Here is a 230686-nt window from a genome sequence, read left to right on the forward strand (position 1 = left end):
GTTGAATACCTCCAGCTGCAGGCCACTAACCAGTTAAATTCAATTCACTGATGTTGCACTTGGAACTTGAGGCGGCCCAATCCAAGGTATTCGAGAGCAAACTTTCCAAATCGCCATTTCCTGCACGAGACACCACACTCTAACTACGATTACGCAATCACCATCAGCAGGGAGCCAAGCAAGTCTCCGGCACTAGTTACAGCATCTCGTCACACATCAGGAATGTAAGCGTATGCTCCACGTGTTTTAATCAGCCTTTTCTGGCCTTCAACACACTTCGCCTCACGTTTATCATTTGGGGCATAAGCTCTGATGGACTTGCCTCCCCTAAGTGCAAGCTAGGAAGGCAAGATTCTTTGTGAATCAGCGTGCGTGAGAAACTCTCAGTGTACTTTTCAGTTTACGAACCCAATCGTCCTCTTCACGCCGTCTCGCTTCAATCCGACCTCTTCTACCAGCGCGTCGGCAAAGCCCAGGCCATCGCGGAATGGCTTAAAACACGCGCGCCGGGCCACGGCAGCAAAGTCGCCCGGGGCCAGATTGTTCAACTTGACAACCTTGTTCAGCCCTAACTGCTGCGGGTCCTTGAGTTTCAATTCAAGGATATGCGACTGGAACAACTCAACGACCTGCTCAGCACGCAACGCTTTGAAGTTAACCTTGAGGTCGAAACGCCGCAGTGCTGCCTCGTCCAGGTCATTCATCAGGTTGGTCGAAGCGATGAACAGGCCGTCGAAGGCTTCCATCTGCGTAAGCATTTCATTGACGCAGGTAACTTCCCAGGTGCGCTGAGCCTTGCTTCGATCCTGTAGAAAGCTGTCAACCTCATCGAGCACCAGCACGGCACCGTTCTCTTGAGCCTGCCGGAAAGCCGCAGCCAGATTTCGCTCAGTTTGCCCAACCAGTGAATCGATCAAATCTGAGCAGCGCTTTACCACCATCGGCTTGGAGAGACTGTCAGCCAGCCAATGAGCGAAAGCAGTTTTGCCTGTGCCAGGCCGGCCGTAGAAACACAGGCGCGCCTGCGGGTGGCGCTTAAGCCCGGTAAGCAGGTCATCAAGGGCAATATCGGTATTAACCAGGGCAGGTGAATATAGCCCCGGTAGACGGGAGGATTTATCGCCGCTCCGCTCCAGAGGAGCATGGCCTTGAGCCTTGAGCGTGGCATCCAGAATGCGCTCAAGCACCTGGTTTTGCCGTCGCCCCGCACGCGGCTGACTCATGCGCGCCACCTCATAGGCCCGCTTGAACACTGCTGGTGACAGAGCAGCGTGACTAGTCAACTTGCCAAGCATGTCCTGCCCCAATCGCCCGGCGCCTAAATTGAGCAGAATCCGCTCGCGGGACTCCCGAGCCGGGTTGGTCGCCTCGATGATCAGGTCGAAACGACGGATATAGGCCGAGTCCAACTCACGGATGTCGTTGCTCAGCCAGAAACAGGGTTGACTGTTCTCCTCCAGAGTGCGGTTGACCCAGCTCTTGTACAGTCGCCGGGAGCTGTCGCCGTACTCATGAAAGATATCCTCAATCTCATCAAGCAGCACCAGCGCCTGACTACCGCGTAGCACCCGCATGGCCGAGCGCAGTGCGCTCAGACGCTTATACCCAGGAATCGGATCGCCATCGCGATCACTGACCGCGATCTCGTAGAGCTCGCTTCCCAGCTCGCTGGCAAGCAGGCGGCACAGCTCGGTCTTTCCTGTACCCGGTGGACCGTAGATCAGCACGTTTACGCCAACCCTGCTCTGCGCCTGACTCTTGCGTAAGAACCGGAGCGCAATGCCAATTTCCTGCTCAAGATGGGGATAATTCACGACGCTCAGCAGTCCAGGCTCGCTAACCCGAAACGAATGCCGAAATAACTCCTCGGCAGCGCCGTGGTGAAAACAGAGTTGGTCAAGCAGATCGGAGTTGCTAAACGACAGCCGGTGGCAGAGCGAGGCGTTACCAGGTGAGTAGTCAACCTCCAGCAGACCACTTGAAAACAGCGCCGCCTCTTTGCACAGAGCCATTTGGATATCCCTAGGCGGTAGTTGCAGCAGCAGCGCGAGAGTGCTTATAAAGCGGCGATTATCAATTCCACCAAACAGGCGGACGCAGCGACTGAGCAGCGAGTCGGTATGCGCTAGGGCGCACAAGCCGAGCACCTGAAAATCAGTACTGTTGAGCCCCAGCATCTGCGCTAGAGCCTTAAGATTGGCGCCAAGCGGCTCAGGATAATCAGGTTTACATCCTACCCCTGCAACGCGCCGAGCAATGCGGCGCAACTGCTGCTGCAGGTGTCGGCGGTCGTAAGTGTCTGCTTCGAGCCACTCCCCCAGGCCGAGGCTTCGGGCGACCTCATCATCCTCGATACCGTCAGGACCCAGCAGTTGGCGGTGCCCCTGCAGCTCGATCATCAAACGCAATGCCAACTGCATCGACAGCCCGCAGATCTCGGGCTCCGGCGCCATGGAAAATGAGGGGTGAGACCGGAAAAAGCTGGGAATACCTTCCATTGCTGAAGCTCCTGGTGGCGATAAAAGCCATCATGACACCAGAGCGCGACAACTGATGTCGCATAGCGTTGGTCGCTTACAGCGCCATTGCTGAGCAGAGGTTCCGATGCTTAAACATGGGCATACAACACCTTGAGCGGCCTGCAGCAGCAAACCACCAGCGAATGGACGCACAAAGCGCTGGAGCATCCTAGTATCAGTGACGATAGGCGCCTGACATGCAAGAGCCGTAATACGCAACGGAAACCAGCTCACCGAAGGTCGATATAATCCGTAACCGATTCCAACCGCCCTGTTCGCCCTCCGACAGCACTAAAGCTCTGGCGCCCCCCAGGCTCATTGGCCCTGCTCAACGCGCATTCACCGCCATCATTCCGTCATGTGCACACCTTCAGAATCGAAGGCCGATCTAGAGGGAATATCGGTATCGTAAAAATCTACCCGAACGCGACGTGCTCACTGACTGTGTAATTCGCGCCAGAGAGTTTCCGGCCTGCCGAGGACCTTTAGTAGCGGCAATGTCTAGGCTGCCTCCCCTAGGCCACCGGCACAAACAGCCAGATCAAGAGCCAGGCTCCCTGCGGTGTAAAGGCAAACAGGGATCCGTAGCGACGGGCTCATTTTCCGCCCGCAATTTCCCAACGAAGTAACACCGAGGGCGCCAGCGATTTCTGGCCCGCACACGTTATGCTAACGTTCGTCAGTCACCGATGATCGTAGCTATGACCATGACAACAACCAACACGGATACAGAAGCATTTTGGAATATCGTGCTTGGACATCAGCAGCTAAGCGAAGGGGAGCGGATCCAGCGAATCGAGCGCGGGATCGACGCTACCCTCATGGGCGCGATCAGTCGGTCACTTCAACTGACCAAGCAAGAGACTGCTGATATGGTGCACACTCGCCCGGCGACACTAGCTCGTTTAGAGCGCGACGGCGGGCGACTTAATAGCGGCGGCTCTGAGCGAATTGATCGACTCTTAGTGGTTGCCCAACACGCGTTTGAGGTGCTTGAGACCCAAGACGCGGCCATCAAATGGCTTTCATCAAGCAACTTCTCTCTGGGCGGCGAGTCTCCGGCAATGCATTGCCGCACTGAACTAGGTGGTCGCCAGGTTAGGCGTCTGCTAAATGCAATAGAGTGGGGAGCTCAAGCGTAATTGCTTAGTTCCGACAATAAAAATCGCCATCCATAGAAAATGGTCGGTTTTGCTGACCACTATTGAAAATTATCAACCAATTAAAAAACTTGAAACTCCAATACCGCCAAGATAATCTCTAAAACATGAGCTTTCAGGCTCATTCTAGTAGCTGGCTAGACCTGAAAACAGCAATTAAATTATTGGTAACCGAATAGAGTTGAAACGTGCATCCCCCAACCGCTCGCGCGTTTAATCATTACGACCGGCAAAACTGCTGAGACCAACGCCGCAAAAAATATCGCCTCCTCAAATTGGGACCTGGCACCAGGCCACCCAGAACATAGCCGCACTCACCGCAACACCGATTGCGTACCCCCAAGGGTGCACTCGAATACCTGCGAGGACGCCGGACAGCTGGCTGGAAAAAACGGCAACCAACAACCAGCAGACAGACAATACCAGCGAATAACTTGCAATTAACTGCACCACTAATAATACAGATTGGTCCGGTTCCAGCTGTGCATCCAACCACAACACGAATAGGAATGCAGCTGCAAACGCAACCTGCATTAACGCATAGAAAAAACTACTAAATGAGCTGCGCAGATCATTAGGCATGAGGCTCAACACTCCGTTGAAAAACAAGCGTCAAAACTACCAGAACCCCGAAAAACTCAAAATATTTCCGTATCCTATTTATACGACTGGAGCTTCATATGCGTACAACCTATTACACACTGCAGCAGGTCATCGCCCGGACCTCACTGTCATCCAGCACGATATACCGATGGGAAAAACTCGGCATTTTTCCGCAGCGTACAAAACTGGGGCCTCGGCGTGTTGCCTGGCGGAGCGATCAGATTGAGAACTGGATGGCGCCGTCCGTAGCCTAAGCTCTGAGCCCCTACCCCAGCGCCATCATGGGATAGGGGCACTTCAGTCTCTGGGAGGCAGGGTGGGCGCGTAGACGACGTCAACAGCAGCTTTCCGCAATTCGTAATGCAGTCTCCCGTGCTGAAAACGCTATAGGCCACACAACACAACTAGAGCTCGCGAATAATTTGTGCCGTCCCCCCCGCCCTTCCCTACAGGCTCCCGAAATATGCCAACGCCAGCAATCGCCGGCTCTATTCTCCCAGATCTACTTCACGCCCCACCGACTGCATTAAGCTCCACGCGTGAAGGTCTGCCGGCTCCGGCACGCTAACATCGCACTGCGCGATCAAGTCAGCCAATTTGTAGTGCGGCTTCGCACTAACTGGTTTCACTGTTATCGCTACAGGCGTAACAACGAGTCTTAGCATGTTACCAACGGCTAGACTCGGCTGCTCAAGCACAGCGGACGGCAGGAAGATCGCCGCCCCTCTGCCCCACTTCTGAATTTTGACGTCCATACACACCTCTCATCATATCGAACATTGCAGATACTCGCCCGGGAAACTCAAGTGGAATCAGCCATAGCGCCCTGAAAGACAGTAAAAGGCCCGCAACGCCCAATAACAGCCATATGCGACCGAAGTGTAGCAACCGCCAGGCCGCCAAGGGTTGGCTTCCGGCAGTTAAAACGGAAGAAGCGTACATAGATACGCTGACGCCTCCCGCCACGTGACAGTCATCATGGAAGGCTGGAAGGACCTCGGGTCTGTATCCATATTCTGATTCCGATACCAGCAGCTCCGGTGTGCCACACCAAGCCATCTGGCGTAGTGCAAATCGGACATTTTTGCTACAACCCTGACTCCACACAAAACCCTCATTCACGATAGCGTCCTAGAAAGGCATTGTCGCCTCGTCACCAAACATCATTGGCGCTGCCCCCGCAAAAATGCCGACTACAATAACGAGTGACCACGATTTCTCAATGGGGGGGGGGGAGCCCTACTATGCCTAGCGGGAAACGCGCCTGGACACCATCGGAACGTACCACTCTGGCAGACGCATATGCACAAGGGGTCTGCGCACGCGATATCGCGACCCGCCTGAACCGCAGTTACTCCTCGGTCAGAGGACAGGCCAACCAGATGCAGCTCAGGCACAGCAACTACCAGCTCAACGCATATACCGACGCTGAGGACCAATATCTCCGAGCGCACGCTACAGCAATGACTCGCGCTGAGATAGGGGCGCACCTAGGGCGTAGCGAGGGGTCAGTCACCCAGCGGGGGCAACGGCTGGGCATCAGCTTTTTAAATTCTAGAAAGAACAGCTGTTACGACAAAAACCATAGTTTTTTTCAGATCCCCAACGCCGACAACTCCTATCTGGCCGGGCTGCTCGCTGCCGACGGCTGTATTCGCCTAGAAAGCGGCGGAAAAAAAATAAATCAGGTCAGCATTTCCCTAAAATACGAGGACCGTTATCTGCTGGAGTGGGTCCGCAGGGTCACGGGCTACACCGGACCAATCCGCATCTACAAAGCCGGGGGGGGACACCTTCAGGCAGAGCTGCGCATCTCCGGCGTACCTCAGTGGATACAAGACCTCAAGCGGAACTGGAACGTCACTCCTAACAAAACCACTACTCTGAAACCTCCAAGTGCCAACCTGAACAATGCTGAAACACTGGCATTTCTAGTCGGCCTCATAGAGGGGGATGGGCACATAGGAGACGCGAACGGCACACTGGAAGTCAGCATCGTCACAGCGTCCGAGGAGATCGCAGATTGGCTAGTCATAGAGTTTGCTAGTATCAGCGGCGGGAGTCCTTCTCGTTACCTCCACGTCCGGGGCGTAGCCCACTATATAAGCCTGTATGGCTACAACGCCCGCCGCCTGTGCGAGCAGCTGCTGAGCCTGGGGGTGCATAAACTCACCCGAAAATGGACTGTGGCGGAGGCCGAGATCGACAGAATGCGACACCGTGACCTCCTCAAGAAGCCAAGTACACGCAAAAATCGTTAGCGGATATATCAAGCCTGTGTCCCTGACTAACAGTCAGGCAAAATTCCTTAGATACACCACGAAGACTGAAATTACGCGGAAGTTGTCCGCAGCATATAGAACGTGTCGCCGCCCCTCAATTCGCGCTCTGCAAGAAAGTCAGCTAAAGCCAGCCCGGAATCGAATCCGCTGCCCCGCTCAACACCCGCTGGAGATGGGGTCCGCCCCTATGTACGCGGCAAAACACTATAGATCATACAGAGTATGTGAGCCCGCGTCTGGCTCATTTCATCCCAACACCCGCCGCGGTCGCGGCCACTATAAAGCCAACACCGGAGAACATCGCGATGGCCGGCATACAAGTTCGCTGCCAATGGAGCACCAGAAACACCAAGCACACCGGGAAAAACAGCACACAACCAATACCCCATAGAATGCTTTGAGCAAAGGCCAACACATAGAACCAAATAAAACCAATCACGAACAGCGTGATGCCGATATAGGACAAATACTCCATAAATCCCCTATAAATCCTTTTCAAACCGTAAAATTACCAGAACAACAGGCGCATCACTCGATTTCATCTAGGTGCTCGGTCGCCCAATAGCGCAGGGCTAGCGAGGTCGAAGGGTGAGATGATAGAGCACGGATAAATCGGTGCACCTTCTCAATGGTTTTGGCAGGTTTGGCACGCGCCAATACGTCCGCAGGCGTTGTAAAGTAGGGACAACTCTCAATCCGTGTTTGGATCTTATTGCCGGCAGCAGTCCAGATGATGCTAGCCGCGTACGCCGGGCTCCAGATGCTTCTGCGAGTTTCTGGCTCGATAGTATCGGCGAAGATATTCTCCACGTAGCGCGCAGCCATGCGGATTTTGTTACCGCCGGTAATGGTGCTTTTGAGCAACTCCGCCTCTACCAACACAGGCGGGCGCTCATACGTATCCGGTGCCCGGGGCGCCCACTGCTCCCTTGGCTTGTAACACGGCCCTGGCCTCAAACTGCGGTTCTGCAGCAAGGGGGCGCTCTCAGGGTGACTTTGCGTCAGGCACCGAACCTCGGCCAAAATGGCGGGCTTTGTCCCCATAAACATTAGCTTCGCTCCGAAATTATTCTGCCCCAGCGGTTTTTAGCCCCGCCATCTCACGAGCCCTTATTCCCAGATCCTGCCAATTTTCCGGATGGCAACTGAACAACAAAATTTGATGCCGTTGAGCAGCATCAAATAGAACGCGCTTCATCTGAGCTAATCGCTGGGTATCGCTGTGCACCAATGCGTCGTCAAGAATGATCAGCGTGGGTTTCCCCGCTTCCTGCAACATGTCGGCGTAGGCCAAACGGCTGATCAACCCCATTTGCTCCCTTGCCCCAAAGCTCAGAGCTCCCAGAGCCTCATGAAATGCATCACCGCGGGAGCCACGTGCTAACTGAACAGGTTTCAAGTGCTCATCGACAACCAGCGAGGCCTGCGGAAACAGCAGCTGCAGATAGTGATTCAGATGTTTCTGCAGCGGTGCCTGCAAGCGCTGAGTTAACGCTTGGCGCTTTTCCTGAAGCAAGCGTTGCAGCAATGAAAGCGCATCCGCTCTGCGCTCGAGTTCATCCAGTCGCCCCCGAGCGGCTTGCAGCGTGGTTTGGACTTCGGCGCTCTGCTCTTCAAGCCCCTCAGCCCCCATCACTTCAAGACGCACCCTGAGGTCCTGAATCTCCCTATCGCGCTGACGGCTGGCGTGTTCCGCGGCGTCAGCACTCAATTCCAGCCGCTTGATGTCCTGCTCCAAAATATCCGGACGGGCTGCGTGAATTTCCTGGCTACGCTGTTCCAGCGACTGCTCCAGACGCCGCTGCTCAAGCTTCACCACACCCAATTGCTGAAGCAGTTGTTCTTCTCGAGCTTTGGTTGCTGGGTCATCCGCTTCGTGTTGCAAGCGCTCACACTCGCCGCTGAGGTGTTGTACCTGCTGCGCAAGTAGTGCGACCTCACGGCGCTGATCGACCAAGGCGGACTCGAGGCTGCTCAACCGTTCTGTCGCATCGCTCAGCTGCTCCTGGGCCAGGTCGACAGTGGTGTCACTGTCACTTGCAGAGGGCATCTGGTCAAGCTGGTTTTGCGCGTGCTCTGCACGCTCCCGAAGGGATTGCACTGTTTGCGACAATGCGTCGATACCATCGGGGGCCAGCTGTGCAATAGCCTTCTGCAGACTACCGATTTCGCCCTCGAGCCTCTGCGCCAGCACCGCGTTGTCTTCAGCCTGCTGAAGATCCGATGCCCCCAACCGGTCCAGGAGGGCAAGGCGCTCCTGCTCGTATTGCCGCTGACGCTCAGCGGTGACCGCGAGGTCGGTGCCACCCGGGTAAATTTCCAGCCGGCCAACGCCTTCAATTTCCAATATGCCCGGAACAGACAAAAGCTGCTCCGACGCGCCCTCGAGAGCTACGCCGTTAAGTTTCGCAACTTGCCCAGCATGGAATTGATAGCGCAACCTAGTAGCCGCTGTTTGCTGCAGAATCTGTAATCGATCCAGTTCTTGCGCTACCACCTTTAACTGCTTCAGAGCCGCCGGTTCAACAACCAGGGCTGCCAGCTGCTCGCGTTGCTGCAGCAAGCTCGCGGTCTCAGACTTCGCCTGCTCCAGCTTTTGCTCGGCATCATGCAAGGAGTTCTTAAGCAGCAGCAGGGCAGATTGCCGTTCACAACGCTGCTCGTGCAGCCGGGCCAATCTAAGCTGCTCCCCCGCCGCATGGCTTTGACTCTGTGCTTGCTGCAAACGCTGCAACAGAGATGGCTCAAGGGCCTGTTTGTCTGCCAGCGACTTGGTAGCACCGCTTAGCTCATGCCGGCGCTCCACCAGCAGCGCCTGGCGCTGGGAACCGTGTTGCAGGCTTTCACTGCAGAGTCGCAGGCTCTCTTGATTCTTCTGCAACTCACGGTGTTCTCGATCCTGTTCGCTCTGCATAGCCTTAATTGCATCGAGCTTCTGCATTGCCGCCTTAGCATCGGCCCTGAAGGCCAACCAAGGTTTACTGTCATCCTGCTTTTGAGGAATCAGGAGGTCCCCTAGACGATCAACCTGCAAGCGGTAGCTATCAACTTTGTCTAGTAGCTCAGCATGATAGCTTTCTAGGTCCGCAACCTGCTTGATCGCCTTGGCAAGCTCACCGGTTGGCTTGTCGGTGGACGCGGTCCTGAGCTTGTTCCGCTCCTCCCGCACTCGCTCAAATACGGCATCTCCGATGGAGCTAGTGAGTTCGCTTACATTCCCACCAAGGGCCGACTGCAAATGCGCCTCGGCACTGTCTACCGCGTCGTCAATCTCCTGCCCCTGCCCCTGCTCTACCCACAAAAGACCGGGAATTCCCCAATGTTTAGGCTTGCTTGCACCACTGCCTGCGAATTCGTAGCCCAACAGAGTGCTGAGCTGATCCTCTGCTTCATCACCACTGCAGGATCGGCCTCCGATCTGCAAGTCGCACCGTTTTTGCCGCAGAAAGCGTTTGTTGAGTTTCCAGTGCTCGCCCTGCCACTCAAATTCGATCGCCACTTCAGGCGCTGCCGAGGAGTCACCCCAGGGTCTCAGATCCTCAACACTGCTGGACTTGTATCGTTCGAAAAACGCGGCTCGAATTGCGCGTACCAAGGTGCTTTTGCCAGACTCATTAGGGCCAACGAACAGGTTGATCCCAGGTCCGAGGTCACGAATTTCAAGCGGCTGGCGAAACTGCCGCAATTGCTCAACACGTATGGATTGAACCTTCATGCCTGCACCTCCGCGTCCTTGCTCAGCAAGCTGGCCAGCAGCACGAGGGCATCCTTAGCGGCCTGGGAATCACCCTCGCGGCCGCGTAGCTCCGCAATAACGTCACCCAGGTAACCGTCTGCGCTCAACGCGGCTATATCTTCGTCTGTGGGCTCAAGCTGCAAGTCCTTAACGTCGCAGTCGACGCTACGACAGCGAGCCTGCGCGATCGCGAGCGCACGCTGCAGACGAGCCTGACCGGCGAGATCGGTCTGCCCTGAAACTTTCAGACTGAGCACTGAATTGGGCTCCAGCTCTTGAAGGCGCTCGATCAGCACATCCAAGTCACTGGCGACTTCGAGGTGAGCAGTCCATTGGAGCCAGATAAACTGCCCTACCTGCCTTGTAGACAGCACCGGTGGCTCGCCCAAGGCCGACAAGTCAACCAACACAACCTGACCTGACCCATTGTCCTTGAAGCGGTCGGGCTCCGGAGTGCCACTGTAAACCGTGCGTTGGTCGACCGTCTTGAATCCGTGCCAGTCGCCCAAAGCCAAATAATCAAGATGCGCGGTTGCCGCGCGGTCAGCAGCAATAGGGTTGTGGGAATCGACATCCTCGTGCAGCAAGCCCTGCACGCTGCCATGCGCCAGCCCCACTCGTAGAAACCCTGCTGGGGTCTGCGCGCTGTCAAACCAGGCAGTCAGGTCATCGTATGTCTGACGCTGGGTCAATGGCGCGCCCAAAACAGCAATGCCTTGTTCTTCCAGCACCCGCACGCCCGGTTCTTTGATTACATGAACATTGGCTGGGATGGTACCGATCCGCTCGGCCCGATCCCAAACGCTTTCAGCCAGAGCTGCGTCGTGATTTCCGGGCAACATTATCCAGGGACCGGTGAAGGCTGCAGTGGCGTTGAATAAACGCCGAATCGTCAGCTCACTGACGCCCTGCGCATCAAAAACATCCCCAGCGACCAGCACTGCATCAACATTTTCAGCCGCCGCCAGCGCTGCAACTTTTTCAACCGTAGAGGTACGTGCCGCAGCCAGCACGACAGCGTCCTCCACCTCGAATCTGCTGTACTGCCGACCGATCTGCCAATCAGCAGTGTGTAATATCCTCACCATGGGTGCCTTGATCTCCGTGTTGCGGGTAGCGCCAGCCGGGCTAGCCCAACTGGCTCTCTGGCCAAGCATAAACCCTATGCAACAACCACCCGGAGGTCCAGATTGGTTATTCGTACAGGTAAAGTTTTGGAGCGGGATAGCCTTGGCGTCATACGTTGAACCAACGACTCATAACGCCATACCCATAGACGAAGGCCAGTTTTCGCGCACGAGTCAGGCTGACGTAGAGAAGCGCACGCTCCTCATCTTCGCGCTGTCGCCGGGTAACCGGGTCAGCCGCTGTATCGAGCAAATACTCAAGGGGAACCAGTCCCTTGTTGACCGAAAGCACAAACACCCCGTCGAACTCTAGCCCCTTTACCCTGTGCATCGTCGCCAGATTCAAGCTGCCCTCAGGCGTTTTCATGCTGCGCCCATCCATCAAGTGGCAGGGTTGCTGGTTCGCCTCAAACAGCGCCTGAAGGTTAAGCAGCTCTTTTCGTGTTCGCGCTATGACGCAACAAGCCTCGGCTACAAGGCCGTAGCTCGAAAGGTCCGAAAGCACCTGCTTAACCTGTTCTTCAGAATCGTTAAAGCAGCGGACTTCCGGCGCGGGTCCGTGCACGAGTGAGTGATAAAACGCATGGGAATCCAGACCGCCATCAAGGTCATCTACGTCAACTCCTTCCAGAATGCTCACCGCCAGCTTGCGAGTCTCATCCGTGGTTCGGTAATTGATTTTAAGACGAGCGCTGCGCCCACGGATATCAATGCCGCACTGCCCCAGTACGACCTTGTTCTTGCCATAAATCCGCTGATGTCCATCGCCGACAATGAACAGGTCATTCTCCGCAGGAGGAATCAATGCCCGCAGCAACTGGAACGCTTGTGACCCCATGTCTTGGGCTTCGTCGACAATCACACTGCACAGCGACGGCTTCAGCTCAGAGTTATGCGTTAACAATTCACGCGCATCGCGATAGGCGTCGTCAGTTTCCTTGAGGTGATTACTTCCCAGCAGGTGTCTGTAGCGCTCAAATACCGGCCATATATCGACCCGCTGCTGACGATTCAGCCGAGTGCCGCGGCCGATACGAGACGACTTTTTATATTCGTCCAGGCTACACACTGATTGTGGCTGAATAACTCTGGACCACTCCTCCTGAAAAAACGCCATGGTAAGGTCTGCGCTAGCCGGCTTCTCCGAATAAGCCTCCTCCCACAGCTGACGCTCAAGCTGTGCGTCGAGCAGAAGTCCATAGTCATAGCCCTGCTTTTTGAGGAAACCCATGACCCAAGCATCCAGGTTTTGCACCTCGATGCGTGCCAGCTCTTCACTGCTGCAGATTTTGTTAAGATTGTGCTGGATGTCAGCCGCCAAATTGCGAGTAAAGGTGGTAAACAGAACCTTTCGACTGTCTGATGCCACATGCTCCGCCAACCATTTGGCCCGGTGCATCGCGACAACCGTCTTGCCAGTACCAGCGCCGCCCAAAACGCGAACCGGCCCACTCTTGTTCCCCTCGACCAAACGTCGTTGAGCCGGATGCAAAAACACCCGCCACTTCTCAAGAGACTGACTCAGAACCTGCTGCAACGCATCTTCGTTGTCGGCCACCGTAAAGTGAGCTCGCGACTCCGGACGCGCCAGTGCGGCTGCAAAGTCTTCGGTATCGACCGCATCGGGAGCTTTGGGAACGACCTCCTGATAAGCCTCCTCAAAGCTCGCCCCGGCCATCAACATGAACAGACCATCGTGCGCGTCGCGCGGTAGTTGCTCCGTGGCCAATGCCTGCTCAAGATCGCCTTCCGATCGAAAGGTGCGAACCAGTCCGAGCGCCTCCTCCGGCACGCCGAGCTGGAGCAACTGACGATCACGAAAACCATCAAAAACGCCGGTTGCAGTGCTATCAGAAGCGCCTGGAGCCGCCGCCAGGGTAGACTCCTCGACGGTAAACACCTGAATACTGCCGGTATTAGGGTTGATCTCTACCTTGCGTTTTTCAGCCCATTTGTACGCCGAGTCATGATGATCGACGTACAACATCAGATACAGATCGTCCTGCTCTGCGGCAGCAAGAATGATCCGCACATCCTGATTCGCTCGGATGGAGCGAAGCTTACTGTCTCTGAATGCAGTCAACTTCTCGTAATTCAGGCCAGAGTGGCTGCGATCCTGCTGAAACAGCATGACCGCTTTATTAGCCTGACTCTGTTCGTTCGGCGTCAACTTGAGCAGGCTCTCAAAGTACTTTTCCGAGAATGCAACGCTGGCCATATCAAGCTCCCGAGTTCAGTTGTTCAAATAATCCAGCCAGCTCTTCTACCGAATGGCAGATCTGCCAACCTTCTGCTTCAAGATAAGGGCCAGCTGCGACCTGGTCCTCTAAGTCGGGTAGCAATAACGCGACTTTTTGTGAAGGAAACAGCAGCTCAGCCTCACCCACGACAGCCTCCGGGTCGCCAGCAAGAACCTCCTCGGCGACCTGCGCATCCCCAGGCCAGTCAATCTCAACACCGAGCAATTGCTGCAGAAGCTCCTCTTCCAGCAACGCAAACCAATCAGGCGTGCCTGTTGGCCTAAGCTCCGGCACCGAGGCAGACGCAGTGTGCTGCTCCCAAATCAAACCAGCAGCAATACCGCTCGCCTTTGAATCCGGAGTCCATGCGTACATAACCGGCAAAAACTGCAGGAAATTGACCACGCACCAGAAACGCTGCCACTGGTAGCGTGCAGACTCTTCTGTTCCCTTTTTCACGTCGTAGCAGACGGAAACCATCGCCTTGCCGATGTCTACCGAGCGGACCAAATCCGCCCCCGCCAGCAAGCTTAGAGAGAGGCAAGCACTTTGCTTCTCGTTCGCAAACTGGACGGTGCCAGCCAGTGCAACGGGGTCCGGTAGCAAATCGGTAAAACTGGCCGGCAACCCCTGCAGACTTTGCAGTACGTCTTCTTTGACACCTGTGTCAGCCAGACTTTGCGCTGGTAAACACTGCAGCACGAAGAACAGCGCCTGCTGCCCCAGCAACGCTGTGTCCTGGTCGGCAAGGAAACACAAAAGCAGCTCAAATGGAGTCATTCCGAGAAACAGCGCTTTACTCTGTGCGCCAGCCTGTTTAAGCAACCCAGCAATAGCCTGGTGGTGCTGTTCCGGCGTTGTCAGTCCGGTAGGCAAAGGCACATCCATGGCCTTGTCACCCATCGCCTGATTAATGTCATACCAGTTGAGCGTCCAGACGACAAAACCCGCACGCATCAGCGCCTGACGCTTGAGCAGATCCTGGCTGACGTTTTCCGCGTGGAAACTATATCCATCCAGAAACACTGCGACCGCTCGCAGCCCTTTGCGTACAGGCCACAAAACAAAATCCGGCCGGCTGGCAAACTGCACCCCCTGGGCCATACCCAGATCTACCTGCGGTTCCATTTCGTAAGCAACATCGCCAATGCTCAGTCGATAACCGTGCTTGCCACGCACCACATCTTGGAAAACGGCAACCTTGTGCCCGGCCACGCAGTCCTGCCCGGTGAAACGCGCAAGCGCCTCAGGGAATCGAGCCTCCAGCTCACTATCCACCCAGGGGTTGCTTGCTCGTGCGCTCAGCCCTTCGTCGTCTTGCACCCAGCTTGCCTGGGTTTCAACCACATCCTTAAGCATTTCAAGCGCCAAAGCCTTGCTGGTGCTATCCATCCCGTAGGCGTTTCGATACTCCAGCAAACAACGGTAACAGCCATCCATCGTGTTGCCGTAGCAGTCGCAACCCTTCATGACGTCATACGCCATGCGAAACACCGACTGCATGTTTTCAGCTCGGCTGAGTAGCTCGTGCAAATAACCGGTTCCGCCGGGCACAGAATCGTAGAGCACGATAAAGTGTCGCCGCTCGTCGGTCTCGCCCACTGGCTCGCTCATGTAGGCAACGCGCAAGTGGTCAACCTTGCCACCAAAACGGCGCTTGAGACCTAGCTGCAGCGCAGCAACAAACGAGTTGACCTGCTCGTCAGTACCCCCAGTAGAAAGCCGCGGCAATAATATGCGCAGCGCTTCAGACGAGAACCGGCGATACAAATAAAGGCAATTCTCCAACCCGTTATCTTCCTTGCCGTCGGCGGTCTTTTTGATCCCACGCGAGTAACTGCAGGACTTGAGGTGGACCGCTTCCTTTTTACCGGAAGCTGCCTTCTTGCTTTGCACCGAGCCACATTCACGGCAAATCGGGAAGCCCGAGCGCTGGATATGCTCGCCAGCGACGTCAAAAAATACTTCTTCACCTTGCCGACGCCCAAAGTTCACCTCCAGGAAGTCACAGCTCCGAATAAACTCAAAACCGAAAGGTCGGTCCTTGTCATCAAGGACCCAGGTGATTGCGACATCAGACGGCTTGAAGTCGATCAGCATCTGCTTGTTAAAAAACACCGGCTCCCGATCATCCGAGCGGTCGTCCAGCTGCGCATCCTTGAGGTTGGTGAACGCGTAGACCTGCGTCATTTTCAACATCTTGGTGCGGGCACTGGCATCGCCCCATTGGCTGGTATGGCAACGAGGGCATGTCTTCTCCGAAAACCCGGAGCCCGGAACGTCTGCCGCAGCGGAATAATGGCAACGTGGACAGAAACGCCAATCCTGAATATTTCGCCCTTTGGCGGTTTCTACCCGCGAGATTTTGACCTTGCGGTTGCCTGCGTAAAAGATCGACTCAGGTGCCAATTCTGTCAGCGCCGCCTGAGCGGGCCGCTGGTATTCATATTCGCGCTTTACGAACTCGGTTTCTGCGCCATCTTTAACCGGCTTATCGGAGCGGAAGATGACCGAATGCAGCGTAGTACCTTCCTCAGGGAAGGCGTAGTTGGGCAGCAACCCCTCATCAGTGAAGAAGTTCAGCACCTCACGTTTATTGAACCGCGTGCGCATGGTGCGGTAGCCAGCCGCCTCCCGCTCTAATTCAACCAGCTCTTCCATCGTCGGCTCGTCTTGCGGCTGCTTTTTCAGCTTCTCAATCTGGCGTTCAAGCTCCTTGATAGCGAGCGCCATGGCCTTTCGCTCATCGGCCACAACTTTCAGGCGCCCAAGAACGTACAGCCGTAAGTGATCGTCTCGGTGTTGCGGCCCACCAAACAAATACTGTCGCAACAACTCAAGGTCAGAGCCACTCAGCTCTGTAGCCACATGCCCGCTAAAACCGTCCCAGATCTCCTGCATGTTGTGCTTGAGGTAGTTCAACAACGTGTACGGAAAGCGGTCTTCCTGCTCCTTTTCCACCGCGTCCAGCAAAGGCTGCATCGTATGCGGAATCTGGTTATCGCCCTTGGCAAACAGCGTCCAGCAATCCATACCGTACGCCAGCAGCTGGCGCCGTAGCACATGCCGCGCCTTAAGAAACACCGCCGGCGGCTCCACAGGCGTGTCCAGCATTCGAGCCGGATCGGCGTAGAAAACCAGATCGTGAGGGCGACCATTGGCCACCGTCAGCACGAAGGAATTACCGTCCTTGCGGCCGCCTCGCCCAACACGCTGGAGATAATTGGCCTGCGCTGGCGGCACAGAACACAGCAGAACGCTGGACAAGTCGCCAATGTCGATACCCATCTCAAGCGTTGGTGTCGCCGACAGCAGGTTGTACTCCCACGGCTTCTCACCCTTGATAAAGCTGTTCTCTACCCGTACCCGCTCGCTGGTGGCCAGCAAGCCGGTATGCTCATGTGCAATCACCCTGTGAATCTCGCCGTTGCGGTACAGGTTGCGATAGAGGCTGTCACGAACCGGCAGCAGATTCTCATAGAGCAGGTCCGGCGAGGCGGCATTAATAAGCGGTAACCCTAGCCAACTGCGAGCCTGACCTACAGCCACGTGTTGCGGCCGATATCCGGCGCATACGGTAGCCTCCACATCCGTCGTCACAGTCAGGCACTCAGGTCGAAGCGACCAGAGTCTGCCCCCCTTCTCATTCACCTCAGACTGCAATATCTCAACCGAGCACAATGCGTCCAGGGCGGCAACCAGCACCTGCTCAGCCTGCTTACGATCAACCAGCGCGTCCGGGTTCAAACAGGCAAGCCAGTTTTCATACCAGGAACGAGATGCGTTGGCGCTGCCGATCTGTTCGTAGCCATCTCCTTTGGCCAGGGCTGGATACTTTGGCCGAGGTGACCCCGGCCCCAAGACAGGTACGTAGTCGATAAAGGAGAGTAAGAAAGCCTTACCCGATTTCAAACGGTAAGGCTCCAGATCCTTCAGGCCAAACGCACCCAGATACACCAGATGCTGCACCAGGCCCAGCATTAGTGCAGACGCGGCCTCCGCATCAAGCTGGTAGCCCAGGGTATTGGCTACAGTGGTCCGCCATTGCTGGGCAGCCGACACAACGTTGTCTGCCGGCCAGTCCAAAGCGGCAATCCCCAACCGGTTGAGGGAGCGCCCGACATGGGCACGCCAACCAAGATCTTCGAGCAGTTGCCACAACATACGCTCGCGTATCAGCTTCAGCAGGCGCTGTGGCTTGCTCACCTCCCCCGTCTGCTCGAACTGTTCAAAATCGGCACTGAAACGCTTGTCCGGCGGCATGAACTCACGCAGGTACTTCGGCAACGCCAGCCGACCATTACGCCCATCATGATTCAGCCAATAGGCCTCGAATGCATCGGGCAGCTCCAGCACCGGTAGCGCCCCATCTTGGGCGGCAAGCAATTGGGTCAATGCCATACGCACGTTGTTGTGCCAGGTTCGGGCAGCGAAGAAGCCGGCACGGTGGGTGGCGTCCTGAACCGAGTCACTGAACGTCAGCAGCTTGCGATCATCATTGTCGCGACTGCTGAAAAGCTGATGAATAGCCACCGCACTGAGGCTCGCTGCCCGCGCACCAAAAACCACCAACGCAGAACTGGCACTGCAATAAGGACAGTTGTGCTCATGAACTACCCGGTTCACGTTGTCCCAAGTCACTTCTTTCAACAGGTGTGGCTTGCTGACACGCACCAGCATGTCGTTACTTGCCTGGCAGCCCTTGCAGGTGCCGCGGTAATCGAGCGCAGCGGTGCGGCCACAGCAACGACATACTTTAAAGTGGTCAAGGTGCAAGCCCGCTGGAGACTGGCGCGCCCCCTGATGCCATGGCATCAACAACGCTGTTTCCGCATGCTGACCGAAGAAGCTGCTGTAGATATTCTGCAGCTCCGTTTCAACAAACTGATCCGTAGGATGGCTTAGCTCCATGCGCGTCAGCCAAGCGGTACCATGACACTCCCTGCACTGAACCAAAGGCAAACGCACCTGCTGCTGATCCTTTGGAGGCTTGTCATCACCAAAAGCCAATAACGGAGGCTGGGTCGCCTGCAGGCCCTTTCCATCGTCGCCATTAACAGGCATGGAGCCCGGCTCACGCAGCGTACCGACGATACGCCGCAGCTCTCGTGACCACAGCTGCAAGCGCAATTGAACAAAGGGCAAGCCAACATCACTGCGCGCATGGGCCATCAGCGCAAGCAAGGCAATCAATACCTGCTCGGGTTGGCGCTCAAAATGCTTTGGGATCTGGCCTGCCAACTTGCCGAGCAACTCACGAAAACGCGGCGTACCGCCCAGTAATTTCAGCTGACGCAACAGGTTCGCCAGTTGCCCGTGCTGCTTTAACTCCCGGCCCAGCGTAATCCGACCTTCCATGTCAGAGATATCAAACGCCGGCTGCCTACCGAAGTACAAATCATAAGCCGTCAGCAGGTACTGATTAAGGCCTGCAGCCAGTGCCTGCGCTAGTTCGGCAGGCCCGATCTTCGGATTAAGATTGAGGTAACCGAGGTTCTCGAGGAACTCCACATCGCTCTGGCGCTGCTCAGCAATTACCGCGTCACGGGCGAAGGGGCTTGAAAAGATATCGGCAGCGTAGTGCAGCAAACCACTGACACTCGCCTCACCACCTAGCGTGGCCGATGTCCCCACGCAGACCAGTTGCTCGGCCTGCATGCCAAAACGCGCCCGCAACCGCCGAATAAGCAGTGACAAATCTGTGCCCTGCGCGCCGTCAAAGGTATGCAGCTCATCCACCACCAGATATTTCAACGTATCTGCCTGGTTGTGCGTCCACAGTTTTTGGTCCTGCGGGCGCATCAGCAGGTAATCCAGCATCTTGTAGTTGGTCAGCAGGATATCTGGCGGGCTGTTACGCAGAGTCTCCTTGTCGGTAATCACCTGCTCCGGCCCCATGACCTTCGTACCGTGGCTATCTCCACCAACAAACAGGCCAACGCGAACACCCTTCAACGCAGGTTGGCGCTGAATCTCGCGAGCAAACCGTTTTGCCTGATCGGTAGCCAGCGCGTTCATCGGATAAATGACGATAGCCTTGATACCGGGCGCAGAGTGGCGCTGGCAATGATCCAGTACTGGGTACATGAAACACTCAGTTTTACCTGAGCCAGTGCCAGTCGCGACCAGCGTATTAGCTGCTTGCTTATCCGACGCCAGCCGCCGCCAGGCCTGCTCCTGATGAGCATAAGGCGGGTATTCGGTCTCAAAGCTGCTGAAAAAATCCCGCCCTGCGGTGCCGCCCAAAAAGGGCAGCCCGATAGATACATAAGGCCCCTTGATAAAGGCCTCTCCGTCCTGCTGTTCTTCAACCAGCCGGCGGAACTCACCGCGAAAAGGCTCGGTTTCGGTCTCGAAACCGGTGATGATAAATTCGCGCAGGGCGGCGGCAACTTCAGTGGCCAGCAAACCGGGGATCATGAAATATCCTTATTCGTTGTTCCGTATCAGGTGTGATAAACCGCAATCAAGTCCGACAGGCTCTGGGCCACCACACCCTCTGCCTCCAGCTGCCGTCGCAGCTCATCCGAGATGCTAGGCGCGATAGCCGCATATTCCACCGACCAGCCTGCAAAACGTTTTTGTACCGCCAAGAATCTGTCCGCGCCGCGTTTTAATGCGGCGATCGAACCAGGCAGTTTGTCAGCATTGCGCTTGCAGCTGCCGAACCGGATGCGACGCTCATCCTCGTTCATGGCCACCAGGTCAATTTCAACATCGGCCCGATCCCAATAACCCGACACCCGTTCAGTCAGCGGAAAGGAGCCAATGCCTAGTCGGCTGTGCTCCTCGTAAATCTGTGCAACCAGATCTTCCAGAGCATGCCCTTCCACCTCACACAGCCGCTGATCCGCCTGACTGATCAATTGCTCGAGCGGGCGAAAGGCAGAGGCAGCTACCGGCTTCTGCAAGGCGCCCAACCAGGCACGCAGGAAGTTATCCTTGATGTAATACCGCCCTGAACGCGCCTTGGCTCGCGCAAAGACCGGCAAACGCCGCTCTATCATCTGGTAGCGCTCAGCCAGCACTTTAAGATACCCGCCCACCTGCTTCACCTCACCCGGCCCAGAAATATCCGCCAAGGCCGCCTCGATATCGGCGTTGCTGCAACCGGGATGAGCCGAGAGATACTGCAGCACCATGTCATAGCGCCCACGCAGCTCCCGCAGGAACCAGTTGTCGGCCTCATTACGCAATGGCGAAGAGCTGGCAAAGAACAACCGCGCCAGCAGCTCGCTTCGTGAGGCCGACAGAACACCTTGCTCATAAGCATCCCGGTAAAACTTGGGTACCCCCTCAAACAGATTCCAGAGGAACAGCAACCTGTCGGGATCCGTATCTGCATGCGACTCGAGGATTTCAAGGATGGAGCGCACATCCAGATGGGTCAGCTCTATGGTGTCAGTCGTCCGGTTGAATAGCGGCGCATCGCGATCCTCCAGCAAGGCAGTCATTTCAGCATGCAGCGAACCCAGCACAATCAACCCACCGGAAACGTCCTTGGCTTCAGCCGCAGCCAGACGGTCCACCGCAGCCTGCAGGTAGGAGCAGAAATCACTCAACTGCTTGTGGTGAAAGTACTGAAACTCATCCAGAGCAACCACATAGCCCTGGCGAACCAGCTCTTCAATCAGGGTGGCAATATCCGCAAGGCTTTTCACCCGTCGCTGCAGACCGAAGGTTTCAAGGTAGCCATTGCAGGCAGCCACTACCCCAACGGCATCAGAGTCCGGTATCTGGATATACAGCGTATTGTCCTGGCCGCGCGCTTTCAGCGCTTGCTGGATCAGAGCGGTCTTGCCGATGCGCCGCCGCCCGGAAATCTGCAGAAAAAACCAGCGCCTGCGCGCCAGTATTCGCTGCATCTGCTCCAGCTCAAGATGCCTGCCATAGAACCGCCACTCTGCGCTTTGAGTCACCCAACCCACCTAATATAAAAATTTTTACCTTAACTGATTCTAGCAGCGCGCAAGGGGGGGGGGGGGGCGAAACGGCGGAGCGACCTGATGCTGAACAGAGCCTTAACCATTGAACAATGGGTATCGATGCCCAAATTTTGAGCACCTCAGCCGTCTAGGATGCGTAGTGAAAGCCGGCATCAAGCTCTGTGATAGCGCGCTGGGCAGCGCCACAGAAAGCCTCACTTGACGAGCCCACCCAGCTGCCGATTGAAGGACACGTTAGGCTCAAGCCTCATCAATTTCAAGGTTCCATTTCTATTACCTATATCCAAAAGCTTCGCGACTGGACTGCCAGCATTCTTGGTCAGACATTCTACATGGCCAAAAATGAATACAGCATCCCGCGCTCTTGAAAGAGCTACGTTCAGCCGATGCTTATCCAATAAGAAATCAACCTGCCCAGAGTTTCGAGTCATAAGCAATATGACAATATTTGCTTCACCTCCCTGAACTGCATCCACTGTTGTTACTTCCAGATCGAGATTATAAGAGCGTTCCCTGATGGCTACCTCGACTGCGTTTCTTTGTGCTTTATAAGGGCACACCACTAATATGCTAAGTTCTCCAAACCTACCTGAATCATCCATGCGTTTTAATAGCGTGTTAACTGCGGCCCGCTCAACTGGGTTTTCAATAGACTTAGAGATACCTGCTTTTCGGTGCCTATAATCGGGGACATTACTAAAATCAACAAAAGCAAGCCGATGACTAGAAAGCCGCCACCCTTCTTCACTTCTGGCAGACTCAAGACAGCTCTGGTAAAACATCTCGCTTACTATATCACCAATGTCTTTGTGCATCCGGTATTGAGTCGTGAGCATGCCCTTGCTTGAAGCGGGGAGCTGTTCAAAAATGTCGTGAAACGTGTTACGGCGTAACAGCTCCTCCACCTCGGATACCGACAGACGATAGCCTATACTGTCATCGAGCATATCTGTCGTCACGGTCGGTGGCAGCTGATTATGGTCTCCGACCAAAACAACTCTTTTTGCGACCGATGCAGGTATCAACAACTCAGCACCAAAGGCCTTTCCTGCCTCATCGATGATGGCAATATCGAAGGCACGGCTCCATAACCCATAATCGACTCTTGCCATACCCGTACAAGTGGCTGCGTGAATGCGCTTTGATCCTAACAGCCATTTAGCTGCCGACTCCCGCCCTTCGCGGCTAGCCAATAGCGCCTTCCAGCGTTGCGTTGCCTCATCTGAATCGAGACGTTCTCTATATTCTGGATCCAGTATCAACAAGCGTTTCTCGTGCCATTCTGCCTCAAGTTCAGTACCTTCGACTTTGTCGCGACTACCATATCGCACGACCTCGTCTCTCAATTCAGGAATCTTTTCCAGCAGATCCACTACTAACTTGGTAACAGCAACGTGAGTCGGAGCGCAAACCAGAATGCTCGGCCAATTCTGTCTGTTTGAGTTAGTAAAAAGCCCCGTCAACCAATTAACCAAAAGCGTCGTTTTACCGGTACCCGGAGGCCCCCATACACATACAACCGGCTCTTCAGAACCCAGCAACCCTTCAACACTGGCTCGACTCAAATTAGTATTAGAGATTGAGTCACCCGCAAGACCGAGCAGAGCTTCATGTACTCTGGGTGACACAAATCTTCCGAGGATTGCCTTCTCTAGGGCCTTGCTCAAAATCTGCTGCTGACTGCCCTCCCCAATGCGTTCGATGCGGGAAAGCCCAAAGGGGTTAATTTCGTGAAAATCAGCCTGATAGTGTACGTCCAAATCCAAACGCATTATGCCGAGCTTCAGATCAACCCAAGCAGCTCGCTTGATTTTCCATGTTTCAGAATGCCCAGTGACCTGCAGTCGGACTTTGCCATCACCAGAGGCTGCCTCATCAAGCCAGCTAGGGCGGTTAATGGTCGTAACGGTACCAATAACAACCTTCCCCCCCTTATCAACGCGGCCAGGTAAAAAACCGCAGGTCCCCTCCGTCTGGATATGCTCCTGTTGATCCTGATAAATAAGCGACAGCTTACGCAGTCTTAGAGCTGTTTTACGCTGAAGCAACATTTGTTTCTGGCCCGTAAGCTCAGAGTTTAACGCTTCCACAAAAGGCAAAAAAACCGAACGATCCGCATTAATATCGTCATCGGAGCCAGGTACAAAAGCAGCTAGCCCTGCATGAAAACGAATAGAAGAAGAGGGAATGTCGTAATCAAAGATTACCGCATCTAACACGAAAGCCTTCTCTTCATTGCTGGCTGTAGTCAGCAAAGTCACGTTACCCAGCATAAAACCAACTTTACTTGACCCGACAAGAAACACCCGCCAAGGTGATGCTTGGCTAACCTGACCAATGGCTTCATAAGCATCCACTAGGTCTCCCAATTTACTTTCTGGAACAGACAACAAGATAGGTGACCAAAACTCTCGACTACCCCCGACTCTAGGCGTCAGTCTGACCAGCAGTGGATTGTTCTGATTCAGCGCGCTTACTTGGCTCAACAACCAGACCTGCGGGTACACCTCGATCTCGGTTTCAGGGCTCAAACGACTATATTCTTGAGGCCTTGCCTGCAGCAGCAAGCTTACCCCCAAGTAATCCAGATGAACCCCCTGGTGGTCACGCCGGATAACCTTGGCGAGCATTACACCGCCGCCATCCGTCAAGTTTGCTTCTAAGAGCCCCGCACTCGGCGTCGAGACTTTCGCGACTCGTCTTTCATGATCAACATCAAACAGCATCGCTCGGCCATTAAGCTCTTCCGACCAGTTTTGCACCTGTAGCTCATAATCATGGAGCTTGCTCGGTACTGTCCCTTCAAAATGCACCAACCCGCCTTCACGCGGAAAATCATTTGGTAGCTGCAGCTCTGATGGGCTGGGCACGTTGAAATGATCCCCATCCACAATTCCCGCTAGACACTCACTGACCAGGCGCAGGTGGGCCCGCTCAGCATGAACACGGCTCAAGCCGAGTTCAAGCTCTAGAACTACTTGATGAAATGTGTCGCTCTCTCGACTACCCAGCCGCTTGCCCAAAATCGTTTTTGCTTTGGCGTGACTTGCCGTTAGCTCGGTCGCAACCTGATTACGCATATCAAGCTCTAGGCCGATAAGCTTTTCAAGCCCCTCAACGTAGCTGATCAGTAGCGTGCGTCTTTGTTTTTCATCCGCTGCACAGAGACCTTTGAGCTGATCCTCCAACACCTTGATTTGATTCTGGACATCGCTGGTTTGCCGACCATTCCACCAGCTGATACCGGTAGCAGTGAGGCTGATACCCGCTATAACAAATAGATGAATCACACGGATTCCCTACTACTTCTTTAGCTGTATTAACTGATCAGAAATGCGCAGCAGCTCCGCGCGTAGCTTTGCCTTATCCTCCTTTGAACAGTCCAGCCCCTTCATCTCCTGCATGGTGTAATCAAACAGTTCTAACGGCGCCTCTAGCACCCTTCTTGTCAGATCCAGCTCCTCAGTCCGGACCCGGTTATTCTCCTTGGTCATCTGAAGACCAACCTCTGCTTTTTTAACTTCGTTTTCTACTTGCGTGATACGTCCCTGCCATTCTGCAATAGTTGCCTGCAGCTGGTTGCGAGACTTAAAAACCTCAAAAACGCCCTTAAGTGCTTCTATCGCTTCCTTTGCGACTTGAAGCTGAGCAACCTTCACTTTCGTGTTCCCTTCTATAGTGGCACGCTCATTTTTTAGTATTTCAGTCTGATCACCCACAGTAGTTGTTGCACTCTTAGTCGCCGAAACCGCTGCAACTTTCGCAAGCAACTCGTCAGACATTGACAGCTTTTGATCAGACATCACTTTCATCTCCTAAGCACTGGTTTCATTGTAATATTGCAGAGCAATTTGCAGTTCTCTCCATACATCTTCAAGCTCGATTAGCTGTGTATCAAAAGCTTCAAGATCAGGCAGGTCCGAACTGCGTATCGCATGCAATTCATCCCAAACAAGGCGATACGCAGCTGAGCAGGCCAGCACCAGCTCACCCAACCGCTGTTGCACCTTGCGATTATTGCTAAGATCCTGCTTTGCCAGAGCAATCTGATCGGCCAGCTTCTGGCGCTCAAGCTCAAGCCTCTTGCCCTCATGCTGGATAAATCGTGTCAGCCCATCACGATGTAAACGGGCCTCCTTAAGATTTATATAGGAGTTCACTGCATCCGCAACCGATACGGCTGCCTCCAACAGCAACAAAGCAGGGTTGGCTTTTACAGCGGCTTTCGCCATCCCTTTCTTGAGCCCGTATTTACTAGCCATAACAACCGTATTTTTCAGCAATAAAAGCGCCTGTCTCGGTATTCGAATAGACATACCCTAAAACACCTTAACCCGGCACCATGACTCTGGCTGAAATGCAAATACTATATGCCCTGTACCCGAATCTATATTCTTGTCCAACTCCGCAGGCAGATCAGGGAAGCTCTCACCTTTGGCATCATTGATTCTCACCTGCTGCTCATCTTTGAGGATCCAAAGCGTTTGGGTATTTGGTTCATAATATACAGTCTCGACCGCCCCTCCCTCGGGTTCCGACGACTCAGCTCGGCAGCGTAGCATCAGAAAGTTCCTGCATCGCTCCTCTCCGCTCGCAGGCCTGAAGGGTTTACCGGCAAATGGCGTAAATACATGCCAAAGACCGGCCAGCAACCAATTCTCAGAGGTATCAACAAATACAGTTTTCCAGGGGCTTTCACCATCGCGGCGCAGAAATATCCGGACCCGGCTGTCTTCCATTACCTTCTTCAGCCTCTCGCGCAACTCACCTGACACCAGCGTAGTGAGAATTTCTTCGGGTAAGGCCTCGCCCGCTGCACGCAAAAAGCTATCATCGGCCCGCTTGTCATAGGGAGGGCGCGGCCAACCACGTGGCAATGCCTGCTGCTTGCGATGCTCATCAGTAGCGATCAACTGGGAATTTGCAGGAGCAGCGCCTGAATATACCCCACGTACCGGATTTGCATTCATGTCAAGAACCAGAGCTAAGGCTTCTACCAAATCCCTACCCTTTCTACTGAGTCCCCAGTCGCTGGCAAGCTTTTCCTCTACGAGATACGTGTGAATATCTTCTAGCGTGGCCCGATCAAGCCCTGTAGTCGAGGCAATCGCTTCTCTATTTTTACCTTCAGCGAGCTCTTCCAATACGAAGCTTGTTACGGCATCAAAACTGCGTGGTTTTTTGGCAACAGCCCAGACTTTGAAAGGCATGCCGCTGAAAGCAACAGCGATAGAGGGCGACACAGGCTGAGGAATACACGCCCGAAGGCTTGCGATTGCTCGAGCCTTCCTCTGCCGTTTATTCGACAGCCAACCGTCGGGCGTTTCGATACGAATAATTTGTACTTGAATCTTCTCACCAAGAAACACCACATCAGCAGGATGTTCAATCCAGCGCCAAGCCAGTTCAGACAATGGAACCCACGCTCTGAATCCTCCCGCATCGATTTCCGCACCAGTAGTCTTTAAATCTACGACACACCCAGTCACAAGCGAACCTTCACGTACACTCCCGAGCGCCTGCCTTGTCAGAGCTTCCGGGACAGCGCTGATACTGGCTTGCCAACCACGCGGATCATTCTTAACCAGCACAAATTCTACAGTTTGCCCAACAGTCAATAAGTCGCTGGCAGCAGACACCCTGTTATTGGCTATCTCGCCAAGAAACACCACCGCAGTCAGGTCACCCGACGCCACCTTCGCAAACTTTGGCCCCACGTAATCCACTTTTCCCGACATCACTTGCCCTGGGCTATAAGTGACGTTACTTCGCGAGGTAGTTCCGCTACTTTCCGAACCAAAATAAGAAGCTGCAGGACGCTTGGGCCGAGTAGACCGTGCAGAATTTTCCAACAAGGCGGTGAAAAGACTACTTAAGAAGCCCACTAGCGAATCTCCTCAAATACCTCCCATGCCACCCGGTAATCCTCTTCCCGATTGGGTTTGAAGAAGGGGGCGTGGTATTCGGTGGTGGTTTCCCAGGGGCCGTTTGGCAGGGTGTCGTCCTGGTGGGTTTTGCGGACGGTGCCTTGCAGCAGGTGCTGGATGTCTTCCCAGCCGAGGGCGATGTTGTGTTCGGTGCGCTCGGGGGAGTCGATTGTGTAGTGGGTGCCGGTGTCGAGGTCTTTTTTGTTGGCCTTGCGTGGCAGGCCGACGCCGACGAGGCCCTTGCTGGGGGTGAAGACGATGCGGCCGCGCTGGTCGTACCAGGTGTCGGCTTCGTACTGACGCATGACCGGGAACTGCACGCGGTAGATGGTCAGCAGTTCTTCCAGAGTCAGGCCGAGGGCCTGGGCGACGAGGACGTCGATTTCTACCAGCGCCTGGCGGCGGGCGTAGTCGCTGCGCAGGGCGTTGTTCCGTTGCCACTCGGGGGTGAGGTTGGCGAAAAAGTCCTGGGGCAGCGCGGCGATGGGCTCGCGGGTGGCCCAGTATTGTTGGCGGAAGCTGTCTTGCCAGTTGGATTGCCAGAGATCGGCGTAGTGGTTAGTCAGGCTAACTAACGAAAGTGCGCGAACGTGTAGGGCTGGCCGATTTTGCTCACCACAACCAAGTGGCAGTTGATTCAGGAGCGACTTGTTTACATGGCCGACGCCAGTGCTTTTTACTCGGAAATCCAACGGCAGTGATAGCGTGTAGCTGAACAAGTCCAAAAGATCACAATCATTTTTGTAAATCGTGCTTAAGCACGTATGGATATGTCCAAGACCTTTCGGCGCAATGGTTGTCGTCAATGTGCGCTCTGATGACGAGCCGACCATCTCACGGTTAACCAACCGATAATACTCCGTCACCAAGCGCGCCCGATGTTCGCCCTCTTCTACCCAGGGCACGCGCGGAGTGCGGTCGCGGTAGGTGACGGGATCGCAGGCGGGGATATAATTGGTGCGCGGTAGGTAGTCGTCCGGCAGGATTTGCAGGTCGAGGATGTCGTAGTGGCCTTTCTCTGTGCATACCGCTCGCGGGGTTTTGTAGAGCGGGCTGCCAACGTAGAAATGCGGGCCTGAGAGTATCCATTGGTCCGGGTTTTCCGGGAAACGGGTTTCCCGTTTCATCGTGCCGTCTTGTTGGGCGTTGACTTCGTTCCAGTGCTGCGTGGAGTAGTACTGACCTTTCAGGTCTCCCAGCCGCCGGGGCTGGGCGGCAAATTTATCCAGCACAGCCATTAACTGCCGGGCGTGCAGGGCCGGCAGGCGAGCTTCCAGCGCATCGGTGCCGGCTTCGTCGTAGAGCTGGGCGAACAGCGCGAGTTCGTGCTGACCGATTTCGATAATTCGGTCTCGGTGGCCTACCTGATTCCAATCACCCGTTTCCTCATCTTTGATGCCGCCCACCAGACCCTGCCCATCATGAGCAAACGCAGCATCAATGGTTTGCGGTACAAACAGGTTGGCGATGTTGTTGAAGCTGGGCACCTCATGCACGGGACCATAGACATTGGTGCTGAACTTCACGCGGTGGCCAATCGGAAACAGCATTCGCTGATTCTGGAACTGGAAGTGTCCTCGTAACCGTCGATACACCTCCCGCCGGAACGCCCCACCCTTGGGATCGTCATAAATTCCTTCCGGATGCAAAAACCCACTCACGCCCTGTTCGTTCACATTGGCCCAAGCCCGGGGAAGGAAACATTTGTACAAGTTGGCCTTTTGCCCGGCGAGCTGCGGGTAGTTCTGGGTGGCATTCAAAAACGCCTGCGAGCCTTCTGCCTCGGCCAGTTCGGCAAACCAGGCCTGCTCCAGTTCAGGGCTGCGAGAAAAGGCGGCTTCACGTTCATCGGTAAGCTGCTTGGCGCTGAGTTTGTGCAGCACAAAGGCCGGATTGTGGTCGCCAAGGATGCCGCCTTCCTGCCACTCCACTTTGCGCCAGGGCGGGTTACCCAGGGTGATGTCGAAACCGCCACGATTAGCGAAGACATCGGCCAAGGCCAGTTCCCAATGAAAAAAGCGGTATTGCTCACCCAGTTGGTTGGCCAACTTGAGGGTGGCGTAGAAGGGGTTCTTGAACAGTTTTTCCAGGTTCAGCTCACCCTGGGGCGTGCTCACCTCGCGGGCGGCGCGGGTCTCTGCCCGCAGGCCAAGCTGGGGTTGCTCAGCGGCAAACATATCCGCGGTGGGCGGGGCAAAGCCGTCACTCGCCTGATCGGCTGGCGGCCGCTCAGCGGCAAACAATCCTTCCTGCTCGGGGGCGAAGGTAAAGGTGCCGGCGCTGTTGAGAATGGTGTTGAGGTCAAACAGCCACTTCTGCCGGTCTGGCAATTGGTCTACCTGATCCAGCGGCCAGAACCAGAGGGCGCACCAGTAGTCCATCGCCAGCTTGAGGCGGCGATAAGGTGAGGCGATGCGGGCGTTGGTGTTGAAGATGCCGCGGGCGCGCAAGTCGTCTTTTTCGCGGGTGCTGGTGTGGTGCTCCTGTATGCCCTGCTGGCCCCAGAGCGGGTAGGTGTCTTCGGTGCGCTGGCGGTGCTGGGCGAGCATCTGGGTGTGCTCGCGCCAGAGCCGGTCTACCGCCTGACTGAGGCTTTGCAGCAGGCTGATTTCGCTGGCTTCCAGCGGGGCGCAGAAGTCCTTTTTCCATTCCTTGAGTTTTCTGAAGGCGTCTGGCCGCAGCTGTTTGGCGACCTTGTCGCCGTAATCCGCCATGCCGGGGTCGGGCAGCAGGAAGTGATAGATCTCTTGCTCACGACGCCCGCCTTCGCCGCTCGGCTCCAGCAAGGTGCGCGGCTCCAGCCGGCGCGGCGGCTGGTTGTACCAGAGCCCGTCTTTGGCCTGTTTTTTCAGCGCGACGGCCGGGTACACCTCACGGCGCGCGCCGATCAGGCTGTTACCGCTGAACAGCTGATAGCCGAACCAGGGCACGTTATGGCCACCAGACAGCGCGTTGAGCCAGAGCGAGACTTCGGCCAGCTCTACGGCAATGGGGTTGAGGTCCACGCCGTAGACGTTATGGTCGGCGATGTGCATCTTCACCCGCTGCAACTCGCGCTGATAGGCCTCGTGCGGGATGCGCTGGCCCAGCTCCTGCTGCTTGCGGGTGAGGTAAGCCTCTGCCAGCTGGTTGACCGCTTCGTTCAAGAAGGCGGCGCTGCCCATGGCCGGCTCGCAGACGGTGAGCGTGAGAATCTCGTCTGCGGTTACCTCTGCACCCAGGCGCTCCTTGAGGGTGTATTTGACCAGGCTTTTGGTCAGCACCTCGGGGGTGTAATAACTGGCGCTCTTCTCGCGGTCGCGCCCTGCCATACGATAGATGAACTTGCCCTTGGGGTGCACGCGCAGGGTCTTCTTGCGCTCGATCAGATCAAATACGCGCTCGTTATCGTCGAACTCGTCGAGCTGGCGCTGGTTAACAAAGTAACCGGTCTCCAGTTCGTTGGGGTTGATGTTCTCGCCCTTGGGGGCGACCTCGTAGAGGTCTTCGGTGGCGAAGAAGCCGCGATAACTGAGCAGCGCTTCATACACGGCGCCCAACTGGTTGATACCCAGCTGGGTGTAACTGACGCGGCCCCGGCGCTGCCTGCCCTTTTGCGCACGGGTGAGCGACATGCTGCGGATCACCTGTTGCAAGGTCTCGTTACTGAACACGACGCGGTTGAGCAGCGGCGTTTTGGCCGGGTCAAACAGGTGGCTGTCCAGCCCCTGCAAGGTGAAGGCGTTGGCGCTGCTCTGGTGCAGTTGGTCGTGCTGGCGGCTGATGCTGTTGCCCTGATAGATCAGGTTGAACATGCGCTGCAGGCTGTCGTGAAAGTAACGGCCCTGGCGGCTGGCGTCGGTGGTCAGGCGGACCATTTCCAGATCGCGCAGGCTGTCCAGACTGTAACCGGTGCGCCAGCTTTCATCGGTGGTGGGCAAATACCCCAGCTCGGGCCGGGCTTCGATATAGAACAGGAACAGAATGCGGTACATGTAGCGCAGACATTCCTTGGAGAGCTGATCGGCATCCAGGGCGTTATCGCCACTGAAGATGCCCTCCTTGCGCTCCCGGGCCTGGGCAATCAGCTGCGCTGCCGCTTCGTTGCCGAGCTGCTCGATGGCCTGACGCAGGGCGTACTTGAGGTCATCGGAGACGGCGAAGGCATGCTTGTGGCTGTTTTCGTCGAGGCTGTCGAGGCGGCATTGCCCTTCCTTGGGCGCAAGGCTGTCGCGGTGCAGCAGCACGGCGGTGGCCTTGAGGGTTTTGTCGTCACGGCGGCCGAGAATGTCTTCCCAGTCAAAGCGCAGCATGCGGTTTTGCGACCACTTGTAGCGGTCGATCAGAATGCCCTGGCGGTCAGACAACAACAGCACCCAACGCGGTGGGTTGTCCTGACGGAACACGGCCTGATCGAGAATGCTGTACCAATCGCTGTTTTTCAGGGCATCGGCATGGGGGCCGGGGCCAATGAACTGGCTGGCATGCAGTTTCAACGAAAGCGGGTCCAGGCCTTCGTTGTCCTGATCCAGTGCGCCAAGCACCCAGAGCTGATCGCCCAGGGCAGCGAGTACCGGCAACTCCTGATTGGCGGCGAGCAGGCGGTTTTCCGGCCGACAGGCGATGCCGAGCACCTGCATAAGGTCGGCATAAAACTGGCGCTGCAGGCGCACGCGCTCTGCGGCAGTGCGCTCGGTCTTGAGCTTGTGGCGCAGGGCAAAATAGCCTTGATTGAGGTTGCGCAGCCCGCGGTGCGGTGTGCTGTAGTCGTGTCCCTCTGCGCGGGCCTGCTCTTCACGGGCCTCCCAGTCGCGGATGGTATCGGCCAGATCGCCCTCAAATACTTCGGCAAGGTAGTGGGCACTGAAGAATTCGTTATCGTTGCTCAGGCCGATAAAGGTGGCGCTGTCTTGTACTGCCATACGAGTATTCCTGATTAACCTGGGCTTCAGGCGCTTGCGCGGGTGAAGGCGGCAATGATCTGAATAAAGGGCACCGGCTCAATGCTGAGGGTATCGCGCACCCAGGCCTGATAGTCGGCAAAAATCTGTTCAATGCGGGCGCTGCGCTCCTCGCGGCGGGCGAGCTTGAAGTGCTCTGCCTGCGCCGAGCCTTGCAGCTGCAAGTCCAACTGCTGCAGCTGACGGCCCTTGAGGGCCTGCAAGGCGGCCAGTTGCTGCTCCAGCTCGGGCTGGCGGGCGGCGCTGTAGGCTTGCTGCAACTGCGCCATCTGCGCGCTGGCGGCGGCGATCACCGGCTGACGCAGGGCTTCCAGCGGAGCCAGGCTGACCGGTTCGGCATGGTTGGGCAGGCGTTGGTTGAGCTGCAGAGCAGGCAGCCAATCGTGCGCCGGTTGCACGTCAAGGACTGCGCCGGCGCGGCAACGCACCGCAAACCACTGCCAGATCACCGGGTGGGCCTTGCGGTTGGGAATCAGGCCGCTGACCAGAAAGACGCTGTCTGCCCCCTGCATGGCGTTCGCCACCTGCCGGCTGTCCGGCAGCGCCAGCACCGGCGCACTATGGCGCGCCACCTGCGCCAGCAGGCGATCCTGCAGCCAGTCGATGGCCGGATGCTGAGGCCAGAGATAGTGCAGTTTGGGCCAGGCATTTTCGTCCTGGCGGCTGCGGCGGATTTCGTCTTCAAAGCGCTGCTTGTCGGCAGTCAGTACCAGGCTGCCGTCGTCGGGGCTGATTTCAGGCGGCAAAAAACGGAAGCGGTATTCAAGATCATCCGGCGGCGTGAGAGTGATGGTCTGACGCTCACGGTTGACCGAGTAGCTGACCACCTGCTGCTCACGGTTCAATGCCTCGAGGGCCTGATGGGCAAAGTCGAAGTCGTTATCAAACAGGCTGTAGCGTTCGACCGTGTGCTGCTCGGCTTGCTCAGAGGTGATCGGTGCGGCGGCGTCCGGGTTGAGGAACAGCGCCAGCAGATCGTCGCCTTCGTTGCTGTCATCGGCCTGATACTGGGCATCAAAGGTCTCGGCATCGGTGCCGGCGGCCATGGCGTCCATCGTCAGCGCCTCTTCAGCCTCTGCGTCGTGCACCTTCATAAAGGTGGCCGGATCGCCGATGTTCTTGTAGGCCTGCTCGTCCTTGTCCTTGAGGATTTCCAGAATGCGCTGGTCGCCGCGCACCTGCGGGTTGTCACTCTGATTGATCAGGTAGGTGATGATCGGTGTCTGTTCCTGACCGTAGCGGTCTACCCTGCCGTTACGCTGCTGGAAGACCATCAGCGACCAGGGCAGATCAAAGTGCACCAGGCGGTGCGAGAGGTAATGCAGGTTGATCCCCTCGCTGGCCACATCTGAACACAGCAGCACACGCAGCTTGCTCTCGGGCTTGCCGAAGGCTTCTACGATTTCCTGCTGCTCGATATCGGACATGCCGCCGTGCAGGATGCGAATGGCATCGTCTTTCAGACCAATATCCTGCTGCAGCTGGCCGTGCAGCCAGCTCAGCGTTTCAATGCGCTCACTGAAGATCACCAGACGGTCTTCGGTGTCGGTCTTCTTCCAGCCAAACGCCTTGCTGCCGAGCAGCGTCAGCAGTTGCTGGTACTTGTTGAAGTGCGCGGGTGTAATCTTGCCAAGCGCCAGCAACAGGCTGTGCAGACTCTGCACCTCGACCTTCTCGTCGGAGCTGATATCCGGCTTGCTTTCCAGCTTTTTGATGCGCTGCTGTACCGAGACCTGAGCTGCCGCCGGTGAGCTGAAGATGGCCTTCTGCAGGCCGATGCGCACCAGTTGACCATTGCGGGTCTGGCTGTGCTCACCGCGGTAGGTAAAGGGCACATCGAGCAGGTATTGGTAGGCCGCCTCCTCTTCCAGTGAGGCGTGCAGGTAGATGTCGTTGACGACGCGTTCCTTGAACTCCTGTTTTACCTGATCGCGAATATCCTTCTTGAAGCGGCGGATGACCAGGCCCTTGTCGCTGAAGTCGTCGCGGGCGTAGTCGTCCGGGTCAGTGATGGCTGTCGGATCGAGCATGTTCATCAGGCTGGCAAAACTTCTGGCTTTGCCGTCGTGGGGCGTGGCCGAGAGCATAATCAGGGTATCTGAGCGGCCTGCCAGCAATTGCGCCAGTTTTGCCCGCTGCGAGCTGGAGCCACGCTCGGCAACGTTGTGGGCTTCGTCGATGACGATGATGTCCCAGTAAGCCTGCTCCAGATGGCGGCGGTATTCGTTGTCCTGCTTGAGAGTGTCGATGGAGATAATCGACTTGTCGTAGTAGTAGAACGGATTGTGGTTGCCGGGAATGTGGTTGCGCACACGCTGCAAGCCAGCTGAATCAAGCCGGGTGAGCGGAATGGTAAAACGGTTCCACATTTCCTTCTGGAACTGGGTCATCATGCTTTTCAGCGTGAGCACCAGAATGCGCTTGCCGCGGCCACGGCGTATCAGCTCAGTCATGAGAATGCCGGCTTCCAGGGTCTTGCCCAGGCCCACTGCATCGGCAATCAGAATGCGCTGGCGATTCTGCCTTAGCGCCTGCAGCGCCGGGTCCAGCTGATAGGGCACCGGATCCATCGCCGCCTTATGGCCGAGGTGAATCTTGCCGTCGGCCGGCGTGATCTGGCGCAGCTGGGTTTCGATGAACAGGCGGCTCTTCTCAAAGCCGGGAGACAGATCCTGCTCAAAACGGGTTTGTGCCGGGTCCAGTACGCGAATGGCGTCGGCCTGCTCTTCCAGCCGGGTCAGAAAGCGTGCGCTCTTGCCGTTAACCAGCTCGGACAGGCCGTCGACCGTGAGCACATAGCCACCGTCGTCCGAGGGGTCGGCACGACGAACGATCCACTCGCAGTCTCGGATTACAACACGGGCGCCGGGGGCATAGAGTGCAGACATCGGTACTTCCTGCTTACAGCTTATGGTTATAGGCGGGATGCTGACCGATGAAGGCGACATCCCATGTCGCGTAACGCGCGTTTCGAAATCACAGGGCCAATGATGCGGTATCTGGCTTATTCGGGGAAGCCTCGAAGGCGCTAAAACGGTGCATCAGCGGCCTTACAAGCCCATCGACTGAATAATATCTTTTTCCGCTACGGCTTCCGGTGTTACGACGGCATCCTTGAGCATCAGCTTGCCGCGCAGCAGGCGGTCCAGGTGTACGTCGAAGGAGTCATACTGTGGGTGGGTCACCGCAGGCAGGTGGATAAACACCGGCTTCTGCTGACCAATGCGGTAGACCCTGTCCGACGCCTGAGCCTCCTTGGCCGGATTCCAGTGGCGCTCCAGATGAACAACGTGGTTGGCACCAACGACCGTCAAACCAACCCCCGCAGCAACAGGCGACATGATCAGTACGTTGAACCCATCACGTGCCTCAAACTCGGTAATCAGCTTCTTGCGGGTCATGGTCTCAGCCTTGGTCGCCACGGCTTTGGTGTCGCCGTTGATGACCGCGATATCCAGCCCGTAGATCTGATCGAGCCAGAGCTTGAGCAAACGCTGCAGACGCTTTGTCTCCATAAACAGAATGACCTTCTCGCCTTTAGCCCGAATGTCATCCAATACCGACAGCAGCACTTCCAGCTTGCCGGACTCCTGCATGAAACTGCGAGCCTGCGCGGCGCTGGTTGCATACAGCGCCGACTCGGCTTCAAGGCGCGGGTGCAGAGAAATACTGCGCAAGCTGCTGAGCGCCGCGAGCGCGGTGCCGCGTAGATCTTCTTCGGCATCGCGACGGTCGCGGTAATCGTTAAGCACGGCATCGTAGGCCTGCAGCTGGGCGCCACGCATCATGGTCGCCAACTGGGGCGTGTGGCGCATTCCGCCACTCTCTGCCGGTAAACCGGTACAGATAGTCTTGCTAGGCAGACCTGTCAGCTGATCTTCCTTGATGCGGCGGAGCATGAAGATGCCGACGGCGCGGCGCAGATCGTTGCCAACCTCCACTCTCACCTGGTCACGCACTTCATCATCAGCAGCCAGAATCGGCTTGATCCAGGTGTCGCGGAAGTGATCCCAGCCGCCGAGCAAACCGGGTTGTGCGGTATCCATCAGGCACCAGAAATCGCCGAGGCTATTTTCGACCGGCGTACCGGTAGCCAACAGTTTGAAGTCAGCCTTAAGGCCCTTGGCTGCACGCGTCTGGTGGGCGTTGGGATTCTTGATGTTCTGTGCTTCGTCGAAAATAACCATGCCCCAGTCAATCTGGCACAGCGAGAACTGATAGTCGCGCAGGGTCTGGTAGGTAGTGAGCACCAGTCTGCGATCCATGTCGAGCCGATGCGCGCCCGCCTCCGGGCCGATGGTGAGGGCGTAGCGAATGCTGCGTTCATCGGCCAGCTCATCGTCCCCAAGGGCTGCCAACTGGGCGGACTCCCGCTCGGCGCCTTGAACCCGGAATTGATTGAGATCGCGCCCTGACTGCAGCACGACCACATCCCGAAACGGGACCGCAGGATAGGTTTTGCTGACCTCATCCTCCCAGTTCTCAAGCAAGCTGAGCGGAGCAACCACCAGCACCGGCTTCTCCGGTTGCTGTTGACGACGCTGATTGCGCAAGTACTCCCCCACCGCGACCAGCGACATATAGGTTTTACCCAAGCCCATGTCATCGGCCAGCAAGGCTCCCTGAACGCGATATAAGTCGTTGTGGTCATCCTGCAGGGCAACATTCAGCAGCTTGAGCATCCACTCGATGCCTTCGCGCTGATGCGGAAACGGTTCGCGGGAATAGGCCGACCAGTCAGTTTCTTGGCTCTGTGCTGCGGATTGGGCCTTTTGCAGCAGCCCGGAACTGATCGCGTCGGCGTCTTTGAGCACGACTGCAACCTTCTCGCCCTGCTTTTCATTCTCCGAAGGCGCATCAGGCTGCGTTGCTGCTCGCTGGAACTCGGGATCGGCAAGCTTGGCCTCGGCCGCCTCGATATGCTCGGTAACCTGCGCCACATCAGAGATATCAATAGCCTGCCCGCCGAAATGCACGACTTCAGCGCCCTGCCCTTGTGCGGCTACGATCAGCTCTTTCAAGCGTGCTAGCTCTTCCGGAGATTGCACAACCTTGCTGATGACGCTTGGCGCTGCTGGGCGGCGGTCCAGCGCAAACCAGTCGTTACGGACAAGATCAAGCTCACCAAAATCGACGTGCTGAGGCTTGCCTATACCTGCCACACGCAGGGAAAAACCCATGTCCAGATTGACCAGTGCTGCGTCAAGGAATGCCGTTGGCGTGGCGATAAACTCAGCCACTTTGTCCGCAGGGATACGGCGGTTGGAAAGGACATTGCGCACGCCACTCATCTGCGCTTCATCCAGCAGGACGACGCGATTATCTATGCGCATCACGCCGCCATCTGCACTCATATCAAGCTGCGACCAGCGCTTGCTCAACTGATCTACGGAAGAACCATCGCCCAAGGTAGGACACAACTCCAGACTGCCATCTGGAAGGCGCGTAGCGATTACTCCAACACCTTCCGGCACGACCACATCCATACGATCGAAATGGCTAAGGTCAATCCGCATGCCGCTGCGCGCAGCTGTTTGCAGTTCAGCCATCAAGCGTACGTTGGCAGCCTCCCCTCTCTGCTCCGGCGCCAGCTGCTGATGCCGCTCCAGCGCGGTCAGCCCATACAGCTCAGCTGGGGTGAGGCGGTACACTTCAGTGCTGGTTAACGATAGATAAGGCCCCTTGCGCTGAAACGGGAAAACGCCGTCAGCAGTTTGTGCAGCAAGCGCTACACGAAAGCCGCTTTGACCGGTACGACCGTCAATTGTTGCGGCAAAACTGCCGGGGTAGCGGCGCGGCAAGCGAAAGATTTCGGCTTGCTCGTCGTCCATCGCCGCTACGGTGTGCGCATCAATACGAAAGCCATTGGCAATGGCCTCAGCAGCCGCTTGCTCCGAGAGCATATTCAAGGCAATGAGCTGTACCTTCTGCAACGCATTGCCTTTGCCCTGCTGCAGCACCTGATGCTGCTCACGGGGCAGAAAAACGTTTAACCCACCGGAGTCAGCCGCAAACCGGAAACCGTCCAGGGTCGACAATGCATCACCGTCTTCACCGATAAAGCGACGAAAGAAACTGGCAAGTCCCATATCAGATCAGCTCCTGCTGGTCGTATTGGTCGAAAGCGGCTTGGGCTTCTGGGGTAGCAGACCAGAAGCCTTTTGGCTGTTCGATGCAAAGCCCTTTTAGAGAGCCTTTCAATATCAAATCCAACTCAGCAGCTCTAACTCCTAGCTCCTCAGCCATCAGCCTCAGCTCAGAAGCTGGAGCTCCTGATAGCTTACGTAAAACCCGCCGCGCCACCGCAGTAAGATCTGAGATACGCTGCAATACTTCCTGATCATGAGATGGATGTCCTTCGGAGGCCTGCAGAGCTTCACAGTAACGCAAGCCTTCCCGTGACAGGCTCCAGCCATGCGTGGCGTCCTGGACAACAAAACGCCGCAGAGCGCCGTGCAATGCGGCGTTTATCTCCCGAGGTTCCAATTCCAGGATGCTGGCGGCGTAGCGCACGCGATCTCCGCCATTGACCTCAAAGTACTTGAGGATGGCATGATCCTGCACGGTCAAGGCGTCGCGAGTGTATTGTCTAGAAGATGACCTGTTGGTGCGACTTGTTATTCCCGTAGACACATTGGCCACACCATCAAGCGACCCATCAGTTAATGCAGGACGCTCCAGCTGGGACGAAACGCCGGGAGCTATTGGAGCTGGGCGGTGCCGAGGGCGGACAGAACCGGCTTCGTCGACTTGTCGGGCTTCAGACGCGGCCTGTTTCGCTGTTGGCCGAAAGCCGGCCGGCGTGGAGCCAGGCCGCGCTGCCGGTATCGGAGTTCGACTGGGTTTGACCGTTGGAATACCGTAGCGCTGCAATTGCTGGCGGTAATCAGTTGCACTCAGCAACTGCTCCATATCAAGCCCGATGCCGTTATCGGCGAGGAAGCTGAAGACCTTGTGCTGCCAAGTATTGGGGTTATGAACAAATGCATCATACGGTAGCGAGGGATAGGCTCGCTGATAATCTGCTGGCACCTTATTGGTCAGGTCAGCGTGACTGAAGGATGTACGCTGATACGAGGTCAGCAGTTCACCGGGCGGCGCGAGATATACCCATATTTTGAAGCTGTGTGAGCCCTCCACCAGATGGAAATCACCGCAATCGAGGTAGATCACAGCCTTATCAGCCAAACCACCATCCATCTTGGCAAAGCTGGTGCGTACTTCCTTGCCGAGGATGCGACGAACCGAGCTTTCAGCACGGTGCCCAAGCAACAGACGTGTATTGCGGATCAGCTTAAGCTTGAACAACCCCTCCAGGAACAACTTGCGAGCCGGAAACATCCGCTGCAGATCGTCGTTGTCGCCTTCAATGCCGTACTGCTCCACGGCCTGCAAAAACAGCCTGAGGTCTTCCCGCGACAACCATCCGCGCACCTTGGCGATACGCTCGGCCCCCAGAGGCTGCCACCACTCTCGATAGGATGGCGCAGAGTTGGCGATGCGAGGATCTCCTGCCAGGGAAATAATGAAGTTCTGCCATACGTCGCCCGGTTCATCGGCAACCCGGTCAATCATGATTTCCAGCGCTGCATGCCCTATGCGCTTCTCACCCTGATAGGGAGCTTTGGCCACACTGGGCTTTAATAGCTCATCAAGCACGGGGTCGTGCTTACCCGGATAGAGGCTGCGCAAGGTTTCGAGGTAATAGTGGGCACGACAGATGTCGCCATAACGGCCCCCGTCAAAGCCGTCCAAACCGTAGGCGGAAATCGCATCATTGAAGTCACGCCCTTCAGAACGCGCCAACTGCACCAGTCGCAACGGCGCATCCAGCTCCAGCAGCCAGGGGTGTTCACCTAGAACGGAGATAATATCTTTGCGAATCGATTGTTGGCGGCGCACAGGAAGCCGTGTCAGTTGCTCTTCGATGTGGCCCTGCAGTACGTGCCTGAGACTTGTCTCGGACTGTTTTCCGCAGGCATCCAACTCATCGAACAGGCCGAAATAAAGTTGCAGCAACTGAACCAGCGTCAGTCGCGTCAGGCGAGGCTGCTGCGCCTCTATCAAGGCATCCAGAATGCGATCATTGAGCAGACGCAGACCATAATCACGGTCGGTTGCCCATAGCGAAGTCAACGCACGCGCCGCCATTCGTCGTTTCAACAACGCAACTAGCCCGTCAACGCGGCCGGTTCGCGCCATTTCGCGAAAGCGCTGAATCATCCGCTCGAAAGCGTCACTATTACCAGCTGCGCTTTCCATGCGCGCAGCCTCTTCCTTTAGCCGCGTCCAGACATCGATGACAGATGAAGGCCACTCCGCCGGACGATTCTCGACAGGAGGCAAACGCATCACTTGGCATCCAATAGCTTGCGTGTTGCTTCGTAATCGGCACTGTCTGGCCGGCGAATCGTGAAGCGAATGTCGATACGGCGGTTTGCCCGCAGCTCGTCTTCGGTGAGTTGCTGCGTATTCACCGGGCGGGTCGCGGCATAGCCACTAACAGAAAAAAGTGGTTGACCAGCGCGATTCATCAAACGATCCAAGCGCTGATCTTCAGGCAGAGCTGTACTCCAGAATTGCCACAAAGAGATGGCTCGAAAGGTGGAAAGCCCCCAATTGCCTTTGCCCATAAACCCTGGGAACGGGCGATTGTCGGTATGCCCTTCAATAAAAAGCGTATCCAAGTGATCCAAACGCCCTTCTTGGCTTAGCACCGCATTCAGCACCTCGCCAATTTCGCGCGCGGTACTTTCGTAACGTGACTGCAGCTCATAGGCCCCAGTGTCGAACCCAAGCAGGTCATTAGGGATGCGCAGGACCGTATGATTCTCGGACACTTCAACCCGAATGTTCCGCTGGCGCAGCGCTTCGACAGCCTCATCCAGAATCGTACGGCGCACTTCTTCGGCCTTTTTCAGCTCCTGCACCTCCTGCTCAAACTGGACCTGGCGCTGCTCAAGCTCCTGCTGGATCTCCATCAATTGCAGAATAAGAATGACCGAGGCGAGGATAAAGATCACCAGCAACGCCGACATGATGTCGGAGAAGCTCATCCAATAGGGGTTCTCTTCATCAACCGAGGAGCTTGAGGAGGAGCGAAAGCGCATTAGCGGGCCTCCAGCTCGTCAACAACATTACTGATTGCCTGCACTGCTGCACTCATCTTGGTAGCAAAGCCCAGGGTCTCTTTATTCCACTGGTCCATCCGCTCGTGTACCTGCCGACTGGTCTCGGTTGAATAGCTCTGCAGCCAGTCCTCTGCCTGCTTTTCAATCGCACCCACCTGGGTGCGCAATGCCTCACCCAGTGCAGTAAACTCGGCACGCACTTCGGCTAGAAACGCTTGCTGATGCTGCCTCATTTCGCCGAAGCCATCGCGCGCCAAAGCTGCGGTTTGCTCAAAACGTTCGGCGCTTTCCACCAGAGTGTCTTGCAACAAAACAAGATTTTCCGCCTGACGCTTGAGCTGGTCCGACACGGCAGCGTTACGCTCCGCAGCATGGGTGATACTACTGGCAACCTGGTCCAGACGTGGCGCAAGCTGCTCCGTTGCCTGACGCAAGTTGTTCGACAACACTCCCAGCTGCCCGGCACTACTGTTCATATGCTGGCTGCTATTTTCTACAGCCAAGGTCGCCTGCTGCAACTGAGTCACCAAGGTCTGATGCTGCGCTGCCAGTTGCCGACTTTGTTCCTGCGTTGCCTGAACAGCAGTGGCGATAGCGTCCAGCAGCTTTTGCTGCTGCGCAGCAACGCTTTCAAGCTGGCCGTCCAACCGCTCCTGGCGTTCACGCTCGCGTTGATCTGCCTGCCGGCCCTGACTAGTGAAGGCATCAGACATGCGCTCAAGCATTGCAGTAAGGCTGGACTCCAATTGCTGCTGACGTGCATCAGCTGCCTCATTCACGCTGCGCAACTGGTCACGAGCGGCACCGCCCACTTGCTCAAGTAACGCAGAATGGCTGGTACTGGTTTGCTGCATGATTTGTTCAAACGCAGCCTGCCGCTCCTGATCCAGCCGTTGCGCTGCACCAAGTTGGGACTCCAGCTGCTCTCCGATGCCGCCTACCAGTTGACTGAAGCGCTGCTCCATTTGCTGCTCGCGCTGCTCTGACGCAGCCGACATGCGGGTGAGCTGACTCTCAAATTGAGCAGCCTGTTCCTGAACCGCCGTTTGCTGTTTGGACTGCTGATCGCTCAAGGCGGAAAAAACGTCGTTCAGGCGAGTACTCATTGAACTCACAGCCGAGTTGACGTCGGCGGCCGCCTGCTGCATCTGGGCGCCTTGCTCCCGTCCGGCAGAAGCCATGCCATCCATGAACCGGCCCATCAGGCTCTCCAAAACCTGGCTGGATTGCTGGCTGCTGGTGTTGACGAGGGTTTGAATTGCGGGCGCCATAACGTTGTTGAGGGCGTCGACGATGGCCTGCTGCATTGCATCGCTCATCCCGTTGAGCGTTTCCTGCAAACGGTCGCCGATACGCTCGTGCAGTTCCTGCAATGCCTGTTTGCTTTCCTTTCCATATTCGGCAATGTGAACCAGCGATTGCTCTGCCGGAATCCGCGGGTAGAGAAAATCAATCCGCTGCTGCAAAGCCCGGATTCGGGTGAGCGCGCCGCGCTCAAACATTTTCTCGATAAAGTTCAGCGCCAAACTAAACGCCACACCCCAGACCGAGCTCATAAAAGCGACAGCAGCACCCGAAATAAGCTCGTTGATACCTCCTTTCAGGGCCTCAACCTCGTCGCTGGTGCCCACCAACCCCTCCAAGCCGACGGTCAAGCCGACGAAGGTGCCCAGCACACCAATCGCGACAAGGAAACTAGGGGCTGCTGCGAGCAGACGGCTGCCTGTCAGGCCCGGAGCCAAGGTGCGGGAGTTAAAAAAGTGCTCGGCATCCAAGGTATTGAAAAGCTGTTTCTGGTCGCTCGAGCTAACCAGACTCTCGTCGAACTCACGCCACAAAGAGCCCACTCCAGAGACTGGAAGGGCTTCGGCTTTTTGTAGGGTTTCACGCCGGGCAAGTGCGAGCGTTTCCTTGTTCTGCCCAGCCAAAAGAGAGCTAAGCAAGCGGATACGGCGGCGGAACCGAACATAGTGGATAAAAATCGCAATCAAGGAGACAGCAAAAATAAGCGCTGTCGCGCTCCAGAACCAGGCACTTAACCCCGTTGTTTGCGCACTGAACATTGCGGAGAAGTCTGGCCAGAGGTGTTGCAAAAGTTCCATCATCGTCGAGTTCATCCATCTGTGAACCGGTGTCTTGGCATCCCCCCGCGCCAGCCTGAAACGAAGCGAGGGTGGGTACAACAAAACTACCGTGCCTTACGAAAGCTGTACGAGTTCTGAGCAGAGGATCAACAGGATGGAGGGCAGCGCAGTTTGGTCGCTTGAATACGCTGTAATAGAGCCGTCCTTGGGAAAATCGCTCTGCCTTGATGCGACTTAGATCACAATAGCAATCCGCTACTATCAGGTAAAGCACGAAAACAGTGCACTCACCAGACAAGCAGTGAATCGCTCCTGCGAGGTCAGCCATCCATGGCTTGTAGGCTCCATCCCTGCCCGCTCCCAGCGGGCACAGTTGGATGATATGTCGCGTTAGCTGACAGACCAATATTGGTCATGCATACAGGTCAAGTTTTCAGGCGGATGCCGGAACCTGCGCCTCCCTTTTTGGAGCGCGCTACTTAGTCGCTTACTTAGTCGGTTACTTGGTCGCAGCTTGCGGGGTACAGCGATTTTGCGGCTGCTAGGCTGTCACATGCCCGCGAAGCCCGTTTGGCAGCGCAATGAAACTTGCGCCAAGCCAAACCAACATGCCATCTTGATTGACACGTCTTCACAAGCGACGGTTATGTGTCAGCTTTTCAAGCAGGTAAGGACACCATGAAACGCAGTACCACCCCCGAATCCGTTCGCTGGGATCTTGCCCTTCGCTACCGCTTGATCGAGACGGCCGCCTGGTGGGAAGGCCGGGGCGATTCACACAGCACCTGATGCAGAGCTTCGGTATCAGCCGCCAGCAGGCCTCCAAGGACATGAGCACCTCCATCACCGACCATGCCCCGAAGAACCCGGAGCGGTTCAGGTCGCATTGAAGGACTCACACCGTCGGCATCAAGTCGATAGACCAAGCCTCCAACTGTCCCTGCGATACTTGGGAGCTATCGAGCAGATCAAGCAGTTCTTCCTGTCGCGGCTGACCAAAGACCACCCGGTAAGCAGCCAACTGGCGTTTCAACCTGGCGAAGGCCTCAACCTCGCTGGTGTAAGGCAATGCCGGCACATGGCGCTCGATCCGAGCCTCTCCCGGTGCGACCCAATAAGGCACTAGTTCGCTGCGGCCCTGCGCACGCGCTTCCCGATCAGCCCGCACAAAGATTTCTTGCCAGAGGTTTTGACCGGGGCGCCAGTTACACAGTGACTCGGAGGAAAAGCGGGCGGCAACATTCTTACGTACTGCGTGCCCCTTATACCGATGCACCCGCCCCTCCCGCTGCTCCATATCCACCGGATTACCGGGCAGGTTCCAGTGAACAATCCGATGACACCACGGATGGAAGTCAAGCCCCTCTTGTCCCACTGATGTACTCGAGAGCAGGAATGGGCGGAATGGGCTGTTGAAGGCCTTTCGTACTGCGTCCTGAGTCAAACCGCCCTCCTCTGACTGCAAATGCCCAAAGCGCAGAGCAAACATCATCCGCAGATGCAGCTCCTCCGTCTCAACCTGTTTACCCTTAACCCGATAGCAGCGAGCCAGCACTCGTGAAGGCCGTGGCTCTACCATTCCCACCAGATCGGCTACGCAGTCACGGCAGACGGAGTTGATTTCCTGGCCTGCCGTCCAACCATGCTGCTCGAACACTAGATGCCAGGTTTCGTCGAGCACTGCTTGCAAGTTCCCGTCACGGCAATAGCGCAAGACACGATGCCAGTAGGCATCTTCATCGCTGGAATCAGAAACGGTGGAGTCCAGCTGACGGATAAGGCGAATCGATGCCGGGCGGTTGAACAAACGCCAGAATGAATAGGCGGTCCTAGCAGCTAGCTCCCGACGTACCAGCGGTGACAATCCAGGCACATCAAGCATGCGCGCAGCAAGCACAGCCGGCGAGCCAAGCGCTACATCAGTTAGGGTTTCAAGCAAGTGATCAGGACGGCGTCCAAGGGTGCTGATATCCAGGGAGAGCAGGTCATCTACGTAGCCAGGCAAATACTCAGGATTGGGTCGATACTCCGGTGCTGTAGAGTCATGCGGCCAGCCAGACAAAAACTCCCGCATGCCAGGATCCAGCAGCAACGGCGCCGCCCATTCCCAACGATTATCTACCGCAGCATCCTGAGGATCAGGCAAGGTTTGGAGCAGTTCAGCCACCTGACCACGTACCCATTCGCGCCGGTCAACACCTACTGGAGCAGCAAGAGGATGGGCCTTATCTGCCAGTGTCAGACAGGGCATAAGCAGCAGCAACAGGCGATGCCGGGCTCGAGATCCACCTGTTTCAGCCAGGCGCAACAGCGCGCTCTGGCGACGATCCGGTTCGTGGTAACTCTCAAAATCAGGCCCCAGCATTCGCCTCTCGGCTTCATAGCTGAGCAGACCACTGACTACATCGGGAACCATGTTCCAGGCAGAGAACAACAGCGCCTTGCTCTGCCCATGCTGCCCCTCATAGGCTCCAGCCAACGGCCAGTATGGTACGGTCGGTGGCATCCAAAGCAGCTTCCACAATCCACTGTCGATCAAGCGTTCTCGCAAATCACGCAGCTTTGCATGCGCATCCGGCACAGGCTCGAGCTTTGAGACTGCATCGATGGACAGCATGCTGTCTTGGTGCTCGGTGATGACCTTGGCCAGCTTTTCAGGGAAGCGCTGCTGCGTATCCTGGATCCGCTTGTCCACCTTGTATCGATGCATGAAGTTGGCGAGATAGGGGGCGGACTTCCAGTAAACCATTGGATCTCGCTCACCTACCGCACGAAACACCGCATCTGCCGACAGATACTGGCGTACATCCTCAGGCTGCAGTTTTACGGTATTGCCAGGCTCGACCAGCATACCGTCATGTTCTTCTGTAGCTGCCACGCGCTCGGTGCGAGCCATCACCTCTCGCAGGCAGAGCTCAAGCTCCTGCTTAGCTGACAAGATCTGATCCGTTTCTCCCCTAGCTGCACGACGTAACCCGCGACCAAATTCGGTAATCGCAGACTTCAGACGAGCGCCCCGCTTCTCGTCATGCCCAAGCAGAAAGGCGGTAGTAGCAATGAAATCTTTATAGTGGTCCTCCTGCTCAATCTCTGCGTCCGTGGTGAACAGCTTGTACGGAGTTGCGGAGAGCAGCAGCACCCTCGCAGGGACTCCCTCCGATGATTTAGCGCTAAACAGTGCCTGAGCAATCTCTGCCGCAGGATCAGATTCGGCTTGTTCTGGATCCAGAAGTGTTTTGAAGCGCTGGAACTCATCCACCACTATCAAGTCCGGCTCCAGCGCTTCGACGCAAACCTCAGCCAGCAACTGGCGTAGTTCGCCGATCAAGCGTCGGCGTAAATGACCAGCATCCGGCGGGTACGACTCCCGATAACGAGCGAAGTAGCCGGTTGCGGCGTCAATGACCTTCTGCTGCAGACGCCCGCTATCCCGGAATCGCTCCCGGAAACGTGCAGCAATGCCCTCCTCCAGCGGCAGTGGCCAGTCATTGAGCTGCTGACGCCAGCGCTCACGGCTCTGGACTGCTCCCTGGAGAAGGTTCATCAGACCCACTCGCGGCCTAACTACACCATCGAGGAGGTGAAACAATAACCGACGCTCATCCCGCATTCCGGTCGAACGCCCCATATTGAAGGAGGTACCTGGGGTGAAGCTGACAAAGTTCAGCTTGCTACCAGCCAATCCCAGCTGCCCCTCACGGGGGGCAAGCTCAGTAGCGAGCATGGTCAAGCGAGAAGCAAGGGAAAAACTGACCTGGTTGTCACCGGTAATCCGCAGCTTCGGTAGATTGGAGCGGGCAATACTCTGGTTGCTGCAGATATAGATCACGTCGATCCGGTCGACATCCTGCCAGAGTTTGTCTACTGCCCGAGCGATCACACCTCGGGCGACCAGCGTCTTGCCAAGCCCTACTTCATCAGCAACCAGAAAGCGGCCCGTACTGTCATCAGCATCGAACAGGCGATAGAAAGCATGCTCCACTGTGCGCCGCTGGAAAGTCTTCAGTGGGGCCAGAACACTGTCGATATCCGGTCGTTTCATTGAGCTTCCATGTCATTCAGTACTGAATCAACTACTTGCCATACGACATAAAGATCATCAGGCACGATCTTTCGCCCCTCTTCCGACTGGCGCAAATCAGCAATCAGCCGTCTTACCGGGAGCAGCCGCTGCGGGTCCCTTGAGGCGGCGCGCAGCATGTCTTCCAGCAATGGCTCACCTCGGAGTCCCTGGCCTCCGGCAAAATTCCAAGTTTGTCCGGAACTGTCCCTGATGAGCCCAGCAATCTCCTCCAGCCCGCCAAGTAAGGCCCGCAGGAACTGCATGAAACGCTCTGGGCTATCGACCAGGGTGCGTAACACATGATGGATCCGCTCCTCCGGCATCCCTTCTACAGGCAGCTTGATGGCAAGATCGAGTCTCTCATCATGTCCATCCACGGCGATGCTGAAAGCTATAAATGCTGTCAGCCTGGCAATTGGTAGATGCCAACTGACACCATCCTGCCAGGCCTTGGACTGATGCCCTTCAACCGATAAGGGCCAAGCGGTTAGTGTGACGCCTTGAGGTAGGGCAATCCCACCCTGCACTGCCATTTGCCAATCGCTTTCTGCTGGTCGACAGCTGACACGCAATCCCGCGCCCAGCAATGCGTCTCGAGCCTGTCTGAGCTTGGTTGCGGCCTCTTGAGCTGTTTCTTCCTCAGGCGTGTACTCAGCAGGCTGGTAGTCTTCACACAGACGCTGAAAACCCGACTCCATAAACAGATTGATGCCAATTCCTGTGCCCCCCGGACGTCCTTTAGGACCTGAGGCCGACGCCATCACCTCAACATTTCTCCCGGTAAAAGCGGCATCAGTCAGATTGGCTGAGCCGATAAACCAGGTGGCTCGATGCCCCCGCTCAAATACCATCAGCTTGGCATGCAGGCCAGATGGCCGTAGCTGAGATCCATCCTCCGCTTCTCCATCGGCCGTCGGACTCAGCACTTGTACGAGGCTCCAATCCTTGGCCAGATCCACTTCAAGTTGCGAGAGCTGATCTGCACGACTAACCAACAGCGACTCACTCGATGCCAGGCTGGCGATTTTTTGCAGCGCCTTGTCAGACAGGAAGGGAGCTATGGCCAGCACCCGAGTTGCCTGCTCGACTGGACTCCAGTGTCCCTTCTGCTTACCAAAACCCAACACATGAAACTCAAGACCGCTATCGAATCCCTCTGACGCCGGAAACGCGGTCCGCTGTACTTCATCCGCCAGTTGCTGAATGCCTGTAATGACTGCGTCATCCAGCGTTTCATCTCCTAGGCCTGGTAATCGACGCAACAAGTCAGACAGCGGCTTGCTTGCTGCAATTGTTTTTTTGCCTGGAGTCGCCTCCGACGTCAGGGCAATATCCCAAGATCGATCAAAGGTTAAATTGCGAGAAGCTACAGATACACGAATCAGCGGTGGCTCATTTTCACGAACAAAACGGGCCACCCAAACCTTGGGATGGAATACCCCACCGTTAGGCGCTTTTACCGGATGGACGCTGGATTCCAACGCCCCATATAGAGCCCGGCCGTTGGCGGGTACGGCAATGCCGGCCTCGTCGACAAACACCTGTATACGCTCACCTGCCTCGCGAATCGCCTCGAGCAACATCAGCGGATCCAGCAAGAGCTGCTCTACTCCAGCATCTGTCTGTGCCAATACTGCCAGCGGCAGAGCCAACAGAACCTCCAGATCCAAGCTGTATGTCGTCAGTACAGTGCGATCAATTCGGTAACCTGGTGGAGGCTTGAGCAAATCCATCGCCACAGCACGGGAATCGGGAGACAACATCAGTGCGACAGCCCCTCATGTAGATCCATCAACATCCGGCGCACCTGACTCCAGCGAAACTCCATACGACCAACACCTACACGGCCACTCCAATCTGCCAACCGGCCGGCATTTGCAAGTCGCGCCCGCTTGGGACCTTTAAGCTGCCGCTCTCGCATTTCAATCAGGGACCGTAATCCCTGATCATTAAGCGCTCGTTCAACATCTCCATGACTGACACACTGCAACCAACGCTCTACAAAACGGCGCTGAGGCTCTGAACTACGCGCCTTCTGGCGCGCCACGAAAGCCCACAAATCCTCTGGCTGGAATGTCTGCAGATCTGTCTTGGCACGCACCATCCATTCGGAAAACTCCTGACGGTAGGAGTCAGCTGTTGCCATATCAGCTTCCGACCGATTGGTCTTACCACGCTTATCCGCCAACATAAGGTTGTAAAGGAGCGGTGCACCTTCAACAACTAATGAAAACTGGCGAGCCAACTCGAGTGTGGCAACGATCTGTGAGGGGGCGTCAGGTGCCAGTTGAACCTGCCAAAGCTTGTGAGACTGCCCGGCAAGATCGTGATCAGCCAGCCAGCCCAGCAAAGAGCCATTACAGTTGGCACGGATCTGAGCCTGGACGAACTCTGACTCTTCACGACTAAGAGAAAAATCTGCTCCTACAGGGAATCCGGCCGGTGCTGCCGGCAACCTGGGATGCCACGTATGCCGACCAGTCAAGAGCAACCCAGGATCGTCTGCCGATATCTCAGGGCGTCGAACCTGGCGGCGCAGCTCATCAAAATGGGTGTGATACCAACTCAGGCTCTGTCGGGGCCCGAAAACCCCCCAACGCGACAGTGCGGCCCAATACACACTGCTTGGCAGACGAGCCAGAGATTCCCGCGCCTGGATGCCGATCACACCATCATTGCCTTGATCCGCAAGATGGGAGATCAACTCCACCTCTTTAGAGCGCGCAGTTCTGGCGACATCCCCTCCACTCCCCGTTTGCTCGAGACGCTTGTAAATCCACGGGATAAACAGCACATAGCGCAAACGTGTATGCAGTACAGAAGTCCCAGGGAACAGGGCATCAGACAGGGCATCGCGGAGACTACCGAGGCCAAGTTCGTCAACAGTGCCCTGCTCCTTGAACAGATCAAGAATTTGGCGAACCTTATCGCGATCCGCTGAGGTCAGGTCCAACCAGGTTAAAGATGCAGTCAAATTCCGCGCCACCCTTCAAAAATAGCTCCCAGTTTTAGAAGCAATACCATGAGGTTGATGGCAGAGAGGATCCCCAGACTTGAGCAATCCGCCAACACGAGTTGGCCTGCCGAGCAAGCCCAGATCAGTGGCTAGGGACTCCACAAACCCTTGGGACAACGATCGATCAGCGCGCGCATTTCTGCAGAGACCGATACTCATCCTCGCTGTCCTCCAGAAACCGAACTATCACACCCGCAACGTCGTCAGAAGCGCGGAGACGAATGAGCTCTTGGGCGTAGTACTTTGCATGATAAGCATTAAACACGGCTCAAGTTCCTTCTACAGCCTGTCGAGTAAGCGAATTTCGATTGGCAACCAGAATACACACCTGGTTTGTACATACACACTCCCCAACACTAACGGTTTTACCCTATGTTCGAGTGCGACATACGGGCACAGCGCTCAGAAATCTTCTACGGGCATTCTTTGCATACTTTCGCGTGCACTTTCGCGAGAAAGTGTCGGCAGAGCAAACTTGACCAGTAGCGTTGACTCATACTCGTCCTCATATACAACCAGCTCAGCCAGCCGAGCTGTTTCGGGAGCAGCAAACGCAGCAGCACTAGCTGTGCTGAACCGACGCACGACGTCACCGGATTGCTCGATAAACGTGTAAGTCAGCTGGCCCTGGCTAAGCCCCAGGGTTTCGTAATCGTTCAGTCGGCTCTGAAACTGTTGCGAGTTTCGACTCACTTGAAGGGCTTCAAGCAGGTCCAGCTGATCGTTGGCGCCACGCATCGAAATGAGAGTAAACCCACCTGCCAAGGCTCCCATGAGCTTGACGTACAGGTCATAGTCAAACTCGGCAACAAGCATGACCTCCGCCAAGGAGCCTTCCGTCGGGCTCAGCACCGCACCGAAGGGGTGCCCCAGAAACTCGACATCATCTATGCAAACAGCCTTGGCACCAAAATCTGCCGCACAGTCGTAGAAGCCTAGCTCTTGGCTAAATGAGGCCATCGGGGTTTTGTAAGCCCAATCTTTAAACAGCTTGGGTTGCTCGGCAAAAGCCGCTTGAGAGGCCATCAATAGGCCGGAGAGTGCCGCAATGAGTATGCGCATATAAAGTCCCTTTTAAGTTTCGATGCGTACGAGCAGCGCCGTAACCTGACGCCACTATGACTGCTGCTAGCAAATTTGAAGAAGATCACTTTATCTACCGCCAGGCAACGGGTAAAGCAGTTGACGCTGGCCGTAGCTGCATGCTTATCCCGTTTGTTAAATGAGGCCATCCCTGACCAAGGATCCATCCCAGCCCACTCCCAGTGGGCACAGTTGGATGATATGTCGCGTTAGCTGACAGACCAATAATGGTCATGCATACAGGTCAAGTTTTCAGGCGGATGCTGGAACCTGCGCATCGCTCCTTGTATACACGCTACTTGGTCGCTTACGTAGCCGGTTACTTGGTCGCGGCTTGCGGCGGGCAGCGATTTTGCGGATCCCAGGCCATCGACCACCGTTGAGGGCTAATCGGTAAAGCATCCGACCTTGCATCAATCCGAATCAACATGCCATCTTGATTGACGCGTCTACACAAGCGACGCTTATGTGTCAGCTTTTAAAGCAGGTAAGGACACCATGAAACGCAGCAACACCCCCGAATCCGTCCGCTGGGATCTTGCCCTTCGCTACCGCCTGATCGAAACGGTTGCCTGGTGGGAAGGTCGGCTGACCACACAGCATTTGATCCAGAGCTTTGGTATCAGCCGTCAGCAGGCGTCCAAGGACATCAATACCTACATCACCGAGCATTCCCCGAAAAATCTGGAGTACGACAAGCACCTGAAGGGCTATGTACCAAGCAAGCATTTTCTGCCGCGCTTTATCGACGACAGCGCCAGCGCTTACCTGCATCTGCTTAATCAAAGCCACGACCGCGCGCCGCACATTGAAGGCCTGGCGCTAGCCTACGCGCATACCGAGGTGCTGGATGTGCCGGACAGATCGGTGCGCCCGGAGGTGCTGCGGCCGTTGCTGAAGGCCTGCCGTGAGGACCAGCGACTGGAGTGTGACTATGTGTCGTTCACAACGCCCGATGGCGAAACGCGCCTGATCGCGCCGCACACACTGGTGTTTACCGGTATGCGCTGGCATGTGCGTGCGTACTGCGAGAAGAACGGCGACTACCGCGACTTTGTACTCAGCCGCTTTCGGGGTGCGCCGGACTTGATGGATGACCTGTCGGACAATACCCGCGAGGCAGACACCGGCTGGAACACACAGGTTTCGGTAATCATCGAGCCGGACTCGCGCCTCAAGCCGGAACAGCGGGCCATCGTGGAGGCGGATTACGGCATGATCGGCGGGCAGCTGGAGATCCAGACCCGCGGCGCATTGGTGCAGTACGTATTGCAGCGCTACCAGATCGACCCAACCAAAGTGCACGCCAAGCCCACAGCCCAGCAGATTGTGGTCGGTAACCTCGAGCAACTGCAGCCGTGGTTTTACAAGTAACCCAAGGATCCCCGATGGCAACCAAACCCACGCTGTACACATTGTTTATCCAACTGGAGCCGCTGCAAATCGAACCGCCCGTATGGCGTCTAATCCGGGTAAACAGCGACTGCACGCTACGCAAGCTCCATCACTTTATCCAGGCGGCGTTCGGCTGGCACAGCTGCCACCTGCATGAGTTTCAGGACGGACTCAATCACTATACGCCGCTGGATCCGGAGTCTACCGACCTGCAGGGCGATGCGCAGGATGACCGACGCATCAAGCTGACAAAAGCGTTCAAGCATGTGGATCGCGTGCGCTACACCTATGACTTTGGCGATAGCTGGCAACACGTGATTGCGCTGAAAGCACAGGAGCCGAGCGATGTATCCGGCACTTGGTGCGAGGTACTCGATGGTGCCGGTGCCTGTCCGCCAGAGGATGTGGGCGGCGTGCCAGGGTATCTGGACTTTCTGCAGGCGATTGCTCGGCCAGACAGTGACCAAGGCCAAGAGGCGCCGGCCTGGGCCGATGGTCACTTTGATCCGACGTTATTTGACTGCAGAGCCGCCAACGCAGCCGTCCAGCGTATCTGCAACAACCTTTGGGGTTAAGTCTGAAGAAGCTGCTGGTTACTCCTCCGGCAGCGTCTTGTAGACCGTCATGAAGAAACGCCCCGGCTGGCCGTCAACCATCTCGACGTAGCCTTCGCGCCGCTCCTTGCACCAGCCTGCATCCCAATCAGCCGCAAACCGTCTGAACTCGAGCTCCTCTTCGCACTGCGCGAGAAGTTCACACCAGGCAGTGTTGAGGTGTCCGAATGGCAGATCGGGCACCGCACCAAGCGGATCTGAAACCCGCTCTCGGGCTTCGATTTCGGCCACGGTGAGTGACTCGAGCAGATGATCCCCGGTTACAGCGAACTCAGGTATGGGCGCTGCTGCTTCAAACGGCCGCTCCAGCAGAGGAAGCAGAAGCAGCACCGGCCAAATCAGACTACTGATCAGAATCAGAGGCAACCAGCGCCGCTTGGATGGCTGCCAGTCCGGGTCAAGGGCCTGCGCTGCCATCTCGGTTCTTGGTGGGGCCTTAGCGTAGGCTCGCGCGCCATTGATACTGAAGCCGATGCCGACCAGCAGGCCAATGCCAAGATACAGGTAAAGATAGATCACTCCCCTGCCCCCTCTTGCACGCCCGGCCTCGGGAAAACGGTAAACGCCCCCACGCCATACCCCTCAGGTGCATCGGGGGTGTCGGAGACGCCGTTGTGTTTCTCCACGGAAGCGACAAGCACACCGCGCTCAAAATCCAGCAGCAGATCACGCTCATAGATACTCGCGTAGCCAGCATGAACGTACTTCAGCAGCTTACCGCGTGGAACCCTGATGCGGCCGGAGTACCAATGGGCGAAAACCCGCTCCGGATATCCCGGAAAAACCGACTCCAGTGACGCATCCTCCCCATTACTAAGCCAACCCTGTATCGCAACCAAGTACAGCCGGTCGTCCAGCAGCTGCCAGGTGGCAACATAACCACGTATGAGCGCAGTGGAACTAGGTTCAAACTCAGGATAGGCACCGCCCAAACGAAAGTAAGTGCCGAGCGGAGCGTCGCAGATGGTCATCCGCTGCCCCTGGTAGAAAAGCAGGTCGCCGATCTGAGCAGTCATCAGGCCTCCGATGGCGGGTCAGGTAATTCAGGCACGGAGAACGCCGCGGCGCCGAGCAGCAACGCAACGCCAAACATGAACAACCCCATACCCCAGGACTCGGTCACACCAAGCCAAAGCCCGTAGCCCATCGTGGCCAGCTGCAGCATCAGGATGCTGGCATTGAAAAGATACTTAATCAGAATCCCCATGCCGCGATACCTCCTACCAATAACCAAGACCAATGTCGTGCCTTAGTGACGGCCCTTATGCAGATGCCTCGAAGCAACGCTGGCCTGGATGCGTTCGATCACCTGATCCCTGAACTCCGCATGCCCATATTCAGCACGCGGGTGCGCTATGCGATAACAGGTGGCGCCAGCCGCTTCGAACTCCCAGAGTTTGCCCGGAACCAGCTTGTCTTTAGCGGTCTGGTATCCGCCGAGATGCTCATTAAACAGGCTCCGGATAACTCCATCCGCGCCTCTGATCCCCGAAGCAAATACAATGAAATCCGGCTTAAAACGTCGTATCTGCGCGGCCAGTAGTTGCTGGGAAATGGAGGCAATTTCGTTGAATTCGTCAGCTGGCCGTCGCCTTGGACTTTTCTTGGCGTAGTCCCATGCGAAAAGGTTGGCGTATATGAGCGCTCGCGGATCAAGGGCAAGCTCCTTGGCTAGCCGGAAGTAATACTCCATAAAACGGCTTCTCGAGGTATCGACGATCTTGTCGCCCTTCAGCTTGAAGTGTTTTCTGTAGCGCCTGAAGGACTCGTTTACTACCTCTGATACCGAAACACCGCCCAGCCCCGCTGCGCGCTTAATAGTGTTTTTGTTGTTATCGGTATTCCAACCTGCAGTCTCCCGACCAACCAGCATGACCTTGGTCTTTGCCGTCAAATACTCATCAAAGGGCTCTGGTAGAAATACGCCGGAGTACTTGTCCTCATCCAGATTGAATTTATCAATCCGCAGACCCTGCAGCATGCGCGCGTATTCTTGTTTCAATGCATCCATTCGTTATGTCCCTTCTGATTCCAGTAGATCGTCGTTCGATAGCCATTCAATCATAAGGCTGCCTTGATCGATGCGTACGACACCGATTTTTCGCTTCGTCTGACCGGTCTGCGCGCGGTACTGAATAAAGCAGTCAATCAGCTCCATAAGGTATTGCTTGAAGCCGGTCTCGCTCGCTCTTTCAAACAGATCCCCTTCAGTACGCCAGGAGGCGTGGCTCAGCCGGGCTTCATCATCCTCTGCAGCAAAAACAACCTGACCACAGCCCTGAACAATGCCCGGAAACTGCCTCGCCAACATGTCCAGGCGCAATAACTCGAACTCGCTACCAGTGCTGCTGGTTTTGCCTTTCATAACCCACCGAGCTCCTCGATTCTTACTTGCTGAAACCAGCATGCCATAGAGAGCGACAAGGCCTGTCGCAGCCCGCAACTGATAGCCTTGAGCGTCACCCTCCGGAGGTTTAAATAACGCCAGTCTGAACCCGGCACCAACACACTTGCCTATGCGCAATTCTACGCCCTGCGAACAACCGCCCCGCCGCGACCCATTCTGTCGCACCACACCGTCATACTGGCTTCTGATCCAGTAAACACGAGGGCAAGCGGTATGGATCGATTGGTTAAAGAAGAGCTGGAAAGCCTGCTACGCGAGACACACAGCATCAAGCGCCTGGGACGACGGATCATCAATCTGGCGGGATTTCTGGGCTCGGACACAGCACCTGACTCCATCAGTCAGCAACTGACGGCGCTGTCTGGTTTGCTGATTCAGCAGGAGGCCTTTGACGCCCTGCTGGAGCCAGTGCTGGCAACCGCACGCGCACGTGGCACAAGCCATCTACACAACACCGAGCTGACCAGCGTGCTGTCCAGCCTGGAAGGAACCCGCAAAGCGCTGCAGCCAGACTCCCCAATCAACTATTCGGAGCTGGTGGCCTGGCTGGTATCAGCTGCCAGCGAGCGCGGCATTCTCAAGAACAAACGACGTGCGCCAACGCCTGACGCCGCTGACAACCGGAGCGCCTAATGCCCGTAGTCTCAACACGCAGCTCACTCGCTCGCCAGTGGGAGATCCTGCAGCAGTTACCGACCAAGCCGCCCGGTATGACCACCGCGGCGTTGCGCCAGAGGCTGGAAGACGCAGGCCATAAATGCACCAAGCGCACCATTGAGCGGGACCTGTTGCTACTGGAGCAGCTGTTCCCCCTGCACTGCAACAGCAAGGGTACGCCGTTCGGCTGGCATTGGATGGAGGGCAAGTCCCTGAATGTCCCAGGGCTCAGTCTGGGTGAAGCATTGTCGCTGAGCCTGCTGGAAGGCAGCCTGGAAGCACTGCTGCCCCGGGCGCTACTTAATGAGCTGACGCCGCGCTTTAGTCAGGCGCGCGACAAGCTCAGCGCATTGGCGGCGGAAACACCGGCAGCGCGACTGCCGCAACGAGTCGCTTACCTGAGCGCCAGCACCGTGCTCCAACCACCGCAGATTGACCCCGATATCGCCGCTACCGTGCTACAGGCCTTGGTCGAAGGCCGGCAATTGCAGTGCATCTATCGCTCCGCATCCAAGCGCAGCCAGCAAGACCTCGTCCTCAACCCGCTGGCAATGGTGCAACGCGGGCAGACGCGCTACCTGCTGGCGACCGGTACCAGATTTGTCGATGTGCGTATGTATGCCCTGCACCGCTTGCAAAGCGCCGAAGCCCTGCCAACAGCCGTGCCCAACGACACTCCATTTGACCTGGCAACCTATCTGGCAGAGGAGCAAATGCAGTTTGGTGTACGCGGAAAGATAGCACTGCGCGCCTGGGTCAAAGACCAGCTGGCGCATCTACTACTCGAGACACCAATTTCTGATGACATGCAGCTGACCCCGTTGCCACAAGGTGAAGGTTTCCAGCTAAGCGCTACGGTCAGCGACAGCTGGGAGCTGAAATGGTGGTTGCTGGCCCGAGCCGGCCAAGTAGTAGTCACTGCACCCGCATCACTACGTGAGGAGTTGGCCCAACGCCTGAACCTGGCTTGTGAGCAATATCGAGATAACCTCCCGGCCCCGGAGGATGCATGAGCGAGGATCAATGCAGCCTCACCGTACGCATTGTTGATCTACTGAACGGTCGTGAAAGAGGCAGCCCGTTCGGCCCGGAAGAGAAACAACTAACTACAGCGCAACCAGACAATAACGATGGCTGCGACTTCTGCTTCGTGCTTGGGGCCCCAGCAGCCTATAGCGTGCGGGGCGATCATTACATAACCCTGTTTCTAGACCCAGCAGGCAGCCAGCGCGCCCTTGAAGCGGGATGTTTTCAGATCCGCTGTGACCGCCCATGTAACCCCCAGGAACTCGTTATCTGGGCGGACCAGATCATGGCTGCGCTGTGCGGCGTTTTCCTGGACGTCCCCAAAATCCCGTGCATCGACTTGGCGGACCTTCGCGTCGTGCTGCATAACGCCAAGGGCCGCAGCATGATCGCACGCGCCTACCAGTTCGGGACATTCAATACCGAAGCAAAGCGGGTGCTTGCCGGGCAACGGTTTCAGTCTGCCTTTGCGGTACTTAGCCTCAGGGAGCAAGACTTCTCGCTTGAACTTTTCAGCCAGATTGGCAGTGCGCTAGAACAGAACCTGGACGATGACGCACTGGCCGCAGTCGGAGTCAACTACCATCAGCACCCGAGCACTCGCCTGCTGATATTGAGCGACGAATAACCACGACAACCGATCGCGCCATCCGCGCATGAACCACACACGAGATACCAACCTATGAGCAGAGCAAGAACACGCAGTGAACGTCGGGCCATTCTGGTGCTGGAGTCACCCTGGGCATTGGACGATAGCGACAGCAACCGCAGTAGCGTGCGCCCCTTCGTCGAGGGCATGGCCAAGATGGAACCAGACGTGGATGTATTCAGCGCCAATTTTTACGATAAAAACAGCTTCAGACTTGCCCTTGAGTGCCTGTGCAAGGTGAGGTTTGATAACGCGATCATCTATGTTGCTGCGCACGGTTATCCCGGCACGATCGGCGGCGTGAAAATCACCGATGCCATGGTCATGATCGGCGAGGCCGCCAAGAAGCACGGTATTACCGGATTGATGCTAGGGTCCTGCTTTGTCGGCGGAGACACCGTCAAGCTGGAAGTATTTATCGAAGGTACCGGGCTACGCTGGGCGGCCGGATACTCCTCCAGCTGCAACTGGCTGGAGGGTACCCTGGTCGACTGCAACATCATGGCCAAGATGCTGCACCTCCACAGCGAGCTGTTGTCGGAGAAAGACGAAATGATCGAGCAGCTTGCCACCGCTACAGCACTTTTTGTCGAGGACTACGAAATCGGCGAAGACCTGAACGACGAAACTGTTCTTCTGCGTGACTCACTGGAGTTTGTGATCCAGCCAAGTGGCAGCGGCAAACGCGCCAAGCGGGTGACTGATGAAGTCTTTGCGCTGAACACGCTGGAGGAGGAAGAGCAGGAATGAGGCGCAGGCTTCAGCGACGCCTAACCGCAAGTGAACGGCCCGCTCAGTTGAGGTTTCGTGCCAAGGACGACTCTCAACAGCTGAGTCTTCGCCCCCAGGTTTCAAGCCAACCCCGCCAGTCGGGATAACGCGCCCTGATTCTCTGCTGCTCCGACTGATTATGTAACGGCTCGTAGTCGATGAACCTGCGGGGAGTCTGCATGCGAACTACTGCTGAGCGACTGCAGGGCAATCACTACGACCTCGGTTAATGGCAGCGACTGACGCTAAAACCGATCCAAGATGCGGCAAGCAGGCCCTCGAACACCTAGCCGAACACATGGCGACAGGGCCACCGCGCAGTTTTGCCGACCACCTTGAGCATATATATCCCGTCGTTAGAAGCTGAGGCAAACTTCTACCAACAACACATCGGTCGGGCCATGGCCGCCTGAGTTAAACGAAATCGCCTCCATAAAAACCGGTGCGATTTACTTTTTTTAAGAGGAAAGTCTTAATTAAAGAACACTAATGCAAAACTTACAGACCCACACCTACAACCGGGCTTTGCTGGCCCGGGCGGAATAGGTGAGCGACTGAGCGCCCTTTATAGCGCGCCTGCACTTCTTCCGCAGCCACCGACCCAACAAACTCCCAGCGTCGGTCCGACTTGGTAGCAAGCGCTGTCTGATCCCGGTATTTATAATGGGTTGACCCCGCATGATGCCAAGATTCAACTTCATATACTTCGCGAACAATGCCTGCATACACAGCCATTACAAATTTAGCCCTTTCACGCCTTGGCCCAATCACCCAAATACCCCGAGTGCACTCATACAACTCCTCGGCACTCATATCATATTTAAACTGTTTATTGATTCGAATCAGCAAAGCAGGGTCGGTAATTTGCGCGCGCTCCGCCTTGCTTTCGATGATCAGGTCGCTCAGGCCTCTGCGCGGATATCTATTACTAAGATGGCCCTTCACTTGATTGGTCAGATTATCTATGCCAACCACTTCAATCAAGGCGGCCTCAACCCGAGTAGCCTCCTCATCATCCCGTAGCCCATGAGCCAAGATATCAATAACAGGCTCTAGCCGCGCGTTACGAATTTGGCGAATTCTGTCCACTTTCGCAGAAACGCTATTATCGGATAGATGCTCTGTAGCACGACCACCTATGCCTTTACCGATATAAAAAATCTTTTTATTTCGCGGATCGACGTAAGCGTACACGTAGTACCCCAACGCTTGTGCCAGATCTGGGGTGATGCTCATTTCAGCCATTCTGAAAACTCTCTGTACACAATTAATATTCGCCTTCTTAAAACCGCCCCATTTTTCTCACGTATAGCAATGCGATTTTGATTCGATTGGTAACACAGTCCATACCTGAGACACTAGCAGCACAACCGATATTGCTTTAAACGAGCTCTGGACCTTACAACGACGCCTTCACCATCATGCTTGAGATGCTTTTATAACACTCGGTAACCTTTGACACCATGGCCGCCCACCTAAGATCGAGATGCCCGACGACCAGTGTTCAGGCTGAGCCCCTAATCAGTTTTCTCTTAGACGATGGCAGACCCCATGCCTGAGCCAATTCAAAGCCGTGCCGCCCCCGACCAAATGGCAACATCTCTGTACTTAACGAGTTGATACCAATAACTATCCGGGGCCTTCCAAATGTCGATGTAGACCTCGGCTTTACACTGGTACGGATTTGGACTCTTTAAAGGTTTGATGCCGCGAAAATGACGTAGTTTAGCGACACCTAAGCTGCCACGCTGGGTATCGTATCCGCATCTTGCTGGCCCCCCCTTTGCGATCATCGGCGTCTACCCCCCGGGGAAAGAGCCATGTTCGCAGCGATCCGAGTCATAAACCAGGTACTCCAGCCAATAGCCGAGAATAGCTGCCGAACCCGGCGCTATATCTCATTCGATCACATCTACTATCAGCCACTAAATGAGCGTACGCCCTACCAGCCGGGATACCGCACCCTCATCAAACGGCGTTCCCGTGCATTGCTCTTCCCTTGGTATTGAGCAGGGATCTCCGCCAAATCCACAGCAATACGTATAATTGCTTCGCGTAGCTCCAGCTCTTCCAGCCAGCGCTCGGGAATCGCCTGAGGGCCATAAATCAGCCCCAGCAAATTACCGGCAATCATCCCGGTGCTGTCGCTGTCACCACTGTGGTTTACGGCCATAATCACCCCATCCTCCAGGCTTTGCGCTGCGAGGGCGCACCAGAGGGCAATCGCCAGGGCTTCGTCGGCCACCCAGCCACCGCCCAGCTCAGCGATGCGCTCAGGATTGGGCCTTACCCCGTTCTGATGTAAGCGCAGCACTTGCTCGACAAGCACTCGAGTTTCCTGCATACCGGGCTTGCTGCCGTGGGCCTGCAAAGCGATGACTGTTGCATCCTCTAGCGGTAGGTTGTGCCGCCACAGCCGGTTGAGAATGTCAGCAAACAAGCCTGCTGCCAAATAGCCGGTAGGGTGGCCATGCGTCAGTCTGGCCGATTCGCTAGCCACCTCAAAGGCATCAAACAAAAAGGCACAGGGCGCGACACGCATAACCCCACCGCAACCTTTACTGTTATTGCCGGCATGCTCGCCGAACGTGAGGCTTGCGCTCAGCGCTGACAGACAGGTATTACCCGGCGCTCGTCGTGACCACAGTGACTGTTCACCGATCAACCAGCCATCGCGGCAGGGGCTCAGTTCCGGCTCAACGCCCTGGGTAATCAGCCAGCGCTGCAAAGCATGATGCAGCACCGCCGGAATATGACAGTTACCGTTGTCACGCATACGCACCAACGCGCGCAGCAGACCCTCGGCGGTAAACAGCATCATCTGCGTGTCGTCAGTTATCGCTCCACGCCGACCATAGGCCGGAGCCATCGATCGAATACCCCACTCGCCAAAACCCCGGCGGATCTCCTCCCACGACATAAACTCCACTCGTGCACCCAATGCGTCTCCCACCGCACCACCCACCAGGCAACCAACTACGCGGCGGGAGTCCCAGGAGAGAACCTCTAGATCCCGTGCAAACGGTGTGACATTCGCTCTGATCGAAAGCCTGTCGTCTTGACCTGATCGAATGCCAACCGGATCGCCAACAAGTGTGTCATCGCACTCGGCCCATTGCGTAAAGTCGGTCATACTGCTCTCCCTTGCGGTTAACGGATGACAGTCTAGGCACCGCATGCGACGATTCATGTCGCACCTGACAGGCAAAAGGAATTGTGATGAGCAAACACGATACGTTATTGCGCACGCTAGCGTTGCTGCGCCTAATCCCCAGGGCACCCGCCAAACGCGACACCAACACCCTGCACGAGTTGCTCAGAGAAGAAGGCTTTATCGTTGACAAACGTACGCTGCAGCGTGACCTGCAAAACCTGAGCGCGAAGTTTCCGCTCACCTGCGAGGTGACCGAAAAGAATGCTCCGCATCGCTGGCAGTACACCGCCGGCTTTGCCAGCGACCTCCCCGCCATGGACACCGCAGAAGCACTGTTTTTGGCCATGGCCGAGCAGAGCCTGACGAGCAAACTACCGCCCTCTGCCCTTGGTCATATCAGGTTGCGCCTGGCACGCGCGCGACAGCATCTCGACAGCCTGGAAACTAACGACCTGGCCCACTGGGATAAACGTGTAGCCAGCATCCCCGAAGGCAAAGAGCTGATCGCGCCGACAGTTAAACCCGGTATCTGGGAGTCGATAGCCGATGCTCTACTAAACCAGCATGCAATTGATGTCACCTATCGCAGCCGCTTCAAGAAGGCACTTAAACAGTACACCGTCCACCCGCAAGGGCTAGTGGTACGCGGCGCCATCAGCTACGTGCTGGCCACCATAGATGAGCACGAAGATATCCGGCAACTCGCGCTGCATCGCTTTCAAACCGTAACTCCCAGCGCCGAGACCTTTCGCCCCTGCCCGGACTTCAGCATCGAAGCCTATGTGCAGCAGGGCAACTTCGATTACCCAGTCGATAGCCAGCCCGTCGAACTGGTAGCAGACATCTATCAAGACCTGGCCTGGAAGCTGGAAGAAACACCCATAAGCAACGACCAGCAACTATCCGCGCCTAACGACCAAGGCCGCGTAGAACTGCGCGCGACCGTGCCGAACGACAAGCAAACCCTATGGTGGATACGAGGTATGGGGCCAGCCTTTCTGGTCAGGCAGCCGGCCGAATGGCGTGACGCCCTCGCGGCTGATGCCGCTCAGGTGTTGGCCCATGCAAAAACCTGCGGCTACCAACCTGCCGCGGAGAATGCCTCGTCATGACCTACTCCGAATTGAAAGAACGCCAACGAGCAGAGCGAGACACCCACCCCACCAATCTGGCAGTACGCGTGCATCGCGCACTCAGCTGGTTAAACCGCGCGGAGCAAAGCGACGACCTGGACGGACGCTTTGTCTTCCTGTGGATCGCCTTCAACGCCGCCTACGCCACCGAGATCGACGACCAGTTAAGGCTAAGCGAACAGAAAACCTTTCAGTCGTTCCTGCAAAAACTCTGCGATCTCGACCAAGAGCGCGCGCTGGAGAAACTGGTTTGGCAGGCCTTTCCCGGCAGCATTCGCGTGCTGCTGGACAACAAATACGTGTTCAAAAGTTTCTGGGACTTCCAGAATGGCAGGATCAGCCATGAAGACTGGCAGGCACGCTTCAAGGCGGGCAAACAACGTGCTCACGCAGCGCTTGGCGCAGGCGATACGGTGCAAGTGCTGAGTGTGGTCTTCAGCCGCCTCTACACGCTCCGCAACCAACTGATACACGGCGGCTCAACCTGCAATAGCAGCGTAAACCGCGAGCAGGTGCGTGACGGCGTGGCCATCCTCGCCCAACTGGTCCCCCTGATCATCAAACTCATGCTGGACAACCCCAACACCCTTTGGGGCGATGTCAGCTATCCGGTGGTGGAGGGCTGAAATATCCTGGAAGTAGGCCCTCTGGAGACCTACTCACACGAACCTTTAAACACCACCATCATCTGAGGCCGAAAGGATTGCTCTCACGGCCCATTAATACCCCTCCATAAACAAAGCAGCCTCAAGCTGTCGCAAGCTGTAAGCAGCTCCAGACCTTCTATTGAGCTCAGCCAGGATCTTTTTCGCCAGACAATTTGCATCCAGCTGAGCGCCCCAAGACCGGTAGGCATTTTTCCAGCGCAAGCGATTTTCTCTTGGCCGCGTGCCGCCTCGCCCAGCCACAACACCCAGCGATGGGTAGCTTTTTCTGAGTTCGTCTACAGCGTCGTTTTCAAGCACACGCTCAGCAATGGATACCAGGGCTGTCGCCACCCGAGAGTCATAGATAACAAATTCATCTGGATAGAAAAAAGCATATAGCTTCGTCCAAGCGCTGTTCATCGCAGCAGGTGCATCAGTTGCCGGGGCTTTTGCTAGCTTCAAATTTGAGACCACTACTTGCGGGTCGTCTGTAGGAAGCCGAACACCACCCCAGGCGCATATCTCGGTGAACAGTTGCAGAACTTCTGACGCCTGGCTATCGAGATCGGTAAGAAGCGCTCGAGCACGTTCGATATATCCATTCAACAGGAACTCCGTGTCACTGTAGGATGTTTCTGGGTCAGGCCAGAAGTATGCCGCTATACGAGCGTCAAACCCGATTACAGGGCCTGCAGGATGGAAGCATTTGCGTCGTCGATCGAAAATCTGGAATGGCTGTGACTCCAAATAGGTCGCATAACCCTCTTCCGGTGTGCCATTTTGCGAGGCGCGAGCTACCGTTTTTTGTTCGACATGCGAGTCAACAAGTTCCTCTTGCTCACCTAGCCCCAAAACCCGGTACAGGCCTTCGGAAACCCTCTGATATTTTGCTGCGCCCCCCTTCAGCACAGCATTACCGGTACCCTCAGCGTTATTGGCCAGCTCTGTTTTGATGGAGGACTCTTTGTAAAAGTGGAAGCCGACCCGGTAATACTCGCCAACCTCATTTTTTCTAGAAAGACTGACCTTGCGCTCAGCTGTAAGAAGGTCTGTGGCCCTCAACACCGTTGACAGCACTCCACCCTGAATCTCCAATACAATCGAATCGTACAGTGTCAACTTGCCTCTCCTTTTCCGTGCTCACTTATCCGCAGCGACAGGCCATTGACCTGTCACAAGTACGCAATTGCGCTGCGAGACGCGAATCGCAACTCTGTTACCGACAATCCATTGCTCGTCTTACTTCGCCTCTAAAGCCTCAGCTAGAGCAGCTTCAAATGTCGCTGAAAGGTTGAGTTTGTGACGCTTTGCCTGCCTGAGTAAATCAGAGCATTGACGGTTAAATTGCCACCACGCCTAGGCGCATCCTACTTAAATACTGTGCCCACGAACGCTCCTCCTTACGCCCCAGCTCGTGCACCAACAGACGCAACCACACGCAGCCTCCTAATGCAGGCAAACATGTCGGCAGGCACCAAGCGCCGGGCTTTTAAAAACACCACCGAAGCTCGCCCCCCCTCAAGCAAACATGTTACGTGCGACGACCTGGCAGGGTAGGCAAACGACCCTGCTTGTCCCTCACCAAGCCCTGAATCAACGGAGTTAGCAGCAAAGCCCAAAAAACGGACTTGCGTCTGCTGGCTGCCTGCTTACCACAGAAGATGTTGCCGAACTGAGCAAAAAAGAATACGCCCAGCGGAATTTTCACATAGAGCGCTAGCAGCATTTTCAGCACGTTCCGGTTATCAAGCCAAGTACGCACGACGATAAACAAGAGCAGCAAAGCATCGAGCACCACGGCAAGGGAAAACAGCGCCATACGAAGCTCGAAGACTGCCTCATCATTGGTGCCTGACCCTCCGCCTCCGGCTATTAACACCGCCAGCGCAGCGATACTCGCCGGGATCAGGTAAAGCCCGCCGACAACCATCACGTCCAGATGATTTCGATACACCACAATGTGCCGCTTTAAGCCTAAGCCGAGCCCAAAAGCAAATGGCAAGATCAACAAGAGACCGATGCCCACTATCCACCAGCTCAGCGGCAATGCACCCAATGTCGATTCAGCACCTGCATCAGACATGTTGAGCCTCCTGGCTGCGAGCAGCCGAGCGGTTCAACCACTCGCGCGCGTCAACACGCCAGATCGCCTTGAAGACAACAGTCAGGCAATACAGAAACAACAAGGGCAGGATGAGCGTCCGCAACACAAACAGCGCCATGACTTCCATGATGGTGTCACTGGCATTGGAGAGCTTCTCCTGTAACGCATCCAATGCCAGCGGGTTGACTAACGTGGCTAAGGTGCCGCCCACAGAATCCATGATGCCGGAAGCACCATCCGGATTCTGCGCTGCTTCACGCTCGCGCTGGATCAATAGCAGGCCGTTTTGAGTTTTGTTGCGCTCATCCTCCAACAGATCAAGCTGATCCTCGTAAAGACCAACCTGCGCGATAGCCTTGGCGTGCTCCGGCGAACGCGACAAGAAGTTAAGGCGCTCGACGGTATCCATGCCTGCCTCCAGCTCATCAAGCTTGGACTCTGCCTGACGTTGCTGTTCTATTAGCTGCTGACGCTGGGCGGCGACTTCCTCAAGTCGCGCAGTGAGCACAGCTTCCCGTTCTGCGCGCTGCTCCTCGGCTTGCGACGCCAACGCACTGAGGGCTTGCGCGTCTGCGCCTTTTACATCGACATTCTCGACCTCTCCCGGCAACGCTTCCAAGGCAGCAATCCCACCGCGGGACTGTTCAGCCAAAAAATACTCGCTGACCACACCGTTCAAGGCGACCACCATAACCAGTGCAAAGCGAAGGAAAACCAGAAAGGCAAAAAGGCGAACGCTCTGATTAAACCCGGCGAGCGATGGCCGCAACAGACTGAGAATGACCACGGCACCAGACAGCGTCAGCAAAATTTTGAAGAACAAGTCAGAGACGACGCCAAGAAGCAGCTTTTGAACCAGCAGAGAACCGATCGATAGCTTCATGAGCGAAGAGTAATCCTCGATCAGATCATTGAACGGATCTAGCACCTCTCCCAGACCTACGCTGCCAGAAAAGACCACCATGCTGACTTCTACCTCCACACTTTGCAGTAGGGAAATCAGCGCGTTGAGCAACTTGGCCACCCCAAAAGCTACTGAGGCCTGCACGAGAGAGCTGTCGATGTAATCGGTCGAGGCACGGTCGATCGCCCCCAACCAACTCACTGCCATCAGTATAAGGACTGCAGCTACTACTAACGATCGGCCACGCCCCTTTAAAAGGCCTGACGATTGCGACGTCGACTCCATGTTCACTCCTTGGTTATCTTATTGATCAGACGGGGCAACTGGCTGAACAAACCGGCTTCCTTGCCCGCCTGAGGAAGGTACAAGCGCTGAACGATGGAAACAACTGTCACCGCCGTGCTCTGCCCCTGCAATTATTCAGCGCCATCACGACAAACCTTGTCGCAATGACGGCGTAAAACAGAATTTTGCTAACCCGCTTGATAACCACGAGCGCGCATGAGTTGATGTAAAACGGCACCTTCATCACATGCAGGGGAGTCCCGTCGCATGCGAGCAGCGACGCCACTTAAATCACCGCAAGACATGGACGCCACAGTGAGCGACACAAAAGACACATTGCACCGCATAAAACAGATGATCGCCCTCATTCCCAAAGAGCCCGGCGATATCTCCACGAGAGAGTTGCTCTGCGCCCTGGAAAATGAAGGGTTTAACGTTAGTAAACGTACTATCCAGCGTGATCTGGAAAAGTCATCCAACACGTTCCCCATTTACCAATCCGTTGGGGGCCATCATCCGCGCTGGACTCGGAAAAAAACCGCGCCGCTGGATACAGACATCATGCTCCCCGCCACTGCTTTAGCCCTGCATCTCGCAGAAAGCCACCTCAGTAGACTGCTGCCGAGCACTGTACTACAGAGGCTAACGGCGCAGTTTGAGCTGGCCCGACACCAGCTCCTGAGCAATACCAGCAACACGTTTCACAACTGGGCTAGAACCGTACGCGCCCTCCCAAATGGCAAAGCGTTGCTACCTGCCGATATATCTTCAAACGTGTGGGAAGCTGTATCCGATGCCCTGCTGCGAGAAAGGCAATTACGGGTTGTTTACCAAGCTCGCGAGCAGTCGGCACCTCGCGAGCACGTACTGCATCCGGCAGGCCTGGTGTCACGACATGCGATTAGCTATCTGGTCGCACGGACCAAAAGCTACGAGCAGCCAGTGCAGTTTGCGTTGCACCGTATAACTGACGCAGAAGTACTTACTGACCCTGCCATGGAACTGGAAGGTTTCAGTATCGACCACTTCATCAGCCGCCAACTCAACAGCGAAGAAGACATCACCACTGTGTCGCTTGAAGCCGACGTGTCCCCAAGCATCGCCTGGCTCCTCAACGAAACCCCACTGAGTATGGAGCAAAGTCTCACCCCTCTTGAGGGCAGCCATTGGCAACGCTTGCGTGCCGTTGTCCCGAATGACAAGGAAACACGATGGTGGGTCTACTCGCTAGGAGAAAACATACGAGTAAGGGCGCCAGCCGACTGGATTGAGGAGATCAAAACCCGAGCGCAGCAGACACTCGCTCAGTACCAAGAAAACGCGGAATAACCTCAAAGCCGCCTGGGATCAAAGCAGGGAGCATTCGACGAACGGTCTCTAAGGCCTAACAGAGCCTGTAGCAAAGTCAAAACCCCAAGGGCAGAAACGCCGGAGCATGCGCAAGGCGAGTGGAGCTTATCGCTGCGCACTGCGTAACCAGCCTTTGTCTTGCTCCAGCAAAGGCGACGGCAGTGCAATCGCCTGTTGCCAGCCACAACGGCGCAATGCCGTCGCCAGCAGGCTTTTGGCACATTCCCACTCTCAAGAAAAAACTGGCCTTCATGCGACACGCCCTGTCGCGGTGCTGCTGCAAAGTCCCCTGTAACAGTACAACGGAGGACTGACATGCCCTTTCCACCCGGCCCCACTACCTACCGATGCCGTCAATGCAGCTGGCGAAAAAGAGTTCGCCCCACAAGCGATGCCCTCGCGTGGGGGGTGGACTGTTTTGCCTCCTGCCCGCAATGCGGTAGCGACAATCTACAGATAACTCATCACCCCAAATCGCGCGGCCCACTGGCCTGGATCTTTGGGCGTTGACTCTTAGCGCGAACGACAAAGCAGCAGACAAGGAAGGACCTATCATGACCAACGTAACCCCAATGCACACGCCCGGCTCTATTGAAGAGGCTATCGAAGGCGCTCTCAAGGGATCTGGCAAGATTAATATCATCATCGCAGGCAAAACCGGCGTGGGCAAAAGCACTCTCATCAACACGGTTTTCCGCGGCGAACTGGCGCAGACAGGTTCTGGTCGCCCGGTCACCCAACATACCGAGGAAATCTCCAGACAGGGGCACCCAATCACCATCATCGACACCAAAGGCCTGGAGCTGAAGGATTACGACACCATCGCCGCTGAACTGACTGATGTCATCGACACCCGATCTGCGTCGCACGATGAGAATCAGCATATCCACGTTGCCTGGCTGTGCATTCATGAGGACGGTCGGCGCGTCGAAGAAGCCGAGGTGGAGCTTTGCCGCCTGTTCACCGAAAAGAACATTCCGGTCGTGGTGGTCATTACCAAATCCCGCTCGGACGATGGGTTCAGCGAACAGGTGAAACAGACGTTGCCGAGCGCCGCCGCCATTTTGTCCGTTCGCGCACTAGCAGAAGAGCTAGGAGAAGACGAGGATCGCGTCACGCTCAAGCCCAAAGGTGTCGATAAATTGATTGAGGCAACCGCAAAGCTACTCCCTGACGCAAAACAGCGTGCCTACGCCAACGCATTAAACTCCCGTCATGCGGCAGCAATGAAGCTGAAGGTTGAGCAAGCCGAAACGGAAGTGGTGGTAGCTGCAGCAGCTGCAGGCGCGCTGGCTGCGGTACCTATCCCCTTTTCGGATGCGGTAGGCCTAGTGCCGATTCAGGTCGGTATGCTGGCAAAGATCGGCATTACCTTCGGCATGGAAATCAGCACCACCGCCCTCACCACCCTGGTGACATCCACTCTGGGTGCAGGTGCGGCAACGCTAATCGGTCGAACCCTGGTGACCGGCCTGTTGAAGATGGTCCCCGGTGCAGGCAGCGTCGCCGGAGGAGCCATTGCGGCCGCCACTGCATCGGCTCTTACCAAGGCCCTCGGCAGCGCATATATTTCCGTGCTCACCCGCTTCATCAAAGAGAATCCCGGCAAGGAGCTGGATATGACACTTATAGCCATGGAGCTAAGGAAGCGAATTTCATTGTAACGAGAACCAGTGAAGCCACACCTTCGGGTGTGGCTTCTGCACCTCTCTTGCCTCGGCGACATACTTGGTCGCACACTCGGCAAAACCAGCGAGCCACCACTGGAGGAATATGGGCATGGAACAGCAGGCAAACTCCGTAACACCGATCAGCCAACTCATTCCAGCTCAGGCCACCCTGACACCAGACTTTGATATTGGACTCCCTGGATCTATACCACCCTATGGTACCTGTTCAATTCGCGACAAGGACGCGCAGTGGCCCGGCAGCCTGCAAGCACTTACATCCAAGCTGCCCATCCATCAGGTAACGACCGAGTCAGACGCCCATGACCTGTACCAACAGCTGCGCCAGGCTGCGCTTGGCTACGATCCGGAAGCGCTGAACGATCTGGGCTGGATGTGGATTACCGGCACGCACTTGAAACAAAACAGCGCACTCGGAGAGCAGGTGCTTCAACTTGCCGTAGAACACAACTCCGCCGAGGCGGTGTTCAACCAAGCCGAGCACCTAAGCCACCGATCCAGAGATACGGAGGATTTGAGCAATGTGATGTCTGCTTACGTCGAGGCCTTTCGATGCGCACGAAACAACGCACTTAGAGGGCTAATCGCCAACACCCTCGCTGAACTACATGAGTACTGTATCGTCGGCGGCAAGCCAGAACACGATGAGGCGATTGCTTGGTACCGAGTCGCAAGTGAGTGCGGCGACCCTTGGGCAATTGTTAACATCTGCATACTCATGCTCAATAGCGACTCGCCTGCTTTCAACTACGAGCGCGCATTCCACGAGCTACAGTGCGCAGCCCTTCATGGCGAGCGCGCCGCCACAGACTACCTAATTGAGCTGTACGACGGTGACTGGTGGGGCCCACTGCCGCCAAACGATGCCGGTGGCCGGATGAAAGCGTTCTGGATCAATCTGGCACAGGAGCAAAAACTGGCAGACCCAAAAGCATGCGAGAGCAAAACATGACACTGCTCTTGCTTTGCCAGCAAGCAAGCAACTGACAGGTTCACTCAGCGCGCAGCCATTTGACCTACCTGCTCCCCTGCACCAATAAAACACAGCCAAGACAAGCTGCATCCAACAAATGAGGACTGAGCAAAACCAGAATTTCCGGTTCTGCACCAGTCGGCGCATATAGCGCAGACCGCACCTTCTCAAGCGATCTGATTCGCCAGCCTACCGGCGCTCCACCACTACGATGCTTCGTTGAATGCCTCGCCAGCAAGACTCGTCAATGCGTTCGTGTAAGGCCGCCAACGCACCCTTGGTCGAAACCGACCAAACATGTTCGCCTACACCTACCAGACCATCAGCGATCCAGCTAAGCTCATCATTGCGATTAACCGCAAGGCTCGCATGCTCTGTAGACAGATACAAACGAGCCCAGAAGCTGGCCGCCTCCTCTAGCGAGCGCCAAGCATAGCTGCGTACCCCAGACGGTACGGGAGACGCATTCCGCCCAACAAAGTGAGCATGCACAATCCCTGCGCACGGCAAAAAAAGGTCAAGCTCAGCCGCACTGTCCGATGCCTCAATCAGCACATGCAGTTCATCGTAGCCAGCGGCCTGGAGCTTGCCACCCGCAGATTTCGCAAGCTCAAAGCGAAACCGCCCCCCGACCCTCTGCATCGCGGTTATCAACACATCGCGATGCCACTGGACTCTGCGCAAAAAAATTTCCGCCAGCTTTTCATTGCAAGCAAAAACCCCAATCCTGCAACCCAGTTGCGCCGTAGGTCTGTGCTCGACGCCTTCATCTGCGGGGCTCACCCTACTCGAACCGGGCTATTGATACAGCGATACCCAGGATATTGCGCTTCAGCCGTGACCTTAGCCATCTGGGCGTTCTGCGCCTGCACCTGAAAACTGAAGTTGGCCGACGGTCCAGCCTTGGGGTCAACTCTTTGCAAAAAGACCTTGTACGTAACCATTTCCACCTCGCTGCAATCAGTAGCTGGACAGAATAGCCGCCAGCTACGACAGGTTTCGTCGCAGCTACGCAATACAATTAAGTCCACCACCGCGACTTGCATGGAGAGCCAAGCCGATGAATTACACCACCGTTCTAAGCCAGGTCATCAGTATCGTGAACAGGGCGGGCGACCGTTTGATAGCCGAGTGGCAACGACCTGACGGCCCCCGCGGCTTCTACGACAAGGCCGACGTGGACACTGAGATCGAATGCGAGTTGCGTCCGGCACTGCTAGACCTTCTAGCATGTGATTTTTGGGGTGAGGAAACCGGCTCTAAGCTCACCGGCAACCAGCACTGCTGGGTGGTCGACCCTAACGACGGAACGGCAGACTTTCTGAAAGGTTTGAAAGGGTCCGCCATTTCAGTTGGCCTACTCAGTCAAGGCCGTCCGGTCCTTGGCGTAGTCTATGCGCCGGTAAGAGCCGCCGGTGGGCCCGACTGTATCGCTTGGGCCGAGGGCATGAAGACGATCTACCGCAACGGCGCACCGCTTGCCTCGTCGCTCGCCAACGCCAGCCTGACGCCCGAGTCGCGGGTAATGGTCAGCAGCGCCGCGAGCAGGAAACCGGCCATTAACGCGGAGCTATGCGCACCAGCAACCCCCGCTCCCACAACCAGTATCGCGTACCGACTGGCAGCAGTTGCCGCCGGAGATGCCGTAGCCGGGGTGTCGCTGGTCACCACTGCAGCTCATGACGTATTGGCTGGGCACGCCATCTTGCGCGGCGCCGGCGGCGTGCTACTCGACCAGGATGGACAGGAAATCACCTACGGTAGCCGATCCGCCCTGGAGGTCACGTCTAGGCGTTGCTTTGGTGGCGCCCCAGACGCCTGCAGGGAACTGGCCAACCGAGACTGGGACCGTGTTTTTCAGAAAAACGTTTGAGCAATCGTTTTCCATTGAAAGCCTTGCCGGTACGCTGTGGCCGCAACCGTGGAGCAAGATAACAGTTCGCTGCTCTGCGACCAGGAACAAGAGCCAGGCAAGAACGCGACAAGTTGTGCCCACACGGCAGACAGCACGGCTTGGAAAGAGGCTAGTCCCTATCGGCGGCTGACGATACCCATGGCCCACGGTGGCCTGCTTAGGCTATCGTTATCGGGAAGAGGTCTAATCGAAACACCTTCTCTGGAAACCCACATGCCGCAAAACAACGACCTGAATAAACGCCGTGCGAATGTACTCCACGTTCAGGCGAGCAACAGACTCTCCGGAGTCCAAGTAAGCCAATACATGGCAGCGAGAATGGAGGAGTATGCTAACGGCCGTCTTTCTTCGGCAGAGCTAGTGGCCGAAGCAAAAATAAGGCACGGAGTCCAGAAGCGCTCACCTCCGGACGAGGAATGACACCCTAGCCCACACCATCCCAACGCTCGTTTGCGACGGCCTTATTGCACGATGCACGAACTTGGATGAGCAGAACCTCTCAGATACGCTTATTCACCTCGTCCGATACCGTAGCCCTAACACCAGAGCTTTCGCCGAGCTGTCTGTACCAAGAGCCCCCTATCCCCAAAAGCTCACCTGCCAAACCCCGTCCCTGCTCTCAGGCCTACAAGGCTCAGTCAACCAAGCAGGGACACCCCGCGGTAAAAGAAAAACAGATGGAACAAGGCGTCGGAGAGGGCTCTATTCGAGTAGACGAACATGCCTAGCTGCCATATCAATACGTCACTTGGTGCCGCATGAATACGCGAATTGAGCTCGCCAACCAAGATCGGAGCCGGAGCTGACTATAGGCTATTGAGACGCGTGGAACGCCCCAAGGCGGAGCTGACCAAAGGACCAAGCTGGTAAAGACCGCCTAAGGTCAGGTGGTCAAAAAAGGTATCATTTCGTGTATCAAAATCAAAAACACCGAAACACGAAAAACGTAACCTATTGATTTAATTGGCGCGCGAGCCCGGATTCGAACCGGGGACCTACCGCTTAGGAGGCGGTTGCTCTATCCAGCTGAGCTACAAGCGCATAAGAAAGTGCCGAGCCGGCGACGCCAACCCGTTGAATTCAATAAGATGACGCGCATGTTAACTGAATTTGCGCAGGCTTGACCACTGCGCGGGGAAGCATGGCAAAACGCCATTCGTCGTAATTCCGTCACAAAACGAAGACATTTTTTTGTCGCATACTGGCATACTGCTAAAAAACAGGTTTAACTAGGGCACTAAACACGAAGAAGTTGTCTATAACTACTATTAACTTCGACCGGGTCCCCTGCCTACCGCACGCAGTTCAGCGCATTTCGGCAGCTGGTAGGTATCGATTCACTTCATACAAGCGATTATTGTTGCCCTATGAAAACTGCTACCCAACAACACTACACCAGCCGCACCGCAGACAAGTTTGTGGTGCGCCTGCCGCAGGGCATGCGCGATCGCATTGCCGAGGTCGCCAAGCAGCACCACCGTAGCATGAACTCTGAAATCATTGCGCGCCTCGAGCATAGCCTGCTCGATTTGCCCATTCTGCCCGAGCAGACGCAACCCTCGCGTCAGGCGCTGAATGAGCAGCAACTCGATGGTCTGTCTTCGCCAGAACAGGAACTGCTGGTGCGCTTTCGTGAAATGAGCCGTCGCCAGCAAAACGCGCTCTTGGCCTTGCTGGCCAACGAGCAGCAGTAAGCGACACGCCCTGCTCTATTGCCAGCCGCAATTGCGCCGGCAACTAGCCATTAAAAAACCCGCTCACTGAGCGGGTTTTTTTCGTCCTGCGGTCAACCTAGCCGACGAAGTTGAGCAGGATACCTGCCGCTACTGCCGAGCCGATTACACCCGCGAGGTTTGGCCCCATCGCGTGCATCAGCAGGAAGTTCTGCGGGTTAGCTTCTAGACCAATCTTGTTCGACACCCGGGCGGCCATAGGCACCGCAGACACGCCGGCAGAGCCGATCAGCGGATTGATTGGCGTTTTGCTGAACAGGTTAAGCAGCTTCGCCATCAACACGCCGGCCGCCGTACCGGCACAGAACGCCAGCATACCCAGCACCAGAATACCCAGGGTCTTCAACTGCAGGAAAGACTCCGCAGACAGCTTGGAGCCAACCGCCAGCCCCAGACCAATAGTGACGATATTGATCAGTGCATTACGGGTGGTATCGGCCAGACGCTCTACCACACCGGATTCGCGCATCAGGTTACCGAAACACAGCATACCTACCAGAGGCGCCGCATCGGGCAGCAGCAGCGCTACCAGCATCAAAAGCAACAGCGGGAAAATGATCTTCTCGGCCTTGCTAACCACACGCAGCTGAGTCATGACAATGCCACGTTCTTTTTTCGAGGTCAGCGCACGCATGATCGGCGGTTGCAGCAGCGGCACCAGCGCCATGTAGGAATAGGCGGCTACCGCAATAGGTCCCAGCAGGTCCGGTGCCAGTTTGGAGGTCACGAAGATCGAGGTTGGCCCGTCCGCGCCGCCGATAATGGCGATAGAAGCTGCCTCTTTCATGGTGAACTCGAATCCCGGGATACCCGCTGAAGTGAGCGCCAGCGCACCCAACAAGGTACCAAAGATGCCGAACTGGGCGGCAGCGCCCAGAAGCAGAGTGCGCGGATTGGCCAGCATGGGGCCAAAGTCCGTCATCGCCCCCACGCCCATGAAGATCAGCAGCGGGAAAACACTGGTAGGCAGACCTACTTCATAGATCAGGTGCAGAATGCCCGAGCCCTGTGCCATGTTGGCCACCGGTAGATTGGCCAGGATACCGCCGAAGCCGATCGGAATCAGCAGCAGCGGCTCAAAGCCCTTGCGGATGGCCAGGTAGATCAGACCAAAGCACACCACGATCATCACCGCCTGTCCCCAGGCCATATGATAGATACCTGTGGTTTGCCACAGTTGGAGGAGCTTATCCATTGATATCCCCTTAACCGATGGTCAGCAAGGTATCGCCGACCGCAACCGCGTCGCCAACCTTGATGTCGATGGAGACCACAGTGCCGCCGCGAACCGCGCGCACTTCGGTTTCCATTTTCATGGCTTCGAGGATCATCACCACTTCACCCTCGTCGACCTGATCACCCACGTTGACCAGCACCTTGAAGATGTTGCCGGACAACGGCGCGCCCTGTGCCTCGCCCTCACCCACCGGAGCTGATGCAGCAGCCGGTGCTGCCGCGCTTTCACCAATCGGCTTGATTCCGGCGATATCACCACCCTCGGTAACCTGAACAACATACTCCTTGCCATTGACGCTGACAGTGTAGGCTTCAGGAACTGCGCCCTTGGCCGCAGCAGGTAGCTCGTTGCCTGTGGGGACTGGCTCGAAGGCATCCGGGTTACCGCGGTTCTCCAGGAACTTGAGGCCGATCTGCGGGAACAATGCATAGGTCAGCACGTCGTCGATTTCATTGTCGGCAAGCTTGATGCCCTTCTCACTGGCCAGCCCTTTCAGTTCGGCGGTCAGCTTGTCCATCTCGGCTTCAAGCAAATCTGCCGGACGGCAGGTAATGGCTTCAGCACCCTCCAGCACACGTGCTTGCAGCTCGGCATTGAAAGGAGCAGGTGCCGCGCCATATTCACCCTTGAGGATGCCGGCGGTTTCCTTGGTGATCGACTTGTAGCGCTCACCGGTCAGCACGTTAATGACCGCTTGTGTGCCGACAATCTGCGAGGTTGGCGTAACCAGCGGAATGAAGCCCAGGTCCTCGCGCACGCGCGGAATTTCGGCCAGCACATCATCAAACTTGTCGCTGGCGCCCTGCTCTTTCAGCTGGCTTTCCATGTTGGTCAGCATGCCGCCGGGCACCTGAGCAACCAGAATGCGTGAATCAACCCCCTTGAGGTTGCCTTCAAACTTGGCGTACTTCTTCCGCACTTCACGGAAGTAGGCAGCAACTTCTTCCAGCAGTTCGAGGTTCAGACCAGTGTCGCGTTCGGTGCCCTGGAAGATAGCCACCACAGACTCGGTCGGTGAGTGACCGTAGGTCATCGACATGGAGGAAATGGCCGTATCCACATTGTCGATACCGGCTTCAGCGGCCTTCATGTTCGCTGCAGTCGACAGGCCCGCGGTAGCGTGGCATTGCATGTGTACCGGGATGCTCAGCGTGCTCTTCAACTGGGTGACCAGATCAAACGCCACATAGGGGTTCAGAATGCCAGCCATGTCCTTGATGGCGATGGAGTCGGCCCCCATGTCCTCGATCTGCTTGGCTAGATCCACCCACATCTGCAGCGTATGCACCGGGCTGGTGGTGTAGGAAATCGTGCCCTGAGCATGCTTGCCCTGCGCCTTAACGGCTTTGAGCGCGGTCGCGAGGTTACGCGGATCGTTCATCGCGTCGAATACGCGGAATACGTCTACGCCGTTGACCGCAGCACGCTCGACAAACTTCTCTACCACGTCGTCGGCGTAATGGCGATAACCAAGCAGATTCTGACCGCGCAGCAGCATCTGCTGACGGGTATTGGGCATAGCCTGCTTCAACGCGCGAATACGCTCCCATGGATCTTCGCCGAGATAACGAATGCAGGAATCAAAAGTCGCCCCGCCCCAGGATTCAACGGACCAGAAGCCAACCTGATCGAGCTTGCCCGCAATCGGCAGCATGTCGTCAAGTCGCATACGGGTAGCCAGAATGGATTGATGTGCATCGCGCAGGATCACATCGGTAATGCCCAAGGGCTTTTTGCTATCGGTCATAGTGGTATGGCCTTTATAGTTTTAATGGTGAAAACCGCGAAAGGGGTGTCAGGAACTGCGACGCGAACGATGCTGCTTGATAGCAGCGCCGATGGCGGCCACAACATCCGGGTCAACACTGGCAGGCGCTGCACTGGGCTTACGTGCTGTCTTTTTCGGCGCGGGCAGCGCCTCAGGAAAATAACGCGACAAGATGAAGGACATCACGCTGGTACAGGCAACCAGCAGAATCAGAAACCCGAAAACGGATCCCATCCCAAGGAACATCAGTTCCACTCCTTCGGCAACCATGTTGGTCGGTTCCATTTTTTCTCCTGCAGCTCTGGGCATGGGTTGAGGCCATGCTGCTTATAGTTAGTTGAAAAACATCGTGGGCGCCGTTACTAATTGACGGTCGTCAGGCGGCCTTCCCACACGGAAAAACGGCTCAATGTATCCTGATGTGACATTTTTGGCAATCAAGGCGACACCGCCCGTGCGGGCCGTCACAACCTCACAGGAGAAAGAGCGTCGCCAGTCCGAGAAAGATGAAGAACCCGCCACTATCGGTGATAGCGGTGATCAGCACACTTGAGCCCAGAGCGGGATCGCCACCCAGGCGCAGCCGGATCAAGGGGATGAATACCCCCATACAGGCAGCGAGCAACATATTCAGGGTCATCGCCGACATCAATACAATGGCCAGCGGCACACTACCGTAGAGCGCGAAGGCTATACCCGCCAGCACCACCCCCCAGAACACCCCATTGATCAGCGCGACACTCGCCTCCTTGCGCAGCAGACGCTTGCCATGTGCGACCTGCACCTGCCCGGTGGCAACGCCGCGTACAATCATGGTGATGGTCTGGTTACCGGAGTTTCCGCCAATGCCGGCAACAATCGGCATCAGCGCTGCCAGCGCCACCAGTTGCTCAATGGCATTCTCGAACAGCCCGATGACCCGCGATGCAATCAACGCGGTACACAGATTGACGGCCAGCCACGCCCAGCGGTTGCGCACCGACTTCCAGACGGAGGCAAAGATATCCTCCTCTTCGCGCAGACCCGCCGCGTTAAGCACCTCAGCTTCACTTTCCTCACGGATATAGTCGACCATCTCATCGATCGTCAGACGCCCGCACAGGCGCCCTACCGCATCCACAACCGGCGCCGATACGAGGTCGTAGCGCTCGAAAGCCTGCGCGGCCTCACCGGCATCGTCGGCAGGGTCAAATACCACTGGGTCGTCCGCCATGACATCTATGACCATGTCGTCTGGCGAGCCGACCAGCAACTTCTTGATCGGCAGCACGCCCTTCAGCAGGCCTCCAGTGTCTACCACAAAGAGTTTGTCGGTATGATCAGGCAGCGCATCGAAACGCCGCAGATAACGGCTGACCACTTCCAGGCTGACATCATCACGGATGGTGATCATGTCAAAGTCCATCAGCGCACCAACCTGATCCTCATCATACGAGAGTGCCGATTTCAGGCGGTCACGCTGTTGCGCGTCCAGAGTATCCATCAGCTCGCGCACGACATCGCGCGGCAAGTCCGGCGCCAGGTCTGCCAGCTCATCAGCATCCAGACTATTGGCAGCCGCGATGATCTCGTGGCTGTCCATGTCAGCGATCAGCGTTTCACGCACCGCATCAGAGACTTCGAGGAGAATTTCGCCGTCGCGCTCGACCTTGACCAGCTGCCACACGGCAAGGCGCTCGGCGAGCGGCAGCGATTCAAGAATATAGGCGACGTCCGCAGGATGCAGTTCGTCCAATTTGCGCTGCAGCTTGACCAGGTTCTGTTGGTGCACCAGGTGCTCAACCAACTCCTGATGCTGCCCTTCCTGCTTGTGTACCAGCCCCTCTACCAGACGCTGGCGACTCAAAAGCTCCTGCACTTGCTCAAGGCGATCCTGCAGGCTTTCGGGAGACTTTCGGTTGAGATCCGGCATAGCAGCATTCCTGGCAGGCCCGAGCACGGGGTTCAGCACAAGCGGATCACACAGATCGCGCCGACAACATGCGCTCCAGCCTAGCAGGCTTTGCTGGCGCACTCAGCTGTACTTTTGTGACAGCAAAAAAAAACCCACTGAAATCAGTGGGTTTTCTGTTTGGTGCACTCGGGAGGATTCGAACCTCCGACCGCTCGGTTCGTAGCCGAGTACTCTATCCAGCTGAGCTACGAGTGCATTGTGGGTGCGAATTATAGGCTGTTTTTCCAACCTGTCAAACATTTTTTTCTTTAAATTTCAGAAACTAACGCTTGACAACCTATAAGCCACAAAGTGGCGGAGAGGGCGGGATTCGAACCCGCGATACCCTTTTGAGGTATACTCCCTTAGCAGGGGAGCGCCTTCGGCCACTCGGCCACCTCTCCGTAACACGCGCAGAATATTAACTGCGCGCTTTGCTTAATGCAAGGAAAAACCCAATAAAATTAGTTATTTGGTTCTTCGTCTTTTTCTTTCTGAATACGTTGGTAAATCTCTTCACGGTGCACGGCCACTTCTTTCGGGGCGTTCACGCCGATTCGTACCTGGTTGCCCTTGACACCCAGAACGGTCACGGTCACTTCATCACCTACCATCAGGGTTTCACCAACCCGTCGAGTGAGTATCAGCATTCCTTTTCTCCTTGCTCATGATCAGGACACAACAGTCTGCAAAAAAACCGGCTTGCTGCCTCCGGCCCTGAAGGGTCACAGGCGGACACGGCAGCCAGAGACCGTGCCCTTGCACGCAGACCGCTAACGGGCTGCGAGAATCAGGTAAACATCAGGCCTCTTGCGCACTATCCGCATCAAGGCCAAAGGCGGAGTGCAACGAACGCACTGCCAGCTCCAGATATTTCTCGTCGATCACAACCGAAACCTTTATTTCGGAGGTGGAAATCATCTGAATATTGATACTGTCATTGGCCAACGCCTCAAACATGCTGCTGGCGACTCCCGCGTGTGAACGCATGCCCACACCGACGATAGAGACCTTGGCAATCTTGTCGTCGGCAGCCACTTCACGTGCACCAATACTGGCAGCGGTTTCCTTCAGAATAGCCTCTGCCTTGCGGAAGTCATTGCGATGCACGGTAAAAGTGAAATCGGTGGTGTTATCCTGCGATACGTTCTGCACGATCATATCGACTTCAATGTTGGCGGCGCTGATCGGCCCCAGGATCTTGAAGGCCACACCAGGGGTGTCCGGCACGCCACGAATGGTAAGCTTGGCTTCGTCACGGTTGAATGCAATGCCGGAGATGACGGGTTGTTCCATCGACACATTTTCCTCAAGGGTAATAAGAGTACCGGGGCCTTCTTTGAAACTGTGCAGCACCCGCAGGGGGACGTTGTACTTGCCAGCGAATTCGACCGAACGAATCTGCAACACTTTTGAACCCAGGCTGGCCATTTCCAACATTTCTTCGAAGGTAATCTTGTTCAGGCGGCGAGCACTTTCAACCACTCGCGGGTCCGTGGTGTAGACACCATCCACGTCAGTATAGATTTGGCATTCATCCGCCTTCAGTGCGGCAGCCAGCGCCACACCCGTGGTGTCCGAGCCACCGCGACCCAGGGTCGTGATGGCGCCGTTTTCATCCACACCCTGAAAGCCAGCCACAATCACTACGCGACCTGCCGCCAACTCGGCGCGCAAGCGATCGTCATCGATCTGCTGTATGCGCGCCTTGCCGTGGGAACTGTCGGTAACAATGCGCACCTGCGACCCGGTAAAGGAGACCGCTGGCACACCCGCTGCCTTCAAGGCCATGGCCAGCAGGCCAATCGTGACCTGCTCGCCCGTTGAGACGATGACATCCATCTCGCGCGCATCCGGCTCAGGTTGAATCTGCTTGGCCAGATCAATCAGACGGTTGGTCTCGCCACTCATGGCCGATACCACTACCACCAGATCATGCCCGTTGGTTTTGAAGCCTTTGATTTTCTCGGCGACCTGCATGATGCGTTCAACGCTGCCAACCGAGGTACCACCAAACTTCTGGACAATAAGCGCCATTTTGCTACGTCAATCCTCACCCGGAGATCGGCTAGCCGACCATTACCTGGCACCTGGTTAAGGTGCCTCCATAATCATCTGCCGTAACAGCAGACCTTATTGCTGGCCAACCCAGTTGACCGCATCCGTCAGCGCCTGATCCAGCGCCGCGACATCAGTTCCGCCACCCTGCGCCATGTCAGGGCGACCACCACCCTTGCCGCCCACCGCTTGTGCGGTAGTGCGAATCCAATCGCCGGCCTTGACCTGACCCGCAAGGTCTTTAGTGACACCGGCCACCAGCACGACCTTACCGTCAGCTTCACCACCCAGCAAAATAGCGGCGGATCCCAATTTGTTCTTCAACTGGTCGACCAGCGCCATCAGGCCCTTGCCGTCCATCCCATCAACCCGCTTGACCAGGACGGTACGGCCACCAACCTGCTGCGCCTCTGCCGCCATGTCGCTACCGGCAGCGCTGGCTGCCTTGGCTTTAAGCTGCTCAACGTCTTTTTCCAGCTGACGAGTACGTTCGACCAGCGCAGACAACTTGTCGATCACCGTGTCGCGCCCTCCCTTCACCAGCTGAGCCGCTTCGCGCAAGCGCTCTTCGGTCTGGGCAACAAACGCCAGTGCGCCCTCCCCGGTCACCGCTTCGATACGGCGTACGCCGGAGGCAATGCCACTTTCAGCCAGGATCTTGAACAGGCCGATGTCGCCGGTGCGTTGCACGTGAGTGCCCCCGCAAAGTTCAACAGAAAACCCGCCGCCCATGGTCAGTACGCGCACTTCGTCGCCGTACTTTTCACCAAATAACGCCATTGCGCCCTTTTGCTTGGCGGTCTCGATATCTGTGACTTCAATATCGACGGCAGAGTTCTGCCGGATTTGTTCATTAACCAGATTTTCCAGCTCGCGCAGCTGTTCAGGCTTGATGGCCTCGTAATGGCTGAAGTCAAAACGCAGACGCTGACTGTCGACCAGAGAACCTTTTTGTTGAACGTGATCGCCCAATACCTGACGCAGTGCCGCATGCAGAAGGTGAGTGGCCGAATGGTTCAGTGCAGTCGCTTGGCGAACGCTATCGTCGACCCTCGCCTGCACTGTCACGCCGCTACTGAGAGCGCCCTGCAACACCTTGCCGTGATGCAGGTGCGCATTGCCGGCCTTGGTCGTATCGCTGACCTCAAAGCGCATGCCATCGAGCTCAAGGTAACCGGTGTCGCCGACCTGGCCACCCGACTCGGCGTAGAACGGGGTCTGATCCAGTACGACCACGCCACTCTCGCCTTCGCTCAGCTGCTCAACGGCCTGACCGTCGCGGTACAGCCCGACCACGGCGCCCTGCCCTTGTGTGCCAGCGTAACCCTGGAAGCGGGTTTGCGCGTCGACCTTGACCAGACTGTTGTAATCCAGACCGAACTGACTGGCCGAACGGGCGCGCTCGCGCTGTGCTTCCATAGCGGCCTCGAACCCGGCTTCGTCGATGGTCAGCTCACGCTCACGAGCAATATCGCCGGTCAAATCCACCGGAAAGCCGTAGGTATCGTACAGTTTGAATACCACCTCACCGGGAATTTCGCTGCCCTGCAGTTCTGCCAAGTCCTGCTCGAGGATTTTCAACCCCTGATCCAGCGTTTTGGCGAACTGCTCTTCTTCGGTTTTCAACACACGCTCGATATGTGCTTGCTGGGCCTTCAGCTCAGGGAAGGCGGCCCCCATCTCGGCGACCAATGCGGCTACGATCTGATGGAAGAACACACCCTTGGCGCCCAGCTTGTTACCGTGCCGGCAGGCGCGACGGATAATGCGTCGCAGCACATAGCCGCGGCCCTCGTTCGACGGCAGCACGCCATCAGCGATCAGGAAGCTGCAGGAGCGAATATGATCCGCTACCACTTTCAGGGACGCGGCGTTGTCCTGCGCGCAGCCAATCGCCGTGGCAGAAGCTTCAAGCAGACTCTGGAACAGGTCGATTTCATAGTTGGAATGCACATGCTGCAACACCGCGCTGATGCGCTCCAGCCCCATGCCGGTATCCACGCTGGGCGCCGGCAGCGTATGCATCACGCCATCGGCAGTGCGGTTGAACTGCATGAAAACGTTGTTCCAGATTTCGATATAGCGGTCACCGTCTTCTTCCGGGCTGCCCGGCGGGCCGCCCCAGATGTCGGCGCCATGATCGAAGAAAATCTCGGTACAGGGTCCGCACGGACCAGTGTCGCCCATGGCCCAGAAATTGTCTGACGCGTACGGCGCACCCTTGTTGTCGCCAATGCGTACCATACGTTCAGCCGGCACACCGACTTCCTTGGTCCAGATGTCATATGCCTCGTCGTCACTGGCGTACACGGTGACCCAGAGCTTTTCCTGCGGTAGGCCAAGCCATGCGCTAGAGGTCAGGAACTCCCAGGCGTAATGAATGGCATCGCGCTTGAAATAGTCGCCAAAGCTGAAGTTGCCGAGCATCTCGAAAAACGTGTGGTGACGCGCGGTATAACCCACATTTTCCAGGTCGTTATGCTTGCCACCGGCACGCACGCATTTCTGGCTGCTGGTCGCGCGGGTGTAGGCGCGCTTCTCCAGGCCCAGGAAGCAGTCCTTGAACTGGTTCATGCCCGCGTTGGTGAACAACAGCGTTGGATCGTTCGCCGGAATCAGCGAACTGGAGGCAACACGGCTATGCCCCTTTTCTTCAAAGAAACGGAGGAAGGCTTCACGGATTTCTGCGCTTTTCATAAGTCCCTTACCAAAAACTGGTCGGCCTGCTGCAGATCGGGGGGTGCTTCGCGGTCTGTGCCACGTGAGAGGGTGATTACCCGGAGAGCTGCTGAAGCTAGGCAAAGAGCGGCATTATATAGGCATCAGCCCACAGGATGCATTATCTGTACGGTTGATATTCTCTATGTTCACCATAGACGATCTGGACAGGTTGGTCGCGTTCGGTTCAACCCTGCAGGGCCACTGCACGCACCGGGGTGCCGGCACGCAGCTTCAGCAACTCGGCAGAGGCTGCCGACACCACCAGCGTACCGGCAGCCACCCGTGCTGGCGCGGCGATCATACGGCTGCTGTCACGCAGCCGGTTATAGATCAGATGGGTAACCGCCTCATCTCCGGGGGTACCCACCGCCAGTAGAAGAGTGCGGCTATCGCGAATGGCGCGCACTTGGCTGTGCTGCGCCTCCAGAGTCGCGCCGCCATCAAAGATATCGACGTAGCCCTGGTAGCACATACCCTCCTCCTCCAACACCGCACGCCCAGCCTCTGAATCAGGGTGCACCTGGCCAATAGCGGCACGCGCAGCCTCACTGAGAAAGCAGGCATAGAGAGGAAACTTGGGCATCATTTCGGCGATGAACGCCTTGTTGCCGATACCCGTAAGATAATCGGCTCGAGCGAAATCCATCCGAAAAAAGTGCTGCCCCAGGCTGTCCCAGAATGGCGAGCGCCCTGCGCTGTCCGAGCGACCACGCATTTCGACGATCACCCGCGCGGAAAAATCCTGCGGACAATCGGCCATAAACATGAAGCGTGCCTTCGACAATAGCCGCGGGCTATCACCCTGCCGGTAGGCCGGATCAAGAAAATACGAGCAAAGCGCCGTCGCACCGGTCATATCGTTGACCAGAAACAGCGTCGGCTGCTGACGGTAGACACCCAGCTCGCGGCTGGCTGCGACAGTCAGCCCCATGCGATAGCTGTACCAGGGCTCACGCATGCCGGCAGCGCCCAGCATGCCACTGGTTCCCACTACCTGACCTTCGGCGGTTTCCAGCACAAACAGGTAGTCGGCGTCCGCCTGCGCTGCCTGACCGCGAAAGCTCTGTTCAACTCGCTGCAAACGCTCCGCCAGACGGTCTTCGCTGGCCGGTAGCGTCGTCAGGCCCGAACCCGCGCTTGCCGCCAACGCCAACAGAGCATCCAGATCGTGCATTCCCGCCGCGCGCACCAGCATCTCAGTTCCCCCTGACCATACGCAGCTGATCACCGTCGCCCACACACAAATGGGCAGCCAGTTCGGCGCTAAGAACGACTGGCTGCCCAGGCTGCCAGTCGAGCTGCAACGCGCAGGCACGGAAGTCACAGACGCGGGTATTGGCCACCAGCCACAACTCACTCCCGGACGCCGCCTCGCCAATCTGCACCTGCGCCAGCGCACTGTTGCGCACAGTCGCTAGCAGTGCAGTCTTGGCATGCACCACAGGACCACCATCAAAGATATCGACGTAATTGTCGGTTTCAAAACCTTCGTTCATCAGGATATCGAACACATCCTGCACCGACGGATTGACCTGCCCGATCACCTCCTGCGCTTCGTCCGAGAGCATGGGCACATAGATCGGGTAACCCGGCATCAATTCCGCCAGAAAACTGCGCCCGCGCTCGCTGCCGATACGCTCGGCCTCGGAATAGCTAACCGCAAAGAAATGACGCCCTACGGCATCCCAGAACGGAGCATTGCCCTCGCCATCACTGACCCCGACGACCTCGACCGAAGTGGACTCGGCGAAACGCTGCGGGTGGCTGGCCATAAACAGCAGTCGACCACGCGCCGTCAGCTGCATAGCCGCCGGGTCGGTCTGGCTTGCGGCCAAGTGAAAACCGGCAAGCAGGCTGTGACCGGTCAGGTCGTGACAGAGCGATAGTACATGGATGCGGTTATGCAGCCCCAGCTCACGCGAGGCGTGCACAAACATCTCATTGCGAAAAGTGTAAAACGGCGTTCGAAAACCGGAAGCAGCAATGATGCCGCTGCAGCCGACCAGATCGCCGCTAAGGGTATCTTCCAGCACGAAGAAGTACCTTTCCTCACCGCTAAAGGTTACTTCATCAGCCATAGACGCCTGCGAGGCGGAAAGAATCTCCTCAAGGCGCTCACGATTGGACGGCAACGAGGTGACGCCGACCGGGCTGGCGGTCGCCAGTCGTTCGATCTGCGGCAAATCGCTGCGTTTGGCCAATCGCAAGATCAACATCGTCTGCTCTCCGTGAACTAACCGACCAGCCGCTGCAGCGCTTTACGCAACCGCAGCATGCCTTCGATGATATCGGCCTCATCAATGATCAGGCTGGGGGCCAGGCGCATCACATCCGGTCCAGCCTGCAGCACCAGCAATCCCTCTTCCTGCGCCAGAACCTGAATATCCTTGGCCTTGCCGCGCCACTGCTCGGCCATCACCGCGCCCAGCAGCAGGCCTCGCCCGCGAATACTGGAAAATACGCCAAACTCGCTGGCCATGACCTCAAGCTCGGCAACCAGCAGGGCATTGCGCTGCACTACACCGTCCAGCACCTCAGGGGTATTTACGATTTCCAGCACCCGGCCGGCGACAGCACAGGCAAGCGGGTTACCGCCATAGGTACTACCGTGCGTACCAACCGCCAAGTGTTCAGCTATTGCGGCGGTGGTCAGCATGGCCGATACCGGAAAACCGCCACCCAGACTTTTCGCGCTGGTAAGAATGTCCGGTGTAACACCGCTGTGCATATAAGCAAACAACTTGCCAGTCCGACCCATGCCACTCTGGACCTCATCAAACACCAGCAACGCGTTGTATTTGTCGCACAGCGCCCGCACCTGACGCAGGTAATCATCACTGGCCGGAATCACGCCGCCCTCACCTTGCACCGGCTCCAGCACCACAGCGCAGGTGCGCTCCGAGATCATCGCTTCCAGCGCGCCGATGTCCTGATAGGGAACATGACTGATACCCTCCAAGGCCGGGCCAAAACCTTCAGAGTACTTGGGCTGCCCCCCCACACTGACGGTGAACAACGAGCGACCGTGAAAACTGTTGCTGCAGGCAATGATCTGATGCTTCTGCGCGCCGTGCAGGTTGTGCGCCCAGCGCCGCGCCAGTTTGAAAGCGGCTTCATTGGCCTCGGCGCCGGAGTTGGCAAAGAAGACCTTGTCGGCGAAAGTCGCCTTGACCAGTTTGTCGGCCAACACCAGTGCCGGCTCATTGGTCATGATGTTGGAGACGTGCCACAAGCGGCCAGCCTGTTCGGTCAGAGCCTCAATCAAAGCGGGGTGCGCGTGACCCAGTGCATTGACAGCGATGCCACCAGCCAGATCAACATACTCTCGGCCTCGCTGATCCCACAGGCGCGAACCGGCACCACGCACGGGCACCATGTTCACCGGCGCGTAATTGGGCACCATAACCCGATCAAAATCAGACCGACCGATCTCTGCTGACACTGTCATCTCCTTTCTCTATATATGGGCGCGCCATCAGTGACGCGCGTTACATTCTTCAGTCACCCGACGCCAACAGCAGGGTGTCAGGTCTCTTTCCCCGCACCTTCAGCGGCCTGCTGCGCGCGGCGATGATTGCGATCCTCTCGCGGTGTGACGCCAAAGCAGTTGCGATAGGCACTGGAAAAGTGCGGCCCCGATGAAAAACCACAAGACAGGCCGATCTGAATGATCGACTTGCTGGTCTGTAACAGCATCTGCCGCGCCCGGTTCAGGCGCAGCTCCAAGTAATACTGCGAGGGTACGCTGTTGAGATACTGCTTGAAAATGCGCTCAAGCTGACGGCGCGAGACACACACGTGGCGAGCAATTTCATCGGTAGTAAGCGGTTCCTCGATGTTGGACTCCATCAAAATCACCGCCTGCGTCAGCTTCGGATGACTGCTACCCAGTCGGTTACGCAGCGGCATGCGCTGGCGCTCACTGCCATCACGAATGCGCTCGACCACCAGGTCCTCGGCCACTAACGCGGCCAGATCATGGCCCTGCTCCTGCGCTACCATGGTCAGAAACAGGTCCGTGGTAGCGTGCCCGCCACTGCTGGAACCCAGCAGGTCCTTCAGCTCAAAAAGGTGAGTGGTGGCTTCCACCTGCGGGAAACGCTCCCGAAACTCATCCAGCATGCGCCAGTGTACGGCGCAGCGATGCTGATCCAGCAACCCCGCCTGAGCCAACGCCGCGGCGCCGGCCTCCAGTCCACCGAGCAAGACACCAGACGCTGCCACAGCACGCAATTGCGCCAGCAAGTCCGCCGACAGCAAATCAACCGCCGACAACTGATCGGCCACCAGCCATAACTGCGCCAAACCCTCGATCTTCGCGTGCCAAGGCGTCGCCGCCAGACCAAGACCATCCTCAGACTGCAGCGCGACCTCATCCAGAGTGTAATTTTCGGCTGCGTAACATTGCTGCTCGGCCATGCGATTGGCCGACAGCAGCACCGACAACGCAGGCATCACTGCACCTGGATGCGTACCGGGCAGCAGCACAAAACCGACCCGACGGACGTCAGTCGCCATGGCAAAGCCTGCTGATAAGCTGAAACCCGCGCATTGGGTCTTCGCGATCCTGTCTACTGTTGATCCAGGCATTGTGCCACAGGGCCACGCACCTGACACAGTCCGCAAGCAGCAAAAATCGCACACACAAAAAAGGCGTGCACATGGCACGCCTTGGCAACGTAGCCGGCCTGCTGGCCGGCTGTCATTGCAGTGTTACTTGTAGGCTTCGAACAGGCCGGTTGCACCCATGCCGCCGCCAACACACATGGTAACCACACCGTAACGCTTGCCGCGACGCTGCAGCTCACGTACCAGATGGCCAACCTGACGGGAACCGGTCATACCGAACGGGTGACCGATGGAGATGGAGCCACCGTTGACGTTGTACTTCTCGTTGTCGATCTTGAGGAAGTCACGGGCGTACAGGCACTGGGAAGCGAAGGCTTCGTTCAGTTCCCACAGGTCGATATCTTCAACGGTCAGGCCGCGTGACTTGAGCAGCTTGGGTACCGAGTAAACCGGGCCAATACCCATTTCGTCGGGCTCGCAACCAGCCACCGCAAAGCCACGGAAATAGGCCAGGGGCTTCAGACCCAGTTCCAGCGCTTTGTCGAGGCTCATCAGCAGGGTCATGGACGCGCCGTCAGACAGTTGCGACGCGTTACCGGCCGTCACGGAACCGTCTTCGGCAAATACCGGCTTGAGGCTGTTCAGACCTTCCAGCGTCGTCTCCGGACGATTGCACTCGTCACGGTCTACTACACCATCCACCACGCTGACTTCGCCAGTGGCCTTGTCCTGCACCTGGTACTTGACGTTCATCGGCACGATTTCGTCATCGAACAGCCCTTCAGCCTGGGCACGCGCAGTGCGCTGCTGGCTCTGCAGCGCGTACTCATCCTGCTGCTCGCGGGTCACGTTGTAACGGCGCGCGACGATTTCGGCAGTTTGACCCATAGGGTAGTAGATACCCGGGAAGTCTTTTTCCAGAATCGGGTTGACGAAGTTGTCAGTGTTGCGGCTCTTCGCCGTCATGGTGATGGACTCGACACCGCCGGCAACGATCGCATCGGAGCAGCCGGACGCAATCTGGTTGGCCGCGATGGCAATGGATTGCAGACCGGAGGAGCAGTAACGGTTCAGCGTCATGCCCGCTACGTCGATACCCATCTTGGACAGCACGGCAACGTTACGACCGATGTTGTGGCCCTGGGCACCTTCATTGGAGCCGGCACCGACGATGCAGTCGTCGATAATCTTCGGGTCAATACCGGTGCGTTCGATCAGCGCGTTGACGCAATGCGCCGCCATATCATCCGGGCGGGTAATGTTGAACTTGCCACGGAATGACTTGGCCAGACCGGTCCGTACACTGTCGACAATAACGACGTCACGCATGCTTGTAACCTCACATCAGCAGGGGGTGTAGCGAATATGGACTGCCAGGCAGGCCGAATATTCATGAAGAAAGGCTGCACGCGACATCCGTCGCGGCTACCAGAGGCGGACAAGCATAATGACCCAAGGGGCTGGGGTAAATACAATAGACCAGCGTGATGAAGCGCCATTGAACGTGCGGCGCCTACCCCGCCAGTCGCGACCGGCCGGTCAGGCCCGGGGCGCCGACTCAGCCCTGCTGAAGCCGGCGCGCGGCCAACTTGAACATTTCCTGATAGATGACCTGCGGATCAGCGCGCTTTTGCTCCAGCGCCAGGCGCCCGCGCTCATGCGGCAGGATCATGAACCGGTCTGCCTCGCTTTCACGGTAGGTAATATCCGCAACGTCAGCGGCACTGATTGGAGAGCTCTCCAGCAACTTGGCCATGTCGTTTTTCGATTGGTGATCCGGCCCGTGGTAAGAGGCCAGCAAGTTGGTTTGAAAGAACGAAGGGCAAACCACACTGACCTTGACGCCCAGGGGTTGCAGCTCTGCCAGCAGGCTTTCCGACAAGGCCACCACGCCCGCCTTGGCGACGTTATAGTTGCTCATGCCAGGGGTCTGGATGTGCGCAGCCATAGACGCAATATTGATGATCCGGCCACTCCCCTGGGCCAGCAGCAGCGGCATGAAGGCCTTGCATCCTTTGACCACGCCGATCAGGTTGATGCCAATCTGGAAATCCCAGTCTTCCAGACTCAGGTCCCAGAACATCCCGCCTGAGGCGACGCCCGCATTGTTGATCAACACATCCACGCCGCCAAAACGCTCCTCGCAGCTCTGCGCCAGCGCCGCCAGTTGGCTGAAGTCGCGTACATCGCAGCGCTGGCTAAAACTCCAGCCACCGGCATCCGCCACCAGTTGACGAGTTTCCTTCAATCCGTCGTCGTTGATATCGGCCAGCGCCAGACGCGCACCCTCTCGGGCATAACGCAGCGCCAGCTCGCGTCCCAGCCCACTGCCGGCGCCGGTAATAACGACCCGTTGTCCTGTTGATTGCATGAAAACCCCTTAACTATCGAATACCGCTGTTTTTGTTGTTCTGTTCACGGCGAGCTGTTGGCTCGTGGCCTCAGTCTAGCGACAAGCGAAGGGACAGGAAGGGGTTAAAGCACGTTATAAACGGCATGAATCAAGCACACTACACGACTGCGTGATGGTCCACATACTGCATTGCGAAACACCTCAGCTTGCAGGGTAGTTGCGCGCATAAAGCGCAGGCCCCATGGCTTTGATCTGCGCTTCAATCAACGCATCGAAAGGCGCAAGCAATTGATCGACCGGCAAGGCGGGCTCAAGAATGCGCAGCGCCTCGACGCCTGCCTCAATACTCGACAATGCGCCAGGCTGCGGTACCTTGCGTAGTCGATAACGACTACGCAGCGAATCGGGCAGACTGACCCGCGGCAACGCCTGCAAGAGCGGATTCAGGTGCATTAATTTACGCGCCTTGCGCCAGGTACCATCGAGCAACACCAGACGCCGCGGCCTTGCATCCTGGCGCTGCACGCTCAGCAGTGGCACGTCAGGGCCGGGAAACAGCAGCTCGGTGCGCCACGCCGGGTCTTGTAGAACGGCAATCCACTGCGGGTGATCAGCGAGAGATTCGGCGACCAGCAGTTCAGCCCGTGGCAGACCAAGCGCCAGCAGCCTGGCCGTATTCAGGGCATGCCCCTGCTCGGAGGGGTGCTGCACGATAAGCAGCCGGGTCTCGCAGACAATACTGGGAATCAGCGCACACAGACAATACTGCGCCGGACGCAGACAACGCTCGCAACGCGCGCGAACAAGAGGTTGGCTGGAGCTGGACATAATGAGCCGAGGTTGTGCACTGAGCGCTCATTATGCCTCAACTTATGGCAGCCGGCCTCAGCGCTTGCTCTTGGTTTTCTGAATGTCTTTCCAGATGAACAGACCGACACCACCGAAAAAAGCCAGTATCAGGCCAACTGTAATCAAACCTGCTATCACCGCTGCATCAATGTACATGGGGCACCTCCTGCGTTATCCATGTACACAGGTTATGGCCAAGCCCCAATGGAAATATTGATCGGTATCAACGAAACCACAATCAGCAAGCCGGCCCATCAATCCTCGGTGACAGATCAGCGCGGCTTCTTCTTGCGTTTCTTGCTTTTCTGGCTGGTGGCCTTGCGGTTGGCCAGAGGAAACGCCTTGGCGAAGGCGCTGCGCATGGCCTCCAGCTTGGCGTCGTTAATATCGTGGATACGCTCACGTCGAGCTTCGGCGAGATCGACTACTACAGCGGAATCGGATTTATCAGACATGCATTACACCTCTGACGGGAGGCCTCACAACTGTGCGGGTGGCGCACATGGGTTGATCCATGTGCGCAGCCTATCACCGCATCAGACTTCTATGTCAACCAGCAACCCCTTCTCCGGAAGATCAAAATTACGCTCTTCCGGCGCCTGCTCCTGACGCGTAAAGCGTCGACGCTTACGCCGGCGCTCCGGCCAGCGCCCCTTGTCGCGCTGGCGGCGCTCAACCGGCGCAGCCGTCGTTTGATCTACCGGTGTCGATTCGCGCGTCGGCTCCACCTGCCGCTTGAATTTGACCGGGTCATGCTGTGCCCCTGCTGGGGGAATCCCTGGAATCAGCATATTCAGTAGCCTCGTGAGAACCGCTTCGACACCCTGTCAGCAGCCCTATTGCAAAATTGTCTACACTGTATCGACTGCAAAGAGCGCGCCTTTACTGCAACTATTGTGATGCGCAACACATAATTGGATGTTTTTTGACCAGATGTAAAGCCGATTAAGGCCCGACGCAGGCAAAACCCGAGGTTTCTGCAGGCGGGCCGATCGGGTAAGATGTGCGCCCTTTTTTTCGCACGGTCAGGAGAGAGGCATGGCAGGTTTTATCCCGGGACAACGCTGGGTTAGTGACAGCGAATCGGAACTGGGACTGGGCACAGTCCTCTCTCAAGACGACCGGCTGGTGGTGGTACTCTATCCCGCCAGCGGCGAGACTCGTCATTACGCATTACGCAATGCGCCACTGACCCGGGTGCGATTCAGCCCCGGCGACAGCATCAGCCACCACGAGGGCTGGAGCATCACCGTCAACGATGTTGGTGAAGAGAATGGCCTGCTGGTCTACACCGGCCTGCGCGAAGATGGCAGCGAGACGACCTTCGCAGAAACCATGCTCGACAACTTCATTCAGTTCCGCCTGGCCAGCGACCGCCTGTTCGCCAGCCAGATCGACGCGTTGCCCTGGTTCAGCCTGCGCCATGAGAGCCTGCGGCACTTCTGCCGTGTACAGCGCTCGCCGCTGCTCGGGCTCGCGGGGGTACGTACCCAGCCGATTGGCCACCAGTTGCACATCGCCCGCGATGTAGCCGATCGCATGGCTCCACGGGTATTGCTGGCTGACGAGGTGGGGCTGGGTAAAACCATCGAAGCCGGCCTGGTGCTGCACCGCCAGATTCAGACCGGGCGCATTCGCCGGGTACTGATCGTGGTGCCGGAGAACCTGCAGCACCAGTGGCTGGTAGAAATGCGCCGTCGCTTCAACCTGCAGTTTGCCCTGTTTAATCCCGACCGCTGCGAAGGCGCCGAGGAGAATCCGTTCGAGGAAGAGCAGCTCGCACTGATCTCTCTGGAATACCTGTTGGAAAACGATGAGATCAGCGATTACCTGCAGCAAACCGACTGGGACATGCTGGTAGTTGATGAAGCGCACCACCTGGTCTGGGACGAAGACAAACCCAGCCCCGAGTACCAACTGGTCGAAAGCCTGGCGCGGCAGATCCCCGCCGTGCTGCTGCTCACCGCCACGCCCGAACAGCTGGGCCAAGCCAGCCATTTTGCCCGCCTGCGCCTGCTTGACCCGGACCGTTTCCACAGCCTGCCTGAGTTCATCGCCGAAGCCGAGCGCTATCAGCCGGTTGCCGATGCAGTACAGCACCTGCTGGAAGCCGACCAACTGACCGACGCCAATCACAGCGCCATCGTCGACTGGCTGGGCAATGGCGCCGAGGCGCAGTTGGCTGCACTGAGCCAGCCCGGTACCGCAGCGGACGAGGCGCGCGACAGTCTGGTGCGTCAACTGCTTGATCGGCACGGCACCGGTCGCGTGCTGTATCGCAACACCCGCGCTGCCATCTCGGGCTTTCCCGAGCGTCAGCTACACGCCTATCCCCTGCCCTGCCCTGCGCTTTATCAGGACCTGGAAGGCCGCGTTGCGCTTTACCCCGAGCAACCGCTGCAAGCCGATTTTGATGCCGCCGACACCCTATGGTGGCTGGAAGATCCGCGCGTAGAGTGGCTGATCGATACCCTGAAACTGCTCAAGCGCAGTAAGGTACTGGTAATCTGCGCCCACGCCGAAACCGCACTTGATCTGGAAGACGCCCTGCGCGTGCGCAGCGGCGTACCCGCTACGGTATTCCATGAAGGCATGAGCATCATCGAGCGGGACCGCGCCGCCGCTTTCTTCGCCGACGAGGAGTTTGGTGCCCAGGTGATGATCTGCTCGGAGATAGGCAGCGAAGGCCGTAACTTCCAGTTCGCGCATCATCTGGTGATGTTTGACCTGCCGAGTCACCCCGACCTGCTCGAACAGCGCATTGGCCGTCTGGATCGCATCGGCCAGCGTGAAACCATTCAACTGCACGTGCCCTACCTGGAAGACACCGCTCAGCAGCGCCTGTTCGAGTGGTACCACCTGGCACTCAACGCCTTCCAGACTACCTGCCCCGCCGGCAACGCGCTGCAACACCAGTTCGGCGGCGCCTTGCTGCAGCAACTGGATCATCCGGACACCAACGCCTGGGAAGCGCTGCTGGAAACCGCACGCAACCAACGCCTGGCCACCGAACAGGAGCTGCACAACGGCCGCGACCGCCTGCTGGAACTGCATTCGCGCGGTCACCAGGATTCCGAGCAGATGATTGAAGCCATCGAGCAGCAGGACAACGACTTTCAGCTGCCGATTTATATGGAGCGGCTGTTTGACGTCTTCGGTATCGATAGCGACGACCACTCCGACAACGCGTTGGTGCTGCGCCCCGGCGAGCGCATGCTGGACGCCGGCTTCCCATTGGGCGATGACGAAGGCGTGACCATCACCTACGACCGCGAGACGGCACTGACCCGGGAAGACATGCAGTTCCTCACCTGGGAGCATCCCATGCTGCAGGGCGGCATGGATCTGGTGTTATCCGGCAGCATGGGCAACAGCTCGGTGGGCCTACTCAAGAACAAGGCACTAAAACCCGGCACCATGCTGCTGGAGTGCATCTACGTCTGCGAGGCCATCGCCCCGCGTGCCCTGCAACTGCAACGCTACCTGCCACCTACGCCGATTCGCTGCCTGCTGGATACCAACGGCAACGATCTGGCCGCCAAGGTCAGCTTCGACACCCTGGATGCGCAAGTGGAGTCACTGCCGCGCCAATTGGCCACGAAGATCGCCAAGACCCAACGCGAGCCGGTGGAAAATCTGCTTAAACATGCCGAAGCCGCCGCTCAAGGGCAGCATGAACAACTGGTGCAGGAAGCACGCACCCGTTTCAGCCGCGAACTGGATGAGGAAATCCAGCGGCTGAAGGCATTGCAGGCGGTGAACCCACTGGTGCGTGAGGATGAAATCAGTGCGCTGGAGCGCCAGTACGAGCAGGGCAACCACGTACTGCAGCAGGCAAAACTGCGGCTGGATGCCATCCGTGTGCTGGTAGTTGGCTAACATCCCCTCGCGATTCAAGCCCCCCCGGCGTGGGAGTCGGCTTCGGCCGGCTCCTGCAGCGGACAAACCAACCCGAGAAAGCGCTGCAGAGAATCGGCCTTGGCCAAGGCGTCGCGACGCCCCAGCGCAATCAACTCCTGACAATATTCCGCTTCAAACAGCAGGTAGCTGAGCACACTGCCGCCCGAAGCTCGCGTTGCCCCACTTCCCCGCAGGAACGCGCGCAGACTGCGCGGCATCGCCTTGCGGTGCCGCGCAGCAATCAGGTTCAGTGGCTCGCTGGGCGAAATAATCTGAACCTCCACCTGCCGCACGCCTTTGCCAGAATGCCGCGATCCGGTCGGCAAATACCCGGCTAGGCGGTTCATTCTCTCCAACAACTCGACATCGGCTTCGAGATTATCGACAAAGGTACTGCTCAGCAGATGACCGCCAATCTGTGCCAGTGTCGGCGGCAAGGCGGCGCGCAGCCGCGGGCCACGGCGGCCTCCGGCCGGCTGATTCGACAGGTTGTCGGACACGCCGATCACCAGCACCCGGTTGGCGCCCAGGTGCAGCGCCGGACTGATCGGCGCCTGTTGCCGCACAGCGCCGTCGCCAAACCACTCGCGGTTCAGTAACACCGGGGGGAAAACCAGCGGAATAGCGGAAGAGGCCATCAGGTGTTCCAGCCCCAAGCGTGTTTGCACGCCAACTCGACGATGCCTCGCCCAGGGGGAGATACGCTCCTGCCCCTGATAAAAGTTGACCGAGTCAGCCGATTGATAACCGAAAGCACTAACCGACACAGCCCTAAGCACGCCGCCCCTCAAGCTGTCGTCAATCTGACCGAACTTGAGCGTGTGCTCCAGCAGCTCGCGCAAAGGCGCATTATCAAGCAGCGCGGTCGGCTGCTTGCTTGGCATACCGAAAAGATTGGCCTTGGCCCAACGCCACGCCTGCGCGGTGACACCAAACCAATCGCTGCGATAGACCTGTTCGCAGCGAAAGGATGACCAAACCTCCTGCAGCCGCGCCACCCCTACCCCGAAGTCGCGCGCGTGGCTGGCCAGCGCCACTGCATTGATCGCGCCCGCGGAAGTGCCACAGATAACCGGAAAAGGATTGCTCGCCCCTTCCGGCAGTAACTCGGCAATCACTGACAGCACGCCAACTTGATAGGCTGCTCGCGCGCCGCCACCGGAGAGAATCAGGCCGGTACAGTCGCTGGGTCGCTGCATGTGCATCAGCGACGGCTGCGGCGACGACGCCGGCCGCGCTTGGCGTAGGGTCGCGCCACACCTTCCGGGCGCGTCTTGAAACGTCGATGCACCCACATGTACTGCTCGGGCTGCTCGGCAATCGCCTGCTCTACCCATTGATTGATGCGCAGCGCGTCGGCGGTATCATCCCCACCAGGGAAATCCTGCAGCGGTGGATGAACGATCAACTGATAGCCCTGTGCATTCGGCAGGCGACGCTGGGTAAAGGGTACTACCTGCGCCTTACCAAGCCGCGCAAAGGTACTGGTGGCCGTCACGGTCGCTGCCTCTACGCCAAACAGCGGAACAAACACGCTGGCCTTGCGCCCGTAGTCCTGGTCTGGCGCATACCAGATTGCCCGGCCGCTGCGCAGCGAGCGCATCATACTCCGTACGTCTTCACGCTCCACCGCCTTGGCATCGCGGTTATGGCGCTCGCGCCCGTGGCGCTGCACATAATCAAAGGCAGCGTTGCGGTGCTCGCGGTACATACCGTCGATGGTAACCACCTGCCCCAGCAAGGCCGCACCAATTTCCAGGGTGGTGAAATGCAGCGACATCAGTACTACGCCCTGCCCCTTGGCCGCCGCACTCTGCAGGTGCTCGATACCTTCTATATGCGCCAGCTTCGCCAAGCGGCGCTTGGGCCACCACCAAGCCATGGCCATCTCGAACAGGGCGATGCCGTTGGAGGCAAAATTTTCGCGCAGGAGCTGCTCGCGCTGCAGTTCGTTCATTTGCGGGAAACACAACGCCAGATTGACCCGCGCCACCTCACGGCGCTCTGCCATTAACCAGTACATCAGTTTCCCAAGGATGCGGCCCAATCCCAGTAACAGCGGATACGGCAGTTGCACAACCAGCCACAACAGCCCAAGACCCAGCCACAATAACCAGTAACGAGGGTGCAATAAGGCTCGGGTAAAAACCGCGTGATCCATTGAGATGTCCATTTGCGCAAAAACCACATTCTAACCAAGCCGCACACGGCTTGCGATCAGCGTAGTCAATCTATATAAGTGTGCCCATTATTGCGAAACGGAAAGATCATGACTGCTGACACCACTTTGGACCTGCTCGACAACGACCCGGTATTTCACCTCAAGGGCGGCATGCTGACCATGACGGTTGTCGAACTGGCGCGCCTGTCGCATGACCATTTTGCGCGGCAACTGGCCGAAAAGGTCGAGCAAGCGCCCAACTTTTTTGTTGATACGCCGGTCGTAATCGCGCTCGACAAACTGGCTGACAAAATCGATGGCGCTGCCCTTAAAGCCCTGCTAGCCACCTGCCGACAGCACGGGCTGCAACCAGTCGCACTGCGCGGCGGCGAAGATTTCCGCCCGCTGGCACAAAGCGCGGGCATGGTTCTGATTCCGGTTGGGCGTCAACGCGAAAAAGTGATCGAGACACCAGCGCCGGCGCCCAAGCCAGCGCCAACTGAAGCCCCTCAACCGGTGCTCAGCGGTGGCAAATTGATTACCGAACCGGTCCGCTCAGGCCAGCAAGTCTACGCCCGCGGCGGCGATCTTGTCGTAATGGCGCCCGTCAGCGCTGGCGCCGAGCTGCTGGCTGACGGTCATATTCATGTCTATGGCCCGCTGCGCGGTCGCGCCCTTGCCGGGGTGCAGGGCAATACCGAGGCGCGTATCTTCTGTCAGAACCTTGAGGCCGAACTGGTGTCTATCGCCGGACAGTACAAGGTCGCAGAAGATCTGCGCAAGGAACAGCACTGGAAACAGGCAGTACATATCACTTTGGCCGGTGACAGCTTGAAGATCACCAGCCTTTAACAGATACTGTTCAGCCATTCGGGGGCGCCCGCCAAACGTGGCTTACGGCCAACATCTGGGCTCCGCCAAGACAGCATTTTTTCGCGGTGCACGCAGCATTTTCAGCGCCGCACTCCACCATTAGAGAAATTCGACAGGAAGGTCATTTTGGCAAAGATCATCGTCGTCACATCAGGCAAAGGCGGGGTGGGCAAAACCACCACCAGCGCCGCCATCGGTACCGGTTTGGCACTGCGCGGCTTCAAGACAGTCATCGTCGACTTCGACGTAGGGCTGCGCAACCTGGACCTGATCATGGGCTGCGAGCGGCGCGTGGTGTATGACTTCGTCAATCTGATCAACGGGGATTCGAACCTGAATCAGACCCTGATCAAGGACAAGCGCTCCGACAACCTGTTTATCCTGCCGGCCTCGCAAACCCGCGATAAAGACGCACTGACACCCGAAGGCGTCGAACGTGTGCTGAACGAGCTGAAGGAGACTTTCGACTATATCGTCTGCGATTCGCCTGCCGGTATCGAGAAAGGCGCCCATCTAGCCATGTACTTTGCCGATGAAGCCGTCGTGGTCACCAACCCCGAGGTCTCCTCGGTACGTGACTCCGACCGCATGCTGGGTCTGCTGGCGAGCAAATCCAAGCGCGCCGAAGGTGGCGAGAAGATCAAGGAGCACCTGCTGCTGACCCGCTACAACCCCGAGCGGGTTGAAAACGGCGAGATGCTGTCGGTCAGCGACGTCGAAGACATCCTGTCGATCCCGCTGCTGGGCGTTATCCCGGAGTCCCAGGCGGTATTGAAGGCCTCAAACCAAGGCGTACCGGTCATCATGGATGACAAGAGCGACGCGGGTCAGGCCTACGCCGATGCCGTAGAGCGCCTGCTGGGTAAGGACATGCCACACCGCTTCCTCGAACTGCAGAAGAAGGGGCTGCTGCAGCGCCTGTTCGGAGGTCGCTAAATGAGCATCTTCGACTACTTTCGCGACCGCAAGAAGCCGGCGACGGCTTCTATCGCCAAAGAGCGCCTGCAGATCATAGTCGCCCACGAACGTGGCCAGCGTAACCAGCCTGATTACCTGCCACAGCTGCAGCAGGAAATCATCGACGTGATCAGCAAGTACGTGCAGATTGATCGCGAGCAGGTGCATGTGGCGCTCGATAATCAGGATGACTGCTCCATTCTCGAGCTGAACATTACCCTGCCGGAACGCCCCTGAAGACTATGCGCCACCCGGCATCGGGTGGCGCAGCGGAACCACCATGCCCCTGACCGACATCGGCATCCTGCACCAGGATCCCGCTTTTCTGATCGTCAACAAGCCAACCCTGCTGCTCTCCGTACCGGGCCGCGCTGACGATAACAAGGATTGCCTGATCACCCGCCTGCAAGACAACGGCTACCCCGAGGCGCGCATAGTGCACCGCCTTGACTGGGAAACCTCCGGCCTGCTGGTGATTGCCCGCAACCCCGACGCTCATCGCGAACTGTCACGCCAGTTTCATGATCGCGAGACCGAGAAGACCTATATCGCGCTGTGCTGGGGGCAACCGACAACGGATTCCGGCCACATCGACCTGCCCCTGCGTTATGATCCACCCAACAAGCCGAGACATATCGTCGATCATGAGCTGGGCAAGCACGCGCAGACTTTCTGGCGGATAACCGAGCGACACCAGGATTACTGCCGCGTCGAGCTGACGCCGATTACCGGACGTTCGCATCAATTGCGTGTGCACATGCTTGCCATTGGCCATCCACTACTGGGCGACCGTCTGTACGCCCATGAGCAGCCGTTGCAGGCTTGCCCGCGTCTGGCACTGCACGCAGCGCGACTGGTCATCAGCCACCCGGAAAGTGGCGAACGCCTGGCCTTCGAGTGTCCCAGCCCCTTTTGAATCAACCTGCCCTTCAGGAGTCCGGCATGTCGAACACCGCCTTGAATCAGGACCTGGCCGACTTCATCAGCCAGTCACCCACGCCCTTCCACGCGACCGCCAGCCTGCGCCAGCGTCTTCTGGACGCTGGCTACACCGCACTGGATGAACGCAACGACTGGCAACTCGAGCTAGGCGGCAAGTACCTGGTGACGCGCAATGGCTCCTCATTGATTGCTTTTCAACTGGGCGGTGCCGACGCCTTTCAGCGCGGTATCCGTCTGGTAGGCGCACATACCGACAGCCCCTGCCTGCGGGTTAAGCCACAGCCAGAGCTGAACCAGCAGGGCCTCTGGCAACTGGGTGTCGAGGTCTACGGCGGCGCCCTGCTCGCGCCCTGGTTTGACCGCGACCTGTCGCTGGCGGGCCGCGTCAGCTTTCGGGATAACGCAGGACGTATCTCCAGCCGCCTGATCGACTTCAAGCGTCCGATCGCGGTCATACCGAGTCTGGCGATTCACCTCAACCGCGGCGTCAACGACGGTCAGCCGATTAACGCTCAGACGGACCTGCCGCCAGTACTGGCGCATAGCCTGGACCCAGCCCGTGATCTACGTGGCCTGCTGGCCGAGCAACTCAAACGCGAACACCCTGATTGCGCCGATGCCGCCGTACTGGATTACGAGCTGAGTTTCTACGATACCCAGCCACCTGCCACCATAGGCCTGGACAACGACTTCTTCAGCGCTGCCCGTCTGGACAACCTGCTGTCCTGCCACGTCGGGTTGACCGCACTGCTCAACGCTGAGAGAGAGCAAGCCTGCCTGCTGGTTTGCACCGATCATGAAGAGATAGGCTCCAGCTCATGTTGTGGAGCCGACGGGCCGTTTCTGGAGGATGTGCTCTGCCGCCTGATACCCGACGCCGCCCAGCGCGTGCAGGTCATTCAGCGCTCGCTACTGGTGTCGGCGGACAATGCACACGCCGTGCATCCCAATTACGCGGCAAGGCACGACGAAAATCATGGCCCTAAGCTCAATGCCGGGCCCGTGATCAAGATCAACGCTAACCAGCGCTATGCCACCAACAGCGAAACCGCCGCTTTCTTCCGTGAGCTGTGCACTGCGGCCAAGGTTCCGGTACAAAGCTTTGTGGTGCGCAGTGACATGGGGTGCGGTAGCACCATCGGCCCGATCACCGCCAGTCGCCTGGGCGTGCGCACCGTGGACATTGGCGTACCGACCTTTGCCATGCACTCAATCCGCGAACTGGCGGGCAGCCGCGATCCAGGGTACCTGGCCGAGGTACTGCGCTACTTCTTTAACAGCGCGCAGCTTATCTAGCGGACCTGGCGGCAACAAAAAACCCCGCCGTGCTCTGGGAGCACGGCGGGGTTTCTCTTTCCAGATCAGACTTCGCGCAGCAGTATGACCTTGCCGATGACCTGATCGCTGGCCAACTCATCGAAGGCCGCAGAGGCATCCTCAAAGCTGAAGGTTTTAGCCACGAGCGGTTTGAGTTCACCCTTGGCAAACAAGGGCATCAGACGCTGCTCCATATCTGCCAGCAGGGTCGCCTTGAAATCAGCATCGCGGGTTCGCAGGGTAGAGCCAATCAGACGCGTACGCTTGACCAGCATCTTGGCCAAGTCGAGCTTGGCCTCGCGACCACCCATCAGACCGATCAGCACCCAGCGGCCATCAACAGCCAACAGATCAAGGTGATCTGCTGCGTAGTTGGCGCCCACCGGGTCAAGCACCACATCAAAGGGACCTTCACTCTGCAAGGCAGCGATTCCACCCTGACGCAGTGCGCCACCTTCTGCGCCCAGCGCGACGCAGGCATCGAGTTTGTCCTGGCTGCCCACCGTCACCCAGCAGGGATTACCCTGTGCCTTGCACAACTGAATGGCAGCCGTGCCCACACCACTGGCGCCCGCGTGAATCAACACCTTCTCACCGGGCCGCGCGTTGGCCAGCTCGAAAATATTTAGCCAAGCCGTACTGAACACTTCCGGAATCGCGCCAGCTTCCGCCCAACTCAGGTTGGGCGGCACCGAGAGCAGATGACGTTCGTCAACGACCACCTCCTCCGCCATGCCGCCACCGGCCAGCAGCGCGCATACACGATCGCCAACTTGCCAACGGGTGCCTTCGGCGACTTCAATGACTTCACCCGCACATTCCAACCCCAGCACGCTGGTAACACCTGCGGGTGGCGGATACATACCGGCCTTCTGCAACAGGTCGGCGCGGTTCAATCCCGCGGCCATAACCTTGACGCGAACCTGACCCGGCACCAGCTTTTCCGATGTCTGCTGCTGCCAAACCAGTGCTCCGCCCTCGGCTTGCAATCCTCTCACGCTGCCTCCATAGTTCATTCAATAGGTGAATACAGGCGGGAACTCAGTGCCCCGCACAACCTCTATAAAGCATACTCTCTCCGGATACGATACCCCAGATGAAAGGTTCCAACACTCTGCGCCAGTCTTGCCTGATAGCTCTGATGACCTTCAGTGCCACTACCTTTGCCGCAGACAAGGCAGTCCCGCTTGACCTTGATCAGCTGCAGCCCACACGAGATCAGGTGGTTGCCAGCCTGAACACGGTCGAGTTGCTGCGTCGCCATCACTATAATCGTACCCGGCTTGATGACGCCCTTTCAGCCCAAGTGTATGACACCTACCTGAAACACTTGGATGAGCAGCGTAGCCTGTTTACCCAGCAAGACATCGACAGTTTTGCGGAGAACCGTCTGCGCATGGACGACCTGCTGCTCAGTGGTGATCTGAGTGTTGGCTTTGCAATGCACAAACGCCAGCTGCAGCGCCTGGAACAGCGCTTGGAGTTTTCGCTTGAGCTGTTGCAGAACCAGTTGTCCGACCTCGACTTTTCGTCCGATCAGGACATCCTGGTAGACCGTGAAGACGCCGCCTGGGCGAAGAACGACGACGCCCTGCATCAGCTGTGGCGTGCCCAGCTGAAAGATGAAGTGCTGCGCCTGAAGCTGTCAGGCAAGAGCCTTGACGACATCCAGAACCAACTGATCAAACGCTACAAGGGCCAGCAAATTCGCGTCAGCCAAACCCGTTCGGAAGACATCTTCCAGAATTACATCAACGCCTTGGCGCAGGTCTACGATCCGCATACCCAGTATCTGTCTCCGGAAAATGCTGAGAACTTCGACATCAATATGAGCCTCTCGCTCGAGGGCATCGGCGCGGTTCTGCAAAGCGATAACGAGTACACCAAAATCATGCGTCTGGTGCCGGCCGGTCCGGCTCAGCGTAGCCAACAGCTCGCTGCCGCTGACCGCATCGTAGGCGTTGCCCAGGCCGAAGATGAAATGGTTGACGTAATTGGCTGGCGACTGGATGAAGTGGTCAAGCTGATCCGCGGCCCGAAGGGCTCCAACGTGCGCCTGGAAGTCATTCCGGCCAGCAACCCTCCGGGCGACATGAGCAGCAAGGTGGTCAACCTCACCCGAGAGGCCATCAAGCTTGAGGATCAAGCCGCCAAATCGCGGATCATCGATCTTAAAAACCAGGGTCACGATTACCGCATCGGCGTAATCGACCTGCCGGGTTTCTATCTCGACTTCAAGGCCTACCGTCAGGGCGATCCCGATTACCGCAGCACCACCCGCGACGTCCGCCGCCTGCTGGAAGAGCTGGAAAAGCAGAAGGTCGATGGCGTGGTACTCGATCTGCGCGACAACGGCGGCGGCTCGCTGCAGGAAGCCACCGAACTGACCGGCCTGTTTATCGATCAGGGCCCCACAGTACTGGTTCGCAACACCGAGGGTGACGTACAGGTACTTGACGACCCTGAGTCTGGCGTCACCTATAACGGTCCCCTGGCCGTGCTGGTCAACCGACTATCAGCATCGGCCTCAGAGATTTTCGCTGGCGCCATGCAGGACTATGGCCGCGCCTTGGTGATCGGGGAGCCGACCTTTGGCAAGGGCACGGTACAGTCGATTCAGCCGCTCAATCACGGCGAACTGAAATTGACCCTGGCCAAGTTCTACCGCGTCTCCGGCCAGAGCACCCAGCACCGCGGCGTAGTGCCGGACATCAGCTATCCGTCACTGCTCGACAGCAAGGAAATTGGTGAGAGCGCCCTGCCCCACGCGATGCCCTGGGACACTATCCCGCCAGCCCGCTACAACAGCAGTCAGCAGCTCAAACCCTTTGTCTCACAGCTGCAGAAGAGTCACGAGGCGCGCGCCGCCAATGACCCCGACTTCATCTATACCTTGGCGCGTCTGGGCCTGGATGATGAGATAAAGGGCCGTGAGACCCTGCCGCTGAACGAGGCCAAGCGCAAGCAGCAGTTGAATGACTACGAGTCGCGTCTGCTGGTAATGGAGAATACTCGCCGCGAAGCCAAGGGTGAGGAGCCACTGGCCTCGCTGGAAAAAGAAGACCCGGCGGATGAGGTTGCGTTGAACAGCAACGACGCAGACAAGGAACCGGACGCCTTCCTGGTGGAAACCGGGCAGATCCTGGTCGACCTGCTGCAGCTGGAACATCAGGTCGCCAAAGCGGACTGAACTCTCCCTGACAGCCTTCGCTGTCACTGTTGTGTCATTTACTGATGGCACACTGCCCCGGTCAGGACAACTGCCCGCCAGTGTGCCCCATCAGCGCATCGCGGGCTGCCAGGACGGCAACAATCCATCGCCTGGGATCACCAATGACCGTTTCCGAACAACGCCAAGCGCTGCTCAACATTCTCAACCGCGGTGCGGTTTCTACCCTGTTCCAGCCGATCGTCTCCAGCCTGGAGCAACGGGTTATCGGCTTTGAGGCATTGAGCCGTGGTCCGTCCGACAGCCCCCTGCACTCACCCCTGACACTCTTTGCCGCCGCCCGCCATCACGGCATGCTTACCGAGCTGGAAATGCTCTGCCGCAGCCGCGCCATCAGCCGCTTTTGCGCCTTGAGCCTACCGGGCAAACTGTTCCTCAATATTTCCCCTGAAAGCCTGCTTGAGCAACAGCACTATTCCGGCGGCACGCTCGCCTTGCTAGAGTCCAGCGGACTAACACCCGATCGCGTCGTCATCGAGCTGACTGAACAGGCGCCGATCGACGATGTCTGCCTGCTGCAGACCGCGCTGCATCATTATCGTGACATGGGCTTTTCCATCGCCCTGGATGATCTGGGTGCCGGTTACTCAAGCCTGCGACTCTGGTCCGAACTGCAACCGGAATACGTGAAAATTGATCGCCACTTCGTTGACGGCATCCATCAGGACCCCATCAAGCGCGAGTTCGTCAGCTCCATCCTGCAGATGGCCAAAGCCTCACGCGCCCAGGTGATTGCCGAAGGTATAGAGCAGGCCGAAGAACTGGCAGTGCTGGAGGAAATTGGCATCGACTGGGTGCAAGGCTACTGGCTAGGGCGCCCGGCCAATATTCCTGACGTAAACCCCGAGCAGCTCGCCCAACGCCTGAACCAGCACCGCGCCGGTGGCAACGATGACGCCCCCATCCACAGCCTGCTACTGCCGATCCCCGGGATACATGAAAGTACCGCAGTACAGAAAGTACTCGATTGTTTTCAACAGCAGCCAACGCTCAATACGCTGGCCATTCTCGATGACCACCAGCGCCCTATCGGGGCTATCCGGCGGCATGCGCTGAGTCAGACCATGCTCAAGCCGTTCGCGCAGGAGATCTATAGCCGCAAGCCGATCCGCAAGCTGATGGACGCCGATTGTTTGCTGGTCGATATACGTCAGAGTCTGCAGCGCGTTAGTCGGCTGTTGACCAGTCGCGCACGGCAGCGTTTGGAGGATGACTTCATCATCATCGATCAGGGCATTTATCAGGGTCTCGGCCGCGGCATCGACGTATTACGGCAAATCACCGAACTCAAGCTGCAGCAGGCCAGACACGCCAATCCGCTAACCCTACTGCCGGGCAATATCCCCATTCAGCAATGCCTTGAGCGTCTGCTGGAGCAGAAACTGGAGGCCCAGCTCTGCTACGTAGATCTGGACAACTTCAAGCCCTTCAACGACCTATACGGCTACGGCAAGGGTGATGAGCTGCTGCTCGCCTTGGCCCAGCTGCTACGCGAGCTCTGCGACCCGCAAAAGGACTTTGTCGGCCACATTGGTGGTGACGATTTCATGCTGGTCATGCGCAGCCACGATTGGCGGGAGCGTCTCAGCCAACTTGATCAGCGCTTCCAACGGCTCTGCCACAGTCTGTATCGCCCTGAGCACATCGAAAGCCAAGGTTTCAGTGCACCCGACCGCGAAGGACACTGGCGCAAACACGACCTGCTCAACCTGTCGATCGGCGTGCTGCAACTGCGCGGTCAGCACATGCACGGGCTGGATCCGGCACTATTGGCAGAGCATGCCTCGCGCGCCAAGCATGAAGCCAAGAAGACCCGAGGGTTCAGCGTCGCGCTCGCCGGCACGCTAGAGCAAATCGACAGCGGGAGTCCTGCAGAGCAGGCCGCAGTGCATTGCCAGTCCCGCCAATGCGGCAATAGGCTAAGCTAACAGCAGCGCGACTGATAACGGGTTTGCTGTGACACCAACGACTTTACGACTGGCCTTGGCCAGCCTCAGCCTGATAACACTGCCTTGCCTGAGCGAACCACTGCTCTGGGGCTACTCGCCCTCCGATCCACCACCTTATGTGCAGCTCCAGGGCAACGAACTGCAGCCCAGCCTGACCCGTACCATTGGTGAAGCGGTGGCGGACGCCACAGGGCGCGAGGTGCACTTTATTGCTACGCCCAATAACCGTATCGACGAGTCCCTCGCCATTGGCCGCATTCACATCATCTGCAACACCCTGCCCGACTGGCTGAGCGCTCCCGAACAGCTACTCTGGACTCAGAGCCTGTACGAAGATGCCGACGTCGTCATCACCCGCCAGGCACAACCGGCACCAAACTCACTGGACGAACTGCAAGGTGCTATCGTCGGCACCACTCTGGGCTACCATTATTCGCCTGCCATCACCGCAGCATTCGATCAGCAGGCGATGACGCGCCATGATGTCCGCGACCTGCCAACGCGCCTGAAAATGCTGGAACGCGAGCGCTTGGACGCAGTGATCGACCTGCGTCGGGCGGTGACTCACGTACTGCCAGAGAATCAGTCGACCTTTCACATCAGCCAGTGGGAAGTTGAACATTTTTCTCTACGGTGTGCCGTGGCTAACCCCACCGAACTAGACCACCAGAAACTCGTCCAGCAGATCGATGAGATGATCAATACCGGACAGATTCAGGAAATAGTGACGCGCTTCGATTAACCCATCCAGCAAGGCCGCGGGTTACGCTAGCTTACCCACAGTTCCTGTGGATAAGTCTGTGCAAAAAAACAGGAAAAGTGTCTCAAACGCCCGTAAGAAAGCGCCTCCAGACAAAGAGGATAGTTTTTAACCAGAGAAAAAATTGATATTTTTCAGCCAGTTACAAACCCTGCAACGGATCATAAAAAAACGGGGAAGTAAACAAAAAGTGTTACCGCAAATTGTGCATAAGGGTAACACTTGAGCACCCGAGGCCCTTGCCTCGGGCGTTGGGACGTGTTACCGCGATTATTCCTGACGCGGGTTGATGGAGATCAGCTCCATCTCGAACACCAGAATAGAGTTCGGCGGGATAACGGGGCTGGGACTGCGCTCGCCGTATGCCAGCTCGCTTGGCAGCGTCACTTTCCACTTGTCACCCACGTGCATCAACTGCAGCGCTTCCATCCAGCCAGGGATGACGCCATTGACCGGCAGTTCGGCTGGCTCGCCACGCTCAACCGAGCTGTCGAAGACGGTGCCATCAACCAGCTTGCCTTCGTAATGCACAACAACCACATCGTCTGCTGCCGGCTGCGGGCCGTCGGCATCGCCAGCGCTCAACACTTCGTATTGCAGACCTGAGTCTGTAGTGGTCACGCCGTCTTTGGCAGCGTTCTCTTCCAGATACTTCTTGTTAGCCTGGACGGCTTCGTCAGCCAGACTCTTGGCCCGCTCCTGAGCGCGCTCCTGCAGGGTGTTGAACGCCGCTGTCAGCTCTTCGTCGCCTACGCGGTGCTCAGCTTTCGCCAGGGCATCTTCCAGGCCCAGAGCCAGGGCCTGCGCGTCAATGTCATCCAGGCCGTCCTGTAGCAGGCTTTGACCCATGTTCAAACCAATACCATAGGAGGCTTGCTGGATGGGGGTAGTGAGTTCTGGTTCCTTTTCACAACCGGCCAATACAAGAACACCGACTGCAACACTGACTGCCAGCAGATTACGCTTCATGCTTACCTCAATCGACAGGCCCAAGCTGGGCGGAATAAAGCGATCAGCTTAACAGGGCTTGGAGGGTCAGGCTACTGGATCAGAGACAAACAAACAGACAGAATCATGCAGTGATAACTGCTACACGATTAGGAAAAATAATGGGGAAATCTTGGGGGGGAAATGGCGCAGCGGACGGGACTCGAACCCGCGACCCCCGGCGTGACAGGCCGGTATTCTAACCAACTGAACTACCGCTGCGCTATATACCTCGAGTGGTGGGTGATGACGGGATCGAACCGCCGACCCTCTGCTTGTAAGGCAGATGCTCTCCCAGCTGAGCTAATCACCCGTTTGCTCTCGAAGTGGGGCGCATTCTAGGCAGCTTTTCCGGTTATGGCAATACCTTTTTCAAAAAAAAATCAGCCTATTTCAATATCTTATTCATCCGCCCCGTAAACACTGGTTGTTGCGCAAGGCCTCAGGCAATATTGCTCGTTTTCTCGGGCCAATCAGCCCCCGGTAACAACAGAAGGACAGCATCATGTGGTTTCGTAATCTCCTGCTCTATCGCTTCAGCCAACCGATCCCTTTCAGCGAAACCGATTTGCTGGAGGCGCTGGAAGAGAAACCCTCGCGCCCTTGCGCCAGCCAGGAAACCCACACCCTGGGTTGGACCACGCCCTACGGTCGGCACTCCGAGAATCGTCTGGAATCCAGCAACGGCTATTGGCTCATCGCCATGCGCAAGGAAGAACGCATACTGCCCGGTAGTGTGATCAAGGAGGCGCTGGCAGAAAAAGTCGAGGAGATCGAAAACCGCGACGCCCGCAAGGTGTACAAGAAAGAGCGCGACACTCTCAAGGACGAGATCGTCATGTCCCTGCTGCCGCGCGCCTTTACCCGTACGCAAACCACTTACGCGTGCGTCTGCCCGGCCGAAGGCTGGATCGCCGTCGACAGCTCCAGCCACAAGCGCGCTGAAGATCTGCTCAGCCTGCTGCGTGAGTGTACCGGCACCCTGCCCGTTCGCCCGCTTAACGTGAAGATGGCGCCCGCGGCGTGCATGACCCAGTGGGTGAAGGAAAGCAGTGCGCCGGAGCAGATGGTGATCGGCGATGAGTGCGAGCTGCGCGATACCAGTGAAGACGGTGGCGTTGTACGCTGCAAACGTCAGGACCTGGCCAGTGACGAGATCCAATTGCACCTTTCTGCCGGCAAACAGGTCAGCCAGCTCGCCTTGCAGTGGCAGGAGAAGCTGAGCTTTAGCCTGGACGACAAGCTCACCGTCAAGCGGCTGAAATTTGAAGACCTGCTGCGTGACGAAGCCGACGACAACGCCGGAGACGACATGGCCAGCCAGTTGGATGCCAGTTTCAGCATCATGTCGAGCACACTCAGCGAACTGATTCCCGCGCTCACCAACGCCCTTGGCGGTGAAGATATTCCCCAGGGAATCTGAGCAAAACCAGTGCCGGCGCGGTCTGCGAAAAGCTATCCACAATATCTGTGGATAACTTTGTGGATAGCTTGTATGAACAGCGCGCCGAGCCAAGCCTACTGGGGCAATAGTTCAAAATGATCATTTTTTAACCTGTATTTTTATTCAATTAAATCAACAGGTTAAAAATTCATCGCCGTATTTCAAGCACTTACAGCACTATCTTACCGTTCTATGACGGGGCGCCCCGTATCTGTGCACAATGTCAAGGATCCACGCCCCGAACAGGAGCAAAAAAGCACCTCTATCTGCAGCAAAAACTCTTGACCTGCGTCCGCTCACCTGACCCAAGATAACGCCACACGGGCCGGCTCAGTCGGTGTTGCCTAGCCAGTGCTGAGCTTCGACTGCCGCTTTGCTGCGCGGGTAATACTTGGTCAGATAACGCAAGCGTGCCTCACCACGATCCTGCTGGCCGGTTTCAACATCCAGCATGGCCAGGTTGTATTCGGACTGGGCCATGCCCTCAAGCAGCGTTTCCAGACGCGGTACTATCTCGCTGCGGTAGGCGGAATCGGGATAACGCCGAATAAAGCCAGACAGTTGCGCGTGAGCTTCGCGCCCCAAACGCAAGCGTTCCCGATCATCACCAGCAGCCATCTCAAAGCGCGCAAAGGGCACCATGGCCTGCAGGTAGGCAGCATAATCCTGATAAGGCGCTTCCGGATGCCGTTTTGCAAAGTCCTTCAACACCAACTCCAGCGGCGCCAAGTTGCCCTGCTGCAGGCACAAATAAGCGGCTTCCAAGTCCAACTGCGCATCGTTCAATTGGTGAACCTGTTGCGCCACGTTCATATCACACTGCCCCAAACCCAGACGCGCCCGGGCATCGGCAATGGCTGCAGTCTGCTCCTGCTGTTTGACTGTCGAGCTGGCACAACCTGCCAGCCCAAGTACTACCGCCGTAATCAAGAGCCCACGCATCTTGCATACTCCCGTGTGCGGCCAAACATCATCGTCGGCCGCTTATCTCAATTGAAAAGCTGTAAAAAGGCCGCTATTGCAGCCTGGCGCGCCAGTGTACCCAACCCTCTGCGTCTGGTCGCCCCAACAACTTGAGCGCCTCAGCCAGCCCTGCGTCGGCCTGGGTGCGCGCTTTCAAACGAGTGTCCAGTTGCATCGCCTGGGCGGGCCGCCATCTGGCCGTACCCTGCAGCCCCAGCGGTCCATCCTGATCGGACAAGGCCATCAGCAGCCAGTCATCGTCGCTGCTGAGCTGCGCGGTTAGATGCCCCAGTGCCAAGGGTTCTGGCAAGCCGCCACCGGCGTTCTGCCAGGCAATTCGGCCTTCGGCATGTACAACTCGCTCGAAGTCCTTGAGGCGAAGCTCCGGAATATCCAATAACCAGTCGCCCGTAAGAATAAAGGGCGCCTTGTTCACCGCCGCCATGCTACGCGCATCCAACCGCCCGTTAACCTGTTCCAGCGCGACACTGCCCAAGCCTACCCGCAAGGTCGCGTAGACCTGGCTGTTGCGCGGCCGCCAATCCAGATCCAGGGCCAACTGCCCCTTGAACACGGCTGCGGGACGCCAATCCCAGCGCAGCGCGCCCTGGTCGATCCCTTCAACCTGCATATTGGCTACCTGTCCCTGCCACAAGGTGCCGGTTATGCCGTGCAGCTGCACCGCGGCAGGCAGGCTCGGCGCCACCTGCCGCCAGACCAGACTCGCCGGCAGATTGCTTACCAGCGTCACGGAAAAGACCAGCAATGCCAGCCAGAAAAACCGCTTGATACTCAAAAACCGCAACATCACGGACGCTCCACCAGCAAGCGGGCAGATACCATGCCCTTGACCTCGGACACGTCAATCGCCAGTTGACTGACCTGCAAACCTTGCCGTTGCTCCAGATCGGCCAGCCAACTGAGCAAGGCATCCATGCCTACCTGATCAAAGCTCAGACGCGCACCCTGACCTTCGGGCTGCACCCGCGATAACGCAGACTTGAGACCCGCCGCGTTGGCGGAAACCTCCACCAGGGTCAGCACTGAGCCCCCGCCGGAGCTGTTGCCGCTGCCCTGCTGCAAGCGCGCTCGGCGACGCACATCATCGCTCACCTGCTCCATCCACAGCCGCTCGGCCGTCAACGTACGCACATCCTGTTTCAGCTCGGCTCTGCCGGCTATCAGGGGCTCCCAGATGCCAATCCAGAACGCCAGTACGAGCAAGAACGCCGAACCACCCAACAAAATCACTCGCTCACGGGCCGCTAGTCCATTCCACCAGCTTTTCATGCACCACTCCTTTGTACCTTGATGCGCGCGGTAACCCCTTCATTCTCCGAGTCAGCGCCCTCAAGGTTTTCACTGATACCGGGCTGCGCCGACAAAGCTGCGCGTATCGCCTCCAGCTCGGAGAAGGACGCTACCTTCAGTTCCACCTCGACACTCTCAAGAGTGCCACGCACTTGTTGTACCTGGGCATTGTCATGCTCCTTCAACACCACGAAGAAGGCATGCAACAGGGGCCCCATACCGCTGTTGAAGCTTATCTGTGCTCCACCCTGCAGCACCTGCCGAAACTGCATCACCGGATCCTCCCGCCGGCTGTTAGGCAGGCTGCGATCAAATAGCCGGCCAATCTCAGCGCGCAGCGCGTCACGCTCCTGGCTGAGTATCATGTGCTCGCCTGCGAGCCAGCCCAGACCCAGTGCCAGGGCGACGCCAGCTGCGATCAGCGCAGGACGCATCTTGCGCCAGGGTGGCGCCGCCATGCTCACCGCATAAGGTCCGCTGAGCAGGTTGAAGGCTGGCGTGCTTCGCTGTGCTTGCACCAGCGCCGAGGCCAGGTGGTCGCGTTCGGCAATCTGCTGCACCTCGACCGTGTCGGGCAAGTCCAGTCCCAGGTCTGATGCGCTCAGACCGGCGAGCGTGAGCGTCTGCGCCGCAGGGTCAAGCGCCGCCAAGCGTCGGTTGATCCAGATACCTGCAAGACCCGGATCCAGCAATACGGGTTCTTCCTGCGCCGAGAGCACCAGTACCTGGCTGTCCGTCTGCGGCCAGGGTGAAGGCATGACCAACAGCGCCTGATCCGGGCCTGCATCGGCGTGTAGCGCCGCCTGGGGCAGCAATGCCTCAAGCCGCCAGCCCGCGGCGCGAAAACAGTCCAGCCAGGGGCGCATGGGAGTATGGGACACCACAGCGGCGCTGACCTGACCATCGCTGCGACGCGGCCCCATGACAATGTGCAGCTCCTCCAGCTCCTGGCTGACCAGGTCTTCCAGAGCGTAGGGCAGCGCTGCTCGGGCAGCGGCTGCACGCTGCGCCGGTAAACGCACGCGAAACAGATTCACTGCCGATGCCGGCGCCAAGGCCCTTAGGCGCTCTGCCGGAAAGCGCTGACGCAGCTTGGCCAGCGTATCCCGGCCGGTGGCAAGCACCGAGCCGTCGCGCTCCAACCGCCACCAACTCAAGGCCTGAGCCGCATCGCCATCCAATAGCGGTTGTTCAGGTAAAAGCACTATCAACATATCGTCTGATCCACTTCTTATCAGGGCTCACAGGCCGTTTGTTCTCTCAGGATCACTTTGCCGTTGGGCGCATCCAGCAAGGTGCATTGGAAAAATCGACGGTCACCGAACTGGGCAACTATCTGCAGGCGCATGAACCAAGGCGCGCCCTCAGCAGCGGTGCGATCAGCAAACACCTCTTTCATCAGGTCCGCGCTGCGCTCCAAATCAATTGGGCTGGCTTCAGCCGGATAAGCTGTTATGTAGGGCGCCAGCGCTTGCCAAGCCTCGCTGGACATACCGGCAACCGAGCTCAGCTCCGAGGCGACCAGCATGGTCCGATTGGCCGACAGCCGCGGCGGGTCTTGCAAGCGATACAAGGGGTCATCCGTTTCCGGGTCCATCCAATCGCTGATCGCTACGGCGAGCTGCGCCCCGGAGGGCATGGTCACGCCACTGTCCTGCGCTACCCGATCTACCAGGCGAGCGAAGTCGGCCTGCTGCTGTTCGTCGCCGCTAGCCAGTGCATTCAGGTTGTAACGGCAGCGCATGTTGTCGAGCGTGGCCTGGAGCTGCACCTGATCTACCTCAAATGGCAGTACCGGCGACAGGCAGGTATCCCAGAGCAAGTCATCCGGACCATCGGCCTGCTCCAGTATCTGCAGCACCATTTTTTCTGCGCCGAGCGCGATGTGACGCGACAAGTCACGCTCGAATACTGCGCTGCTGCGCCGAATATCGGCCTGCCCCCGCAATACCATGCCAACGGCGGCGGTCACCGCCAAGGCCACCACCAGCAAGGCGGTGATAAGGGCAACCCCCCGTTGCTTCTGTACGGCCTTCATGGCGCACCTACCGGAATCAAGCGGCGAATCAAGCCCAGACGCGGCACATCCAGCACCAGCTCCACCGCCATCGGCAACTGGCTGCTACTCGGATCAAGGCCTTCAGGCGGCCAACTGTTGACGCGCTCCAGGCCACTAGGCCCCCTCACCACAAAGGCAAAGCCGCTTTCTACCCCCAGCCGCTCTTCCTCCTCCACCAGATCGGCGAAGGGTTGAATACGCATCTGCTCGGTATCAGTCACATCCACGCCCGGCCAAAGCTCTCGCTCCAGGCCGGTTTCGGTCAGGCGCCAGGCAGTACGCCGCAAACGCTGATCGCCACCCGCACCGGCCCGCACGATTTCCAGCAAAGGCTGCTCGTTGCCTGCCCGCAAGCGCAGTGGCGGCAGGCGGTCGCCAAACTCATCGCGCACCTGAATATCGACCATCTGCGCCAGATCCCGCTCCAATACGCTCAAGCTCACCTGCAGATCTGCCAGTTGGCCTGAGCTGGCGCGAGTAACGTGATCGGCATCCAGCACGGCGCGCAAACCCGAGTAGGCGACCACACTCATGATCGCGAAAACCGCCATGGCAATAAGCAGTTCGAGCAGGGTAAAACCACCAGCGCGAAACCTGTTCATGGCAGTACAAACCCACTGACCACTGCTCGCTGCCCGCTCTCATCGCCAGGCAGTAACCACAGCCGAATATCAATACGCCGCACCGCCGGCAACGGCAGTGGCGACTTGGCCGTGTAGTCACTGACCTGCGCCTTGTAGCCGAACCGATAGGGCCCCATTTCGGTTTCTCCGCTGAGGTCCCCAACTGCTGCCGGACGCATGCCGGACTCGTACTCAGCCAACAGGTTTTCACCGGCCCAGTGCGCCATGGTGCGCTCCTGCAGGTAGATGGTGTTGCGCGCATGATCACTGCCGGATTTGACCAGCGCTGCCAGCGCCACCGCCAGAATGGTCAACGCCACCATCACTTCCAGCAAGGTGAAACCAGCCGATTTACGGGCGTTCATTGGTTACCTCGACCCGGCCTTCCAGACCGATACTGATGTACTGCACCAGCTCTTTGCCCGGTACGCGCAGGATAATCAGACCCGGGGTCATCTCGCCGGTATTACTCAGCCGCACGTGGGGCTTCCAACTGTCATTGAGTGGCAAACCCTGGCGCGTGCCGTCGGCTTCGTACTCCAGCTCCACCACACCTTCATTAAAATAATGCGGTCCCAATTGCGGGTCCTGCAATGCCTGCCATTCACGCGTCGCATCATCCAGCAACACCAAGTCCAGCAGACTGTAGCCCTCGCGCCGTAAACCCAGCGCGCGGTCGGCGCCGCCGGTAATCAGTAGCTCATCATGGGCCAGGCGCAGAACTCCAGCGAGCCGCTGCGCCTCTTGGCGCAACTCGCGATCGGCGCCGTCCCCTATCGCCAGCGTGGCGAGCCCGGCAATCACCCCGATCAGCACCATGACGCCCAGCAGTTCGATCAAGGTAAAACCGGCCTGACGCAGACCGGTTGCGCGCGCGCCTGCGCTCATCAGCGTTCGTTCGTCTGATCCAGATCCCAGTTGCCAATGTCCATATTGGCGTCGGTGCCACCCGGTCTGCCATCGGCACCCAGACTGTAGAGGTCGAACTGGCGGCCGTCACGACCTGGAGCCTGGTACTGATAGTCATTGCCCCACGGGTCTTTCTGCAGGCGATCAAGATAACCACCGGTACGCCAGTTGCGCGGCGCATTCTGGCCAGTCGGCATGCGCACCAGGGCGTTCAGACCCTGCTCGGTGGTGGGGTAATTGAAGTTGTCGAGGCGATACAAATTAAGTGCACTTTCCAAGGCACGAATATCGCTTTGCGCCTTGGTGGTACGCGCCTGATCCGGGCGATCCATCACGCGGGGCACCACCACGGCAGCCAGAATGCCAAGAATGACGACCACCACCATGATCTCAATCAGAGTAAAGCCGCGCTGGCCTGCGCGCAGGGGCTGGTTTGCAATACACATCATCAGTTCACCAATTGGTTGAGTTCAAAGATCGGCAACAGAATTGCCAGCACGATAAGCAGCACAACACCGCCCATGGCCAGAATCAGCAGGGGCTCGAATACCCCCATGACCATGGCGATGCGCGCTTCCAATTCCCGCTCCTGCGTTTCGGCAGCGCGTTCCAGCATCTGATCCAGGGTGCCGCTGCTCTCCCCGCTCTTGATCAGGCTCAACGTCATTGCCGGAAAATAACCACTGCGCTCCAGCGAGTAGCCCACCCCTGCCCCTTCGCGTACCCGCTGTGCTGCCTCGGACACCGCTTCTCGCATGGGCAGGTTGCTGATCACACTGGCGCTCATGTTAAGCGCCTCCAACAGCGGTACGCCGCTGCCGGCCAGAATGTTGAGGGTGCGCGCAAAACGCGCGGTATTGAGCCCGCGATTCAGACGTCCCAGCAACGGCAGCTTGAGCACAAATTCGTGCCAACGACGCTGATGACTTTTCTTCTTCAACAGTGCACGCGCGCCAAACCCCAAGCCTATGAGCACGATCAGCATCAGCAGCCCCCACTCTCGCAAGGTATCGCTGACGGCAATCAGCGAGCGCGTCAGCAACGGCAGCTCCTTGTTCATGCCATCGAATACCTGCACCACCTCCGGCACGACATAGGTCAGCAACGCCACCGTCACCAGCAGCGCAACACACGTCAGAATCGCCGGATAAAACATCGCCAGCTGAATCTTCTGACGCATCGCATTCTGCGCCTCCACGTTGTCCGCCAGCCGCTCCAGCACCACGTCGAGCCGCCCTGCCTGTTCACCGGCAGCGATGGTGGTGCGATAGATGGCGGGGAATACCGAGGGGAATTCGCTCAGGGCATGGGCCAATGGCAAGCCCTCCATCACCCGGGTACGCACGGCAGAGAGCGCCGACTTGACCCGCGGCGACTCGCTTTGCCGCGCCACCGTGCCGAGAACCTCTTCAATCGGCAGCCCCGCCCGGGCCAAGGTAGCCATCTGTCGGGTGGCCAGCGACAACTCCAATGGCTTGATGCGTTTTTGCATGCTCGGCATGCGCAGGCGCGAGCTGCTCTCGGCAACCTGACTGACCGACATCGGCGTGAGCCCCTGATCGCGCAGGCGGCCACGCACCTGGCGGGGCGAGTCGCCCTCTTCCACACCCTTGCGAGTGCGCCCGGCATTGTCGAGTGCGACATATTCGAAGGCTGGCACTGCTAATCCTCCCGGGTAACGCGCAGGACTTCTTCCAGCGTCGTGTCGCCCGCCAGCACGCGGCGCAAACCATCCTGACGAATACCCATCTGACCCAGACGCGCGTGGCGCACCATCGCCTGTTCGCTGGCACCGTCATGGATCAAGCCACGCAGCGTGTCGTCGATTTCGATCAACTCGTAAATACCGGTACGGCCACGGTAGCCGCCGCCGTTACAGGCATCGCAACCCACGGCGCTGTACAGTGTGGGCGGTTGTTCCGCATCCATGCCCATCAGCCGGCATTCACTGGCACTGGCCTGATGCGGTTTGCGGCATTGCGGGCAAAGCGTGCGTACCAGACGCTGCGCCAACACCCCATTGAGGGTCGAGGACAGCAAAAAGGGCTCGATACCCATGTCACGCAGACGTGTAATGGCGCCCACGGCGGTGTTGGTGTGCAGGGTGGAAAACACCAGGTGACCGGTCAAACTGGCCTGAATGGCAATCTGTACGGTATCGACGTCACGGATCTCACCGACCATCACCACGTCAGGATCCTGACGCAAAATCGCGCGCAGACCGCGAGCAAAGGTCATATCGACCTTGTTGTTGATCTGCGTCTGGCCAATACCATCGAGGTAATACTCGATCGGATCTTCGACGGTCAGAATATTGCGCGTGCGGTCGTTCAGGCGCATCAGCGCCGAATACAGGGTGGTGGTTTTACCCGAGCCGGTGGGCCCGGTCACCAGTACGATGCCGTGCGGCCGACTGATAACCCGCTCCATGGCGTCATAGTGCTCGCTGCACATGCCCAGTTGGCGGAGCTCCAGACGCCCTGCCTGCTTGTCGAGCAGACGCAGTACAACGCGTTCGCCGTGCCCAGAGGGCAGCGTGGAAACCCGCACATCCACCGCACGACCGACCAGGCGTAGACCAATTCGACCGTCTTGCGGCAGGCGCTTTTCGGCAATATCCAGCTTGGCCATGACCTTGATGCGCGACACGATCACCGGCGCCAGCGCACGTGGTGGTTCGAGCACTTCACGCAACACACCGTCGACCCGCAAGCGGATAGACAAGCGATTTTCGAAGGGTTCGATATGGATGTCGGAGGCGTTTTCCTTCACCGCTTCTGACAACAGCGCGTTGATCAGCCGAATGATCGGCGCTTCGTCCTGCGACTCCAGCAGATCCTCCGGTTCGGCCAGCGATTGCGCCACAGACATCAGGTCGGCGTCATCACCCAGGCCTTCAACAAATTGCATGGCATCATTGGCGGAGCGCTCATACTTGTCGCGCAACCGTGCGGCGAAGGTGTCGTCGTCCAGTAACACAGGACTCAGCGGGTGACTGCTGTGTCGACGCAATTCCAGCAGGCCCTGCGGATCACAATCTGCGCGCACGAATACTTCGAGCTGGCCATCTTCGCGCAGAGCGCCCGGCAACACGCCAAAGCGGCGAGCAAACCGGTATCCGGTTTCTGCCGGCGCATTGACCGCTGGCGCATCAGGGCTGAATTCGGTCTCACTCATGACCTGCTCCTAAAGCGCTGAGGGCGGTGCAGAAATAGGCGACGGCAATGCCGAACCTTGCATGGCGTTCTCAAACGGGGCCGGCAGACTCAGCAGATAATTCCAGTCCGGCAGTACCGGAATGGTGTCCTCGGGCATCACGCGACCGCGGCGGTTTTGCTCGGCCAGCTGCTGATCGCGAATGTAGCTGTACTTGGCATGGGTCAGGCTTTCCGCCACCGCCGTATCGCGCACAATCACCGGACGCAGAAACACCATCAGATTGCGTTTCTGCACGTTGGCTGTGTCGTAACGGAACAACCGCCCCAGTCCCGGGATATCGCCCAAGCCGGGCACCTTGTCTGTAGTCTCTACCGTCTGATCATCGATCAGACCGCCCAGAACGATAAGCTGGTTGTCATCGACCATGACGTGCGTCGTCAGACTGCGCTTGTTGGTAATGATGTCGGCCGCGCCGCTGGTGCCGGGCGCTATCTGCGAAACCTCCTGGGCGATTTCCAGGCGGACTGCATTGCCTTCGTTGATCTGCGGGCGAATCTTCAATTTGATACCCACATCTTCACGCTCGATGGTATCGAACGCCTGACCGGAGTCTTCAACGGAACGACCGGTAATAAATGGTACGTTCTGGCCCACCACAATCTCCGCCTCTTCGTTGTCGAGTGTGAGCAGGCTGGGCGTGGACAGGATGTTGCTGGCGGTATCGCCCTGCAGCGCGTTGATCAGCAGAGCGATCTGGGTTCCACCAATACTCGCCACCCCACCCAGCGTGGCGCCGCTGCCAAGTGATGGCGGAGAGGCCAGATCGCCATCAAGAAAGCCGCTCACGCCCGCTGCGAGGTCGACGATACTGCGACCATTTCGATTGAAATTGATCACGCCTACGCCCGAGTTCTCGCTACCAAATCCCCACTGCACGCCCAGCTCCTTGGCCCGCTCGTAAGACACTTCGGCAATGACAGCCTCAACCAGCACCTGCGCGCGCCGAATGTCCAGCTGGCGAATGATGCTGGAGAGCTCGCGCGACAATTCCGCCGGACCGTAGACCACCACCGAGTTGGTGCTTTCGTGTGCCTCTACCCGCACCCGATTCTGCGTGCTGGTGCTGACCGGCGCACCATTGCCCTGCCCCGTCGCACTGCTGTTCTGCTCGCGCCCCTCGGCGATACCCCGCAATACCTCGGCAACATCTTCAGCCTTGGCGTAGCGCAGGTAATGCACCTGGGTATTGCCGTCCTGACCCGGCACATCGAGTTTGCTCACCACGCTACGCAACGCGATGCGGCTTTGCGGGTCACCGCGCAGGATGACCGTATTGGTGCGCTCGTCGGCGATGATGCGTGGCCCCTTGGTGAACTCCTCGCTTGGGGCATTGCTTTCAAGGCCTTGCACAATACGCACAACATCCAGCGCCGAGGCGTGTTCCAGCGGCAGCACTTCGAAGTCTTCCATCGACTCCTGATCAATACGCTCAACCAGGGTTTGAATACGGCGCACATTGGCCGCCGTGTCGGCAATGACCAGCGTATTGGACTCCGCTGCAGCCGCCAGATGACCACCCTTGGGCACCAGAGGCCGCAGAATGCGTACCAGTTGACCGGCGTTAATGTTTTTCACATTGATTACGTGGGTGATTACCTCATCACCAGGGGTATCGCTGCTCAGCCCGGCCAGCTCGTTTTCCTTGGCCTGTACCTCCGGCACAATGCGCACTACGTCATCCGCGCCACGCACGGCAGCAAAACCGTAGGATTTCAGCACCCCCAGAAACAGCGGATAGAGCTCACCCCGTGGAATCGGCTTGCCCGACACCACATTCACCTCGCCCCGCACGCGCGGATCGACAATGAAATTGATGCCGGTTTCCTGACTGACGATCTCAATCAGGCCATTGATGTCGGCACCGCGCAAATTCAGTACCAGATCTTCGGAACCATCCCCCTGCGGCTCAACCAGCGCCTGCGCGGCCAGTTGGGTACTACCAAGACACAGGCTCAACGCCAACGAGAGGGCAAAACGGTTAAGACGAAACTGCATTGGCATCGTATATCAATCCATCGTTATCGTTATGTTCATGGGCTCGCCGTCGCGCTCAAGGGAGACCGAGACCGAGCTAGCATCCGTCAGGCCCTTGAGAATGTCGCGATAGTCCTGGATGTCGGCGATCGGCGTACCGTCCACATCGGTAATCACATCACCCGGCTTGAGACCCGCAGCCTCAAACTCGCGGGCGTTGCGTGAAGGGGTCACTTCCAGACCATACATGGCGCCATCCACCATCACCGGCGTGGCGCTGATGACTTCCATGAAGCGTTGTGGGTCGTTCAACCAAGCGTCGCGATCAATGCGAGCTACGCCGCCGTCGGGGGCAAGGGTGAGATTTGAGTCCGTAGTGGGTAACGCGGCACGGCGCGCTGATGAGCGGCCAGCTGCCGCGTTGTGTTGCTTGAGACGCAGGGTTTCAAGCTGGCCATCGCGGACCAGCATCACCCGGTCGGCCAATACCTGATCGAGACGAACCTGGCCCGGCAACTCGGCGCCCACACGATAGAGCTTTTCCGGCTGACCTTGGGTGGAAAGAATAGCGGCGCTGCGCTTCGGGTCCGGGTCCGATAGCACCCCCTTGAGGGTCCAGCTCAGTTTTGTGTCAGGCGCATTGACCACCACCGGGCCGTCTGCGGCCGGGGCACGGCCCAGGACCGACATAACGGCAAGCTCGCGAAAACCGGGCTGACCGGCGTCAACATCAGTGCTTGAGGTGGGATAGCCCAGCGTAGCGGGCGAAGGCAATACGCTGTCAGGCTCAATTAGCATCCAGGTCAGGTGTGCCAGCAGCCATGCGCTGAACAGCACCAGAATACCTGTCACCAATCTGACGACCGCGTCTGATGAAAAGCGAGCAACCAAGGGCATGCGTTCTCCGTAGCAAAGGGGCTGGGGGACAGCGTCCGGGCCAGTGGGAGCAACATTACTGACCTTTCTTTGCAAAATTATTGTTATACGCCTGAAACAGGCTGCGCGACTAAGTCGATTGTCACGATTTTGCCATCTAGCAGCAACCCCCTGAACGGGGTATTCCAGAGCCTTTCAGTCAGAAATGAGACGTTATCGGTATCAGTCTCGAAGACTGCTCACCCGAATAGGTTAGGTAACTGTTACCAGCATCACCTGAATTTATGGTTCCTCATTGTCACGCGCGAAACTGTCTCACAGTTGGCCAGTGACAGCTTGCGAGACACAGCAAACAAAGCTTAACTGCATTCAGCACAGCCAACTCCCGTCTGAAGGGAACACAACAACAACGGCTTGCCCAACGGAGAACAATAACAATGTTTGAGCTCAAGAAAACCGCGCTGCTCGGTATTGCCGTCAGCACCCTCGCCCTCGGTGGCTGCCTCGGTGGAGGGGGTGGCGGAGACGACGATAACGACGTGGTGCTGACAGAACAGGAAGAGCGCATCCGCGACGGCTTCTTTGTCGTCGATGAGGATCAATTGGCCTTTGGCTCGCTGGCGGCGGGCGTTCCCGCCTACGACAACACCAGCCGCTGGACCGGCGTTCTCAATGGTGCCGGTTATCGGATAGAAGTGCCTGAAAACTGGAACGGTTATCTGGTCATGTACGCTCACGGCTTCCGGGGCGAGGGCAGTGACCTGACCGTTGACAGCCCGCCGATGCGTCAATACTTGCTCGACAACGGCTATGCCTGGGCAGCGTCTTCTTATAGCAGCAACTTTTACGACGTACGCACCGGCGTAGAAGATACCAATGCTCTGGCGCTGGCTTTCAACGACATCGCAGCAGAAAACGGCCGCGCGCTGGACATCCCGAGCAAGTACTACATCACCGGCGTGTCCATGGGTGGCCATGTCGCCGGCGCAGCAGTCGAGCGTGAAACTCTGGAAACTGCCAACAACGTGGTCGAATACGATGGTGCTGCCCCCATGTGTGGCGTGATGGGCGACACAGAACTGTTTGATTACTTTACCGCCTACGGCCTAGCGCTGTATGAAGTGGCTGGCGTGGGCGCTGACGACTTTCCGGTATCACCCGCAGATGCCGCAGAAAAGCAGGCAGTGGCCCAGGATGTGCTCTGGACAAACTACGAAGCCAACCCGAATGCCAACGGTCTGACCAATCCTGAAGGGCTGACGTTCTATCAGATATTGAAAAATCTCAGCGGCGGCGAGCGGCCGATTTATCCTCTGTCTTTCGGCGGATTCCAGAGCCTGCTGCAAGGGTTTTTGGGCTCTGATGGAAAAATCACCGGCATCCTCAACAAGAGCGTTGTGGATACCACTGACTTCACCTATCGCTTCCAGACTGCACCCGGCGCTTCACTTTCACCAGCCGAGCTGGCGTTCAACAATGCCATCGTACAAGCGGTGCCCGAGGACGGGGCCAACGATCTGTTGAGCAACGGCTTGCGCCGCATTCCCAAGGTGAACGGCGAATTTGATGTACCTGTGGTGACAGTTCACACGCTCGGCGATCTGTTCGTGCCGATCAAGATGCAGCAGATTTACCGCGAGCGTGCAGAGGCCGCAGGCAGTGGTGACTGGTTAGTCCAGCGCGCCGTGCGCGCACCTTCACACTGTGACTTCTCCATTGCAGAGTTCACCGCCACCTTTGACGCCATGATTCAATGGGAGCAAAACGGCATCAAACCCGAAGGGGATGACCTGCTTGACCCAGCCGCGATGGCTGCAGACGACTTCGGCTGCAAATTCACCATCAACGGTGCCCCGCAGACGGCAACCCGCGCATTTATGCCTCCCTGCCCCGCCGCTGTTGCGCCATAAGGACAAAAAACCAAGGAAACAGGGCTGAAATTCAGCCCTGTTTCCTCTCCACCTCATCTACCACAACCCTGCGCACCAGCTTTTTCACATTGCTGTTGCGCAGCATCTTGACGTTGTCCGACGCCTGCTTGAGTTCATCGGCTGGCAGTGACGCCTCTAACTCCTGCTGCACCTGCGCCAGCATGCCCTTGGCACGTCCCATCAGCCGGCCGGCCGAACGCACCACTGCCGGCAGCCGTTCTGGCCCCAACACCAGCAACCCCATCACCAGTACCAACAGCCACTCGGTCATACCATTGCCGAACATAGGCCGCTCCTTGGCTCAGGCGCGCTGCTGACTCTCGCGCTGCGCGGTATTTTGCTCTGCCGCGTCAAGCGTGAGGCTATCATGCTGTTCGGTGTCCTTCACTGCCTTGCGGAAACCGCTCAGAGCACCGCCCAGATCACTGCCAATGTGACGCAGACGCTTGGTACCAAACAGCAGCATCACGATCACCAGAACAATCAACAACGAACCCACACTGATTCCACCAATACCCATAACCACCTCCAAAAATAAGTAAGTCAGGCGCCACTGCGCCTGACCCGGATATGCCAGCACGGTGCCCGCAGGCACCGTTCAGCAGACGTCAGCTACCAACCACGCCGCCGTCATCCTTCCACACCACCACGGTGGCAGAGCGGGGGTAGGCACCCGCCGTGTTGTCCGGCCAGTTGCTGCTGAAAGTACCCGCCGCAAAGTTGGCGGCACTGGTGCCTTCGCCCGGATGCTGTACGTTGATGAACAGCGTCTTCTGGTCAGGAGACATGGTGATACCGGTGATTTCCTGATCAATCGGGCCGACCAGGAAGCGCTTTAGCGTCCCCTTCTTGGGATCGGCTACCAGCATGGCGCAGTTGCCAAAGGGGTCATCCCAGCCACTGTCCATCTGAATCCAGACGCGGCTGTCCGGGTCGATCCAGAGGCCGTCTGGCGAGCTGAGAATGTTGTCTGCGGTCAGCTTGTCACCGTTCGGATCGTAGCCGATGTTGTTTTCTACACCGCTTTCGCCGCTATCGCCGCCGAACAGGAAGATGTCCCAGGCGAAGGTGGTGGCCGCCTGCTCACCGTCGGTCTCGGACCAGCGGATGATGTGGCCATGCTGATTGGCTGCACGCGGGTTGGCCTCGTTGAGGTTGGCATCCGAACGCTTGGAGTTGTTGGTCAGGGTGAAGTAGACATCACCGTTGGCCGGGTCAACTGCGCCCCACTCCGGACGGTCCATCGGCGTGGCGCCCATAAAATCAGCCGCCAAACGGGTGTTGACCAGAACATCAGCCTGGCTGCTGAAACCAGCGCTTTCATCCAGGCCGTTCTGGCCGTAAACCAGCGGCAGCCACTCACCACTGCCGTCGTCGTTGAACTTGGCAACATACAGCGTGCCTTCGTCCAGCAGGTCGCCGCTCGCGGTGGCAGCGCTGTAGTTGTCAGCGGTCACAAATTTGTAGATGTACTCGAAACGCGAATCGTCGCCGGAGTAGCAGACAACTGGCTTGCCTTCTTCGGCAGGAGCAAAGACAACACCCTCGTGACCAAAGCGGCCCATGGCGGTGCGCTTCTTCGGGTTGCTGTCAGGGTCAAAGGGATCGATCTCGACCATCCAGCCGAAGCAGACGGGCTCGTTGCGATAATCCTGGGTCGCGTCGGCACCCTTGATGCTGGCATCGAAGCGGATGAACTCATCGGCGCCGCCCTCAGCCAACTCCCAGGCATAACGACCAGTGCCGCTACCCACGCCATAACGCGCGTGCTCACGCGGGTTGTCGCCCTTGTTGGTAAAGTAACCAGCCCAGTTCTCTTCTGCCGCCATGTAGGTATTCCAGGGCGTGTAACCATTCCCGCAGTTGTTCAGCGTGCCGCGGGTCATGGTGCCGTTGGGGCTGTAGAGCGTCTTGACGAAATCAGTGCCGCGGACCGGGCCATGGATTTCCATCGGCGTCAGGCCAGTGATACGGCGGTTCAGTACGTCGTACTGCACTTTCCACTGGTTATCGTTGCCCTTGATGACGCGCACCACGGAAACACCGTGCGCATTCAGTTCCTTGCGCACTTCATCCTCGGGGCGCGTACCCGCAAAGGTCGGCAACGCGCTGCTGTTCAAGCTCAGGCCAACCGCCGACTGGTGCATCAGACGCGGCTCAACATACTCATGGTTGAGCACTAGCAGGCCATCTTCGGAGCTGCCATCAATACCGTAGAAATGCATGCCGTCGTGGTGTGAGCCGATCTGGCCGGCCTGATCGGCACCGGTGTTGTCACGCGCAAAGGCCGCAATGCCACCCATGATCGGCGTGCCCCAGGGAATCAGCACCTGGTAGCTGTAGCCTTCCGGGACAGTAATGGTGTCTGCACTGTTGACCGCCACAGCGCTGAAACCGAGCAGCTCTGCCGGTGTGTCGGTTTCATCATCGTCATTATCAGAGTCGCTGTTGCAGCCAGCCAGACCCAAACCAAAGAAGCCCAACGCGGCGGCGCCGGCACTACCTTTGAGCACTTGGCGACGTGCCAGCCGGGCCTCAAGAATGCTGGAAAACAGCGGATTCATCTTACGATTGCTCAGCGGCTCATCACCCTCACCGTGATCAATGATTACCAGCTGATCGTTTTGCACGTTGGACATCGGTTCCTTCCTCTCAGGTTGTAGTTACTAACCCGACTAGAATGGCGATGCCAAATGACATAAATGGGTCCTGTGCATGAAGCTTTGACTGCTTTTTAACGACACTGCGATGTCGAATGCATGACAGCATCTCCGCAGCTGGCAGTCCGTTTCGCCGAGCGCTCGATGCGGACTATTCGCACTCCCCAGATAACACAAAACCCGAGCGACACGACGGACGCTCGGGGTTGGTGTTGCCATCACGATAGCACTGAGCCGGCCTGGAACGGCCGCCCCGCTACCGCTACTGAATGGACTCGGCGAGACCGGTTTCCACTGTCGCCTCCGCATCCGGCCCGATTTCGACGAAGGTGTCGTTATCCAGGGTAAAGGCTGGCCAGTCGAGTTGCTCCGTACTGGGGTTGCCGGTTTTTGCGAAGTTGGTCCACATGGTCATGGTCTGATCGGCGATTGCCACATCGGTTGCACCATAGCGCATCGAGGCAAACACATCCGCCGGATCACCCTGGGTACCGGTCACGCCGTTGTTGTTCAGATCACCAATGACCGGACGCGTGCCCTGAGGCGTGAGTACCAACCCTAGCAGGTAGTTTTGCACCATGGCCGCCGGGTAATTGAACAGATAAGGCAGCTCGCACCCGTGACAGCTGGCCAGCCCCATCTCGCTCCAGCCCGGTGGCACACGGCTGAACTTGTAGATGAACTGCTCCGACTGGTACTGCGCCGAGCGCTGCGCCAGCCAGATCGGCAAGGCTGCACGCAGCGTAGTGTAGTCGCCCGAGGTAACGCCGGACATCAGCGGTACATCACTCGGCATCCCATTGACCACGTTCTGATAATAGGTGTTGGGCTGATAGTAGTTATCGGCGTTGGGTCGGTAGGTCTGCCGCGGAATGCTGTTGTCTTGATCGGCCTTGATCAGCGCCGTCCAAGGCAACGCCCGCGCCTCTGCCAGCGAGCTGACGCCCGCCCGTGCGAAGAGCGCACTGCCGATAGCTTCAGACTCGGCCAGCGATACTTCCGGGCCGCCCACCTCATCCAGCGGTGCCACACCGCTTTGCACTATCGCCTTGTGAAACAGGCCGGTCGCCTGGGGCGAATTCATCAGCGAGTAGACCTTGCCGCCGCCACCGGACTGACCAAAGATGGTCACGTTGCCCGGGTTGCCGCCAAAGGCCTCGATATTGTCGCGCACCCACTCCAGCGCCATCACCAGATCCATCTGCCCGTAGTTGCCCGAACCCTGGTAACCGCTTTCGGCCGTGAGCAGCGGGTGAGCAATGTAACCGAACGGACCGAGCCGGTGATTGACGGTAACCAGCACCACGCCCTTCTCGGTCAGCCCGTCCGGGTTGTTGTACTGGCTGGAGTTGGCCGACAGGATGGCGAAGGAGCCACCATGGAACCAGACCATCACCGGCAGGTTGTCGGCGTCTTTTGGTGCGGTGATATTCAGGTACAGCGAATCCTCGCTCATGCCCCCTTCGTTGACCGCTTCCAGCGCTGTATCCTGCGCAGACTGGTCGGCCCAGGATACCGCCTCCCTCACGCCATCCCAAGGTTCCAGCGGCTGCGGCGGCGTCCAGCGCAACTCACCGAGTGGCGGTTTGGCATAGGGTACGCCAAGAAACTGCCAGGTATCGTCGTTTGCCGCAAAACCACGCAGGTCACCCGACTCGGTACTGACAACCAGACGCTCGCTGGTCGTACGACTGAAGTGCGCCAGCGCATCCGCGGTCGGCATGACGCTGCGGGCACGCGGATCGGTATCGCTGAAGGCACCCGCGGTTTCCAGCGTATCCAGCACCGCCGCCAGGCTAGCGCGAAAGTCTGCCGCCGGCTGACTGAGGTCCAGGCTTGCGGCACTAAAGGACACCTCGTCGCTGATCTGTTGGGTAATCTGTATACCGTTATTGAGATCGCCATCGGCATCCAGGCTCTGTAGCAGGACCAGCATATTGCTGACACGCGTATCACTGGCCGCACTGGCACCTTCGGTGATGCTCAAGGGTGTCAGTTCATCGGCGCCGATGGCCGAACCCAATGGCAGGTCACCTATGGCAAAGCTGATGGTCTCACCGGGGAAGTACTTGAACTTACCGTCGCCACTGGTTTGCGCGGTACCGACCCTCGGCCCCTGATAATCGAGGCCAGAAACCGGACTGTCGACAAAGGTGCCACTGGACGGATCATCGTCGTCGGAATCGCCGTCCAGACAGCCACTCAGGGTCAGCATGGGCGCCAGCGCCAGGGCTAGCCAAGCGGCGCGCAGAGGAAACTTGGCAGTTTCGGGTTTGAACATGATGCTCTCCTTTGCAGGTTTCAATCAGTTGTCCGGCACCGCCGGCAATCTTGCCGCCGGTGCCATTTTTTGTTGTTGATAGATCAGTCTGCAAACTCGTTGGCAAGACTCGACTTGACCTCGGCCACATCACTCAGCTCCACGTACTGCTGGGTCTGGGCGTCGTATTCCGGGTAGTCGATTTCACCGCTGATGCTCGGATTGCCCGTCTTGGCAAAGTTGGTCCAGATGGTCAGCATGCGCTCGGTCACCACCTCGTCCGTTTCATCAAAGCCGGCTGAAGCAAAGATGTCTGCCGTATCGCCCGCAGAACCAGCAACGCCGTTACCGTTCAGGTCACCAATCACCAGGGACCTGTTGGTCGCCGGATCAATCACCAGCCCCAGCAGGTAATGGGTCACTACGCTTTCCGGCATGTTGAACACATAGGCCAGCTCTGCCGCGTGATAAGCCTCTACACCGCGGGCTTTCCAACCGGCTGGCTGATGACTGAACAGGGTTGCGTAGGTGGGCGCTTCCTTCAGCGGCGCCATCCAGGGAAAGACCTCCTTGACCGTATTGATCGGATCAATGGTGTCGTTGGTATTGACCACGAACATGAAGGGCACGTCGTTGTCGTTATCGCCCTCGAACACGGCGCGCTCGGTAGTCGGCAGGTAGTTGTTGTCGACGTTGGTGTAAGGCGCCAAAGCAGCAGCGGCAGACACCACCTGAAGCCAGCTTTTTTCGCGCATCTCCTCCAGCGAGGCGGCGTTCAGGTTGGTCTGTAGATCGCTGCCGATCGCCTCGGCGGCGGCCAGGCTGCGTGTGTCGGGATAAAGCGTGCCACTCTGGCTGATCGCCTTGTGGAACAGGCCCGCGGCTTTGGGCGAGGCCATCAGCGACAGTACCTTGCGACCGCCGCCAGACTCACCAAAGATGGTCACGTTATTCGGGTTGCCGCCAAACGCATCGATGTTGTCGCGCACCCATTCCAGCGCCATCACCAGATCCATCTGGCCGTAGTTGCCGGAGCCCTCATAACCGCTCTCGTCACTCAGCTCGGGGTGCGCAATGTAACCGAATGGCCCCAGTCGGTGATTGACCGACACCTGCACCACGCCCTTGCTGGCAACCGCAGCGGGGTTATTGAACGGTACTGTGTTGCTGGTCAGCGCAGTGAAACCGCCGCCATGGAACCAGACCATTACGGGCAGATCGTCTGCGTCCTTGGGCGCCGTTACGTTGAGGTACAGCGAGTCTTCACTCATGCCGCCCTCCCCGAAACGCTGCAGCCCCGGATTCTGCGCCGCCTGATCGCTCCAGGCGACAGCATCACGCACGCCCTCCCAAGGCTCGGGCTGCTGCGGTGCGCGCCAGCGCAGGTCGCCCAGCGGTGGTTTGGCATAGGGGATACCGAGGAACTGCCAGGTGTTCTCATCCGCTTCGAAGCCGCTCAAATCCCCAGCGCTGGTGCTGACCACCAGGCGCTTGCTGGTGGCGCGGCTGAAGTGCTGCTGCGCGGCGGCGGCACTGACCAGACTACGTGCTCGCGGATCGGTATCACTGAACGCACCGGCGGTTTCCAAGGTAGCGACGACGGCAGAGAGGCTGGTGCGGAAATCGGCCGGCGCCTGATCCAACTGCAGCGTACCCGCGTTCAGCGACACTTCTTCGCGGATGGCGGCGGTGATCTGGATGCCGTTATTCAGGTTGCCATCCGCATCCAGTGATTGCAGCAGCACCAGCATGTTGCTGACCCGCTGATCATCGCTGCCAGTAGCACCTTCGATGATGTTCAGGGGGGTGAGCATATCCGCACCTGCGGCAGCACCCAGCGCTAGCTCACCGATGGCAAAGCTGAGGGTTTCGCCACCAAGGTAGCTGAACTCACCACGCTCATTGGTGGTGCCGGTACCGCCCGAGCTGCGCTGATAGTCCAGCCCTGCCACCGGGCTATCGACGAAGACCCCGGTGCGGGCATCATCGCCGCCGGAGCCTGAACCGCCAAGGCAGCCCGACAGCGAGAACAGAGCGGCGAGACAAGACGCCGTCAGTGCCGCCGAGCGGAGTGGATAGGGGACCTTTGAACCTTTCATGCTGACCTCCGTTTATTGTTGTAATGGAGTTCGTCGAGACGTTGCCTTCATGTTTTGCCGAAGCTGCCAAGGCTCAGAGCCGGCGAAGGACGCGCACGCGGAACCCTTGACTCACCCGCGCTGACAGACGACAGATGGTCAATTGCCGCAGAGCATAGACAGGGATTTGGCGAAGCGACAAGGTAGCCTGCACTGCCACTGCCGCGCGCGAGACCCGCCAGCGATGGGAGACAGTTCAGGCGAATGACCAACAGGTCAAAGCTCGCCCATACAGTTTTTTGGGAGCGGCAAAATAGGTAAACACTTGTGCACCAAAATAACAAAACCAGAGCCTATCCATGCCGTAGCCCGATTTCGAAAATCCGCTTAAATGTGAAAATTAACTCGATACAAGACAATTTTCGGTAACGACAATGAGACATAACAGGTGTCGTCTTAGACCTCAAATGACGCAAATATAGGTATGCATTCATCGAGCTTATAATCTGTTTTGGCGCTGCTTTAACGTCAATCAATACGCCTCGGGCGCCTTGCGGCGCCCGAGGGTTGTACTGCTATTCACGCAGGGTTCAGCTCAGGCCAGGTCAAAGCGATCTGCGTTCATTACCTTGTTCCAGGCGGCCACAAAATCCTGCGCAAACTTGGCTTTGGCGTCGTCCTGCGCATAGGCCTCAACCACGGCGCGCAGCAGCGAGTTGGAGCCAAATACCAGGTCCACGCGGGTGCCAGTCCACTTGGCTGCACCGGTCTTGCGGCAGCTGCTTTCATAGACGTCGGCATCCGCTGCGCTGGGCTTCCAGGCAAAGTCCATGTCAATCAGGTTGACAAAGAAATCATTGCTCAAGGTACCCGGCCGATCGGTAAACACGCCGTGCTGGCTGCCGTTGTAGTTAGCCCCCAACACGCGCAAACCACCGACCAGTGCGGTCATTTCCGGCACACTCAGACCCAGCAGCTGTGCCTTATCGATCAGCATCTCCTCATCAGGCACGCTGAACTTGGTTCTGCGGTAGTTACGGAAACCGTCCGCCTCGGGCTTCAGCGGCTCGAAGGACTCGGCATCGGTCTGCTCATCGGTGGCATCGGTACGGCCAGGGGCGAACGGCACCGCGATAGGCGTTCCGCCGTCCTGCGCCGCTTTTTCAATCGCCGCAGCGCCGCCCAACACGATGAGGTCGGCCAAGGAGACCTTCTTGCCACCACGCTGTGCGGCATTGAAGTCAGCCTGAATACCTTCCAATACCTTGAGCACCCTGGCCAGTTGCATCGGCTGGTTTACTTCCCAATCTTTCTGCGGGGCCAATCGAATGCGTGCGCCGTTGGCACCGCCGCGCTTGTCTGAGTCGCGATAGGTCGAGGCCGATGCCCAGGCGGTGGATACCAGCTCGGCCACACTGAGCCCTGAGGCCAGCAGCTTGGCCTTGAGCGCCGCTATATCCTGTGCGTCGACCAGCGGGTGATCGACGGCCGGTACCGGATCTTGCCAGATCAGGTCTTCTGCCGGCACCTCAGGCCCCAGGTAGCGCACCTTCGGACCCATGTCACGGTGGGTCAACTTGAACCAGGCGCGCGCAAAGGCGTCGGCAAACTCGTCCGGATTCCTGTGGAAGTGCTCGGCAATCTTGCGGTATTCCGGGTCCTCACGCATGGCCATATCAGCGGTGGACATCATGATGCCAACGCGCTTGCTCGGGTCTTCCGCGTCCGGAGCATGATCCTTTTCGGCCAGATTCTTGGGTGCCCATTGATGCGCACCGGCCGGGCTCTTGGTCAACTCCCATTCGTAACCAAAGAGCACGTCAAAGTAACTCATGTCCCACTTTGTGGGGGTCGGCGTCCAGGCGCCTTCCAGCCCACTGGTGATGGTATCGCGGCCCTTGCCGCTACCGTGAGTACTCAGCCAGCCAAAACCCATGGCTTCCAGGGCACCGCCCTCGGGCTCAACACCCACATGGGACGCATCACCGGCGCCGTGGGTCTTGCCGAAGGTGTGACCGCCGGCGGTCAGAGCCACGGTTTCGTAATCATTCATCGCCATGCGGGCGAAAGTGTCGCGGATATCGCGGGCGGACAACAGCGGATCAGGATTGCCGTCCGGGCCTTCGGGGTTCACATAGATCAGCCCCATCTGCACTGCTGCCAGGGGGTTCTCCAGGTCACGCTCACCGGAATAGCGGCTGTTGGGCTTATCGCTGGTGGCCAGCCACTCGGTCTCGGCGCCCCAGTAGATATCTTCTTCCGGTGCCCAAATGTCCTTGCGGCCGCCGCCGTAACCAAAGGTCTTGAAGCCCATGGTTTCCAGCGCGACGTTGCCGGCGAGAATGTACAGGTCAGCCCACGACAGCTGGTTGCCGTACTTGCGCTTTACCGGCCACAGCAGGCGACGCGCCTTGTCCAGGTTGCCATTGTCCGGCCAGCTGTTGAGCGGCGCAAAGCGCTGGTTGCCGGTAGAGGCACCGCCACGCCCATCGGCAGTGCGATAGGTGCCGGCCGAGTGCCAGGCCATGCGGATCATCAACGGACCATAATGGCCGTAGTCGGCGGGCCACCAGTCCTTGGAGTCGGTCATCAGCTCAGCGAGATCCTGCTTGACCGCCGCCAGGTCAAGCTTCTTGAATTCGGCGGCATAATCAAAATCGTCGCCGAGGGGATCAGACTTGGGGTGGTTCTGATGCAGCACGTTCACATTCAGCTGGTTGGGCCACCAATCCTTGTTGGTAGTGCCTCGCCCAGTGAGTCTTGTGTTGGAGCCGTGCATTACCGGGCATCCGCCGGTCTTGTTATCGCTCATGATCATCTCCGCTTCAGGTAATGGGTGCTGTGGTCAGCCCGGAGGCGGGGAGGATGACAACACTCCCCGGTTACCTGCGACCTGCCACTAAGTTAAGCACGCGACCTGATTAGCGCCATTGAGATAAATTAACGCTACCAATAGATCAGAACTATCAAGGCGGCGGCGACGCCATAGCCGTGCAACTGGCCCGCCGGTGCGTGAGGCCCCGCCGCAGATAGCGGCAATATCAAGGAACGAAAATGGCGGAAGGACATGGGAGTCGAACCCACCAGACGCGCGTTGCGCATCTCACCGGAGTTGAAGTCCGGGCGCCCCACCGGGGACGATGTCCATCCATTGCAGCAGCCAGCTCAGCCAGCCACCAGAAAACGTTGCTCGCGCACGAAGCGGGTCACGCCCGCGCGATCCAGATACTCCAGCACCTGAATGGTCAGGTTGCGGCCGATGCCCGAGGCATCACGGTACTGGGCCGCATTGAAACTGCCGGACGGCGAGTCTGCCACTAACTGTCGCGCCAGCGCTACCAACCCTTCCACCTGTGATGGCAGGTAATAACGGTTGGGTGCCACGGCAATCAGCTCGCCAGAGCGCTGCATGCGCAGCAAAAAGGCCTTGAGTGCTCCCAGCTCCATCTCCAGCGCGGTCGCCAACTCGCCAACAATCGGCGGTCGCAAGCCGCATGGCGCCAGTTCATCAACCACCCGCGCCAGCAGCTCGGCATCACCCGGCTGCAGCTGCGGTCGGTGCTGCGGCAGGTGCACTGCCCAGGCGGTGCGCTGCAACCGCCCTTCGGTCTGCCAGCGCTGCAGCAGTTGGCGCGCCAGCGGTAACGGCAGTTGCAGACAGCCCACCAAGCCGATCTGCCCTTCCCCCGGCCCAAGCAACTCGGGATGCTGCTGGTGCCAATCGGCCAGACGCGCAGCCAGTTGCTGCCAGCGCGCCTCACAAGTCCGCTCGGTCAGCGCAACCCGCTGGCCAGCCGCTGACAGCACGGTCAGCCCGGCATCCGGGAGCAGTTGCTCAAGCTGCTCGGCGGACAGATTCAGTTTCAGCGCCAGTTCGGGCAACGCCACCGCGCCCTGCTGCAGCGCTGCGGCCAGCACCTCACTCGACGTGCTGGCGTTCGACCAGGCAGCCAGCAGGGCCAACCGCTGCGGCTTGCTGCGGCCGCGCCCCACACCCTGCGGATCCAGTACCCGGCCGCCACCCAGCGTGGTGTTGGCCGCCGGGTCGCGGATGATAAAGCGATCACCCCAGACCGCAGGCACCGGTTGCTCCAGCATCAGCTGCGCCAGTCCCGCTGCCTCATCCAGCAGCACCACCCGAACCGGATGAACAGCGGTGCCCAAATGCAGCTGCAGCACGCCGCGGTGCCAATGGCTGTCGGGTAACTGCGAGAGGGAAACATCCAGCCGATCACTGAGCGGCAACACCTGCTCGCTCAGCCAATCGCCGCGCTGGGGTTGGTCCGCCGACACCGCGCCACCCAGATTGAGCGCACAGCGTTGCCCCGCGCGTACCTCGGCGACCTCACTGGAGGCCCGTTGCAGGCTGCGCACCCGCACCTCCTGCCCATGCAGCCAGAGCTTTTGCCCCACCTGCAGACGACCGCTGACCAACGTGCCGGTCACCACGCAACCCGCCCCGGCGATGCTGAAGCGGCGGTCGATCATAAAGCGCGCCGGGCTGTCGCTCGACCGCGCCTCACGCTGTTTTGCCTGTTGCTGCAGCGCCTGACGCAGCGCGTCAATGCCCTGCCCGCTGGTGCTGGATACCGGCCAAATACGAGCCGCGGGCCAACCCGCCTCGGCCGCCAGCGCCTGTACCTGCTCGGCGACCCGCTGCTGTTGAGCAGCATCCACCAGATCGCAGCGGCTGATCACCAGCGCAAGCTCGCGTACACCAAGCAGCTGCAAAATCGCCAGATGCTCGCGGGTCTGCGGCATCACGCCGTCATCGGCCGCTACTACCAGCAGCGCCATATCCACCCCGGCAACCCCCGCCAGCATGGTGCCGATAAAGCGCTCATGGCCTGGCACATCGATAAACCCCAACGGCTCGTCGGTCTCGCTCGGCAACCAGGCAAACCCCAGTTCGATGGTCAGCCCGCGGCGCTTTTCTTCGGCCAGCCGGTCGGTGTCTACCCCGGTAAGGGCACGAATCAATGAGGTCTTGCCGTGGTCAACGTGCCCGGCGGTGGCAATGATCACCCGGCCGCTCCCAGCGCGATACGCAGCTCTTGCGGGTCTTCCAGACAGCGGCAATCGAGCAGCAGACTGTCGTCGGCAATCCGGCCGATCACCGGCTGCGGCAACTGTCGCAGGCGCTCTGCCAACTGCCGCAGCGCGCGGCTGCGCTCACGCCGATTGCCACTGGTGCTGCACACACGCAGCGCCGCACTCGGCAGCACATCGAGCGGCAGCGAGCCGGAGCCGATCTGGCTGCTGACCGCGCAAACATCTACCGCAAAGCCCTCCCCTGCCCAGCGCTGCAAATCAGGCAGCAGCGCCGCGCAGGTTTGCTGAATCGACTCGGCACTGCGGGTCAGCAGACGCAGGGTCGGTACCCGCTGCACCAGGGTGTCCGGGTCGGCATACAAGCGCAGCACCGCTTCCAGTGCGGCGAGGGTCAGCTTGTCGCAACGCAGTGCCCGTTTCAGCGGGCTCTTGCGGATGCGCGCGATCAGGTCCGCACGGCCTGCGATGATGCCGGCCTGCGGCCCGCCGAGCAGTTTGTCGCCACTGAAGGTGACCACGTCGACGCCTTCGGCCAGCACCTGCGCGACCACCGGTTCGGCCGGCAGCCCCAGCGCCTGCAGGTCGATCAGCGAGCCGCTGCCCAGATCCACCGCCAGCGGTACCTGATGCTCACGGGCAATCGCCGCCAGCTGCGCCTCGCTGAGCGCGGTACTGAAGCCTTCGATGCGGTAGTTGCTGGTGTGTGCCTTGAGCAGCAGCGCGGTACGCGGGCCAACGGCTTCGCTGTAGTCGCGCGGGTGGGTGCGGTTGGTGGCACCAACCTCGCGCAGCTTGCAGCCGGCGCGGGCCATGATGTCCGGCAGGCGGAAGGAACCACCGATTTCGATCAGCTCACCGCGCGAGACCACCACCTCGCGGCGGTTCGCCAGCGCGTTGAGCACCAGCAGCACGGCAGCGGCGTTGTTGTTGACCACGGTCGCGGCCTCGGCGCCGGTCAGGCGGCAGATCCATTGTTCGACGTGATCGTCACGGTCGCCACGTTGCCCGCTGGCGAGCTCGAACTCCAGATTGCTCGCCCCGAGCGCGACCGCGTTCATCGCCGCCACCGCTTCCGGCGGCAAGGGCGCGCGGCCGAGATTGGTATGCAGCACGGTCCCGGTCAGGTTCAGCACCGGGCGCATGGAGGGCGCCAGCGTCGCCAGCAGGTGCTGACGCAGCCAATGCACCAGCGCCTCGTCGTCGCTGATCTGGCCGTCGCGCCACCGCTGCAGCGCGGCACGCACGCCATCGAGCACCAGCGCGCGGCCGTGATCGGCAATCAGTTGCTGCACCAGCGGCCAGGCCAGTACCCGGTCGACCGCTGGCGGTCGGTTGATGGCGGCCGTCATGCGGCCACCTGCGGCTCAGTCTGCGTCGCCGCTTTGCAGCAGGCGCAGAATCTCTGCCAGCGCGCCATCAGCAAGCGCGCGCATTTCATCGTCGGTGCGGTCCTGGATCGGATGCGGAACAAAGACCATGGCCGGATCAAAGCCAAGGGCCTTCGACTGCAACGCCGCGGCCTGTACAAATTCACTGGAGGCAACCCCTACTCCCGGGATCTGACGTGACTCCAGGTCTGCGATGTCATGCATACAGCACGACGTGCAAGACCCTCAGTCGGCCAGACCTTCCACCAGCAGATCCACCTCGGCGGCCATCTGCTGTTTGAGTTCGGTTGGGGCAATGCGGGTGAAGGTCGGCTTGTTATAGCGCTTCACCGCAATACCCATGGCTGCCAGCTGCTCCTCGATACGGTCGAGGAAGACATTGCCGCGTGGCTTGGAAATGTCGAGCAGACCGACCACCTTGCCTTCAAGGCTGGCGGGACGGGCCAGACGCGCACGCTGCGCCGGCGCCCGTTCCGCGGTCGGATCGAGCACAATGCTGTGGTTCATGACGTTACCTCACGTGTTACCGGAGACGAACCGACCGGGCCTGACGCAGCCCAGCCGGCAATAATGGCGGAGAACAGGCCGGCGGTGCCGCCAGCCCTGACGATCAACAACCCGCCCGGACGGAACTTGGGCACCTGCTGATCCTTGAAACGTTCGGGAATACCCTCGGCGATGCCACCGGCACCGGCCACCAGCTCGGCACCGGGCGCCAGCAACAGCTTCTCGAGTTCTTCGCGCAGCCGCTGTTTCGACCAGCCCGCCTCGATAAAGACCCGCGCATGTTCGGGCGACACCACCAGCACCGCGTCACCGGCCATCGCCAGCTTGGCGTGGTCCACCGTGCGCAGCGACAGGGCGAAGGAGCGCGCCAGCGATTCGGGGTCGCGCGACTTCTGATCAACGATGCCCTGCACGCCCTCACCGGGGAACAGGGTCACCGCCGAGCGACCGGCCTCGATGCCGCGCTCCTGCGCCAGCGGCAGCCAGTCGGCGTCTTCGGCCTCGGCAAAACAGAAACTGTACTTGCCGGGATTGCCCAGGGTTGCGCGGTCGATTTCACCGGGGCGACCACCGCCGACATTGCGAATGAGCAGTTGCAGCGCACGGCCAATGGTGGCGTTGGCGCGGTTGCCCTGACCCAGCGCGTTGACGCCGGAGTTCATGCCTATGGCGCGCGCGGCGGGGCCGTTGACCACGATCATCGGGCTGCCGAACATGGTGGTGCAGATCAGGCCGTGCAGGCCGAATTCATCGGTCAGTGCCGCTTCCAGCGCAGCCAGCAGCACCGGCATGTATTCCGGCTTACAGCCGGCCAGTACCGCATTGATCGCAACTTTTTCGACGGTCACCGGCACCAGGTCCGGCGGCATTAACCCAACCACTTCGTCGGGCTGGCGGCTGGTGCCCTTGAGCATGCGCAGCACCCGCACAGGGGTCGGCGGCACCACCGGCAGGCCATCGCTCCAGCCGCGTTCGAAGCAGGCTTCCATTGGGTCTTCGGCACTACCCATGTCGATCTCGCGCGACTGCAGGCGAATATCGCCAAAGGCCAGCTCCAGCTCTTCGCTGATACCCGGCTCCAGTGTCTTCGAGCCGCAGCCCGGACGCATCACCGGCAGCGCTTCACCCAGATCGGCCAAGCCGGTCAGCTGGCGCCAGTCTTCCTTGTGCCAGCCGTAGGTACGCTCGACCTCTTCACCGTTCTCGACGCGAATCAGCGTCGGCACAAACTCGATGCCGAGGTGGAAGGAGTGTTCGAGCGTCTTGTCGTACAGGGAGGACGGCAGGTCCGCGGCGTAGTCAGCCGAATCCTGCGCGTAAACCGTCAGTGGGCCGGCCTCGGCAATCTCGGCCAGCAGCGGTTCGACCAGTCGGCAGGTCGGGCAATCGGCCTTGGCCACTACAATCAGGCCGTCCGGTAGTGCTGTACTCATGGGGCGCCTTTTACGGTCTTGTGTCTCTTGGATGAAACAGCATAGGCCTGCAACAAGGGGATGCCAACCGGTGAGCGGGCGTCATGCACAGGCTGATTGACCCATTATCACTGTGGCGGCACCCCGGCCTTTACCGTCGCTACGACGCCCCGTCAGCGCACCCGGTTCAGACTCTTTACCGTCAGATCCAGCGCCTTGTACATATCCAGCCGGGCCGAACGGCCGACATCCGGATTGTTCAACTCGTGGGCTCGCTCGGACGGCAGTATGGGTGCGGTCAGATCGTCACCCTCTGTGGGCTCAAAGTCGTATTCCTCACCAATGGTCATGGCGCTGCGGCGCAGCAGCATGCGCAACTGATCCGGCTCCAGTTCCGGGTTGATCGACAGCATGGCGGCCAACAGACCTGCCACCAAGGGAGTGGCGTAGGAAGTACCGCAGTGCACCTCGCCCTCCTCGCCTTCCTGGGCGGTGGAGCCATGCACACAAGCGGCGGCGGTGATGTCGACCCGCATGTCGATATTGGAGGCCTTGCGTTTGCTGGCATACCGCGGATCTTCAACGGGCACATCCTTGTCGCTGCGTTCGTGGCCGCCAACCACAAACAGTTGGTCGGTCACGAAGGAGGACGGCAGGCGGTACTCATCACGCCCGGAAAACGAGGAGCCATTGCCGGCGGAATTCACCACCACCACGTCCGGATGCGCCTGACGCAGCCACAGGAAGAACTCTTCCAACAGCTCCTCATAGCCACTCATGGCGATACCGGAGCGCACGAGCGAGTCAATGGGGTCGCCATTCACATCAATGGCGCCAACCCGATGAATGCCCCAACTCCAGTTGATCACGCGGGCGCCGTCTTCCACCAGATTGACCGACGCCGCCACGTTGGCAGTAATACCTGCATCGGAATCGCGCGCCACTATCACATCAAATCCTGGGCCCACCTTGTCTAGCCCGCGCAGAAAACCGCTGTTGCCGCCCTGGTTCCACGCGGCAGCAAGAATCCCGCTCACAGTGCTGCCGTGGCCGTCCGGCCGATCGGCATCGCGCGCATAGAGGCAGGTACGCTGGCGATTCTTACGACAGTCGCCCACGTAATCGGCAAAATCCGGGCTGTCGAAATCCACGTCGCGTTCGATCACGCCGATACGCACCGGGTGGGTTTGCACCCTGTGCTCATCCTTTTGCAAGCGCCGTTGATAGAAATTCACCGCATCGAGAAAACGATTGGACGCCCATTCTTCATTGTCACCCGGCGGCGGCGCAGCACTGTCGGACTCAAGGCTCTCCTCCGCGCCCGACTCTTCGATCACGACCGCATCCACACTCACCTCGCCGCCCAGGCGCAACACGGTGGCGTCCCGTTCATCAAGATTTTTTGCCGCCAGCCGCAGCTGATAGGTATTGAGCGGCGGAATCATTCCTACAACCTTGGCACCATACTTTTCCGCTAGCCGCTGCGCCTCCTTGGCGCCCTCGTAGTCCTCTTCAATAATCACGCTGACCAGGTCGACATAGGTCGTCAGGCCGTCGCTGTTTTTCGTTACCTCATCCGCGGTGGCAGCGACCACATGGCTGGTGCCAAGCGTGAGCCAAACCGGGTTGCTGCGTCGGCCCTGCTGCTCCAGCAGCAAGGGGCCGCTTTGCTTGCCCTGCGCATCGATTTGCAGCTGCAGCGATGCGTCATCACCTGAGGCCGAGGCCGTGGGCAGAAGCTCGCCGTTGAGCGTTGCCTGCCACGCCCCCGTCTGCAAACCATGCACCTGCAGGCAGAAGGTCTGTTTGCGGGTTTCCAACAGATCACCGCAGCGTTGGAGCTGCTGTATACGAATCGGCTCTTGCGCCGTGGCAGTCAATGGCAGCGCCAGCAGCAGTAGCGCTGGCCACCACCGGCGTTGCTTCGTGGGAAAGGTGTAGCGCATTCAGATCTCCAGGAAGGTCGGCGGCCAGCTGCCACCGGGTTGGGTCATCAGATCGATAACCTTCCGACCCGCAAAGCGGCGATTGTTTCCATCAGTTGATCAACACCTGGGAGCAGCCCAAGCGCTACCTTGCCGGAGGGCGCGCTTGGCGTACCCGACCGGCGGAGCCCTTTAGCATAGGGTCAACAGCTTGTTAAACCACATCCCCGTACTAGGCCCAAACGAGTTGGCCCTAGGCAATCCAGGCTGACGCAGCACCCTCTATCAACCATGCACGCCAAGGAACTCACATGAAGCATTCACATCTATCAGCACAGGGAGTGAGACGTGCCGGTGCTATCGCCTTTAGCCTAGCTACCGCTCTCATGCTCATGCCCGCCCAGGCAGCAGAAGAGAAAAAACCCAACATTCTGGTCATCTTCGGCGATGACATCGGCATGTGGAACGTCGGCGCCTATACCCACGGCATGATGGGGCGAACCCCCAACATCGACAGCATTGCCGATGACGGCATTCTGTTTACCGACCACTACGGTCAACCCAGCTGTACCGCCGGGCGTGCGGCCTTCATTACCGGCCAGTTACCGGTACGCACAGGAATGACGCCCATCGGCATCCCCGGCTCGGAACGCGATATCCAGGCCTCTGACCCAACCCTGGCGCAAGTGCTCAAAGCCGATGGTTACAACACTGCCCAATTCGGCAAAAACCACCTGGGCGACCGCAACGAGTTCCTGCCCACGGTAAACGGCTTCGACGAGTGGTTCGGTAACCTCTACCACCTGAACGCAGAAGAAGAGCCCGAGCAGCTCAACTATCCAGGCCAGAAGAACCCGGACTACCTCAAGCAATACGGGCCACGTGGCGTGCTGCGCACTGTTGCCACCGATGTAGACGACCCGACCGAAGATCCCAAGTTCGGCAGGGTCGGCAGACAAACCATCGAAAACACCGGCCCCTTGACCCGCGAGCGGATGGAAACCTTTGACGGTGAAGTGCTGGACGCCACGCTTGATTACCTCGACCGCAAGGGTAAGGACGAAAAGCCCTTCTTTGTCTGGTTCAACACCACCGCGATTCACATCTGGTCGCACCCGCAGAACCAATACATTCAGCAAGCAGTAGACGAGGGTCGCGCCGAGTCGGACATCGTCCGCGCGAAGATGCTGGAGCATGATGAGCAGGTGGGCGCGCTGCTGGCCAAGCTCGACGAGCTGGGCGTCGCGGACAACACCATCGTGGTGTACACCACCGACAACGGCAATGAACTGATGATGTGGCCGGATGGCGGCTATGCGCCGTTCCGCGGTGAAAAGGGCACTACCTGGGAAGGTGGGATACGCGTGCCCATGCTGATCCGTTGGCCCGGAAAAATTCCGGCAGGCGTCACCGCCAACGGCATTCAGTCGCACGAAGATGTGTTCGCCACCCTGGCTGCCGCCGCCGGTTCGCCCGACATCAAAGAAGAATTGCTCGAAGGCCACAAGCTGAACGGCAAGAACTTCAAAGTCCATCTCGATGGTTATAACAACCTCGACTACTGGACCGGCGCCTCGGATACCTCTGCCCGTAAGGAGTTCTTCTACTACGACGAGACAGACCTTATGGCCATTCGCGTCAACGCCTGGAAGATGCACATCGGCGTAAAGCCCGACGGCAGCTGGTGGGATGAGAAGTACTACCCGAGCGTACCTTACGTATTCAATCTGCTGATGGACCCCGTGGAGAAAATGGATCCGCAGTCGCACGAATACGGCTATATCGGGCGCAAGTTCTTCGCGCAGAAAATGTGGGCACCGACTGCGGCTGGCCCCTATCTCGCGGCGCACCTGAAGAGCCTGCAGGAATTCCCGCCGAGCCAGGGCGCCGATACCCTGAGCCTGAAGAAGGGAATCGACGAGGCCGTGCGCAAGCTGTCCAACCCCAACGGTTCTTCCAACTAGCGAGTTCTGTTTTCTCGCAAAAAAGCCAACCACTGGCTTAAACCGAACGCCCATCGCACGCTAGCGTCGATGGGCGTTTTACTTGGCGGTGGCATTACTCCCCCGCCAGATTAGCGCGCTCGATACCACTCCACACCAGCGGCATCGTACTGCTGTTCGACGCAACCCTGGGCGATCAACCAGTTGAGGTTGGCGCGACTTTCGCCCGTGGCCAGTGCCAGCACGATGCCGTCATCCATGCCAATATCGCGACCAAACAGACACTTGAAGATATCGACACTGCGACGCGGCTCGCTCAACTGGGCCTGCAACTGCCGCAGCAAGTACTGTTGCGTCTGCACCAGATCGTTAATACGGGTATGCAGGCCGGCAAAACAGGCGTTGTGTGAGGGCAGCACCAGCACGCTGTCGCTGACCCGGTCACGGATCCGCAACATCGAGGTCATCCAATCGCCCAGCGGGTTAGCGTCCGGTTCGCTGGCCTGCACCGACACATTGGATGAAATCAGCGGCAATACCTGGTCGCCGGAGATGAACAAGTCCAACTCGGCGCAGTACAGGCAGGCGTGCTCGGCAGTATGCCCCTGGCCAACTATGACCTGCCAGGCGTGTTCACCTATGCTCAGCACATCCCCATCGCTGATACGCCGAAACGCTTGCGGCAGCGGAGACACCATACTGGTAATACCGCCGTAGTGGGTACTGAAGTACTCCAGCGCGGAGGCACTCCACCCCGCTCGGCGATAAAACTCCAGCTCCCGCGCCGGCGCCTCCCGGCCCTGCAAACGTGCGGCGTTACAGGCATGGTATTCGGTCTGTGGCATCCACAGTTGGCAGCCGAAGCGCTCGACCAGCCAGCCGGCCAGGCCAGCATGATCGGCATGACGATGGGTGCAGATCACACGCGTCACCGGTTGCCCGCCCAGCACTTCGTCAAACAGTTGCTCCCAGACGGCCATGGCCTGCTGCGTACAAACCCCGGTATCCACGAGCGTCCAGCCGTCGGTGTCACGCAACGCCCAGAGATTGACGTGATCAAGCTTGAACGGCAGCGGCATGCGAACCCACAACACGCCAGGCGCTAGTTCCAGGGTGGCGCCAAGTGCAGGCGTTGTGTACGGGTATATCAAACCTTCTGTAGCCATAATGCTATTGCTTCTTGGTGGGAGGACGGAGCGGTTCGCTAGCGAGACTGATTGTCCAGCAGCCGACGCGGGTGCATGCCATTGACCATGCCCATGAACGGGGGGTGAATCGAATAACCCAGCATGCGCTGAATATGCGCGCTGCACTCACGGGCCCGTTCGGGCGAAACCGAGAGGCTGAAGTTCTCCTGCTGACGCGCCCACGGCTCGCAATATTGCGCGGTGGCTGCCAGCCGAGGTTTGCTGCTGTAATTGGCACCGCCGCCATGCCAGAGCGTGCCAAGAAACAGCACCATGGAGCCCTTGGGCATGATAATCGGGATGCTTGATGCGCAGTCCTTTTCCGTCGGCACATGGCCGTCCCAGGTATGGCTGCGAGGAATCACCACGGTCGCACCATTCTCGGCGGTAAAGTCATCCAGCGCGATGATGGTCGCAGCGCCGAAATGCGCGCGCGGACGCGGCACGGGGTAGAAGGCGTCGTCGTGGTGCAGTGGCTGGGCCTGCTCACCCGGCAAAATGTTGATCACCTGCAACTGCGATAGCAGGTAATTGGGCGCCAGCACACGGTCGAGCAGACCCAGCACCAGCGGATGCTCGACCAGCGGATTGCACGCCAGCGTCTTGGAAATTACGCCATAGAGTCGCTGCGTTCGCGTGCCTTCAAACCCGTTACGCCCGCCCTGCTGCGGCAGCAACCCCAGTAGTTGCTGACGAATAGGCTCAAGCTGATCTTCAGCGACAATACGCTCAAGAATGACGTAGCCCTCACGCATGAGTGCCATATGCAGGCTGTCGAGTTCGGCCGCATCTACCGCCTGCTGACTGCCGGCAGTGGACTGATACGCCTTGGCATAGCCGCTTTTAAGGTACTCATCGTTACCGCTCAATACGCGCTGAGTCATTCCCGAGCCTCTCTTTTCGCCATTGGCCTTCGCGTATTGCACAGAGCCGCAACACGTCGGCAGACCTGAAAGATGAGTTGGCTAGCACAACAACAGGTGCCGCCTTTGCACCATTGTAGAGGGGAAGCTCCGCCCGATTAGCCTCCGCCCCCGGACGATCCTGCCAAACTCGGGACTGGACGAGGTGCTGTTAACGCCCTATTCAGCCAACAAATGATCAATCAGCGCGCGGGCAAACTGCGATATCGGCGTTTTGCGGCTGATGCAGATCTTCAAATCACGCTGGGCCCATCCGTCTTCAACCTCGATGATCGACAGCGGTTGCCGCCCGGACAGCTTGACCGCCTCGCGCGGCACCAGGCCGATGCCGACGCCAGCGGCGACCATGCGGCAGACCGCCTCGAAGCTGTTGACCTGCACTCGCACGTTCAGGTGTGTGCCCATGTTGGAGGCTGCGTTCATGGTGAAGGTATGAATGGCCGAGCCGGCATGCAGCATAACGAAGGGCTCGCCGGCCACTTCGGCAAACGAGAGAGAAGCCGAACTGGCCAAGCGATGCGCCGGCGCGGCTATCAGCACCAGCCGGTCAGCCCGGTAGGGCAACAGCTCGACCTCCTGATAATCATCGTAACCGGCAACGATGCCGATCTCCGCCTCGCCCCGGGCAACGCCAGCGAGAATATCCGCGCTGGTGTGCTCCTCCAGATTCACGCTGACCTGGGGTTGCTGCGCGAGGAACGCCGCCAGATCGTTGGGCAAGTAACTGTGAATCGCGTGGGTATTGGCCCACAGCCGCACATGCCCTTGCACACCTGCGGCATAGGGAGCCAGGTCCGAGTGCATCTGCTCCAGCCGGGCAAAGACCTGACGCGCATGGCGCAGAAAAATTTCGCCTGCGCGCGTCAGTTCAACGCCACGCGAGCGGCGATGCAGCAGCACTGTGCCGAGCGAGGCCTCCAGCATCTTGATGCGATGGCTCGCCGATGAGGGCGCCAGAAAAGATCGCTCAGCGCCATGGGTCAAGCTCCGGCACTCGGCGATGGCGATGAACAGACGCAGATCGGTCAGATTGTATTTCATATGAATTCGAAAAAGACGAACACTTGGATGGCGAAAAGGCAATTCTGCAAGAGCCAATGCAAGCATAGCATCCAATCTGTTGAACACATCGCGAAAGAGCCCAACATGACGCGCACCGCACTCAATCCCAGACAGTTCGGCCTCCTGCTTGCCGTGCTTGCCGCCTTCGGCTTTTCGTTCAAGGCGATCTTCGTCAAGCTCGCCTACCTGAGCGCACCGGTGGATGCGATCACGCTGCTCTCATTACGTATGCTGTTCTCGCTGCCGATGTTCCTGCTCAGCGGTTATGCCTACCTGCGCAACGGCCCGAAGCTCGGCGTCAGGGATTGGGCGCTGCTGGTGTTTCTTGGCCTGACCGGTTACTACGGCGCCTCGATTCTGGATTTTGCCGGACTGCAATACATCTCCGCCGGGCTGGAGCGGGTAATCCTGTTTACCTACCCGACAATCACCATCCTGATTGGCCTATTGTTTCTGGGCAAAGGTGCCAGCCCGCGCCTGATCGGCGCCTTGGCGCTTTGCTATGCGGGGGTAAGCCTGGTGTTCGTCAGTGATCATCAACTGGCAGAAGACAGCATTGCTCCCTGGCTCGGCGCTGCGCTGGTGTTCGCCTCGGCCGTGTCCTACGCCTGCTATACCGCCTTTGCCGAGGTCTCGATCGCCAAACTGGGTGCAGCACGCTTCTCGATTCTGGCGCTGATCGTATCGATAATCGCGGCGCAGGCGCACTTTCTGGTCACCAACCCGCTCAGCGACCTGATCCAGCCGCTGCCAATCTACGCCTACTGTGCCGGCATGGCGTTGTTTTCGACGGTACTGCCGATCTTCTTTCAGTCTGCGGCAATTCAGCGCATCGGCGCCGGGCCGACGGTATTGGTCGGCATGCTGGGGCCAGTGATGACCATTTTCTTCAGTTGGCTATTGCTGGCCGAGCCGCTCACCTGGGTACAGCTCGGTGGCACCGCCTTGGTAATTGCGGGGATCTATCTGATTCGCAAGACCTGAAGGGCGCTATCAACCCTCGCGCCACCAGTGGCTGCCGGCATGCGGTTCAGCCATAGGTAGCGGCTCCCCCATGCGCGGTGTGGTCAGTGCCACGCCGTGCTCATCCGCCAAGCGGTTAATCTGCTCAAAGGGGTCATCCCAGGTATGCATGGAGAGGTCAAAGGTGCCGTTGTGGATGGGGTACAACCAGCGCCCCTTGAGATCGAGAAACGCCTGCAGGGTCTGCTGCGGCAGCATGTGCACGTACTGCCAGCGCGGGTTGTAGGCGCCGGTTTCCAGAAACGCGATATCGAACGGGCCGTGGCGCTCACCGATCTCGCGAAAGCCATCGAAGTAGCCGGTATCACCACTGAAGAATATCGTCAGATCGCCTGTCTTGAGCACCCAGGAACACCACAACGTGCGGTTACCATCAGAAAAGCCGCGCCCGGAGAAGTGCTGCGCCGGGGTCGCCGTTGCCTGCACGCCGCCGATGCTGACGTCATTCCACCAGTCCAGTTCGCGCACCTTGCCCGGCGGCACGCCCCAACGCACCAGCGTGGCCCCTACTCCGAGCGGCGTAATGAACCGCTCGACCTTGTGCTGCAGCCGACAAATTGCAGCATGGTCCAGATGATCGTAGTGATTGTGTGAGAGCACCACCACCTTGATGGGCGGCAGCTCGTCAATCGAGATTGGCGGCGCATGGAAGCGCTTGGGGCCAAACCACTGCACCGGGGACGCGCGCTCGCTGAACACCGGATCGGTAAGCCAGAACTCGCCGTTCAGCTTGAACACCAAGCTCGAATGGCCCAGCCGCCAGACACTGTTATCTGGCGCTGCAAGCAGGTCATCGCGGGTCAGCGGCTGAACCGGAATCGGCCGCTTCGGCACCGTCCCATCCGGCTTGTTGAAGAGAAAATCGCGCCACAACGCCAGCCCCTGACCCAAGCCCATTGGCGCGCGTGACACCTTGTTGCGAAAGCGGTCGCCGCGAAACTGCGCAGACGCCGGGTACACCGGAAAGGCAGGTCGCAGGGTTCCACTGAGTGCAGCCCGCACCGCTGCCAACAACGACACCAGCACAGTGATCAGGCGCTGAGGCCGCCAATCGCGATACCGGCGGTCGGCCTTGTTGTCATCGGTAGGGTTATGGTTACTGTCATCTTGCTGCATAGCGGTTGCGCCTCTGGTAGCGGGCCTGGAGCTCTTGGGTGAGTCTCTGGCGGTGTTGCCTGCCCTGCCATGCTCTTTACATGGGGCTGGAAGCGCAGATTTCTACCCGGAAGCTTTGCCACAATTCACCCGCTGGTGGTGATGTGCAGTTCGGGTAAGCGCCGGAAGCGGCTGCGGTTGGGTAGGTCTGTTGGCGGTGAGCTCGGCTGATAAAGCAAAACGCCCAGCCAGGTGAACACCATGCAAGCTGAAGCTTCGTCAGAGATTATTCGGCGCTCGCGCCTCACCCGCCTAACGGCGGGCCGCCGTCGCTGCGCTCTGGCGTTCCTTCACCTGCTGCGCAGGCTCGGTCGAACGAGGGTTCTCACCGAGAGCTCGCCTGATAAAGCAAAACGCCCAGCTGGGCTGGGCGTTTTGCTTTATTGGCGGAGAGTCAGTCCTACAAATACCATTCTATTCATGTCTACTCAAATCCATTAAAAGAACCATAAACACCCACAAATCATAGTATTCATGGGCATTACAGCCTAATATATGTCCAACAAGCACTAAAGCACCCTCTTACCTTCCACCATCCTAGTGGGGGATCAAATGGGGGATCAGCTGAGAATGTGGGGGATCAGACATGGCGGACCGGGCTGCAAACAAGCTGAAATCCAAGCAGGTGGAAAGCCTGACCGATCCGGGCACCTATGAAGACGGCAACGGCCTGCGCCTGGTGGTCAGCAAGACTGGCCGCAAGTCGTGGGTGTTCCGCTACCAGATCAACGGCAAGCGCCGTGAAATGGGGCTAGGCAAATACCCTGGCCGCTCACTGGAGAACGCCCGCAATGATGCTGAGGACGCCCGCCGACAGATCGCCAGCGGCATTGACCCTATCGACGCCGCCAATGCAGAGCGTGAAGCCAAGCAGGCCGCCGCGATGATCGCAGCCGCCAAGCTGATCACCTTTGACCAAGTGGCCGCCGACTACATTGCAGCGCACCGTCCCGGCTGGAAGAACGCCAAGCACGCCCAGCAATGGGAAAACACCCTGAACACCTACGCTTCGCCCTTCATTGGCAAGCTGTCACCCGGCGACATAACCACCGAGCACGTATTGCAGGTGCTGCAACCGATCTGGACCACCAAGCCAGAGACCGCCAGCCGCGTGCGCAATCGCATTGAACTGGTATTGGACGCCGCCAAGGCCCGACGCCTGCGCGAAGGCGAGAACCCCGCACGCTGGCGCGGGCATCTGGACAAGCTGTTGCCCAAGCGTGAAAAGGTGCAAGCCGTTAAGCATCACGCTGCCCTGCCCTGGGCTGAACTGCCTGCCTTCATGGCCAAGCTGCGCACACTGGACAAGGTGACGTTCAAGGCTATGCAAATGACCATCCTCACCGCCTGCCGTACCAGTGAAGTACTGGGCGCAACGTGGGACGAGATAGACCTACAAGCCCGCGTATGGACCGTGCCGGCTGAACGCATGAAGATGCGCAAGGAACACCGCGTGCCGCTCGCTGATGCGCTCGTGGCGCTGCTGGAGCAATTACCACGGTACGACGATAACCCGCACCTATTCCCCGGCATGAAAGCAGGCAAGCCTTTAAGCAATATGGCTATGCTAATGGGGCTGCGATACATCGAGCGCGACGACCTGACCATGCACGGCTTTCGCTCTACCTTCCGCGACTGGGCCGGCGAATGCACACCGCACCCGCGTGACGTCTGCGAGCAGGCGTTAGCCCATAGCCTGGGCAACGCAGTAGAGGCCGCTTACCGGCGTGGGGACCTGTTCGAGAAGCGCCGAGCGCTGATGGATGATTGGGCGCACTACATCACCACCGCGCCAACGGAAAAAGTGATTCAGGGGAATTTTTCAAAGAAGTCTGGATGATCGAGTCAGATTAAACGAGTTCGACCAGCCTAGCTCGACGGGGCGAAAAACGGATCACCTACCCGCCTGGCTGGTTGATTTAGTAGGTCGCCTGAGGAGGCGCAAGGATGTCAGAAACGCGGAGATACCTTCAGCACATAGAGTTGGAAGAGATAACGAAGCCAAGCACAGAATGGCTTAGCATTCCTTCGCAGCTTCATGACCTCACAGCAAAAGCCTTTGAGACGCTATACACTTGCTACGGGGAGAACACTAATCAAAACCCGGCAGACAAACAGATTACAGAGCGTTTGATTGATGACGCTCTTTCGCCTATTGCAAAAAGAATCTACGAGGGAAAACAGACGCCAGAAGGACAAAGGGCCTATAGCCGTGGACGCTTATTTTCCACCAGCCTTTCATCGCTCGATACAGAGATGAGAGGCGTTATTCAAGAGCAAGCGAGCATGGCGGCCTTGATGATTTACCAAATTGATAGGCTTATTGACCTGCAAAAAGCGGGGAGCATTGAAAGCATCTTGGACGTGTTCGCAGACCTTTCAAACTTGCACGGCGAACTGACTCGATCCGAAGAATATGAATGTGTAATGGCTGACGCGGAATGGGAAGTAGTCAATCAGGCAAGCAAAAGGGCCAAGCTTCGTCATAAAGAAACCAATCAGAATAAAATCAAAGCGCTAGCCGAGTGGGAAAAGACTGGACATAACTATAGCAGCATGGCTGCTTTCGCCACACAGCGCCGTAAAGCTTACGACGTTAAGGAGCGTACCTTGTACGACTGGATCAGAGGGCATTGCAGGCAAAAGCTATAAGTACAGTCTACGCGCAGACTGTACAGTTTGCGTGCAAACAGCACTACAAAGCACACCCGTAATGCATAATTATCGACAGCCATTGCCACTACGCGCTGATAAGCGCAAAGGAGTTCTGGTTATGTCTACCCGCTACATCATGCGTCTGCCGGAAGTGATCGAGAAAACCGGCTACAAGCGCGCCAGCATTTACAACTTCATGGCGGTCGGCAGCTTTCCGAAGTGTCGTCGCATCGGCCCGCGCGCCGTCGGCTGGGATAGCCTGGAGGTTGAAGCCTGGATCGCCAAGCAACTGGGGGAGGTCGCCTAAATGACAGGCAAAGAAAAGGCCGACCCGAAGGCTAGCCCCAATACACAGAGCCCCAATAATACCAGCGCCAGCGCTCAACGTGCGCGCCTGCTGGAGCGCCTGCACGCTGGCCCGGTGGATACCATCACCGCCCGCAATGACCTGAACCTGATGATGCCTGCTGCCCGCATCAAGGAGCTGCGCAACGCCAGCCACACCATCAAAACCCAGCGCATCACCCTGACCGACGAGCACGGCCGCACGCATCACGGCGTCGCCCTGTACTTCCTAAGCCAGTCGGAGGCATAACCCATGACCACCAATCAACACTGCCGGCAGGCGGTGACGCCCCCGGCTTGCCTGCAAACAACCAACGCCCTGCTGCTGGCGCTGCAACCCGCTGGCCCTGACCTGATATTGCTGCTGGCGCTGGAGGTGCTGCTATGGACTGCGTAACCGCTTTCCGCGATGCCCTGCAATCCGTCTGTGGCCCGTTGGACTGGCTGCCGGAGGCCGACGGCTGCATTCACCGCTTCACCGTCCCCGGCGACCGGCCTGGCAGCAGCAACGGCTGGTATGTGCTCTTTGCCGACGGCATTGCTTCGGGATCGTTCGGCAGCTGGAAGACCGGAGGCTGTCACACCTGGAGCAGCCGGGAGCCTGCCGACGCGCGCGAAGCCGAACACCTGCGCCAGCAAATGGAACAGGCCCGCCGCCAACGAGAGGCAGACAAACACCTGCGCCAGCAGGCCGCCGCCAAGTACGCCCGCAAGCTGTGGCGCGATGCCCGCCGTGCTGACCCCGGCCACCCCTACCTAACCGCTAAGGGCTGCCGGCCCTACAACCTGCGCCAGTTGGCTGATGCTCTGCTGGTGCCACTGACCCACAACGGCGAGCTGGTGAACGTGCAACGCATCCACCCCGACGGCAGCAAGCGCTTTCTGTCGGGTGGTCGCGTAAAGGGCTGCTGTAGCCCACTGGGGCTGATACAGGCAGGCCAGCCGCTATATCTGTGCGAAGGCTGGGCCACCGGCGCAACTCTGCACCAGAGCACCGGCCACCCCGTCGCCTGCGCGATGAACGCCGGCAACCTGCTATCCGTCGGGCAACAGCTGCAACGCACCTACCCTGACGCCTTGCTGATCGTGGCCGGTGACGACGACCGCCAGACCGAGGGCAACCCCGGCAAGACCGCTGCCATTACCGCCGCCGCGACGCTGGGCTGTGGCCTGATCCTGCCGCCTTGGTGCGGTGATGAACCCCTGACCCTGACCGACTTCAACGACCTGCGCCAATGGCAGGAGGGCAAGCAATGACGCTAATACCCGAAGCGCAAAGCCCCATTCAAATGGCCATCCGCAATCTGGAGCACGATGCCGGCGCACTGTACGCCCCTGCTGTACTGGAACAACTGCGCGAAATGCGAAGCAAGGACCCCGCCGCTTTTGCTCGCCTACGTCTGCAAGTGAAAGCTACCAAGCATCTGAGTATGGTGGAGTTCGACCGGCTTACGGCTGGCAGCAAAGACGATGCGACGCCCGAAGCCGCCATATTCCCCGAAGTCGAAGCATGGCCCGACCTGGTGGATGGTGCCGACTTGCTGGACGACATAACCCACGCCCTAGCCCGCCATGTTGTCGCTGACAAGGAAACACTGCGCGCCGCTGCATTGTGGTCTGCATTCACTTGGCTGGTGGACGCGGTACAAGTGGCCCCCATTGCGAACATCACCGCCCCTGAAAAACGCTGTGGCAAGTCCATACTGCTCACCGCCCTGGGCAAGCTGGCCTATCGTCCCTTGCAAGTGTCCAACATCGCCCCAGCCGCCCTATTCCGTTCAATCGAACTATGGGCACCGACACTGCTGATTGACGAGGTAGACGCCTTTTTAGCGGCCCACGAAGATGCACGCGGCATTCTCAACTCTGGCTTTACCCGTGACAGTGCAACGGTAATTCGTTGTGTGGGCGACGATCACACACCCACCCCGTTCAACGTATGGGGAGCCAAAGCGCTGTGCGGTATCGGTAAGATTGCCGACACCCTGGCAGACCGCAGCGTGCCACTTCGCCTGCGCCGCCGTACAGCAGGCGAAACCGTAGAAAGCCTGCGCCATTCTGACCCTGCCCTGTGGGAACAACTGCGCGCCCGCCTGGCCCGCTTTGCATTGGATAGCGCCAGCACCATCGCTACCGCCAGACCGGCACCGATACCCGGCCTGAACGACCGTGCTAACGATGCTTGGGAACCCCTGTTATCCATTGCCGATCTGGCCGGGGAGCACTGGCCGAAATCAGCCCGGCATGCCGCCATAGCGCTGCACGGCCTTGAGGGCGAATCGCCAAGCGTGGGTGCCGAACTGCTGGCCGATGTTAAAGCGGTGTTCGACGCTAAACACGCTAACAGGGTATTCAGCGCCGACCTGCTGACCGCGCTGCTGACTGACGATGAATCGCCGTGGGCAACGTGGAACCGAGGCAAGCCCATGACGCCTCGGCAGCTATCAGCCAAGCTGGCAGACTTTGGCATCAAGTCAAAAGACGTGCGCCAAGGCTTTGAGGTGAAAAAGGGCTATCACCTGGAACAGTTCGCCGACGCCTTTGAACGCTACCTTTCCGCTGACACCCCAGCTCCAAGCGCTACAACGCTACAAGCCAGTAACCACGCGGGTTACAGCGTTGCGCAAAGCGCTACACACACACCCACAGAAACCCCAAACGCAACACGCAAAGCCACGGCTGGCGCGGTTTGTAGCGTTGTAGCGGATAGAACATCCCCTAACGGAAGAAAAGAAGAACAGGCCCCGCTGTTTGAGGGGGAGATATGAACCCCGCTCACCTGATCGAACATGCCCGCCAATCCGGCATCATTCTGGCGCTGAATGCCGACCGCCTAGCCTGGAGCGCCAGCAAGGAACCATCGCCCGAACTGCTGACCCAGTTACGCGAAAGCAAAGCCCAAATCATTGAGCACCTACGCCAGCAGCAATGCGCCTGGCTAGACCGGGTGGCCGCCCTGCTGAACACCAGCGCCAGCAATCTGCTGGAGCATGGATTGATCGACCTGGACGACCTGGCGGAGCAGTACCGCATGCACCCGCGCTTTGCCGCCCGACTGATCGAGTCTAGCCCTGCATGGCTAGGGGTAAGGCTGGTAGGAGACGAGGTACGAGCGCCCCACGCGCGGGAGAGCAAAGCCAGCAAGGCAGTAACATCCCGGCAACACCCACTGGAGTGGCTAACAGCGCGTGACGCCCTTTACTGCCATGCAGTGGGCAACTGCAAGGAATGCTACCCACCAGCAGGCCGCTATTGCTCAATAGGTGCCGCGCTGCTGGCTCTGTACCGGCGGGCGATGCGATGAGCAACTCAGAGCGACTGCGCAGCCGATGGCGGGAATACCACCGCCTCGATATCGCCGCTAGCAAAAAATAAAGGGTATACGGATTTAATGGTTGATGGGGCACCTTCACCCCATCAATCTGATACCACCCTCAGATGGTTGATAGATCGACTCCGTAGTTGAGTTCCTCTGCGAAGTCCGGCAGTCCGTAACCGATGGTTTTCTTGTAGAAAGGAGAGACCTTCGCAGTCGGTGCCTTCTTCTTGTGCTTCGTGGTGTAGAGCATTCGTGCCCGCATCACCTCGAAGGAGTAACCGCGCCCTTCACGGTTCTTGTCCTTGGCCAGTCGGTTGATGGACTCCGTGTAAGCGTTGGTGACGGGCATGTCCGTCTCGAAGTAGGTCATGGTCTCTTCGCGCCAGTTTCCCACTGCCCTGACCAGATCGCTCCAGACTTCCTTTTGGCCCTTCGGGATGGTGGCTATCCACTCGTCCAGGGCGGCTTCTGCCTGGAGCCGTGTGGTGGCGTCCCAGATGCCGTAGAAGCGCTCCTTGTGCTCGTAGGCGGCCAGCAGTTGCGGGAACGCGCCTGTCCAGGTCTCCATGATGAGGCGCTCCCGGTCTGAGACTTCGTGAGCGCGTTTCAGCAGGATTTTCCGGTCTCCCTTGAGAGTCCGGCTCTGGGACGGTTTCAGCTCCTTTCTGAGGCCCTTGCGCACTCTCTCTAGGGCATCGTTGGCCATGCGCACCACATGGAACTTATCGACCACGATACGGGCCTGGGGCAGCACAGCCTTGACCGCTGCCCGGTAGGGGTTCCACATGTCCATGCTGACGATCTCGACCTTCTGCCGGTCTTTCAGCTTCATCAGGTAGTTGGTCACCACGTCCTGGCGGCGGGTGGCCAGCAGGTCGAGCAGGGTTCGCTCCTCAATGTTGGTCAGAATGCAGCGGTAGCGCTTGTTCAGGTATAGCTCGTCAATGCCCAGGATGCGGGGCGTCTCGAAGCGGTGCCAGCGCCCCAGGAACTCGGCGCGGGCGTTGAAGATGTCGCGCACCGTCTTCTCGTCCAGGCCGGTCTGTGCCGCCACAAAGGTGTAGGGGTGGTTGAAGGATTCCTTCTCCACGTACTCATGCAGCCGCAGTGTCATACGGAATCCGTCCACCATCTCCGGTAGCTGGGGCCTGAATGTTGTCTTGCAGGCCCGGCAGGTGTATCGGCGGCGGACCACCCAGAGAGTGACCCGCTTGCCGTGGATGGGCAGATCACGATAGGGAACGTCACGCTTGCCGAACCGTACGAACTCACCCTGCACGCCGCATTCCTCGCAGGCGATGGGATCGGGCACGTCCACCTGGAAGTGCATTTCGTCGTCGGTTGATTTGCAGCCCAGTACTTGGTATTGCGGCAGGTGAAGGATGTTGTCGGGAAGTTCGGTCATGGTGTTGTATAGGCGTAGGTGTCAGTCAGATCCATCCGACTCGGCATTGGTGTTTGCTTTTTTACCCAACAAGCTGCTGGAAACGAAAAGTAAGGCACCGAGGACAATTGCAATATCAGCCAGGTTGAAGGCCGGCCAATGCCAGTCTCGCCAATAGAAATCAAAGGAATCCACAACATAGCCGCGAAGGACCCGGTCAATCAGGTTGCCCATGGCGCCACCGAGGATAAGACTGTAAGCGATGGCTTCTCCTTTATGACGATTTTCAAGGATCAGCTTGATCAGAAAAATCGAGACCACTACCGCGATTCCGATAAAAAAGTAGCGCTGCCAGCCTCCACCATTCGCAAAAAGACTGAATGCGGCACCGGTGTTCCATAGGTGCACCCAGTTAAAGAACGGGGTCACCGAAACATACTCGCCATAGGCCATTGATTGCTGCACCAGCCACTTTACAGCCTGATCAGACGCTGCCAGCAGGCCCGATATGGACAATAGGGCATACGGCGAGAGCTTTTTGCCAATAATGAGCATTATTTAACCCTTCAACGCCAAAATGCGTCTGGCACCGTTAAGTACAATGCCCCCCGCGATGGTGCCGATAATCAGATCCGGATAATTGGAACCGGTCCACGCGACCAGGGCGCCGGCGGTGATGACCCCCAGGTTGATCACCACGTCGTTGGCCGAGAATATCCAGCTTGCCTTCATGTGCGCCCCGCCTTCCCGATGTTTGGATATGAGCAGCAGACAACTGGTATTGGCAATCAATGCGACGAATGCGATAGCCATCATCACCAGCGATTCAGGCTCACTACCGAATACAAAGCGTCTCACCACCTCTACGAGCACGCCCACAGCCAAGATCAGTTGCAGTACACCAGCAAGATGCGCGGCACGTACCTGCATTTTCACGCTATGTCCAACCGCATAAAGGGCAAGCCCGTACACCGCCGCATCGGCAAAATTGTCCAGGGATTCTCCAATCAGGCCGGTGGACCGGGCGATCAGACCGGCAGTCATTTCCACCACGAACAGAAGTGCATTGATGCCGAGCAACCAGCGCAGGGTCCCGGATTCTTGCTTAGCAGAAGCTGCCGAAAACTCGGCGGCCTTGATGGTCTCCGGATTTGCAGCGACGGTTTCCTGAAGCGAGGCGCCTAGCCCCAAGGTCTTCAGTTTCGAGGTGACGGGCTCGACCTCGCCGTCATGCACGACCTTCAGCCGGCGGTTCGACAAGTCGAAGGACAGCGCCCGAATCTCCTCAAAGCCGTTCAGGGCTAGGCGAATCATTCGTTCTTCTGATGGACAGTCCATCTTCGGCACGGCATAAACACTGACCCATCTCCCTGGCGCCTCGGAGGAGGCCTGTATATCGGTATCCGCTGCGGACGTTGCATCACCGCCACAGGCGCCACCACAGGATTTGCTCATGATACGACTCCACTTGAACAATGTTGTGGTACCATTTAAAACTATAAAGCTACTATAAGGTCAATAGAGTAAAGAATCCGTTGGGGAGGAGGCTGATGCGCATTGGTCAGTTGGCGCAGTTGGTAGGGGTCGAAACACAGACAATCCGCTTCTATGAACAGCAGGGCTTGTTGCCGCCGCCTGATCGGCAGGACAACGGTTACCGTGTCTATACCGAGAAGCATGGTGAGGGGCTGGCCTTCATCCGTCGCTGCAGAATCCTGGGCCTGTCACTGGCTGAGATTCACGAACTACAGAGCTATCAGGACGACCCTCATCAGCCTTGTACCGCCGTCAACACCTTGCTCGATGATCACATCTCTCATGTGCGGTCGCAGATAACCGCTCTGCAAGCGCTTGAGAAACAACTCGTTTCACTGAGAGCGAGTTGCAACGATGACCGGGAAGTTGAGGCGTGTGGGGTTCTTGCTGGAATTAGCGAAGGAAACATGCACCAGCAGTAGGTGAAGCATCAACCAGATAATCCGATGAGATGCCGGTCTGTCTCACTCTCATGCAAAGGTAAGATCAACCATTTAATCCGCTTACCCAAAATAAACTAGCAAAAGCTAGCTCAATCAAGGCTCCGCTTAAAGCCGGGATGAATCTTCAGGGCGAGCATTAAGGAAGCAAATGGCAACAACAGTCCAGCCAGCGCTCCGCTTATCAGCCCGCCAAAAAGAAGGTTCCCGAAACTGATATGGAACCCGACGAAACTACCTGCTATCAAGATACTACCGCCCCATCTAGTTAACGCTTCTGCAGCTAGATACGCTCGTCTGTTGAAAGCACTGTAAAAAATACGCGGATAGTTACTCGGGTCTCCGGCTAAGCTGTACTCTGCCGGATACAAAGCCGCTCGCACTGCCAAGTTCAGAAGTATCAAAACGAGACCTGCCCAAATCATATTGACCTCCTGCGCTTCAGCGCCTTTCGATCACAACGTCGGGGACCGGCGCATATTCGGGGCGCCTCAGGCTAGAGTCAGAGCTGGTCAAACACTGGAAAGTAACGTCAACCGTTCCGCCAGGTAAATGGCTAGAAGCTCCAGAGGTAAGATTATTAACCATGATCTCCCTACCCATAGCTATGCACGCTTGGTTAGCCTCTGTAAGCGCCAAACGCTTAGCCGCAGAGACACCGCCTCTCGCTGGAGCCGCGTGAACCGAAACAGAATAGGTATCTGGGCCGAGCTTTAACACACCACTGGATTGCGAACACCCAACCAAAACAAAGATAGGAAATAACAATAGGTAGTTTTTCATGGCGACCACTTCCTTGCAAACGCCAAATGAGATTTATAAGCAGTAGATTATTAGTCTGTAGATGCTAACACGGTATCAGGCGACGCTCTATCCATGAAAAAGCCCGCCTTATCGAACTCTAGCACCGCACGCGAACGCATCTCGGAAAACCTCAAGCGTTTGAGAAAAGAAATGAGGCTAAGCCAAGAAAAAACAGCAGAATTAGCTGACTTCCATCGCACCTACGTTTCCCAGCTAGAACGCCGAGTTACAAACGTCAGCATCGATGGGCTTGAGCGATTAGCTTCAGCACTCGGTGTTGATATTCAAGAGCTTCTCAAGCCGGTCGACTCAAAAGATGGCAGCCCGATACCCTAAGGTTGATTTTCGGAGCGGTACGCGCGCGATTGGACAGTCGATTCTCTTACTATCCCTTACCGAAGCAGCGTTAATACCTGCTGTAACAGGTCTAACGAAAGCCGTTTTATCAAAAAACAACACCTGATGGGGGATCAAGTGGGGGATTACCAAGAAGGAAAAACAACAAAGCCCCGGTATACGGGGCTTTGAGGTTCACATCTGGCGGAGAGTCAGGGATTCGAACCCTGGGAACAGTTGCCTGTTCAACGGATTTCGAATCCGTCCCATTCGACCACTCTGGCAACTCTCCAATTCGGTGCGCATAGTAGCAGCTTTCACCGGTCAGGCGGAAGCCGCAACAGCGCTCAGGGCAGCTCTACGCCAAGGCGCTTGGCGACTTCCTCGTAGGCTTCGATAACGCCGCCAAGACCTTGACGGAAGCGGTCCTTGTCCATTTTTTTGCGGGTCTCCTTGTCCCAGAGACGGCAACCGTCAGGGCTGAATTCGTCGCCCAGGACAATCTCGCCCTTGAACAGGCCAAATTCCAGTTTGAAGTCCACCAGCATCAGCCCTGCTTCGTCGAACAAGCCCTTCAGAACGTCGTTGACCTGCAGCGTCAGCGTCTGCATCCGAGCCAGCTGCTCGGCAGTAGCCCAGCCGAAGGTGACCACGTGAGACTGGTTGATGAAGGGATCACCCTTGGCATCGTCCTTCAGAAACAGCTCGAAGGTCGGTGGTGTAAGAGCCATGCCTTCTTCCACGCCAAGGCGCTTGACCAGGCTACCGGCAGCATAATTGCGTACCACGCATTCCACCGGAATCATATCGAGCTTCTTGACCAGGCATTCGGTATCGGAGACCAGCGCATCGAACTGGGTCGGGATGCCGGCGTCCTGCAGCTTCTGCATGATGAACGCGTTGAAGCGGTTATTGACCATGCCCTTGCGGTCGAGCTGCTCGATTTTCTTGCCATCGAAGGCGGAGGTGTCGTTGCGAAACAGCAGTATCAGGCGATCCGGATCGTCTGTGGTGTAAACCGATTTGGCCTTGCCGCGATAAAGTTCAGTACGTTTTTCCATTATCGGCTCCCGCTTGCGCGCAATGGTGATGGGACAATCCCGAAATAGTCTGCCAGGGCAAGCCCTGATTCTGTTCTGCCAGCAGCAGCTCACCGGTCCAGTTTGCCAGTGCCTCAGTCAAAGCGTCGCGAGCCAGCTCCGGCCGGTTGTTCTTTTCACTAATGTGAGCAATGGCGATGTGTTGCAACTGCTCCAGGTCAATCATGCTCAACAGGCCGGCAGCCTGCTGATTACTCAAGTGGCCCAATTCGCCGCCAACACGGGCTTTCAAGAAGCCCGGATACGGTCCATAGGCCAGCATGTGCGGATCATAGTTGGCTTCCAGAAAGAGTGCATCCAATCTGGCGTACTGCTCGATAATCCAAGGGGTGATGGTGCCGGTATCGGTCAACACGCCCAATCGTTGTTGACCGTTGTCGAAAATGAACTGGCAGGGCTCTCGAGCATCATGCGGCACAGCGACCGGACTGATCTCCAAATCATCAATCACCACCCGGGTGTTAAGATCCAGCCAGCGCAGATCCAAGCCTTCGCCGCGCAGGGCGTAGCCGGTCCCCGGTGTCAGGTAAACCGGCAGATCATAGCGCCGCGCAAGCTTGGCTACTCCCTGGATATGATCCGAATGCTCGTGAGTGACCAGAATCGCCGTCAGCTGCTCTCCGACCAGACCCGCCTGCCGCAGACGCTGCTCGGTAGCGCGCAGACTAAAGCCGCAATCCACCAGCAGGCGCGTCTGGCCCTGCTCGATCAGGGTGCCGTTACCCTTGCTACCGCTGCCGAGGGAGCAGTACCGCACCGCCTTCTGGCCCCTCGTTCAGATTGCTCTGAATCTTGTTCAGCACGTCACTCACTACGGCGGCGTCTGCGGCCTTGTCTATGCCCGCTTCAACGCTCACTTCAACGCGATTGGAGACCGGCGTCAGGCGAACCTGAATCTGATTCTCGTCTGCAAGCTTGTCCGCTTCGTCTTCTTCATCGTCACCGCCAAACCAACCAGAGAAGAAACCAGGCTCTTCCTTCTCACTGCGCGTCTGATCAAGGTCGACATAATAAACGCCAGCGCTGCGGTTAAAGTCTGTCACTAATACGTCGCCGCGTGACAGGGCATCACCCACTTCGACCCAGGCGCGGTTGAAATCGGTGCTCATGTAAAGCACGTCGTTGCCGGCGCCGTCTTTCTCAATACTGGTTTGCGTCGGACCACTGTTGGCTAGGCTCTGCCCCTGCCCGGCGTCACTGTTGGCAAGACTCTGATTAAGGTAGGTTTCCAGCTCGGCGAGCAGGCCGCGCTCAAAGCCTGCACTGTTGGAACGGGATGGCCATTCGCTTTCGTCGTCATCAATATCGCGGCTCTGGTGCAGCACGCGTACTTCACTGGAACCTGCGTTCACGCCCGGCTCCAGACGCACGCGAAAACGCTGCTCCTGACCTTCAATGCTGCGCCCTTCCTCAAGAGTCGGCAGCACGCGGCGCACCAGCGGGCTGCTCGACGCCGCGGAGAAGTCGACCCACTCGGTCTCAAACTGGCTCAGAGCACGATCCCTTTCCGCCAAGGGAACCTGATAGTCGGCCCAGAAGCGCTCCATCAACGGCCAGACTTCGGATGTCGGCAGTTGCGCCAACAACCAGCGGCGACTGCCATCCTGCTGCACCGAAAACGCGGAGCTATCTGCGCTGGCCAGCAACGGCTGCGGCCGTGGCGTTTCAAAGCCATCGTCAGAGGCAGGCGCGGCAGAAATCTGGCCAGGCACTGGCAGCAGATCGCCAATCGGTTTGCTCTGCAGATCGTTCGGAACCGTCATGCGTGGCTCGACGCGGGCATCCTGATAGTCACTGCCACGGTCGCGGAAATAACCTTCATCTCCGATGAGATAACCACAGCCGCTGAGGCTGGCCAGTACACCCAGAGTCAGTGCGCTAAGCACAGGCTTCATAAACGTTTCCTTGGTAAACAGATTTCCGGTTTTGCTCACAGCAGCCCGCACTGATGCAAGGCTTCGTGCACGGTATCGTGACAACGGGGGCTCAGGGGGGTCAGCGGCAAACGAATGCCATCAGCGATCAACCCCATTTCCTGCAGGGCCCACTTCACCGGTATGGGATTGGACTCGATAAACAATGTCTTGTGCAGCGGCATCAACGCTTCATTCATGCTGCGCGCAGCGTCGTGATCACCGCGCAATGCGGCAGCACAGAGCTCGTGCATGGCACGTGGCGCGACGTTGGCCGTAACCGAAATATTGCCCTTGCCGCCGAGCAGAATCAGCTCAGCTGCAGTAGCGTCATCACCGGAATACACCGCCATGCGATCCGCCACACGCTCGATGACCTCGGCCGCGCGCTGCAGATCCCCCGTTGCTTCCTTGATACCGACGATGTTGCTGATATCTGCCAAACGCTCAACCGTTTCAGGCAGCATATCGCAGGCAGTGCGGCCGGGAACGTTGTAGAGAATCTGAGGGATGGCAACGGTTTCTGCAATGTACTTGTGGTGCAGATACAAGCCTTCCTGCGTTGGCTTGTTGTAATAAGGGGTGACCAGCAGCGCGGCGTCAGCGCCAACGCTACGTGCGGCCTCCGTCAGCTCGACCGCCTCTCGAGTTGAGTTGGCGCCAGTGCCGGCAATCACCGGAATTCGTCCGGCAACCTGCTGAACCACACGACGGATCGCTTCCTTGTGCTCGGCCATGTCGAGGGTAGCCGACTCACCTGAGGTACCCACCGCAACAATACCGTCGGTGCCGTTCTCAAGATGAAAATCAATCAGGCGCTCAAGAGCCTGCCAATCCAGGCCTCCGCGAGAATCCATCGGTGTTACCAGCGCCACCAGGCTGCCTGAAATCATGCCACTGCTCCACTTGAAACATTAAACGACAATGGTACTTTCACCCTGCAGCCGGCACAAGGGACGGCCACACCCAAATAGCACCTGTCAGCCGCCTGAAACTCCTAGTTGAACCCTCCGCGGCAGGCTGTGACAATAACCGCTGAGTTTTTTTGCGCGCCAACCGGCCCGTAACGCCCCTTTTTGAGGATCACCATGTCCAGCACTCCCACTCAGCGCGACCAGTACCTGGTCATCAACGTCATGGGACAGGAAACCACGGCGCTTGCCAGCCTGCTAACGCGTCTGTGCACGGAACAGCGTTGCGTCATCATCAGCAGCCGCATGAGCCGGCACGGGACCTGCGCGGTATTGCTGCTGCAGGTCAGCGGCAACTGGGATGCCCTGGCACGACTGGAAACCCTGTTACCACCCCTGGCCAAGCGTGAACACTTTGTGCTGTCCATGAGCCGCAGCCAGAGCCTGGAGGAGCGCCCACAAGCCCTGCCCTACAACGTCTTTGTAACCGCCGCACAGCGTCCCGAACTGGTAGGTGAGCTGTGCACCTTTTTCCAGCAGCTCAGTATTGACATCGAAGACCTGCAAAGTTTCACCTACCTTGCGCAACATACCGGTACGCCAATGCTGAACCTGACGCTGACTATCGCCATCCCGGCACGCACTCAGCTCAGTTGGCTGCGCGAGCAGTTTCTCGATTTCTGCGATGAACTCAATCTCGACGCAGTAATCGAACCTTGGCGTCCACTGCATTGAATCTGACGAGGTAAGCATGCAAGTCGAACTGAACCAGCCACTACCCCCGTTTTCGGTCAAGGCGACCGGCGAGCAGACCATCAGCCCTGCCGATCTGGTCGGAAAAAAGGTAGTGATCTATTTCTACCCCAAGGACAACACCCCCGGCTGTACCACAGAAGGCCAGGACTTCCGCGATCAGTACCCCGCCTTTCAAGCTGCCGGGGCGGTAGTTTTTGGTGTATCACGTGACAGCCTGCGCACACACGCCAACTTCAAGGCCAAGCATGAATTCCCCTTCGAGCTGATCAGCGACCCAGACGAAGAGTTCTGCAAACTGTTCGACGTCATCAAGCTGAAAAAACTCTACGGCAAAGAATACGAGGGAATCGAGCGCAGCACCTTCTTGATTGATGCTCAGGGCGTCCTACGCCAGGAGTGGCGCAAAGTGAAAGTACCGGGACACGTATCCGAAGTATTGGCGGCTACTCAGGCGCTAAGCTGAGCAGCTCGCCCGCCGCACCTCAGGGATCGACGACCACGACGGTATCTGAGTGCGCGGCGCTATCGCTCGCCGCCTCCAGACCACGCGGCCAGGCATAGAGTACAGCCTTGAACAAGGTCGCCAGCGGGATCGCAAAGAAGACACCCCAGAATCCCCACAAGCCGCCGAAAATCAGTACGGCGGCAATAATGGCAACCGGGTGTAGATTCACCGCTTCAGAGAACAGAATAGGCACAAGTACGTTTCCATCGAGCATCTGAATCACGCCGTAAACCACCATCAGCACCATGAACTCGTTGCTCAGACCCCATTGAAACAACCCGATGAGCGCCACCGGAATGGTTGCGACTGTAGCGCCTATGTAGGGAACCAGCACAGAGAGCCCAACCAGTACCGCCAGCAGCGCGGCGTAATTCACCCCGAGAATCGCAAAACAGATGTAAGTGACAGCGCCAACAATGAGAATTTCCGTCGCCTTGCCACGAATGTAATTGCCGATCTGCTCGTTCATTTCCAACCACACCAGGTTCATCAACCGCCGTTCACGCGGCAGGTGGCGCACCAGCCATTCGGTCAATTGCAGACTGTCTTTGAGGAAGAAGAACACCAGAATCGGCACCAGCACCAGATAAACCAGCATGGTGACTATAAAAGGCAGGCTCGATAGCGACTGCGACAGTATCCACTGACCAAACTCACCTACCTCGCCGTTGACTGACGCGATCAAGCGTTCGATCTGCGTTTCCGAGACGATGGAGGGATATAGCTCCGGCAAATGCATAAGCTGCGCCTGCCATTCGCCAATCATTCGCGGCGCTTCATTGAAGAGGTTGAGCATCTGCCGCCAGACCAGCGGCAACACCACCCCTAGCAATGCCGCCAGGGCCCCAAGAAATACCAGGAAGACCAGCCAGACCGCCATCCAGTGCGGCAGGTGCCAACGCTGCAACCGTGTTACCAGCCCCTGCAGCAGATACGCGAGCACAACCCCAGTCAACAAAGGTGCCAGCTTGCCGCCAAAGGTAATGATGATGGCAAACCCCAGTGCCAGTACTACTGCCAGCACCACCGCCTCTTCATCTGAAAAGTAGCGCTGAACCCAACCTTGAAACACTTTTAACATGATGATTAATCTGCTTTGCGCAACCAATAATGGAATTCGCCGTCCAACTCGCGTGAAGCCAGCAGCTGGTGCCCGGACAGCTCCGCAAAGCGCTGGAAATCGCGCTGCGAGCCTGCGTCAGTGGCCACCACATAAAGAGTCTGTCCTGATAGTATGCTGTTGAGGGCCTGCTTGGCTTTCAGCAGAGGTAAGGGACAACTCAGACCTCGCGCATCCAGCTGACAATCGACAGGTAGGTTATGTGACTCCGGGACCATGCATACACTCCAGAACGAATGGGCGACAGTATAGCCTTGTCGGCACGCCGACGGACAACCTGAACTCATGGGTATGAAGCAAAATATGACAATGAAAAGAATACCCACGCCACGTTGGCTGTGCTGCCTGGTGCTGGGCGCTGCGCTGATACTGCCTGCCTTGCCCAGCGAGGCCGGCGACGGCTACAACCTGCCCACGCTGGGCGACACCAGCTCTTCAATGATGTCGCGCGAGCAAGAGTATCAAATGGGCCGTACTTGGCTAACCATGCTGCGCGGGGCCGTTCGGACTCTGGAAGACCCGCAGCTCAAGAACTTCGTCGAAAACCGCGTCTACGCATTGGCCGAAACCAGCCAGCTAACCGACCGCCGGCTCGCGTTCGTGATGATCGACAGCCCCGAGCTCAACGCCTTTGCCGCACCCGGCGGCGTGGTTGGCGTAAACGGCGGCCTGTTCCTGCATGCGCAGACCGAGGCCGAGTTCGCCTCGGTCATGGCCCACGAATTGGCGCACTTGTCGCAACGCCACTTTGCTCGCGGCCTGGAACAGCAGCAAAAAATGCAGGTGCCGTTCATGACCGCCATGCTGGCCAGCATCGTTCTGGCCGCCGCCGGTGGCGGTGACGCCGGCTTTGCCGCCCTGGCGTCAACGCAGGCGGCCGCGATTCAGGAGCAGCGCCGCTTCTCCAGGCAGAACGAGCAGGAAGCTGACCGCATAGGCCTGACCAACTTGGTGGCTGCCGGCTATGACCCACTGGCCATGCCCAATATGTTCGAGCGCCTGGCCCAGCTCAGCCGCTTTGACTCCACCCCGCCCGAATTTCTGCTGACGCACCCGGTCAGCCAGTCGCGGATGGCCGATACGCGAAACCGTGCGGCGCAGCTGCCGGCAGGTGGTGAAGGCGACACGGTGGAGTACCAGATGATGCGCGCGCGCGTGCAGATTTACTACGAAAGCAGCCCCGGCCTATCAGCCAAACGCTTTCGCGTACTGCTGGATGAGCACGATGGCAAACACGACGCCGCGCGCTACGGCCTGGCCCTGGCGTTGACGCGCGGTGGCCAGCACGATGCTGCCGCCGAAACGCTCGCTCCGCTACTGCAGAAAGAGCCGCACAATCTGACAGTGGCCATGGCGCAGATCGAGATAGACACCAACCGCGGTGATCTGGCTGCAGCCCTCGCGCGCACTCGTGAACTGATGCAAGGTTACCCCGGCAACTTTCCGCTGCAGTTCACAGAGGCAGACCTACTCCTGAAGAAACAGGACTACATCGCAGCGGAAAAAGCCATCAACCGGCTCGCAGCACAACGCACGGACGACCCAGATGTGTGGTATCTGGCAGCAGAGATTCGTGGTCTGGCGGGAAACATTCTGGGAGTACATCTGGCGCGCGCGGAGTATTTCATGCAAACCGGCGACACACAGCAAGCCGAGGAACAACTCGCGCTTGCGCTCAAGCGAGCTGACGGCAACTTCGTTGTAAGCTCTCGTATTCGAGATCGTCAAGAAGAACTGGCCCGGCGGCGAAAACAGCTAGAGGAACTGTAATCACAACGTGGTGGCCGCTGACGGAGATAGGTCAGCGGCCACCAGTCAGGCATTACCTTTAACGGCCATGCTAGCCAAGCGCGTGAAATCGAGCATGCGATCCAATGGCTTGACCGCGCGCGGGATCAACTGCGGATCAACGATAATCTCATCAGTGCCGTGCTCCAGACTCTGCAGTACACGCGGCAGCGTGTTCATCGCCATCCATGGGCAATGCGCACAACTTCGGCAAGTGGCGCCGTTACCGGCTGTCGGCGCATCGATCAACAGGCGATCCGGTGCTGCCTGCTGCATCTTGTAGAAAATGCCGCGATCTGTGGCCACGATGAACGTCGGATTCGGCAGCTCCTGCGTCGCCTTGATCAACTGACTGGTAGAGCCCACTACGTCCGCCAGCTCGACTACCGCCTGGGGTGACTCGGGATGCACCAGTACCGCCGCGTCGGGATAGACCTTGCGCAGATCCTCCAGCGCTTTGGCCTTGAATTCCTCATGCACGATGCAGGAGCCTTCCCATAGCAGCATATCGGCACCGGTCTCACGCTGAATGTAGTTACCCAGATGCTGATCGGGCGCCCAGAGGATTTTTTCGCCCTTGTCCATCAGGTGCTCGACAATGGGTAGCGCACAGCTTGACGTTACCACCCAATCCGCCCGCGCTTTGACCGCTGCAGAGGTGTTGGCATAGACCACGACAGTCCGATCCGGATGTTGATCGCAATAAGCGGAAAACTCGTCGATCGGGCAACCGATATCCAGAGAGCAGGTCGCCTCCAGCGTGGGCATCAGCACCCGCTTCTCGGGACTCAGGATCTTGGCGGTCTCGCCCATAAAACGCACACCCGCTACCAGCAGGGTGCTGGCTGGGTGGTCACGACCGAAACGCGCCATCTCCAGCGAGTCAGACACGCAGCCGCCTGTCTCTTCCGCCAACTCCTGCAACAACGGATCAGTGTAGTAGTGCGCTACCAGCACAGCGTTGTGAGCTTTCAGCGAAGCCGCGATGCGCGCCTTGTAATCTGCCTTCTCGGCGTCACTCAAGGGCGCAGGTGCCTTGGCATCAAGGTGTGCCTGCACCAGCAGGCGTTCGGAAATCTGCGACATATTCTCTTCCGTCCGGAGAACAATAGTAGGCGGCGATTGTAACACGCCTCTCCCTACTCGACGCCTGCGCGCACGCCAGCAGCATAGAAAGGCGGCATGGGTGGTACACAGCTTCAGCGCCGCCGAATCTACAGGATCAGCGCATACTCATGAGCACTTAAACGAAATGCTGATGCCGACCGCCCGGAAGTGTGCCTTACATACCGAGGCTGCGTCGGCCAAGAGCGCCACGGCATTCCGATCATTTCGCAAGGCGAAGATCGAGCTGGCATGCAAGCAGTCAAGGCGGATTGAACTGTATCGGGATAAAGCAAGAAGAGGCACTACAGAAACGCGGAGAAGTCCAAAATGGTGGGTCGTGTAGGATTCGAACCTACGACCAATTGGTTAAAAGCCAACTGCTCTACCAACTGAGCTAACGACCCGTTTGGACGCGCGCTATATTAATGATTTAGCGTTGAAATTCAAGTTTTTTTTGAGCTTCCAGCCGACTTTAACGGTAGCGCGTCGGGTCAGGCATATTGGCTGCCGCAAAACCTTCTGCGCGCAAACGGCAGCTATCGCAACGTCCGCAGGCCTGCCCGAGCTGATCAGCCTGATAGCAGGAGACTGTGAGTGCGTAGTCCACACCCAAGCGGCTGCCCGCCTGTACAATTTCTGCTTTGCTCAGGTGTTGCAATGGCGCCTGAATGCGAAACGGCTGCTCTTCTACACCCGCTCGCGTGGCGAGGTTCGCGAGTTGCTCGAAAGCATGCACAAATTCTGGTCGGCAATCGGGATAGCCAGAGTAATCGACTGCATTTACCCCAATGAAAATATCCTGCGCACCCAGTACCTCCGCCCAACCTAACGCCAGGGAAAGAAACACCGTGTTGCGTGCCGGGACATAGGTCACCGGGATGCCGGCTTGCGGTTGCTCGGGAACAGCCAGGCTGCTATCGGTCAACGCAGAACCACCCATGCCGTCTAGATCGAGTCCGATAACCTTGTGCTCCACCACACCGGCAGCACGTGCCAGTGCCTTGGCCGCGTCGAGCTCGGCGCGATGCCGCTGGCCATAATCGAAGCTCATGCTGTAACACTGGTAATCTTGCGCCTGTGCCAACGCCAATACGGTCGCGGAATCCAGGCCACCAGACAGCAGCACCACGGCTTTGCCGCGAGACGCCGATTCACTCATGCGCTTATCTCCCAGGAAGGTACAGCAGCGGCAGCGGCGGACGCCGCTGCGCGAGAGCCTAGTTCAGGTTATTAAGCTCACGACCAGCCAGTTGCGCCGCAGAGGAATCCGGATACTTGCTGACAACCTGTTGAAACAAGTCACGCGCTTTATCGTCGTGCCCCAGGCGACGCTCAACCTCACCCAACTTGTACATCGCATCAGATTCCTTGCGGTGGTTGGGATAACGGCTGATTACCTGAGCAAACGACTTGCCCGCGGATTCCAGATCGGACTGCACCAGATACACTTCCCCCAACCAGTACTGGGCATTCCCAGCGTACTGACTATCGGGATAACGGCGCAGAAAGGCGGTAAAGGCTTGGGCGGCCTTGTCGAATTCACGCGCCTTAACCAGATCAAAGGACGCGTCGTAAAGCAGCTTCTCGCGCTCCGGGTCGGCGGGAGCCGTACCCTGGGCCTGGCTTGCGCTCTCGGAAGGCGCTGTTGCCGCCGCGCTTGACGCGGCACCACCCTCAGCCATACCGGCTGAAGATGCAGGGGAATTATTGTTGGACAACCTACGATCAATATCCTCGTAGCGATCCAACTGGTCACGCTCCATCTGCTTCAGCTTGTAGCCTTGCTCTTCCAGCAGGCCGCGCAGCATGGTTACTTCCTGCTGCAACTGATACAGCTGTTGGTACAACTGGCCTTCACTGGAAAGGCCAGCCGTGGTCTGAGGGGCTACAGAGGAGCCCGGATAGTTGGTGCTGGTATTATTGCCCGAGCTACCTTCCGACACCGGGACCTGCGCCATCGCACCCAGGGGCGCCAATAGGCAGGCAAATGCAACTCCTCTGAAACCTTTCATAAGACCTCTTCTATTACTTGCGCAGCTCTACGCGACGGTTCTGAGCCATGCTTTCTTCGCTAGAACCCATAACAGCAGGCTTCTCTTCGCCGTAGGAAACCAGTTCCAGTTGCGCAGGAGAAACGCCTTGCAGTACCAGGTAGCGCTGAACAGCAGCAGCACGACGCTCGCCCAGAGCCATGTTGTATTCACGGGTGCCACGCTCGTCAGTGTGACCTTCCAGAACAACGCGGTTGCCAGCAGACTTCAGATCCTTGGCGTGAACGTCCAGAGAGCGCATGGCTTCTGGCTTCAGCTCGGAGCTGTCGTATTCAAAGTAGAAAGTGGTAACAGCGCGCAGAGCGGCTTCTTCGCTGCTCATGCCGTTGTCCATACCTGCGCCGGAGGTGCCTGCACCGTAACCAGCGTTAGGATCAACTGCGCCAGTACCGGAAGCGTCGCCGCCTTTTGAGGAGCAACCTACAACAACGCCGAACGCGACAACCAGAGCAGCCATTTTACCGAACTTGATAACTTCCATCATGAACTCCTATTAACCCCATATGGTTTAGTGTTGGTGCGCCCTATGGCAGGTATGGGGACCATGATGGTACGCGCAAGTCTGTGAACTGCGTCGGAATCTCCGAGCGTGCACGACCATTTGTCGATACCAGCATGAGTACGCCCCGTCCCTGTTGACGGGTAGCATAAATTAACATAGTGCCGTTCGGTGAGACAGTAGGCGACTCATCCAAAGACGTTTCTGTTAAAACCCTCAGATTGCCCCGTTTGAGGTCTTGAGTAGCAATCTGAAAATTACGGTAACCTTCCTGACGATGCACCATCACCATGGTGCGACCATCGACGGAAAGTTTGGCGTTGGCGTTGTAGTTGCCAACAAAAGTCAGGCGCTCGGTAGAGCCACCATTAATGTTCTGTTTGTAAATCTGCGGCTTGCCGCCCCGATCCGAGGTGAAGGCGATGGTGTTGTTATCCATCCAGCTCGGCTCGGTGTCGATCGAAAAATGGTTGGTGATGCGACGCAGCTGCTTGCTGCCCAGGTCCATCACGTAAATCTCGGGATTCCCGTCTCGCGACAATACAAAGGCCAAGCGGTTGCCATCCGGCGACCAGGCCGGCGCTCCGTTCAAGCCTTCAAAATTGGTAATGCGCTCGCGGCGACCAGTCTGAATGTAGTGCACATAAATTTCCGGGCGACGCGACTCAAAAGACACATAGGCAATACGCTGACCGTCCGGGGCGTAAGACGGGCTCAGAATCGGCTCGCGTGACTGCAGCAAGGTAGAGGCGCGCGCGCCATCATAGTCCGAACGCTGCAAGGTATAACGCGTATTATCGGCAGAAAAACGTTCGGCTGCGACATACAGCAGCTTGGTGTTGAACGCACCCTTGATACCGGTAATCTCTTCAAACACCTCGTCACTCAGATGATGCGCCATGTCACGCAATTGCGCTTTGGTGCCGCTCACCGTCTTGGCCAGCAAGACCTGTTCACGCAGGATGCTGTAGAGACTGTAATTCAGCTCGTAGCGATCGGTTCCAGGCTGATTGCTAACCTGCCCCACCACAACGTAATCCACGCCAATCATTTTCCAGTCGCGCGCGTTGATTTCTTCTCCGCGAACCGGATAACTCAGCATGTTGTTGCGCTCCATCGGCGCGAACATACCGGTGTTACGCAAGTCGTTAGCGCTGATTTGCGCCAAGTCTTCCGACAATGGCGCACTACCCTGCCAGCCAAATGGAACAACGGCGATAGGGGTAGCCTTGTCTGTACCCTTGGTAATCTCAATTGCGTCCTGTGCCAACGTCAGTTGCGCTGTACACAGTGCAATCACTGCAATCAAAGCTTGCGTGAATCGTTTCATCAGAATGCCAGATCCTCTGGTTTGAAGCGCAACAGCCGTTGTCTGTACATACGGTCAAATGCTGCGGGATTATCGCGCGATAGCGTTTGCATTTCCGGGATTCGGCCCACATTTCGAACGGCCTGCACCGCGGATTGATCAAACCCGGGGTCGCCGCTTGAACGAGTGACCACCACGTCGGTAATTTGCCCCGTAGGCAACATGCTCAACTGAACCTCAACCACCATGCCGTTCCGCGCAGTCGGTGGTCTACGCCACTGCTCGCTTACATAGCGACGAATAACATCGTCATAGCTCGCCGCCACCTGTTCGCCTGGCCGGTCGGCCTGAGCCTGCTGGTACTGCGTGTCGTCAGCAAGCAGATCTGCCAGCGCTTTGGCCTTGGCGTCTTCCTGTGCTTTGCGCGCCGCGTCAGCTTCAGCACGCTTCTTCGCCTCTGCGGCTTCCGCAGCCTTGCGCTTGGCGTCTGCCTCGGCCTGCGCCTTGCGCTTGGCTTCTTCTTCCGCCTTTTTGCGAGCGGCTTCTGCTTCAGCACGCTTCTTCGCAGCCTCGGCTTCGGCAGCGCGCTCAGCCTCCTCGCGTTTTTTGGCAGCCGCGACTTCCGCCGCTTTACGCTGCGCCTCAGCTTCCGCTTTGGCTTTTGCTTCAGCCTCGCTCTTCGCCTTGGCTGCCGCAGCAGCAGCTGTCTCGGCGGCCTTCTGCTCCTGCTCTTGTGTCTTTTGCGCCTGTTCGGCGGCTGCGCGCTGGGCTTCTTGCTGCTTCTGCTGCGCCTGTTTTTGCTGCTCCTGCTGTTGCTTCTTGCGCTCCAGCTCTTCTGCTTCATGGCGCTGCGCAGCAGTGCGCTGAGCCTCACCGGCGATTTTTTGATCGGTCTGGGTGGTTGCCGGGCTCATGGAGTCCAGCTGCACCAAGGTGGCCTGCACAATCGGCCGGGCCGGCTCAAAACTCGGTGCCGTGGCAAAGGACGCAAACAGCAAAATAGCGATCGCCAGGTGCACTGCCAGGGCTTTCAGCAACGGCGCTGAATAACGCCCGGACGTGTCTACCCGCCGGCGGTTCTCTGGCGTATTCACGGCGCCTCTGTGATCAGGCCAACGTTAGGCACACCGGCCTGCTGGAGCGCGCCCATCGCGGTCATAATCACACCGTAGTTCGCTGCCTTATCACCGCGGATGTACACCAAGGTGTCCGGCTTGGCGCGCATGATCTTGGTCACGCCGTCGGTCATCGCTTCAAGTGACACCGCACTGTCGGTCTGATTCTCGGTATCCACAGCCTCGCCCAGGTTCCAGTAATAACTGCCATCGGCCAACACCGATAGCGTCAGCACCTGCTGGTTGCTGTCCGAAGGCAGCACCTCGCTGGACACCTGCGGCAAATCCACCTTGACGCCCTGATTCAGCATGGGAGCGGTCACCATGAAAATCACCAGCAACACCAGCATCACGTCGATATAGGGTACGACGTTCATCTCGGCGACCGGTTTGCGCTTCTGGCGACGGCCCTGCATGTGCATCGACATAGTTACTCCGCCTTACTCATCGCGCGAGTGAACGCGGCGATGCAGGATGCTGGAAAACTCTTCAGCAAAGGTGTAGTAGCGGCCGATGAGCATTTCCGAGCGTGCTGCAAAGCGGTTGTAGGCAACAACGGCCGGGATAGCCGCAAACAGACCAATAGCGGTAGCAATAAGCGCTTCGGCAATGCCGGGCGCGACCGTTGCCAGCGTCGCCTGCTGCACCGTGGCCAGGCCACGGAAGGAATTCATGATGCCCCATACGGTACCGAACAGCCCCACGTAAGGGCTGGTCGAACCGACGGTCGCCAAAAATGGCAAATGCTGCTCCAGCTTCTCTTCTTCGCGGGAGATCGCAACGCGCATGGAGCGCTGCACGGCATCCATGATCGCATCGGGATCAACTCCGGACTGCTGACGCATGCGCGAGAACTCCTTGAAGCCCGCGCGAAAAATCTGCTCCAGACCGGAATCTTCGTCCGGCGAGCCAGTTACCTGACGGTACAATTGTGACAGGTCAACCCCGGACCAGAAGCGATCTTCAAAATCATCCAGCGAGTTCTTTGCGGACCGCATGAAACTGCTGCGTTGGAAAATCATAACCCACGACACAATGGATGCGGTCAACAGCGTCAACATGACCAGTTGCACCAGCACGCTGGCGCCTGAAATAAGGTGCCACATCGACATTTGATCAGCTTGCACGCTTTACCACTCCTCGCTTACTCATGGGTTCCCTACGTCGTTATCGGCTTGCGCCCAGTTTTCAAAGGCCATGCGCATGCTCTCAGGTATCGCCCGGGGCCGGTAACGGTCAGCACTGACGCACGCCACCAGAACCTCTCCTTCACACAGCAAGTCGCCATCCGCCCGCGACACATGCTGGCGAAAGCGAATACTCGCACGCTTGGTTTCCAAGACAGCCGCAGAGACGACAAGTTCATCATCGAGTCGAGCAGGCGCGTGGTAGCGTGCCGTCACAGAGTGCACAACAAAGATGACGTTCTCTCTTTGCAGAGCACTTTGATCAAACCCAAGAGTGCGGACCAGCTCTGTCCGCGCACGCTCCATAAACTTAAGATAATTAACGTAGTAGACGATGCCGCCGGCATCGGTATCTTCAAAGTAGACGCGGGCTCTCAGCACGAATGGCGGCCCTGGACGTTCAACGCGCATAATGTAGAGCCAAGTTGACGTTTTGCATAGTGGGCAAACTCGCTATTTGTAAAATATTTTTTCAGGGCGAATCCGGTGCCGCCGGATCGCCGAACAGGTCAGCCGACAAGGGCGCCATGCGGCTCGGCAGATTCAGGCCGAAATGCAGGTACGCATGCCTGGTTACCACTCGCCCGCGTGGCGTGCGCATGATAAACCCTTGCTGGATCAGATAGGGTTCCAGCACATCCTCGATAGTGTGTCTTTCCTCGCTGATGGCGGCAGCCAGGTTGTCGATACCCACCGGGCCGCCGTCGAATTTGTCGATCATTGTCAGCAGTAGGCGCCGATCCATATGGTCAAAGCCTTGCTCGTCGACGTCCAGCAGGTTCAACGCCTTGTCAGCAACCTCACGGGTAATCGCGCCCTGGCTGCGAACCTCGGCAAAGTCCCGCACCCGGCGCAACAGGCGGTTGGCGATACGCGGTGTACCGCGTGAGCGGCGCGCAATTTCACGGGCGCCTGCCGGGTCCATTTCCAGGCCGAGAATACTGGCCGAGCGCCCGACGATAGTGGCCAGATCATCAACGCCATAAAACTCCAGGCGCTGCACAATACCGAAACGATCACGCAGTGGATTGGTCAACATGCCGGCGCGGGTAGTGGCACCCACCAGAGTAAACGGCGGCAAGTCCAGCTTGATTGAACGCGCGGCGGGACCTTCGCCAATCATGATATCGAGCTGGTAGTCCTCCATCGCCGGATAGAGAATTTCCTCTACCACCGGCGAGAGCCGATGAATTTCATCGACAAAGAGCACATCGCCGGCTTCCAGGTTGGTCAGCAACGCAGCCAGATCACCGGCCCGCTCAAGTACGGGTCCGGAGGTGCTTTTGATCTGCGCGCCCATTTCCTGGGCGATAATATTGGCGAGCGTGGTTTTACCCAGGCCCGGCGGGCCAAAAATAAGCACGTGGTCCAGCGCTTCGCCGCGCCCCTTGGCGGCTTTGATGAACAGCTCCATCTGCTCGCGCACGGCCGGCTGGCCAATGTACTCGGCCAGTTTGAGCGGACGAATTGCCCGATCAATAACCTCTTCCTGTTGCCGCGGGGTAGCGGCAATCAAACGATCTTCTTCAAGCATGCGGTGTCCATCGTGGTAGGGCGTGCGGGCTGCTTACACCATGCCCTTGAGTGCGCGTCGAATCAACTCTTCGCTGGAGAGCCCAGCCTCATCAACTGCAGATACGGCCTTACTGGCCTCCTGCGGCTTGTAGCCAAGGGAAATCAACGCACTGACGGCATCGACACTGGGTTTGGCCGCGGCGGTGGTCGGCGCCCCTGTGACCAGCGGCAGACTGCCGGGCGAGGCCTCCCAAGCCTTGAAACGATCACGTAATTCGATCAGCAGACGTTCAGCGGTTTTCTTGCCAACGCCGGGCACACGCACTAAGGCGCTGACATCCTGGTGCTGTACCGCCATCACCAGCTCGTCTACGTCCATACCGGACATCAAGGCCAGGGCCAGCTTCGGGCCAACGCCGTTGAGACGAATCAACTCACGAAACAGCTCGCGCCCGCGCTTGTCGGCAAAGGCGTAGAGCAGCTGGGCATCTTCTCGCACCACCATGTGGGTGTGCAGTGTCACGCGCTCCCCGAGCGCGGGCAGCAGATAAAAAGTGCTCATGGGCGCATCCAGCTCGTAGCCCACACCCTGCACATCCAGCACGATATGGGGCGGCTGTTTCTCCAGCAGCACTCCAGTCAATCGACCTATCACTCAGCTATGTCTCCCTTGTTTTCCCGCTTGCACGTCAGCGCCTACGGAGCCGACCGGAACGCAGCGCCAGAGCCGAATTACCCAACTGCTGCTGCACGCCGCTAAGGTGTGCGTGGCAGAGCGCAATCGCCAGCGCATCGGCGGCATCAGCCTGGGGAGTGCCGCCCAGCCCCAACAGTTGCGTCACCATATGCTGCACCTGCTTTTTGTCGGCAGCACCGGTGCCAACGACGGATTGTTTCACCTGGCGGGCGCTGTACTCGTTGACCGCTAACCCGGCATTCACTGCAGCAACAATGGCCGCGCCACGCGCCTGGCCCAGTTTCAGAGCAGAATCCGGATTACGCGCCAGAAACACCTGCTCAATGCTGACCACGCTGGGCTGGTACTGCCCAATCAACTCGGTCAGGTATTGGAATATTTTCTGCAGGCGCTCTGGAAAGGGTCCATCACCCAGCCGAATGCAGCCGGAGGTGACGTACTCGCAGCGCCCAGCCTGCAACTTCACAATACCGAAGCCGGTAATACGCGAACCGGGATCAATCCCGAGAATCACTGCCATTGCGCCACTGCCTCTGTGATCCGCTGACGCTTGCCCGGCCCGTCATTGAGCCAAACGTTTGCTATAAAAAAGGGAGGCACCAGCCTCCCCTCGGGTCAGAGTCTACGCCAGGTTTACCCCAGCTGCTCCATGATTTCGTCACTGATTTGCGCATTGGAATAGACGTTCTGCACGTCGTCCAGATCTTCCAGCATATCCACCAGTCGCACGATCTTTTCTGCACTATCAAGATCCAGCTCCGCAACCGTATCAGGAATCATGGCCACGTCAGCCGACTCAATTCCAAAACCTGCCGCCTCAAGGCTTTCGCGTACCGCAGCAAAGTCTTCAAACCGGGTAAAAACGTCAAACGAACCATCCTCGTTGTCGACCACATCTTCTGCTCCAGCTTCCAACGCCGCCTCCATCAGGGCATCCTCATCAACCCCAGGAGCGAAAGTGAGCTGGCCACGGCGCGTAAACAGATAGGCCACCGAACCATCGGTACCCAGATTGCCGCCGCATTTGTTGAAGGCATGGCGTACCTCGCTGACGGTACGGTTTCGGTTATCAGTCATCGCCTCGACCAGAATGGCGACACCACCGGCACCGTAACCTTCGTAGGTCAGCTCTTCCATGTTGTCGGCATCGTTACTGCCAGCACCCCGGGCGATGGCACGGTCAACGGTATCGCGCGTCATGTTGGCGGCTAGCGCCTTGTCCACCGCGGTGCGTAGCCGCGGATTATCCGCTGGATTGCCGCCGCCCACCTTCGCCGCCACCGTCAGTTCACGAATCAGCTTGGTGAAAATCTTGCCGCGTTTGGCATCCTGCGCGGCCTTGCGGTGCTTGATATTGGCCCACTTGGAATGACCGGCCATAAACCTCGACTCCCGTTTCCGGAATACATTGCCCCGCCCCGCCAAAGGCAGGGCAGGTCTTGCCTGTTACTCGACCTTGGTCTGTTCACGCAGGCGAATATTCAGCTCGCGCAATGCCTTGTTGTCGACCAGCCCCGGTGCCTGAGTCATAACGCAGGCGGCACTTTGAGTTTTCGGGAAGGCAATTACTTCACGAATAGACTGCGCGCCCGTAACCAGCATCACCAGACGATCCAGACCGAAGGCCAGGCCGCCGTGCGGTGGCGCGCCGAACTTCAGCGCATCGAGCAAGAAGCCGAATTTCTCCTGCTGCTCTTCTGGGCTGATACCCAGAATATTGAATACCGCCTGCTGCATTTCCTTACGGTGAATACGAATGGAGCCACCACCCAGCTCGGTGCCGTTAAGCACCATGTCGTAGGCACGAGACAGGGCAGTAGCCGGTTCGGCCTGCAGCTCTTCCGGGGAGCACTTGGGCGCAGTGAACGGATGATGCAGCGCAGACAGCGAACCGTCGTCGTTCTCTTCAAACATGGGGAAATCAACGACCCAGAGCGGAGCCCATTCGCACGTCAGCAATTCCAGATCACCGCCCAGTTTGATGCGCAAGGCACCCAACGCCTCTGAAACGACCTTGGCCTTGTCAGCCCCGAAGAAGACGATATCGCCATCAACGGCACCCACCCGATCCAGGATCACCTCAAGGTTGTCTTCCGGGATGAACTTGACGATCGGCGACTGCAAGCCTTCCAGCCCCTTGGCACGCTCATTGACCTTGATGTAGGCCAGACCCTTGGCGCCGTAAATGCCGACGAACTTGGTGTAGTCATCAATTTGCTTGCGCGGCATGCTGGCTCCGCCAGGCACGCGTAGCGCTGCAACACGCCCCTTTGGATCATTGGCCGGACCGCTGAATACCTTGAATTCCACACCCGCCAGTTGATCAGCAACGTCAACCAGCTCAAGCGGGTTACGCAGATCCGGCTTGTCGGAGCCATAGCGACGCATGGCTTCTGCAAAGGTCATGTGCGGGAACTCACCCAGCTCTACGTCCAACACCTGTTTGAACAGCTGACGAATCATACCTTCGGTCAGCCCCATGATATCGGCTTCGTCAAGGAAGCTGGTTTCAATATCGATCTGGGTAAACTCCGGCTGACGATCAGCACGCAGATCTTCGTCGCGGAAGCACTTAGCAATCTGATAATAACGATCAAACCCAGAGACCATCAGCAGCTGCTTGAATAGTTGAGGCGACTGCGGCAGGGCGAAGAAGTGGCCAGGATGGGTACGGCTAGGCACCAGATAGTCGCGCGCACCTTCAGGAGTAGCGCGAGTCAGAATCGGTGTTTCCACATCCAGGAAGCCATTTTCATCCAGGTAGCGACGAATGCTGCTGGTGATCTGCGAGCGCAGCTTCAGCTTGGCGGCCATCTCCGGACGGCGAAGATCGATAAAACGGTAACGCAGACGGATTTCCTCGCCAACGTCGGAGTATTCATTCAGGGGGAAGGGGGGCGTTTCTGCCTGGTTGAGCACTTCCAGTTCATAGCCCAACACTTCAATCGCACCGGAGGCCATGTTCGGATTCACCGCACCCGCAGGGCGCGCGCGCACCTTGCCGCGGATACGCACTACGTATTCGCTGCGCACACCATCAGCCAGCGCAAAGGTTTCTTCACGGTCAGGGTCAAACACTACCTGAGCCAGGCCTTCACGATCGCGTATATCCAGGAAAATCACCCCACCGTGGTCGCGACGACGATGAACCCAGCCGCAAAGAGTAATTTCCTGGTCCGCCAGCGTTTCGTTCAGCTGGCCGCAATAATGGGTACGCATCATGGTGTGGTGCTTCCTGTGATCGGCAATAATGGGCATATCCGACGGCACTGACTGGGCCGCCGAGACAGGTGCCTGGATAAAAACGGCATAATATACCCGAAAACGCCCTCTCGATGGGAGTCATAAGCGAGACAGCTCGCCAGCAATAGCGTGCAAGCAGAGTCCGCGCCGATTCTCGATAGGCCAGTGCCAGAAATTCAACACCATTGCTCCGGCCAAGGAAGGGCAAAACAGCGGCGCCTACTGGAACTGCCGCGCGAATTATCGCTCTGACCAGTACGCGCCTTTAAACCCGCACTGTAGCGCTTGAAATTTAACCAGGCAGCAGACAGTCCAAACAAAGGTGTCAAGACCACCAAGGAGCCATAATGAAAATCGATATCGGCATCACCGAAACGGATCGCGCAAAAATTGCAGATGGCCTGTCCCACCTACTGGCCGACACCTATACGCTTTACCTAAAAACCCACAACTTCCATTGGAACGTAAAGGGCCCGATGTTTCAGACACTGCACCTCATGTTTGAAACCCATTACAATGAGCTGGCCCTAGCGGTTGATGATATTGCTGAGCGCATCCGCACCCTGGGCTTTCCGGCGCCCGGCACTTACAAGCAATTTGTAGAGTTGAGCTCGATAAAGGAAGAAGCAGGCGTCCCCGAAGCCAAAGAGATGATCAAACTGCTGGTGGAAGGCCACGAAGCCTGCGTGCGTACGGCTCGCTCGATTTTCCCTGTTTGCGACGAAAGCCACGACGAACCCACGGCAGACCTGCTGACCCAGCGCATGCAAACCCATGAAAAGACCGCGTGGATGCTGCGGAGCCTGCTGGAAAGCTGAGCAACATCCGCTGGCGGTTCGGGCACCGCCAGCCTCCCCTGATATACCTTGGTAGCAAAGCGAAATTCAGGTTAGAGTGCGGCGCGGCTAAAACAACTAACTCGCCGCCCCATTGACGTTTCTCGCAACATTACCATCTAAGTATTCAGGGTGAACATTTTGAAAATCCTTCGTTACCTGCATTTGACCATCGGTCTGGCGGCTTTGCTCGCTGGCCTCTACAGCATTATTCCCTTCCTGACTGAAAACAGCCCGATCAACCACCTGGGCCTACTTGCTCTGCTCACAGGCCTGATCAATCTGCAGCAATTCAACCAGCGCGAGCAAGCCTGCACAGGTCTCCCTGGCGCCATTGCCTTGCTGGCGTCCGCCCTACTGATCATTGCCGCCTGCGGGCCGTTCAGCGCATTACTGATAGACAGTCGCCTCGCGCCGTTCGCCATATGGGCGCTAAGCTTGGCCATTGTGGGGGTTTGCTTGCACACCCTGCTGGTGCTGGGCTGCGAACTGAAAACCCTGTTGGCTAATCGTACGCCTGCCACGGAATCAGCAAGGGAACCAGCCAAACCCACTCGCAAAAAGGGTGAAAAGCGCGAATCCGGCACCGTGAAGTGGTTCAACACCAACAAGGGTTTCGGCTTTATTTCTCGCGACTCCGGCTCTGACATCTTTGTGCACTTTCGCGCTATCCAGGGTGACGGTCAGCGCTTCCTGCAGGAAGGCCAGCGCGTCAGCTACGTCGTCGCCGAGCGTGAAAAAGGGTTGCAGGCAGAACAGGTTGAGATTATTGGCTAAAGCTTTCCCGTACGCCTACTGACTGTCGGCGTACGGATTCCCCACCCTGTGGCAAACAACTACCAATTAATAATGGGGTGGCGGCTGATTTTCATCAATCGAGTCACCCGGCATCAATGATGCAATGTCCGATTGCCGCTTTGCGATCAGCTGCAATGAACGCTCCACCCGGTCCAAGGCAATTTGCTGCTGCCCCAAAGCGTCATTCAAACTTTGGATGGTATCGTCCTGGAATGCCAACCGCGTTTCCAGCTCATCCACTCGCGCCAATAGCGCATCAACTTCTTGTCCTGTCATAGCGCCAGCTCCGCAAACCTAAACTCCAACGCAAGCGCATCGCGCAATGGCTCGAGTACCGCCTGCACTTCCGAACTGCCATAAGGCGTCGCAGGAAACTTGCCCCATACAGGTGCGGGCCAGGCAGCATCATTGCGATAGCGCACAATATGGTGCACGTGCAACTGACTGACCATATTGCCCAAGGCAGCCACATTCAACTTGTCTGCGCCAAAGACATCATATAAGACACGTGACAAATGGATGGACTCACGCTGCAACTGAAGCTGATCACCCTCCTCCAGCTGAAATACCTCCGTGACACCCGCCCTGCGGGGCACCAGGATAAACCAGGGGTAATGAGAATCATTACTTAGAAGTAATTTACATAAAGGGAAATCGCCTACCGTGATGCAATCTTTATCCAGCTGTGGATGCACTTCAAACATCGGGCTACTCCAAAAAGCAGACAAACTAAAAATGAATGCGTCTCAACAGACGCGCAAAAACAAGCATTAAACTGACTTTAATTACAGCCTGTTCACAAAAACGAACGAAAATCGTCGATAAAAAGTCCTTAGTGCTTTATAAATTCAGCGCGACAAGGTACTGTTTTTCAAGCGCTTGCTTTCGTACACTATACTTTGATGCTTTAATGTAACGCGAAAACAAGAACGTCGGGCCTGCCAAGAGCCTCATGTTTTTTTATATCAAGGAGCACACCAATGAAAAACGCAGTTAAATGGAGTTCCCTTGCACTTGCGGTAGCAGCTGGTAACGGCATGCTGGCGAGCAGTGCAATGGCAGAAGGCGAAGGCTTTGTAGAAGGTGCCTCTGCCACCCTGTACAACCGTACCGTCTATTTCAACCGTGATTTCCGCGATGGCGTTGACGGCAACGGCATTGGCAAGCGCGAAGAGTCGGCCACCAGCTTCCTGATGAACTTTGAGTCCGGCTACACCCAAGGTCCCATCGGCTTCGGCGCAGACGTGGTTGCCTCCATGGGCATCAAGCTCGACAGCGGCCGTGGTCGCTCCGGCACTGGCCTGCTGCCTCAGGAAGATGATCTGAGCGCACCTGGCGAATACTCTGAAATCCGTGGCGCTGTAAAAATGGCCATCCTGGATGACACCGTTCTGCGTTACGGCGTGCACTTCCCGGAAAACCCGGTTGCGGCCTACGACGATGCGCGACTGCTGCCAAGCCACTATGAAGGCTACAGCATCACCAACAATTCGATTGACGCTCTGTTCGTTGAAGCCGGTCGCCTGACCGACCGCGGCGAAATGGCCAGCTCCAGCGAAACAGACGGCGCTATCCGTGAAGGCGAAGACCTGACCTACGTGGGCGGTACTTACACCTTCACCGACAACCTCAGTGCCACTTTGTACGGCGCAGAAGCTGAAGATTTCTACGATCGCTACTTCCTGGGTGCTGATTGGACCCTGCCGCTGGGCGACGCTCTGAGCCTGAACACCAACTTCGCCTATTACGACACCAGCGACGAGAACGGCAGCGACGGTGAAGAAGTCGACAACCAGGCGGCCTCTTTGGCCTTCACGCTTGGTGCTGGCCACCACGCCTTCGGCGTTGCTTACCAGCAGATGAGCGGTGACGCTGGCTACTACTACACCGATGGCGACATCTTCCTGGCAAACTCCATCCAGTATCTGGATTTCAACGCCAAGGACGAGAAGTCTTACCAGGCTCGTTACGACTATGACTTCGAAGGCCTGGGCATCCCCGGCCTGAGCTTCATGACTCGTTACATTGCTGGTACCGACATCGACACTACTGCCACCGGCACTCAGCGTGATTCTCGTTGGGAACGTGACAGCGAGCTGAAGTACACCGTACAGAACGGCTCTCTGGAAGGCCTGAACATTCGCTGGCGTAACGCCACCATCCGTCAGGATGCGGCGATTGACGGCGGCGATGTTGACGAAAACCGTCTGATCGTTGGTTACACCTGGAACCTGCTCTAAGCAGCCCAGTAGTACTACGATAAAAAAACCCGGCTTCGGCCGGGTTTTTTTATTGATACGCATCACCCAATCAAGTCTATCGGGCAGGCTGTACGCCACCTCGGCACAATCGTACAATACCGCCCATATCTGCCCGCAATTCCAGGACAAGCCTCGCCCATGCGTACCAGCCAGTATCTGATCTCCACCCTGAAGGAAACCCCTTCCGACGCCACCGTCATCAGCCACCAGCTAATGCTGCGTGCTGGCATGATTCGCAAGATCGCTTCCGGTCTGTATACCTGGCTGCCGATGGGCTTGCGCGTACTGCGCAAGGTTGAAGCAGTAGTACGCGACGAGATGGATAAGGCCGGAGCTCTGGAAGTCTTGATGCCCGCCATCCAACCCGCTGAACTGTGGCAGGAGTCCGGTCGCTGGGAGCAGTACGGCCCTGAACTGCTGCGCCTGAAAGATCGCCACGATCGCGATTTCTGCGTGGGACCTACGCATGAAGAAGTCATCACCGATCTGGCACGCAACGAGATCACCAGCTACAAACAGCTGCCACTCAACATGTACCAGATTCAGACCAAATTCCGCGACGAAATTCGTCCGCGTTTCGGTCTGATGCGCGGCCGTGAGTTTCTGATGAAGGACGCCTACTCCTTTCATCTCGGCCAGGAATCTCTGCAACAAACCTATGACGGCATGTATCAGGCCTATTGCAATATATTTACCCGCCTTGGCTTGGATTTCCGCCCGGTAGTGGCCGACAATGGCTCCATCGGCGGCGAAGGCTCGCACGAATTCCATGTCCTGGCCGAATCAGGCGAAGACGCCATCGTATTTTCCGACAGCGGCAGCTACGCAGCCAACATGGAGAAAGCGACCGCCCAGCTACCACAAGGCGAGCGCCCGGCACCCAGCCAGGACAAGAAACTGGTCGATACACCGGATCAGTTCACCATCGATGCGGTCAGCAGCTTCCTGCAGTTGCCTGCCAGCCAGTCGGTGAAGACCCTCATCGTTCTGGCAGCAGAGGAAGAAGACAAGCCGCAGGCGCTGGTCGCGCTGGTACTGCGTGGCGACCATGAACTGAATGAAATCAAGGCAGAGAACCATCCTGCCATCAAGGCGCCGCTGACCCTTGCCGCTGAAAGCCAGATCGTCGAAGCCGTCGGCTGCAAACCCGGCTCCATCGGTCCTATCGGTATGGACATCAAGGTGATCGCCGATCACAGCGCCGCCCACTTGGCCGACTTTGTCTGTGGTGCCAACCAGGACGGCAAACACTACACCGGCGTCAATTGGGAACGCGATGCCAAATTTGATGAAGTCGCCGATCTGCGCAACGTGGTGGAAGGTGATGCCAGCCCTGACGGAGATGGCACTCTAGTGATCAAGCGCGGCATTGAAGTAGGCCACATTTTCCAGCTTGGCCAAAAGTACAGCCAGGCGATGAACTGCACCGTGCTCAACGAGCAAGGCAAGACCGCCACCCTGACTATGGGCTGCTACGGCATTGGCGTATCCCGCGTGGTCGCAGCGGCCATCGAGCAGAACTACGATGACCGTGGCATTCTCTGGCCAGACGCACTAGCACCCTTTCAGGTGGCTTTGATACCGATGAAGCTGGAAAGCTCCGAAGCAGTGCAGCAGGCAACCCAAGCACTGTATGACGGCCTGCTGAAGGCTGGGGTTGAAGTCCTGCTAGACGATCGTGACAAGAAGGTTTCTCCTGGCGTCAAGTTCGCCGACATGGATCTGATCGGCATTCCGCACCGGGTGGTCATCAGTGATCGCGGCTTGGCTGAAGGCCAACTGGAGTACAAGTTCCGCCGCGACCAGGAAGCGACCACCATCAGTGCCGACGCCATGCTTGAGCACCTGCTGGCTCGACTGCAGCGCGCCTGATGAACACGGCAATTAACACTTTGACCTATGCCCGCCTTATCTGGGCGGGTACGGCGTTTGCGCTGCTGCAAGCCTGCGCAACCCAGCCAGCGCCCTCGCCTGAAACGGCGAGCGGTCGTATCGAACGCGAACTGGTCAGCCACAGCCTGCATATTGATGCTGGCGAGCAGCGTGTAATGGATACGCCACATCGCAGCATCAAAGTCACCGAGAGCCGCCTGTTCACCCTGACCCAATTTGATAGCACCGGCAACCAACTGGACCAACAGGATCAGTTCCAGAGCCTGCCTTGGGCCAACCAACTGGTCGACCTCGCCGTGGGTGAGGTGCGGATCAGTCGTCAGACCGACCAGGACGGCCAGTTCAGGCTGAACCTGCTGGATGAAGACTTTGTGGGGCTCAACTTCGACGAGGTTCGGGTCATCACGCTTAGCGCCAGTGCTGGCCCCGGCGTACAGACCGAAACCACTCTGCTGGTTGATCGTGACCTGCGCGGCAAGCTGCAAGAAGCCGAGCAGCTGATTTACGACAATCTGGAAGAGGATGACGTAAATCAGTGGGTTTTCCGCGTCCAACGCCTGGCTGAGCTCGGCCTCAACGAGGAGTCCAGTCAGCTGGAAAACATGTTGATTCTGTTGACCACCGGCGATCCCCAGTTGCAGGGGGACTTCATCCAAGCCCTGGGCGAAGCCACACCAGGCGAGTAATTGCCATGCTCACACGGACCGTGACGCTTATACTCATTCTGCTCAGCGGCAGCGGCCATGCTGCAACAACAGAACAGGTCGACCCGGAACTGAAAGCCGCGCTTATGCGCACAATAGCCCAAGCCGAAAGCTTCAACGACCGCTTCGACGCTGAGGTTTGGCTGCTCGACATGTCCACCCGCCTCGCCCCCTTCATAAAAGATGAAGAGGAGCGTCTGACGATGCTACGCCTGGTTCACCGCGAGGCCCGTCAAGCCAAGCTCAAACCGGACCTGGTGATTGCGGTAATGCATACGGAAAGCCTATTTGACCGATACGCCCTATCCAGCGTTGGCGCTCAGGGAGTTATGCAGATAATGCCGTTCTGGAAGGCCGAGTTGGGTCGTCCAGACGACAACCTGATCGACCTTGCCACCAACCTGCGCTACGGGTGCGCGATCCTTAAGTTCTACCTCGACAAGGAGCACGGCAACCTGCGCCGCGCTCTTGCCCGCTATAACGGCAGTCTTGGCAGCAATCGCTACCCCGACAAGGTGCTCGATTACTGGTATACCTACTGGTACGTCAACGAGTAATCACAGCTGCACAAAGCCGGCGATGTCCTGCCAAGCGCAAGCGCTCACCGCCACTTCTTTCACCTGCGCACTGTCCGGCCCCTGACGCAGCCAGGAGACCATCGATTCCACCGCCGCGGACTCACCGCAGAGCAGCACGCTGACGCTGCCATCGTCCTGATTGCGGACCCAGCCGTCGACCGACAACCGTAGAGCCTTCCGCACCGTTGCTTGGCGGAAACCGACCCCTTGCACCTTGCCGCTCACCACGACCTGTATGCAGATTGTACTCACAGTCACCTCGCCGGTTAGTTCCCAGGCGCCAGCAGCGGCGCTATATCATCGTAGTGCTGCGGGCCATGCAAGGTATGCAGCAACGTGCCCTGCTCATCTAGGATATAAGTCGTGGGAAGCACCTCCGGCCTGGCCAACCCGCGAGATTCGGCAAAGTCGTGCCCGAGCACGGAGAACTCGATACCCATTTTCTCGCTCGCAGCAAGCAGTCGCTCCCCAGTCGCGCCATCAAAGTCGATACCGATGACCCTGGCGTCGGGAAAATCCCCGGCCAAGCGATTCAATTCGGGTAGCTCGGTACGGCAGGGTGCACACCATTGCGCCCAATAATTCACCACCGTCCGGTGACCACGCAGGGCATCATCGGTTATTTCGCTGCCATGCTGATCAATCCAGCCAGCAGGCTCGCAAGCCGCAAGCAAAAAAGCCAATGTAGCCATCATTAGTGGGCGACGTACAAACAACATCAAGACACTCCGTCAGCCGCTCTTTGCGGCTTGGTTACAACCGGCTGCGGGTCTATCAGCCAATGCTTGACGCTACCCTGCATCGCCGCGCGCCGCTTCGCATCAGCCTCGGCCAGCGCTTCGCTGAAAGCCGGATACCAGTCACCCGCACCCACCACTGCGGCCGGCAGTTGCTCACTGGTCAGTATAGGCTCGGGCATACGCTCGAGTAGCGTCGACAACTCCAAGGTCGCCAGATCACGACAGAGCACGTAGCAACCCTGCTGAGTACGGATAATGATCTGTTCCGCTTCCAGCCATTCGGTGAGGCGTACCCATTGCTCCTCATGCAGGGTCCAGCCAGCGTCGTTGACCCGCACCATGTCCACCTGCTTGCCTTCGCGCTGCGCTTGCAGGAAAACGCGGAGCACCACCAGCAGATTGATCATCCAGGGGTGTTCAGGACGACGCCAGGCGGACCCGCTACCCATATTGCTGACCACCTCGGCACCCAGCAGGATGATCATCCAACTGACGTAAATCCACAGCAGGAAGATGGGCACTGCGGCGAAGGCGCCGTAGATCAGCTGGTAACCGGGAAACAGTTTGACGTAGAGCGCAAAGCAAGCCTTGGCTCCTTCGAACAACAGCGCCACCAGCAAACCACCAATAAATCCATGGCGCAGCGGCACCCGGGTGTTGGGTACGGCGACGAACAGCAGAGTAAACGCGGCAATGCTAAGCAGCAGCGGCAGCCAGTACAACACGACTTGCCAGGCGTACCCCAGGACCACACCCTCACGCAGAAACGATATGGACGCCAGGTAGGTACTCACCACAAAACCGGCGCCCAACAGCAACGGCCCCAAACTCAGCACCGCCCAATACAGCAGAAAGCTCGACAACCCACGGCGGGGCTGGCGGATGCGCCAGATGGCATTGAAGGCTTTTTCGATATTTACCAGCATCATCAGCGCCGTCACCATCAGCAGCGCCACCCCGACGCCGGTGAGTTGTCGTGCCTGAGTCGAGAATTCGCCGAGATATTCGCGCAGGGCAGCACCAGTAGAGGGGACGAAGTTATTGAAGATAAACTCCTCCACCTGGCCACCCACCTGATCGAAGGCCGGGATGGCGGCCAGCATGGCATAGGCCACGGTCATCACCGGCACTACGGCAAATAAAGTGGTGTAGGTCAGCGCCGCCGCATTCTTGATACAGTGATCCTCACTGAAGCGGCGCAAAAGATGGCGGCAAAAGTGCAGGAACACATTCAGTTGACGCGGCATTCAAGCTCCCTGACAGCCCGGTACATTAACGCTTAGAATAAACCCCATCATCCGCTTAGGCCACCCAGCTTCACGCAACTGGCCCACTCGCCAAGGAGAAAAGCATGTCACAGGTCACTATCTACCATAACCCGCGCTGTTCCAAATCGCGCCAGGCACTCGAACTATTGGAAAACCAGGGTGCAGACATCGAAGTCGTTCGCTACATCGACGACCAATTGAACAATGCCGAACTCAGTGAGCTTTTGCAGTTGCTGGGCATGAGTGCGCGCGAGCTTATGCGCAAGGGCGAGGCCGTCTACAAGGAGCTCAATCTTGATAACCCTGAGCTCAGCGAGGCGCAATTGGTGCAAGCCTTGGCCGATTATCCGCGCCTGATCGAGCGCCCCGTCGTGGTCCGCGACGGCAAAGCAGTGATCGGCCGGCCGCCAGAGAAAGTGCTGGAGCTGTTCGCATGAGCGCAGCCTCACCTTATGTACTGGTGTTGTACTACAGCCGCCACGGCGCTACCACAGAGATGGCCCGGCAGATCGCCCATGGTATCGAGCAGACCGGTATGGAAGCGCGACTGCGCACCGTACCGCCAGTCTCCGCAGAGACCACCAGCACGCTACCGGCCGTGCCGGCCGAAGGCGCCGTCTACTGCAGCGAAGAAGACCTGAAGCACTGCGCCGCCCTGATACTCGGCAGCCCCACCCGTTTTGGCAATATGGCCGCCCCCATGAAGTATTTCATCGATGGCACCAGCAACCTGTGGCTGGCTGGCAGCCTGTGCAACAAGCCCGGCGCGGTATTCACCTCCACCGCCAGTTTGCACGGTGGTCAGGAAGCGACACTACTGTCGATGCAATTACCCCTGCTGCACCACGGCATGCTGCTGGTTGGCCTGCCCTACACTGAGGCCGCACTGACCGAAACCCAGGGCGGCGGCACGCCCTACGGCGCCAGCCATCATGCCGGCAGCCAAGGCAACCGCAAGCTGGACAAGCATGAGACCGACCTCTGTGTGGCACTGGGCAAACGTGTGGCCAGTATCACCCGGCAGTTGGAAGCGGGAGCGGCGCGTGTCTAAAGCCCCCAAACTGCTTCCCAGACTGAGCTACCTGCAGCCGCGCATCACCATCAGCCGATGGATTTCACTGGCAGGTTATCTTGGTCTGATACTCGGCATGCTGGCTTACAACCTGTTCATCGCTGACCTGCACGGCGCCAACCCAGTCATCATCATCGGCGTTCAGCTACTGCCGTTGCTGATCTTTCTACCTGGAATGCTGAGCGGGCACGTGCGCACCCATGCCTGGCTGTGTTTCGCCATCAATCTGTATTTTATTCAGGGAGTATTGATCTGCTTTCAGCCAGGGCGGCTGAACTATGGGCTGTTCATGAGCGGATTCAGCGTGCTCTATTTTGTTGCCGCGCTTTACTTTGTGCGCTGGTCATTCCAGGCGCAGCGGGTGCGCCAGGGCGAACCTACCGTCTGACCTACCAGCCCATCTCGCGCTTGACGAAGGGAATCGTCAAGCGATGCTGAGCCTGTAGGGAGGCCTGATCTAATCGCTCCAACGCGGCAAAGAGCTCCACCATGCCCCGCGCACCACGACTGAGAATGTAGCGCGCAACTTCGTCATTGAGCTGCAGGCCTCGCTGCGCAGCCCGTAGCTTCAACACCTCCTGCTTACCCTGATCATCCAACGCCTGAAGCTGAAAGACCAATCCCCAGCCAAGTCGTGACACCAAGTCAGGCAAACCGATATCCAGTGCTCGTGGCGCAGCGCCAGCAGCAATCAACAGGCGACCGCCCTGCTCGCGCAAGCGGTTATATAAGTGGAACAACGCCTCTTCCCACGCCGGCCGACCGGCAACGGCATCCAGTTGGTCAAGGCAAAGCAGTTCGACCGACTCCATGCCATCGAGCAGCGCGGGCGACTCATCCGCCAGCTCATCCAATGGCAGGTACATGGCCAACCCATCAGAATCAGCAACAGCGTGACAGGCTGCCTGCAGCAAGTGTGAGCGGCCGGAGCCCTCAGCGCCCCACAGGTACAGACAGCTGTCCTGCGGCTGCTGCTGCAAATCGGCAAAGTCGCGAACGGCGGCCACCACAGCATCATTCGGCCCGTGAAAGTAATTGGCGAATGTCGCTTCGTCGCGCAGCTTGATGCCCAGCGGTAGCTGTATCGGTTGCCCGCCTGCCATTACTTCTCTTCCACCTCGCTCGACTCCACTGCGTCATTCACATCTGCTGCCACCAAAGGCTTGCCGTAAGCGGCAGACTCGCGGTAACGCTGATAAAAGTACCGCAACAGCACCATGATCACAGCAGCCAGCGGCAGGGCGAGCAGGATACCAACAAAACCAAAGAGTTGCCCGCCGGCAAGGATCGCAAAAATTACCGCGACCGGGTGCAAGCCAATGCGATCCCCCACCAGAAGGGGCGTCAGCACCATACCTTCAATCATTTGGCCAACGCTGAACACGGCAACCACGGCAATCAGATGGAACAGATCGCCAAACTGAAAAACGGCTGCCAGCAGAGCAGCAACAATACCCACAAAGAAACCCAGATAAGGCACTATGCTGGCCAGCCCCGCCAGCAGGCCAATCAGCAAGGCCAATTCCAGCCCTACCATCCACAGCCCAAGCCAGTAAATGACGCCCAGGCAACCCATGACCAGCAACTGCCCGCGAATAAAGGCGCCCAGCACCTCATCGCAGTCGTGCATCAGCTTGGCAACCAAAGGCTCATGGTGGCGGGGAATCATGTCGCGGCAGCGCGCAACGATCAGATCCCAGTCGCGTAGCAGGTAAAAACTGACAACAGGGATCATCACCAGATTGGCCGCCAGGGTCATTAGCGCCATGGTGGACTTGGTCGCCTTGGCGATCACCGCCGCAACCACGCTGGTGGTCTGACCCAGGTGTTCTTTTAGGCCCTCGCGGACAGCATCAAGGCGGAACTCGCTGACCGCTATACCCAGCTTGGCCTCTACCCAGGGCAGCGCTCGGTTATGAAACCAGTCGATCATCGCGGGAATATTTTCACGCAGGGTTTCGATCTGATGCCCCAGCATGGGTATCAGAATAATCAGCGCAATCACCAGAATACTGCTGGCGACCGCAAACACCACCACCACCCCAAGGGTGCGCGACAACCCGTGATTCTCAAGGCGATCAACCAGCGGATCACCAAGATAGGCCAGCAACATACCAATCAGAAACGGCGACAGAATCGGTTGCAGAAAGTAAACCAGCGTCATCAACAGGACGAAACCAGCGGCCCAGTACCAGCGGTAATCCGATGTCATATTGCATCCATCCTTAGCGAGTAGCCGCACCGGGTCAGCCGCGCGGGCGCCTGGCACATGAAGACAGCATTATCAGAGGGGTCAGCATCAACGCCCTCTGGCACAGGCCTGACCGGCGATTGCCAAGCCTCATGCCCGGCAGAATAACCTATCGCCAGCGGTAGTAAAGTGACTTGCGCGTGTCCTGTGGCGCAGCTGGCACTACTGGGTCGGCTGCCGCCGGGACCGGATCCGCCGAAGCGTTTGCCGGCGTCACCGCGGCCACTGTATCGCCTGGATCGACAGCTGTCTCCGGCCCCGACGCGACCACCGCAGGTGTCGGCTCTGAGGGAGGCTCGACCGGAACCAACCGCTGATCGAGCATCAGCATGCGCTGTAACTGCGCCTCGTCACCCGGAAAATCAAAGGTAAAAATCACCTCATCGCCGCGCATCGACACCAACTGCGGGACAGACTGGGTACCCATCTGTTGTAACATCCGCTGCAACCGCGAGAACTGGTCAAGACCGTTTACGCCACGGATATGCAGACGCCAGCCGGTTACCTGATCGCCGGGCACACTGGTCACCGCGTATTGTGCAAACACCGCATCGGCCAGCGCCTGCATCAACTGATCTGCCGCCTCGCGCGGATCCTCGGACTGCGCCTTGCCGGTGGCCTCTTTATCATTCAGCCAGACCGTCCACTGCAAAGCCCAGACCGACTCCTGCTGATTTACCTGCAAGGCCAGCATGCCCTCAGACGAGTAGCGCTCGCTGGCCTCCTGCAAGACGCTTTTTTCCGCCTTGAGCACATCGGCTTCCGTTACGCTGGTGCGATCCTGCAGATCGGCCAATGGCTGCATCAGCGCCACGCCGCGATAACGTGCTGCATCACGTAGCGCCTGCCCCATCTCACTGCCAGACAACAGAAAGTCATCGCCGAGGGTAGTTGACTGCACAGCCCACACCAGAATGCCCGGCCGATTGCGGCCCAGCATAGGCACATCAGCCCTGGCCAGCGCATCGCGCAGCAGCAACGGATCAAACTCAACCTGCATGCCGCCGGCCTCGTCAAGCGCACCGATGCGTCGTGTCACGCTGCTGGGCTCAGCCATCACCGCCGCCAACGGCCCCTTGTCAAAATCGACCTCGCTACCGGCCAGGCGCTGCAACATGACACGGGTAGCGGTATCCAGTTGCACTGCCTGCTGCGCGCCCTCGGCTGGCGGCACATCTACCTGATACAGCGCTTCCAGCACCGCAGCACGAGACATCAGTGGCAAGACAAACAACAGGGTAAACAGAAGCGGTCGGAACAGCAGCATGGGGAGATGTCCATCAGGGTGACAATGCGCCGGCAAGCAACGCACCAGCAGGAATTAAGTTCCTACATTAAACAAGCCTCGTGAAGGCGGCAACTGCGGCGCAGAAAGTTGCGCCGGCATGGCTCTGACCAGCATGAATTGCTAAACTAGCGCGCTATCCCGGCCGGAAGGCGGCAGCACCCGCATCGGCCACTATTTTTGCACAGCTTGAGACCACGCCATGAGCAGCCAGACGCCGTCCAAACCCTCTATCAGCTACAAAGATGCCGGCGTTGATATCGCTGCCGGCAATGCGCTGGTTGATCGCATCAAACACGTTGCCAAGCGCACTGCTCGCCCGGAAGTAATGGGCGGCCTGGGTGGCTTTGGCGCCCTGTGCGAGATCCCTGAAGGGTACAAGCAGCCGGTACTGGTATCGGGCACCGACGGTGTCGGTACCAAGTTGCGCGTCGCCATGGACTTGGGCATTCATGACAGCATCGGTATCGACCTGGTCGCCATGTGCGTCAACGATCTGATTGTCTGTGGTGCCGAGCCGCTGTTCTTCCTCGACTACTACGCCACTGGCAAGCTCAACATCGACATCGCCGCTCAGGTGGTCACCGGCATCGGCGCCGGCTGTGAGCTGGCTGGCTGTGCCCTTGTTGGTGGCGAGACCGCCGAGATGCCCGGCATGTACGAGGGCGAAGATTACGACCTGGCCGGCTTTTGCGTCGGTGTAGTAGAAAAGGCCGAGATCATCGACGGCAGCAAGGTTGCCGCCGGCGATACTCTGATCGCCCTGCCCTCCTCCGGCCCCCACTCCAACGGTTACTCGCTGATCCGCAAGATCATTGAAGTCGCCGGCGTCGATATCAACAGCACCAGCCTGGACGGCAAGCCACTGAGCGAACTGCTGATGGCGCCCACCCGTATTTACGTCAAGGCCCTGCTGCAACTGATCAAGCAGACCGGAAGCGTCAAGGCCATGGCTCACATTACCGGCGGCGGTCTGCTGGAAAACATTCCCCGCGTGCTGCCTGCCGACAGCCGCGCCTGCATTGATCTGGACAGCTGGCAGCGACCGGCCGTGTTCAACTGGCTGCAAGAGCAGGGTAACGTTGACGAGACCGAGATGCACCGCGTGCTCAACTGTGGCGTGGGCATGGTCATCTGTGTAGCCGCCGACGCTGCTGAAGACGCTCTCAAGGTACTGCGCGATGCTGGCGAGCAACCCTGGATCATCGGTCGCATCGAGGCCGGTAACGAGGGCGGCGAAGCCGTCGTACTGCAACGCGGCAACTGAACCTGTGAGTTGCCGTATTGTGGTGCTGATCTCGGGATCAGGCACCAACCTGCAGGCACTGATTGATTATCTGGCCGAACAGGATGCATTGGCGAGCATCGTCGGCGTGGTCGCCAACAAGGCCGATGCCTTCGGGTTGCAGCGCGCGGAAAAAGCCGGCATTGCCACGCAGGTACTGAGTCACCGCGACTTTGCCGATCGCGAGGCCTTTGATCAGACGTTGGCGAGCGCAATAGACGCCTTTGCACCAGACCTGGTGCTGCTGGCCGGTTTCATGCGTATTCTCACAGCTGACTTCGTCAAACATTATCGTGGCCGGCTATTGAACATTCATCCTTCGCTGTTGCCCAAGCACAAAGGTTTGCAGACGCACCAGCGCGCGCTGGACGCCGGCGATGTGGAGCACGGCGCAACGGTTCACTTTGTGACCGAAGAGCTGGATGGCGGACCGCTGATTGTGCAGGGACGAGTAAAGATCACCCCCGATGATGACGCCGTCAGCCTTGCAGCGCAGGTACAGCAACTGGAGTATCGCCTGTTCCCGCTGGCAACCCGCTGGTTTGCCGCAGGTCGGCTGCAACTGAACGATGATCGGGCGTGCCTTGATGGCAAGCCCATACCGCCCAGTGGACTAAGACTGGAAGACCTTGAATCCGGCATATGAGACGACACTGATGCATCAGAGCCCCGCTTTTTCACGCCGCCTCACCCGCTCACTGCTCGGCCTTGCGCTGACCCTGAGCGCCAGCTTTGCCAGCGCCGCACCGCTGGTTCCCTTCAGCGCCAGCTACGCCGCCGACATGAAGCGCATACCGGTCAACGGCGAAGCGCTGCATAGCCTGGAAGCCAACGCTGACGGCACTTGGAACCTGTCTTTCACCGCCAGCATGTTCGTCGCCAAGCTGGTTGAGCAAAGTACCCTGCGCCAACAGGATGGTGCAATCCAGCCGCTAAGCTATCACTACGAACGCAAGGGACTGGGCAGCGGCAAGGAAATCCGCCAGCGCTTCGACTGGGATAATGGCCTGGTCAGCGGCACCTACAAGGAGGAAGCCTTCGAGCTACCCACCGAGCCCAACCTGCTCGACAAGACGACCTACCAGCTCGCCCTGCAACAGGACCTGATGGCCGGCAAACAGGATATGCACTACCGCGTTGTAGACGGCGACGAGGTAGAGGACTACCACTTCCATGTGGTCGGTGAGGATCGGGTCACCACCCGCGTAGGCCAGTTCGATGCCATTGAAGTCGAACGCGTGCGCGAACCCGATGCCAAACGCGAAACGACCCTCTGGTTTGCCAAGGACTGGAACTACCTGCTGGTGCGGCTGAGCCAGATTGAAACCGACGGCCAGCAGTACCAGATCATGCTGAAAGAGGCGACCATGGATGGACAGAACGTGGTTGGCACGCCGGTCAAGGCAGACTGAGCAGCCACTCAAACGACAGGCACAAAAAAACCGCATCAAGGATCACCTTGATGCGTTTTTTTTCAGCCTGATCATCAGGCCTTGGTAAAGGTACCACCGGCTTCGGCCAGTTTTACCAGGCCGGCAGCAGGCTTCCAGAACTCGCCGCGCTCCGCTTCCAACGCACGAATCTCGGCCAGCACCTTGTCCAGACCCAGGCTATCAGCGTAGGCCATCGGGCCACCGCGCTCAGCCGGGAAGCCATAACCGAAGCGATAAACGCGATCGATATCCTCGGCCGACTCGGCATAGCCTTCATCCAGAATACGCGCGCCTTCGTTGACCAGTGCCAGGATGCAGCGGGTGACGATCTCGTCAGCAGACACATCGCGGGCGGTGTAACCGGCCTCTTCGGCCACTTCACGGGCCATCATGTCGGTTTCCGGGTCGTGGATTGCCTGACGGCTGCCTGCCTCGTACTTGTAGAAGCCGTGACCGCTCTTCTGACCGAAGCGCTCCATTTCGCACAGCTTGTTGTCCAGCCAGACAATCGGCTCACCCCGACCGATACCGGCCAGCTGACGTGAGCGCCAGCCCAGGTCAACGCCGACTACGTCGTACATGCGGTAGGGGCCCATGGCCATACCGAAGCCCTGCAGCGCCTGGTCAACTTCCCACGGAGTGGAGCCTTCCAGCACGACTTCGCGCGACTGACGTGAGTACTTTTCCAGCATGCGGTTGCCGATGAAACCGTGGCAGTTACCGGCCAGGACCGCTTCCTTGCCGATTTTCTTGCCGACCGCCAGACAGGCGTCCATGACGTCCTGGGCAGTGGCTTTACCGCGTACCACTTCCAGCAGCTTCATGATGTGCGCCGGGCTGAAGAAGTGCAGACCCAAAACCTGGGTCGGCCGCTGAGTCGCCGAGGCAATCTCGTCGATGTCCAGATAGGAGGTGTTGGTGGCCAGAATGGCAGAGGCCTGTACCGCCTTGTCCAGCTCGGCAAAAATCTTCTTCTTCAGGTCCATGTTTTCATAGACCGCTTCTACCACCAGGTCCATTTCAGCCAGATCGGCGTAGTTCTGGGTGGTGCTGATGCGGCCGATGCGGGCCTGCGCTTCAGCGTCATCAAAACGCTCCTGCGCTACAGAACGCTTGTACACGCTGGCGATATCCGCCAGGCCCTTTTCCAGCATCTCGGCGTTAACGTCAAGCCAGGTAACGGGATAACCCGCGTTCACGAAGTTCATCACGATACCGCGACCCATGGTGCCTGCACCAATAACGCCAACCCGCTTGATACCCTCAAAAGAAGCCATCGCAGCTACCTCCAAAATGAAATGAATGACCGCCAGGCGGTCCAACCGAAGTGACCCGTGGGCCTATTTTCCGAGGAGCGATACATTACGCAAAATATCGCCCGATTAAAAACCCTATACGCTGATAGATGTCATTCACAGAGTGAATAAGCCCGTCGTCCCTGAGGCATCCGTTACAACGCCGGGAGCGGGGTATCCAGTTGCCACTCGGCGGCGGCGCGCTGTGCTGTGGCCAGCTCGGCCTGACTCAGGCGCTCAGCCATCAGTTCACGTGCCTCACGGGCGTCCGGCAGCCCCTGCGCGGCACAAAGCGAGAACAGCAGGTAAGCCATCCGCGGATTGGTACGAACGCCCTCGCCATTCATGTACATGATGCCCAGATTGAACATGGCACTGGGCTCACCCTGCTGCGCGGCGGCGCCATACCACTTGATCGCCGCCTTGTTGTCCTCGCGAGTACCCTCGCCCTCGTCGTACATGACCGCCAGGTTGTATTGCGCGTCCTTGTTGCCCTGCTCCGCCGCCGCGGTGTACCACTTGATGGCGGCCTTGTTGTCTTGGCGGGTACCTTCACCCTCGTCATACATGATGGCCAGGTTGTACTGAGCCGAAACGTGGCCCTGCTCAGCGGCAAAGGTATACCAGTTGAGCGCTTCCGCATCGTCGAGCGCCACACCTTCGCCTTCGTCGTACATCAACGCCAGGTTGTACTGCGCGTCCCTGTCGCCCTGCTCCGCTGAGCGGCGGTACCACTCAACAGCCAGTTGGTCGTTTACCGGCACACCTTCACCCTCGTCATACATCAGGGCAAGGTTGTATTGGGCGGTGGCGTCGCCCTGCTCGGCGGCCGCGGTGTACCAGCGCACGGCTTCACGGTCGTTCACTGGAGTCCCTTCGCCCATGTCATACATGAGCGCCAGATTGAACTGGGCATCGGCATGCCCCTGCTCGGCCGCGCGAAGGTACCATCGCAGCGCCTTTTCGTCGTTGACCGGTACGCCCTCGCCTTCGTCGTACATCAGTGCCAGATTGTACTGGGCATCAGCGTGGCCCTGCTCGGCCGCGCGCCAATACCAGTCGATCGCTTTCAAGTCATCGACCGCAACACCCTCACCCACGTCGTACATCAGCGCCAAGTTGTATTGCGCGCCGGGATGGTTCTGCTCTGCGGCCTGGGCATAGAGCGCAATCGCGCGGCTGTCATCCAGCGCCACACCCTGCCCTTCGTCGTACATGTAGCCCAGTGCAAATTGCGCTACGGCATCACCCTGCTCTGCAGCCTTGGCGTACCACTGCGCTGCCAAGACGTAGGACTGCTCCACGCCGTCACCATCGTAATAACGGTCGGCCAGCTCGCGCTGGGCTCCCGCGTTGCCAGCGTCAGCCTTGGGCTGGAGCTGGGCGGCGCTTGCGCCGCTGCTGGGGTTCTTGGCGTGTTCTGCAGCCTCGAGAGGCATGCTCAGTGCGCAGCTCAGTAACGCGGCAGCAAACAGTGGTGTGGTCTTCATAAAAGGCAAATCCCTGTGACGTAATCAGTAACTGCTCAGCACCTGCGGCGCTGAGCGCCCACGGATAATAGCGCAGCGGGCTGCAGATTGAAGCCTTGAACGGCCAACCGACTCAGTGCAAGCGCAACAGGTTTACCTTGCAGCCGGGTAGCTGCAACGACTGATCTGTCGAGCTTTGCTGCCATGCTGCGTCGATCGGAAACGGGCTGGCGCTCGCTAACGAGAGGCAGTGCTCCGTGAGTACCGAGGGTTGTGCAAACAGCCAGTATCGCTCGTCAGGATAGGGCGTTCTACACAGATGAATGCCCTGCTCGCCAACGGCAAAGGAGAGCCCGCCAAGATCTGCCGCGATCCCGCAGCCCAGCGCCTTGAGGTAAGCCTCCTTAAGCGTCCAGTGGCGAAGGAACGCCTGCTCTGGCGACGGCTGTGTCCGGCACCATTGGGCATCTTCCAGGCTCATGCTGGCGGCGAGCAGCGTCTGCAACCGCAGGGGCCGCGCCCAAGCCTCGACATCAACACCAATGCACTGCCCTGCCGGTGCCATGGCTAAAGCCACCAACCCCTGGGTGTGACTGATGCTCAGATTGATTTGCCCGCTTGGGCTGCGCAGCACCGGCTGGCCACTTTCCTGCGTTTGCAGCTGCCACCCGGTCGTGTCATCAAGCAGTTGCGCTGTGGCCTTTGCCAGCAGCAAGCGGCTGAGTGCAAAGCGGGTGCGCGCGGCGGGATTGGTGAATTGTTGAACACGTTGCTGTGCTTGGGCGTCTGCCAACTGCCAGCCGCCAGCCGGCTCCAGCTCAGCCTGCGCAGCGTACTCGCACAACAGCAACGCAGGCGCATTGAGCATCTTAGCCGATCAACTCATAAACGTGTTCGTCCGCGCCAGGCCCGGCGACTGGCTGTACTTCCCAAGCCTTCAGCGGGCGCCCATCACTGGCCAGTACCTCGGCGCCATGAATCGGCTCACCCGTGGCCTTTTCCAGCAATAGCATGCGCTGGCCGCGGTCATTGGGTCGCCACTTCTCGCCCCATTGCATCAGCCCGATCAGCACCGGATACAGGTCCATGCCAGCCGGCGTCAGACGGTATTCAAAGGAGCGTTTGTCTTCACTGCAGGGGACTTTTTTCAGCACCCCGGCCTCGGTCAGCTTTTTCAGCCGGGCACTGAGTACGCTGCTGGAAATCTCCAACTGCTTTTGAAAGGCATCAAAGGTACGCATGCCGTGAAAGGCATTGCGCAATATCAACAGCGACCACCACTCGCCGACAATATCCAGCGTCTGCGCAACGCTGCAGTCCATATGGTTAAGCGGTGTTCGGGACATGCTGTTTCTCCACCAAGACCCGTGCGGACCAAGAGCCCGCCACGGGTTGGTTCACCGGGCGACTGTTACAGCATGCCGGCCAGGCGAGCGCGGATGATCTCTTCGGCCTGATTCATGATGTTGTCGATCAACTGCTGGCAGGTTGGTACGTCGTGGATCAGACCCGCCACCATGCCGCAGGACCAGGCGCCCAGCTCCATATCGCCATCCTTCATGATCTTGGGATAAACACCAGCCACCTCATCGATGATATCGGTGAACTTCAGGTCTTTGCCCAGACGCGCTTCCTTCTCGAGGATGCGCTCGACTGCCGCGTTGTTCAGCACGCGCTCGGTATTGCGCAGCGGACGCATGACCAGACGGGTGTCCAGCTCGGAGGCGGCCACAATGGCCTGCTTCACGTTTTCGTGCACCGGTGCCTCTTGGGTGGCGATGAAGCGCGTACCCATGTTCATGCCTTCGGCGCCCAGGGCGATAGCGGCGACCAGTGAACGGCCGTCGGCCATGCCGCCAGAGGCGACGAAGGGAATTTCCAGTTCTTCTGCGGCGCGCGGCAGCAGAATCATGTTAGGAATATCGTCTTCGCCGGGGTGACCACCACACTCGAAGCCGTCAACCGACACGGCATCACAACCAATCGACTGCGCTTTCAGCGCGTGACGTACGGAGGTGCACTTGTGAATCACCTTGATACCGGCGTCCTTCAGGGCCGGCATGTATTCCTGCGGACTCCGCCCAGCGGTTTCAACGATCTTCACGCCGCCCTTGATGATCGCGTCGATATAACCGGGGTAGTCCGGCGAGTTAACGGTCGGCAGGAAGGTCAGGTTGACCGCAAATGGCTTGTCGGTCATCTCCCGGCACTTGGCAATCTCGTTCGCCAGGTCCGCCGCAGTGCGCTGGGTCAGACCGGTAATAGTGCCCAGGCCACCGGCGTTGGAGACAGCCGCAGCCAGCTCCGCGAAGCCGACAAAGTGCATGCCGCCCTGGATGATCGGGTGCTGAATGCCAAAGAGTTCTGTTATGCGGTTTTTCAATGTAATCCTGCCTCTGTCGATTGGTGAGAGCGCACGGCATTCGCCCTGCAGAAATTAGCTTCGGATACAGAAGCTAGTTTCTGCAGGCAAAAATTGCAAGCCTGGTAACAATTTGTGTCCCTTTGCACACGCCTGCAGACCGCGCGCTGCTTGCCGAACACGCACGCTCAGAGCCCATCCCAGAGACCCACCGTCTTCTTATCAGTCACTGCAATCACTTGCGGCACTGCCCTTTTTTCCAGCGTTTCAGCCAGCACCGATGAAAATCCGGTTGAACTCTTGGCGTTCTGCGACGCTCCATTACAGTGCACCCTTATTAAGGAGAGACCGCATATGAATACGCACTTGAAGCTTTTGAGCACTGCCCTTTTTTCCGTGGCCCTGATGGGCGCAATGCCTGCTTCTGCCGGCAATCACGGGGACGAGCACAGCAAGACGTACGAAAACGGCGTGAACACCGGCCAGGAAGGTGAAGACAAAACCGAAGAGCGCCTGCCCGGTCAACGGGACGCTGGTGATGAAGTCGAAGCCGGTACTGTGGGCAGCGACAAAATGGGCAGCGCTAACAAGCGCCCTGACGCTACCACTGACGGTCCGGACGGTCCTATCGGTGGCGGCGCCACCGCGCAGTAACAGGCACGCCTGAATGCCCCGCTCACCGTGGCGGGGCACGTTTACCGTACCCCCCAACACAGGAGCGACCATGCCCACACCTAGCCTATCCCGTAGCCTGCGACTGCCAGCCACACTACTACTGTTAAGTGCGGCCGTGGCGAGCGTTCACGCCGTCGAAGGGACCGAGACCGACCCCATGGTTGGCGGCGACGACCGGGTTGAACAAAGTGGCCCAACCGGCATGCCGGGGACTACCGGTAGCGGCGGCAGTGCCGACACCAAAGGCACCTTCAACGACGCTGGAGACGAAATGGGCGTTGGCGTGGAGACATTCTTCAGCCAGGCCAGTGCGCAAAACATGGCCGTCATTGATGCTGCCGAACTGGCTCTGGAGCAAGGTACGCCCGAGGTCCAAAGCTACGCCCAAACAATGCTCGACGCGCACCGTGACAACAACGATCAGTTGAAAGCACTGGCTGCAGGAATGCAGATCGAGACCGAGCAAGACCCGCAGCTCAGCGCCCAAGCCGAGCAACTGCTGCTGAAACTACGGGACGGCAAGGACTTTGATCAGGCCTACCTGCAAAATCAGATCGTGGCCCATCAGCAAGCCATAGCGCTCTACAACCGCGCCGCACAGATAGCAAATGAGCAGATCGTCGGCTTTGCTGAAGCTACCCTACCTGATCTGCAAGCCCATCTGGAACAGGCGCAATCGCTGGCAGGCCGCCAGCCTGCCCAGCCACAATAAGCTGCAGCCGAAGGCCGCTGAAACCCGCCCGTGAAACCGGCTTTCAGCGCGGCGCCTCCGCTGGTGACCCTGCTTGGTGCCAGCGGCTGATAATGCCATCTACCAGAATTTCCACCGCCTCCATGGCACGTTCCTTCCAGCAGCCCATATCGATCAGCTCAGCCACTGCGTGGCGTTTGAGCCCAACAAAGCCGTGTATCAATGCCCAGGTCTGCACCGCCACATCGGCGCGGGCACCGGTAGGCGCATCGGCTGGCAGCAAGCCGCCCACCACCTCGGTCAGTCGCGCAAAGCCGGCAGCGGCGACCGTTCGCGCCTCTTCCGAGGGCTGATAGCTGTCATCCAGCTTGCCAAATATCAGGCCGTAATGCGGCTCATACTCTTCGGCGGTATCCATATAGCGACGTGAGGCCAATAGCACCCGCTCACGTGGGTCGCAGCTCAGCTCGTCCACCGCCAGCGCCGTAATGACCGCAGTGAAACCTTCGATAAACAGCGCATCGAGAATGCCCTGCTTACCCTGAAAGTGACTATATATGCCGATGGTTGACACGCCGGCCTTGGTTGCTATGGCCCGCACGCTCAGCGCAGCGGTGCCGCCGCGCAGGAACAACTCAGAGGCAGCGTTGAGGATATTGCGTTTCGAATCATTCATCCGGCGATTGTACTTGACTTTGCATAACAACGTTATACTCTCTGTCAAACATAACACTGTTATGCAAATTTTCTTTCAATCGAATTCCGTCGGGAACAGGAGTAAACACCGTGAGCGAACAACAACTTCAAGCGGATTACCTGATCGTCGGTAGCGGCGCGGTAGGCATGGCCTTTGCCGATACCCTACTGACCGAGTCAGATGCCAGCATTATCATGGTCGATCAGCATCAGAAACCCGGTGGCCACTGGAACATTGCCTACCCCTTCGTCACCCTGCACCAGCCGTCGGCGTTCTATGGCGTTAGCTCCCGCGAGCTGAGCAAGGGTCGCAAGGATGAGGTGGGACTAAACAAGGGGCTGGGCGACCTCGCCTCCGGAGCCGAAGTGCTCGCTTACTTCGATGATGTAATGCGCCATCGGTTTTTGCCCAGCGGCCGCGTGCAGTACTTCCCGATGTGTACCTACCTGGGTGAAGGCCTCTTCGAGCACAACCTGACCGGCCAGCGTTTTCGCGCCAACACGCGCAAAACCGTAGATGCTACCTACCTGAAGACCAGTGTGCCGGCCAACCACACACCCAGCTTCCATATCGACCCCGGTGTGCAGTTCATGCCGCTCAACGACCTACCCAAGGTCAAAAGCCCGGCTGACAACTACGTGGTCATCGGCGGCGGCAAGACCGGTATCGATGCCTGCTTATGGTTGCTGGAACATCAGGTCGACCCGGACCGCATCTGCTGGATCGTCTCGCGTGATGCCTGGCTGCTCGACCGCCGCAACACCCAGCCGGGCGAGGAGTTCTTCCAGCACACCATAGGCGCCGTGGCGAGCCAGTTTGAAGCCATCGCCAAGGCCGAGTCGGTCGATGACCTGTTTGACCGGCTGGAGCAGGCCGGCGTGCTGCTGCGCATCGACCGAAAGGTGAAACCGCAAATGTTCCACGGGGCGACCATCAGCCAGCTGGAGCTGGAGCAACTGCGTCGCATCAAGAATGTGGTGCGCAAGGGCCGGATAACCCACCTGCAGGCCGATCAGATCGTGCTTGAACAGGGCAGCATCCCGACCTCAATCAATAGCCTGCATATCGATTGCTCCGCCACCGCGATCACCAATCTGGCAATCAAAAAGGTCTTTCAGGGCAACCTCATCACCCCGCAGACCGTGCGCTCCTATCAACCGGTGTTCAGCGCTGCCTTTATTGCGCACGTTGAAGCCTGCTACAGCGACGAGGCCGAAAAGAACCGTATTTGCTCGGTGGTGCCGCTGCCCAACCACGATACCGACTGGCTTCGCATGATGGCGGCCCTGATGATGAACCAGCATCAGTGGTCACAGGTTGACGATCTGCGCGACTGGTTGCTCGCCAACCGACTGGACGGCATGGGTAGGCTGATCCGCAGCGCCAGCAAGGATGACGCAGCAAAACAGGCTATTCTGACGCGCATGCGTGAAAACTCAGCCCCAGCGATGATGAAACTTCAGCGCTTTCTGACTGAAATCAACTAACCACTAGAACAGGCCAAACCATGCAGCAATTTCAGATTCGCAAAGACAACTTCATGACCCGCCAACGGGTCACCCTCAGCGCTGAAGAAGAACAGGCGCAACTGAGTGACGGCCAGGTGCGCCTGGCCGTCGACAGCTTCTCCTTCACCGCCAACAACATTACCTATGCCGCTGCCGGCAACAAGCTGGGTTATTGGCAGTTCTTCCCACCGGTTGGCGAGCAAAATGAAGGCTGGGGTGTGATTCCGGTGTGGGGCTTTGCCGATGTGACCGAATCGCGCTGCGCCGAGCTGCCAGTGGGCGAGCGCCTGTTTGGCTACTTCCCACCGGCCACTCAGTTGATCATGCAGCCGACCCACGTGTCAGACACACGGCTAATGGACGGCAGCGCGCATCGCGCTCAACTGCCGCCGGGTTACAACAGCTACAGTCGCGTACTACACGAGCCGAACTACGACCCGGCAAGCGAGCCGGAGCGCATGCTGCTGTGGCCATTGCACATCACCTCCTTCTGTCTGTGGGACGCACTGCAGGCCAAGGGCTGGTACGGCGCCGAGCAGGTGATCATCCTCAGTGCCTCAAGCAAAACCAGTATGGGGCTGGCGTTTGCTCTGGCGCAGGACCCGAACGCACCGGCGGCCATCGCCCTCACCTCCAGCCGTAACCTGGCGCTGGTAAAACAACTGAAGATTTACGACGCCACCGTGGATTACGCGCAACTCAGCAGCATCGACAACAGCATTCCCAGCGTTATCGTCGACATGTCGGGCAACGGCGCCTTGTTGCAGGCGCTGAACCAGCACCTTGGCGAAAAGCTGGCGTACTGTATCAACGTGGGCCTGACCCATTGGGACGAAAGCCAGAACGCCTCCGGCATCAGCGCTGAGCGCAGCGAGTTCTTCTTCGCGCCTGGCCATATTCAACAACGCCTGAAGGATTGGGGCCCAGAGGGGTTTGCCGAACGCAGCCAGCAATTTTTACATGCTTCGGCCAACTGGAGCCGGCAGTGGTTAAAGGTCAAAACACTAGAGGGGCTGGATGGCCTGGACGCGATTTACCCCGCCGTCTGCCAGGGTCAGGTCGCCGCTGACGAAGGTGTAATCATCCAGCTCAAGTCAGCCGTCTGAACACCAGCGACGGGGCTCGAACGCTTATGCCGCAGAATAATGGAAGCCGATAATGCTGTACCCCGGCTGCAGCACAAGCGCAAATTGGGTTCCTTTGCGACCAGCCCCGAGACCCATAACAAGGAGCACAACATGAGCGAGTTTGCAGGCAAGACCATCGTCATCAGCGGCGGTGCCGAAGGTATCGGCTTTAGTATTGCCATGGCCATGGGCAAACAGGGTATGAAGGTGGTGCTGGGTGATATCGACAGCAACCAGCTGAAACTCGCCGAAGACAAACTGCAGCAGGCCGGCATCGAGGTACTCACGGCACAGATGGACGTTACTCGTCTGGACGATTGGCAGGCCCTGGCCAAGCAGGCGCTGGCTCGCTTCGGCAAGATTCACATGCTGGTCAACAACGCTGGCGTCGGTGGCGGTACCGGTGGCATCGAGCAGACAGACAACAACCAGTGGCGCTGGGTGATGGATGTCAACCTGATGGGTGTCATCAACGGCACCCAGGTCATGGTGCCGCTGATCAAGCAGCACCATGAAGGTGGCTGGCTGCTGAACGTCGCGTCCATGGCCGGCATGGGCGGCGTGCCTTACGGCGGCGCCTATACCGCCAGCAAGGTCGCAGTGGTCGGCATGTCAGAGAGCTGGTATGCCGAGTTGCAGCCACACAACATTCAGGTGTCAGTGCTCTGCCCGGCGTTCGTCAAAACCCGTATCAACCTGTCCAGCCGCAACATGCAAAGCGATTACAAAACCGAGGCCGCCCAGCGTGAGGCTACCCCGCAGCAGGCGGCGATGGCGGCGCACATGCAGAAGATCATCGACAACGGCCTGCCGGTCGAGATCGTCGGTGAGCGCGTTGTTGAAGCACTGAAAGCCAAAGAGCTGTACATCTTTACCCATCCCAACTACCGCCCCAGCACCCAGGCACGCGCCAAAGCCATTGACGCCGCGTTTGAGCGCGCGGCCGCCAGCCCCCTGCTGGCAGGCGTGCTTGACCAGGAGGTCATCCGCTTCGGCTAAAGCTGCTGCGCGCCGGCCGCGGCCGGCGCCAGACTATTTTTCTCTGCGCCACTTACCGCCCACTTGCCGCCGTGCGACACTGGCTCGCCTGAATCCCAGGCGTCACCGCACGCGAGATCGACCGCATCATGGAATGGCTTTCAAGCCCGGATATCTGGGTTGCTTTCCTCACCCTTACTGCCTTGGAAATCGTCCTCGGCATCGACAACATCATCTTCATCTCCATTCTCGTCAGCCGCCTGCCCAAGGCGCAGCAGCCCAGAGCACGCTTCATTGGACTGGCACTGGCAATGGGTACGCGCATTCTGTTGCTGCTGAGTATTGCCTGGGTCATGCGCCTGACCGCCGATCTGTTTCAGGTACTGGGCGAAGGCGTCTCCGGCCGAGATCTGATCCTGTTTTTCGGTGGCCTTTTCCTGCTGTTCAAGAGCACCACCGAAATCTGGCACAGCATGGAGGGGCCCGAGCACAGCGCCACAGGCGCCACGCCCAAGGGCGCCGGCTTTGTGAGTATCGTGCTGCAGATTGCGATCATCGATATCGTGTTTTCGCTCGATTCGGTGATTACGGCGGTGGGGCTGGTGGATGAGGTGGCCGTGATGGTGGCGGCTATCGTCATTGCAGTGCTGGTGATGATGCTGGCGGCCGGCAGCATCAGCAATTTCATTGAAAAGCATCCCTCGCTCAAGGTACTGGCGCTGTCGTTTCTGATGGTAGTGGGCACCCTGCTGATCGCCGAGGCCTTTGACGTGCATGTACCCAAGGGCTACATCTACTTTGCCATGGCGTTTTCGCTGGCGGTTGAGGCCATCAATATTCGCGTGCGCACCGCAGCGCAGCGCAAGCGGTCGGCGGAATAACCTTCTGCGCAGCCGGGGGCACCCGGCTGCGCAGAAGGCCGGCTCAGAAGCGGTAGCTCAGACTCAGCTTGGCGTTACGGCCTTGCGAATAGGCGTTGTCACCCGAGAGCGCTGGACGATAAAAGCGGTCCAGCACATTGTCGACGGTCAGGTTGACACTCACGTTCTTGAGCGCGCCGCGCTGAGGCGCCCAATCGGCAAACAGGCGGTGTACGTCATAACTGTCGTTGCCATAGTGATTCCAGTACAGCTCGCCGGTCTCGCTGTAGAGATCACTCGGCAGGCGATCGGTCTTGCGCACAAACTCGCCCTGCCAACCGGCGTGCACGTCAATCTCCGGGATTTTCACCCCCAGCAGCGCCACCCACTTGACCGGTTGAATATCCCGCGCCCACACGTCCGCCGCCCAGGGGTTGCTGTAGGCGCCCTTGTGTTTGCCTTCCATCCAGGAGTAGGACAGGCTGGCGAAAATGCGGCGGCTGTCGTAGAAACTTTCTACCTCAAAGCCTCGAATGGTCGCGCCTTCCAGGTTGCGGTAGTTGGACAGCGGCAGCAAATCGCCGCAGTTGTCGGCAATCGAGCCACCGTTCTCGGCCTGCGCGGCGCAGGCAACCGAGCGGAATTTGAATATCTCGTCTTCAATCTTGTTGTGGTACGCAGTGGCGCGAATCTGCAGGTTGTCCCCGCTGACAATCAGCTCCGGCAAGCTGACCACCGCCCCGGCCCGCAGCCCGCGAATTTTTTCCGCATCCAGATCGCGGCTGGTGCCACCAAAGGTAGAGCTGCTCTGCACCTCGTACTGTTCATCCAGCACCGGGGCACGCCAGGTTTTCGCGTAATCGAAGAACAGTCCCAGCTGATCGGTGGCGCGCCAGAAGATCGCCAGCCTTGGCGACCAGCCGGAATAGGTTTGCGAGCGGTAATCGTGATTCAGGTCCGGGTTGTTATAGCGCTCGGCCAGATTGCGCTCGCCCTGGTTACGCACATGATCAAAGCGCAACGAAGGCGTAATGGTCACAGCGCCAAGGGTGATGGCGTCCTGCAGGTAGGCGCTGCGCGTGTCCTGTTGGCCTCGCGGCATGAACTGCGGCTGGTACCAGCCGTAGTTGTAGTCGGGGTTGCTGTCGTAGGTGGGCAGGTACATGAGCACGTCGCGCGTGTGCTCGCGCCACTGAGTCCCCACCGTCAGCTCGTGCTCCAACGGGCCGGTGTCGAACAGGCTGATATTGCGTGCTTCCAGCACCTTGTCGCGGTAGGCGGTGTTGATGTACTTGCCGCCGGTCGACGAGCTGTAACTGGCATCGTCATCGCGGGTATCGGTCTGCTCGGTATCCGACAGCGAGTAGGTGATCTCCAGGTCCACCAGCGGATTATCCACCGGCTGATACTGGTATTTACCCGCCCAGGTAGTATCCACCAACTCGCGGTTGGACATCAGCCGGTTCATCGCCGCTTCAAGGCTGCCGTAGCGGTCAATCGAGTATTTACTGGGCACCAGGAAGGTCACCGCACTGAATGGCGAACGCAGTTCGCTCTTGGTACGGCTGTAAGTCAGGCCAAAACTGTGTTCCAGGGTCGGGTGGAAGTTACCCTTGATCAGTACCGAGTCCTGGTTCTGCGCGGTAAAGGGATAGCGTTTGGGGTAGAGATAGCCTTCATCCTGGTCGATGTGCCCCGCCAGCTTGATGTCGTCGCTGTCGCGGTGGCTGAGGTAAAACAGGCCATCGAGCAGACCGTCGTCAGTGCGCCCATAGACCGCGCCGCTGTAGGTCTGCTGCTGGTCGTTGCTCTGGTACCCGTACTTGACCAGCGCGCCAGTGTTGCGTCCTTCTTCCAGCATATCGGTGGCATCACGGGTTTCCATATGCACGGTGCCGCCAAAGCCACCGTTGCCGCTGAACACCGAGTGCGGCCCCTTCTCGACCTCGATGCTCTTGATCAGCTCCGGCTCGATGAAAATCGTGCCCTGCTGGTAACGCTCAAAACCGCTTTTCTGCGCGCCATCCAGGGTGAAGGGCACATCTTCGGCATCACCCAGACCCCAGATGTTCAGCGTCTGCCCGCCGGGCTTGACCGAGCCGCCCATGTTGACGCCCGGCAGCGTCTGCAACAGCGCCGGCACATTGTTGGCCTGTTGCCGTTCGATGTCGGTCCGCGTCAGGGTGGAGCGCCCCACATTGCTCGAGTTCACCTGCACGCCGTTACCTACTACCGTCAGCGCCTGTAGCGTAATCCCGGTACTGGTATCCGCCAGCGGGCGGACCACGTAACCCTCGCCCGCCGGCACCAGTTCAAAACCGGAACCCTGCAGTAGGTGCTGCAACGCCACAACCGGCTCATAGGCACCCGCAAGCGCCGGCGCCTGAACTTGGCGTGTCTGGGTTTCGTCAAACAGCAGTTGCATACCACCCTGGCGCGCCAAAGCGGTAAGTGATGACGCCAATGGCTGGGCCGGCAGGTCCAGGGTAATGGGAGCGGCTTGCAGGCTGCCACTGATCAACAGACCAGCCAGCGCCAGCGGGGATAGTCCAAAGCGGGTATTGCGGATGCTCATCGCACTCTCCTGATGTGATGCTCAATTGCTTTCATCCAGAGAACGCAACAGCGAAGGAAACCCACACCTGAAAATGAAAAATATTTTCATTTAGATTAAAGCGACCGCATCGGAGCGCGGCCCCAGCCATCCGCAAAGCAGCTAACCTAGCGGGCTTCGACCGTCACACTGCCATCGTCTGCGCTGCTCACCTGTACCGGTAACAGCAAGGGCAAAGAGGCCAGAAAGTCCTGTGGGCGATAGATATCCAGGCTGCCTGACAGCGGATAATCAGCCAGCGCGTTGGCGTTCAGCAGCACCGGCTTGCCCAGATAGCGCGACAGCTCGTCCAGCAGTTGTGCCAACGGGCGCTGTTGAAACATGAGTTGCCCACTACGCCAGCTAGCTACCGTATCTGCCGCGATTGGCCTCATCTGCTGCTGACCTAGACGGTAGTCGGCGTGCACCGACTCGCCCATCGACAGCAGGACCGCAGGCATACGCGGGGAGCCGGCGTTCACCGCGACCTTGCCGTGCTCTACCGCGACATCCAGCGTGTCAGCGCCCTGCCGTACGTTGAACCGGGTGCCCAGCACCCGCACTTCGGCACTGCCCACCTGGATGACAAAGGGGCGTGTCGCATCGCGAGCGACCGCGAAAAAAGCCTCGCCTTGCAGACTGACCTCGCGGCGGTCATCGAAATAGCGAACCTGCGCGCTGGAGCCCATGTTCAGGGTGACCTGGCTGCCATCAGCCAGCACCAACGCTTGCAGCTCGCCCGCCTCAGCCTGCACCGTCAGCTGATATTCGGGCCGCTCTACCAGCAGCGTGACCGCCAGCAGGCCGGCCAGCAAAACCACACTGGCGGCAATCGCGCTAAAGCGCTGTGGCCAGCGACGCCGCAGGTGAACAATATTGTTTGCAGAGGCCGCTTCGACAGGGCTCTGCTGCGGGGGAGCCATGCTGTCCATGTCGCGCCAGATCAGCTCTAGGTCGGCATAGGCCTGCGTGTGCGCATCACTGCTCTGCAACCAGGCCTGAAACTGGCTTTCATCTGCCTGACTGAAGCGCTCACCACGGCGCCGGGCAAACCACTCCGCGGCTTGCTCGTCGATCTGCTGCACAGGGTGCTCACCCGGTCTCGACATGCTCAATCTCCCTGCCCCGAGACACGGGACTGGGCGTGGCGACGGCAGTGCAGCATGGCCAACGCGATGTGTTTTTCTACCATACTCAAGGAAATCCCCATCTGCCGAGCCACTGCCGCCTGCGACAAGCCATCGAACTTGTGCAAGACAAAGGCCTGTTTGCGCTTAGGCGGCAGATCTTCCAATGCTTCAGCCAGTCTGTGCAAGCGTTGCTGTTGCTCTACCATGGCCAACGGTCCTTCGGTTTGCAGCGCATCATCCTGCTCGGCCTGCTGCTCATTCAGCTCGACCAATCCTGTACCGCTGCGTATCTGCTGACGGCGCCAGTGATCAACCATCAGGTTGCGAGCGATGCGAAACAGCAATGGCCGCGCCTGGTGCAGTGGCTGCGTTGCCGTGCTGTCCAGCCAGCGCACAAACACATCCTGCGCCAGATCATCGGCATCGGCGGCGTTGTTCATGCGCTTACCCATGAAACGTCGCAACTCCATACGCAGGCCGCCAAGATCCTGGCTAGCCATAGGGCTCGATGTGTCGGTCACAACAAGGCTGCCGAGTGCAGGTAGGAAAGACTGAACAAAAGTACCTCCGACATCGCACAGCCAGACGGCCACGCACGGAAACAAGAATAAGTATCAAACGATAAATATTATCATTATTTGTTTGAGCTGGCCGGTATTGTCAAGCAGCAAACAGCCCCCCACAGGGATTGACAGGGCGGAACGGATCGAACAGCATAAATAATAACTATTCTCATTTAAGATGAAGATACCTTACGGATGCCATCAACATGACCGCTCGCGACCCTACCTTGCAGCACCACATGGATCAGCTCTATCGCGAGCATCACAGCTGGCTATCCGGCTTCCTGCAACGACGTTTGGGCTGCTCGCACAGTGCCGCCGACCTGGTGCAGGACACCTATTTGCGCCTTCTCACCAACGGCAAGCTGCCACCCGCCGAACATTCACGCGGCTACCTCACCCGTATCGCCAAGGGCCTGATGATCGATCTGTATCGACGTCGCCGCATAGAAAGCGCTTACCTGGAAGAGCTCTGCCGCCAGCCCGAGGCGATGCATCCCTCTCCCGAAGTACGCGCCCAGACCGTCGAGGCACTGATGACCATCGACCGCCTTTTGCAGGGCCTGCCAGTGAACGTGCGCCGCGCCCTGCTGATGCGTCGGCTGGATGGCATGAGCTATCGCGAGATCGCTGAAGAGCTGGAGGTATCGGTTTCGTCGGTGGAGAAATACGTCGCCCGCGCGCTGCAAAGCTGCCTGCAAGCCGCACTGGAGATGGAGCAGTGAATCGCGGCGATCGACTGTCGCCGGACCAGATCAGCCAGGCGGCGCACTGGATGGCACGCCTGTGGTCTGACAACGCTACCGCGCAAGACCATGCTGCCTGCGCGCACTGGCGTCAGGCCGATCCGGCCCACGAGCACGCCTGGCAGCAACTGCAACAACTACAGCTGCGCTTTGATGCGGTACCGACCGACGGAGCCAGCCGTATCCTCGGCCGCCGTAACGAGGTGTCCCGCCGCCGTATGCTGGCCATCGCCGGACTCCTGTGCAGCGGCGCCGGGCTAGCAGCCATGGGCAGCCGGCAGCAATGGCAACCGCTGACCGCCGACCAGCGTACCGGCACCGGTGAACGCCGCGAGCTGCAGCTGGCCGACGGTACCCGGCTGCTGCTCAATACGGCTACCAGCCTCAACCTGAAGAGCAGCGCCAGCGGCCATCAGCTACAGCTGTTGCAGGGCGAACTGCTGGTAACCAGCAACACCAACGCATTGCCATTACAGTTGCATTGCCGTGATGGCCTTATCACCCCGCAGAGCAGCCGCTTCTGCCTGCGCCAATATGCCCACGACAGCCAACTGAGTGTGTTCAGCGGCAATGTACAGATCAGCTTGGCAGCAACCGGCAGCAGCGCCGTACTCGCAGCCGGCGAGGCCACGCGTTTCTCTCGTTCGCTGATTGCCACGCCGCAGGTGGTTGACCCTACCGCCCCGGCCTGGACAGAAGGCAAGCTGGTGGCCGAGCGCCTGCCACTCACCCACTTCATTGCCGAGCTGGGGCGTTACCGCCCAGGCGTGCTGCGCATCGATCCGTCATTGGCCGTGCTGCAGATCACCGGCGTGTTTTCCCTGCACGATACCGATGCCACCCTGGCTCGCCTGCCCAAGGTACTGCCGGTACGAGTACGTTACTTCAGCCGTTACTGGGTCAGCATCGACACAGTCTGAGTTCCCCTTGAACAACTTCAAATAAAAATACTTCGCATTTGCGTTACGGGTTTCGCACGCTCGTTCGGTGTACAGGGAAACACTGCCAACACCAAGCACACGAGAAAGGGAAGCGCCCCATGTCACGCGGTTCAGTATTACGCCACACACCTCTTGCACTCGCCTTGCACATAGGCTTGAACGTCGGCCTGGCCTTTGGCGCGGGCAGCCTGGCCACCGCAGCTCAGGCACAGAGCAGCGCCACACAGTCATTCAACATTCCCGCCGGCAACCTCGACCAGGTACTCAACCAGTTTGCTCTGGATGCCGGCATTGAGCTTTACCTTGATGCCTCGTTGTCCCGCGGCCAGCCAAGCTCCGGCCTGCAGGGGCAGTTCAGCATCGATCAGGGTCTCGCTGCCCTGCTCGCCAACAGCGGGTTGCGTGCCCAGCGTCAAGCCGACAACGCCTGGCGCCTGTACCGTCCGCAGATTGATGCCAGCGCCATTCAACTGGCGCCGCTGAACGTGCAAGGCACCGCGCTTTATCTGCCAAGCCGCGATGAAGCCGGATACGACGGCATCTACGATGACAACATTTCCAGCGCCTATTCCGGCAAGGAACAAATCGAGCGCTACAAAGGCACCAACCCTGCCGATGTGTTCAAGGGCATGCTCAACGTCTACACCGGCGATGCCCGCAACAGCGGCGCGCTCGACCCCAACATCCGAGGCATTCAAGGCCCCGGCAGAGTACCGCTCACCATCGATGGCACCGAACAGGCGATGTCGGTCTGGCGCGGGTACAACGGCGCGTCCAACCGCAGCTACATCGACCCCAACCTGATCGGCGGCATCAAGGTGATCAAAGGGCCGAATATCGAACGCAACGTCAACAGCTCGGTGGGCGGCGCCGTGGTCGCCAGCACCATCGACGTGGACGATATCCTGGCCGAGGGCGATAGTTTTGGCGGCGAACTGAAACTGGAGGCCGGCAACAACACGGTCAACCCGCGCATCCCAGAGCTGCACACCGGTGAAAACTATTACGAAGTGCCGGGCTTCCCGATGAACCCGAGCGTACCCAGCAGCGATCCGACCCTGCGCGTCAACCTCAAGACCAGCAGCGACGACAAACTGCTGTCGGGCAACGATCACGCCTACCGGCTGGCGCTCGGCACCCGGCAGGAGCGCTTCGAGCTGCTGGGTGCCTACGCCTTTCGCGAGCACGGCAACTACTTCTCCGGCAAAAACGGCGCGGGCTTCTACTCACAGCCGGATACCGGTGAGCGCACCCAGGAATACTCGCAAAGCCTGGCGCTGGATTTTCACCCCGGTGACGAGGTGCCCAACACCTCCAGCAAAATGGAGTCCTGGCTGTTCAAGGCACGCTGGAAGTTCGACGACGACCACAGCCTGACCTTCGGCTACCGCGACACCGACATGCTCTATGGCGAAATCCTGCCTACCCGGCTGGCCAACGCCGACGACAAGGGCGCGGTGCAATGGCCGCTCAGCCATGTGGATGCCAAAGCCTACAACCTCGAATACGAGTTCAACCCGGACAACCGCTGGATCGACCTGTACGCCAACCTCTGGACCACGCGTACCGAGAGCGACACCTACAGCGCTGGCGGCTTTCCCAACTACGCCACCTGGGCAGACCCGGTGCTGCGTAACACCGCCGTAGCCAACGCCGATCAGAACCGCGTGGGCATTACCCTGAGCAACCAGCTGGCGCTGGCCAGCAGCCTGGACCTGACCCTGGGCGGCAGTTACCAGCACGAGAAGCTGCGCTCCGGTGACGAATATGGTGGCGTGGACGATGGCTGGCGCATGTTCCCGCGTGCCGGGCGCCGTGAAGAGCGCGAGTTCAACTTCAACTTCGACTGGCGCCCCACCGATTTTCTCACCCTGGACCTGGGCGCCCGCTATTCATCCTACTGGGCCAAGGATGACTTTCTGGCCGAGCAGCAGGCAGCGGGCAATTTGATTAACACCGTGGTCCAAACGCACTACGAAGCGACTTATCGCACTATCGAGACCTATACCGATGAAGAAATGGAGGCAAGGAGGGAAAGCACACGGCCACAGTTGGAAGGTTTCGGCTTCTCCGAGGCTGAAATTGCCGAGATTCTTGCCAACCTGAGCACCACCTACACCGCCACCCATGTGGTCGACTGGCGACCCGACAGCGATGGTCGCTACAGCCGAGCAAACAATGCCTGCCTGAACGACACCCTAGACAACATCGACAACCTTACCGGCAACTGCACCATTGGCAGTGGCCCGGGAACAACGGCGGTCGTGGCCACCCCCGTCAAAACCCGCCGCGGTCACGACTGGACCCCGGTCGCCTCGGCCGCCCTGCGCCTGAGCGATGCCAGCCGTGTCTACCTGCGCTACAGCGAGGCCGTGCGTTACCCCAGCATGTTCGAGAGCACCATCGGCTTTTCTGCCTCGCTCAACCCGTTCTACACCCTCAAACCTGAGCACGCGTTCAACTACGAGATCGGCTACGTGCACAACCTCACCGGTCTGCTCAACGCCGAACGCTACGCCGATTTCAAGCTGGCCTACTACCAGCACCGTACCAAAGACGTGATAGAGCGCAGCACCAACTTCCTGTTCTACAACATTGACCAGCAAACCCTGCGCGGCATCGAGCTGCAAACCCGCTACGACAACGGCGGTCTGTTTGGTGACTTCAGCCTGGCCTGGAATTTGGAAAACGAAGTCTGCGACGAGAGTTCCGCCGCGCTGGCCGACCCGCGCTTTGGCTCGGTGCCCGACTGTGTCGAGAACGGGTTTATGGGCGGTTATCTGATCTCCCACGCCATCCCGCGTTACTCGGCCAACCTCAATATTGGCGGCCGGCTATTCAACGACAAGCTCGAACTCGGCAGCCGCGTCACCTACTACAGCAAGCATGAAAACAGCGACCTGGACGACTACAAGACCAACGCCGAAACCAACAAGCTGGCCATCTACAACCTGCCACTGTCCTGGGGCAGCGTGACCACCTACGACGCCTACGTCAGCTTTCAGCCCAAAGACGACATCACTCTGGAACTGGTCGGCAGCAACCTGACCGACGAGTACTACATCGACCCCACTTCGCGTTCCGCCGTCGCGGCCCCCGGCCGCGCGCTGAAACTGAGCCTCACGGCGCAGTTCTGATTCAACCCGCAAACAGGAGGTAAACCGCCACCACCCAAGAGCAATAAAACAACCAAGCAAGCGCAGTACAACTCATATATCAAACATAAGGTGATTCACATGAAAGCAATGTATCTGTCTGTTCTCGCCACCAGTCTGTTGAGTGTCAGCGCCCTGTCGCAGGCCGCCGTTATTGGCGCGGAAAGCGACGACACCTATATCGAAGTTGGCACCTCAATCGTGCCATTCGGCCCGCATACTGCCGGCTTGCCTGGCGTTGGTGTTTACACCACTGGCAAAAGCGCAAAAGTCGACTTCGCGGGCCTGAGTAGCTACAGCAGCACGAGCAACGGTGTTTACACCCTGAACGCACCGATCAATGTGAACGAACCCGACCACAGCGGCATGGGCGTTTTCAACTTCGCCAAGGTCAGCAGTGCCAACGTCTACTTTGGCGAGTGGTCCCAGACCAGTGCCAACGGCGACAGCAGCCGCACGGTGTACTACGTCGGTGACAATAGCGGCACCAGCGTGCCCACCAGCGGCACGGCCACCTACAGCGTGGCCGGCATCAATGACTACTCCGGCAGCAATCTGATGAGCGGGACCTTCACTGCCAACTTTGGCACCAACAGCCTGTCCGGTAGCCTGTCCAACAGCAATTTGGCGGTGAATATCGGCAGCGCCAGCTTCGACAGCGCAGGTAATATCAGCAGCACCAATGCGAGCGCCAATGGTGCAGCGGGCTTCGTTTCCGACGGGGTGGTTACCGGCAACTTCTTCGGCAACAACGCCGCCGCTCTGGCCGGCATCGCCACCTTCAGCAATCGCGATTACGACACCGCCTTCGGCGGCACTAAGGACTGATCGCGCTAACCTGCCACCGCCATGGCAGGTGCTGATACCGGGCCGGAGTCACCGCTGCAGAGGTGGCTTCGGCCCTGCCCGTTCCGGCCGCGCAACACGGCCAGCCAAGCAAGAGCACTTATGTTACGCCTCCATCCGTTACTGATTTTCACCCCTATTCTGCTGCTCGGCAGCACCGCGCTACAGGCCGCCGACGAAGACACCAACCTGCGGCTCAACCAGCGTATTGAAGGCAACGCCAGCGCCCAGGAACAACAGCTGCTGGAGGGCGAGCTGGATGAGCAGCCCAGCATTATCCTCAATGGCGAAACCCTCACCATCGGCAACAACGCCAACGACTTGGGCCGCGCGCTTTACCTGTCGCTCGGCCATCAGCAGTGGCAGGCCGCCAGCGCTTTTTTGCAACGCTACCGCGTCCTGCCCGACGCCGACCCCCTGCTACTGGCCTACGCCGACGGCATGCTGGCCCGCGTGCGCGGCGAGTTTGCCGAGGCTGAAGCGCACTTTCGTCATCTGCTACGCCTGCACCCAAGGTTTCTACCCGGCCAGCTGGAATTGGCCCGCGTGCTGTTCGAGAACCAGCAAGACCGTGCAGCAGAAGACCTGTTCCGGCAGATTCAGGCCGAACTACCCACAGAGGATCCGCAGGCAAACGGCGTACGTACCAGTGTGGGCCGCTTTCTGGCTGCACTGCAGCAGCGCCAGGGCTGGCAAGGCTCGCTCAACCTGGGACCAACCTGGAGCGACAACCTGAACCAGAGCTCGGAAAGCGATACTTGCCTGCTGGCGACTACGCTCGGCGCCTGTATCGTGCGCCGCACCTTGCCGGAGGCTGTTAGCGCCGCCGGGCTGGATTACGAGGCCACCCTTAATCGCCGCGTTGCACTCAGCGGCCATCACGGCGTCTACGCCCGCGCGCTGTTGTATGGCTACAGCTACAACAACTACAGCGAATACAACGAAAGCACGCTGATCACCAACCTGGGTTACAGCTACCGTAGCGCGCGCAACCAGTATTCGCTCGCGCCCTCGTTTGAGACCAACCGCGTCGGCAACGAGAGCCTGTATTCTGCCTGGGGCGCACGCGCCGAGTGGCTGCATCAACTCAGCCGGCACAGCGCCATCAAGCTGGAAGCGAGCTACCGCGACATGCGCTATCAAGACACCCTTTTCCGCTACAACGATGGCAGCAGCAGCGCACTGTTCGCTACTGGCTGGCACGTGTTGTCGCCGCGCTGGACGCTGTTTGGCGGGCTAGATCTTACCGATCGCCGCACCGATGAAACAGCCTACGGCTACCAGCAAGGCGGAATACGCCTCGGCGCGGCACTGACCTTGCAAAGCGGCTTTCGCGCCAGCCTGTTCAGCTCGTTTCGTCACCGCGAATACGCGCAATACAGTGCGCTACTGGGAGACCTGCGGCGCGATGACGAAACCAATCACACGCTAATTGTTGGCGCTCCCCACCTGGCCTGGCAGGGCATTACTCCCAATCTGAGCCTGAAATACACCGAGGTTCGCAGCAGTATTGGCTGGCTGTATTCCTACCAACGAACTCAGTTGAGCCTGCGCTTTGAAAAGTTGTTTTGATCAATGCCAGCTACTGACGAACCCGAATGCAAAAAAACACACTAATTGATTACGGGATCAGGGCTGCTCGTTCGTTGTGTAGATATAAACCGCAAACAGGCATAACGCCGTTGTCTGCTGATCACGCCCGCCCCCAAGGATTCGTCATGACCCAGGTCGTTACCCCGCCCCTCCCGCTGAGCAGCTACCTCAAGGAGCAAACCACCTCCACCCACGAGAGCCTGGATCGACGCATTATGGCCCTGGCGCCGTTCTCCAGTGGTGAGCGCTTTGCCTGCTTCTTGCGTATGCAGCTGCGTTTGCACTACGCCACCGCCCCGCTGTACCAGAATCCGGCGCTGCAAGCACTGCTGCCGGGCCTGGCCGAGCGCAGCCGGCTACAGGCGATCATTCTCGACTGTGCCGACTTTGATATCACCGCCGAGCAGCAGGAAGCAGACCGTAGCGCCGGGTGCGCAGCCCAAAATGCCAGCACCATCGGCGCCATCGGTTGGCTTTACACCCACGAAGGCTCCACCCTGGGCGCGGCATTTCTGCTCAAGCATGCCCGTGAGCAACTGGGGTTATCCGAAACCTTCGGCGCTCGCCACTTGGTCGGCCACAGCGATGGCCGCGGGCTGCACTGGCGCGAGTTCAAGCAGGCACTGGACGCCCTGAATCTCAGCGCCGCCGAGCGCGACCAAGCGGTTGCTGGTGCGCGCGACGCATTCGCCTTTGTACGTGCCTCGGTAGAAGAGCTGATGGCCGACAATCAACCGGCTGCTGCCAGCTGATGCAACTGCTGATCCGGCTGGGTTGGCGCCTACTGGCGTTCGGCTTTGTCACGCTGGGCTTGATTGGCGTGGTACTGCCCGGCATGCCCACCACGGTCTTTATGCTGTTGGCGGTCTGGGCGGCCAGCAAAGGCTGGCCGCCGTTGGCAGACTGGCTGATCACTCACCCACGCTTTGGCCCGCCGATTCAGCAGTGGCAGCAACACCGGGCCATTCCGCGCCGCGCCAAGTGGTTTGCCGGCATCAGCATGTTCATCAGTATGCCGCTCATCTGCCTCACCGCGCCCAGCCCATGGATACAGTGGTTGATCCCCAGCAGTATGTGTCTGGTACTGCTTTGGCTGTGCACCCGCCCGGAACCGCCCTGCCCGCAACCCTGACCGACGCACTCAACGCCAGGAAGCCTTCACCATGCGTTTTTTCACCCTGATCTGCACGCCCCTGCTGGCCATGGCGCTCAGCACAATCGCCTTGGCACAGGCGCCGGTAACCGCCGCCGACAGCCAAACTGTCGCATCGTCTGAGCAAAGTAACACTGCCATCGCGCAGGCCGATAGCGCAGGCACCGCAGCCGCACCAGTGATCACCGAGCTGCCCCATGACCTGTCGCCCTGGGGTATGTACCTGGCTGCCGATTGGGTAGTCAAATCGGTGATGATAGGCCTGCTGCTCGCCTCGCTGCTGACCTGGTCGGTCTGGGTCGGCAAGCTGATTCAGCTGGCGCGGGCGCGCCGTCGCGCAAATCGTCTACTACACCTGCTGGTGGAAGCAGAGCACTTCGCCTATGCACAGCAGCAGAGCGGCGAGCAGCGCGGCGCTGGTATGGATCTGCTGCACGCCACCGCACATGAACTGGCGCTCTCGGCACGCGGTCCAGCCAGCGACGAGGGCATCAAGGAACGCGTCGGCGCGCGGCTGGAGCGGGTACAGCTTCACGCTGGCAATCAGATGAACAAGGGCACCGGCCTACTCGCCACCATCGGCTCGGTGGCGCCTTTCGTTGGGCTGTTCGGCACCGTCTGGGGCATCATGAACAGCTTTATCGGTATTGCCCAATCACAGAACACCAACCTGGCGGTGGTCGCGCCTGGCATTGCCGAGGCCCTGCTGGCCACCGCCTTCGGGCTGGTCGCCGCGATTCCGGCGGTGGTGATCTACAACCACTTTGCCCGCGCCATCAACGGCTATCGCGCGCAGTTGGGCGACATTGCCACGGCGCTGTTGACCCTGGTCAGCCGTGACCTGGATCGCCAGCACGCACCCCGGCCGGTTGATGGCGCGCGCAGCGTACTGCCGATCAGCCTGGGGAAACACTGATGGCGTTCAAGCCCCCCTCCAGCACCGGCAATGAATTGACCGAGAACCACGAGATCAACGTCACCCCGTTTATCGATGTAATGCTGGTACTGCTGATTATCTTCATGGTCGCCGCGCCCCTGGCCACCGTCAGCGTTCCGGTGGACCTGCCAGCCTCCACCGCCAAGGCACAGTCGCCCGCCGAGGAACCGCTGTATCTGAGCGTGCAGGCCGACCTGAGCCTGACGCTCGGCGAGCAGCAACAACTCAGGCTGGCTGAGCTTCCGGCGGCCCTGGCCATTGCCGCACCCGACACCGAGCAGCGTATTTTCCTGAGGGCCGACCAAGGAATCAGCTACGGCGACCTGACCGAGGTAATCAACACCCTGGGCAGTGCTGGCTATCTAAAGGTCGCGCTGGTCGGCCTGGAACGCAACCCATGACGCCACTGGCCGGCCCCGCACGCAGCCAGCCTCGTTCGGCCGCGCCCTTCTGGCTGATGGCCATGCTGGCGGCGGCAGGGCTGCACCTGCTGGCACTGGCTGCCTGCCTTTGGCAACCCGCCCGGCCACTGCCGCCGCAACCGCAGGCCGCGCCCATGGCGATCGAACTGGTGATGCCATTGGCAGCGCCAAGCCAGCCGGTAACCGATCTACCACCGGGGCCACAACAGGTGCAGGCGAGCGCTGCGCGCGCGACCCCTCAGACGGCGCAGCAAGGCCAGCCGGACCTGCCAGCCCTACCAGACCAGGCCCAGGCCGAGGTCGCCCTGCCCAAGCCAGAGCCCGAACCCATCGTCCACCAACCGGCCAAAGCGCCGCCCACAGAGCAAGCAGAGATGCTGCCCGAGCCGCTCAACCCCAGCGCCGACCAGTTGACTGCCGCCAAGACCAGTGCACCGCCGAGCGCCGCGTCGGTGCAGCACAGCGAGACCTTGCAGGCACCGGCCCAGGGTGCCCTGCGCCAGCAGCAACTGGACGCCCGTCAACACTGGGAGCAACTGCTCTACGCCCACCTAGAACAGCACAAGCGTTATCCCCGGCAGGCCCTGCGCGCGCATCAGCAAGGCATGCCCACCATCACCCTGACGATGAATCGCAGTGGTCAGGTCATTACCGTTGAACTGGCCGGCAGCAGCGGCGCGCGCACTCTCGACCGCGAGGCGCTGGCCCTGGCCAAGCGCGCCGAGCCCCTGCCGCTGCCGCCACCGGAAATCAGCGGCGAACAGATCACTCTCACCGTGCCGGTGTTTTTCTCGCTGTAACCCACAGCCCAGTGCATCATTCACCAAAACAGCTCTAGCACGGGCATTTCGTTAAACCTTCGCCACGCAAATGAAAATCAATCGCTGCAACAGGAACGTCACACCCGGCCATTATCCTCACTCGCGCCAAGCGGGCTGGTTTTCCCCCACAGTGTTCCTTCTCGCCCGGTAGCTCCCTTTTCTGACGACCCACAACGAAGCGAGAACCGAATGAATTCTTATCCACAAGCGACCACGCTGCCGATGCGCCTGGCGCTGGCTGCAGCCATTGCGTTGGCCCTGGCTGGCTGCAACGACGGCAGCTCCGATAAAGACGACTCCGCTGGCAATCCCGTTATCGAAAAACCGGCCAAGCCGGCTGGCCTCGGCAGCGCACAGACGGTTGCTGTGCCTGAAATGGCGTACCCGGCGCCGGTCATCGTTAACGCAGAGAACAACGCCGACGGCACCCTGCGCTGGGTGCTGGATGACAATCCCATCGCCTACCTGCTGCGCGACATCAATCAGATCTGGAAAGGCACGACAGACAGCTACCAGCAAGGCGCCTCCGGTAATGGCCCTGACGACTATCTGAACGACCCCATCGTCAACGCCAACGCCTGGCAAGCCAACATCGGTTACGTAATTGATGTCACCCGCGAGCGTACCGATGACCAGGCCATTCAGGCCTTTCTGGACGATGTACGCTCCAAGAACTACAGCGTCATCGATGGCTATGGCCCGCTGACCGAGGCCTATGTCGCCGGCTCGGGTGCCTACGTGGATGTGCCGGTACCCACCGTGAATCAGGTACTGCAGGACGTGAACTTCGGTTCCGGCAACAACGATGGCATTGCCTGGGCCGGCAGCAAAACCTCCGAACTGGGCGCGGTCGTGACACTGGTGGAGGCGTTCCGCCAGCGCTCGCCCGCCTCGACCAACGCCGCCAAATACATTTTCTCGACCCCGCGCCCCTGGCGCATGACCGACACCGGTGCCATCGACTTTCTCGGCACCGCCAATCACAACTGCTACGACGTCGATGGCAACCTGAAGGTGCAACTGACCGACCAGTACACCACCAGCGTGAAGCTGGTACCCGGTCTGACCTGCGCGCGGCGCGCCCACAGCACCGGCGATCACGACAAGGGGCTCTACACTGAAAGCACTGAGAACCGTCGCAAGGACGGCGGCTACCCAAGCGGCCATACCAACGCCGGTTATCTTGCCGCCATGGCCTACGCTTACGCGCTGCCGCAACGCTACTCGGAAATGCTCACGCGCGGCTCGCAACTGGGCGAGAACCGTATCGTCGCAGGCATGCACTCGCCGGTAGACGTTATCGGTGGCCGTATCCACGCGATGATGGTGGCCAGCTATGCATTGGCTCAGCCGGATCTGCTGGACGAAGCCACCGCCGCCTACAATCAGGCACAGGAGGTTTTTGGTCGCCTGGCCGAGCAGCAAGACACCGATCTGTACAGCTTCGCCCACCAGCCGGTGACGAACGAGCGCGGTCTGATCGACGGCAGCATGATCAATACTCAGGTGTATAACACCAGCCTGTACGATGACCACGCGCGCAACAAGGAGCTGTACCGCTTCCGCATGACCTACGGTCTGCCGCAGGACGAGTCCAAAGCCGGTCAGGACCCGATTGTGCCGGAAGGCGCCGAAGCACTGCTGGCCAGCCGCCAGCCCTACCTGAGCGCAGAGCAACGCCGCGCAGTGCTCTACACCACATCCATCGATTCGGGCTACCCGATTCTCGACGGCACCAACGGTTGGGGTCGGCTTGATCTGGTCACCGCAGCCGATGGCTACGGCGCCTTTCTGGGTGATGTCAAAGTCGAAATGGATGCCAGCCAGGGCGGCTTCAGCGTGCAGGACTGGTGGAGAAACGACATCAGCGGTGAGGGCCTGCTGACCAAAGCCGGCACTGGCCACCTGACCCTGACCGGGGACAACACATACAGCGGCGGCACCCTGGTGCAGGGCGGTGTGCTGGAAGCGGCGTCGACGGCGGCCTTTGGTACAGGTGACCTGTATATAGAAGACGGTAGCGTATTGGTTGATGTGGACGGCGCGCTGGCATTGCAGGGCAACCTGACCCTGGAAGGCGGCACTCTGAACCTCGCTGTGGAAGAGTCATCGGCGCAGGTCACGGTCGCCGATACCCTGTATCTCGAAGGCGGCGATCTGCAGCTCGACTTCGCAGGCTACACCCCGGCCAGCGGGACCGAGATTGTGCTGCTGACTGCCGGCAGCCTCAGCGGTACCTTTACCAGCGTCGATTCTGCTGTGGACGTAGAGCTGAGCTACAGCAACAACCGCGTCACCGCAGTCGTTCAGTAACCCCTCACCAGGCGCTCCGCCCGGAGCGCCATTGCAAGCACTGCTCCGGCAGCCGGCCCATCACCGCGCTGCCGGGCAACCGGTGCAGCCACCCCGTATCTTTGCTGCCCGGCGCGCCGATTACCGCTGACTGCGGCATTTGACCACGCCAGCACATTCTCCCTTCGGCAGACTTGCTGCTAGAATTTCGCGCATGACGCTCTCCCGTGACAATCGGCTATCCATCGCCCTCGCCCTGTACCTCTGCACGCTGTTCAGCGTGCTGACCTGCGGCTTCCATCAGGGGCAAATGAGCGGACTGCAGTTGAGTGGCGCCGGCATCGCCTTCTGTAACGCCGGCAGTCACAACCAGACGCATCGCCTGCAGCTGGACCCGGACCAGGGCACGCACCAGCAGATGGATACCCTGGGGCCCCTCTGCCCGCTATGTTCTTCGGTCGGCTCCGGCATTGCCCTCAACAGCCTGGGCTGGTCGCTGTATTACCCACCGGCAGTCGCACCTCCCGCGCCGCAGCCCAGCCACTGGGCACGGCCGCCACCGCGTGCCCAGTGGCCTGCACTCAACCCCAGAGCTTCGCCCGTTGCGTATGACGCAGCGGGTATCAGCGCCTGATTCAGGCGCCAACCGCCCGTTACGTCCACAGCCACCACCCCAACCAACCTGTTTTTAAAGCCAGCCCCTGGCTGCTGGCACTCTGTGGATACAACAATGCAACCAACACTGAATCTGTCTATCGCGGCGCCCTCCCTGCGCTGGAAAATCGCCTTCTCACTGTTTCTCACCGGCCTGGCCGGCGCTGGCCAGGCGAACGAACACGCAGCCCATAACGCCGATCATGCAGTTGTCGCCCCGGCGCAGCTGGCACCGGTGGTGATCACCGCCGTACAGCAAAGCTCACCGCTGACCATCATCGCCGACCCCAAACAGGCGCGCCAACCGGTGCCCGCCAGCGATGCCACCGACTACCTGAAAACCATCCCCGGCTTCTCGGCCATTCGCAGTGGCGGCACCAATGGTGATCCGGTCTTGCGCGGCATGTTTGGCTCGCGCCTGAACCTGCTGGCCAACGGCGGCCAAATGCTCGGCGCCTGCCCCAACCGGATGGACGCGCCCAGCTCGTATATTTCACCGGAAACCTTCGACAAACTCACCGTCATCAAGGGTCCGCAAAGCGTGATCTGGGGCCCTGGCGCGTCGGCCGGCACGGTGCGCTTTGATCGTGAGCCAGAGCAATTCAGCGAAGCCGACAGCCGCCTGCATGCCAGCCTGCTGGCCGGCTCGGATGGTCGCCTCGACAAGCTGATAGATGGCGCCGTTGGCAACCAGGATGGCTACCTGCGCATCAGTGGCAACGAGGCCCAGGCCGACGACTATCAAGACGGCAACGGCGACACCGTACCCTCGCGCTACCGCAAGTGGAACGGCGACGTGGCGCTGGGCTGGACGCCCGACAGCGACACCCTGTTGGAGCTCAGCGCCGGCAAGGGCGATGGTGAAGCACGCTACGCCGGGCGCGGCATGGACGGCACCCAGTTTGCGCGCGAGAGCCTGGGGCTGCGCTTTGAACGCAGCAACCTCGGCGCCATCGACAAACTCGAAGCCCGTGTGTACTACAACTACGCCGACCACATCATGGACAACTTTCGCCTGCGCGCGCCTGACCCCACCAGCATGATGCCCATGCCGATGGCGGCACAGGTAGATCGCCGCACCCTCGGTGGCCGCGTTGCCATGACCTTCAACTGGGACGACCTCGAGCTGATTACGGGCGTCGATGCCCTGCGCAGCGAGCACCGCGAGCGCAGCTCCAGTTACGACATGATGAGCGGCAGTTACACCGATGCCGACGAGTTCGCCTGGGATAAGGACGCCGTCATGCACAACTACGGCCTGTTCGGCGAGCTGACTTGGTATCAGACCGAGCTCAGCCGCGTTATTACCGGTGCGCGGCTGGATCGCGCCTCCGCCAAAGACTACCGCGCCGAGATTCGCGGCATGATGATGAACACTCCCAACCCCACCGCCGGAGAAACCCGCAGCGATACCCTGCCCAGCGGCTTTGTGCGTTACGAGCGGGATCTGTCCAGTTCACCAACAACACTCTACGCCGGTCTCGGCCACGTTGAGCGATTCCCGGACTACTGGGAGCTGTTCTCGGCCAGCACCGGTCCCAGCGGCGCGCGGAATGCCTTCGACGGCATTCGCCCGGAGAAAACCACGCAACTGGACGTGGGCGTGCAATACCAGCAAAACAACCTGCAGGCCTGGGCTTCGGGTTATCTGGGTCAGATACGCGACTATATCCTGTTCGATTACAGCCCCGGCATGATGGGCATGGCCAGCAGCCAGGCTGACAACATAGACGCGCGCATCATGGGCGGCGAGCTGGGCCTGGCCTACGACCTGTCCAGCCACTGGAAGGCCGACACCACCCTCGCCTACGCCTGGGGCAAAAACAGCAGCAACGGCCAACCCCTGCCGCAAATGCCACCGCTGGAAGCGCGCTTTGGCTTGAGCTACGAGCAAAGCGACTGGAGCGCTGGCGCGCTGTGGCGGGTGGTGGCGGAGCAGAACCGCATCGACGAGGGCAAAGGCAACGTAGTGGGGCAGGATGTAGGCCAGAGCGCCGGTTTTGGCGTGTTCTCCTTCAACGCCGCCTATCGGCTGGATGAACACGTCAAGCTCAGCGCCGGCGTCGATAACCTGTTCGATAAAGCCTACGCCGAGCACCTGAACCTGGCTGGCAACTCGGCCTTTGGCTACCCGGCCGATTCCATTGCCATCAACGAGCCCGGCCGCACGCTCTGGGCCAAACTGGACCTGGACTTCTAACACGCCGCCATAACGGGCAGGTACCGCCGCAGCGGCGCCTGCCCGCTGCGCAACAGCCCACCCCGCTGCGACTGCCCTATCTCCAGCGTCATATCCTGACACTTACCGCCACCGCCCAACCCAGTGGCCATTGCTATACTGCCGAATCCTGCCTTGACTGCGATGGCTTTGCGCCTCGCCCAGAGGGCATCGGATTGTTAACGATCACGCCGGGAGTCTGTACGTGAATAAAGCCATTCTCTTTAGCGCCTGGGCCAGCCTGCTGCTGCCCGCCGCCAACCTGCATGCCAATCCCACCGTCAATTATGGCCCCGAATTGCAAGGGTTTGAGTACCCCTACCCCGTCGAGCGCTTTGCGTTTACCTCGCAGCAACAAGACCTGGAAATGGCCTACATGGACGTCAAGCCAACCGGCCAGGCAAACGGCCGAACGCTGGTGCTACTGCACGGCAAGAACTTCTGCGGCGCCACCTGGGAGCAGAGCATCAAGGTGCTGAGCGAGGCGGGTTACCGGGTCATCGCGCCAGACCAGATCGGCTTCTGCAGCTCCAGCAAACCACGCGGCTATCAGTTCAGTTTTGCGCAACTGGCCGAGAACACGCGCGAGCTGCTGGAGTCGCTAAACGTGCCTAAAGCGACCATCATCGGCCACTCAATGGGCGGCATGCTGGCCGCACGCTTTGCCCTGCAGTTTCCTGAACAGGTCGAGCAACTGGTACTCGCCAACCCCATCGGGCTGGAAGACTGGCAGCAGAAAGGCGTGCCCTACGCGACTATCGACCGGCTCTATCGCGCGCAGCTGAAAACCAGTTACCAGGGCATCAAGGACTACCAGTTGAAGTACTACTACAACGGCGAGTGGAAGCCGGAGTACGACCGCTGGGTAGAGATGGCCTACGGTATGTACGCCGGCCCCGGCAAAGAGATCGTCGCCTGGAATCAGGCGCAGACCGCCGAGATGCTGTTTACCCAACCTGTGGTGCATGAATTCCCGAACATTCAGGCACCAACCCTGCTTTTGATCGGCGGCAAGGATCGCACCGCCCCCGGCGCCAACCGCGCGCCCGAGGCCATCGCCGAACAGTTGGGACAGTATCCGCAACTGGGCCGCGCGACCGCCGAGGCGATCCCCAACGCAACCCTGGTGGAATTTCCTGAGCTGGGGCATTCACCCCAAGTGGAGGCGCCGGAGCAGTTTCATGCAGCCTTGCTAAAAGGCCTGGCACAACT

General features: G+C 58.4%; 198 protein-coding genes, 8 tRNA genes and 2 pseudogenes (1 of these 208 cut by a window edge). 76 read left to right on the top strand and 132 right to left on the bottom strand.

What is annotated here, in order from left to right; translation table 11 throughout:
- Window positions 1–395: 395 nt before the first annotated feature.
- The gene (locus tag V7747_RS00005; protein ID WP_335614027.1) at window positions 396–2498 is read right to left on the bottom strand and encodes an AAA family ATPase; all 2103 of its coding nucleotides are present in this window, start codon (window positions 2496–2498) and stop codon (window positions 396–398) included.
- A gap of 722 nt (window positions 2499–3220) precedes the next feature.
- Here V7747_RS00005 and V7747_RS00010 point away from each other — a divergent pair.
- Window positions 3221–3661 carry an antitoxin Xre/MbcA/ParS toxin-binding domain-containing protein gene (locus tag V7747_RS00010; protein ID WP_335614028.1) on the top strand — a complete coding sequence of 147 codons (441 nt, stop codon included), beginning with the start codon at window positions 3221–3223 and terminating at the stop codon, window positions 3659–3661.
- A gap of 288 nt (window positions 3662–3949) precedes the next feature.
- Here the strand turns inward: V7747_RS00010 and V7747_RS00015 are convergent, their stop codons facing one another.
- Entirely contained in the window at window positions 3950–4261 is a 312-nt protein-coding gene (locus V7747_RS00015) for a hypothetical protein (RefSeq protein WP_335614029.1), read from the bottom strand.
- 98 nt (window positions 4262–4359) lie between these two features.
- On the opposite strand from V7747_RS00015, the gene V7747_RS18580 reads away from it, so the two are divergent.
- Complete coding sequence (locus V7747_RS18580) at window positions 4360–4536, top strand: helix-turn-helix transcriptional regulator (protein ID WP_442909156.1); 177 nt, start codon at window positions 4360–4362, stop codon at window positions 4534–4536.
- Between the two features lie 990 nt (window positions 4537–5526).
- Entirely contained in the window at window positions 5527–6543 is a 1017-nt protein-coding gene (locus V7747_RS00020; protein ID WP_335614030.1) for a hypothetical protein, read from the top strand.
- A 262-nt stretch (window positions 6544–6805) separates the two neighbouring features.
- Here V7747_RS00020 and V7747_RS00025 read toward each other — a convergent pair whose 3' ends face one another.
- The 17 genes from V7747_RS00025 to zorA form a co-directional block, all read right to left on the bottom strand.
- Window positions 6806–7039: a hypothetical protein gene (locus V7747_RS00025; protein WP_335614031.1), complete on the bottom strand. Its 234-nt coding sequence runs from the start codon at window positions 7037–7039 to the stop codon at window positions 6806–6808.
- 53 nt (window positions 7040–7092) lie between these two features.
- A complete protein-coding gene (locus V7747_RS00030) occupies window positions 7093–7428 on the bottom strand; it encodes a hypothetical protein (RefSeq protein WP_335614032.1) in 336 nt (111 codons plus the stop codon).
- A gap of 202 nt (window positions 7429–7630) precedes the next feature.
- Entirely contained in the window at window positions 7631–10279 is a 2649-nt protein-coding gene (locus V7747_RS00035; RefSeq protein ID WP_335614033.1) for an AAA family ATPase, read from the bottom strand.
- Entirely contained in the window at window positions 10276–11388 is a 1113-nt protein-coding gene (locus tag V7747_RS00040; RefSeq protein ID WP_335614034.1) for a metallophosphoesterase family protein, read from the bottom strand. Before V7747_RS00040 ends, V7747_RS00035 begins: the two co-directional genes overlap by 4 nt.
- Window positions 11389–11536: 148 nt before the next feature.
- Window positions 11537–13645, bottom strand: a complete 2109-nt coding sequence (locus V7747_RS00045) for a UvrD-helicase domain-containing protein (RefSeq protein ID WP_335614035.1) — start codon at window positions 13643–13645, stop codon at window positions 11537–11539.
- A 1-nt stretch (window position 13646) separates the two neighbouring features.
- On the bottom strand, window positions 13647–20087 hold the full coding sequence (locus tag V7747_RS00050) for a DEAD/DEAH box helicase (protein WP_335614036.1): 6441 nt from the start codon (window positions 20085–20087) through the stop codon (window positions 13647–13649).
- A gap of 26 nt (window positions 20088–20113) precedes the next feature.
- Window positions 20114–21586 carry an ATP-binding protein gene (locus tag V7747_RS00055; RefSeq protein WP_335614037.1) on the bottom strand — a complete coding sequence of 491 codons (1473 nt, stop codon included), beginning with the start codon at window positions 21584–21586 and terminating at the stop codon, window positions 20114–20116.
- A gap of 221 nt (window positions 21587–21807) precedes the next feature.
- Complete coding sequence (locus V7747_RS00060) at window positions 21808–24903, bottom strand: DEAD/DEAH box helicase (RefSeq protein ID WP_335614038.1); 3096 nt, start codon at window positions 24901–24903, stop codon at window positions 21808–21810.
- 12 nt (window positions 24904–24915) lie between these two features.
- Window positions 24916–25416 carry a hypothetical protein gene (locus tag V7747_RS00065; RefSeq protein WP_335614039.1) on the bottom strand — a complete coding sequence of 167 codons (501 nt, stop codon included), beginning with the start codon at window positions 25414–25416 and terminating at the stop codon, window positions 24916–24918.
- A gap of 12 nt (window positions 25417–25428) precedes the next feature.
- Entirely contained in the window at window positions 25429–25929 is a 501-nt protein-coding gene (locus tag V7747_RS00070; protein ID WP_335614040.1) for a hypothetical protein, read from the bottom strand.
- Between the two features lie 3 nt (window positions 25930–25932).
- Entirely contained in the window at window positions 25933–27351 is a 1419-nt protein-coding gene (locus V7747_RS00075; RefSeq protein WP_335614041.1) for a S1 RNA-binding domain-containing protein, read from the bottom strand.
- A gap of 146 nt (window positions 27352–27497) precedes the next feature.
- The gene (locus V7747_RS00080; RefSeq protein WP_335614042.1) at window positions 27498–32441 is read right to left on the bottom strand and encodes an Eco57I restriction-modification methylase domain-containing protein; all 4944 of its coding nucleotides are present in this window, start codon (window positions 32439–32441) and stop codon (window positions 27498–27500) included.
- 26 nt (window positions 32442–32467) lie between these two features.
- The gene (locus V7747_RS00085; protein WP_335614043.1) at window positions 32468–35368 is read right to left on the bottom strand and encodes a DEAD/DEAH box helicase; all 2901 of its coding nucleotides are present in this window, start codon (window positions 35366–35368) and stop codon (window positions 32468–32470) included.
- A gap of 162 nt (window positions 35369–35530) precedes the next feature.
- A complete protein-coding gene (locus tag V7747_RS00090) occupies window positions 35531–38569 on the bottom strand; it encodes a DEAD/DEAH box helicase (RefSeq protein ID WP_335614044.1) in 3039 nt (1012 codons plus the stop codon).
- A 1-nt stretch (window position 38570) separates the two neighbouring features.
- The gene (locus V7747_RS00095) at window positions 38571–40832 is read right to left on the bottom strand and encodes an EH signature domain-containing protein (protein WP_335614465.1); all 2262 of its coding nucleotides are present in this window, start codon (window positions 40830–40832) and stop codon (window positions 38571–38573) included.
- Entirely contained in the window at window positions 40832–41590 is a 759-nt protein-coding gene (locus V7747_RS00100) for an OmpA/MotB family protein (RefSeq protein ID WP_335614045.1), read from the bottom strand. Before V7747_RS00100 ends, V7747_RS00095 begins: the two co-directional genes overlap by 1 nt.
- On the bottom strand, window positions 41590–43728 hold the full coding sequence (gene zorA, locus V7747_RS00105) for an anti-phage ZorAB system protein ZorA (RefSeq protein ID WP_442909157.1): 2139 nt from the start codon (window positions 43726–43728) through the stop codon (window positions 41590–41592). Before zorA ends, V7747_RS00100 begins: the two co-directional genes overlap by 1 nt.
- Before the next feature lie 645 nt (window positions 43729–44373).
- Here zorA and V7747_RS00110 point away from each other — a divergent pair.
- Window positions 44374–44561, top strand: a pseudogene (locus V7747_RS00110) (WYL domain-containing protein); the annotation flags it as partial.
- Between the two features lie 29 nt (window positions 44562–44590).
- On the opposite strand, the gene V7747_RS00115 reads toward V7747_RS00110, so the two are convergent.
- From V7747_RS00115 to V7747_RS00130, 4 genes are all read right to left on the bottom strand, one after another.
- On the bottom strand, window positions 44591–47737 hold the full coding sequence (locus tag V7747_RS00115; protein WP_335614047.1) for a DEAD/DEAH box helicase: 3147 nt from the start codon (window positions 47735–47737) through the stop codon (window positions 44591–44593).
- Window positions 47734–49521 (bottom strand): phospholipase D family protein, encoded by a 1788-nt coding sequence (locus V7747_RS00120; RefSeq protein WP_335614048.1) that lies wholly within the window; start codon window positions 49519–49521, stop codon window positions 47734–47736. The genes V7747_RS00115 and V7747_RS00120 overlap by 4 nt, the downstream gene beginning before the upstream one ends.
- On the bottom strand, window positions 49521–50732 hold the full coding sequence (locus V7747_RS00125) for a DUF6361 family protein (RefSeq protein ID WP_335614049.1): 1212 nt from the start codon (window positions 50730–50732) through the stop codon (window positions 49521–49523). The genes V7747_RS00120 and V7747_RS00125 overlap by 1 nt, the downstream gene beginning before the upstream one ends.
- 444 nt (window positions 50733–51176) lie before the next feature.
- Complete coding sequence (locus tag V7747_RS00130) at window positions 51177–51836, bottom strand: hypothetical protein (RefSeq protein ID WP_104739199.1); 660 nt, start codon at window positions 51834–51836, stop codon at window positions 51177–51179.
- Window positions 51837–52355: 519 nt separating this feature from the next.
- Between V7747_RS00130 and V7747_RS00135 the strand changes: the two genes are divergently transcribed.
- Both V7747_RS00135 and V7747_RS00140 read left to right on the top strand, forming a co-directional pair.
- Complete coding sequence (locus tag V7747_RS00135) at window positions 52356–53231, top strand: WYL domain-containing protein (RefSeq protein WP_335614050.1); 876 nt, start codon at window positions 52356–52358, stop codon at window positions 53229–53231.
- A gap of 14 nt (window positions 53232–53245) precedes the next feature.
- Window positions 53246–53827 carry a plasmid pRiA4b ORF-3 family protein gene (locus V7747_RS00140; protein WP_104739201.1) on the top strand — a complete coding sequence of 194 codons (582 nt, stop codon included), beginning with the start codon at window positions 53246–53248 and terminating at the stop codon, window positions 53825–53827.
- An 18-nt stretch (window positions 53828–53845) separates the two neighbouring features.
- On the opposite strand, the gene V7747_RS00145 is transcribed toward V7747_RS00140, so the two are convergent.
- From V7747_RS00145 to V7747_RS00165, 5 genes are all read right to left on the bottom strand, one after another.
- Window positions 53846–54283 carry a hypothetical protein gene (locus tag V7747_RS00145; protein ID WP_335614051.1) on the bottom strand — a complete coding sequence of 146 codons (438 nt, stop codon included), beginning with the start codon at window positions 54281–54283 and terminating at the stop codon, window positions 53846–53848.
- Window positions 54284–54381: 98 nt separating this feature from the next.
- Window positions 54382–54882 carry a hypothetical protein gene (locus tag V7747_RS00150; protein ID WP_335614052.1) on the bottom strand — a complete coding sequence of 167 codons (501 nt, stop codon included), beginning with the start codon at window positions 54880–54882 and terminating at the stop codon, window positions 54382–54384.
- The gene (locus tag V7747_RS00155) at window positions 54882–55073 is read right to left on the bottom strand and encodes a hypothetical protein (RefSeq protein WP_335614053.1); all 192 of its coding nucleotides are present in this window, start codon (window positions 55071–55073) and stop codon (window positions 54882–54884) included. The genes V7747_RS00150 and V7747_RS00155 overlap by 1 nt, the downstream gene beginning before the upstream one ends.
- Window positions 55074–55115: 42 nt before the next feature.
- The gene (locus tag V7747_RS00160) at window positions 55116–55877 is read right to left on the bottom strand and encodes a hypothetical protein (protein ID WP_335614054.1); all 762 of its coding nucleotides are present in this window, start codon (window positions 55875–55877) and stop codon (window positions 55116–55118) included.
- A gap of 3 nt (window positions 55878–55880) precedes the next feature.
- Window positions 55881–56231: a hypothetical protein gene (locus V7747_RS00165; RefSeq protein ID WP_335614055.1), complete on the bottom strand. Its 351-nt coding sequence runs from the start codon at window positions 56229–56231 to the stop codon at window positions 55881–55883.
- A 255-nt stretch (window positions 56232–56486) separates the two neighbouring features.
- Between V7747_RS00165 and V7747_RS00170 the strand changes: the two genes are divergently transcribed.
- From V7747_RS00170 to V7747_RS00185, 4 genes are read left to right on the top strand one after another with little or no spacing between them, the layout of a single operon-like run.
- Complete coding sequence (locus tag V7747_RS00170; protein WP_335614056.1) at window positions 56487–56906, top strand: hypothetical protein; 420 nt, start codon at window positions 56487–56489, stop codon at window positions 56904–56906.
- Entirely contained in the window at window positions 56906–57943 is a 1038-nt protein-coding gene (locus tag V7747_RS00175; RefSeq protein ID WP_335614057.1) for a helix-turn-helix transcriptional regulator, read from the top strand. Before V7747_RS00170 ends, V7747_RS00175 begins: the two co-directional genes overlap by 1 nt.
- Window positions 57940–58584, top strand: coding sequence for a hypothetical protein (locus V7747_RS00180; protein WP_335614058.1), 645 nt, complete (start codon window positions 57940–57942; stop codon window positions 58582–58584). Before V7747_RS00175 ends, V7747_RS00180 begins: the two co-directional genes overlap by 4 nt.
- A gap of 54 nt (window positions 58585–58638) precedes the next feature.
- Window positions 58639–59355, top strand: a complete 717-nt coding sequence (locus tag V7747_RS00185; protein ID WP_335614059.1) for a hypothetical protein — start codon at window positions 58639–58641, stop codon at window positions 59353–59355.
- 519 nt (window positions 59356–59874) lie between these two features.
- On the opposite strand, the gene V7747_RS00190 is transcribed toward V7747_RS00185, so the two are convergent.
- Both V7747_RS00190 and V7747_RS00195 read right to left on the bottom strand, forming a co-directional pair.
- Window positions 59875–60621 (bottom strand): LEM-3-like GIY-YIG domain-containing protein, encoded by a 747-nt coding sequence (locus V7747_RS00190; RefSeq protein WP_335614060.1) that lies wholly within the window; start codon window positions 60619–60621, stop codon window positions 59875–59877.
- A gap of 697 nt (window positions 60622–61318) precedes the next feature.
- Window positions 61319–62296, bottom strand: coding sequence for an ADP-ribosylglycohydrolase family protein (locus tag V7747_RS00195; protein WP_442909158.1), 978 nt, complete (start codon window positions 62294–62296; stop codon window positions 61319–61321).
- A gap of 299 nt (window positions 62297–62595) precedes the next feature.
- On the opposite strand from V7747_RS00195, the gene V7747_RS00200 reads away from it, so the two are divergent.
- Together V7747_RS00200 and V7747_RS00205 are read left to right on the top strand one after the other, a co-directional pair.
- The gene (locus V7747_RS00200; RefSeq protein ID WP_335614061.1) at window positions 62596–63642 is read left to right on the top strand and encodes a helix-turn-helix transcriptional regulator; all 1047 of its coding nucleotides are present in this window, start codon (window positions 62596–62598) and stop codon (window positions 63640–63642) included.
- Window positions 63639–64289, top strand: coding sequence for a hypothetical protein (locus V7747_RS00205; protein WP_335614062.1), 651 nt, complete (start codon window positions 63639–63641; stop codon window positions 64287–64289). The genes V7747_RS00200 and V7747_RS00205 overlap by 4 nt, the downstream gene beginning before the upstream one ends.
- Before the next feature lie 93 nt (window positions 64290–64382).
- On the opposite strand, the gene V7747_RS00210 is transcribed toward V7747_RS00205, so the two are convergent.
- From V7747_RS00210 to V7747_RS00220, 4 genes and pseudogenes are all read right to left on the bottom strand, one after another.
- Entirely contained in the window at window positions 64383–65429 is a 1047-nt protein-coding gene (locus V7747_RS00210) for a hypothetical protein (RefSeq protein ID WP_335614063.1), read from the bottom strand.
- 120 nt (window positions 65430–65549) lie between these two features.
- Window positions 65550–65627 (bottom strand): annotated as a pseudogene (locus V7747_RS18585) (hypothetical protein); the annotation flags it as partial.
- A gap of 214 nt (window positions 65628–65841) precedes the next feature.
- On the bottom strand, window positions 65842–66393 hold the full coding sequence (locus tag V7747_RS00215; RefSeq protein ID WP_335614064.1) for a hypothetical protein: 552 nt from the start codon (window positions 66391–66393) through the stop codon (window positions 65842–65844).
- Window positions 66386–67603 carry a hypothetical protein gene (locus tag V7747_RS00220; RefSeq protein WP_335614065.1) on the bottom strand — a complete coding sequence of 406 codons (1218 nt, stop codon included), beginning with the start codon at window positions 67601–67603 and terminating at the stop codon, window positions 66386–66388. The genes V7747_RS00215 and V7747_RS00220 overlap by 8 nt, the downstream gene beginning before the upstream one ends.
- Before the next feature lie 315 nt (window positions 67604–67918).
- Here V7747_RS00220 and V7747_RS00225 point away from each other — a divergent pair, with 315 nt between their 5' ends.
- The 5 genes from V7747_RS00225 to V7747_RS18590 all read left to right on the top strand — a co-directional run bounded on the left by V7747_RS00225 (window position 67919) and on the right by V7747_RS18590 (window position 73949).
- The gene (locus V7747_RS00225; protein ID WP_335614066.1) at window positions 67919–68932 is read left to right on the top strand and encodes a helix-turn-helix transcriptional regulator; all 1014 of its coding nucleotides are present in this window, start codon (window positions 67919–67921) and stop codon (window positions 68930–68932) included.
- 575 nt (window positions 68933–69507) lie between these two features.
- A complete protein-coding gene (locus V7747_RS00230) occupies window positions 69508–70617 on the top strand; it encodes a GTPase family protein (protein WP_335614067.1) in 1110 nt (369 codons plus the stop codon).
- A 115-nt stretch (window positions 70618–70732) separates the two neighbouring features.
- Entirely contained in the window at window positions 70733–71593 is an 861-nt protein-coding gene (locus V7747_RS00235) for a tetratricopeptide repeat protein (protein ID WP_335614068.1), read from the top strand.
- 1081 nt (window positions 71594–72674) lie between these two features.
- The gene (locus tag V7747_RS00240; protein WP_335614069.1) at window positions 72675–73487 is read left to right on the top strand and encodes an inositol monophosphatase family protein; all 813 of its coding nucleotides are present in this window, start codon (window positions 72675–72677) and stop codon (window positions 73485–73487) included.
- A gap of 255 nt (window positions 73488–73742) precedes the next feature.
- Window positions 73743–73949, top strand: coding sequence for an antitoxin VbhA family protein (locus tag V7747_RS18590; RefSeq protein ID WP_442909159.1), 207 nt, complete (start codon window positions 73743–73745; stop codon window positions 73947–73949).
- A gap of 544 nt (window positions 73950–74493) precedes the next feature.
- Here V7747_RS18590 and V7747_RS00245 read toward each other — a convergent pair.
- Window positions 74494–74570: transfer RNA gene (locus V7747_RS00245), tRNA-Arg, on the bottom strand.
- A 326-nt stretch (window positions 74571–74896) separates the two neighbouring features.
- Between V7747_RS00245 and V7747_RS00250 the strand changes: the two genes are divergently transcribed.
- Complete coding sequence (locus tag V7747_RS00250) at window positions 74897–75223, top strand: Arc family DNA-binding protein (protein ID WP_335614070.1); 327 nt, start codon at window positions 74897–74899, stop codon at window positions 75221–75223.
- 97 nt (window positions 75224–75320) lie between these two features.
- On the opposite strand, the gene V7747_RS00255 is transcribed toward V7747_RS00250, so the two are convergent.
- The 19 genes from V7747_RS00255 to V7747_RS00345 form a co-directional block, all read right to left on the bottom strand.
- Window positions 75321–76457, bottom strand: a complete 1137-nt coding sequence (locus tag V7747_RS00255) for a sodium ion-translocating decarboxylase subunit beta (protein ID WP_335614071.1) — start codon at window positions 76455–76457, stop codon at window positions 75321–75323.
- Between the two features lie 10 nt (window positions 76458–76467).
- Window positions 76468–78246, bottom strand: a complete 1779-nt coding sequence (gene oadA, locus V7747_RS00260) for a sodium-extruding oxaloacetate decarboxylase subunit alpha (RefSeq protein WP_335614072.1) — start codon at window positions 78244–78246, stop codon at window positions 76468–76470.
- Window positions 78247–78294: 48 nt separating this feature from the next.
- A complete protein-coding gene (locus V7747_RS00265) occupies window positions 78295–78552 on the bottom strand; it encodes an OadG family protein (RefSeq protein WP_335614073.1) in 258 nt (85 codons plus the stop codon).
- Between the two features lie 187 nt (window positions 78553–78739).
- On the bottom strand, window positions 78740–80179 hold the full coding sequence (mgtE, locus tag V7747_RS00270) for a magnesium transporter (protein WP_335614074.1): 1440 nt from the start codon (window positions 80177–80179) through the stop codon (window positions 78740–78742).
- A gap of 160 nt (window positions 80180–80339) precedes the next feature.
- Window positions 80340–80416 (bottom strand) — tRNA-Arg (locus tag V7747_RS00275).
- A gap of 97 nt (window positions 80417–80513) precedes the next feature.
- Window positions 80514–80604, bottom strand: a tRNA-Ser gene (locus V7747_RS00280).
- A 60-nt stretch (window positions 80605–80664) separates the two neighbouring features.
- A complete protein-coding gene (csrA, locus tag V7747_RS00285; protein ID WP_083724804.1) occupies window positions 80665–80850 on the bottom strand; it encodes a carbon storage regulator CsrA in 186 nt (61 codons plus the stop codon).
- Between the two features lie 151 nt (window positions 80851–81001).
- The gene (locus V7747_RS00290) at window positions 81002–82237 is read right to left on the bottom strand and encodes an aspartate kinase (protein WP_335614075.1); all 1236 of its coding nucleotides are present in this window, start codon (window positions 82235–82237) and stop codon (window positions 81002–81004) included.
- 96 nt (window positions 82238–82333) lie between these two features.
- Complete coding sequence (gene alaS / locus V7747_RS00295; protein ID WP_335614076.1) at window positions 82334–84955, bottom strand: alanine--tRNA ligase; 2622 nt, start codon at window positions 84953–84955, stop codon at window positions 82334–82336.
- Between the two features lie 208 nt (window positions 84956–85163).
- The gene (astA, locus tag V7747_RS00300) at window positions 85164–86174 is read right to left on the bottom strand and encodes an arginine N-succinyltransferase (RefSeq protein WP_335614077.1); all 1011 of its coding nucleotides are present in this window, start codon (window positions 86172–86174) and stop codon (window positions 85164–85166) included.
- A 1-nt stretch (window position 86175) separates the two neighbouring features.
- Window positions 86176–87195 carry an arginine N-succinyltransferase gene (locus V7747_RS00305; protein WP_335614078.1) on the bottom strand — a complete coding sequence of 340 codons (1020 nt, stop codon included), beginning with the start codon at window positions 87193–87195 and terminating at the stop codon, window positions 86176–86178.
- 17 nt (window positions 87196–87212) lie between these two features.
- Entirely contained in the window at window positions 87213–88427 is a 1215-nt protein-coding gene (locus tag V7747_RS00310; RefSeq protein ID WP_335614079.1) for an aspartate aminotransferase family protein, read from the bottom strand.
- Window positions 88428–88504: 77 nt separating this feature from the next.
- Window positions 88505–89497: a GlxA family transcriptional regulator gene (locus V7747_RS00315; RefSeq protein WP_335614080.1), complete on the bottom strand. Its 993-nt coding sequence runs from the start codon at window positions 89495–89497 to the stop codon at window positions 88505–88507.
- Between the two features lie 195 nt (window positions 89498–89692).
- Window positions 89693–90877 carry a thiolase family protein gene (locus V7747_RS00320; RefSeq protein ID WP_335614081.1) on the bottom strand — a complete coding sequence of 395 codons (1185 nt, stop codon included), beginning with the start codon at window positions 90875–90877 and terminating at the stop codon, window positions 89693–89695.
- A gap of 229 nt (window positions 90878–91106) precedes the next feature.
- Window positions 91107–91919 carry an SDR family oxidoreductase gene (locus tag V7747_RS00325; protein WP_335614082.1) on the bottom strand — a complete coding sequence of 271 codons (813 nt, stop codon included), beginning with the start codon at window positions 91917–91919 and terminating at the stop codon, window positions 91107–91109.
- A 183-nt stretch (window positions 91920–92102) separates the two neighbouring features.
- Entirely contained in the window at window positions 92103–92729 is a 627-nt protein-coding gene (locus V7747_RS00330; RefSeq protein ID WP_335614083.1) for a tRNA-uridine aminocarboxypropyltransferase, read from the bottom strand.
- A gap of 57 nt (window positions 92730–92786) precedes the next feature.
- Window positions 92787–92906: a cytochrome c oxidase subunit CcoM gene (gene ccoM / locus V7747_RS00335; RefSeq protein ID WP_335614084.1), complete on the bottom strand. Its 120-nt coding sequence runs from the start codon at window positions 92904–92906 to the stop codon at window positions 92787–92789.
- A gap of 116 nt (window positions 92907–93022) precedes the next feature.
- Window positions 93023–93205: a hypothetical protein gene (locus V7747_RS00340; RefSeq protein WP_335614085.1), complete on the bottom strand. Its 183-nt coding sequence runs from the start codon at window positions 93203–93205 to the stop codon at window positions 93023–93025.
- An 81-nt stretch (window positions 93206–93286) separates the two neighbouring features.
- Window positions 93287–93541, bottom strand: a complete 255-nt coding sequence (locus V7747_RS00345) for a hypothetical protein (protein ID WP_335614086.1) — start codon at window positions 93539–93541, stop codon at window positions 93287–93289.
- Between the two features lie 247 nt (window positions 93542–93788).
- Between V7747_RS00345 and rapA the strand changes: the two genes are divergently transcribed.
- Window positions 93789–96629: an RNA polymerase-associated protein RapA gene (gene rapA / locus V7747_RS00350; protein WP_335614087.1), complete on the top strand. Its 2841-nt coding sequence runs from the start codon at window positions 93789–93791 to the stop codon at window positions 96627–96629.
- Between the two features lie 14 nt (window positions 96630–96643).
- Here rapA and V7747_RS00355 read toward each other — a convergent pair whose 3' ends face one another.
- Both V7747_RS00355 and V7747_RS00360 read right to left on the bottom strand, forming a co-directional pair.
- Window positions 96644–97855: a patatin-like phospholipase family protein gene (locus tag V7747_RS00355; RefSeq protein ID WP_335614088.1), complete on the bottom strand. Its 1212-nt coding sequence runs from the start codon at window positions 97853–97855 to the stop codon at window positions 96644–96646.
- The gene (locus V7747_RS00360; RefSeq protein ID WP_335614089.1) at window positions 97855–98811 is read right to left on the bottom strand and encodes a lipid A biosynthesis lauroyl acyltransferase; all 957 of its coding nucleotides are present in this window, start codon (window positions 98809–98811) and stop codon (window positions 97855–97857) included. The genes V7747_RS00355 and V7747_RS00360 overlap by 1 nt, the downstream gene beginning before the upstream one ends.
- A 108-nt stretch (window positions 98812–98919) precedes the next feature.
- On the opposite strand from V7747_RS00360, the gene minC reads away from it, so the two are divergent.
- From minC to V7747_RS00385, 5 genes are all read left to right on the top strand, one after another.
- On the top strand, window positions 98920–99663 hold the full coding sequence (minC, locus tag V7747_RS00365; protein WP_335614090.1) for a septum site-determining protein MinC: 744 nt from the start codon (window positions 98920–98922) through the stop codon (window positions 99661–99663).
- Between the two features lie 147 nt (window positions 99664–99810).
- Window positions 99811–100620 (top strand): septum site-determining protein MinD, encoded by an 810-nt coding sequence (minD, locus tag V7747_RS00370; RefSeq protein WP_092288216.1) that lies wholly within the window; start codon window positions 99811–99813, stop codon window positions 100618–100620.
- Window positions 100621–100878: a cell division topological specificity factor MinE gene (gene minE, locus V7747_RS00375; protein WP_092288215.1), complete on the top strand. Its 258-nt coding sequence runs from the start codon at window positions 100621–100623 to the stop codon at window positions 100876–100878. It begins immediately after the preceding gene.
- A 43-nt stretch (window positions 100879–100921) separates the two neighbouring features.
- Window positions 100922–101557, top strand: coding sequence for an RluA family pseudouridine synthase (locus V7747_RS00380; protein ID WP_335614091.1), 636 nt, complete (start codon window positions 100922–100924; stop codon window positions 101555–101557).
- 26 nt (window positions 101558–101583) lie between these two features.
- Complete coding sequence (locus V7747_RS00385; RefSeq protein WP_335614092.1) at window positions 101584–102879, top strand: M18 family aminopeptidase; 1296 nt, start codon at window positions 101584–101586, stop codon at window positions 102877–102879.
- A gap of 65 nt (window positions 102880–102944) precedes the next feature.
- Here the strand turns inward: V7747_RS00385 and V7747_RS00390 are convergent, their stop codons facing one another.
- A complete protein-coding gene (locus V7747_RS00390; protein WP_442909160.1) occupies window positions 102945–103898 on the bottom strand; it encodes an NAD(P)H-quinone oxidoreductase in 954 nt (317 codons plus the stop codon).
- Window positions 103899–103996: 98 nt separating this feature from the next.
- Here V7747_RS00390 and V7747_RS00395 point away from each other — a divergent pair, with 98 nt between their 5' ends.
- From V7747_RS00395 to V7747_RS00405, 3 genes are all read left to right on the top strand, one after another.
- Entirely contained in the window at window positions 103997–106090 is a 2094-nt protein-coding gene (locus V7747_RS00395; protein WP_335614093.1) for a carboxy terminal-processing peptidase, read from the top strand.
- Window positions 106091–106233: 143 nt separating this feature from the next.
- Window positions 106234–108057: an EAL domain-containing protein gene (locus tag V7747_RS00400; protein WP_335614094.1), complete on the top strand. Its 1824-nt coding sequence runs from the start codon at window positions 106234–106236 to the stop codon at window positions 108055–108057.
- 28 nt (window positions 108058–108085) lie between these two features.
- Complete coding sequence (locus V7747_RS00405) at window positions 108086–108820, top strand: substrate-binding periplasmic protein (protein ID WP_335614095.1); 735 nt, start codon at window positions 108086–108088, stop codon at window positions 108818–108820.
- Window positions 108821–109108: 288 nt separating this feature from the next.
- Here V7747_RS00405 and V7747_RS00410 read toward each other — a convergent pair whose 3' ends face one another.
- The 3 genes from V7747_RS00410 to V7747_RS00420 all read right to left on the bottom strand — a co-directional run bounded on the left by V7747_RS00410 (window position 109109) and on the right by V7747_RS00420 (window position 110138).
- Entirely contained in the window at window positions 109109–109807 is a 699-nt protein-coding gene (locus V7747_RS00410) for an FKBP-type peptidyl-prolyl cis-trans isomerase (RefSeq protein ID WP_335614096.1), read from the bottom strand.
- Between the two features lie 163 nt (window positions 109808–109970).
- Window positions 109971–110047, bottom strand: a tRNA-Asp gene (locus V7747_RS00415).
- A gap of 15 nt (window positions 110048–110062) precedes the next feature.
- Window positions 110063–110138 (bottom strand) — tRNA-Val (locus V7747_RS00420).
- A 192-nt stretch (window positions 110139–110330) separates the two neighbouring features.
- Here V7747_RS00420 and rdgC point away from each other — a divergent pair.
- Window positions 110331–111248 carry a recombination-associated protein RdgC gene (rdgC, locus tag V7747_RS00425; RefSeq protein ID WP_335614097.1) on the top strand — a complete coding sequence of 306 codons (918 nt, stop codon included), beginning with the start codon at window positions 110331–110333 and terminating at the stop codon, window positions 111246–111248.
- Window positions 111249–111599: 351 nt separating this feature from the next.
- On the opposite strand, the gene bamD is transcribed toward rdgC, so the two are convergent.
- The 13 genes from bamD to gspC all read right to left on the bottom strand — a co-directional run bounded on the left by bamD (window position 111600) and on the right by gspC (window position 123224).
- The gene (gene bamD, locus V7747_RS00430) at window positions 111600–112211 is read right to left on the bottom strand and encodes an outer membrane protein assembly factor BamD (RefSeq protein WP_335614098.1); all 612 of its coding nucleotides are present in this window, start codon (window positions 112209–112211) and stop codon (window positions 111600–111602) included.
- A 73-nt stretch (window positions 112212–112284) separates the two neighbouring features.
- Window positions 112285–113040, bottom strand: coding sequence for a type II secretion system protein N (locus V7747_RS00435; protein WP_335614099.1), 756 nt, complete (start codon window positions 113038–113040; stop codon window positions 112285–112287).
- Window positions 113040–113522 (bottom strand): type II secretion system protein M, encoded by a 483-nt coding sequence (locus tag V7747_RS00440; protein WP_335614100.1) that lies wholly within the window; start codon window positions 113520–113522, stop codon window positions 113040–113042. Before V7747_RS00440 ends, V7747_RS00435 begins: the two co-directional genes overlap by 1 nt.
- Window positions 113519–114757: a type II secretion system protein GspL gene (gspL, locus tag V7747_RS00445; protein ID WP_335614101.1), complete on the bottom strand. Its 1239-nt coding sequence runs from the start codon at window positions 114755–114757 to the stop codon at window positions 113519–113521. Before gspL ends, V7747_RS00440 begins: the two co-directional genes overlap by 4 nt.
- A 20-nt stretch (window positions 114758–114777) precedes the next feature.
- Complete coding sequence (locus V7747_RS00450; RefSeq protein ID WP_335614102.1) at window positions 114778–115581, bottom strand: general secretion pathway protein GspK; 804 nt, start codon at window positions 115579–115581, stop codon at window positions 114778–114780.
- Complete coding sequence (gene gspJ, locus V7747_RS00455; RefSeq protein ID WP_335614103.1) at window positions 115578–116204, bottom strand: type II secretion system minor pseudopilin GspJ; 627 nt, start codon at window positions 116202–116204, stop codon at window positions 115578–115580. The genes V7747_RS00450 and gspJ overlap by 4 nt, the downstream gene beginning before the upstream one ends.
- A complete protein-coding gene (gspI, locus tag V7747_RS00460) occupies window positions 116201–116590 on the bottom strand; it encodes a type II secretion system minor pseudopilin GspI (protein WP_092288200.1) in 390 nt (129 codons plus the stop codon). The genes gspJ and gspI overlap by 4 nt, the downstream gene beginning before the upstream one ends.
- Window positions 116577–117113, bottom strand: coding sequence for a pilus assembly FimT family protein (locus V7747_RS00465; RefSeq protein ID WP_335614104.1), 537 nt, complete (start codon window positions 117111–117113; stop codon window positions 116577–116579). Before V7747_RS00465 ends, gspI begins: the two co-directional genes overlap by 14 nt.
- Window positions 117113–117583, bottom strand: a complete 471-nt coding sequence (gene gspG, locus V7747_RS00470; RefSeq protein WP_442909161.1) for a type II secretion system major pseudopilin GspG — start codon at window positions 117581–117583, stop codon at window positions 117113–117115. Before gspG ends, V7747_RS00465 begins: the two co-directional genes overlap by 1 nt.
- Complete coding sequence (gspF, locus tag V7747_RS00475; RefSeq protein ID WP_335614105.1) at window positions 117583–118794, bottom strand: type II secretion system inner membrane protein GspF; 1212 nt, start codon at window positions 118792–118794, stop codon at window positions 117583–117585. Before gspF ends, gspG begins: the two co-directional genes overlap by 1 nt.
- A gap of 2 nt (window positions 118795–118796) precedes the next feature.
- Window positions 118797–120311, bottom strand: coding sequence for a type II secretion system ATPase GspE (gene gspE / locus V7747_RS00480; RefSeq protein ID WP_335614106.1), 1515 nt, complete (start codon window positions 120309–120311; stop codon window positions 118797–118799).
- Between the two features lie 9 nt (window positions 120312–120320).
- Entirely contained in the window at window positions 120321–122354 is a 2034-nt protein-coding gene (gspD, locus tag V7747_RS00485) for a type II secretion system secretin GspD (protein WP_335614107.1), read from the bottom strand.
- Window positions 122355–122360: 6 nt separating this feature from the next.
- A complete protein-coding gene (gspC, locus tag V7747_RS00490) occupies window positions 122361–123224 on the bottom strand; it encodes a type II secretion system protein GspC (RefSeq protein ID WP_335614108.1) in 864 nt (287 codons plus the stop codon).
- 416 nt (window positions 123225–123640) lie between these two features.
- On the opposite strand from gspC, the gene V7747_RS00495 reads away from it, so the two are divergent.
- A complete protein-coding gene (locus V7747_RS00495; protein ID WP_335614109.1) occupies window positions 123641–125113 on the top strand; it encodes an alpha/beta hydrolase in 1473 nt (490 codons plus the stop codon).
- 31 nt (window positions 125114–125144) lie between these two features.
- On the opposite strand, the gene tatB is transcribed toward V7747_RS00495, so the two are convergent.
- From tatB to V7747_RS00555, 12 genes are all read right to left on the bottom strand, one after another.
- A complete protein-coding gene (gene tatB / locus V7747_RS00500; protein WP_335614110.1) occupies window positions 125145–125420 on the bottom strand; it encodes a Sec-independent protein translocase protein TatB in 276 nt (91 codons plus the stop codon).
- Window positions 125421–125435: 15 nt separating this feature from the next.
- Window positions 125436–125654, bottom strand: coding sequence for a twin-arginine translocase TatA/TatE family subunit (gene tatA, locus V7747_RS00505; RefSeq protein ID WP_335614111.1), 219 nt, complete (start codon window positions 125652–125654; stop codon window positions 125436–125438).
- A gap of 88 nt (window positions 125655–125742) precedes the next feature.
- The gene (locus V7747_RS00510; protein ID WP_335614112.1) at window positions 125743–127773 is read right to left on the bottom strand and encodes a PhoX family protein; all 2031 of its coding nucleotides are present in this window, start codon (window positions 127771–127773) and stop codon (window positions 125743–125745) included.
- 283 nt (window positions 127774–128056) lie between these two features.
- Complete coding sequence (locus V7747_RS00515; protein WP_335614113.1) at window positions 128057–130075, bottom strand: carboxylesterase/lipase family protein; 2019 nt, start codon at window positions 130073–130075, stop codon at window positions 128057–128059.
- Window positions 130076–130158: 83 nt separating this feature from the next.
- Window positions 130159–132153 (bottom strand): carboxylesterase/lipase family protein, encoded by a 1995-nt coding sequence (locus V7747_RS00520; RefSeq protein ID WP_335614114.1) that lies wholly within the window; start codon window positions 132151–132153, stop codon window positions 130159–130161.
- A 574-nt stretch (window positions 132154–132727) separates the two neighbouring features.
- Window positions 132728–134944, bottom strand: coding sequence for a catalase/peroxidase HPI (katG, locus tag V7747_RS00525; protein ID WP_335614115.1), 2217 nt, complete (start codon window positions 134942–134944; stop codon window positions 132728–132730).
- A 243-nt stretch (window positions 134945–135187) separates the two neighbouring features.
- A tRNA-Sec gene (locus V7747_RS00530) sits at window positions 135188–135282 on the bottom strand.
- A 15-nt stretch (window positions 135283–135297) separates the two neighbouring features.
- A complete protein-coding gene (selB, locus tag V7747_RS00535; protein WP_335614116.1) occupies window positions 135298–137157 on the bottom strand; it encodes a selenocysteine-specific translation elongation factor in 1860 nt (619 codons plus the stop codon).
- Window positions 137154–138533 (bottom strand): L-seryl-tRNA(Sec) selenium transferase, encoded by a 1380-nt coding sequence (selA, locus tag V7747_RS00540; RefSeq protein ID WP_335614117.1) that lies wholly within the window; start codon window positions 138531–138533, stop codon window positions 137154–137156. The genes selB and selA overlap by 4 nt, the downstream gene beginning before the upstream one ends.
- A 15-nt stretch (window positions 138534–138548) precedes the next feature.
- Complete coding sequence (locus V7747_RS00545; RefSeq protein ID WP_276527218.1) at window positions 138549–139079, bottom strand: UGSC family (seleno)protein; 531 nt, start codon at window positions 139077–139079, stop codon at window positions 138549–138551.
- Window positions 139076–140512: a thioredoxin family protein gene (locus V7747_RS00550; protein WP_335614118.1), complete on the bottom strand. Its 1437-nt coding sequence runs from the start codon at window positions 140510–140512 to the stop codon at window positions 139076–139078. The genes V7747_RS00545 and V7747_RS00550 overlap by 4 nt, the downstream gene beginning before the upstream one ends.
- Window positions 140513–140664: 152 nt before the next feature.
- Window positions 140665–142437, bottom strand: a complete 1773-nt coding sequence (locus V7747_RS00555) for a S8/S53 family peptidase (protein WP_335614119.1) — start codon at window positions 142435–142437, stop codon at window positions 140665–140667.
- A gap of 290 nt (window positions 142438–142727) precedes the next feature.
- On the opposite strand from V7747_RS00555, the gene V7747_RS00560 reads away from it, so the two are divergent.
- Window positions 142728–144380, top strand: coding sequence for an arylsulfatase (locus tag V7747_RS00560; protein ID WP_335614120.1), 1653 nt, complete (start codon window positions 142728–142730; stop codon window positions 144378–144380).
- A gap of 110 nt (window positions 144381–144490) precedes the next feature.
- Here V7747_RS00560 and V7747_RS00565 read toward each other — a convergent pair whose 3' ends face one another.
- The 3 genes from V7747_RS00565 to V7747_RS00575 form a co-directional block, all read right to left on the bottom strand.
- Window positions 144491–145525, bottom strand: coding sequence for an MBL fold metallo-hydrolase (locus V7747_RS00565; protein WP_335614121.1), 1035 nt, complete (start codon window positions 145523–145525; stop codon window positions 144491–144493).
- Window positions 145526–145563: 38 nt separating this feature from the next.
- Entirely contained in the window at window positions 145564–146430 is an 867-nt protein-coding gene (locus V7747_RS00570; protein ID WP_335614122.1) for a phytanoyl-CoA dioxygenase family protein, read from the bottom strand.
- 198 nt (window positions 146431–146628) lie between these two features.
- Entirely contained in the window at window positions 146629–147510 is an 882-nt protein-coding gene (locus tag V7747_RS00575; protein ID WP_335614123.1) for a LysR family transcriptional regulator, read from the bottom strand.
- Window positions 147511–147615: 105 nt separating this feature from the next.
- On the opposite strand from V7747_RS00575, the gene V7747_RS00580 reads away from it, so the two are divergent.
- Window positions 147616–148515 carry a DMT family transporter gene (locus tag V7747_RS00580; RefSeq protein WP_335614124.1) on the top strand — a complete coding sequence of 300 codons (900 nt, stop codon included), beginning with the start codon at window positions 147616–147618 and terminating at the stop codon, window positions 148513–148515.
- 9 nt (window positions 148516–148524) lie between these two features.
- Here the strand turns inward: V7747_RS00580 and V7747_RS00585 are convergent, their stop codons facing one another.
- Window positions 148525–149670: an MBL fold metallo-hydrolase gene (locus V7747_RS00585; protein WP_335614125.1), complete on the bottom strand. Its 1146-nt coding sequence runs from the start codon at window positions 149668–149670 to the stop codon at window positions 148525–148527.
- Between the two features lie 625 nt (window positions 149671–150295).
- Between V7747_RS00585 and V7747_RS00590 the strand changes: the two genes are divergently transcribed.
- From V7747_RS00590 to V7747_RS00625, 8 genes are all read left to right on the top strand, one after another.
- Window positions 150296–151549, top strand: coding sequence for a tyrosine-type recombinase/integrase (locus V7747_RS00590; RefSeq protein WP_335614126.1), 1254 nt, complete (start codon window positions 150296–150298; stop codon window positions 151547–151549).
- Window positions 151550–151656: 107 nt separating this feature from the next.
- Window positions 151657–152361, top strand: coding sequence for a hypothetical protein (locus V7747_RS00595; protein ID WP_335614127.1), 705 nt, complete (start codon window positions 151657–151659; stop codon window positions 152359–152361).
- A gap of 121 nt (window positions 152362–152482) precedes the next feature.
- The gene (locus tag V7747_RS00600) at window positions 152483–152671 is read left to right on the top strand and encodes an AlpA family transcriptional regulator (protein WP_335614128.1); all 189 of its coding nucleotides are present in this window, start codon (window positions 152483–152485) and stop codon (window positions 152669–152671) included.
- Window positions 152672–152959, top strand: a complete 288-nt coding sequence (locus V7747_RS00605; protein WP_335614129.1) for a helix-turn-helix domain-containing protein — start codon at window positions 152672–152674, stop codon at window positions 152957–152959.
- Window positions 152960–152962: 3 nt separating this feature from the next.
- The gene (locus tag V7747_RS00610; RefSeq protein ID WP_160003171.1) at window positions 152963–153106 is read left to right on the top strand and encodes a hypothetical protein; all 144 of its coding nucleotides are present in this window, start codon (window positions 152963–152965) and stop codon (window positions 153104–153106) included.
- Entirely contained in the window at window positions 153094–153966 is an 873-nt protein-coding gene (locus V7747_RS00615; protein WP_335614130.1) for a toprim domain-containing protein, read from the top strand. Before V7747_RS00610 ends, V7747_RS00615 begins: the two co-directional genes overlap by 13 nt.
- A complete protein-coding gene (locus V7747_RS00620; protein ID WP_335614131.1) occupies window positions 153963–155477 on the top strand; it encodes a DUF3631 domain-containing protein in 1515 nt (504 codons plus the stop codon). Before V7747_RS00615 ends, V7747_RS00620 begins: the two co-directional genes overlap by 4 nt.
- A complete protein-coding gene (locus V7747_RS00625) occupies window positions 155474–156013 on the top strand; it encodes a hypothetical protein (RefSeq protein ID WP_335614132.1) in 540 nt (179 codons plus the stop codon). The genes V7747_RS00620 and V7747_RS00625 overlap by 4 nt, the downstream gene beginning before the upstream one ends.
- Before the next feature lie 130 nt (window positions 156014–156143).
- On the opposite strand, the gene V7747_RS00630 is transcribed toward V7747_RS00625, so the two are convergent.
- The 3 genes from V7747_RS00630 to V7747_RS00640 are packed head-to-tail and all read right to left on the bottom strand — an operon-like array spanning window position 156144 to window position 158867.
- Entirely contained in the window at window positions 156144–157433 is a 1290-nt protein-coding gene (locus tag V7747_RS00630) for an ISL3-like element ISPpu12 family transposase (RefSeq protein ID WP_004574636.1), read from the bottom strand.
- A gap of 21 nt (window positions 157434–157454) precedes the next feature.
- On the bottom strand, window positions 157455–157967 hold the full coding sequence (gene lspA / locus V7747_RS00635) for a signal peptidase II (RefSeq protein WP_335614133.1): 513 nt from the start codon (window positions 157965–157967) through the stop codon (window positions 157455–157457).
- 3 nt (window positions 157968–157970) lie between these two features.
- Window positions 157971–158867 (bottom strand): cation transporter, encoded by an 897-nt coding sequence (locus V7747_RS00640; RefSeq protein ID WP_004364974.1) that lies wholly within the window; start codon window positions 158865–158867, stop codon window positions 157971–157973.
- A gap of 95 nt (window positions 158868–158962) precedes the next feature.
- Here V7747_RS00640 and cadR point away from each other — a divergent pair, with 95 nt between their 5' ends.
- Window positions 158963–159370 carry a Cd(II)/Pb(II)-responsive transcriptional regulator gene (cadR, locus tag V7747_RS00645; RefSeq protein WP_007148576.1) on the top strand — a complete coding sequence of 136 codons (408 nt, stop codon included), beginning with the start codon at window positions 158963–158965 and terminating at the stop codon, window positions 159368–159370.
- Between the two features lie 110 nt (window positions 159371–159480).
- Here the strand turns inward: cadR and V7747_RS00650 are convergent, their stop codons facing one another.
- The gene (locus V7747_RS00650; protein WP_335614134.1) at window positions 159481–159813 is read right to left on the bottom strand and encodes a hypothetical protein; all 333 of its coding nucleotides are present in this window, start codon (window positions 159811–159813) and stop codon (window positions 159481–159483) included.
- A gap of 451 nt (window positions 159814–160264) precedes the next feature.
- On the opposite strand from V7747_RS00650, the gene V7747_RS00655 reads away from it, so the two are divergent.
- A complete protein-coding gene (locus V7747_RS00655; RefSeq protein ID WP_335614135.1) occupies window positions 160265–160528 on the top strand; it encodes a helix-turn-helix domain-containing protein in 264 nt (87 codons plus the stop codon).
- 202 nt (window positions 160529–160730) lie between these two features.
- On the opposite strand, the gene V7747_RS00660 is transcribed toward V7747_RS00655, so the two are convergent.
- The 5 genes from V7747_RS00660 to dapA all read right to left on the bottom strand — a co-directional run bounded on the left by V7747_RS00660 (window position 160731) and on the right by dapA (window position 164434).
- Window positions 160731–160820 (bottom strand) — tRNA-Ser (locus V7747_RS00660).
- A 55-nt stretch (window positions 160821–160875) separates the two neighbouring features.
- A complete protein-coding gene (purC, locus tag V7747_RS00665) occupies window positions 160876–161589 on the bottom strand; it encodes a phosphoribosylaminoimidazolesuccinocarboxamide synthase (RefSeq protein ID WP_335614136.1) in 714 nt (237 codons plus the stop codon).
- On the bottom strand, window positions 161573–162385 hold the full coding sequence (locus V7747_RS00670) for an MBL fold metallo-hydrolase (protein ID WP_335614137.1): 813 nt from the start codon (window positions 162383–162385) through the stop codon (window positions 161573–161575). The genes purC and V7747_RS00670 overlap by 17 nt, the downstream gene beginning before the upstream one ends.
- Window positions 162357–163523 carry an outer membrane protein assembly factor BamC gene (bamC, locus tag V7747_RS00675; protein ID WP_335614138.1) on the bottom strand — a complete coding sequence of 389 codons (1167 nt, stop codon included), beginning with the start codon at window positions 163521–163523 and terminating at the stop codon, window positions 162357–162359. Before bamC ends, V7747_RS00670 begins: the two co-directional genes overlap by 29 nt.
- 35 nt (window positions 163524–163558) lie before the next feature.
- Entirely contained in the window at window positions 163559–164434 is an 876-nt protein-coding gene (gene dapA / locus V7747_RS00680; RefSeq protein WP_335614139.1) for a 4-hydroxy-tetrahydrodipicolinate synthase, read from the bottom strand.
- 195 nt (window positions 164435–164629) lie between these two features.
- On the opposite strand from dapA, the gene V7747_RS00685 reads away from it, so the two are divergent.
- Together V7747_RS00685 and V7747_RS00690 are read left to right on the top strand one after the other, a co-directional pair.
- Window positions 164630–165187 (top strand): glycine cleavage system protein R, encoded by a 558-nt coding sequence (locus V7747_RS00685; RefSeq protein ID WP_335614140.1) that lies wholly within the window; start codon window positions 164630–164632, stop codon window positions 165185–165187.
- 16 nt (window positions 165188–165203) lie between these two features.
- On the top strand, window positions 165204–165671 hold the full coding sequence (locus tag V7747_RS00690) for a peroxiredoxin (protein ID WP_335614141.1): 468 nt from the start codon (window positions 165204–165206) through the stop codon (window positions 165669–165671).
- Window positions 165672–165690: 19 nt separating this feature from the next.
- Here V7747_RS00690 and V7747_RS00695 read toward each other — a convergent pair whose 3' ends face one another.
- On the bottom strand, window positions 165691–166794 hold the full coding sequence (locus V7747_RS00695) for an AI-2E family transporter (RefSeq protein ID WP_335614142.1): 1104 nt from the start codon (window positions 166792–166794) through the stop codon (window positions 165691–165693).
- Window positions 166795–166799: 5 nt separating this feature from the next.
- Window positions 166800–167051 (bottom strand): sulfurtransferase TusA family protein, encoded by a 252-nt coding sequence (locus V7747_RS00700; protein WP_092288165.1) that lies wholly within the window; start codon window positions 167049–167051, stop codon window positions 166800–166802.
- An 85-nt stretch (window positions 167052–167136) separates the two neighbouring features.
- Here V7747_RS00700 and V7747_RS00705 point away from each other — a divergent pair, with 85 nt between their 5' ends.
- The gene (locus V7747_RS00705) at window positions 167137–168603 is read left to right on the top strand and encodes a M48 family metalloprotease (RefSeq protein ID WP_335614143.1); all 1467 of its coding nucleotides are present in this window, start codon (window positions 167137–167139) and stop codon (window positions 168601–168603) included.
- A gap of 45 nt (window positions 168604–168648) precedes the next feature.
- On the opposite strand, the gene nadA is transcribed toward V7747_RS00705, so the two are convergent.
- From nadA to aspS, 15 genes are all read right to left on the bottom strand, one after another.
- Entirely contained in the window at window positions 168649–169707 is a 1059-nt protein-coding gene (gene nadA / locus V7747_RS00710) for a quinolinate synthase NadA (protein ID WP_335614144.1), read from the bottom strand.
- Window positions 169708–170056: 349 nt separating this feature from the next.
- A tRNA-Lys gene (locus tag V7747_RS00715) sits at window positions 170057–170132 on the bottom strand.
- A 68-nt stretch (window positions 170133–170200) separates the two neighbouring features.
- A complete protein-coding gene (gene queC / locus V7747_RS00720) occupies window positions 170201–170887 on the bottom strand; it encodes a 7-cyano-7-deazaguanine synthase QueC (protein WP_335614145.1) in 687 nt (228 codons plus the stop codon).
- Between the two features lie 58 nt (window positions 170888–170945).
- Entirely contained in the window at window positions 170946–171740 is a 795-nt protein-coding gene (gene ybgF / locus V7747_RS00725) for a tol-pal system protein YbgF (protein ID WP_335614146.1), read from the bottom strand.
- 13 nt (window positions 171741–171753) lie between these two features.
- Window positions 171754–172260 carry a peptidoglycan-associated lipoprotein Pal gene (gene pal, locus V7747_RS00730; protein ID WP_335614147.1) on the bottom strand — a complete coding sequence of 169 codons (507 nt, stop codon included), beginning with the start codon at window positions 172258–172260 and terminating at the stop codon, window positions 171754–171756.
- A gap of 43 nt (window positions 172261–172303) precedes the next feature.
- Window positions 172304–173608 (bottom strand): Tol-Pal system beta propeller repeat protein TolB, encoded by a 1305-nt coding sequence (gene tolB, locus V7747_RS00735; protein WP_335614148.1) that lies wholly within the window; start codon window positions 173606–173608, stop codon window positions 172304–172306.
- Entirely contained in the window at window positions 173608–174681 is a 1074-nt protein-coding gene (gene tolA, locus V7747_RS00740; RefSeq protein WP_335614149.1) for a cell envelope integrity protein TolA, read from the bottom strand. Before tolA ends, tolB begins: the two co-directional genes overlap by 1 nt.
- A complete protein-coding gene (tolR, locus tag V7747_RS00745) occupies window positions 174678–175118 on the bottom strand; it encodes a protein TolR (protein ID WP_442909166.1) in 441 nt (146 codons plus the stop codon). Before tolR ends, tolA begins: the two co-directional genes overlap by 4 nt.
- A 24-nt stretch (window positions 175119–175142) precedes the next feature.
- Window positions 175143–175814, bottom strand: coding sequence for a protein TolQ (gene tolQ / locus V7747_RS00750; RefSeq protein WP_335614469.1), 672 nt, complete (start codon window positions 175812–175814; stop codon window positions 175143–175145).
- Window positions 175815–175850: 36 nt separating this feature from the next.
- Window positions 175851–176300 (bottom strand): tol-pal system-associated acyl-CoA thioesterase, encoded by a 450-nt coding sequence (gene ybgC, locus V7747_RS00755; protein ID WP_335614151.1) that lies wholly within the window; start codon window positions 176298–176300, stop codon window positions 175851–175853.
- A gap of 61 nt (window positions 176301–176361) precedes the next feature.
- Window positions 176362–177423 (bottom strand): Holliday junction branch migration DNA helicase RuvB, encoded by a 1062-nt coding sequence (gene ruvB / locus V7747_RS00760; protein ID WP_335614152.1) that lies wholly within the window; start codon window positions 177421–177423, stop codon window positions 176362–176364.
- A gap of 33 nt (window positions 177424–177456) precedes the next feature.
- The gene (gene ruvA, locus V7747_RS00765; protein ID WP_335614153.1) at window positions 177457–178059 is read right to left on the bottom strand and encodes a Holliday junction branch migration protein RuvA; all 603 of its coding nucleotides are present in this window, start codon (window positions 178057–178059) and stop codon (window positions 177457–177459) included.
- A gap of 34 nt (window positions 178060–178093) precedes the next feature.
- Window positions 178094–178621, bottom strand: a complete 528-nt coding sequence (gene ruvC / locus V7747_RS00770; protein WP_335614154.1) for a crossover junction endodeoxyribonuclease RuvC — start codon at window positions 178619–178621, stop codon at window positions 178094–178096.
- A 113-nt stretch (window positions 178622–178734) separates the two neighbouring features.
- Window positions 178735–179481: a YebC/PmpR family DNA-binding transcriptional regulator gene (locus tag V7747_RS00775; RefSeq protein WP_335614155.1), complete on the bottom strand. Its 747-nt coding sequence runs from the start codon at window positions 179479–179481 to the stop codon at window positions 178735–178737.
- Between the two features lie 66 nt (window positions 179482–179547).
- Window positions 179548–181323 carry an aspartate--tRNA ligase gene (gene aspS, locus V7747_RS00780; protein ID WP_335614156.1) on the bottom strand — a complete coding sequence of 592 codons (1776 nt, stop codon included), beginning with the start codon at window positions 181321–181323 and terminating at the stop codon, window positions 179548–179550.
- A 368-nt stretch (window positions 181324–181691) separates the two neighbouring features.
- Here aspS and V7747_RS00785 point away from each other — a divergent pair, with 368 nt between their 5' ends.
- Both V7747_RS00785 and V7747_RS00790 read left to right on the top strand, forming a co-directional pair.
- Window positions 181692–182162 carry a Dps family protein gene (locus V7747_RS00785; protein WP_335614157.1) on the top strand — a complete coding sequence of 157 codons (471 nt, stop codon included), beginning with the start codon at window positions 181692–181694 and terminating at the stop codon, window positions 182160–182162.
- Window positions 182163–182321: 159 nt separating this feature from the next.
- Window positions 182322–182957, top strand: coding sequence for a cold-shock protein (locus V7747_RS00790; protein ID WP_335614158.1), 636 nt, complete (start codon window positions 182322–182324; stop codon window positions 182955–182957).
- Between the two features lie 66 nt (window positions 182958–183023).
- Here V7747_RS00790 and V7747_RS00795 read toward each other — a convergent pair whose 3' ends face one another.
- A complete protein-coding gene (locus V7747_RS00795) occupies window positions 183024–183254 on the bottom strand; it encodes a SlyX family protein (protein ID WP_335614159.1) in 231 nt (76 codons plus the stop codon).
- On the bottom strand, window positions 183251–183682 hold the full coding sequence (locus V7747_RS00800) for an HIT domain-containing protein (RefSeq protein ID WP_335614160.1): 432 nt from the start codon (window positions 183680–183682) through the stop codon (window positions 183251–183253). The genes V7747_RS00795 and V7747_RS00800 overlap by 4 nt, the downstream gene beginning before the upstream one ends.
- 276 nt (window positions 183683–183958) lie before the next feature.
- Here V7747_RS00800 and V7747_RS00805 point away from each other — a divergent pair, with 276 nt between their 5' ends.
- The 4 genes from V7747_RS00805 (at window position 183959) to V7747_RS00820 (ending at window position 188393) form a co-directional block, all read left to right on the top strand.
- Window positions 183959–185218, top strand: a complete 1260-nt coding sequence (locus V7747_RS00805; RefSeq protein ID WP_335614161.1) for an OprD family porin — start codon at window positions 183959–183961, stop codon at window positions 185216–185218.
- A gap of 159 nt (window positions 185219–185377) precedes the next feature.
- The gene (locus V7747_RS00810; protein WP_335614162.1) at window positions 185378–187111 is read left to right on the top strand and encodes a proline--tRNA ligase; all 1734 of its coding nucleotides are present in this window, start codon (window positions 185378–185380) and stop codon (window positions 187109–187111) included.
- Window positions 187111–187818, top strand: a complete 708-nt coding sequence (locus V7747_RS00815; RefSeq protein ID WP_335614163.1) for a hypothetical protein — start codon at window positions 187111–187113, stop codon at window positions 187816–187818. The genes V7747_RS00810 and V7747_RS00815 overlap by 1 nt, the downstream gene beginning before the upstream one ends.
- Before the next feature lie 5 nt (window positions 187819–187823).
- Window positions 187824–188393: a lytic transglycosylase domain-containing protein gene (locus tag V7747_RS00820; RefSeq protein WP_335614164.1), complete on the top strand. Its 570-nt coding sequence runs from the start codon at window positions 187824–187826 to the stop codon at window positions 188391–188393.
- On the opposite strand, the gene V7747_RS00825 is transcribed toward V7747_RS00820, so the two are convergent.
- From V7747_RS00825 to V7747_RS00835, 3 genes are read right to left on the bottom strand one after another with little or no spacing between them, the layout of a single operon-like run.
- Complete coding sequence (locus tag V7747_RS00825; RefSeq protein WP_335614165.1) at window positions 188394–188666, bottom strand: acylphosphatase; 273 nt, start codon at window positions 188664–188666, stop codon at window positions 188394–188396. It abuts the gene before it with no gap.
- Window positions 188667–188680: 14 nt separating this feature from the next.
- Entirely contained in the window at window positions 188681–189133 is a 453-nt protein-coding gene (locus V7747_RS00830) for a TlpA family protein disulfide reductase (RefSeq protein ID WP_335614166.1), read from the bottom strand.
- Complete coding sequence (locus tag V7747_RS00835) at window positions 189133–190401, bottom strand: YihY family inner membrane protein (protein WP_335614167.1); 1269 nt, start codon at window positions 190399–190401, stop codon at window positions 189133–189135. The genes V7747_RS00830 and V7747_RS00835 overlap by 1 nt, the downstream gene beginning before the upstream one ends.
- Window positions 190402–190505: 104 nt before the next feature.
- Between V7747_RS00835 and arsC the strand changes: the two genes are divergently transcribed.
- The 3 genes from arsC to V7747_RS00850 are packed head-to-tail and all read left to right on the top strand — an operon-like array spanning window position 190506 to window position 191882.
- Entirely contained in the window at window positions 190506–190859 is a 354-nt protein-coding gene (gene arsC / locus V7747_RS00840) for an arsenate reductase (glutaredoxin) (protein ID WP_335614168.1), read from the top strand.
- Entirely contained in the window at window positions 190856–191473 is a 618-nt protein-coding gene (gene wrbA, locus V7747_RS00845; protein ID WP_335614169.1) for an NAD(P)H:quinone oxidoreductase, read from the top strand. Before arsC ends, wrbA begins: the two co-directional genes overlap by 4 nt.
- Window positions 191466–191882 carry a DUF2069 domain-containing protein gene (locus tag V7747_RS00850; protein ID WP_335614170.1) on the top strand — a complete coding sequence of 139 codons (417 nt, stop codon included), beginning with the start codon at window positions 191466–191468 and terminating at the stop codon, window positions 191880–191882. The genes wrbA and V7747_RS00850 overlap by 8 nt, the downstream gene beginning before the upstream one ends.
- Window position 191883: 1 nt before the next feature.
- On the opposite strand, the gene hda is transcribed toward V7747_RS00850, so the two are convergent.
- The 3 genes from hda to V7747_RS00865 all read right to left on the bottom strand — a co-directional run bounded on the left by hda (window position 191884) and on the right by V7747_RS00865 (window position 195012).
- Window positions 191884–192597, bottom strand: a complete 714-nt coding sequence (gene hda / locus V7747_RS00855) for a DnaA regulatory inactivator Hda (RefSeq protein WP_335614171.1) — start codon at window positions 192595–192597, stop codon at window positions 191884–191886.
- Window positions 192597–193706: an AI-2E family transporter gene (locus tag V7747_RS00860; RefSeq protein ID WP_335614172.1), complete on the bottom strand. Its 1110-nt coding sequence runs from the start codon at window positions 193704–193706 to the stop codon at window positions 192597–192599. Before V7747_RS00860 ends, hda begins: the two co-directional genes overlap by 1 nt.
- Before the next feature lie 148 nt (window positions 193707–193854).
- A complete protein-coding gene (locus V7747_RS00865) occupies window positions 193855–195012 on the bottom strand; it encodes a DUF2066 domain-containing protein (RefSeq protein WP_335614173.1) in 1158 nt (385 codons plus the stop codon).
- 220 nt (window positions 195013–195232) lie between these two features.
- Between V7747_RS00865 and purM the strand changes: the two genes are divergently transcribed.
- Genes purM through V7747_RS00880 form a run of 3 tightly spaced genes read left to right on the top strand, consistent with a single transcriptional unit; the run spans window position 195233 to window position 197727 of the window.
- Complete coding sequence (purM, locus tag V7747_RS00870; RefSeq protein WP_335614174.1) at window positions 195233–196297, top strand: phosphoribosylformylglycinamidine cyclo-ligase; 1065 nt, start codon at window positions 195233–195235, stop codon at window positions 196295–196297.
- A gap of 4 nt (window positions 196298–196301) precedes the next feature.
- Window positions 196302–196961 carry a phosphoribosylglycinamide formyltransferase gene (gene purN / locus V7747_RS00875; protein WP_335614175.1) on the top strand — a complete coding sequence of 220 codons (660 nt, stop codon included), beginning with the start codon at window positions 196302–196304 and terminating at the stop codon, window positions 196959–196961.
- Between the two features lie 10 nt (window positions 196962–196971).
- Window positions 196972–197727 carry a DUF3108 domain-containing protein gene (locus V7747_RS00880; RefSeq protein WP_335614176.1) on the top strand — a complete coding sequence of 252 codons (756 nt, stop codon included), beginning with the start codon at window positions 196972–196974 and terminating at the stop codon, window positions 197725–197727.
- Window positions 197728–197801: 74 nt separating this feature from the next.
- On the opposite strand, the gene V7747_RS00885 is transcribed toward V7747_RS00880, so the two are convergent.
- The 5 genes from V7747_RS00885 to V7747_RS00905 form a co-directional block, all read right to left on the bottom strand.
- Complete coding sequence (locus V7747_RS00885; RefSeq protein ID WP_335614177.1) at window positions 197802–199025, bottom strand: 3-hydroxyacyl-CoA dehydrogenase; 1224 nt, start codon at window positions 199023–199025, stop codon at window positions 197802–197804.
- Between the two features lie 173 nt (window positions 199026–199198).
- Window positions 199199–200533 (bottom strand): SEL1-like repeat protein, encoded by a 1335-nt coding sequence (locus V7747_RS00890; RefSeq protein ID WP_335614178.1) that lies wholly within the window; start codon window positions 200531–200533, stop codon window positions 199199–199201.
- A 112-nt stretch (window positions 200534–200645) separates the two neighbouring features.
- Window positions 200646–201380 carry a 4'-phosphopantetheinyl transferase family protein gene (locus V7747_RS00895; RefSeq protein ID WP_335614179.1) on the bottom strand — a complete coding sequence of 245 codons (735 nt, stop codon included), beginning with the start codon at window positions 201378–201380 and terminating at the stop codon, window positions 200646–200648.
- A gap of 1 nt (window position 201381) precedes the next feature.
- On the bottom strand, window positions 201382–201858 hold the full coding sequence (locus V7747_RS00900) for a winged helix-turn-helix transcriptional regulator (RefSeq protein WP_335614180.1): 477 nt from the start codon (window positions 201856–201858) through the stop codon (window positions 201382–201384).
- Window positions 201859–201923: 65 nt separating this feature from the next.
- Window positions 201924–202895 (bottom strand): NAD(P)H-dependent flavin oxidoreductase, encoded by a 972-nt coding sequence (locus V7747_RS00905; protein WP_442909162.1) that lies wholly within the window; start codon window positions 202893–202895, stop codon window positions 201924–201926.
- 333 nt (window positions 202896–203228) lie between these two features.
- Here V7747_RS00905 and V7747_RS00910 point away from each other — a divergent pair, with 333 nt between their 5' ends.
- The gene (locus tag V7747_RS00910; protein WP_335614181.1) at window positions 203229–203528 is read left to right on the top strand and encodes a hypothetical protein; all 300 of its coding nucleotides are present in this window, start codon (window positions 203229–203231) and stop codon (window positions 203526–203528) included.
- 70 nt (window positions 203529–203598) lie between these two features.
- Window positions 203599–204261, top strand: a complete 663-nt coding sequence (locus V7747_RS00915) for a DUF4142 domain-containing protein (protein WP_335614182.1) — start codon at window positions 203599–203601, stop codon at window positions 204259–204261.
- 43 nt (window positions 204262–204304) lie between these two features.
- Here V7747_RS00915 and V7747_RS00920 read toward each other — a convergent pair whose 3' ends face one another.
- Window positions 204305–204916 carry a TetR/AcrR family transcriptional regulator gene (locus tag V7747_RS00920; RefSeq protein WP_335614183.1) on the bottom strand — a complete coding sequence of 204 codons (612 nt, stop codon included), beginning with the start codon at window positions 204914–204916 and terminating at the stop codon, window positions 204305–204307.
- 110 nt (window positions 204917–205026) lie between these two features.
- Here V7747_RS00920 and V7747_RS00925 point away from each other — a divergent pair, with 110 nt between their 5' ends.
- The 4 genes from V7747_RS00925 (at window position 205027) to V7747_RS00940 (ending at window position 209431) form a co-directional block, all read left to right on the top strand.
- Window positions 205027–206424 carry an NAD(P)-binding protein gene (locus V7747_RS00925; protein WP_335614184.1) on the top strand — a complete coding sequence of 466 codons (1398 nt, stop codon included), beginning with the start codon at window positions 205027–205029 and terminating at the stop codon, window positions 206422–206424.
- A gap of 20 nt (window positions 206425–206444) precedes the next feature.
- Complete coding sequence (locus V7747_RS00930) at window positions 206445–207551, top strand: DUF2855 family protein (protein WP_335614185.1); 1107 nt, start codon at window positions 206445–206447, stop codon at window positions 207549–207551.
- Window positions 207552–207683: 132 nt separating this feature from the next.
- A complete protein-coding gene (locus V7747_RS00935; RefSeq protein WP_335614186.1) occupies window positions 207684–208571 on the top strand; it encodes an SDR family NAD(P)-dependent oxidoreductase in 888 nt (295 codons plus the stop codon).
- 128 nt (window positions 208572–208699) lie between these two features.
- Window positions 208700–209431 (top strand): TerC family protein, encoded by a 732-nt coding sequence (locus tag V7747_RS00940; RefSeq protein ID WP_335614187.1) that lies wholly within the window; start codon window positions 208700–208702, stop codon window positions 209429–209431.
- A 43-nt stretch (window positions 209432–209474) separates the two neighbouring features.
- On the opposite strand, the gene V7747_RS00945 is transcribed toward V7747_RS00940, so the two are convergent.
- The 3 genes from V7747_RS00945 to V7747_RS00955 form a co-directional block, all read right to left on the bottom strand.
- Window positions 209475–211985 carry a TonB-dependent receptor gene (locus tag V7747_RS00945; protein ID WP_335614188.1) on the bottom strand — a complete coding sequence of 837 codons (2511 nt, stop codon included), beginning with the start codon at window positions 211983–211985 and terminating at the stop codon, window positions 209475–209477.
- 146 nt (window positions 211986–212131) lie between these two features.
- Entirely contained in the window at window positions 212132–213112 is a 981-nt protein-coding gene (locus V7747_RS00950) for a FecR family protein (RefSeq protein ID WP_335614189.1), read from the bottom strand.
- A 2-nt stretch (window positions 213113–213114) separates the two neighbouring features.
- Window positions 213115–213633, bottom strand: coding sequence for a sigma-70 family RNA polymerase sigma factor (locus tag V7747_RS00955; RefSeq protein WP_335614190.1), 519 nt, complete (start codon window positions 213631–213633; stop codon window positions 213115–213117).
- 269 nt (window positions 213634–213902) lie between these two features.
- Here V7747_RS00955 and V7747_RS00960 point away from each other — a divergent pair, with 269 nt between their 5' ends.
- From V7747_RS00960 to V7747_RS01025, 14 genes are all read left to right on the top strand, one after another.
- The gene (locus V7747_RS00960; protein ID WP_335614191.1) at window positions 213903–214421 is read left to right on the top strand and encodes a sigma-70 family RNA polymerase sigma factor; all 519 of its coding nucleotides are present in this window, start codon (window positions 213903–213905) and stop codon (window positions 214419–214421) included.
- On the top strand, window positions 214418–215362 hold the full coding sequence (locus V7747_RS00965; protein WP_335614192.1) for a FecR domain-containing protein: 945 nt from the start codon (window positions 214418–214420) through the stop codon (window positions 215360–215362). Before V7747_RS00960 ends, V7747_RS00965 begins: the two co-directional genes overlap by 4 nt.
- A 119-nt stretch (window positions 215363–215481) precedes the next feature.
- On the top strand, window positions 215482–218520 hold the full coding sequence (locus V7747_RS00970) for a TonB-dependent receptor (RefSeq protein ID WP_335614193.1): 3039 nt from the start codon (window positions 215482–215484) through the stop codon (window positions 218518–218520).
- 99 nt (window positions 218521–218619) lie between these two features.
- Window positions 218620–219366 carry a Slam-dependent surface lipoprotein gene (locus V7747_RS00975; RefSeq protein WP_335614194.1) on the top strand — a complete coding sequence of 249 codons (747 nt, stop codon included), beginning with the start codon at window positions 218620–218622 and terminating at the stop codon, window positions 219364–219366.
- 120 nt (window positions 219367–219486) lie between these two features.
- Entirely contained in the window at window positions 219487–220956 is a 1470-nt protein-coding gene (locus V7747_RS00980; RefSeq protein ID WP_335614195.1) for a surface lipoprotein assembly modifier, read from the top strand.
- A gap of 146 nt (window positions 220957–221102) precedes the next feature.
- Window positions 221103–221729, top strand: a complete 627-nt coding sequence (locus V7747_RS00985) for a biliverdin-producing heme oxygenase (RefSeq protein WP_335614196.1) — start codon at window positions 221103–221105, stop codon at window positions 221727–221729.
- Window positions 221729–222109 carry a YbaN family protein gene (locus tag V7747_RS00990; RefSeq protein WP_335614197.1) on the top strand — a complete coding sequence of 127 codons (381 nt, stop codon included), beginning with the start codon at window positions 221729–221731 and terminating at the stop codon, window positions 222107–222109. Before V7747_RS00985 ends, V7747_RS00990 begins: the two co-directional genes overlap by 1 nt.
- Before the next feature lie 31 nt (window positions 222110–222140).
- Complete coding sequence (gene exbB, locus V7747_RS00995) at window positions 222141–223046, top strand: tonB-system energizer ExbB (RefSeq protein WP_335614198.1); 906 nt, start codon at window positions 222141–222143, stop codon at window positions 223044–223046.
- Entirely contained in the window at window positions 223046–223468 is a 423-nt protein-coding gene (gene exbD, locus V7747_RS01000; RefSeq protein WP_335614199.1) for a TonB system transport protein ExbD, read from the top strand. The genes exbB and exbD overlap by 1 nt, the downstream gene beginning before the upstream one ends.
- Window positions 223465–224289 (top strand): TonB family protein, encoded by an 825-nt coding sequence (locus tag V7747_RS01005; RefSeq protein ID WP_335614200.1) that lies wholly within the window; start codon window positions 223465–223467, stop codon window positions 224287–224289. Before exbD ends, V7747_RS01005 begins: the two co-directional genes overlap by 4 nt.
- A 210-nt stretch (window positions 224290–224499) precedes the next feature.
- Window positions 224500–226623, top strand: a complete 2124-nt coding sequence (locus V7747_RS01010; protein WP_335614201.1) for a phosphatase PAP2 family protein — start codon at window positions 224500–224502, stop codon at window positions 226621–226623.
- A 193-nt stretch (window positions 226624–226816) separates the two neighbouring features.
- A complete protein-coding gene (locus V7747_RS01015; protein WP_335614202.1) occupies window positions 226817–227236 on the top strand; it encodes a DUF2946 domain-containing protein in 420 nt (139 codons plus the stop codon).
- Between the two features lie 96 nt (window positions 227237–227332).
- Entirely contained in the window at window positions 227333–229456 is a 2124-nt protein-coding gene (locus V7747_RS01020; protein ID WP_335614203.1) for a TonB-dependent copper receptor, read from the top strand.
- Window positions 229457–229679: 223 nt separating this feature from the next.
- Window positions 229680–230686, top strand: partial view of an alpha/beta fold hydrolase gene (locus V7747_RS01025; RefSeq protein ID WP_442909163.1) — the 5' portion only. Its footprint extends 10 nt past the window's final position; 1007 of the gene's 1017 nt are visible here — the first part of the coding sequence; it begins with the start codon at window positions 229680–229682; its stop codon lies beyond the right edge, outside the window.

Source organism: Halopseudomonas sp., assembly GCF_036960865.1.
Classification (GTDB): Bacteria; Pseudomonadota; Gammaproteobacteria; order Pseudomonadales; family Pseudomonadaceae; genus Halopseudomonas.

Excerpts from the sequence above, each read along its gene's own strand:
- V7747_RS00005 (WP_335614027.1), bottom strand. The coding sequence starts at position 2,498 with ATGGAAGGTATTCCCAGCTTTTTCCGGTCTCACCCCTCATTTTCCATG.
- V7747_RS00010 (WP_335614028.1), top strand. The coding sequence starts at position 3,221 with ATGACCATGACAACAACCAACACGGATACAGAAGCATTTTGGAATATC.
- V7747_RS00015 (WP_335614029.1), bottom strand. The coding sequence starts at position 4,261 with ATGCCTAATGATCTGCGCAGCTCATTTAGTAGTTTTTTCTATGCGTTA.
- V7747_RS18580 (WP_442909156.1), top strand. The coding sequence starts at position 4,360 with ATGCGTACAACCTATTACACACTGCAGCAGGTCATCGCCCGGACCTCA.
- V7747_RS00020 (WP_335614030.1), top strand. The coding sequence starts at position 5,527 with ATGCCTAGCGGGAAACGCGCCTGGACACCATCGGAACGTACCACTCTG.
- V7747_RS00025 (WP_335614031.1), bottom strand. The coding sequence starts at position 7,039 with ATGGAGTATTTGTCCTATATCGGCATCACGCTGTTCGTGATTGGTTTT.
- V7747_RS00035 (WP_335614033.1), bottom strand. The coding sequence starts at position 10,279 with ATGAAGGTTCAATCCATACGTGTTGAGCAATTGCGGCAGTTTCGCCAG.
- V7747_RS00040 (WP_335614034.1), bottom strand. The coding sequence starts at position 11,388 with ATGGTGAGGATATTACACACTGCTGATTGGCAGATCGGTCGGCAGTAC.
- V7747_RS00045 (WP_335614035.1), bottom strand. The coding sequence starts at position 13,645 with ATGGCCAGCGTTGCATTCTCGGAAAAGTACTTTGAGAGCCTGCTCAAG.
- V7747_RS00050 (WP_335614036.1), bottom strand. The coding sequence starts at position 20,087 with ATGATCCCCGGTTTGCTGGCCACTGAAGTTGCCGCCGCCCTGCGCGAA.
- V7747_RS00065 (WP_335614039.1), bottom strand. The coding sequence starts at position 25,416 with ATGTCTGATCAAAAGCTGTCAATGTCTGACGAGTTGCTTGCGAAAGTT.
- V7747_RS00070 (WP_335614040.1), bottom strand. The coding sequence starts at position 25,929 with ATGTCTATTCGAATACCGAGACAGGCGCTTTTATTGCTGAAAAATACG.
- V7747_RS00075 (WP_335614041.1), bottom strand. The coding sequence starts at position 27,351 with ATGTCGGGAAAAGTGGATTACGTGGGGCCAAAGTTTGCGAAGGTGGCG.
- V7747_RS00080 (WP_335614042.1), bottom strand. The coding sequence starts at position 32,441 with ATGGCAGTACAAGACAGCGCCACCTTTATCGGCCTGAGCAACGATAAC.
- V7747_RS00085 (WP_335614043.1), bottom strand. The coding sequence starts at position 35,368 with ATGTCTGCACTCTATGCCCCCGGCGCCCGTGTTGTAATCCGAGACTGC.
- V7747_RS00090 (WP_335614044.1), bottom strand. The coding sequence starts at position 38,569 with ATGGGACTTGCCAGTTTCTTTCGTCGCTTTATCGGTGAAGACGGTGAT.
- V7747_RS00095 (WP_335614465.1), bottom strand. The coding sequence starts at position 40,832 with ATGCGTTTGCCTCCTGTCGAGAATCGTCCGGCGGAGTGGCCTTCATCT.
- V7747_RS00100 (WP_335614045.1), bottom strand. The coding sequence starts at position 41,590 with ATGCGCTTTCGCTCCTCCTCAAGCTCCTCGGTTGATGAAGAGAACCCC.
- zorA (WP_442909157.1), bottom strand. The coding sequence starts at position 43,728 with ATGAACTCGACGATGATGGAACTTTTGCAACACCTCTGGCCAGACTTC.
- V7747_RS00115 (WP_335614047.1), bottom strand. The coding sequence starts at position 47,737 with ATGAAACGACCGGATATCGACAGTGTTCTGGCCCCACTGAAGACTTTC.
- V7747_RS00120 (WP_335614048.1), bottom strand. The coding sequence starts at position 49,521 with ATGTTGTCTCCCGATTCCCGTGCTGTGGCGATGGATTTGCTCAAGCCT.
- V7747_RS00130 (WP_104739199.1), bottom strand. The coding sequence starts at position 51,836 with ATGCGCATACTCATTGCGGCACTCTCCGGCCTATTGATGGCCTCTCAA.
- V7747_RS00135 (WP_335614050.1), top strand. The coding sequence starts at position 52,356 with ATGAAACGCAGCAACACCCCCGAATCCGTCCGCTGGGATCTTGCCCTT.
- V7747_RS00140 (WP_104739201.1), top strand. The coding sequence starts at position 53,246 with ATGGCAACCAAACCCACGCTGTACACATTGTTTATCCAACTGGAGCCG.
- V7747_RS00145 (WP_335614051.1), bottom strand. The coding sequence starts at position 54,283 with ATGGCAGCGCAGGCCCTTGACCCGGACTGGCAGCCATCCAAGCGGCGC.
- V7747_RS00150 (WP_335614052.1), bottom strand. The coding sequence starts at position 54,882 with ATGACTGCTCAGATCGGCGACCTGCTTTTCTACCAGGGGCAGCGGATG.
- V7747_RS00155 (WP_335614053.1), bottom strand. The coding sequence starts at position 55,073 with ATGGGGATTCTGATTAAGTATCTTTTCAATGCCAGCATCCTGATGCTG.
- V7747_RS00160 (WP_335614054.1), bottom strand. The coding sequence starts at position 55,877 with ATGGATGCATTGAAACAAGAATACGCGCGCATGCTGCAGGGTCTGCGG.
- V7747_RS00165 (WP_335614055.1), bottom strand. The coding sequence starts at position 56,231 with ATGAAAGGCAAAACCAGCAGCACTGGTAGCGAGTTCGAGTTATTGCGC.
- V7747_RS00170 (WP_335614056.1), top strand. The coding sequence starts at position 56,487 with ATGGATCGATTGGTTAAAGAAGAGCTGGAAAGCCTGCTACGCGAGACA.
- V7747_RS00175 (WP_335614057.1), top strand. The coding sequence starts at position 56,906 with ATGCCCGTAGTCTCAACACGCAGCTCACTCGCTCGCCAGTGGGAGATC.
- V7747_RS00180 (WP_335614058.1), top strand. The coding sequence starts at position 57,940 with ATGAGCGAGGATCAATGCAGCCTCACCGTACGCATTGTTGATCTACTG.
- V7747_RS00185 (WP_335614059.1), top strand. The coding sequence starts at position 58,639 with ATGAGCAGAGCAAGAACACGCAGTGAACGTCGGGCCATTCTGGTGCTG.
- V7747_RS00190 (WP_335614060.1), bottom strand. The coding sequence starts at position 60,621 with ATGGCTGAAATGAGCATCACCCCAGATCTGGCACAAGCGTTGGGGTAC.
- V7747_RS00195 (WP_442909158.1), bottom strand. The coding sequence starts at position 62,296 with ATGTCGTGGGAGGAGATCCGCCGGGGTTTTGGCGAGTGGGGTATTCGA.
- V7747_RS00200 (WP_335614061.1), top strand. The coding sequence starts at position 62,596 with ATGAGCAAACACGATACGTTATTGCGCACGCTAGCGTTGCTGCGCCTA.
- V7747_RS00205 (WP_335614062.1), top strand. The coding sequence starts at position 63,639 with ATGACCTACTCCGAATTGAAAGAACGCCAACGAGCAGAGCGAGACACC.
- V7747_RS00215 (WP_335614064.1), bottom strand. The coding sequence starts at position 66,393 with ATGTCTGATGCAGGTGCTGAATCGACATTGGGTGCATTGCCGCTGAGC.
- V7747_RS00220 (WP_335614065.1), bottom strand. The coding sequence starts at position 67,603 with ATGGAGTCGACGTCGCAATCGTCAGGCCTTTTAAAGGGGCGTGGCCGA.
- V7747_RS00230 (WP_335614067.1), top strand. The coding sequence starts at position 69,508 with ATGACCAACGTAACCCCAATGCACACGCCCGGCTCTATTGAAGAGGCT.
- V7747_RS00235 (WP_335614068.1), top strand. The coding sequence starts at position 70,733 with ATGGAACAGCAGGCAAACTCCGTAACACCGATCAGCCAACTCATTCCA.
- V7747_RS00240 (WP_335614069.1), top strand. The coding sequence starts at position 72,675 with ATGAATTACACCACCGTTCTAAGCCAGGTCATCAGTATCGTGAACAGG.
- V7747_RS18590 (WP_442909159.1), top strand. The coding sequence starts at position 73,743 with ATGCCGCAAAACAACGACCTGAATAAACGCCGTGCGAATGTACTCCAC.
- V7747_RS00250 (WP_335614070.1), top strand. The coding sequence starts at position 74,897 with ATGAAAACTGCTACCCAACAACACTACACCAGCCGCACCGCAGACAAG.
- V7747_RS00255 (WP_335614071.1), bottom strand. The coding sequence starts at position 76,457 with ATGGATAAGCTCCTCCAACTGTGGCAAACCACAGGTATCTATCATATG.
- oadA (WP_335614072.1), bottom strand. The coding sequence starts at position 78,246 with ATGACCGATAGCAAAAAGCCCTTGGGCATTACCGATGTGATCCTGCGC.
- V7747_RS00265 (WP_335614073.1), bottom strand. The coding sequence starts at position 78,552 with ATGGAACCGACCAACATGGTTGCCGAAGGAGTGGAACTGATGTTCCTT.
- mgtE (WP_335614074.1), bottom strand. The coding sequence starts at position 80,179 with ATGCCGGATCTCAACCGAAAGTCTCCCGAAAGCCTGCAGGATCGCCTT.
- csrA (WP_083724804.1), bottom strand. The coding sequence starts at position 80,850 with ATGCTGATACTCACTCGACGGGTTGGTGAAACCCTGATGGTAGGTGAT.
- V7747_RS00290 (WP_335614075.1), bottom strand. The coding sequence starts at position 82,237 with ATGGCGCTTATTGTCCAGAAGTTTGGTGGTACCTCGGTTGGCAGCGTT.
- alaS (WP_335614076.1), bottom strand. The coding sequence starts at position 84,955 with ATGAAAAGCGCAGAAATCCGTGAAGCCTTCCTCCGTTTCTTTGAAGAA.
- astA (WP_335614077.1), bottom strand. The coding sequence starts at position 86,174 with ATGCTGGTGCGCGCGGCGGGAATGCACGATCTGGATGCTCTGTTGGCG.
- V7747_RS00305 (WP_335614078.1), bottom strand. The coding sequence starts at position 87,195 with ATGTTGATCTTGCGATTGGCCAAACGCAGCGATTTGCCGCAGATCGAA.
- V7747_RS00310 (WP_335614079.1), bottom strand. The coding sequence starts at position 88,427 with ATGACAGTGTCAGCAGAGATCGGTCGGTCTGATTTTGATCGGGTTATG.
- V7747_RS00315 (WP_335614080.1), bottom strand. The coding sequence starts at position 89,497 with ATGGCGACTGACGTCCGTCGGGTCGGTTTTGTGCTGCTGCCCGGTACG.
- V7747_RS00320 (WP_335614081.1), bottom strand. The coding sequence starts at position 90,877 with ATGCGTGACGTCGTTATTGTCGACAGTGTACGGACCGGTCTGGCCAAG.
- V7747_RS00325 (WP_335614082.1), bottom strand. The coding sequence starts at position 91,919 with ATGCAATCAACAGGACAACGGGTCGTTATTACCGGCGCCGGCAGTGGG.
- V7747_RS00330 (WP_335614083.1), bottom strand. The coding sequence starts at position 92,729 with ATGTCCAGCTCCAGCCAACCTCTTGTTCGCGCGCGTTGCGAGCGTTGT.
- ccoM (WP_335614084.1), bottom strand. The coding sequence starts at position 92,906 with ATGTACATTGATGCAGCGGTGATAGCAGGTTTGATTACAGTTGGCCTG.
- V7747_RS00340 (WP_335614085.1), bottom strand. The coding sequence starts at position 93,205 with ATGTCTGATAAATCCGATTCCGCTGTAGTAGTCGATCTCGCCGAAGCT.
- V7747_RS00345 (WP_335614086.1), bottom strand. The coding sequence starts at position 93,541 with ATGCTGATTCCAGGGATTCCCCCAGCAGGGGCACAGCATGACCCGGTC.
- rapA (WP_335614087.1), top strand. The coding sequence starts at position 93,789 with ATGGCAGGTTTTATCCCGGGACAACGCTGGGTTAGTGACAGCGAATCG.
- V7747_RS00355 (WP_335614088.1), bottom strand. The coding sequence starts at position 97,855 with ATGCACATGCAGCGACCCAGCGACTGTACCGGCCTGATTCTCTCCGGT.
- V7747_RS00360 (WP_335614089.1), bottom strand. The coding sequence starts at position 98,811 with ATGGATCACGCGGTTTTTACCCGAGCCTTATTGCACCCTCGTTACTGG.
- minC (WP_335614090.1), top strand. The coding sequence starts at position 98,920 with ATGACTGCTGACACCACTTTGGACCTGCTCGACAACGACCCGGTATTT.
- minE (WP_092288215.1), top strand. The coding sequence starts at position 100,621 with ATGAGCATCTTCGACTACTTTCGCGACCGCAAGAAGCCGGCGACGGCT.
- V7747_RS00380 (WP_335614091.1), top strand. The coding sequence starts at position 100,922 with ATGCCCCTGACCGACATCGGCATCCTGCACCAGGATCCCGCTTTTCTG.
- V7747_RS00385 (WP_335614092.1), top strand. The coding sequence starts at position 101,584 with ATGTCGAACACCGCCTTGAATCAGGACCTGGCCGACTTCATCAGCCAG.
- V7747_RS00395 (WP_335614093.1), top strand. The coding sequence starts at position 103,997 with ATGAAAGGTTCCAACACTCTGCGCCAGTCTTGCCTGATAGCTCTGATG.
- V7747_RS00400 (WP_335614094.1), top strand. The coding sequence starts at position 106,234 with ATGACCGTTTCCGAACAACGCCAAGCGCTGCTCAACATTCTCAACCGC.
- V7747_RS00410 (WP_335614096.1), bottom strand. The coding sequence starts at position 109,807 with ATGAAGCGTAATCTGCTGGCAGTCAGTGTTGCAGTCGGTGTTCTTGTA.
- rdgC (WP_335614097.1), top strand. The coding sequence starts at position 110,331 with ATGTGGTTTCGTAATCTCCTGCTCTATCGCTTCAGCCAACCGATCCCT.
- bamD (WP_335614098.1), bottom strand. The coding sequence starts at position 112,211 with ATGCGTGGGCTCTTGATTACGGCGGTAGTACTTGGGCTGGCAGGTTGT.
- V7747_RS00435 (WP_335614099.1), bottom strand. The coding sequence starts at position 113,040 with ATGTTGCGGTTTTTGAGTATCAAGCGGTTTTTCTGGCTGGCATTGCTG.
- V7747_RS00440 (WP_335614100.1), bottom strand. The coding sequence starts at position 113,522 with ATGAAAAGCTGGTGGAATGGACTAGCGGCCCGTGAGCGAGTGATTTTG.
- gspL (WP_335614101.1), bottom strand. The coding sequence starts at position 114,757 with ATGTTGATAGTGCTTTTACCTGAACAACCGCTATTGGATGGCGATGCG.
- V7747_RS00450 (WP_335614102.1), bottom strand. The coding sequence starts at position 115,581 with ATGAAGGCCGTACAGAAGCAACGGGGGGTTGCCCTTATCACCGCCTTG.
- gspJ (WP_335614103.1), bottom strand. The coding sequence starts at position 116,204 with ATGAACAGGTTTCGCGCTGGTGGTTTTACCCTGCTCGAACTGCTTATT.
- gspI (WP_092288200.1), bottom strand. The coding sequence starts at position 116,590 with ATGAACGCCCGTAAATCGGCTGGTTTCACCTTGCTGGAAGTGATGGTG.
- V7747_RS00465 (WP_335614104.1), bottom strand. The coding sequence starts at position 117,113 with ATGAGCGCAGGCGCGCGCGCAACCGGTCTGCGTCAGGCCGGTTTTACC.
- gspG (WP_442909161.1), bottom strand. The coding sequence starts at position 117,583 with ATGATGTGTATTGCAAACCAGCCCCTGCGCGCAGGCCAGCGCGGCTTT.
- gspE (WP_335614106.1), bottom strand. The coding sequence starts at position 120,311 with ATGAGTGAGACCGAATTCAGCCCTGATGCGCCAGCGGTCAATGCGCCG.
- gspD (WP_335614107.1), bottom strand. The coding sequence starts at position 122,354 with ATGCCAATGCAGTTTCGTCTTAACCGTTTTGCCCTCTCGTTGGCGTTG.
- gspC (WP_335614108.1), bottom strand. The coding sequence starts at position 123,224 with ATGCCCTTGGTTGCTCGCTTTTCATCAGACGCGGTCGTCAGATTGGTG.
- V7747_RS00495 (WP_335614109.1), top strand. The coding sequence starts at position 123,641 with ATGTTTGAGCTCAAGAAAACCGCGCTGCTCGGTATTGCCGTCAGCACC.
- tatB (WP_335614110.1), bottom strand. The coding sequence starts at position 125,420 with ATGTTCGGCAATGGTATGACCGAGTGGCTGTTGGTACTGGTGATGGGG.
- tatA (WP_335614111.1), bottom strand. The coding sequence starts at position 125,654 with ATGGGTATTGGTGGAATCAGTGTGGGTTCGTTGTTGATTGTTCTGGTG.
- V7747_RS00510 (WP_335614112.1), bottom strand. The coding sequence starts at position 127,773 with ATGTCCAACGTGCAAAACGATCAGCTGGTAATCATTGATCACGGTGAG.
- V7747_RS00515 (WP_335614113.1), bottom strand. The coding sequence starts at position 130,075 with ATGTTCAAACCCGAAACTGCCAAGTTTCCTCTGCGCGCCGCTTGGCTA.
- V7747_RS00520 (WP_335614114.1), bottom strand. The coding sequence starts at position 132,153 with ATGAAAGGTTCAAAGGTCCCCTATCCACTCCGCTCGGCGGCACTGACG.
- katG (WP_335614115.1), bottom strand. The coding sequence starts at position 134,944 with ATGAGCGATAACAAGACCGGCGGATGCCCGGTAATGCACGGCTCCAAC.
- selA (WP_335614117.1), bottom strand. The coding sequence starts at position 138,533 with ATGACGGCCGCCATCAACCGACCGCCAGCGGTCGACCGGGTACTGGCC.
- V7747_RS00550 (WP_335614118.1), bottom strand. The coding sequence starts at position 140,512 with ATGAGTACAGCACTACCGGACGGCCTGATTGTAGTGGCCAAGGCCGAT.
- V7747_RS00555 (WP_335614119.1), bottom strand. The coding sequence starts at position 142,437 with ATGCGCTACACCTTTCCCACGAAGCAACGCCGGTGGTGGCCAGCGCTA.
- V7747_RS00560 (WP_335614120.1), top strand. The coding sequence starts at position 142,728 with ATGAAGCATTCACATCTATCAGCACAGGGAGTGAGACGTGCCGGTGCT.
- V7747_RS00565 (WP_335614121.1), bottom strand. The coding sequence starts at position 145,525 with ATGGCTACAGAAGGTTTGATATACCCGTACACAACGCCTGCACTTGGC.
- V7747_RS00570 (WP_335614122.1), bottom strand. The coding sequence starts at position 146,430 with ATGACTCAGCGCGTATTGAGCGGTAACGATGAGTACCTTAAAAGCGGC.
- V7747_RS00575 (WP_335614123.1), bottom strand. The coding sequence starts at position 147,510 with ATGAAATACAATCTGACCGATCTGCGTCTGTTCATCGCCATCGCCGAG.
- V7747_RS00580 (WP_335614124.1), top strand. The coding sequence starts at position 147,616 with ATGACGCGCACCGCACTCAATCCCAGACAGTTCGGCCTCCTGCTTGCC.
- V7747_RS00585 (WP_335614125.1), bottom strand. The coding sequence starts at position 149,670 with ATGCAGCAAGATGACAGTAACCATAACCCTACCGATGACAACAAGGCC.
- V7747_RS00590 (WP_335614126.1), top strand. The coding sequence starts at position 150,296 with ATGGCGGACCGGGCTGCAAACAAGCTGAAATCCAAGCAGGTGGAAAGC.
- V7747_RS00595 (WP_335614127.1), top strand. The coding sequence starts at position 151,657 with ATGTCAGAAACGCGGAGATACCTTCAGCACATAGAGTTGGAAGAGATA.
- V7747_RS00600 (WP_335614128.1), top strand. The coding sequence starts at position 152,483 with ATGTCTACCCGCTACATCATGCGTCTGCCGGAAGTGATCGAGAAAACC.
- V7747_RS00605 (WP_335614129.1), top strand. The coding sequence starts at position 152,672 with ATGACAGGCAAAGAAAAGGCCGACCCGAAGGCTAGCCCCAATACACAG.
- V7747_RS00610 (WP_160003171.1), top strand. The coding sequence starts at position 152,963 with ATGACCACCAATCAACACTGCCGGCAGGCGGTGACGCCCCCGGCTTGC.
- V7747_RS00615 (WP_335614130.1), top strand. The coding sequence starts at position 153,094 with ATGGACTGCGTAACCGCTTTCCGCGATGCCCTGCAATCCGTCTGTGGC.
- V7747_RS00620 (WP_335614131.1), top strand. The coding sequence starts at position 153,963 with ATGACGCTAATACCCGAAGCGCAAAGCCCCATTCAAATGGCCATCCGC.
- V7747_RS00625 (WP_335614132.1), top strand. The coding sequence starts at position 155,474 with ATGAACCCCGCTCACCTGATCGAACATGCCCGCCAATCCGGCATCATT.
- V7747_RS00630 (WP_004574636.1), bottom strand. The coding sequence starts at position 157,433 with ATGACCGAACTTCCCGACAACATCCTTCACCTGCCGCAATACCAAGTA.
- lspA (WP_335614133.1), bottom strand. The coding sequence starts at position 157,967 with ATGCTCATTATTGGCAAAAAGCTCTCGCCGTATGCCCTATTGTCCATA.
- V7747_RS00640 (WP_004364974.1), bottom strand. The coding sequence starts at position 158,867 with ATGAGCAAATCCTGTGGTGGCGCCTGTGGCGGTGATGCAACGTCCGCA.
- cadR (WP_007148576.1), top strand. The coding sequence starts at position 158,963 with ATGCGCATTGGTCAGTTGGCGCAGTTGGTAGGGGTCGAAACACAGACA.
- V7747_RS00650 (WP_335614134.1), bottom strand. The coding sequence starts at position 159,813 with ATGATTTGGGCAGGTCTCGTTTTGATACTTCTGAACTTGGCAGTGCGA.
- V7747_RS00655 (WP_335614135.1), top strand. The coding sequence starts at position 160,265 with ATGAAAAAGCCCGCCTTATCGAACTCTAGCACCGCACGCGAACGCATC.
- purC (WP_335614136.1), bottom strand. The coding sequence starts at position 161,589 with ATGGAAAAACGTACTGAACTTTATCGCGGCAAGGCCAAATCGGTTTAC.
- bamC (WP_335614138.1), bottom strand. The coding sequence starts at position 163,523 with ATGAAGCCTGTGCTTAGCGCACTGACTCTGGGTGTACTGGCCAGCCTC.
- dapA (WP_335614139.1), bottom strand. The coding sequence starts at position 164,434 with ATGATTTCAGGCAGCCTGGTGGCGCTGGTAACACCGATGGATTCTCGC.
- V7747_RS00685 (WP_335614140.1), top strand. The coding sequence starts at position 164,630 with ATGTCCAGCACTCCCACTCAGCGCGACCAGTACCTGGTCATCAACGTC.
- V7747_RS00690 (WP_335614141.1), top strand. The coding sequence starts at position 165,204 with ATGCAAGTCGAACTGAACCAGCCACTACCCCCGTTTTCGGTCAAGGCG.
- V7747_RS00695 (WP_335614142.1), bottom strand. The coding sequence starts at position 166,794 with ATGTTAAAAGTGTTTCAAGGTTGGGTTCAGCGCTACTTTTCAGATGAA.
- V7747_RS00700 (WP_092288165.1), bottom strand. The coding sequence starts at position 167,051 with ATGGTCCCGGAGTCACATAACCTACCTGTCGATTGTCAGCTGGATGCG.
- V7747_RS00705 (WP_335614143.1), top strand. The coding sequence starts at position 167,137 with ATGACAATGAAAAGAATACCCACGCCACGTTGGCTGTGCTGCCTGGTG.
- nadA (WP_335614144.1), bottom strand. The coding sequence starts at position 169,707 with ATGTCGCAGATTTCCGAACGCCTGCTGGTGCAGGCACACCTTGATGCC.
- queC (WP_335614145.1), bottom strand. The coding sequence starts at position 170,887 with ATGAGTGAATCGGCGTCTCGCGGCAAAGCCGTGGTGCTGCTGTCTGGT.
- ybgF (WP_335614146.1), bottom strand. The coding sequence starts at position 171,740 with ATGAAAGGTTTCAGAGGAGTTGCATTTGCCTGCCTATTGGCGCCCCTG.
- pal (WP_335614147.1), bottom strand. The coding sequence starts at position 172,260 with ATGGAAGTTATCAAGTTCGGTAAAATGGCTGCTCTGGTTGTCGCGTTC.
- tolB (WP_335614148.1), bottom strand. The coding sequence starts at position 173,608 with ATGAAACGATTCACGCAAGCTTTGATTGCAGTGATTGCACTGTGTACA.
- tolR (WP_442909166.1), bottom strand. The coding sequence starts at position 175,118 with ATGCAGGGCCGTCGCCAGAAGCGCAAACCGGTCGCCGAGATGAACGTC.
- tolQ (WP_335614469.1), bottom strand. The coding sequence starts at position 175,814 with ATGTCGATGTGGCACCTTATTTCAGGCGCCAGCGTGCTGGTGCAACTG.
- ybgC (WP_335614151.1), bottom strand. The coding sequence starts at position 176,300 with ATGCGCGTTGAACGTCCAGGGCCGCCATTCGTGCTGAGAGCCCGCGTC.
- ruvB (WP_335614152.1), bottom strand. The coding sequence starts at position 177,423 with ATGCTTGAAGAAGATCGTTTGATTGCCGCTACCCCGCGGCAACAGGAA.
- ruvC (WP_335614154.1), bottom strand. The coding sequence starts at position 178,621 with ATGGCAGTGATTCTCGGGATTGATCCCGGTTCGCGTATTACCGGCTTC.
- V7747_RS00775 (WP_335614155.1), bottom strand. The coding sequence starts at position 179,481 with ATGGCCGGTCATTCCAAGTGGGCCAATATCAAGCACCGCAAGGCCGCG.
- aspS (WP_335614156.1), bottom strand. The coding sequence starts at position 181,323 with ATGATGCGTACCCATTATTGCGGCCAGCTGAACGAAACGCTGGCGGAC.
- V7747_RS00785 (WP_335614157.1), top strand. The coding sequence starts at position 181,692 with ATGAAAATCGATATCGGCATCACCGAAACGGATCGCGCAAAAATTGCA.
- V7747_RS00795 (WP_335614159.1), bottom strand. The coding sequence starts at position 183,254 with ATGACAGGACAAGAAGTTGATGCGCTATTGGCGCGAGTGGATGAGCTG.
- V7747_RS00800 (WP_335614160.1), bottom strand. The coding sequence starts at position 183,682 with ATGTTTGAAGTGCATCCACAGCTGGATAAAGATTGCATCACGGTAGGC.
- V7747_RS00805 (WP_335614161.1), top strand. The coding sequence starts at position 183,959 with ATGAAAAACGCAGTTAAATGGAGTTCCCTTGCACTTGCGGTAGCAGCT.
- V7747_RS00810 (WP_335614162.1), top strand. The coding sequence starts at position 185,378 with ATGCGTACCAGCCAGTATCTGATCTCCACCCTGAAGGAAACCCCTTCC.
- V7747_RS00815 (WP_335614163.1), top strand. The coding sequence starts at position 187,111 with ATGAACACGGCAATTAACACTTTGACCTATGCCCGCCTTATCTGGGCG.
- V7747_RS00820 (WP_335614164.1), top strand. The coding sequence starts at position 187,824 with ATGCTCACACGGACCGTGACGCTTATACTCATTCTGCTCAGCGGCAGC.
- V7747_RS00830 (WP_335614166.1), bottom strand. The coding sequence starts at position 189,133 with ATGTTGTTTGTACGTCGCCCACTAATGATGGCTACATTGGCTTTTTTG.
- V7747_RS00835 (WP_335614167.1), bottom strand. The coding sequence starts at position 190,401 with ATGCCGCGTCAACTGAATGTGTTCCTGCACTTTTGCCGCCATCTTTTG.
- arsC (WP_335614168.1), top strand. The coding sequence starts at position 190,506 with ATGTCACAGGTCACTATCTACCATAACCCGCGCTGTTCCAAATCGCGC.
- wrbA (WP_335614169.1), top strand. The coding sequence starts at position 190,856 with ATGAGCGCAGCCTCACCTTATGTACTGGTGTTGTACTACAGCCGCCAC.
- hda (WP_335614171.1), bottom strand. The coding sequence starts at position 192,597 with ATGGCAGGCGGGCAACCGATACAGCTACCGCTGGGCATCAAGCTGCGC.
- V7747_RS00860 (WP_335614172.1), bottom strand. The coding sequence starts at position 193,706 with ATGACATCGGATTACCGCTGGTACTGGGCCGCTGGTTTCGTCCTGTTG.
- V7747_RS00865 (WP_335614173.1), bottom strand. The coding sequence starts at position 195,012 with ATGCTGCTGTTCCGACCGCTTCTGTTTACCCTGTTGTTTGTCTTGCCA.
- purM (WP_335614174.1), top strand. The coding sequence starts at position 195,233 with ATGAGCAGCCAGACGCCGTCCAAACCCTCTATCAGCTACAAAGATGCC.
- V7747_RS00880 (WP_335614176.1), top strand. The coding sequence starts at position 196,972 with ATGCATCAGAGCCCCGCTTTTTCACGCCGCCTCACCCGCTCACTGCTC.
- V7747_RS00885 (WP_335614177.1), bottom strand. The coding sequence starts at position 199,025 with ATGGCTTCTTTTGAGGGTATCAAGCGGGTTGGCGTTATTGGTGCAGGC.
- V7747_RS00890 (WP_335614178.1), bottom strand. The coding sequence starts at position 200,533 with ATGAAGACCACACCACTGTTTGCTGCCGCGTTACTGAGCTGCGCACTG.
- V7747_RS00895 (WP_335614179.1), bottom strand. The coding sequence starts at position 201,380 with ATGCTCAATGCGCCTGCGTTGCTGTTGTGCGAGTACGCTGCGCAGGCT.
- V7747_RS00900 (WP_335614180.1), bottom strand. The coding sequence starts at position 201,858 with ATGTCCCGAACACCGCTTAACCATATGGACTGCAGCGTTGCGCAGACG.
- V7747_RS00910 (WP_335614181.1), top strand. The coding sequence starts at position 203,229 with ATGAATACGCACTTGAAGCTTTTGAGCACTGCCCTTTTTTCCGTGGCC.
- V7747_RS00915 (WP_335614182.1), top strand. The coding sequence starts at position 203,599 with ATGCCCACACCTAGCCTATCCCGTAGCCTGCGACTGCCAGCCACACTA.
- V7747_RS00920 (WP_335614183.1), bottom strand. The coding sequence starts at position 204,916 with ATGAATGATTCGAAACGCAATATCCTCAACGCTGCCTCTGAGTTGTTC.
- V7747_RS00930 (WP_335614185.1), top strand. The coding sequence starts at position 206,445 with ATGCAGCAATTTCAGATTCGCAAAGACAACTTCATGACCCGCCAACGG.
- V7747_RS00935 (WP_335614186.1), top strand. The coding sequence starts at position 207,684 with ATGAGCGAGTTTGCAGGCAAGACCATCGTCATCAGCGGCGGTGCCGAA.
- V7747_RS00940 (WP_335614187.1), top strand. The coding sequence starts at position 208,700 with ATGGAATGGCTTTCAAGCCCGGATATCTGGGTTGCTTTCCTCACCCTT.
- V7747_RS00945 (WP_335614188.1), bottom strand. The coding sequence starts at position 211,985 with ATGAGCATCCGCAATACCCGCTTTGGACTATCCCCGCTGGCGCTGGCT.
- V7747_RS00950 (WP_335614189.1), bottom strand. The coding sequence starts at position 213,112 with ATGTCGAGACCGGGTGAGCACCCTGTGCAGCAGATCGACGAGCAAGCC.
- V7747_RS00955 (WP_335614190.1), bottom strand. The coding sequence starts at position 213,633 with ATGGCTAGCCAGGATCTTGGCGGCCTGCGTATGGAGTTGCGACGTTTC.
- V7747_RS00960 (WP_335614191.1), top strand. The coding sequence starts at position 213,903 with ATGACCGCTCGCGACCCTACCTTGCAGCACCACATGGATCAGCTCTAT.
- V7747_RS00970 (WP_335614193.1), top strand. The coding sequence starts at position 215,482 with ATGTCACGCGGTTCAGTATTACGCCACACACCTCTTGCACTCGCCTTG.
- V7747_RS00975 (WP_335614194.1), top strand. The coding sequence starts at position 218,620 with ATGAAAGCAATGTATCTGTCTGTTCTCGCCACCAGTCTGTTGAGTGTC.
- V7747_RS00980 (WP_335614195.1), top strand. The coding sequence starts at position 219,487 with ATGTTACGCCTCCATCCGTTACTGATTTTCACCCCTATTCTGCTGCTC.
- V7747_RS00985 (WP_335614196.1), top strand. The coding sequence starts at position 221,103 with ATGACCCAGGTCGTTACCCCGCCCCTCCCGCTGAGCAGCTACCTCAAG.
- V7747_RS00990 (WP_335614197.1), top strand. The coding sequence starts at position 221,729 with ATGCAACTGCTGATCCGGCTGGGTTGGCGCCTACTGGCGTTCGGCTTT.
- exbB (WP_335614198.1), top strand. The coding sequence starts at position 222,141 with ATGCGTTTTTTCACCCTGATCTGCACGCCCCTGCTGGCCATGGCGCTC.
- exbD (WP_335614199.1), top strand. The coding sequence starts at position 223,046 with ATGGCGTTCAAGCCCCCCTCCAGCACCGGCAATGAATTGACCGAGAAC.
- V7747_RS01005 (WP_335614200.1), top strand. The coding sequence starts at position 223,465 with ATGACGCCACTGGCCGGCCCCGCACGCAGCCAGCCTCGTTCGGCCGCG.
- V7747_RS01010 (WP_335614201.1), top strand. The coding sequence starts at position 224,500 with ATGAATTCTTATCCACAAGCGACCACGCTGCCGATGCGCCTGGCGCTG.
- V7747_RS01015 (WP_335614202.1), top strand. The coding sequence starts at position 226,817 with ATGACGCTCTCCCGTGACAATCGGCTATCCATCGCCCTCGCCCTGTAC.
- V7747_RS01020 (WP_335614203.1), top strand. The coding sequence starts at position 227,333 with ATGCAACCAACACTGAATCTGTCTATCGCGGCGCCCTCCCTGCGCTGG.